Raw genomic sequence first — 179,229 nt, 5'->3', positions numbered from 1 at the left:
AGCGAAAGCGCCCGAAAGACCAACGCAATGTTCAAGGACGCCTTCGCTGGCAAGCCAGCTCCTACAGGGTTCTGCGCCGACCGGGCGGCTGCGCTAATATGCCCGCCACTCAAACAAGAACAGGGCTCCCTTCGCGCAATGTCGGAAAAAGACACCATTTCCATTCAACTGGTGCGAGAAGCGCTGTTGCAAAGTTGCGCCCCGGGCGCGGCCACCGATGAGGTGCTGGACAAGGTCGGTATCGATCCGGGGTTGCTTGGCAGCGGCGACGGCCGGGTTCCCGCCAGCGCTTATGCGCGTCTGTGGCGCTTGCTGGCCCGACGAGGCGATGACGAGTTCTTTGGCATGGACCCGCGCAAGCTCAAATCCGGCAGCCTCGAATTCCTCTGTCGCTGTGCCATGGTCCAGCCGAGCCTGGCGGCAGGACTGACCAGTGGCCTGGGCTTTCTGTCGTTGATGCTCGAGCGCATGCCTGCGCAGCTGGTTCATCAGCAGAGCCTGGCGGAAATCGTGTTGCTCGAAGACGACCATGAGCCGCGCCGGGCCTTCACTTACTTCACCTACTGGATGATCGTGCACGGGGTGGCCTGTTGGCTGGCCGGACGTCGAATTCCGATCCTGGCGATCGAGCTGCGCTGTGCACAGCCGGATTACTGCGATGACTACCAGGTGATGTTCTCCGAGAACCTGCGCTTCGACCGCCCGCGCACGCGAATGATCTTTTCCGCTGACTGCCTGGATTTGCCGATCAAGCGCAGTGTCGAAGAGCTGCGGCGCTTCCTCGCCCATGCGCCGGCCAACATCCTGGTCAAGTACCGCGATCCACAGAGCCTGGCCAGCCGGATCAAGCAGGATTTGCGGCAGCTGCCCGCCGAGCACTGGCCGGAGACCGAAGCCCTGGCGCAACGCCTGTGCATGTCCGCCTCGACCCTGCGTCGGCGCCTGGCCGAGGAAGGCCAGACGTACCAGGGGCTCAAGGACAGCGTGCGCAAGGAGCTGGCCATCACCTGGCTGGCGGAACCGACCATCAGCTTCACCGAAATCGCCACCCGGCTGGGATTTGCCGATGCGAGCTCGTTCTACAAGGCGTTTCGCAAATGGTCGGGGTCCAATCCCGGGCATTACCGCAGTTTGATCTTGAATGAGCGAGGTCATCCATAGGCTGTTGCGTCTGGACTGACGTCTTCGCTGGCAAGCCAGCTCCTGCAGGGGAATGCGATCAACCCGTAGGAGCTGGCTTGCCAGCGAGAGGCCCGTTCAAGCGCCGCCTGTCTCAGCTCCTTGGCCAAACCAGTCAAGCAACTTGATAACTTTGACCATTGCCCGACACCCCGCGCAGAGCGAGTATTTCCCTGTTGGTTACGGTTCCCCCACCTAACAAGAAATACAGAGGGATTCTGGCAATGCGCGATTACTTGTCTGCCGTTTCACAGTTCAATTATCAGCACACCGTCGATGCCGCACTCGCAGGCAATCTGACCGCCCTCAACGCCTGCATCGAATGTTGCGACCGGCATGCGCTGCCGGGACGTATCGCACTGTTCTGGGAAGGCCGTGACGGCACCAGCGCGACCTATACCTTCAACGAGCTGCAGGACAAGGCCGCGCGTTTTGCCAACTTCCTCTTGGCCCAGGGCGTGAAGAAAGGCGACAAGGTCGCCGGTCTCCTGCCGCGCAACATCGAATTGTTGATCACCGTGTTCGCCACCTGGCGCATCGGCGCTGTCTATCAACCCTTGTTTACCGCCTTCGGGCCCAAGGCCATCGAGCATCGCCTGGGCAGTTCCGGGGCCAAAGTGGTCGTCACCGACGCGGTCAATCGCTCGAAGCTCGCCGAAGTCGCCGACTGCCCGACCATCGTCACCGTCGCTGGCGCCAAGGGGCAGGGCATTGTCCGTGGCGACTATAGCTTTTGGGCCGAGCTGGCCAACTACTCCAATCTCTGCGAACCGGTGCTGCTGACGGGTGAAGACCCGTTCCTGTTGATGTTCACCTCAGGCACCACCGGTCCGTCAAAAGCGCTGTCCGTGCCGCTCAAGGCCATTGTCGCCTTCCAGAGCTACACCCGTGACGCGGTGGACCTGCGCCCCGAAGATGCGTTCTGGAACGTGGCCGATCCGGGCTGGGCCTACGGCATCTATTTTGGCGTCACAGGCCCCATGGCCATGGGGCATCCGATCACCTTCTACGATGGCCCGTTCACCCTGGAAAGCACCTGCCGGGTGATCAACAAGTACGGGATCACCAACCTCACCGGCTCGCCGACCGCGTATCGCCTGTTGATCGCAGGCGGCGACGAATTCGCCAATTCGATCAAAGGCAAGCTGCGCATTGTCAGCAGCGCCGGCGAGCCGCTGAACCCGGAAGTGATCCGCTGGTTCGCCGACACTCTGGACGTGGTCATCCATGACCATTACGGCCAGACCGAACTGGGCATGGTGCTGTGTAACCACCATGGCCTGGAGCACCCGATCCACATGGGCGCCGCTGGTTTTACCTCGCCTGGCCACCGCATCGTGGTGCTGGACGAGGACAACCAGGAACTGGGCGTCGGTCAACCGGGCATCCTGGCCATCGACCGCAGCCAGTCGCCAATGTGCTGGTTCGCCGGATACGAAGGCGCACCGACCAAGGCCTTCGTCGGCAATTACTACTTGAGCGGCGATACGGTCGAGTGGAATCCGGACGGCAGTATCAGCTTCGTCGGCCGTAGCGACGATGTGATCACCACCTCCGGCTACCGCGTCGGCCCGTTCGATGTGGAAAGCGCCTTGATCGAGCATCCGGCGGTGGTGGAAGCGGCGGTGGTCGGTAAACCCGATCCGGAGCGTACTGAACTGGTGAAAGCGTTCGTAGTGCTCAGCGAGCAATACCGCGCCACGCCGGAGCTGGCCGAAGAGTTGCGCCAACACGTGCGCAAGCGCCTGGCGGCTCACTCCTATCCCCGTGAAATCGAATTTGTCAGCGAATTGCCGAAAACCCCAAGCGGCAAATTGCAGCGCTTTATCTTGCGCAACCAGGAAATCGCCAAGGCTCAAGAGGCCGCGGCGAAGAACGTTCCAGCTTGAATCGAAGGACTCAATGATGCAGATCGAAAACAAGGTTTTTCTCGTCACCGGCGGTGCCTCCGGCCTCGGTGCGGCCACCGCTGAAATGCTCGTGGCGGCCGGTGCCAAGGTAATGCTGGTGGACATGAATGCCGAAGCCGTCGCGGCCCAGGCCCAACGTCTTGGCGCGCAAAGCGTAGTGGCGGACATCAGCAGCGAAGCAGCGGCCGAAGCCGCTGTGCAGGCGACGGTCAAGGCCTTCGGTGGCCTTAATGGCCTGGTCAACTGCGCCGGCATCGTGCGTGGCGAGAAGATCCTCGGCAAGAACGGTCCGCACGCGCTGGCAAGCTTCAGCCAGGTGATCAACGTCAACCTGATCGGCAGCTTCAACATGCTGCGCCTGGCGTCGGCGGCGATTGCCGAAACCCAGGCCGACGCCGATGGCGAGCGCGGCGTGATCATCAATACCGCCTCGGCGGCGGCCTACGACGGCCAGATCGGTCAGGCGGCCTACGCCGCGTCGAAAGGCGCCATCGTCAGCCTGACCTTGCCTGCCGCCCGCGAACTGGCGCGCTTCGGCATCCGCGTGATGACCATCGCCCCGGGCATTTTCGAAACGCCGATGATGGCCGGCATGACCCAGGAAGTCCGTGATTCCCTGGCCGCCGGCGTGCCGTTTCCGCCGCGCCTGGGCAAACCGGCCGAGTATGCCCAGCTGGTACGGCATATCATTGAAAACAGCATGCTCAATGGCGAGGTGATCCGTCTCGACGGGGCCTTGCGCATGGCGGCCAAATAAGGAGGATTTGTCATGACCCTATCCAACGATCCGATTGTTATCGTCAGCGCCGTCCGCACCCCGATGGGCGGTTTCCAGGGCGAACTGAAAAGCCTCACCGCACCGCAACTGGGTGCCGCCGCGATCAAGGCCGCGGTGGAACGTGCCGGCGTTGCCAGCAATGCCGTCGACGAAGTGCTGTTCGGCTGCGTACTGCCTGCCGGCCAGGGCCAGGCCCCTGCGCGCCAGGCGGCGCTGGGTGCCGGGCTGGATAAATCGACCCGTTGCACCACCCTCAACAAGATGTGCGGCTCGGGCATGGAAGCGGCCATCCTGGCCCACGACATGCTGGTGGCTGGCAGCGCCGAGGTGGTAGTCGCCGGTGGCATGGAAAGCATGTCCAACGCGCCGTACCTGCTGGACCGCGCCCGTAGCGGCTACCGCATGGGACACGGCCGGGTGCTGGATTCGATGTTCCTCGATGGCCTGGAAGACGCCTACGACAAGGGCCGCCTGATGGGCACCTTCGCCGAAGACTGCGCCGAAACCCACGGCTTCAGTCGCGAGGCCCAGGATGCGTTCGCGGTGGCATCGACCACCCGCGCCCAGCAGGCCATCAAGGACGGCAGTTTCAAGGACGAAATCGTGCCCTTGACCGTCACCGTCGGCAAAGAGCAGGTGACCATCAGCAACGATGAGCAGCCACCCAAAGCCCGACTGGACAAGATCGCCTCGTTGAAACCGGCGTTCCGTGATGGCGGCACCGTGACGGCGGCCAACTCCAGTTCGATCTCCGACGGCGCGGCGGCACTGGTGCTGATGCGCCGTTCCGAAGCCGACAAGCGCGGCCTCAAGCCGTTGGCGGTGATCCATGGTCACGCGGCCTTCGCCGATACCCCGAGCCTGTTCCCGGTGGCGCCGGTGGGCGCGATCGAGAAGCTGATGAAGAAAACCGGCTGGTCGCTGAACGACGTCGACCTGGTGGAAGTCAACGAAGCCTTCGCCGTGGTCAGCCTGGTGACCATGACCAAGCTGGAAATCCCTCACGAAAAACTCAATGTGCACGGCGGTGCTTGCGCCCTTGGCCACCCGATCGGTGCGTCTGGCGCGCGGATCCTCGTGACCTTACTCTCAGCCCTGCGCCAGAAAGGCCTCAAGCGTGGTGTTGCAGCGATCTGCATCGGCGGCGGCGAAGCGACGGCCATGGCCGTGGAATGCCTCTACTAACGCGGCGCAGACCTTGTAGGAGCGAGCTTGCTCGCGAAGAGGCCGTGTCAGTCGACATCATCGTTGGATGACATACCGCATTCGCGGGCAAGCCCGCTCCTACAGGGGGACAATTACAAATCAAGGATTCACCATGATCCCCAATGACGAACAACAGCAGATACGCGACGCGGCACGGGATTTTGCCCAGGAACGCCTGAAACCCTTCGCCGCCGAGTGGGACCGTGAACACCGCTTCCCCAAGGAAGCCATCGCCGAAATGGGCGAGCTGGGCTTCTTCGGCATGCTGGTACCGGAGCAGTGGGGCGGTTGTGAGACCGGTTACCTGGCCTATGCCATGGCCCTGGAAGAAATCGCCGCGGGCGACGGTGCCTGCTCGACGATCATGAGCGTGCACAACTCGGTGGGCTGTGTGCCCATCCTCAATTACGGCAATGACGAGCAGAAGGAGCGTTTTCTCAAGCCCCTGGCCAGCGGCGCCATGCTCGGTGCTTTCGCCTTGACCGAACCCCAGGCCGGTTCCGATGCCAGCGGATTGAAAACCCGTGCGCGGCGGGAGGGTGATCACTACGTTCTCAACGGCTGCAAGCAATTCATCACGTCCGGGCAAAACGCCGGGATCGTGATCGTGTTCGCCGTGACCGACCCGGCTGCCGGCAAACGCGGCATCACGGCGTTCATCGTGCCCACCGATTCGCCGGGCTACAAGGTGGCCCGGGTCGAGGACAAGCTCGGCCAGCACGCCTCGGACACTTGCCAGATACTGTTCGAAGACGTGAAAGTACCAGTGGCCAATCGCTTGGGCGAAGAGGGCGAAGGCTACAAGATCGCCCTGGCCAACCTCGAGGGCGGGCGTGTCGGCATCGCCTCGCAGTCAGTGGGCATGGCCCGCGCCGCGTTCGAAGCGGCCCGCGACTATGCCCGCGAGCGCGAGAGCTTCGGCAAGCCGATCATCGAGCACCAGGCCGTGGCGTTCCGCCTGGCGGACATGGCGACCCAGATCGCCGTGGCGCGGCAAATGGTGCATTACGCGGCGGCATTGAGAGACAGCGGCAAACCGGCGCTGGTGGAAGCGTCGATGGCCAAGCTGTTCGCCTCGGAAATGGCCGAGAAGGTATGCTCCTCGGCGCTGCAAACCCTTGGCGGTTACGGTTACCTGAACGACTTCCCGCTGGAGCGGATTTACCGCGACGTGCGGGTCTGCCAGATCTACGAAGGCACCAGCGATATTCAACGCATGGTCATTTCACGCAATCTTTGAAAAGGAACCCGCTTGTGAACTACGAAACGATTTTGCTGGAAACCCATGGCCGCGTTGGCCTGATCACCCTCAACCGCCCGCAGGCGCTGAACGCGTTGAACGCGCAGATCGTCAGCGAACTGAACCAGGCCCTCGACGGCTACGAGGCGGACTCGAACATCGGCTGCATCGTCCTGACCGGTTCGAAAAAGGCCTTTGCCGCCGGTGCCGACATCAAGGAAATGGCCGAGCTGACCTATCCGCAGATCTATATCGACGACCTGTTCAGCGACAGCGACCGCGTGGCCAACCGCCGCAAGCCAATCATCGCCGCGGTCAACGGTTTTGCCCTGGGCGGCGGCTGTGAGCTGGCGCTGATGTGCGATTTCATCCTGGCCGGCGACAACGCCAAATTCGGCCAGCCGGAAATCAACCTCGGCGTGCTGCCGGGCATGGGCGGCACCCAGCGCCTGACCCGCGCCGTGGGCAAGGCCAAGGCCATGGAAATGTGCCTGAGCGGGCGCTTGATCGACGCCGTGGAAGCGGAGCGTTGCGGTATCGTGGCGCGTATCGTGCCCAGCGATGAGCTGCTGGACGAAGCGCTCAAAGTCGCAACGCTGATCGCCAGCAAGTCCTTGCCGATTGCGATGATGGTCAAGGAAAGCGTCAACCGTGCCTTTGAAGTGAGCCTGTCGGAAGGTGTCCGCTTTGAGCGTCGGGTGTTCCACGCGGCGTTTGCGACGCAGGATCAGAAAGAAGGGATGGCGGCGTTCATTGCCAAGCGTGAGGCCCAGTTCCAGGGCAAGTGATGTAGCGTTTCTGCGGGCCTCTTCGCGAGCAGGCTCGCTCCCACAAGGGATCTCAATAACGCTGAGATCCAATGTGGGAGCGAGCCTGCTCGCGAAGATTTCAAGCGTTAAAGCTGGTAGTTTTTCAACTCGCGGGCAATCACCATCCGCTGAATCTCGCTCGACCCTTCATAGATCTGCGTGATCCGCGCATCCCGGTAATACTTCTCGACCGGGTAATCCTCCAGATACCCATACCCGCCATGAATCTGAATCGCTGACGAGCAGACTTTCTCGGCCATTTCCGATGCAAACAGCTTGGCTTGCGAGGCCTCCGACAGACATGGCTTGCCCGCCGTGCGCAGGCGTGCCGCGTGAAGAATCATCAACCGCGCAGCGTTCAACTGCATGTGCATGTCGGCCAGCAGATTGGCGATGCTCTGGTGTTCATTGATGGTTTTGCCGAACTGCACGCGATCACGGGAGTAGGCCAGGGCCGCCTCGAATGCTGCGCGGGCAATGCCCAACGCCTGGGCGGCGATGCCGATGCGGCCGCCTTCGAGGTTGGACAAGGCAATGGCCAGGCCTTTGCCGCGCTCGCCGAGCAAATTGGCCTCGGGGATTGTGCAATTGTTCAAGGTGACCGCACAGGTATCGGAGGCGCGGATGCCCATCTTGTGTTCGGTGCGGTCGACGATGAAGCCTGGGGTGTCGGTTGGTACCAGGAACGCCGAGATGCCGCGCTTGCCCAGGTCCGGGTCGGTCACGGCAAACACGATCGCCAGCTTGGCCCGCTTGCCGTTGCTGACAAACTGCTTGGCGCCGTTGATCACCCATTGGCCGTCGCGCAATTCGGCGCGGGTCCGCAGGTTGTGCGCCTCGGAACCGGCCTGTGGTTCGGTCAGGCAGAAGCACCCAATGGCCTGGCCGCTGGCCAGGTCCGCCAGCCAGGTCTGTTTCTGTTCTTCGCTGCCGTAGTTGAGCACCGGCCCGCAGCCCACCGAGTTGTGGATGCTCATGAACGCGCCGGTCGCACCGTCGCCGGCGGAGATCTCTTCTACTGCCAATGCATAGGCGACGTAGTCGACATAAGTGCCGCCCCATTCCTCGGGCACAACCATGCCCAGCAGGCCCAGCTCACCCATTTTCGCCACCAGGGCGTCGTCGATCCAGCCGGCCTTTTCCCAGGCCTGGGCATGGGGGGCGATTTCGCCGCGGGCAAAGTCCCGGGCCATGTCGCGGATCATGACTTGTTCTTCGGTCAGTTCGAGATCGTGCATGGTTCAGCTCCCGCTCTCATCGAAACCGTTGAAGAAGCTCGCTACGTGCTCGGCGTCCAGCGCCTGCAGGGTTGGCGGGTTCCAGCGCGGGTTCTTGTCTTTGTCGATCAGCAAGGCGCGCACGCCTTCGATCAGGTCGCCGCGCTCGAACCACTGGCGGTCCAGGTGCAGCTCAAGGGCGAAACATTGTTCAAGGCTCAGTTGCCGGCCGCGCCGGAGCATTTCCAGGGTCACGCCCATGGCCAGGGGCGAGCGGGTCTGCAGCAGGTCAGCGGTAGCCGTGGCCCACTCATGGCTGTCGGCGACCGTTACTTCCCGTAGTTGCTCCACGATACTCGGCACATCCGCCAAGGCGAAGAAATGGTCGATAGCCGGGCGCAGGGCGGCCAGGGGGGCATCGGGCAACTGTTGCACGGCGAGTTTCGCCAACACGCCCTGAAGGTCTTTCAGAGGCGTGTCATGCCACTGCAGCTGGTCGAGCTTTTCATCCAGCGTGGCCAGTTTGCCGCTGTCCAGGTACCAGTCGGCCAGCCCGCAGTACAGCGCATCGGCCGCACGGATCTGCACACCGCTGACGCCCAGGTAAATCCCCAGTTCGCCGGGGATGCGCGGCAGGAAGTAGCTGCCGCCAACGTCCGGGAAGTAACCGATGCCGACTTCAGGCATCGCCAGGCGGCTTTTCTCGGTGACCACCCGCAAGTCGGCGCCTTGCACAAGGCCCATGCCGCCGCCCAGGACAAAGCCGTCCATCAAGGCCAGCACCGGTTTGCGGTAATGATGGATTGCGAGGTCGAGGGCGTACTCCTCGATGAAGAAATCTTCGTGCAGCGTATCGCCGCTTTTGAAGCTGTCGTACAACGAGCGAATGTCGCCACCGGCACAGAAGGCTTTTTCCCCGGCGCCGCGCAGCACCACTGCATGCACCTGGTCATCCTGTGCCCAGGCATCGAGCTGACGTTGCAGATTGCGCACCATCTCGAGGGTGATGGCGTTAAGGCCAGCGGGGCGGTTGAGGGTCAGGTGACCGATGTGGTTGCGAACCTCGGCCAGCACTTCGTTTTGCGTGGCATCCATTGACGAAGTCGCTGGAGAAGAAACCTGAGCAGTCATCACTAACTCCCTGCTTTTATTGTTCTTTGTTAAGAAGCTCGCGCGCGAGCGATGCTGGATCGTACCAGTGCAAATTTGCCTTGTACAACCGGGATAAGTGCAGGTCGTGTGTGCATTTTTGCAGAAAGGGCGCCGCTATCGGCGGCTGGAGTTGCCTGGCGCACGCGCAGAGCCCGGGCGGGGGCCCGGGCTCTGCGCGCATTCAATCGTGAAACTGTGCTTGCAAGTACTGAGCGCACAAGAGCAGCGCCCGTTTGGCCTCATCCTGAGCCGCCGGCCAGTTGATGAAGCCATGGAGCATGCCGGCATACTCCCGATGCTGGACCTGAACGCCGGCCCCCATGAGTCGCCGGGCATATTCGCGGCCTTCGTCACGCAGCACATCCCGTTCGCTGGTGATGATCAACGCCGGTGGCAATCCGTGCAGGTGTTTTTGATTCAGCGGGGAAAGCCTGGGATCGGCGCGATCCATACCGGGTGGTACGTAGTGCTCGATGTACCACTCGAGCATGGCTGCGCAGAGCCCATGTCCATCGGCGAACTCCTGGTGGGAGGGGTGTCGGTTCAAGCAGTCGAGCAACGGGTACAGCAGCATCTGCAACACGATCTTCGGCGCGCCGCGCTCCCGGGCCCATTGGCACACGACTGCCGCCAGCCCACCGCCGGAGCCGCCACCGGCGACCCCGATTCGCGACGGATCGAGCCCTGAGGCCAGCCCCTGTTCGACGACCCATTGCGTAGCTGCGCAGCAATCCTGCACCGCAGCGGGGAATAGGTGCTCCGGTGGCCGGGCGTAATCCACGGCTACCACGGCACAACCTGCCCAGTCACACATCAGCCGGCAAAAGCTGTCGTGGGTGTCCAGATCGCCTGTGACCCATCCACCGCCATGGAAATACATCAGGACTGCGAACGGCCCTTGCCCGGGCGGGGTGTAGAGCCGCAGTGACAGGGGTCGTCCATGGCTGTCGATCGACAGGTCACGCACGCGAACCACCATCAAGTCGCGAAAGGCTGTTCGCGCGCTTTCTACCGTCAAGGGAGTAGCTGATTGTCCAGTCGTCGCGCGCTCAGGCTTCATTGTCTTTCCCCTTGTGCGCATAGGCCTGGATTTCGATCTCGATCACGTATTCAGGCAGGATCAGTTTTCCGACTTCCAGGCACATCGTGGTGGGCGGATGGCCCTCGAAAAACGCCTTGTGCGCCCTAGCGATAGCGGGCCAGAAAGCCATGTCGGTGGTGTACATGCGGGTGGCGATGATACTGCGGCGGTCTTCTCCCAGTTGCTTGATCGACGCCTCAATGATTTCCAGGCAACGCAGCGTCTGGGCATAGGCATCACCCGGGGCGAAGGGCTCTCCCTTGTCATCGAAGGCGACGGTACCGCCCATCACGATCAGGTTATCGACCTTCAATGCACGGCAGTAACAGGCTTCGGTTTCCCATTTTGCCGCGGAAAAAACGCGTTCGAATTTCATTGCAGCGCTCCTTGGCCCAGATCAATGGGCAGTGATTTGAGTCCACGAAACTGCAGATTGTTGGTCCGCCATATTGCCGGTCTGTCGGCAATCAGTTGCAGGTCCGGGAATCGCTTGAATAACGAGGTGAACACCACCTCGGCCTCCAGGCGAAATAACGCGGTGCCCATGCAGAAATGCTCACCCCGGCCGAACGCCAGGTGATCGTTGTGCGTGCGGTGGATATCGAAGCGGTCAGGGTTTTCGAACTTCGCCGGGTCACGATTGGCGGCGGCGCGCATCAGGTAGACCAGGTCGCCTTTTTTCATCGTGACACCGTCTATTTCGACGTCTTCATTGAGCACGCGATGACTGAAAGACCCCGCGGAATCAAAGCGCAGCATCTCTTCGATGGCCGGTTTTACCAGGCTCAGGTCAGCCACCAGTGCCCGGTGCTGCTGGGGATGCTCAAGCAAATGCAGCAAGCCGATGCACAGCTGATCGGCGCTGGTGGTGTAGCCGGCAACCAGGATGAAGACGATCTGTGCCAACACCTTTTCATTGCTCGACGCGCTGCCCTGGCTGGCCTCCAGTACCCGGCTGACCAGATCATCCTGCGGCTGTTTGCGGCGCTGTTCGATGACGTCCGCAAAATACCCGTACATCTCTTCCACGCCTTTGAGCGCTTGCGCCGGTCCATAGTCGGGGTCGAGACTGCCGACCAGGAAAATCAGGATGTCATCGGTCCAGCGCCGCAGCTTCAACGCGTCCTCGCGCGCGATGCCGTAGAGCCTGGCCAGGATCAGCGCCGGTACGCGGTTGAACAGGTTGGCCATCAAATCGGTTTGCCGTTCGAGGCCGGATAACTCTTCATCGGTGATGTCCTGAATGGTTTGCCTCAAGGATTCGATAGCACGGGGCGTAAAGGCCCTGCCCAACAGGTGGCGGCTGACCTTGTGTGGTTCACCGTCCTGGGAGTACATCCAGTCGGAGGCGAGCTTGACGAAAGTCGCCAGTTGCGCGCGCTTTTGCGCGGGTACCTGCGCATCGACCAGCTGTTGCATGCGGTTCGAGGAAAAACGCCTGGCGTCACCTTGAGCGGCAAAGACATCGCGGTAGCGGGTCAGGAACCAGGCCTTGAAGTGCGGACACCAATAGACCGGATGGTGCTCACGCAGGTAGCGATAAGCCGGGTAGGGGACGCGCACCGTTTCGCGATGGGTAAAGTCGAGCAGCGCTTGAACATCCATGATTACTGCTCCCCGTACAGTGCAGCGGTGAACTGGCGGATGTAGTCCGGTTTATCGATGGGCGCACTGACCAGTTCCGCCGGCGGCGCCAGCAAGGCTGCCAGCATCGCCAGCTGTTCTTCGGTGGCATGGCTGTTCAGATCGGTGCTGTTGGCGACGAGGCCGCCTTCGCTCAACGGCGGCGCAAACACATCGATCAGGTCGTGCAGCGTCTGGGGCGAGACCAGAGGCGTGTTCTCGGCTTCCCCGATGATCAGGTCCAGGGCACGGGCGTAAGTCAGGGCAACGGCCTGTCGGTGGGAGACTTCACCCGGATTTCTACAGCGTTCGACAAGGGTCTTTTCAATACGCTGCGCAACATTGGCGGTGGGGCGTGAGGCAAAACGCGGCCGGGTGATTGCATCCCTGGCCACCTGATAGGCCATGACACTGTTGTCCCCGGCAAACGTCACGCTGATCTCGCAGTCCATGCGCAATGTGACGATCTGGTTGTAATGGTGAAAACCCTGGGAACCACAGATTTCCCGGCACATGCCCATGACATCCAGCGCCGTCCAGGTGCCGATGCTTTTGGCAATGGCAGCGAGGATGTGCAGCTCCTTGCGCTTGTGCAGTTGATCCCATTGCGCTTCGAAGCTCGACACGATTGCCTGCTCCAGCAGCTTCAGCGCCAGTGCCTTGAGTTGTTCGGTGTAGAGCCGTTGGCGAATCAACGGTTTGCGCAACAAGGGTAGGTGCGTGGTGCCGGCTTGCACTTGGCGATGGCCGGCGAAACGATAGGCCAGATGAGCGCACAGGCTCGCGCCATTGCTCGCTGCGGCCAGGAGCAACAACCGCTCCTGGATGAAGGTTTCCATGGCGCAGGTCAGGCGTTCGCTCCTGGGCACGTTACTGCTGAATGCACCGTTCTTGTCGAATTGTGCGTGGCGTTGCATCAACGCATCCAGCGACAGCTTCATCCGGTCGAAGCGAATGCCGGCCACCTGGTTCGCGTGAATTCCGCCCTTGGGATCGCAGGCCATGGCCTTGATGCCGGGTAACAACGGGCCGTTTTCCTGTTCGCGAATCGGCACGCGAAACCAGTGAAGCCCTTCGTCCTCACCGTCGACGATCAAGCGTGCCAGCACCATGACCACCTGGGCGGCATGCAGGGCATTGCCGATCCAGAACTTGCAGGCCGCCGGGGCAGGCGTATGCAGGATCAGGCACTGGCCCTGGCGTTCAAAGGTGACCTGGGTTTGCAAGTTGCGCACATCCGAGCCGCTGTTGATCTCGGTACAGCCAAAGGCATAGACCGCGCCCATCTCGATCACTTCCTGGCGGTAACGCGCGACTTGCACCGCGCTTGCCTGGGCGAACAGCGCGTTGCCGGCGATCATGTGGTCAACGATCGACGAGAACAGCGCATAGTCATAAGCGCCGACCAGCCCCGTACGTTCGTACATCTGTCGAAAGTCTGACTGGCGGGGCTGCCCCAGCCACATGTCGTTGGTGATCAGGCCATCGCGCACAATCGTGCGCATGCGCTCGATCGTCAGGTCCATGTAGTCGCGCAGCGGCAGATGGTGACGTTTTCCGGGGTCGAACAGCGGCGTGCCCAGCCGTTGCAGGAGTGAGGTGCTCATTGGATGTTCCTCTCGTAGATTTCGAAAAAAGTTTCGAAACCACCAGAGCCAGAGAGCTGGCGGAACTTGAAGCACGCGAATCACTTGCTATAGCGCCAAGCGCCATTTTTTGCGGACAGCAGGTTACGCGAGGGAATCGCGGTGTTTCACAAGGAGGCGCGGTTCTGTTAAAGCGCAAAGCCAGCATCGCCACCCAACAAGGTTGAGTATTTCTCCATAGCCAGACTTCCTGTGTCATCGCTACTGGACTATTACGGCGAGCCAGACTTCGTAGTGAAAGGCAGACAACTCTGTGCGGTACGTTTTTACTTTAGCCGCTGGACACTTCAGGGCAAGGCGCAAATCGACCATTAGTCGGACGTTGTACGGCTCAGCACTTCCCCGATACTGCGCCGCCTGGCGTACAACTCACTGGCATGGACCAGTTGTTCGAGGTCTTCGGGGGTGACGTCGAAGAAGGCCTCCATGTCCGCCAGGGCCAGTTTGAGGTCCTGGGCGGTGATCGCCTGGGAGTCCACGGGCGGGTGGTCGGCCGGGACCACGGCCACCGGCTCGCTGGCACGCTTGGGATAACGGATGCGCGTCAGGTTGTTGTAGGCCAGGGCGCTGAACAGCATGGTCGAAGCAGCGAGCATCACCGGGCCAAGGGCTTTCCAGTCCATGGCAATGGTCGCAGGGTCCGCCAGCACCAACAGCAATGCCAGTGCCCCGGCCGGTGGGTGCAGGCAACGCAGCCAGCACATCAGGATCAGCGCCATGCCCGCCGCCAGGCAGGCGCTGCCCAGGGTCCGGCCGAGCACATGGGCCACCAGCAGCGATACCACCGCAGCGCTCAAGTAACCGCCGAGTATCGACCAGGGCTGGGCGAGCGCGCCGGAAGATACCGCGAACAACAGCACCGCCGAGGCACCCAGCGGCCCGACCAGGTGCTGAGCGACTTGCATGCCGAATACCTGGCCGCATAGCCAGACGCTGAACAGGGTGCCGAGCGACATGCCGATGGCGGCGCGACTCCATTCCGTAGGGCGGGTATTGACAGCGGCGGGCAACCAGCGAGCTAGCATGATGTACATCGTTCCATTGAAAAACCGAGGAAAAAAAAAGGCTTGTCTGGGAAACCCAGAAAGCCCTTGAAGTTGTTCCAACTATTGGGGGAGGAACGGTGACAGTGTGCCGTTCATTTCCGATGCTGACAAATTCATATTAATGAAGGTTGAGTTCATTAATTCTGATGTAAGGCCGCGCACCGACAACCACCGCTTAGCGCTGTTGTTGTCAGGCGACTACTTGTGCCGCAGGCCATTGCTGATACGGAATCGGCAAGTTGCGCGAATCACCGCGGCCCATCGGAAAGTACATGAAACCATTGCGCGCCAGGCGCTCGGCGTCGTACAGGTTACGGCCGTCGAAGATCACCGGTGCATTGAGGCGCTGGCGGATCAGGTCAAAATCCGGCGCCTTGAATTGTTGCCACTCGGTGCAGATGATCAGCGCGTCCGCACCGTTGAGCACCGATTCCGGGGTGCCCATGAGCATCAACCTGGATTCATCGGGATACAACTGCTGGGTTTGTTGCATGGCTTCGGGGTCGAATGCACGGACATTCGCCCCGGCGGCCCATAGCGATTCGAGCAGTAGGCGGCTCGGCGCATCGCGCATGTCGTCGGTGTTGGGCTTGAAGGCCAGGCCCCAGACCGCGAAGGTCTTGCCCCGCAGTTCGCCTTTGTAGAATGCCTTGAGGCGCTCGAACAGCTTGTGTTTCTGCCGCTGGTTGATGGCTTCCACCGCTTGCAAAAGGTCGCTGGAGCAATGGGCCTCTTCGGCGCTGTGGATCAGGGCGCGCATGTCCTTGGGGAAGCAGGAACCGCCATAACCGCAGCCGGGGTAGATGAAGTGGTAGCCGATGCGCGAGTCGGCGCCGATGCCCAGGCGCACCGATTCGATGTCGGCACCCAGGTGTTCGGCCAGCTCGGCGATCTGGTTGATGAAGCTGATCTTGGTCGCCAGCATGCAGTTGGCGGCGTATTTGGTCAGCTCGGCACTGCGCAAATCCATGAACATGATGCGTTCATGGTTGCGGTTGAACGGCGCGTAGAGGTCACGCATCACGTCACGCACGTCTTCACGCTCACAACCCACGACGATACGGTCCGGACGCCGGCAATCGGCAACGGCCGAGCCTTCCTTGAGAAATTCGGGGTTGGAGACGATATCGAATTGCAACAGACGCCCGACCTTGATCAGGCACCTGTCGATATGCGCGCGCAGGGCATCGCCGGTACCCACCGGCACGGTGGATTTCTCCACCAGGATCACCGGTTGTTCACGGTGCCGAGCCACCGCTTCGCCCACCGCCATCACATGGCTCAGGTCGGCCGAGCCATCGTCCCGGGACGGTGTGCCGACTGCGATGAACAACACCTGGCCATGTTGCACCGCAAGTTTTTCATCGCTGGTGAACTGCAGCCGACGGGCGTCCAGGCCTTCGCGTACCAGGCTGGCCAGCCCCGGTTCGAAAATGCTCACGTGGCCCTGTTGCAGCCCCTCGACCTTTTTCTCGTCGACGTCCATGCAGACCACGTCGTGGCCGACTTCAGCCAATACCGCCGCTTGTACCAGGCCAACATAGCCGCTACCAAATACACTGATTCTCATGGATTGCTCCTGCCCCGATCGAGTCCGGTCAAGGTTTAGCAGCGCCATGTTTCAATTCGTCTATCGTGATCCCCCGTGGCCGTTGTCGGCACAACATTGACTTTCCCGGCCATGACCGGCAGCGTAGCGGCCATCCCTGTCGCCATGGCGTTTTCTGTTTACTCTTTATCCAAGGCCGTTTCGTTTGACTGACTTACCCGCAACTGATCCAAGTGCACTCAGACCCAATCCGCTCACCCTGTACCTGGCCCGACTGGCGCCCTCCAGCCAACTGACCATGCGTTATGTCCTGCAGGACGCCGCCGACCGCCTGGGCTTCGAAGAGGTGAACATCGAGGACATTGCCTGGCACAACCTGCAGCCCGAAGATGTCATCGCCCTGGTCGCCGCCTTGCGCACCGACGGCTATGCGCCCAATACGTCGTCGCTGTACGTCAATGCGGTGCGTGGGGTGATGAACGAAGCGTGGCGCATGAGCCTGATCAGCCAGGAACACCTGCTGAAAATGCGCTCGGTCAAGGGCATTGCTGGCACGCGCCTGTCCCAGGGGCGCAACCTGCGGCGTTCATTGATCCAGGAACTGATGGAAGTCTGTGCCGCCGATCCTCGGCCACAAGGCCGGCGTGACGCCGCCATCATCGCGATTCTGTACGGTTCGGGCATGCGCAAATCGGAGTCGGTGAACCTGGACCTCAATCAGCTCGACTTCAATGAGCGCAGCCTGCGCGTCACGGCCAAGGGCAACAAACAGTTGATCAAGTACGCCCCGGCCTGGGCATTCGCCAAACTCGACGCCTGGCTGGAACTACGCCGCTCGACGCTCAAGGAAGGCGAAGAAGACGACCCGTTTCTGTTCAATCGCATTCGTCGCGGCAGCCACATCACCCGCGAGCGCATCACCAAACACGCGATCTATTACATCGCCCGACAGCGTGGCGCACAGGTGGGGGTGAAAATCATGCCGCATGATTTTCGCCGCTCGTTCATCACCCGGGTGATCGAAGAGCACGACCTGTCCATCGCGCAAAAACTGGCGCACCACAGCAACATCCAGACCACCGCCAACTACGATGTGCGCGACGACAACGAGCGCCGCCGCGCAGTGGATCGCTTCGACCTTTGACGGCCATGCGCCAAGGCTCAGGGATCAAGGCTCGCCCAGCACGTGCGCGTGGCCGATGGTCGAGACCTGGACGGCGCTGCCGGCAGGCGGCGCATACATGCCGGAACTGCGTACCAGCAACGATCGGCCGACGGACTGGTCGGGGGCGCGTGATTGAAGCTCCACGGTCAAGGTGCAGGTGTTGCCGCTGAAATCCCGGTCCACCACCTTGGCACGGCAGCCCGTGACATCCGTGGCGTCGGGCAGGACGCTGGCCAGTTGCAATTGTTCGGGGCGGAGCATGATCTGCGCCGAGTGGTTGTTGCGGTGGTTGTTGACCGGGATCCTGCCCAGGTCGCAATGCGCCCAGCCAGCCTCGATCCGGGCCGGCATGACCACGGCGTCGCCGAGAAACAGTGCGGTCTGCTCATCTTCGGGGTAGCGATAGAGGTCCAGCGGATGGCCTGACTGTACCAGCCGGCCATGGCGCATCACCGCCAGTTGATCGGCGAACGACAAGGCTTCGCTCTGATCATGGGTGACCAGGATGGTAGTGACGCCCGCGTCTTCCAGCAGGCGCGCGACCATTTTGCGCATGACCGCGCGCAGCCCTGTATCGAGTGCCGAGAACGGCTCGTCCAGCAGCATCAGTCGTGGCTGCTGCGCCAGCGCCCGCGCCAGGGCCACACGCTGCTGCTGGCCCCCGGACAGCTCGTGGGGCCAGCGCGCGGCCATGTTCGAATCCAGTGCCACACTGTCCATCAATTGCGCGACACGCGCCTGCTTTTCGCGGCCTTTGCTCGCCAAGCCGAAGCCGATGTTGTCGGCCACGGTCATGTGCGGGAACAACGCGCCGTCCTGGGGGACGTAGCCAATCAGGCGTTGGTGCGCCGGCACTTCATGGGTGCTGTCGACCAGGGTCTGGCCATTGAGCGACAGGCGGCCTGAGTCGGGGAACTCGAAACCGGCAATCATCCGCAACAAGGTGGTCTTGCCTGAGCCCGAGGGGCCGACGATGACCGTTCGGCTGCCGCTGGGCACCGACAGGCTGACGTTATCCAGGGCTCGCTGGGAGCCATAGAATTTGTTCAATGAATGCAGTTCTAGTGTGCTCATCGGCCAGCCGCTTTTTTCGATTGGTGATACAGGAGCCCGGTCAAGGGCAGCGACAACAGGATCATCAGCAGGGCATAGGGTGCGGCCGCGACATAGTCGATTTCGCTGGTCATGGCCCAGAAGCCGGTCGCCAGGGTCCGTGTGCCATTGGGTGCGAGCAACAGGGTGGCGGTCAGTTCATTGGTGATCGCCAGGAACACCAGCGCAGCACCGGCAGCGGCTCCTGGCGCGGCCAGGCGCAGGGTGATCAGCCACAGCGCACGGGTAGGGGAGCGGCCAAGGCTGCGGGCGATGTTTTCCAGTTCCACGGGCGCCTGGGCGATACCAGCGCGCAAGCTCACCAGGGCCCGGGGCAAGAACATCAGCAGGTACGCCAGCAGCACGGTGATGGTGGTCTGGTAGATCGGCCGGGCGAAATGAATGGTGACCGTCACCAGGGCCAACGCCACGACGATGCCCGGCAACGAACTGGTGATGTAATTGCAGCTTTCCAGTAGCCGTTGCAGGCGCCCCGGATGGCGAATCGACAGCCAGGCAATCGGAATCGCGGCGCAGGTGGTCAGGGCCGCGCCCGCCACACCCAGCAGCAGGGTTTGTTGCAGCGCTGGCAGCAGCTCGTCCAGGTCCCAGGCCTGCACGCCTCCGGCGATCAACCAGCCGCCGAGGGTGATCAGGGGCACACCCAGCGCCAGGACGCAGGTGGCGCACTGCAACAGCAGTGCGAGTACCCTGGCCGGGGTTTTCAGGCCTATGACCCGTTGCTCGCGGGCGCTACCGGAACCCACCCGGGCGTAGCGCGCATGGCCCCGTGCAGCGGACTCCACGGTCAGCAGCACCAGGCAACACAGGGCAAGCACGCTGGCCAGCATATGGGCGGCAGGCCCGTTGAAGGTGGATTTGAACTGATCGAAGATCGCGGTGGTGAAGGTGTCGAAGCGGATCATCGCGTACAGGCCATACTCGGCCAGCAGATGCAGGCCGACCAGCAATGCACCCCCGCAAATGGCCAGGCGCAACTGCGGCAGCACCACGCGAAAAAACACCGCCCAGGGCTTGAGTCCCAAGGATTCGGCGACATCTTCAATGGCCGGGTCCAGGCGCCGCAGCGTCGCGGCAATCGGCAGGTACAGGAACGGGAAGTAGGCAATGACCGACACCAGCACGCCGGCGAACAAGCCGTGGATCGGCGGCACCAGGCTGACCCAGGCATAGCTGTGGACGAAGGCCGGCACCGCCAGGGGCGCCGTCGCCAGCAATGACCACCAACGCCGCCCGGGCAAGTCCGTGCGCTCGGTCAGCCAGGCCAGCGTCACCCCCAGCGCGACACACAGGGGAATCGTCAGCACCACCAGCAACACGGTGTTGACCAACAATTCGCCCACCCGTGGCCGGAACACCAGGGTCAGCACCGTGGACCAGCCTGTCTGCAGGGACACGCCGATGACGTAGGCAATCGGCAGCAGCGCCAGCAACGACACCAGCACCGACAAACCGACCACCCACGCGCCACCGCGGCTCGCGAACACGCCGCGCGATCGTCTACGCAAATTGGCGGGTAGCGCTTGGGCGGTACCCGCGGGCAGGATTTCGGGCATCAATTAAAGCAGTCCTGCCTGAGTCATCAGCTCCACGGCTTTTTTGCTGTCGAGTTTCGAGGCGTCGACAGATGGCGCGTCTAGCTGCTGCAAAGGCACCAGTTTCGGATTGGATTGGGCGTTCTTGCCCACGGCGTATTCAAACGACTTGCCGTCCTTGAGGATGGCCTGGCCGTCCTTGCCGGTGATCCACTTGAGGAACGCCTGGGCTTGTTCCTTGTGTTTGCTGGAGGCCAGCACGCCGCCGCCGGAAATGCTCACGAAAGCCCCCGGGTCCTTGTGCTTGAAGTAGTGCAGGGCAGTGTTCTTGCTGTTCTCGCCGGTCTTGGCCTGATCGACGAAGCTGTAATAGTGGTAGATCACGCCGCTGTCGATCTGCCCGGCATTCACCGCCTTGAGCACCGAGCTGTTGCCCCGGTAGGCCGTGAAGTTGGTTTTCATTGCCTTGAGCCAGTCAAGGGTCGCCGCTTCGCCTTTCTGTTCGAGCATGGCGGCGACGATGGCCTGGAAGTCGGCGCCACCGGGCGAGGCGGCCCAGCGGCCTTTCCATTCTGGAGCGGCGAGGTCCATGATCGACTTGGGCAACTGCGCTTGCGGCAGTTTGCTTGGGTTGTAGACGAACACCGTCGAACGCGCAGCGATCCCCAGCCATTTGCCGTGGGCTGGGCGGTAGGCCGGGTCGACCTGCTCCAGGGTGGTTTTGTCCACGGGCGCAAACAAGCCGGCGTTGTCGACCAGGACCATCGCCGGGGAGTTTTCGGTGAGGAACACATCGGCCGGCGAGTCGGCCCCTTCCTGTACGATCTGGTTGCCCATCTCGGTGTCATCGCCGTTGCGCAAGGTCACCGCAATGCCGGTTTCCTGGGTAAACCCTTCGACCCAGGATTTGGTCAGGCTTTCATGCTGGGCGTTGTAGACCACGAGGCCGACGCTGTCGGCGGCGTACACCTGACCGGCGCTCACGAGGGCGGTGACCAGCAGGGCCTTTTTGAGGAACGAAGGGATAGGGGACTTCATGCGGCGTCAGCTCCTGTTATTTTTGTCTTGCAGGCTGATTCAAGCGAATCGACAAAGGAATGTCGTCAATTATTCTAGATCAATACGAATCATTTGCAGGTTTAAGGCGCGCTAATGTAAAGCCGCGAATGAGAAAAAATCGTCAAAAAGGACACTGAACGACCCTGTGGGAGCGGGCTTGCCCGCGAATGCCGTCTAGCATTCAACAGTGATGCAAGCTGACCCACCGCTTTCGCGAGCAAGCCCGCTCCCACAGGTGGGATTTGTATTACTGGCTGGCATTTGTCGAAGGGCAGCTTTTCTGCGTACCCGCCGCTGCCTGGCTGATTAGCGCGGCCAGGCGTTTGACATTGTTTTGCTGCGCCGCCACCAGCTCATCGATGGACGGCCCTGACGGTGTCTGCAGGGTGCTGCGGCAGATGTCCATGAGGTTTTCGGTACCGTTGCTGGTACGCAGGCGCCATTTCACGTCGAGCAGTCCGTATTGACCGGGAATCGAATCGAATCGCTGCACCTCCAGGCGAACCGATACCTTGCGTTGCGCATTGTTGTTGATCATCTGGTCGGTCAAGGCACTGCTCAACTCATCCACCAGGCTCGCACCCCACCACTCGGTTTCCAGGATCGCCATGCCGGTATTGCCCTGGCGCACGACGATCTGCGGGCGATCGACCTGGGGCGGCACCGTGAGCATTTCAATCTGGATGCCGGCGCTACTGCGTGAATTGCCTGCCGGCTGGGCCGGCGTCAGGGTGTGAAACTGGATCGGATCACTGCGGCAGGCAGCGAGCAAGGCCAACGCGGCAACCAACGTGATTTTCAGCGGAAAAGCCATGGATGTTGCTCCTGTGGTCATTTGCTCGGCGGCCCTTGCATATCCATCGGTGCGGCGTTGTCCGGACGACCGCGAATCAGTGATTCGGGGTGCCGGCCCAGGTAATCCGCCAGGTCACGCAGCGAACGCGATGTGCGCCCGAGTTCGTCCAGGGTCTGCCCGAGTTTTTCCCGCTGCGGCGAGTCGTCGGCCAGCGTCGAGTTGGCCGATTGCAGGGTCTTGCTCATATCGGTCAAGGTGGTTGACACGCCAGGCAGGGTCTTGGCATTGAATTGCACCAGGCCTTTGCGCAATTCGACGAGGTTGCTGTCCAGATTGGCGGCAATGCGCTCGACCGGTAGCTGGTTGATCTTGTTGACCATGGCCTCGAGTTTTTCCTGCAATTGTTCGAGGCTCCCTGGAACGGTCGGAATACTGACTGGACGAGCGGAGGGATCAAACGCGACTTTCTCGGCTTTAGGGTAGAAATCCAGGGAAATGTACAGCTGGCCTGTCAGCAGGTTGCCGGTGCGAGCCTGGGCACGCAGGCCGTTGTCGATAAAGGTACCGATCACGCGAACGGCGGCGGCTTCATTGTTCGGATCGTGATTGAGTGTCTGGAGCATTTTCGTGTGCGCGCGGCCCAGGCGTTGCGGATAAATCATGATGCCGACGTTGACCGGGAAGGTGCGTTTTGCCGTGTCGAAATCCAGATTGACCGACACCACCTTGCCGATTTCGATGCCGAGGAATTCTACTGGGGCATCGACCTTGAGGCCGCGCAAGGCCTGGTCGAATCGCAGGGTCATGTACTGCCCCTTGCCACTTGGCGGGGCGAGGGCGGTTTGCTGGTCCTCGAACAGTTCGTAGGCATATTCCTCCGCGGCCGGTTTGTCGTCGGGGCTGTATTCCGGCGCACGGAACGCGACGCCGCCCACCAGCAGGGCCGACAAGGACTCGGTCTTGACCGCAAAACCATTGGCACCGACGCTCACGTCAACACCGCTGGCGTTCCAGAACCGGGTGTTCTCGGTGACGTACTGGTCATTGGGTGCGTGGATGAACAGTTCGATGTTTACCCCTTTGCCATCGGGATCCAGCGCATAGGCCACGACCTGGCCGACCGGAATCTTGCGGTAGTAGACCGGCGAGCCGATATCCAGTGAGCCCAGGTCCTGGGTATGCAAGGTGAAGCGCTTGCCCGGCTCGCCATAGGTAATGGCTGGCGGGTTTTCCAGGCCGGTGAAGTGCTTCGCCCGGGCATTGTCCTGGCCGATATCGGCACCGATGTAATCCCCTGATAGCAGCGTATCGATACCCGACACCCCGCCAGCGCCGATCCGCGGCCTTACCACCCAGTATTGAGAGTCTTTACGGGTAAAACTTTCCGCCTGTTTGTCCAGCTTGATCGTCGCATTGACGCTCTTCTGGTCGTTGCTCAAAGCCACGTCCGACACATGGCCGATCACTACGTTGCGGTACTTCACCTCGGTCTTGTTGGCGGTCAGGCCGCTGCCGGTCTTGAAGGTGATCGTGATGGTCGGCCCCTCCTGCAAGATGCTGTGTACCACCAGCGATATACCCACCAGCACCGCAACAATCGGCACGATCCACACCAGCGAAAAGCTGAAGCGGCGGGTCTTGATCGGCGCATGCCCGGGGACCAGTGGCCCGTCAGTGGCTTGTGACTTCATCCGTGACCTCCTCATTTAATGGTTTTTGCCGCTCTTTATCCCAGATCAGCCGCGGATCGAAACTCATCGCCGAGAGCATGGTGAACACCACCACCAGACCAAAGAACAGGATGCCCGGGCGCGGCTCGATATCGGCCAGCGCCTGGAACTTCACCAGTGACGCCACCAGGGCGACCACTATGACGTCGAGCATCGACCAGTAACCGATGAGCTCGACGAACCGGTACATTTGCGAGCGCTGCCTGAGCGCCCATTGGCTGTTGCGTTGAACGGTCACCAGCAGCAGCGTCAAGGCGACGAACTTGACGCCCGGTACCGCGATGCTGGCGATGAAAATGATCAGGGCGATATCCCAGGCACCGTGCTGCCAGAACTCGATCACGCCGCTCATGATCGTGCTGTCAGCACCGCTACCGACCATCTTGGTGTTCATCACCGGCAACAGGTTGGCCGGAACGTAAAACACCAGGGCGGTGATCATGTAGGCCCAGGTTCGGGTCAACGAGTTGGTTTTACGTCGATGCAGCGGGGCGCCACAGCGCTCGCATTCGTGGGGTTCGGCGGTCATGTCACAGGCCAGGCCGCAGGTGTGGCACAGGCACAGGTTGAGTTCGCTGGCAACGGGCGGCATTGTCATACGATGTCCCACAGTTCACGGATATCGCGGCCGGCGATGCGGATCATCATCAGGCTGAGGACCGCCAGGGCAAACAGGCCGATGCCGGGCAGCACATCCAGCAACCCGGCGAGCTTGATCACCGCGACCATCGCGCCCAGCAGGCAGACCTCAAGCATGCTCCAGGGCCTCAGGGTTTCCAGCCAGCGCATGCAGAACCTGAAGCCGGGTGCGCGCCGCGAGCTAAGGGCGAAGCTGAGGACCCAGATCAGCAATAACAACTGGAAAATCGGCGCGATGATCATGGCGACTGCCGCCACCAGAGCGATAAACGTAATGGGCCCCAGGCTCAGCGCCAACACCGAATCCCATAGGGTCGCGCTGTTTTTCAGGCCTTTCAGGCTGATGCTCATGACCGGATAGAAATTAGCGAAAATCCACAGCATCAACGCGGTGAAGGTCAACGCCAGGCGTTGCTCCACGGTCAGGCCGTTGTAACGCTGAAGCACGCCACCGCAGCGTTCGCACAGGGTTTTCTGGTATTTGGCGAGCGTCACTTTTTCGTACACGCTGTCGCAGTGCTCGCAGATGATCAGCTGATCGGTCGTTGCCATAGGCCAAGCTCAACAGGAGGCAGGAAGTTCAGAGCACCCCCTCAATATAGAAGTGACTCGCAATTGAGCAAATCGAAAGGCTAAACAAAGAGATGGGAAATGATCGGTAACTCTGTAGGAGCTGGCTTGCCAGCGATGGCGGCCTTGAACATTGTGTTGTTCTTTCGGTCGACATCGCTGGCAAGCCAGCTCCTACAGGGGGCGGTGTCAGCCCAGTACTTCGCGCATGCGATACCAGAGCATGCCCAGGGCCAGCAGTGGCGAACGCAGGACACGGCCGCCCGGGAAGGTCATGTGCGGCACGGCGCTGAACACGTCGAAGCCCTTGCTGTGGCCGGCATGGACCGCTTCGCCCAACAATTTCGCGCACCAGTGGGTGACGTTCAGGCCATGGCCCGAGTAGCCCTGGGCGTAGAACACGTTAGGGTGCTGGCTCAAGCGCCCGACCTGGGGGAAGCGGTTGGCGGTGATACCGATCTTCCCGCCCCATTGATAGTCGATGCGCACATTCGCCAGTTGCGCGAAGACCTTGAGCATTTGCGGGCGCATGTAGGCGCTGATATCCGCTGGATCACGCCCGGAGTAATGGCAGGCCCCGCCGAACAACAGACGCCGGTCCGCCGAGAGCCGGTAGTAATCCAGGCCGACTTTCTGGTCGCACAGCGCCAGGTTGTGCGGGATCAGCTGCGCGGCAACGTCCGCCGGCAAGGGTTCGGTGGCGATGATGTAGCTGCCCGCCGGGAGCACCTTACCGCTCAGTTTCGGTTCGAGTTCTTCCAGATGCGCGTTGCAACCCAGGACCAGAGTGCCGGCGCGTACCGTGCCACCGGCGCATCGAACCTGCACGGTGCTGCCGTGGACCAGCTCCAGCACCGGGCTTTGCTCGAAAATTCGTACGCCGAGGGATGACGCGAGCTGCGCTTCGCCAAGGACCAGGTTCAGCGGATGCAAGTGCCCCGAGCCCATGTCGACCAGCCCGCCGGCGTACACACCGCTATTCACGACCTGCTCACGGATCTGCGCGGCTTCGACCAGGCGGGTTTCAGGGGCGTAACCCGATTCCTTGAGCGCAGCGTGTTCGGCTTTCAACCCGGCGAACTGTGCCGGGGTGTTGGCCAGTTCGCAGAAACCCCAGCGCAGGTCGCAATCGATGCCGTGCTCACGGATACGATTGCCCACCAACTGCACCGATTCAGTCCCGGCCTGTTCCAGGTAGCGCACCCCCTCAGCACCGACATGCCTGGCGAAACCGCTGACGTCATGGCCGATGCCGCGAATCAACTGCCCGCCGTTGCGCCCGCTGGCGCCCCAGCCGATCCGCCGACCTTCGAGCAGGATCACCGAGAGCCCGCGCTGGGCCAGTTCGATGGCCGTGTTGACGCCGGTAAACCCGCCGCCAATCACGCAGACATCGGCCACCAGGTCTTCGGCCAGCGTGGGGTAGGGCGCCATACCGTTGGCCGACGCGGCGTAATAGGAATGGGCGTGTTCGTGGGTGTACTGGTTCATTGGTTGGACTTCACTTTGCTCCAGGAGCGGGTCATCAAGCGCATGATCGACTGCGGCGGGGTGGTCGAGATGTAGAGCTTGTCGAGCACTGCCTGAGGCGGATAAACCTCAGGGTTATTCACCAGTTCCGGATCCATGTACTGCTTGGCGGCGGGGTTAGGGTTGGCATAGCCGACCGAGGCACTGACCTTGGCGATCACTTGCGGGTCGAGCAAGTAGTTAATGAAGGCGTGGGCTTCCTTCGGATTGCCAGCGTCCGCCGGGATGGCCAGCAAGTCAAACCACAGGTTCGCGCCTTCCTTGGGGATGGCATAGGCGATGTTCACGTTGTTCTTGGCTTCCTTGGCGCGGTTGGCGGCCTGGAACACGTCACCGGAGTAACCGAACGCCACGCAGATGTCGCCGTTGGCCAGGTCCGAGACATACTTGGAAGAGTGGAAATAGGTAATGTACGGACGGATGCTCAGCAGCTTGGCTTCGGCTTTCTTGAAGTCTTCCGGATTCTCGCTGCGCGGGTCCATGCCCATGTAGTTGAGCACCGCGGGGAACACTTCATCCGCCGAGTCCATCATCGATACGCCGCAGGCGCTGAGTTTCTTGATGTTTTCCGGTTCGAACAGCACGGCCCAGGAATCGATGTGGTCGATGCCCAACACCTGCTTGACCTTGTCGACGTTGTAGCCGATGCCATTGGTGCCCCACAGGTACGGCACCGAGTGCGCGTTACCCGGGTCGTTTTTCTCCAGCAAGGCCAGCAGTTTCGGGTCGAGGTTCTTGAAGTTCGGCAGTTGCTCGCGGTCCAGCTTGAGGAACGCGCCGGCCTTCACCTGGCGGGCGAGGAAGTGGTTGGACGGCACCACCACGTCATACCCGGTACGCCCGGCAAGCAGTTTGCCTTCCAGGGTTTCATTGGAGTCGAAAACGTCGTAGATCACCTTGATCCCGGTTTTGCCCTGGAAGTCGGCGAGGGTGGTCTCGCCGATGTAGTCGGTCCAGTTGTAGACGCTGACCTGTGGCTGCGCCTGGGTTACGGCGCTGAACAAGACCGCGAGCGCGGCCGGGACCATGGACTTCAACAGACGCATATCAATACCTTCTTGGAGTTATTGGATTCTTCAGGTGATTCTTCGGTGTTCTGGCGTCCCCCTTCGCGAGCAGGCTCGCTCCCACAGGGGAATGCATTCCAAAATGTGGGAGCGAGCCTGCTCGCGAAGAGGCCCTTACAGACAGCGAAGATCTCAGACGCTCAGCAACAGGAACTCGCGCTCCCAAGAGCTGATCACGCGCTTGAAGTTCTCGTGCTCGGCGCGCTTGACCGCGACGTAGCCACGCACGAACTTGTCGCCCAGGTAGCGGCCCACGGTTTCGCACTCTTCCATCTGCGTCAGCGCATCTTCGATGGTGATCGGCAGGCGCAGGTTGCGCCGCTCATAGGCCCGGCCCTGCACCGCGGCGCTCGGTTCAATGCGCTCGATCATGCCCAGGTAGCCGCACAGCAGGCTGGCGGCGATGGCCAGGTAAGGGTTGGCATCGGCCCCCGGCAAGCGGTTTTCCACGCGCATGGCGTCCGGGCTCGAGGTCGGCACGCGCAGGCCGACGGTACGGTTCTCTTCGCCCCATTCGACGTTCACCGGTGCCGAGGTGTCCGGCAGGAAGCGGCGGAACGAGTTGACGTTCGGCGCGAACATCGGCAGCACTTTGGGGATGTACTTCTGCAAGCCGCCGATGTGGTGCAGGAACAACGCGCTCATGTTGCCGTCGGCATCGGCAAAGATCGGCTGGCCGGTGGCAATGTCCACCACGCTCTGGTGGATGTGCATGGCGCTGCCTGGCTCATCGCCGACCGGCTTGGCCATGAAGGTGGCCGCGACATTGTGCTTGAGGGCGGCCTCGCGCATGGTGCGCTTGAACACGGTGATCTGGTCGGCCAGGTCCAGGGCATCGCCATGGCGGAAATTGATTTCCATCTGCGCCGGACCGTCTTCGTGGATCAGCGTGTCGAGGTCCAGGCCCTGGAGTTCGCACCAGTCATAGACGTCTTCGAACAACGGGTCGAATTCGTTGGCGGCGTCGATGGAGAACGACTGGCGACCGCTTTCGGCGCGACCGGAGCGGCCCATCGGGGCCTTGAGTGGCAAGTCCGGGTCTTCGCAGCGCTGGGTCAGGTAAAACTCCATTTCCGGCGCGACAATCGGTCGCCAGCCTTTGTCGGTATACAGCTGCAGGACTTTCTTGAGCACGTTGCGCGGCGACAATTCGATCGGATTGCCGAACTTGTCAAAGGTGTCGTGGATCACGATGGCGGTCGGCTCGATCGCCCATGGCACGACGTATACCGCGTCGGACACCGGTTTGCAGACCATGTCGATATCGGCAGGATCGAGCAGGTCGTAGTAGATGTCGTCGTCGACAAAGTCCCCGGTTACCGTCTGCAACAGCACACTTTCCGGCAGGCGCATGCCTCGCTCATGCAGGAACTTGTTGGTGGGTGCGATTTTGCCGCGTGCAATGCCGGTCAGGTCGCTGACGACACACTCGACTTCGGTAATCTTGTGATCTTTCAGCCAAGTGAACAGCTGATCGAAAGGGGCATTCATAAAGACCTCGTTATTGGTTTTGTTAACGCGGGAGAAAGTCGATTTCATCTGCAGGACGCTTCCCCTGTAGCGCGTTGACGTCTATCTTGGGCGAGCCTTGCAGTTCCATCTATCCACTTTAAGCAGCACAAAGCGCACCAAAAGAGTGCGTAAGGTCGCCCAATGTCAACGTGCAACTCACTACAGGTTCAAGCATTCAGTACCTTCGAAGTCGCCGAGCAAATTCGCGCTACGCCTGGTTGGGTCCAGCATTACCAACAGATGTCGCCGGGACATTTCGCCGGCCTGGTGCGTTATCTGGATCTACAGGGCGTGGAGATCTACGAGGAGCACATGAACACCCGGGTCGAGCAGAATTTCAGCGCGCCACAAGGTTCGCTGGCGTTCTGTTTCGACCGCAGCGACAACGCGCTGTACGTGTTGAATGGTGAAAGTCGCAACATCTGGATCACCCCGGAGAACTACCAGGAAATCGCCGTGGTGTTCGGCCCGGAGTTCGTCAAGCGCCATGGGCTGGATGTCGCGCGGTTGGAGGGGCTGTTCATGGCGCCGCTCAATTGCCAGCAAAACGGGTTGTTCAGTCGCTGGCTCAGCGCAACCCTGACCCAGTTGTCGCAAACCTACGATCCGCCAAGCCGCGAAGCCTTGACCCAACAGCTGCTGGACGATTGCCTGTTCATCCTCGATAACGCCTGTGTCAGTCTCGACCAGGGCGCACTGCAGCGCCGGGCCGGGGACCGGGCGATCATGAAGCGGGTAGGGGAATGGGCGGCGGACAGCCCGGAAGAACACCTCAATCTGCTGGCATTGTCCCAGGTTGCCGGGGTTTCGCTACGCCAGTTGCAACACACGTTCAAGACCTATACCGGTATGGCGCCGACCCAATGGTTGCGCCTGCGCCGCCTGAACAGCGCCCGGCGCGAACTGCTCAGCCGCACTCCCCTGCAAACCACCGTGGCCGAAGTGGCCATGCACTGGTCGTTCTGGCATTTGGGACGGTTTTCCAGCAGCTATCGTGCGTTGTTCAAGGAACTGCCGAGCGACACCCTCAAGCGTGCCGGTGTTGCACAAGCAATCGGGCGCGGCCGGCGTTAGAAGGTCGGCGGGGTGATCACCCAGATCACCACCGCATCCACCTCACCCGGGTTGCCGTAGCGGTGCGGTTGCTGGCTGGAAAAACTGAAACTGTCGCCTTCGTTGAGCTGAAAGTAGCGCTCGCCGACCCACAACTCGAAGCTGCCCGACAGCAGATAGCCGGCTTCTTCGCCGTCGTGGCTGTAGCTTTGCTGGCTGTAAGTGCCCGGCGGAAAACGCGAGTGGAGCATTTCCAGCTGGCGGTTGGCTTGCGGGGTCAATAACTGGTCGACGATGCCGTCTTCGTAATGCACGTTCAGGCGACTGTGCTTGCGCACGACAATGCCTTCGTCTTCGGGAGCGGTGACGGCTTCGCTGGCGAAGAACCACTGGATGGTCACGCCGAGGCTGCGGGCAATGTTGAACAGCGCCGGGATCGACGGGTAGGCGAGGTTGCGTTCCAGCTGGCTGATGTAGCCGGCGGTCAGTTCGCTTTGTTGCGCCAATTGCGCCAGGGTCATGCCCCGGCGTTTGCGCAGGCCGCGAATCCGCGTGCCGAGGAAATGCGGTTCGGCCTGGGTCTTGCTGTCATTGCTCATACGAAGTTCCAAACCCCTAGAGATAGGGGTCAGTCATTAAAGCCCCGGAGTATAAACAGGCTTAAAGCTCCCACGCGACTTTCAACCCTTCATAAATCGCTTCTTCGGCGGTACGCGGCGCCAGGCAGTCACCGATGCGGCGAAATTCCACCAGGCCTTGCAACGCTGCCCCGAGCGTATCCACCGGTTGATGGCCCTGGCACAGCACCAGCGTATCGATATTCTCCATCAGCATCGGTTCGCCGCTGGCGGTGTGTTGCAAGTAGACCGTGTTGTCGTCGCACCCGTACAAGCGCGCATAAGGCGTAATGGGAACCCCCAGTTTGTGCAACTCGCCAGCCAGTTGATCGCGCACGTACAGCGGCAGGTTCTCCCCGCAGTGGGTGCCGTTGACCGCCAGTTGCACCTGATGACCGGAACGGGTCAGGCGCTCGGCAATGCCGGGGCCGATCCAGTCGCAGCGCCAGTCGACCACCACCACCGAACGGCCGATTTGCACTTCTTCACGCAGCACTTGCCAGGCATCCACCACCTGCAATTCGCCACCGCGTTCGAAGAGCGGCCAATAGGGTTCGGCACCCGTGGCGACGATCACCATGTCCGGTTTCTCCTGCTCCACCAGCGCGCGGTCGACCCGCGTATTGCGCACCACGCGTACTCCGGCCAGTTCCATTTCCCGCTGCAGGTTGGTGCTGGCACCGCCGAATTCGCTACGCCGCGGCAGCAGTTGCGCGAGTAACACCTGACCACCCAGTTGCGCGCTGGCTTCGTACAGCGTCACGTCATGGCCGCGTTGGGCGGCGACGGCGGCGGCCTTCATGCCGGCCGGACCACCGCCGGCGATCATGATGCGTTTGCGTGATTTCGTTGCCTGCCTGTGACCAAAGATCAATTCGCGTCCCGTTTCCGGGTGCTGGATGCAGGAAATCGGCAAGCCCTTGTGGAAGTGCCCGATGCACGCTTGATTGCAGGCAATGCACGCTCGCACATCTTCTACGCGGCCGACGTCGGTCTTGTTGGGCATTTGCGGGTCGCAGATCAACGCCCGGGTCATGCCGCACACATCGGCCTGACCCCGGGCCAGAATCAACTCGGCCTCCTGGGGCTGGTTGATGCGCCCGGTGACGAACAAGGGAATGTTCAAGCCAGCCTTGAAGGTGCCGGCCTCCTTGGCCAGGTACGCCGCTTCGATCGCCATCGGCGGCACGATGTGCACGGCACCACCGAGGGATGCCGAAGTACCGGCGACGATGTGCACGTAATCCAGCTGCCCTTGCAGCGATTGTACGGCGGTCAATGATTCGTCTTCGGTCAGCCCTTCAGGATCGCGCTCATCGGCAGAGATGCGCAGGCCGATGATGAATTGCTCATCAGTCGCCGCACGCACCGCAGCGATGACTTCACGCAGGAAGCGCAAACGCTGTTCCAGTTCACCGTTGTAGCCATCGGTGCGGCGGTTGACCCGAGGGTTGATGAATTGCGCCGGCAGGTAACCGTGACTGGCGACCACTTCCACGCCATCGATGCCGGCCTGGTGCAGGCGTCGGGCAGCAGCGGCATAACCGGCGACGATCTCGTCGATCATCGCCTGGTCCAGCGCCCGCGGCATGACCCGGAAACGCTCGTTGGGCACCGCCGATGCCGAGTAGGCCACTGCCAGCAGGCCATCGCTGGACTCCATGATTTCCCGCCCCGGATGAAACACTTGCGACAGCACCACGGTGCCGTGGGCATGGCAGGTTTGCGCGAGTTTGCGGTAGCCCTCGATGCATTCATCGTCGGTGGCCATCAGCACGTGGGAGGTGTAGCGCGCACTGTCATGCACCCCGGCCACTTGCAGCACGATCAGCCCGACACCGCCTTCGGCGCGCGCCCGGTGATAGGCGATCAGCTGCTCGTTGACCAGGTTGTCGGTGGGCATCGAGGTGTCGTGTCCGCTGGACATGATGCGGTTCTTCAGGCGCTTGCCACGGATCTGCAAGGGTTCGAAAAGGTGCGCGAAGGCAGGGGTCGGGCTCGACATGGTGCGGTTACTCCGGGCGGGCTGGCCTGTAGGTGCGAGCTCGCGCCTACAGAGGCATCAACTTTCGTTTTTGTTTGCTCTATAGAAATTTACCGGCAGTAAAAAATCAACTTGTTTTTTTACTATGCCTTGAGTAGTTTCGTGTCGAGCCCGCTCCTGGGGCGAACCTCACCAACAATAAAAAAGGGCCATGCCGACTCCGTAGTCGCCTGGTACCTGCACGAGGAACCATTGATGAAATCGAATACGCTAAAGCACGGTGTTTATCCCTTGGCGTTGATCCTGGCCATGGGTTTGGGCAGCGCACAGGCAGCATCGGACATGGTGGTGGTCGGTTACGGCGGCGCCGGACAAAAAGCCCAGGACGTGGCGTTCTTCCAGCCTTTTGCCGCCGTGGATCAAAGCAAAGTGATCCAGAGCGAATACAACGGCGAGATGGCGAAGATCAAAGTCATGGTCGACACCGGTAACGTCGACTGGGACGTGGTGCAAATCGAAGGTCCGGACCTGATGCGCGGCTGCGAAGAGGGCATGTATGAACGACTGGACTGGACTCGCCTGGGGCGCACCGAGCAGTTGATCCCCGAGGCTGCGCAGGAATGCGGCTCCGCCGCGCTGGTGTGGAGCGTGGCGATCGCCTACGACACCGACAAACTCGCCCAGGCCCCTACGTCATGGGCGGACTTCTGGGACGTGCAGAAAATTCCTGGCAAGCGCGGTCTGCGCAAGCGCGCGGTGTACAACCTGGAGTTCGCCCTGCTGGCCGACGGGGTCAAGGTCGATGACGTGTACAAGGTGCTCAACACCCCGCAGGGCGTGGATCGGGCGTTTGCCAAACTCACTGACCTCAAGCCCTACATCCAGTGGTGGGAAGCCGGCGCACAACCGCCGCAATGGTTGACCGCCGGCGATGTGGTGATGACTTCGACCTACAGCGGGCGCATTGCCGACGCCGCGCAGAAAGGCAGCCATCTGGCGCTGGTCTGGCCCGGCAGCCTGTATGGCATGGACTACTGGGCGATCATCAAGGGCTCCAGGCACGTCGACCAGGCCAAGCGCTTCATCGCTTTCGCCAACCAGCCGGATGCCCAGGTGAAATACGTCGAGCAGATCCCCTACGGCCCGACCAACATCCAGGCCGCCGCACGGCTCGATGACAAACTGGCGCAGTGGGTGCCCACGGCGCCGCAGAACCTCAAGGGTGCTTTGTCGATGGACGTAGGTTTCTGGGTCGACCATGGCGAAGAACTGGAAGAGCGCTTCAACGCCTGGGCCAGCAAATAAATAGCGAGGATGGCTGGACGTGCCAAAGCGTCCAGTCTTACTGTCTGCCCAGCCGAACAGCCTGGAGAGTCCGAACAATGAACAACATCGCCACTGCGCTGACTGCCCCTGAGCGCAGCGCCACCGAACAGCGGCTGCGTGAAGAACTGGCGGCCTGTTATCGCCTGATTGCGCATTTTCGCATGACCGACCTGATCTTCACCCATATCTCAGTGCGTATTCCGGGGCCCGAGCATCACTTCCTGATCAACCCCTACGGGCTGATGTTCGACGAAATCACCGCGTCCAACCTGGTCAAGATCGATCTCGATGGCCGCGCCGTCGAGCCATCGCCGTACCCGGTGAATCCCGCCGGCTTTGTCATTCACAGCGCCATTCATGGCGCGCGTGAAGACGCGCAGTGCGTGCTGCACACCCACACCAAGTCCGGTTGCGCGGTGGCCGCGCTCAAGTGCGGATTGTTGCCGGTTAATCAGATTTCCATGGAGTTCTACGGTCGCGTTGCCTACCACGACTACGAGGGCGTGGCGCTGGACCTGAGCGAGCAGCAACGGCTGGTAGCGGACATGGGCGACAAACCCGTGCTGATGCTGCGCAACCATGGGCTGCTGACCGTCGGCGAAACCGTGAACCAGGCATTCTTGCGCATGTATTACCTGGAAAAGGCTTGCGAAATCCAGCTGGCGGCGCAAGCGGCTGGCGAGCTGGTGTTGCCGCCGGCCGAGGTGTGCGCGCACACCGAGCGCCAGTTCAACGAACCGGAGCGGGCGCTGGGAGAGGGGGAGCTGAATGATCCGGATGCGATGCAACTGGCGTGGGCGGCGTTGTTGAGATTGCTGGAGCGGGTGGCGCCGGATTATCGGGATTGATCTGGAACTTCGGTTGTTCGGGCTGGCCTCATCGCTGGCAAGCCCGCGATGGGCGCGCTACTGTCCATCTGACAAACGCCTGACTGGAGCCATGCCACCTTCTTGCTGTACAGTCGTTCAACGATCGACAAACCAGGAGCGTTGCCCATGAACCAGGAAGCCCGTTTTTCCCGCATGGAACCGGAGTTGCGCAAGGCCAATCTGATCGAGGCGACGCTGGTGTGCCTCAAGCGCCATGGTTTCCAGGGAGCGTCGATTCGCAAGATTTCTGCTGAGGCCGGAGTGTCGGTGGGGCTGATCAGCCATCACTATTCGGGCAAGGACGAACTGGTGGCCGAGGCGTACATGGCGATCACCGGGCGCGTCATGACCCTGCTGCGCGATGCCATGGAGCAGGCGGCACCCAATGCCCGCGAACGCCTGTCGGCGTTTTTCCGCGGATCGTTCTCCGCCGAATTGCTCGACCCGCAATTGATCGACGCCTGGCTTGCCTTCTGGGGCGCGGTAAAAACCGCCGAGGCGATCAACCAGGCCCACGATCATTCCTATGGCGAGTACCGCGCGATCCTCGGCAAGGTGCTCCGGGAGTTGGCGCAGGAGGAGGGCTGGGAGCACTTCGATGCCGACCTGGCGGCGATCAGCCTCAGCGCACTGCTCGATGGCTTGTGGCTCGAGTCCGGGCTCAATCCGGGGACTTTTACCCCCGAACAGGGCATGCAGATCTGCGAGGCCTGGGTCGACGGTTTGCAGGCCGGTGGCCGCCAGCGGTTTTGCCAGCAGACGAGCAGCTGTTGATCACCCGTTCAGCAGTGGCTACTCTCTGCCGCTGATGCAGTCCCTCTAATAAGAAACAAGCAGGACACCCAGCAATGACTCCTCGGGTACTGATCGTCGATGACGATCCGCTGATTCGCGAACTGTTGCATGCCTACCTGTCCCGGGAGGGCTACGACGTGCATTGTGCCGCCACGGCGGAACTGGCCGAAACCTTCCTGGCCAACCAGGCGGTCGACCTGGTCATGCTCGATATCCGCCTGCCGGGTAAAGACGGCCTGACCCTGACCCGCGAACTGCGGGTGCGATCGGAAGTCGGCATCATCCTGATCACCGGGCGCAACGACGAAATCGACCGCATCGTCGGGCTTGAATGCGGCGCCGACGATTACGTGATCAAACCCCTCAACCCGCGGGAACTGGTGTCCCGGGCGAAAAACCTGATTCGCCGGGTCCGCCATGCGCAGGCACCACAACCGGTTGCCGCCGTCGCCAAACCGGTCAAACAGTTCGCCGACTGGGCGCTGGACACCGACCGCCGGCGGCTGATCGACCCGGCCGGCAGCGAGACCTTGCTGACCCACGGCGAATACCAGTTGCTCAGCGTGTTCTTGCGCAACAGCGGCCACACCCTCAGCCGCGACCAGTTGATGGACCAGATCCGCAACCGCGAATGGGTGCCCAACGACCGCTCGATCGACGTGCTGGTCGGGCGCCTGCGCCGCAAGTTGCATGACGATCCCGCCGAACCGCAGCTGATCATCACCATCCATGGCGCCGGCTACCTCTTCACTGCCAGCCTGGCGGCGTGACGGCGGTGGGGCGCAGGCTCTGGTGGGTGCTGGTAATGTGGCTGGCTCTGTCGACGACCAGCGCGCAGGCGGCGGAAAAAATCCGCTACTGCGATTACCCGGTGTACCCGCCGATTTCCTGGAGCGACGGCAAACAAGTCCGCGGCCTGGCGCCGAGCGTGGTCAAGCAGTTGTTCGGCCAGCTCGGCTATGAGGTCGAGACCGTGGTGTTGGGCAACTGGAAACGCTGTCTGCTGGACGCCGCCGAAGGCCGTGTCGATGTGGTGCTGGCCTACAGCACTGCGCAGCGGGAACAGAGCATGCTGTTTTCCACCGTGCCGGTGCTGCGCGAAGAGGTGGCGTTGTTCGTCAATCGCCAACATCCGGTGAAGTTCGAACACTTGCAGGACCTGGCGCATTACCGTGGCGGCTTGCTGTTTGGTGAAAGCTACGGCGTGGCGTTCGATCGCATGGTCGCGCAGCACAACAACATCGAATGGGTCGCCAGCAGCGGCCAGAACTTCGGCAAGCTGATTCGCGGGCGCATCGATTTCATCACCCAGGAGCGCCGCACCGGCGAGTTGTACGTGGCCAACCTGCCCGGCGCCCAAGACATCGTGGCCTTGCCCAGGGCCCTGAGCGTGGATTACCTGCGGGTCGCCGTTTCCCGCCGTTCGCCGTTGTCCGCGCGCATGCCGCAGATTGATGCGCAATTGCAGCGCATGGTGGAGGCCGGTGATGTCGAGCGCCTGCTCAATGAAAGCGAAGTCACTTACCGCGACATGATCAGCCTGCCGGCGGATGCGCAATGATTCGCGCGCGTCCCGGTGGTCTTTTGCGGCGCCTGCTGCTGTTCATCCTGTTGTTCAGCCTGTGCTTTACCGTGCTGGCCAGCAGTGTGCAGCTGTACATCGAGTATCGCCGGGAGATGCGCGAGATCGACTCGCGCATGGAGCTGATCCGCGCCGGTTACCTGGCCAGCCTGGAGCGCAGCCTCTGGGATCTGAACCAGGAGCAGTTGAACGTGCAACTACGGGGCCTGGTGGATTTCTCCGACGTCGCCAGGGTGCATTTGACCGGTCCTGATTTCGACCTGGTGCAAGGTAGTCCCGCACCGGCAGGGCCGTTGCGCATCGAGCGTTTTGCCCTGGATTACCAACCGCCCTCCGGACCGTTGCGCCATCTTGGCGAACTGGAAGTCAGCACCGACCTGGGGGCGGTGTATCAACGCCTGTACGCCACCGGCTTGACCAACCTGTTGTGGATGGCGGTGTTTTTCTGCGGGCTGGCGGTGGCACTGTCGGGCCTTTTTTATCGACTGGTGACCCGCCACCTGAAAGTCATGGCCGAATTTGCCCGGCGTATTGCCGCCGGGCAATGGCACGAGCCGTTGCGCCTGGACAAGCGGCGCAGCGCGCAGAGTGACGAGATCGACACCGTGGCCCATGCCCTCGACGACATGCGCCGGGCGATCCTCAGTGACATCGACCGCCGGGAAACCGACCGCCTGGCCCTGCAGGACAACCGCGATGAATTGCTGCGCAGGGTCGAACGCCGTACCGCCAGCCTGATGCGCGCCAAGGACGAAGCCGAAGCGGCCAACCTCGCCAAATCACGCTTCCTGGCGACCATGAGCCACGAACTGCGTACGCCGCTCAATGGCATTCTGGGCATGGCCGAGTTGCTGCGCGGTGCGCGTCTGGCCCCCCAGGACGGCAAGCGCCTGGATGCGCTGCACAAGGCCGGCGAGGGGCTGCTGACCATCCTCAATGAAGTGCTGTATTTCGCCAAGCTGGAGGAGGGTACCAGCCCCCCTGAGCCAGTGAACTTCTCCATTCGCCAGTTACTCGACGAAGTCCTCACGCTGCTGGAACCCAAGGCCCTGGACAACGACACGATTCTCGAATGCCGGGTGGATCAGCGGGTGGCTGACCATCATCATGGCGCCGAACAATATTTGCGGCAGGTGTTGAGTAACCTGTTGGCCAACGCGATCAAGTTCACGCAAGGCGCAGACGTCAGTGTCGACGTGGCGTTGCTCGCGCAGGCACAAGGTCAAGAAGGACAACACCTGCGGGTGAGTGTCACTGACAACGGCATTGGTATTGCCCCGGTGATGCAGGCGAAGATCTTCGAGCGGTTCACCCAGGCCAGCGAAGAAGTCGCGCAGCGTTATGGCGGCACGGGATTGGGCCTGGCCATCTGTAAACACCTGGTGGAGAAAATGGGCGGCTGCATTGGCGTCAGCAGCGAAGTCGGGCGCGGCAGTTGTTTCTGGTTCGAATTGACGCTGCAGCCGGCCATCGGCGCCGTTGCCCCGGTGCCTACCTCTGTGCCGGGGCCGGCACTCGACATCCTGGTGGTCGAGGACGTGGCGCTCAACCGCGAAGTGGCCGAGGGCCTGCTGCAACGGGATGGGCATCGAGTGTGGCTGGCCATCGATGCGGAACAGGCGTTGGTGTCATGCGCGGCGCGGACCTTCGATCTGATCTTGCTGGATGTGCACCTGCCGGGGATGAGTGGCGTGCAGTTGTGCCAACAGATCCGCGGCAACGACGGACTGAACCGCCAGACGCGCATCCTGGCCCTGACCGCCAGCGTGCAGCCAGCGCTGGTAAGCGGTTATCTGGATGCCGGCATGGACGGCGTACTGGCCAAACCCTTGAAGCTGGAAAACCTGCGGCAGGTGCTGGCGGGGCAGGCCGTCGAGTCGCCGGCAGGTGACGAATCGATGGACTGGCCACTGCTGCAAACCCATCGCACCTTGCTCGGCGAACAGAAAGTACAGGGATTGCTGGCCGTGCTGCACGATTCGATCCTGCAACATCGCGAGGCACTGAACGAGGCCATCGAGGCCGACGATTGCACCGAGGTTGCACAGCTTGCCCACCGTTTGGCTGGCAGCGGCGATTCCCTTGGGTTTCGTGCATTGGCCCAGGTGTTGCGCGCGTTGGAGGTGGCGGCGCTGGGCAATGACCAAACGGCAATTCGTGCACTGGTGCCCACTGTCGAAGCGCAACTGCAATGTTCGATGCAGACCCTCAACGGCCTGTTGCAGCGCTGACGTACATATTTGTTACGACTTTCTACAACTTCGATCTTTACGTACAACGCGACCTTACATGGCTTTCCAATAATCGACGCAACCGCCGCAGCGCGGTCTTCGAAGCTTATTGGAGATAATAATAATGAATTGCCGTAAAGCGCCTTCCTCCCTGCGTCGTGACGTCCAGTCCTGCGCTGCCCGTGCCACCGACTCGAGGTGCCGGGCATGAGCGAAACCACTGATCGTAAAGGCATCCAGCTGACCCGCGCACTAAAAAGCCGGCACATTTTCATGCTGTCCCTGGGCGGCGTGATCGGCACCGGGCTGTTCATGGGCTCCGGCGTGACCATCAACCAGGGCGGGCCGGTGGGCGCGATCCTGGCCTACCTGGTCGCCGGTTTCCTGATGTATCTGGTGATGGTCTGCCTCGGTGAACTGTCGGTGCAGATGCCGGTGTCCGGTTCGTTCCAGACCCATGCCACCCAATTCATCGGCCCGGCCACCGGATTCATGATCGGCTGGGTGTACTGGATGAGCTGGGCCACCACCGTGGGCCTGGAATTCACCGCCGCCGGGATGCTGATGACCCGCTGGTTCCCGACGGTGCCGATCTGGTACTGGTCGGCGCTGTTCGTGGTGGTGCTGTTCGGCCTCAACGCGCTGGCGACCCGTGCCTTCGGTGAAGCGGAATACTGGTTCTCCGGGATCAAGGTGGTGGCGATTCTTGGTTTCATCGTGGTCGGCGTGCTGGTGATCTTCGGCGTGATGCCGCTGAGCAACGGCGCACCGGCACCGATGATGGACAACCTGATCGGTGATTCGCTGTTTCCCAATGGTTTGTCTGCGGTGTTCGCGGTAATGATGACTGTGGTCTATGCCTTCCAGGGCTGCGAGATCATGGGCGTGGCGGCAGGCGAAACCGATCAGCCGGAAAAAAGCATTCCCCGCGCCGTGCGCAACGTGGTGTTTCGCGTGTTGATCTTCTACGTGCTGGCCATCGTCGTCTTGTCGGCCATCGTGCCGTGGCAGCAGGCGGGGCTGATGGAAAGTCCGTTCGTGCAGGTGTTCGACATGGTCGGCATTCCCTACGCCGCCGACCTGATGAACTTCGTGATCCTCACGGCCATCCTGTCGGTGGGCAACTCCGGCCTGTATGCCTCGACGCGCATCCTCTGGGCCATGTCGAAAACCGGCATGGCGCCGAAAAGTCTTTCGTCCTTGAGCAAGCGTGGCGTGCCGTTGCGCGCCCTGTGCATCACCCTGTGTTTTGCCCTGGTGTCGCTGATGACCAGCTTCGTCGCCGCCGACACTTTGTTCATGGTGCTGATGGCAGTGAGCGGGATGTCGGGCACCGTGACCTGGATTGTCATCGCCCTGGCCCAGTACAAGTTCCGCAAGGCCTACCTGCGCGACGGCGGCCAACTCAGCGACCTCAAATACCGCGCGCCGTGGTTCCCGGTGTTGCCGCTGATGTGCATCACGCTGTGCTGCTCGCTGTTCGTGTTCCTGGCACTGGATGAAACCCAGCGGCCGTCGCTGTACTGGGGCTTTGGCTTCATAGCGTTGTGTTATGGCGCGTACTTCCTGATCCATCGCAAGCGCGGGGCGGTGCTGGCGCCGAGCCTGCCGACTACCTGATCCCTTGAATTAATAAACATTTCCTGTGGGAGCGAGCCTGCTCGCGAAAGCGGTGGATCAGTCAACAGAGATGTTGAATGGGACGCCCTCTTCGCGAGCAGGCTCGCTCCCACCGTTGTTTCTGCGGTGTGCGTGTAGGCAGTTGTTCGAAGTTGTAACAACGGCATCGGCCCAATCCCGCCAATCACTAAATAAGCTAGCAAAAACAATATGTTAAGTACTTTTCAGGCCTGTTACAGCTTACTACGCCAGCAATTGCCGCCTTACTGAACACTCGTTTAGTATTGCCTCAAGTCGCATCACCTCAGACCAATCACAATAATTCGAGGACTCGCATGACTACTCACGACTCTCTGCTCAGTCAGGTCGAAGCCGGCGTTGCCCGGATCACCCTCAATCGCACGGCCCAGCGCAATGCGCTGGACATTCCGACCCTGAAAAACCTGCACACCTTGCTCGACACCTTCAATGCCGATCCCGCGGTGCGCGTGGTGGTATTGACCGGCAGCGGTCGCAGTTTCTGCGCCGGCGCCGACCTGGCGGAATGGGCCGAAGCCGAAGCCCGTGGTGCACTGGAAACCTACGGCTGGACTGAAACCGCCCACGCCCTGATGACCCGCCTGCACAGCCTGGAAAAACCGACCATTGCCGCCATCAACGGCACTGCCGTCGGGGCCGGGATGGACCTGACCCTGTGCTGCGACCTGCGCATCGCCGGGCAATCGGCACGCTTCAAGGCCGGCTACACCAGCATGGCCTATTCCCCGGACGCCGGCGCCAGTTGGCACCTGCCACGGCTGATCGGCACTGAACAAGCCAAGCGCCTGCTGTTCCTCGACGAATTGTGGGGGGCTGACCGCGCCCTGGCCGCTGGCCTGGTGGGTGAAGTCTGCGCCGACGATCAACTGCAGGGCGTCGCCGGCGAACTCGCCGCACGCCTGGCCGCCGGGCCGACCTTTGCCTTTGCCCAAACCAAAAAACTCATACGCGAAGGCGCCGAGCGCAGCCTGCCTGCGCAACTGCAGGCGGAGTTGGCCGCCGGCCTGTTGTGCGGGCGCAGCGAAGACGGCACCGAAGCCCTGCGCGCCGCCATGGAAAAACGCCCGGCACGCTTTATCGGTCGCTAATCCTCGGCACACCTCTCATTGCACACGAACAACAGGTAGCACCCATGAATTTCCAACTGACCCAAGAACAAGAAATGTTGGTGGACTCGGTACGCAGCTTCGTCGAGAAGGAACTGCTGCCCTATGAAACCGAGGTCGACCGCGCCGACGAAGTCTCCCCGGAGCTGGCCGCGCAGATCCGCGGCAAGGCGATCGCCGCCGGTTTCTACGCCTTCAATATGCCGGAGGAGGTGGGCGGTGGTGGCCTGGACTACCTGTCCCAGGCCCTGATCGAACGGGAGCTGTCCAAGGTCTCCTGGGCGCTGCACGTGTTTGTCGCGCGGCCGTCGAAAATTCTCATGGCCTGCACTGGCGAGCAGATCAACGACTACCTGTTGCCGTGCATCCAGGGCGAGAAAATCGACTGCTTCGCCCTGACCGAACCGGGCGCCGGCTCCGACGCCAACGCAATCAAGACCCGCGCCGTGCGCGAGGGCGACGACTTCGTACTGAACGGCAGCAAGCACTTCATCAGCCACGCCGGCCACGCCGATTTCGCCATCGTCTTCGCCGTCACCGACACCTACGAACACAACGGTAAAAAGCGTAACGCCGTGACCTCGTTCCTGGTCGACCGCAACACCCCGGGCATGACCATCCGCCGCGGTCCCAAGTGCGTGAGCAACCGCGGTTACCACACCTTCGAAATGTTCTTCGACGACTGCCGTGTGCCGGCCAATAAAGTGCTCGGCGAAGTCGGCAAGGGTTGGGACGTGGCCAACGCCTGGCTCACCGCCGGCCGGGTCATGGTCGCCGCCAACTGCGTGGGCCAGGCGCAACGGGCGCTGGACGTGTCGCTGCAGTGGGCGGCGGACCGCAAACAGTTCGGCCAGGCCATCGGCAACTTCCAGGGTGTGTCGTTCAAGCTGGCCGACATGGCCACGCAAATCCGCGCCGCCGAACTGCTGACTTTGCACACCGCCTGGAAAATGGACCAGGGCACCATGACCGACGGCGAGGCCGGCATGGCCAAGCTGTTCGCCAGTGAAGTGCTCGGTCGCGCGGCCGACGAGGCGGTGCAGATCTTTGGTGGCATGGGCCTGATGGACGAAAGCCCGGTGGAGCGCATTTGGCGCAATGCGCGGATCGAACGGGTCTGGGAAGGCACCTCGGAAATCCAGCGGCACATCATTTCCCGCGAACTGCTGCGGCCGCTGTTGCGCTGATCGCCCCGGAGAATACCCATGTCCCAGACGATACGTGACAACCTCAAGCGCATGCTCGCGCCCCGGCATGTAGCCTTTGTCGGTGGCCGCAGCATGGCCCGCGCCCTCAAGCGTTGCGCCGAGGGCGGCTACCCAGGCCAGATGTGGCTGGTCAACCCGCAGCACGACAGCCTCGAAGGCGTGCCTTGCGTGCGCAACATTGCCGACCTGCCGTGCGGGCCTGATGCGGTGTTCATTGCCACCAACCGCGACCTGACCCTGGCCTGCGTGGCCGAACTCGCCGCCATCGGTACCGGCGGCGCGATCTGCTACGCCTCCGGTTTCGCCGAAACCGGCGCCGAAGGCCAGGCTCTGCAACAACGACTGCTGGAAGCGGCGGGCGACATGGCCTTGCTCGGCCCCAACTGCTACGGCCTGCTCGACTACCTGCACAGCAGCGCGCTGTGGCCGGTGGCCCACGGTGGCAAAGCGGTGGAGAAGGGCGTCGCGGTGCTGACCCAAAGCGGCAACTTCGCCTACAACCTGTCCATGAGCGACCGCTCGCTGCCGGTGGCCTACATGGCCTCGGTCGGCAATCAGGCGCAACTGGGCGTGGCGGAACTGATGGACGTGCTGCTCGATGAGCCACGCGTCACCGCCATCGGCCTGCATCTGGAAGGCCTGAAGAACGTCCCGGGATTCGCCCGCGCCGCGCACAAGGCGCTGGAGAAGGGCATTCCAGTGATCGCCCTGAAAACCGGCGTGTCGCAGATCGGTGCCGAACTGGCCCTCAGTCACACCAGTTCACTGTCCGGTTCCGATGCGCTGTACGACGCGCTGTTCGATCGCCTCGGGGTGATCCGGGTCAGCGGCCCGGTGAGCTTTGTCGAAACCCTCAAAGCGGCAGCCTGCGGCAACCTGCCGGCGGGCAACAGCCTGATCGCGCTGGCCTGTTCGGGCGGCGATGCCGGCCTGATCGCCGACTACGCCGAGCGCAATGATTTGAGTCTGCCCAAGCTCGACGCCGGCCAAGTCGGCGAATTGGCCGAGGTGCTGCCGAGCTACGCCAACCTGGTCAACCCGCTGGATTTCACCACCGCCATCTGGGGCGACGGCGAAGCCCTGAACCGTATGCTCGACAGCGCGCTGCGCACCGAAGCCGATGCGGCGATGCTGGTACTGGATTATCCGGCTGAGTTTACCGGCGAGCGCAAGGAGTGCGACCTGCTGCTGGACCTGTACTGCAAGGCGCTGGCGCGGCACGGCAAGACCGGCTTTGTCACCTCGGCATTCCCGGAGCTGTTACCGGCCCACGCCCGCGAGCACTTGCATGCCCAAGGAGTGGCGGCATTGCAAGGCGTGGAAGATGGCCTGGCTGCCTGGGGCCGCATCGCCGGTTATCAGCGCAACCGTCAGGCGTTGCTCACGCTGGGCGAATCGGCCCTGGTGCCGTTCTGCCCGCAGGCGCTGGAAGGCGAAGGTCGGTTGCTCAATGAATGGGATTCGAAACAGGCGTTGCGCATGTTTGGTCTACCGACACCCAATGGAGTATTGAGCAGCCCGGATAACGCGCTCAAGGAAGCCCAAGCACTGGGTTTTCCGCTGGTATTGAAAGCCGTGAGCGAACAGTTGCCGCACAAGACCGAAGCCGGTGCCGTGGCCCTGAGCCTCAAGGACGGCGCCGCACTGAGCGCTGCCCTGGACAATATGCGGGCGAACATTGCCGCCTACGCGCCGGGCGTGCCGTTCGATCAGGTGCTGCTGGAGCCGATGGCCAAGCCGCCGCTGGCGGAGCTGATCGTCGGCATCAAGCGCGAAAACGATTTTGGCCTGGCGCTGGTGATTGGCGCGGGCGGGATCCTGGTGGAGTTGCTCAAGGACAGTCGCAGCCTGTTGCTGCCGACCACCGACGGCGCGATTCGCCAAGCGGTGCTGAGCCTGCGCAGCGCGCCGTTGCTGCAAGGTTTTCGCGGGCGCGAGGTGGCAGACCTGGACGCGCTGGTGGCGGCCATCCGCGCCGTGGCCGACTACGCCTGCGAAAACGCCGCGCAGTTGCTCGAACTCGATGTGAACCCATTGTTGGTCGGCGCCCTTGGCACGACCGCGGTCGATGCGTTGATTCGCATCGCTCATGCGTGAGGACCTGAACATGCAAGACCAACCCTTGACCGGTGGCCAGGCGCTGGTGCGCCTGCTGGCCAACTACGGCGTCGACACCGTGTTCGGCATTCCCGGCGTGCACACCCTTGAGCTGTATCGCGGCCTGCCCGGCAGCGGCATCCGCCACGTGCTGACCCGTCATGAGCAGGGCGCCAGTTTCATGGCCGACGGCTATGCCCGGGTCAGTGGCAAACCCGGGGTGTGCTTCGTCATCACCGGCCCCGGCGTGACCAACGCCGCCACCGGTATCGGCCAGGCTTACGCCGACTCGATTCCGATGCTGGTGATTTCCAGCGTCAACCAGACGGCCAGCCTCGGCAAGGGCTGGGGCATCCTCCACGAGTGCCAGGACCAGCGCGCCATGACCGCGCCGATCACCGCGTTCTCTGCCGTCGCATTGACCGCTGAAGACCTGCCGGAACTGATTGCCCGCGCCTATGCGGTGTTCGACAGCGAGCGTCCTCGCCCGGTGCACATTTCGGTGCCGCTGGACGTGCTGTCGGCGCCGGTCGCTCGCGACTGGAGCAATGAGGTGGTGCGTCGTCCGGGGCGTGGTCCTGCATCCGCCGCTGCACTGGATCAAGCCGTGGCCAGGCTCAACGGCGCGAAACGTCCGATGATCATCGCCGGTGGTGGCGCATTGAATGCGGCGAAAGAACTCAATGAACTGAGCACCCGACTGGCGGCGCCGCTGTTCACCAGCGTCGCCGGCAAGGGGCTGCTGCCACCCGAGGCGCCGCTCAATGCCGGTTCATCCCTGTGCGTAGAACCGGGCTGGAACCTGATCGCCGAAGCCGACGTGGTGCTGGCAGTGGGTACCGAAATGGCCGACACCGACTACTGGCGCGAACGCCTGCCGCTCAACGCCGAGCTGCTGCGGGTGGATATTGATTCGCGCAAATTCAACGATTTCTACCCCTGTGCGGTAGCTCTGCAAGGTGACGCACAGCAAACCCTCAGGGGGATTGTGGAGCGTCTGCCGAACGATATACGCGATGCCAGCGCTGCAGTTGCCTCGGTCGCCGCATTGCGCGAAGCGGTCAAGGCCAGCCACGGCGCTTTGCAGTCGATCCATCAAGCCATCCTTGATCGCATCGCTGCCGAACTGCCGCCAAACGCGTTCATCAGCACCGACATGACCCAGCTGGCCTACACCGGCAACTACGCCTTCGACAGCGCCGCCACCCGCAGTTGGTTGCACCCGACCGGCTACGGCACCTTGGGCTACGGCTTGCCGGCCGGCATCGGCGCCAAGTTCGGCGCGCCGCAACGGCCGGGCCTGGTGCTGGTGGGCGATGGCGGGTTCCTCTACACCGCGCAGGAACTGGCCACCGCGGTCGAGGAATTGGACAGCCCCCTGGTGGTGCTGCTGTGGAACAACGATGCCCTGGGGCAGATCCGTGACGACATGCTCGGCCTGGACATCGAGCCGATCGGCGTGCTGCCGCGCAATCCGGATTTCGCCGCCCTTGGCCGAGCCTTCGGTTGCACCGTGACTCAGCCGCAGAACCTCGCCGAACTGCAAACCGACCTGCGCCTGGGCTTCAAGCGCAACGGCGTCACCCTGATCGAACTCAAGCACGCCTGCGTTCGCTGAGGTTCAACTTTTTAGAGGGAGTAGGGCCATGCGCTTTTCCGATCTGACCCAACGTATCGCCGGTGACGGTGCCGCCGCCTGGGATATTCACTACCGCGCACTGGCGATGCGAGAGCAGGGCGAAGACATCCTGCTGCTGTCCGTGGGCGACCCCGATTTCGACACGCCACAACCCATCGTCCAAGGCGCCATCGACAGCCTCCTGGCCGGCAACACCCATTACGCCGAGGTGCGCGGCAAGCGCGCCTTGCGCGAAGCCATCGCCCGGCGCCATCAGCAACGCAGCGGCCAGGTCGTTTCGGCCGATGAGGTCACGGTGCTTGCCGGGGCGCAGTGCGCGCTGTTCTGCGTGGCCCAGTGCGTGCTCAATCCGGGCGATGAAGTGATAGTCGCCGAGCCGATGTACGTCACCTACGAGGCGGTGTTCGGCGCATGCGGTGCCAAGGTGGTGCCGGTGCCGGTGCGTTCCGAGAACGGTTTTCGGGTACTGCCCGAAGACGTCGCCGCGCGCATCACCCCGCGTACCCGCGCACTGGCGCTGAACAGTCCGCACAACCCGTCAGGTGCAAGCCTGCCGCGCAGCACCTGGCAAGCCCTGGCGGAACTGTGCATCGCCCACGACCTGTGGCTGATTTCCGACGAGGTCTACAGCGAGCTGCTGTTCGAGGGCGAGCACGTCAGCCCGGCGAGCCTGCCGGGCATGGCCGAGCGCACCGCGACCCTCAACAGCCTGTCGAAATCCCATGCCATGACCGGTTGGCGTGTCGGTTGGGTGGTGGCGTCGCCGTCCCTGACCGCGCACCTGGAAAACCTTGCGCTGTGCATGCTCTACGGCTCCCCGGACTTCATCCAGGACGCCGCGGTGGTGGCGCTGCAAAGCAACCTGCCGGAACTGGAGGCCATGCGCGAAGCCTATCGCCAGCGCCGCGACCTGGTGTGCGAGAGCCTGGCCGATTGTCCCGGCGTGCGCGCCCTGAAACCCGACGGCGGGATGTTCGTGATGGTCGATATCCGCGAAACCGGGCTCAGCGCCCAGGCATTCGCCGATCGCCTGCTCGATCGCCACGGTGTGTCGGTGCTGGCCGGTGAAGCTTTCGGACCGAGTGCGGCGGGGCACATTCGCCTCGGCCTGGTGGTTGGCGCTGAACCGCTGCGCGATGCCTGCCAGCGCATCGCCCGTTGTGCCCATGAACTGATGGAGGCTCAGCCGCATGCTTAACCACAAGGCACTGTTTATCGATGGACGCTGGTCAACCCCATCGGGCCAGGGCATCGCCGAGGTGATCAACCCGGCCACCGAGGAAGTGGCCGGCAGCGTGCCGCTGGGCGATGAACGCGATGTCGACAAGGCCGTGGCCGCTGCCCGCAGGGCCTTTGGCCCGTGGTCGCGGACGCCGTCGAGCGTGCGTGCCGGCTACATCCGCGCACTGGCCGAACAACTGCGCGCCCGCGCCGATGAAATGGCCGCGGTGATCACCACTGAACTGGGGATGCCGGTGCAGTGGTGCCGCTCGGTGCAGGTGGACGGGCCGATCATGGGCCTTGAGCAGTACGTCGAACTCGCCGGCCTGATGGACGAAGTGCGCGAGGTCGGCAACTCGCTGGTGATTCGCGAGGCGGTGGGCGTCTGTGCGTTCATCAATCCGTGGAATTACCCGCTGCACCAGTTGATCGGCAAACTCGCGCCGGCCCTGGCCGCCGGGTGCACGGTGGTGGTCAAGCCGAGCCAGGAAACGCCGCTGCACGCCTTTTTACTGGCGCAGATGATCGAGGCCATCGGCCTGCCGGCCGGGGTGTTCAACCTGGTCAGCGGACCCGGTTCGAAAGTCGGCGAAGCGTTGGCCAAACACCCGGACGTGGACATGGTGTCGTTCACCGGTTCCACCGGCGCCGGGGTGCGGGTCGCGCAAGCGGCGGCGCCTTCGGTCAAGCGCGTGTGCCTGGAGCTGGGCGGAAAGTCGCCGCTGCTGATCGCCGAGGACGCCGACCTGGCCGCTGCGGTGCGTTATGGCGTGCAGGACGTGATGATCAACTCCGGCCAGACCTGCACGGCGCTGACCCGCATGCTGCTGCCGGCCAGCCGCTATGCCGAAGCGGTGGAACTGGCGCTGGCCGAAACCCTGGGCCTGAAGCTGGGCGACCCCCTCGACCCGCAAAGTTTCCTCGGGCCCATGTGTTCGGCCGGGCAGCGCCGTACCGTGCTCGATTACATCAAGGTCGGCCAGCAGGAAGGCGCACGGTTGCTGTGCGGCGGCGATTCGGCCGCGGCGTTCGAACGGGGTTATTACGTCAGCCCGACGCTGTTTGCCGACGTCGACAACCGCATGCGCATCGCCCAGGAAGAAATCTTCGGCCCGGTGTTGTGCCTGATCCCCTATGCCGATGAGGCGCAGGCGATCCAGCTGGCCAATGACTCACCGTTCGGCCTGTCCAGCGGCGTCTGGGCCGGCAATGCCGAGCGCGCCCTGCAATTGGGCCGACAACTGCGGGCGGGCCAGTGTTTTGTCAACGGCGCGGCATTCAATTACCAGGCGCCGTTCGGCGGCTACAAACAATCGGGCAACGGACGTGAATGGGGGGAAGAGGGGCTCAATGAATTCGTCGAAGTGAAGGCGATCCAGGTGTGACTGTTGGCGATTCAGAGGTTGTGCGCACCGGGCCCTGGCCCGGTGTCTTGCGTGGTTTTGAACCGGTATTCCATTAGCTTTTGATCAGGGGCAATGCAATGAGCGATAACAAAAACAAGATTACTCAGGCGAACCATGAATTCAGCTTCCCGCGTCGGGACTTCCTCAAATACAGTGCAGCAGCGGCGGCGCTGGCCGGGGCGTTCTCCATGGGCCTGCCATTAGGCGCCATGGCGGCGGAATCGACGCCAAAAGCCGGTGGCGTGCTGCGCCTGGGCCTGGCCGGAGGCAGCACCACCGACTCCAAGGATCCGGGGTCGTGGAGCGATACCTTTACCTTCGTCGGCTTCTCGGCGGTCTATAACACCCTGACTGAAATTGCCGTGGACGGCTCGGCGATCCCTGAGCTGGCCGAAAGCTGGACCTCAACCCCCGACGCGCGTGTCTGGACCTTCAAATTGCGCCAGGGCGTGACCTTCCACAACGGCAAGAGCCTCACCGCCGACGACGTGGTGGCCTCGATCCAGCATCATCTGGGCGAGAAATCCACCTCGGCGGCCAAGACCGTGCTGGGTGACGTGGCCAAGGTCAGTGCCAATGGCGGCGACAGCGTGGTGTTCGAGCTGCACTCGGGCAACGCCGATTTTTCCTATGTGGTCGCCGATTATCACCTGGTGATCATGCCGAGCAAGGACGGCACCCCGGACTGGCAGTCAGGCGTCGGCACCGGCGGTTATCGTCTCAAGGACTTCGAGCCGGGCGTGCGCATGAACCTGGAACGCAGCCCGGACTACTGGAAAGCAGGACGGGCACACTTCGCCAGCGCCGAGTTGATCGCCATTGCCGACGGCGCGGCACGGGTCAATGCACTGGTCACCGGGCAAGTGGACGTGATCAACAAGGTCGACCTCAAGACCGTGGCGCTGCTCAAGCGCAACCCGAACCTGGTCATCGAGGAAACCAAGGGCGCCCAGCACTACACCTTCCCGATGCTCACCGACAGCCAGGTGTTCCAGAACAACGACGTGCGCCTGGCGATGAAGCACGCGATCAACCGCGAAACCCTGCTGGCGTCGGTGCTGTACGGCTATGGCCTGGTGGGCAACGATCACCCGATCCAGCCCGGCAGCCGCTTCATCAATACGGCGCTGGAACAACGCACCTACGACCCGGACAAGGCGCGCTTTCACCTCAAGCAGGCCGGCCTGGATTCGCTCAAGGTCCGCCTGCAGGCCTCCGACGCGGCGTACACCGGGGCAGTGGATGCCTCGGTGCTGTTCAAGGAGCAGGCGCGTGCGGCGGGGATCGACATCGACGTGGTGCGCGAGCCCGCCGACGGCTTTTTCTCCAACGTGTGGATGAAGCAACCCTTCACCACTTCGTTCTGGTACAGCAGCCTGACCGCCGACCGCATGTTCAGCATCGGCTACGCCAAGGGCGCGGCGTGGAACGAAACCCATTGGGACAACCCGCGTTTCAACCAGCTGCTCAACGCTGCCCGGGGCGAAATGAACGAGCCGCTGCGCCGCGAGATGTACAACGAAATGCAGGCGCTGTGCCGCGATGACGGCGGGGCGATCGTGCCGCTGTTCGCCAGCTCGGTGGCGGCGCGTTCCAACAAGGTCGCTCACGGCGGACAGACCGCGCCGTACGGCGAACTCGACGGCTTGCGCGTCATCGAGCGCTGGTGGCAGGCGTAACCCCCCTGAGGCGCTGAAGATCCTCTGTAGGAGCCGGCTTGCCGGCGAAGGCGTCTGAATTGCCGATGCAAGGCTCAAGGTCGCCTTCGCCGGCAAGCCGGCTCCTACAGGTGCGGTTCGCAGCCGCCACTGGCGTGTCCATTTCAAGGAATTGCACGATGAGAAGTATTTTCAAGCTGTTAGGGCAGCGCCTGGCATTGGGCCTGTTATCGCTATTCGCCGTTTCAGTGATCATCTTCCTCGCCGTCGGGCTGCTCCCGGGCGATATCGCCCAGGCCATGCTCGGCCAGTCCGCCACCCCGGAAACCGTGGCGGCCTACCGCGCCCAACTGGGCCTGGACCTGCCGCCCCTGACCCGTTTCGGCCACTGGATCTGGCAATTGCTGCACGGCGACCTGGGCGTGTCGCTGGCCAACCAGCGGCCGATCGCCGATCTGGTCGGCAGTCGCCTGGGCAACACCTTCAGCCTGGCCTTGCTGGCAGCCATGGTCTCGGTACCGCTGGCGTTATTGCTGGGGATGCTCGCGGCGCTGTACCGCAACAGCTGGTTCGACCGTCTGCTCAACACCTCGGCCCTCAGCGCGGTATCGTTCCCCGAGTTCTTCGTCGCCTACATCCTGATCCTGGTGTTCGCGGTGAAGCTCAACTGGTTCCCGAGCATTTCCAATCTCTCGCCGAACGCCTCGCTGGGTGAGGTACTGGAGCGCTCGGTGCTGCCGGTAGCGACCCTGAGCCTGGTGGTAATCGCGCAGATGATGCGCATGACCCGCGCCTCCCTGATCAACCTGCTGGCCAGCCCCTACATTGAAATGGCCCGGCTCAAGGGCATCAGCCAGTCGCGGATCATTTTCCGCCATGCCTTGCCCAACGCCCTGGCGCCGATCGTCAACGTGGTGGCGCTGAACCTGGCGTACCTGGTGGTCGGCGTGGTGGTGGTCGAGGTGGTGTTCGTCTATCCGGGCCTGGGCCAGTTGTTGGTGGACTCGGTGGCCAAGCGTGACATCCCGGTGGTGCAGGCCTGCAGCCTGATCTTTGCCGCCACCTACATCCTGCTCAATACCAGTGCCGACGTGCTGTCGATTGCCAGCAACCCACGCCTGATGCATCCAAAGGGGTAGATCATGAGCCTGCTTAAAACTTTGCTCCGGGCACCGCTAAGTGCGCAGTTCGGCATGCTGGTGATCGTTGTGTACATCCTGGTGGCGCTGTTCGCCGAGGTATTGGCGCCGTTCGGCGAAACCCAGGTGGTGGGCGAGGGCTTCGCACCCTGGGGCGGGCAGTTCCTGTTGGGCACCGATAACCTGGGCCGCGACATGTTTAGCCGCCTGGTCTATGGCGCGCGCAACACCCTGGGCATTGCCTTCCTGACCACGGTGCTGGCGTTCCTGCTCGGTGGTACCTGCGGGCTGGTCGCAGCGATCAAGGGCGGTGCCATTGACCAGGGCCTGTCGCGGGTGGTGGACATCCTGATGGCCATTCCACAGCTGATCTTCGCCTTGCTGATTCTCAGTGTGGTTGGCACCAATGCGACGTCGCTGGTACTGGTGATCGCGCTGCTGGATGCGACCCGGGTGTTTCGCCTGTCCCGGGCGGTGGCGATGAACGTGGTGGTGCAGGACTTCGTCGAAGCCGCGCGTCTGCGCGGTGAAGGCTTGTGCTGGCTGGTGACCCGCGAGGTACTGCCCAACGCTGCGGCGCCGCTGATTGCCGAATTCGGCCTGCGTTTCTGCTTCGTGTTCCTGTTCATCAGTGCGCTGTCGTTCCTCGGCCTGGGCATCCAGCCGCCCACCGCCGACTGGGGCAGCATGGTGCGCGACAACGCCGTACTGATTACCTTTGGCGACATCAGTCCATTACTGCCCGCCCTGGCCGTGGCCTTGATCACGGTCAGCGTCAACTTCGTCGTCGACTGGATGCTGCACAAATCCAGCGGCCTCAAGGAATGCTGAACATGACGACATCCCAACCTTTGCTGGAAATCCGCAACCTGCACATCGAAGGCCATTACGAAGACGCCTGGCATCCATTGATCAAGGGCATCGACCTGACCCTGCAGCGCGGCGAGGTACTGGGGCTGATCGGTGAGTCCGGGGCGGGCAAGTCGACCCTCGGCCTGTCCGCCATGGGTTATACCCGCGATGGCTGCAAGATTACCGGTGGCACCGTGCATTTCGACGGCATCGACCTGCTCAAGGCCAAACCCGAAGCCCTGCGCAAGTTGCGCGGTTTACGCATCGCCTACGTCGCACAAAGTGCGGCAGCCTCGTTCAACCCGGCCCATCGCCTGATCGATCAACATGTCGAGACGGCGGTGAAAAACGGTGTTATCAGCCGTGAACAGGCCATGCGCGAGGCGGTGGAACTGTATCGCGTGCTGCGCTTGCCCAACCCCGAACAGATCGGCCAGCGTTACCCGCACCAGGTCTCCGGCGGCCAGTTGCAGCGAGTCATGACCGCCATGGCGATGGCCTGTCATCCGGACCTGATCATCTTCGACGAACCGACCACCGCCCTGGACGTCACCACCCAGATCGAGGTGTTGGCGGCGATTCGCGATGCGGTGAAGACCTACGGCAGCGCAGCGATCTACATCAGCCACGACCTGGCGGTGGTGGCGCAGATGGCCGACCGCATCATGGTGCTGCGCCACGGTAAACTGGTAGAGGAGGCCGAAACCCGCAAGATGCTCGGCGATCCGCAGGAGGACTACACCAAGTCGCTGTGGGCGGTGCGCAGTTTCCGCACCGAACCCAAGGCATTGCCGCAGCAGGAGAAGCCGCTGCTGGAATTGCGCAACGCTTGCGCCAGCTACGGCCAGCAACCGGTGCTGCATGACGTTTCGCTGAAATTGTACCGTGGGCAAACCCTGGCGGTGATCGGCGAGTCCGGCAGTGGTAAAAGTTCGACGGCGCGGCTGATCACCGGGTTGTTGCCGCCCACTTACGGACAGGTGCTGTACGACGGCGCGCCGCTGCCGGCGGACTTCCGCCAGCGCAGCAAGGAGCAATTGCGGCGTGTACAGATGATTTATCAGATCCCGGACACGGCGCTGAACCCGCGCCAGCGCATCGTCGACATCATCGGCCGGCCGCTGACCTTCTATCTGGGGCTCAAGGGCAAGGTCATGCGTGCACGGGTGGCCGAGCTGTTGGAGATGATCGAACTGGATCCTGCGACCTTCATGGAGCGCCAGCCCCGTGAATTGTCCGGTGGGCAGAAACAGCGGATCTGCATCGCCCGGGCCCTGGCGGCCGATCCGCAGCTGATCATCTGCGACGAAGTCACCTCGGCCCTCGACCAGCTGGTAGCCGAAGGCGTGCTCAAGCTGCTCAACCGCATTCAGCAACAGCTCGGTGTGGCCTACCTGTTCATCACCCATGATGTCGCCACTGTGCGGGCGATCGCCGACGAAGTGCTGGTGATGCAACGGGGCAGGGTGGTGGATCATGGCTCGCGCAGTGCTATTTTCACCCCGCCGCACCAGGACTACACCGGACTGCTGTTTTCCTCCGAACCACAAATGGACCCCGACTGGCTCGACCGCCTGCTGGCCAGCCGCGCCACCCCGAATTCAAACCCTACGCTGGAAAAAGTCTAAGGAATCCTCATGAAAGTACTGATCGTCCACGCTCACCCGGAGCCACAATCGTTCACCGCCGCCTTGCGCGACCAGGCCATTGCCACCCTTGAAGCCCAAGGCCACGAAGTGCAGGTCAGCGACCTGTACAAGATGAACTGGAACCCGGTGGCCAGCGCCGATGACTTCTCCTCGCGGGAAAACCCCGAGTACCTGGTCTATGCCCTGGAACAACGCCTGGGCGTGAAAAGCCAGTCCCTGGCGGCGGACATCCAGGGCGAACTGGACAAGCTGCTGTGGGCCGACCTGCTGATCCTCAACTTCCCGATCTTCTGGTTCTCCACCCCGGCGATGCTCAAGGGCTGGATAGATCGGGTGCTGGTGTCCGGGATTTGCTATGGCGGCAAGCGTTTCTATGACCAGGGTGGCTTGGCCGGCAAGAAGGCGTTGGTCACCGTAACCTTGGGTGGCCGCGAGCACATGTTCGGAGAAGAGGCGATCCACGGTCCGTTGGAGGACATGCTGCGGCCGCTTTTGCGTGGCACCCTGGCTTACGTCGGATTCGACGTGCTGGAACCGTTTGTGGCGTGGCATGTGCCGTACATCAGCGATGAGGCGCGCAAAGAATTCCTTGCCGACTACCACCAGCGCCTGCAACACCTGAGCGACGACCAACCCTTGCTGTTTCCTAAACTGTCACAGTTCGACGAACAGCTTTACCCGCTGACTAAATGACCCCACAAAACCTGTAGGAGCTGGCTCGCCAGCGAAGGGGCCGGCACATGCTACATCGATGCTGGCTGACCTGACGCCTTCGCCGGCAAGCCGGCTCCTACAGTTCAACCCCCGCAGCATTGTTCTGAATACGCAAACACTGAAGTCGCCGAGAATGGAATTGTTGGTGCAGTGGCGGGCTTGTAGCCTCCATCTCGCCGAACACCAGGATCGGCCAACGATCCGGTGGAGCTCCAGCCAGGGCTCATCAAGACGTCATACCTTGCTTTCGGCCTTACGCCCCTTCGGGGGATTGGCTCCTATAACAATAAGGAAGGCAGGTATGAGTATTCGTGCATGGGGTTGCGCTGCGACCCTGTTCGCTCCCGTTCTGGGGGCTGGCATTTTGTTTCCCGCGACGGCGCAAGCCTCGGGCATTCCTTATGCCAGCAACCGGCCGCAAAGCTTCCAGTTCAGTTCGGATTTCACCGAGCCTTACAACTCCGTGGGCCAGGAGTTTGAATACAACGACGACCGTAAACGCTTTGACGATCACGGCAACAAGGTCGCCGGCAGCAACACCGAGACCTACGTTGGCCTGACGTCGTTGTTGCACTACTGGAAGATGGACGGCCTGCCCAATACCGGCTTCATCGCCAGCATCACCCTCCCGGAGATTGCGGTTCGCGGCAATGGCACGCGGGTCAGCGGGTTGGGCGATCCCTTGGTCGGCGGCCTGGTCTGGTACAACCCGACGCCGCTGCGCACCATCGGCGCGCAAGCCTACGTGCAACTACCGACTGGCGCGGACTCGGTCAGCAGCGACACCTACGCCTTGTGGCCTTCGCTGTTCTACAACGAGTGGCTGGGCAAGGTGAACATCGACCTGCTGGTAGGCGCGATCCTGCGTGGCGATGGCCCGCACCACACCGAACCTGGCGACACCGGCCACGCCAACTTGCGCCTGGGCTACAACATCGTCGATCGCCCGACCTACCAGGTCACGCCCTTCGTCAGTGCCGACTACCAGAAAACCTTCAGCTCCGATGATCGCAACAACGACGCCATCGCGTTCTCTGAATCCAACGAAACCGCGCTCGGCGCCGGTGTGCTGTTCCAGCTCAAGCCCGGCGTACAGAAAGTGTTCGCCCAGAAAATGTGGGACCAGGTGTCCATCCACTATTCCAAGGGCGTGAAAGGACGCAACACCACCGTCACCGACGGCTTGTTTGTGCAGCTCTGGCATTACTGGTGAGTCACGCAACGTGCGCTGACTGGCCTGTGTCGCCGCTACTCAATCCGGAGAATAAAAATTGAACGAAGAACAGCAAAAACTTGCACTGTCGCGCCGCAACTTCATCAAGGCCGGCGCCGCCGGTACGGCTGTCGCCGCCTTGTCCGGCGTCGCGGCACGGGCCATGGCCAGCGACGAACTGCCCTTTGACCGGGAACACGACATCGTCGTGGTCGGTGGTGGCGGCAGCGGTTTGCCGACCGCGTTGTTCTCGCGCTGGCTGGGCAACGATGTGGTCATTCTGGAAAAGGCCGGCAGCCCCGGCGGCACCGCGGCGAAAGCGGCGTTCTGGTACTGGGTGCCGAACAACAAGCCGATGCGTGACGCGGGCATCGTCGACGATAAAGCCGACTACCTGCGTTATGTCGCGCGTCTGACTCGCCCGCAATCCTACGACGCCTCGTTGCCCAAACTCGGTCTGTCGGATTGGGAATACGAGATGTGCGAAGCCATCTACGAGAGCGCTTCGCCAGCAGCCGAACTGCTGGCCGAACGCGACGCGTTGCCATACCGCCATTGCCCGGACGTGCCGGACTATTGGGCCGAGTTGCCCGAAGACAAGGCCAAGAAAGGCCGGGTGCTGGTGCCCAAGGAGGCCCGGCCAAGCATGTCGGACGGCGGTCGCGTGGCGATTCGTACGCTGACCGCTGCCGCCAAGCGCGACGGTGTGCAAATCCGAACCGGCGAACGGGTAGTGAAAGTGATCCTCAACGGTAAAGGTGAAGCGGTCGGTGTCGAAGTCGAAACCGAAGAGGGCACGCTGCAGCGGGTCAAGGCGCGCAAGGCGGTGATCTTCGCCACGGGCGGTTTCACCCACGATGCGGAGCTGCGCCGCAACTTCCTCAACGCCCCGGTCTACGGCGGTTGCGCGGCGCTGACCAACGAAGGTGATTTCATCCGCATCTCCAGTGAGCTGGGGGTGCAGTTGCGCAACATGAACTACGCCTGGTCGTGTCCGATCCTGCTGGAAAAAGCCCTGGCCAAGGACGGTTCGATGTCCGGCATCTTCACCATGAACGGCGATTCGATGCTGATGGTGAACAAGTACGGCAAGCGCGTCGTCAACGAAAAGACCGTCTACAACGAACTGGTCCCGACCTTCTTCCAGTGGGACGGCGACAAGGCCGAATACCCGAACCTGGTGATGTTCTCGATCTGGGACCAGCGCGCCCAGGACTTCTGCAGCAGCGACGAATACGGCTCGCCGATCGTGCCCAAGGGCGGTAACGACCGCCATGTGGTCAAGGGCGAAACCCTGGAAGAGCTGGCGAAGAACATCGCCGAACGTCTGGATAAGCACGCCGCCGATATTGGCGGGATGAAGCTCAGCGCGGATTTCAACCTGAACCTGAAAGCCACGCTCAAGCGTTTCAACGAGTTGGCGAAGACGGGCAAGGACCTCGATTTCCATCGCGGCGAGCTGGTGATCCAGGGCGTGTTCACCGGCCCGGTCAAACCCGACCGCAGCGGCAACCTGACGATGTATCCGCTGGCCGCGAAAGGTCCTTACTACGCGGCGTTGATCACCGGCGGCAACCTCGACACCAAGGGCGGGCCGAAAACCAACTCGGTCGGCCAAATCTTGAACAACGCCAATGCACCGATCCCGGGTTTGTATGGCGTCGGCAACTGCGTGGCGTCGGCTTCCGGTCGCGCCTACTGGGCCGGTGGCTCGACGCTGGGACCGATCATCGCCTTTGCCTATCGCGCGGCAAACCAGGCGCACAAGGAACCGAGCCGCAGCTGATGACGGCTTAACCCTCGACTGCATGAGAACGACGATATGACGCACTTCAACTTTTTCCTGCGAGCCCCGGCGCTATGGGTGTTGGCGGCAGGCCTTGGCCTCATCGGCAGCGCTTTGGCCGATGACCTGGCAGCGGCACAGAAACTGGCGACCAACCACTGCGCGGTCTGCCACACCTTCGACAAGGGCGGACCGCCAGGGCAGGGGCCGAACCTGTTCGGGCTGCTGGGGCGCAAGGCAGCCAGCGAGAGCAACTTCACCTACAGCGATGGGTATACCAAAGCCATGTCCGGCAAGGTCTGGGATGAGCAAACGCTCGACGCCTGGCTGACCGATGCCCAGAGCGTGGCGCCGGGCAGTGCCATGGTCTATTCCCAGGACGACCCGGCCAAGCGGCAGAAGATCATCATCTACATCAAGTCGCTGCACTGACAGCCACCCTAAAGTACCGCGGAGACAACCATGATCAGCACCCTGACAATGACCGACGAACAACGCAAATCGGTCGCCCTGGAATACCTCAAGGCCTTCGACAACGGCGGCGTTACCTCCACCGGCGGGAGCATTCTCGAGCTGTTCGCCGAGGATGCCCAGGTTCTGTTTCCCAAGTGGGGACTGGCCACCGGGCGGGACCAGATCGGCCAAATGTTCGGGGATCTGGGCAGCCGCTTGAAGTCGATCACCCACGACTACGCACACTTCAACTGGATTCTCACCGGCACCGACACGCTGGTCTGCGAAGGCACCAGTTATGGTGAACACGTCGATGGCCATTGGCGTGCGGGCGTGCCGACAGCGGCGGGCGCGGGCTACTGGGCCGATGTGTTCGAGATCCGTGATTTCAAGATCCAGCGCTGCTTCATCTACCTGGACCCTGATTATGGCAGCCAGGACACAGCGCGTTATCCCTGGCTCAATCGCTGATCATCGCCAGCAAGCCGGTTCCTACAGGTTCTACAATGAATGGCACTCCCCAGGAACCTGCCCCATGGATCGTTTACTCAGTGTCGAAGCCTTCGTGCGGGTTGCCGAAACCGGCAACTTCGCCAGGGCGGCCCAGCAACTGGGCGTGACCCGCTCGGTCATCACCCACCGCATCCAGCAGCTGGAGCAGTTCATCAATGCGCCGCTGTTCCATCGCAGCACCCGCCATGTACGGCTCTCCGAGGTCGGAGAGACGTACTACAAGGAATGCGCGGACATGGTCGCGAGTTTCAACTCGTTGACCGAACACATGCGCGAACTGCGCGCCAAACCCACCGGCAAGCTGCGGGTGCAGATGCTGCCCGGGTTTGCCATCGGCCATTTCGGCCGCATGCTGGCCGAGTTCACGCGGCTGTACCCGGACATTGAGGTGGACGTCATCGTCAATGACCGGGTGGTGGACCCGATCGAGGAAGGCTTTGATGTGGCGTTCCAGATGTTCCCGCCGATGGCGGAAACCCTGATCGAACGCAAATTGTTCAGCGTCCGCCGGCTGTTCTGCATGTCCCCCGATTACGCCAGCGAGTTCGGCGTGCCGACCCATCCCCAGCAATTGCTGCAACACAAGATCGCCCTGTATGAGGGCTATCCGTCGCGCAACCGCTGGCTGTTCAACGGCGAAGAGGAGCAGGTGGAACTGAGCCTGCCCGGTCAGGTGCGCTCAAACTCTGTGCATCTGCTGCGCGATTACGCGCAGACGGGCGTGTGCATTGTCTGCCTGCCGACGCTGGTGGCCAGTGACGACCTGCTCAGCGGCCGGTTGATTCCAGTGTTGCCCGAGTACGCGTTGTCTTCCTTCAATTTCTCCGCGGTGTATCCCGCCACCCAGCGCCGGGCCTTGAAAGTCCGTACGTTGATCGACTTCCTGGTGGAAAACTTTGGCGATGAGCCATGCTGGGACAAGCCCTTGCTCGAGCGCGGCTGGGTGCGCTGAGTCAACACACAAAAACCTGTGGCAGCGAGCCTGCTCGCGAATGGGTTTTTTCATTCGACGGGAATGTTGGCTGACCTGCTTCGCGAGCAGGCTCGCTCCTACAAAGATTGCAGTGACCCCGGTGTTTGCGTTTCGCGAACACTGTTGTCGCCGACTCTCTAATTGTTCCAGCAAGGGCACAGACGTACTGTTGCCCCACTGTTACTACAACAACAAAACGGTGAAAACCATGAGTAGCGCGGCAATCGAAACGGTCTTCGGCTCGTTGGAGAACTACACCAAGGGCTCGGTCGAGATCATCAGCGGCCAGGCCAGTCACTACGCGTTTTCCAACGTGTTCGAGGTGGCCGAACAATCCCGGCCTTATGAAAAAGTCGTGGTGGGCCTCAACCTCGGCTACGTCATCGAAACCCTGCGCGCCGAAGGCCAGTCGCCCTGGTACACGGCCGCGCACGACGAGTTCGCCATCGTCATGGACGGTGAAGTGCGGGTGGATTTCCTCAAGCTCGATGCGCCATTGATGGCAGGCGAGGGCACGCAACTGGCCGGTGACGTGCCGGCGGGCAAACCCATGGGTTACGTCCTGCTCAAGCGCGGCCACCAGTGCCTGCTGCCAGTGGGCACGGCCTATCGCTTCGAAGCCAGTCGCCCGGGCGTGATCCTGCAGCAGACGATCAAGGGCCCGTTGTCGGTCGAGAAGTGGGCCGACATCTGCCTGAAGTGATCTGCCCAGCCGTCCCCCGCCCACAAAAACAAGAGGAACCCCGCCATGGCCATGCTTGAAACCACTGTCCCAACTCCACTGTTTGCCGATGAAGACGTCCAGGCCGGTGCTGCCCATCCCGTGACCGGCTATCGCGCCTTCAAACTTGGCGCGTTCGAACTGTCGCGCGACGAGTATTTTGCCCGTATCACCTGGCCCGCCAAAGGCCAGACCCGTTCGCACTTGATTCCGGTGGATGCGTTCCTGCGGGCCTTGATGCGCGACGTGGCCTGGGGCTTTTTCTACGGTTGGGTCAACTTCGACCACGTCATCGGCACCCGCAACTACTACGGCAAGGTCGACCTGTACGCTGGCACCTTCAATGGCACGCTAAAGGCGGCAGGCGTCAACTACACGGAAAACTTCGAAACGCCGCTGATCATGGCGACGTTCAAGGCGATCCTGCGCGACTGGACCAACGCCACTTTCGACCCCTTTGCCGCCCCTGAAGAAACCGGCAGCGCCTTCGGTCGCAAGAACGGCAACAACATCGAAGCCATCGAGCGCTTTCGCATCGCCACCAAGCGCATGCCCGGCCTGCCGGACGATTCGCCGCTGCGCAACGATCTGCCGGTCAACCGCCAGTTCATCGATGTGCCCCAGGACGAGCCGGAGATCCACGCGGCGGAAGGTTTCGAAGGCCAGTTGCATGCCTTCAACCTGCACAAGTACCTGTCGCGCTCCGACGTGACCTGGAACCCGTCGGTGACCTCGGTGTGCAAGGCCAGCCTGTTCTGCCCGACCACCGAAGAATTCATCCTGCCGGTGTTCCATGGCAATGACCGCATCGAGTGGTTCCTGCAGCTGTCGGACGAGATCATCTGGGATGTCGGCGACAAGGACGACGGCAACCCCCGTGCGCGTATCACCATGCGTGCCGGCGACATCTGCGCCATGCCCGCCGACATTCGCCACCAGGGCTATTCGACCAAGCGCTCGATGCTGTTGGTCTGGGAAAACGCCACGCCGAACCTGCCGCAACGCTATGAAAGCGGCGAGCTCACGCCGTACCCGATCGAATTCTAAGCCCTCGTGCGTGGCCCGGCATCGCGCCGGGCCACGCACTCAGCCATCCAGTCAGACACTGCGCCTAAGGCGCGGTGCGAGGAAACCATTATGCAAAATCAGCTCTATATCGATGGCCGCTTCGTCGACGCGCTCGCCGGCGGCACCATCGACGTCGTGTCGCCCCACGACGGCTCATTGATCACCCGCATCGCCGCCGCCGAAGCCGCCGACGTTGACCTCGCGGTGGCCGCCGCCAAACGGGCGTTTCCGGCCTGGTCGGCGCTGGGTGCTGCCGAGCGCGGACGCCTGTTACTCAAGCTGGCGGACAAGATTGAAGAATGCAGCGAAGAACTGGCGCAGCTCGAATCCCTCGACACCGGGCACCCGATCCGCGACTCCCGTGGCCTCGATGTCCCGCGCACCGCCGCCTGTTTCCGCTATTTCGGCGGCATGGCCGACAAGATCGAAGGCGCGGTGATCCCTGTTGAAGCCGGCTTCCTCAATTACGTGCAGCGCAAGCCGATCGGTGTGGTCGGGCAGATCGTGCCGTGGAATTTCCCGCTGATGTTCACCAGCTGGAAAATGGGCCCGGCCCTGGCAGCAGGGAACACCGTCGTCATCAAGCCCTCGGAAATCACCCCGCTGTCGACCTTGCGCATTGTCGAGCTGATGACCGAAGTCGGCTTCCCCAAGGGCGTGGTCAACGTGGTGCCGGGCTACGGCCATACCGCGGGCCAGGCGCTGGCGGAACACCTCGACGTCAGCAAGATTGCCTTTACCGGCTCGACCGCCACCGGCCGGCGGATTGTCGAAGCCTCGAAAGGCAACCTCAAGCGCATCCAGTTGGAGCTGGGTGGCAAAGGGGCGAACATCGTGTTTGAGGACGCCAACCTGGAAGCGGCGGTCAACGGCGCTGCCTGGGCGATCTTCCACAACCAGGGTCAGGCGTGCATTGCCGGCTCGCGGCTGATTCTGCATGAAGACATTGCCGAGCAGTTCCTCGAACGTTTCATCGCCCTGGCCAAATCGATCCGCCTCGGTGACCCGATGGACCCGCAAACCGAGATGGGCCCGCTGACCTCGGCCCTGCACCGCGACCGCGTCCTGGCCTACATCGACATCGCCATCGAGCAGGGCGGCAAGGTCCTCGCCGGCGGCAAGGCACCCGACGACCCGGCGCTGGCCAGGGGTTTTTATGTCGAACCCACCGTGGTCGAGGCCAAGCCGGGTGACCGGGTCTGCCAGGAAGAAGTCTTCGGTCCCTTCGTCACCGTCGTGCGCTTTCGCACCGACGAAGAAGCGCTGGCCATCGCCAACAGCACCGAGTACGGCCTGGGCAGCGGCCTATGGACGCAGAACCTGAGCCGGGCGCACAAAATGGCCGACGCCATCCATGCCGGCATGTGCTGGATCAACTGCTACAAACGCGTCAGTCCGGGCAGCCCGTTCGGCGGCGTCGGTCAATCCGGTTATGGCCGGGAAATGGGTTTCGAAGCGATCCACGACTACACCGAAGCACGCTCGGTTTGGGTCAACGTCGACGCGACAATCGCGCCACATTTCAAGCGCTGAGGCCGGCCATGAATCCTTTTGTCTACCAAAGCCTGCCGACCCGCGTGGTGTTCGGCTGGGGCAAGCTCTCGGCACTGGCCGAAGAAATCGAGCGTCTGGGCGCTCGCCGGGCGCTGATCCTCACCACCCCGGAACAACACGGCCTGGGCGAACGCGTCGCGGCGTTGCTCGGCGATCGCGCCGCAGGCGTGTACCCGCACGCGGTGATGCATGTGCCGCTGGAAGTGGCACAAGCGGCGCGCGTCGAAGCGGCGCACCTGGATGCCGATTGCTGCGTGGCTATCGGCGGTGGTTCGACCATTGGCCTGGGCAAGGCGATTGCCATGGAGTCGGGGTTGCCGATCGTGGCGGTGCCGACCACTTACGCCGGCTCCGAGATGACGCCGATCTACGGGCTGACCGAAAATCGCCTGAAGAAAACCGGGCGTGATCCACGGGTGTTGCCGAAAACCGTCATCTACGACCCGCAATTGACCTTGACCCTGCCGGCGCAGATCTCCGCCTGTTCGGGCATGAACGCCATGGCCCATGCGGTGGAAGCGCTGTACGCCGAGGACGCCAACCCGATCATCGGCTTCATGGCCGAGGAATCGATTCGCTCGCTGGCCCAGGCCTTGCCGGGGGTGGTCAATGACCCCAACGATGCGCAGGCTCGCAGCCAGGCGTTGTACGGCGCGTGGCTGGCGGGCATTTGCCTGGGCTCGGTGGGCATGGCCTTGCACCACAAGCTTTGCCACACCCTGGGCGGCACCTTCAATCTGCCCCACGCCCAGGCCCACGCCATCGTGTTGCCCCATGCCGCGCATTACAACCGCGAAGCCGCCGCCGAGCCGTTGCAACGCGCCGCACGCGCCTTGGGTGGTAGCCAGGCCAGCGAGGTGGGCCCATTGTTGTATGCACTCAACCAGAAGCTGGGTATTCCATTGGCCCTGGCGGACATCGGCCTGCCGCCAAACGGGCCGGCCGAGGCGGCAAAAATCGCCTGTGCCAGCCCTTATTACAATCCACGGCTGTTTGAACAAGGCCCGATCGAAGCTTTGCTGACCCGCGCCTTGAACGGCCAGGCGCCAGCCTGACCCGAGCAGCGCAGCCAGCCCATGTCGGAACAAGAACAATGACCGATCAAGACAAAACCATCGAAAAGCTCATCTCCGAGCAGGCGGTGAACAGCTTCACCGATGCGCCGGATGCGCGCTACAAACAGATCATGCAAAGCCTGGTCCGGCACCTGCACGCTTTCGTCAGTGAGGTTGAGTTGACCGAACAGGAGTGGCTCGAAGGCATCCGCTTCCTGACCGACACCGGCCACACGTGCGATGGCCTGGTACGCCAGGAGTTCATCCTGCTCTCGGACACCCTGGGCGTGTCGATGCTGGTCGACGCGATCAACCATCGTCACAGCGCAACCGCCACCGAAACCACGGTGTTCGGGCCGTTCTATATCGAAGGCATGCCCGAGCGCGCGTTCGGCGAGAACATGGCCTTCACCCCGGGCGAGACGGCGCTGGTGCGCGGACGGGTGGTCGATACCCAGGGCAATGCCTTGGCCGGCGCGGTGCTGGACGTCTGGCAGACCGCCGAAAACGGCATGTATTCGGGCCAGGACACAGAACAGCCGTTCGGCAACCTGCGCGGTCGTTATCGCACCGACGCCGACGGTTGCTTTGCGATCCGCACGATTGTCCCGGTGGCCTACCCGATCCCCACCGATGGCCCGGTGGGACGCATGCTCGACGCCGCCAACCGGCATGCCTGGCGGCCGGCGCACCTGCATTTCATGATCGAAGTGCCGGGGCTCCGCAAACTGGTGACCCACCTGTTCAATCACGACGATCCGTACCTGGGGTCCGACGCGGTGTTCGGTGTGAAGCAATCGTTGCAGGTGATCTATGAAGACCGCGCCGCTCACGATGAAGTGTCCGCTCGGCTGGGCATGCCGTTGCCATTCAAGCGGGCGTGTTACGAATTCGTCATGGAAGCCGGGTGAACCATGGGCCAGTTCTTTGCGGTATTCGCCACCGACCACCCGCAGTCCCAGGCCTTGCGCCAGCGCCTGCGGCCCAGCCACCAGGCGCATCTGCGGGCAACCGATACCCACCGGGTGGTGGTACGCCTGGGTGGCCCAACCCTCGATGACGCCGGCGCGGCGATGAACGGCACGCTGCTGGTCATCGAAGCCGGCAGCCTGGCGGAAGTAGAAGCCTTCATCGAGGACGATCCCTACGTCCAGGCCGGGCTGTTCTCGAGCATCCAGATACGCCCCTGGCACTGGAGCCTCGGCAACCCGGAACTGCGTGGCTGACCATGACCCTCATCACCTTGTGCCAACGCGAAGACATCGCCGACGGCGGCGCCCTGGGCCTGCCGCAGCATCAACAGTTGCATCCCGCCGGCCTGGTTGCGGTGCGCCAGGGCGAGCAGGTGTGGGTGTACATCAACCGCTGTCCGCATTTTTCGGTTCCGCTGGACTATCACCCCCAGGAATTCTGCACCTATCGCGGCCAGGTGCTGATGTGCGCGCATCACAGTGCGATGTTTCGTTTCGATGACGGGCACTGCATCGATGGCCCCTGTAAAGGCGCGAGGCTGGAGGCTGTGCCGGTGCGCTGGATCGACGACCGTCTGGTCATCGAGGTAGGCGAGGAGGGCTGAACTACACTCTTTGAGGGTGAATTACGCCCATCAGGAGATCATCATGAAAAGGTTGTCACCCATCGGCCTGTGCCTCGCATTGTCGTTGTTTAGCGCCCAGGGCTGGGCCCAGACGGTAGTACCGCTGAAGGGCCAGACTTCGCAACAGACTCAACTGGATATCAACGAATGCAACAGCATTGCCGCCAGCAGTGCCTCGACCACCTCGACACCCTCGGGTGGGCGGGTCAAGGGCGCCGCCGTGGGGGCTGCGGCCGGTGCGGCCGGGGCCCAGGTGCGCGGGCGTCAGCATGACGAGTTCTATGACAATGTCGATGACGACAGGAAGCAGGACTACCGGCAGGACCGCGCCAAGGAAACGGCCGCGGCCGGTGTCGTGGTCGGCGGCTCGCGCCAGCGCCAGGATCGCCGTGAGCAGGAGAAGACCAACGCCGCGACCACTTCGACGGCCTATACCAGTTGCCTGCAGGGCAAGGGGTATCAGGTTAATCCTTGATCATGATGGACCAGTAGGTGCGAGGCTGGCGTTTTGCCGCTGATCGAGCAAATACACCATCAGGCAGGCATACAACGTCACGGCGATGAACAGCCCCATCCTCACCGCAAACGCGGTGTAGACGTCCTTGCCTGCCAGGCTGTCCTGCACCGATTGCCCCAGCAGGATAATCAGGGTGACCAAAGTGTTGAGCCAGAAGCCGGGACTCAACCGGCCCGGGCTCAGGCCATAGAGCTTGCGCGCCAGGATCAGGGCGAACAGCAGCATCCACAGGAAGAACATCCACAGGTGCACAAAGACCGTCAGCGCGCTCCAGAACGCAATCGCCAACAGGCCGCCGAGCAAGGTCGAGCCAATCAGCTCGCGGGCGGCGTCGCGGGCGTTGGTGGTGGAGCTCTGCTGGCCCAGGCTTACGGCCTTGAGCACGATGGGCATGTAGCTGGCGGGGTCGATCAGGGCCAGTAAAAACGTTGGCATCACGATCAAGGTTGCCCGTAGAGCCACCCGATCGACATCACTCGCCGACAACGTCGGGGCGGGCGGGGGTGGCGGGGCATCGGCGGGTTCGGGGAATAGCCAGTGACTGACCCGGCCGATCAGCACCGCCAGGAGCAGGCCACTGGTCAACGCCTTGATCACGGTTGCCGCCAGGCCGAAGTCGGCAACCCCGGCGGCGGGGATCATGGTCAGGCCGATCACCAGGAAGGTGACTACCAAGTTGTTGCCGCCACGTTGGCCGTAGCGAAAGACCATCAGCAGGCACAGCCCGATCAGCAGCACGCCGCTGAGCGCGTAGTAACGCAGCAGCGGGATCAACAGCAGGCCGATGCCGGTGGTCAGCATGGCGGTCAGTGCCAGCACCAGGGTGGCCTTGAAGGGCAGCGGACGATTGATGCTGACCAAGAGCAATGCCCCCAGCACCGGCGCCAGAAACGGGATGGGCATCCCCAGGCCAAAACTCACCGCCAGGCACAGTGCCGTGCCACTGGCCAGGCGCAGCGCGCGCTGCACCCTCGGCGTGCGTTTAGTAGGCATACGACAGCCAGCTCATCAGCCACAGGAACAACCGGCCCAGCGGGTTCAGTACGTTGCCTTCGGCAGGGAAGGCCATGACTTCAGCCTGGCCACCGGAACGGATGGCGCGGTTGTCCTTGAGCATCGACAGGGATTCGGCCGAGAACTCGATGATCACCGGAAAACGCTGGGCCGGGCGCAGCCAGTCGCGGCTGTTCTGCACCGTGGGCAGGCTGCCGGGCGCAGCCGGAGTGCCGACGCTGACGCCGTAGCCGACGCTGCGCACCCGGCCCTGGAAGACTTCGCCGGGCAACGCATCGAGGGCAATGGACACCGGGGTCTCGGGCCTGACCAGGGCGAGGTTGTTCTCGGTCATGTCGGCGCTGATCCAGACATCGTGGATCGCGATCAGGGTCATGACCGGGTTACCGGCCGCGGCAAATTGGCCGACGTCGGTGCGCAGGTCGGTGATCAACCCGGCCGAACGGGCGCGAATCTGCGTGTTGGACAGATCCAGTTCGGCTTTCGACAGGGCGGTGGCGGCACTGCGCAGCAGGGCGTTGTCTTCCTCTTTGCCGCCTTCCTGTTCCTTCGCGCGCTGGACTTCGGCGCGGGCCGCGGCGACCTGGCTGGTGGCCGCGTCGCGGCTGGCGCGGGAAACCTCCAGCAAGCGCACGGAAACGGTCCCGGGGTCTTCACGGTACAAGCCTTCCAGCCGCTGGTTATCCTGCTTCGCCTTGAGCTCGTTGGCTTGTGCCGCGCGCAGACTGGCTTGCGCCGAGGCGATACCGGCGGTGCTGGCGCCGATCTGTCGGCGGGTCGATTCCAGGTCGGCTCGTGCCCGGTCAACGGCGATCTGGTAGGGCTGCGGGTCGACCTCGAAAATCACCTCACCGGCCTTCACGTCCTGGTTATTGCGCACGTTGACGCGGATTACCCGGCCCGCCACTTCCGCCGCCACTGGAATCACGAACGCACCTACCCGCGCTTGTTGGGTGTATGGCGTGAAACGATCAGCCAACAAATACCAGGCCAGGCTGAAAACGATCAGCAGTAACACCCACTTGATGCCTTTTTTTGCAGGGTCGGCGGCAGGCTGCGCTGGCTGGGGGGAGGGCGCGGCTTCAGTCATGGTTTTTTCACCTGAGTGGGCAAGGGGGAGGCGGGCTGCTCAGCGGTCGGGTCTTTGAGCAGGTCGCCCCAGTCAGTGCGTTGTTCCATTTGCTGGCGCGTGGCGGAATCGACCTTGGGCTGGTCGCTGTACCAACCGCCGCCCAACGCCTTGTACAGGGCAATCACATTGCTCACCGCATCGCCACGGCTGACCAGGTAATTGTCCTGGAGTTCGAGCAGCGCGCGCTGGGCATCCAGCACCCGCTGGAAGTCCGAATACCCTTCGCGGTACAGCGTGTTGGCCAGGGCCAGCGAGCGTTGCGCGGCGCTTTCGGCCTCGCGCAGGATGCGTTCGCGTTGCAGGGAACGGGTCAGACCGTTGGCGGCGTCATCCGCCTCGCGCGCGGCCTGGCGCACCTTGTCGCGATAGGCTTCGATCAATTGCTGCAAACGCGCATCCTGCACGCGCACGTTATTGCTGATGCGGCCATAGTCGAACACGTTCCAGCGCAGGCTCGGCCCACCAATCAGGTCGAGGCTGCGCGAGGTTCCGCTCAAGGAGTCGGTGGACCAGACGATGCTGCCCAGCAACGTCAGGGCCGGGTAGTAATCGGTTTCGGCCACCCCGACCAGCGCCCCCTGCGCCGCCACATTCAGCTCCGCGGCGCGCACATCCGGGCGGCGCAGCAGCAGGTTGGCCGGGACATCCTGCAGGACGGCACGATCGACCAGCGGGATCAACTGGGTATTGTCGACCACCAGTGGCAGCGCACCGGGTGGCTGGCCGATCAGCACAGCCAACGCATTGCGGGTGCGATAGAGCTGATCTTCCAGAAGGGGGATGGTGCTCAACGTGCCCAGGTATTGGGTCTTGGCTTGTTGCAGATCGAGTTCGGCGGTCTGGCCGCTGTTGAACAGTTTTTCGGTGATCTCATAGTTGCGATATTGCTGCTTGGCGTTGGCATTGGCCACGCGCAGGCGTGCCTCGGTGGTGCGCAGGAAAAAATAGCTGTCGGCGACTTGCGCCCGCAGCAGGACCAGCACGTCGTCGTAGTTGGCTTCAGACGCGAAATAGCTGGCATCGGCGGCCTCGATGGCACGGCTGAAGCGCCCCCAGAAGTCCAGTTCCCACCCGACATCGAACCCCGCGCTGTGCTGCCACAAGTGGCTGTCCACCGGGTTGTCGCCGCCGGATTGATGACGATCGATGTAAACGCTGTCTGCGGTGACCTGTTGCAGCTGCGGGTAGCGCCCGCTTTCGGCGATGCCCAACTGCGCGCGGGCTTCCATCACGCGCAGGCCGGCGATCTTCAAGCTGGAGTTGTGCGCGTCCGATTCGGCAATCAAACGGTCGAGCACCGGGTCGGCGAAGATCTGCCACCACTGGCGGATATCCGGGTATTGCGCACGTTGGCTGGCGTGTTCAAGGGCCGGGGTGTTCCAGCGGTCGACCCACGGCTCGGCGGGCGGCTGGAAGTCCGGACCCAGCCGAACGCAACCGCCGAGGGCCGCTACGCCTAACACCAGTAGTCGGCAATACCGCATCCGTGTGGATGTACCTGATTGCATTGGGCGTTTTCCAACCAAAGGACATTACAGCAGCATAGACGTCCGGATGCCTTCTGCATGGCCTGGCTGGCCGAATCGCAAAAACGTCGTGACTGTCGCAAAAACGACCTGTTTACGCTGAACGCGAACCTTCGACAGTTTTCTGTTGAACGAGTGTTCAGCTTGGACTATGTTCGTTCCACCTACTCCCCCGGCTGGTTGCGGGCTTGCGTTTCTTCATATTGAACGAGGCACTGGCATGCGGTTTTCACCCTTTGTTGAGCGGACGCCCCATGTCGGCACCGCGGATTTTCCCGCCGCCGATTTCATCACCGACGCCGATCTTGATGTGCCAGCTGAAGGTGACACCCACAACCGCGAATCGACCGAACGACTGGCCTTGCGCGAGGCACTTGCCGAGCACTACGGCAAACTGCTGGACCGTGAACTGAACGCCGCGAACGTGATCACGCTGGCCGGGGCACAGGATGCCTTGTTCGTCGCGTCGATGTGCCTGCTCGCTGCAGGCGACGAGATGATCGTCCTCGATTCGATGCACCCAACTAGCGAGGCGTCGCTCAAGGCCTGCGGCGCCACGCTGGTGCCGGTGGTCTCGGCAGATGGCGCAGCACTGGCCAAGGCAATGACCCCGCGCACGCGGGCGATTTTCCTGTCCGGCCCGAAGCGCAACGTTGAAGCATTGAAAACCATCGCCACACTCGCCATCGCCCATGAGTTGCGGGTGGTGATCGACGAGGCCCATGACGACCTGACGCTGGAGCACCCGCACCTGGGTCTCTTGGCAGTGCCGGGCATGGCCGAGCGTTGCATGGTGATCGGTAGCCTGGCGAAATCCCAGCCGATGGCCGACTGGCCCATGGCTTGGATCGTCGCTGATCCTGACCTGGTCGCGCATGCCCAATCCCTGCTGTTGGCCAAGACCTCCCAGCGTACCCGCGATTTTGTCCAGGCGTTGAAAGCACCAGCACCCAAGCCTGTGATCAGCCGTGTGTCGAGCGAACCGGTCAGGGAGCCGGTCAGCGCGCGAACCATGATCGAAGTCGATCGCCTGCACAAACGCTTCGGCAACATCGAGGTGCTCAAGGGCGTGTCCCTGACGGCCCGCGAAGGCGAGGTGATCTCGCTGATCGGCGCCAGCGGCTCGGGCAAAAGCACCTTGCTGCGCTGCATCAACATGCTCGAGGTGCCGGACCAGGGACGCATCCTTGTAGACGGCGAAAGCATTCACCTGAACCACACCCGCCCCGGCGCACCGCTGGTAGCCGACGCCAAACAACTGGTGCGCATCCGCTCGAGCCTGGGCATGGTGTTCCAGAACTTCAACCTCTGGCCCCATCGCACGGTGCTGGAAAACCTGATCGAAGCGCCGACCCAAGTCCTTCGCGAGAGCAAAGCGGAGGCCACCGAACGTGCCGAAGCCTTGCTCGAACGGGTGGGCCTTGCGGCCAAGCGCAACGAATACCCGGCGTTTCTCTCCGGGGGACAGCAACAACGGGTGGCCATCGCCCGGGCATTGGCCATGCGGCCCAAGGTCATGCTGTTCGATGAACCCACCTCGGCACTCGACCCGGAGCTGGTCGGGGAAGTGCTGCGGGTGATCCGCTCTCTCGCCGAAGAAGGCCGGACCATGATCCTGGTGACCCATGAAATGGCCTTCGCCCGCGATGTCTCATCCAAGGTCGCTTTCTTGCATCAAGGCCTGATCGAGGAAACCGGTTCGCCGGACGAAGTGTTCGTACACCCACGCAGCGAGCGTTGCCGGCAATTCGTCAACGCTCATCAAACTCGCTAACACCAATAAAAAGACGGGAAAACAACATGGGAAATCGACGTTTTGCACACTGGTTGACCGGCGCAGCCTGCGTATTGCTGGCTGGCATGAGCGCGGCCCAAGCGCAGCCGATCCGCTTCGCGGTCGCGGCCGAACCCTATCCGCCGTACACCGAGAAACAGGCCAACGGCGAATGGAAAGGCTTTGAAGTGGACCTGATCCACAAGCTGTGCAGCGAAATGAAAGCCGAGTGCGAGATCAAGGAAGTGGCCTGGGACGGGATCATTCCGTCGTTGCTGGCAAAGAAGATCGACGTGATTTTTTCCTCGATGTCGGTGACCCAGGAGCGGGAAAAACAGATTGCCTTCAGCAAGGCGTACTACGACTCGGCGATCGCCGTGGTCGGGCCCAAGGACACTTCGGTGAAAAAATACCCGGATGACCTCAAGGGGAAGACCATCGGCGTGCAGAACTCCACGGTCAGCGCCAGCTACCTGAAGACCTACTACGAAAAAATCGCTGACGTGAAGTACTACGACACCCAGGACTCGGCCAACGCCGACCTGATTGCTGGCCGCCTCGACCTGATGATGGCCGACGGCACCGCCATGGCGGCCTTCGTCAAGACCCCCGATGCCAAGGACCTGGCCTACCTCGGCACCGTTCCCTACGACCCGATCTTCGGCAAGGGCGTAGGCGCCGGGCTGCGCAAGGACGATACCGAGCTCAAGGCCAAGCTCGACAAGGCGATCCAGGAACTGCTGGCGAGCAAGGACTATGACGAGCTGTCCCAGAGCTACTTCGGGACCAGCGTGAAGCCGGCGTTCTGACCCCGGCACAAATCCTGTAGGAGCCGGCTTGCCGGCGAAGGGGCCCTTGAGGCCGCCAGAAGCTTCGCTGGCAAGCCAGCTCCTACAAGGGTTTGGCAGTTTTTTCATGGTCGTTGATGGAGTGTGAAATGCCAGCAATGTTCGATTTGATCAATTTCAGCGAGCAAGGATGGGGCACGGCGTTGCTGAAAGGGCTCTTGATGACCCTGCAGATTTCCGCCGGGGCCTTCGTGGTCGGGCTGGGCATCGGCCTGGTGGTGGCCTGCCTCAAGTTGGGCGGGCCAAGACCGGTCGCGGCGCTGGCTCGCGGCTACACCACCCTGTTTCGCGCGGTGCCGGAGCTGCTGCTGATCCTGTTGCTGTACTACGTCGGCTCCATGTTGCTCAACTCGCTGATGGCAACCCTGGGTTACGACGCGGTGAACGTCAGCGGTCCGCTGGCGGCGATCGTGGTGCTGGGCCTGGTGCAGGGCGCGTACGCCTCGGAGATTTTCCGGGCGGCGATCCAGGCTATTCCCTTCGGCCAGATCGAAGCGGCGAAAGCCTTCGGCCTGCACGGTTTCGGCCTGTTCCGCCGCGTCACGCTGCCGATCATGGCGCCGTATGCGATGGCGGGGATGGCCAACCTGTGGATCAACCTGATCAAGGACAGCGCGCTGATCAGCGTGGTCGGCACCAACGAACTGCTGTACACCGCCCGGCAAGGGGCGGGCTCGACGCGTCATTACCTGTTGTTCTACCTCACGGCCGCGGCGCTGTATTACGCGGTGACCCTGGCGTCCAACTACCTGTCGGGCCGGCTCGAGCGACGCATTCGTCGCTGGATGCCCCTTGCTGACTGAACCGGCAGAGAGAACGAAATGATTCCAGCGTGGATAGTTGAATACGCATCGCTGTTACTCCGGGGGCTGCAGACGACCCTTGCGATCCTGGTGATTGCCAGTGTGTTCGGTTTTGTCCTGGCGGTGCTGGTGGCACTGGCGCGCATCTCGAAGAATAAGGTCATCGCCAAGGTCAGCCTGTTCTACACCAGCGTCACCCGCGGTACCCCCTTGCTGATCCAGATCTACATTTTCTACTACGGCCTGGGCAGTCTGTTTGCGCAGTTCCCGCTGATTCGCGGCAGCTTCCTCTGGCCGTACCTGCGTGACGGCTACTGGTACATCGTGTTCGCCCTGGTGGTGTCGGTGGGGGCCTATGTCGGCGAAGTGATCCGTGGCGGCCTGTTGGCGGTGCCCAAAGGTGAAATGGAAGCGGCATCGGCGTTTGGCATGACCCCGCGCCAGGCCCTGTTGCGGGTGCGATTGCCCCGGGCGCTACGCCTTCTGTTGCCGACCCTGGCCGGGGAAACCGTGATGCTGCTCAAATCCACGGCCCTGGCCTCGACCATCGCGGTGATCGACCTGTTGGGCGCGGCCAACGTGGTGCGCGCGCAAACCCTGCAAGTGTACGAGCCGTTGCTGCTGGTGGCCGGTGTCTACGTGTGCCTGACGTTCCTGATCGAGGCGCTGTTCGCCTTCGCCGAACGCCGTGGCACCCCGGTGCGCAGGTCTGCATGATGAACAACAGGCCATTGGTTGACCGCTCCTTGCAAGGCATTGGCCTGTGCACCCTGGGCTATGCGTTCCTGTCCTTGCAGGATGCCGGCATCAAGTGGCTGGTGGCCGATTATTCGGTGTTCACCATCCTGTTCTGGCGCGCCCTGGTGGTGGTGCTCGCCTGTTTGCTGATCGGCCGCCTGCAACTGGTGCGTCGCGCCTGGCGCTCGTCCAGTCGGCGGCTGCTGGTGGTGCGCGGCCTGCTGTCGATCGCGGCGTGGCTGCTGTACTACACGGCAGCCCGCGACCTGACCCTGGCGGAGATGACCACCCTGTATTTCTCGGCACCGATCATGGTCACGGTACTGGCAACGGCGATTCTCAAGGAACGCGTCAACGGCTGGCAGTGGTTCACCCTGATCGTCGGTTTCATCGGCGTGGTGATTGCCTGTCGCCCCAGCGACATGGCCGATCCGTTGCCGATCGTACTGACCCTGCTGGCCGCCATGTGCTGGGCCTTCACCTATATCCAGTTGCGCCAGGTGGACGAGCAGACCTCGGTGCTGGAACAGATGCTGATCACCAATGTAGTGTTTGTCATTTGCATGGCGCTGGCATTGCCCTGGACCCACACCCCGGCACCCGTTCCGGCCTGGCTGGGCATGCTCGGCGCCGGGCTGATGGGCGGCATCGGCCAGTTCCTGCTGTTCGCCAGTTTCCAGCGCGCCACTGCAACCGTGCTGGCGCCGTTCGAGTACACCGGGCTGATCTGGGCGTTCCTGCTGTCGAGCCTGATCTGGGGCACGCTGATGGATGTGTCGTTGATGATCGGCGCCGGCTTGATTGCGGTCAGCGGCACCCTGGCGATGATCTTCGGTCGTCACCCGGAACAGGACGTGGTCGGCGCCGAATGCTCCGTGTCGCAGCCTCTTTATCCCGAAGGGGACGAGAGCAAACCCGATCGTGGCCACGCGGGTGCCGCGGATCAATAACAGGAGGACAAGCGGGTGGCGCAGGATATTTCGTTCAACGTCAGCAACAACAATGGCGATCCGGTACAGGTCGGCGCCTGGCGCTTCGAGGGCGCCCAGGATGGGCCCAAGGTGCACTTGCAGGCCGGGGTGCATGCCGATGAAATCGCCGGCATGCTGGTGCTGCACCTGTTGATGCAACGCCTTGCAGTCGCTCAATCCCAGGGCCGACTCAAAGGCAGTATCACTGTGGTGCCGCAGGCCAACCCGCTGGGCATCGGCCAGTTTCGCCAGGGGCGGATCCTCGGGCGCTATCACGATGCGACTGGGCATAACTTCAACCGTGGCTTCGATCAGTCGGCGGCAATGGAGCGACCTTCGACCGCCGTGCAGGCGTGGCAACAAAAACTGGTGCAATTGGCGGCGCCAGCGGATGTGGTGCTGGACCTGCACACCGACGATGAGGCGCTGCCCTACCTTTATATGCACCGCAGTTTCTGGCCCCGCGGCCGGGCACTGGCGGCGGCACTGCGCATGGACGTGGCGATCATCTGGGATGACGGCGACGATGGCTCCTTCGAAGAAACCATCATCGCGGCCTGGCTGCGCGAGGGCACGACCGCGCATCGCATGGCCGCGACCCTGGAGTTGCGCGGGCAGGGCGACGTCAGCGACCGTTTCGCCGAACAGGATGCCCAGGGGCTGTACGCCTGGCTCTGCGCCTGTGGGGTCATCGACGATGGGATGGTACCCGTCGATTGGCTGGTGGAGGCGGTGGAGATGGGCCACATGGAAACCATCCTTGCGCCACAGCCCGGGGTGCTGATTTTCGAGAAGGAACTGGGCGATCTGGTCGACCAAGGCCAGCGTTTCGCGCGCATCCTGCGCCGCCCCGGCGATCCCTCCTCTGAAGTGGTGCTGTATGCCGAGCAGACCGGGCGCCTGGTCACTCGTTATCGCGATCGCCTGATTTCCCAGGGCATGGGGGTGGCGAAGTTCACCGGCACCCGCCCGTCGCGCAACTGGAGCGGGGGTTTGCTCGACCCCAACTGATTGGCCGATATCTGACAACCGTTCATCGCTGGACTACGCTGCGATACGTAACCTGTCCAGAACCTTGTGACGTAAGGAAAACGATGCATGCGGAACAGGCTGCTTACCCCATTGATGGTCATGTTCGCGATGTGCTGGTCGGTGCTGCTATGGGCCGAAGACGCGGCGAAACCGCTGGAGCCGCAACCGGCACCGGCGGAACTGAAAATCGCCAATCGCAGCATCATGGAGTTTCGCGCCACGCTGCTCGGTGAAACGCCGCAGACCCGGGTCAAACGGGCCAGGACAGCGATCAACGAAGCGCTGGATGACGTGGACGAACTGCGGGTCACCCTCGATCCCATCCAGGACAGTTATCTGGTGCTGCTGGGCGCCAAGCGTGCCTTTATCGTGTCGCCCAAGGATGTCGATGCCAGCGAGTTCGAATCGGTCAGGCAAGCGGCAGAAAGTGCCGCCGACAAATTGCGCCAGGTGGTGGCCGAAACCGGGGAAGCGCGCAGCCTGCATCTGATTCTTCGGTCACTGGCGGGCGCAGCGCTGGCCACCGGTATCTATCTGGCCTTGCTCTGGGGCATGGCCTACCTGCGCCGGCGCTTGCTGAAAAAACTGCCGGACCTGATGCACCGGCACACCCAGGCCCTGAAAGTCGGGCGGGTGCAGGTGATCGATGCCAACTACCTGTACCCGCTGGTCAGCCGTTTGCTGGCGGTGTTGCGCTGGCTGGTCGTGTTGTTGCTGACCTACGAGTGGTTGGGTTTTGTCCTGTCGCGGTTTCCCTACACCCGGCCCTGGGGCGAAAGCCTCAACAACTACCTGCTGGAACTCGCCGGTTACTTGTTCGAGGGCATCGTCGGCGCCATACCGGGACTCGGCGTGGCCCTGGCGATTTTCTTCATTGCCCGGGGCACCACGGCGTTTGCCCGGCGGATCCTGCGGCGCATGGCCATGCCCGGCACCTTCAGCTGGTTGAACCAGGAAACCTTGCAGCCGACCCAGCGCCTGACGTCGCTGGCGATCTGGCTGTTTGCCCTGGCCATGGCTTATCCCTACCTGCCGGGCGCCGGTACCGATGCGTTCAAGGGCTTGTCGGTGCTGATCGGCCTGATGATTTCCCTGGGCGCCACCAGCGTGGTCGGGCAGGCGGCGGCCGGCTTGATCCTGACCTATACCCGCACCTTGCGCCCCGGCGAATTCGTGCGCATTGGCGAATATGAAGGCACGGTGACTGAACTGGGCATGTTCACCACGCGCATCCGCACCGGCCTTGGGGAAGTGCTGACGCTGCCCAATTCGATGATCACCGCCACCGTCACCAAGAACTATTCGCGCACCGTTCAAGGCCCCGGTTACGTGGTCGATACCGTGGTGACCATTGGCTACGACACGCCGTGGCGACAGGTCGAAGCGATGCTCCTGGAAGCGGCCAGGCGCACCCCCGGTGTTCTTGAGGAACCGCCAGCGCAGGTGTTCCAGACAGCCCTGTCGGATTTCTACCCCGAGTACCGCCTCGTGGCCCAGGCCATCCCCAGCCAGCCACGGCCGCGCGCGGTGTTGTTGAGCATGTTGCACGCCAACATCCAGGATGTGTTCAACGAGTACGAGGTGCAGATCATGTCGCCGCACTATCTGGGCGACCCGGAGTTTGAGAAGCGGGTGCCCCGGGACCAGTGGTATGCCGCCCCGGCGCACAAAGACGGGCAGCGCTGAGGTGCGCCGCTGCAGGATCGGTGCGTCATCGTTGACCTCCATCGCGAGCAAGCTCCTCCTGCAGGAGAAATCAATGCCTGCACTGCGACAACACCACCTGGCAGGTACTCGGCGTACCCCCCGAGCGGCCGGCGTAGCGAATGCAATTATTCAAAGATTTCTGCCGCGCGATGCTCAAGGTGTTGCCCCAGGCGAGGCCGCCCTCGCCGGAAGTGGGCAGTGCCTTGGCATAGCAGCTTGAACCCATGTTCGAGGCCGAGTAGCGGGCCGTGGCGGGCTTGCCTGAACATCCCGCTGTCAGCACCAGGTTGATGGCGATAAGAGAGGGCAGGACCCATGTCGAGCATTGGCGCACTGTTATCGTGGTCATCCCGTTTCCCCTGGATCTAGCGGCTGGCAACCGGTGTTGGCCTGTTCAGTCTAGACGGCCTGGGCCCTGGCGAGCGTGCGTCCGATCAACTGCCATGGTGTCCTTGTCGCATAAATTTGAAATGCAGGGCATTACTCGACAGAATCGCCCCCGATTCGGCCAAAGGCGCCGGACGTTCGCGGTGAAAAGGGGCTGCAGTTGAACGAACAGACATTGTCCATGCGCCTGGAGCGAGTAGCGGCGCATGTGCCCGCCGGTGCGCGCCTGGCTGATATTGGCTCGGATCACGGCTACCTGCCGGTGGCGTTGATGCGCCGGGGCGTCATCGCGGCGGCGGTGGCCGGGGAGGTGGCGTTGACGCCGTTCCGAGCGGCCGAACGCACCGTGCGCGAGAGCGGCCAGGCGCCAGGGATTACGGTGCGCCTGGCCGACGGCCTGGCGGCGATCGAGCCGCACGACCGGATCACGGCGATCAGCCTCTGCGGCATGGGCGGCGAGACGATCCGCGACATCCTCGACAGCGGCAAGGCGCGCCTGAGCGGCCAGGAGCGTCTGATCCTGCAACCCAACGGCGGGGAACAGCCCCTTCGGCAATGGCTGATGGACAATGGCTACCGCATCCTTTGCGAGGAAGTGCTGCGGGAAAATCGCTTCGACTACGAAATCATCGTCGCCGAGCGAACGGGACCTGTGGTGTACAGCGCCGAGGAACTGTACTTCGGCCCGCTGCAAATGCAGGTCCGCAGCCCGGCGTTCCTGGTCAAGTGGCAGCGAATGCTGCGCCTCAAGCAAAAGACCCTGGGCCATTTCGCCCGGGCGCGGCAGGCGGTGCCCGAGGACAAGGTGCAGGAGATTGCCCGGCAGACCCGGTGGATCACCGAGCTGCTGGCTTGAGCCTCGCCAGCGCTACCGCAAAAGCCCACGCAACTGCGCCGGGCTCACGCCAAGGCGTTGCTTGAACGCGGTCGTCATGTGCGCCTGTGAGTTGAAGCCGCAGGCGTGGGCAATCTCTGCCAGTCGCGAAGTCGAGTCACACATCAAGGTACGCGCCTTGGCGAGGCGGCGGTCGATCAGGTAACTGTGCGGGCTTCTGCCGGTCGCGTGCTTGAATGCCCGCATGAAATACCCCTCTGACAGCCCGAGCAACTGCGCCATCGCCTGTACACCCAGCGGACGATCGAGGCCGGCGTCGATGAACTCATCGAGCAAGCGCATCCGGCTGGCGGTTATCGAGCCTCGCAGCGGTGTCGGCAGCGCATCGTTACCCTGGGCCCGTTCAGCCAAGGCGAGGGCCCAGGCCTCCCAATCGTCCGCCACCCTGGCCTGCAACAACGCGCTGCGCATTCGCAAGGCGAGGGTGGTCGCTTGCGGATCGATGCGATTGTTGAAGGCGCGATCCCCCGGCAGCGCTATACCATCGGTGCGTATCACCCGCAGGTACTCACCGCCCTCGGGCGATTCGGACAAGACGTCACACCCCATGGGGACGAACGCCAGGCCGTTGGGCATGGCAAGGAAGGGCTGCACCCGGTCGCTGCCGATGGCGTGCTGGCCGCGCTGGCTGTCGAAAGCAAAGCCAATCGCCGCCTGGGTCGCCACATACCGGGCCGCGTAGGCGCTGCCAGGTAGCAGTTCGATTGCCCAGGGGCCGGCCTCGATACGGCGGATCGGCTCAGACGGCAATGCGGGTTGCAGGCGTTTGTGAAGGCTCATGAACAGCATAGTAGTGAAAAGGGCAGCCAAAAGTCAGGTCGGTTTTCTGAAAGCCGGCGCGTGGCACCTGTGACTAGACTGGGCAACACCTCAAGGAGACCACTCATGCACAAACTGACTCGCGACGACATCGAACAAGCTGCCGGCCTGGTTTACCAGGTGATGCCTGCCACCGCGCAGTACGCCTGGCCCTTGCTGGCTGAGCGGTTGGGCTGCACGGTGTGGGTCAAGCACGAAAACCATACGCCTACCGGTGCATTCAAGGTGCGTGGCGGCATTACCTTCATGCACTGGCTCAAGCGCACCCATCCGGACGCGCGTGGCATTGTCACCGCTACCCGCGGCAACCACGGCCAGAGCCTGGCGCTGGCGGCGACCGCGCTGGATTTGCGCTCGCTGATAGTCGTGCCGCAAGCAAATTCGCTGGAAAAGAACAACGCCATGCGCGGCTTTGGCGGTGAAGTGGTCGAGTTTGGTCGCGATTTCGACGAGGCCCGTGAAGAGGCCGCACGCCTGGCGAGCGTCCATGGCCTGTACCTGGTGCCGCCGTTCCACACCGAACTGGTCAAGGGCGTGGCCACCTATGCGCTCGAACTGTTCAAGGCCGCGCCGGACCTGGATACCGTCTATGTGCCGATAGGCTGTGGATCGGGGATCTGCGCGGTCATCGCTGCTCGCGATGCCCTGGGCTTGAACACCCGGGTAGTGGGCGTGGTTTCCACTGAAGCGGCGGCTGCGAAGCTGTCATTTGAAGCGGGCGTTATACGCGAAACCGCGTCGGCCGATACCTTTGCCGACGGCCTCGCAGTGCGCAAGCCCATTGCTGAGGCCTTTGCCGTGTACGCGCAAGGCGCAGCGCGGATCGTGTCGGTTACAGACGAGCAGATTGCCGAGGCCATGCGCGTGTATTACACCGACACCCACAATCTCGCCGAAGGGGCAGGCGCGGCCGCCCTGGCGGCACTGATTCAGGAGCGGGAAATGATGCGGGGCAAAAAGGTGGGGGTGATTCTGTCCGGGGGGAATATCGACAGGTCGGTGTATGCGCGGGTGATCGGGTGACGGCACCAACAAGATCCCCTGTGGCGCTGGCTTGCCCCCGATAGCGGTCTAACATCCAGCCGCGATGTCGACTGACCCGCCGCCATTGCTCTGGTGAAGATCCCCTGTGGGAGCGAGCCTGCTCGCGATAGCGGTCTGAGATCCGGCATCTATGGTGACTGACCCGACGCCATCGCTGGCAAGCCAGCGCCTACAGTTAACCGGCATAGTGCAAAAATCCCACGCTCAAAACCATGCTGGCCGTTATGCGAGCCCTCGGCATCGACATGACCACTCGACCGCACGTGTCCCCGCTGTCACTGTTCCTGAAGATAAAAAACCGCCGATCAGGCGGTTTTTATCAGTAGCGCTTGCGACTCGACCCTCTATTTGCGTTTTTTCGTCGAAGGTTTCTTCAGCTCGAACATCAGCATCGAGCGTCCGGTGACCTGATACTCGTCGCCAAAGGAAAAAGATTCGCCGGGGTCGGGCTCCGTCTGGTTGGTGTCCAGCTGCAGAATCCACTGCTGACCCTTCGGTACTTCCGGCAAGGTGAAATTCACTACGTCGTGATGGGCGTTGACGATGATCAGCAGCGATTTATCGACGCCTTCGCGGCGAATGCCGCTGGTCTGCGTGCGGCCATCGAGCAAGATGCCCATGCAGCGGTTATTGCCGTCATGCCACTGCTCCACACCCATTTCCTCACCCCCCGGCTGCAGCCAGGTCACATCCTTGACGCCCAGGCTTTCGTCATACTCGCCCGTGAAGAAGCGATTGCGGCGCAGCAATGGGTGGCGGTTGCGCAGCTCGATGAGGTAACGGACAAATTCTTGCAGCTCGCTGCTTTGTTCACTGACATTCCAGTCTATCCAGCCGATCTCGCTGTCCTGGCAGTAGGCATTGTTGTTGCCACCCTGGGTCCGGGCAAACTCGTCTCCCGCCAGCAGCATGGGCGTGCCCTGGGCAAGGAACAGCGTGGCGAGAAGATTGCGCATCTGCCGATAGCGCAAGTCGATGATCTCAGGGTCTTCGGTAGGCCCCTCGACACCGCAGTTCCACGACCTGTTATCAGAGTGGCCATCACGGTTGTCTTCGCCGTTGGCCTCGTTGTGCTTGTCGTTGTAGGAAACCAGGTCGTTAAGGGTAAAACCGTCATGCGCGGTGATGAAGTTGACCGATGAAGCCGGCTTGCGGCCACGTCGATTGAACTGCTCACCCGAGCCGAGAAAGATCTTGGCGAAGTCGCCCAGCATGTCATCGTCGCCTTTCCAGAAGGCACGGCAGACATCCCTGAACTTGTCGTTCCACTCCATCCAGCCCGGTGGGAAGTTACCAACCTGATAACCACCGGGGCCACAGTCCCAAGGCTCGGCGACCAGCTTGACCTTGGCCAGGACCGGGTCCTGGCGACAGGCATCGAGAAAACCGCCGCCCTCGCTAAAGCCCTCAGGCTCACGACCCAGGATGGTCGCCAGGTCGAACCTGAACCCGTCCACGCCCATCTCCGAGCTCCAGTACCGCAAGGAATCGGTCACCATCTGCAAGACGCAAGGGTGACTCATGTTGAGTGTGTTACCGGTTCCCGTGTCGTTGATGTAATAGCGCGCATCGTCGGGCATCAGTCGATAGTAACTGGCGTTGTCGATGCCTTTGAGCGATAGGGTCGGCCCCATCTCATTGCCTTCAGCGGTGTGGTTGTAGACCACATCGAGGATCACCTCCAGCCCGGCCTTGTGAAAGCGCGAGACCATGACCTTGAACTCGCCGATGGACTGTCCTGCCATGTAGCGCGCATGCGGGGCGAAAAAGCCCAGGGTGTTGTAGCCCCAGAAATTGCGCAGGCCTTTTTCCAGGAGGTGGTTGTCATCGAGGAAGTAATGCACGGGCATCAGTTCCACGGAGGTCACGCCGAGTGAGCGGATGTATTCGACCACATCGTTCTGGTGGAAGGCGGCAAAGGTGCCACGTTCGGACTCTGGCACCGAAGGATGAAGTTTGCTGAAGCCGCGCACATGGGTTTCGTAGAAAACCGTGTTCTCCCAAGGGACGTTGGGCTTGGCGGTATTGCCCCAGGTGAAGGCCGGGTCGATGACCCGGCAGCGCGGCATGAACGGAGCGCTGTCGCGTTCATCGAACGACAAGTCGCCGTCTGCATGGCCGACGGTGTAGCCAAACAGCGCATCGTCCCATTGCAACTCGCCTGAAATCTGCTTGGCGTAGGGGTCAATCAGCAATTTGTTGGGGTTGAAGCGATGACCGTTTGCCGGATCATAGGGCCCATGCACTCGATAGCCATACAGCGTTCCCGGCCGGGCGTCGGGAAGGTAGCCATGCCAGATCTCGTTGGTGAATTCCGGCAGGGCGATGCGCTCGATTTCTTCCTGGCCATCGGCGTTGAACAGGCACAGTTCGACCTTCGTGGCATTGGCGGAAAAAATTGCGAAGTTGACCCCCGAGCCGTCCCACGTCGCACCTAACGGATAGGGCAGGCCCTCACTGACGCGGCTGGCGGGTCTTTCCTGGCTTGATGCACTGTCGCTCACTGGTTGATCAGTCATGATCAAGCGCTCCGAAGTAAGTTCTGGGATGTATGACCAACGCGGTCTTTCGATAGAAGCCCACGGCGCGCAACAGTTCAGGAAATTTGCAGCCCTCTTGCGATGTACTCATCACTCATCATTTTGTTGGAACTCCCCATGACGCTGCTCCGTCATCAGCAATAGGGGGGCTGCGGCTGTTTCGTGGCGAACCCTGCTAACGCTTTTTCACTCCGAAGGCGAGGGACGACATGAACACTACAGACAGCACGACCGGGAGCCAGCCAGGCAACCCCGTCTCATCAGGACCAGGACAGCCAGACCCAGGCCAGGACTTTCAACACATCAAGGAAAACGTGACTGAGGCCCTTGGCGGTGCAAGGCAGCAGGCGGATGAGCAGTTCGGCCAATACCGTGACACAGCAGCAGACCAGATCGAGGCGCTGGCCGAAGGAGCAAAATCCTTTGTGTCGCAAATTCAAGACCAGGACAGGCTCGGCATGTCCGATTACCTCGCCGACATGGCGGAGTCCATGAGCGGGCTGGCGGGGAACCTGCGCGGCAAAAGTGCGGAACAACTGCTGCATGACGGCGCCGAGTTGGCGCGCAATAACCCGGCATTGTTCATTGCGGGCAGCATTGCATTGGGCTTTGGCCTGTCACGCTTTCTCAAGGCCGGGGCCGCGCCGGCGGCGACACAGGGCGATGCCGGCGATCCGGCAGCAGGGCATTCAGTGCCTCCGTCGGGCGGCTTCGGTGCGCAACGCCCCTACGAAACTTCGGTTCCATCGCGCACCGATCACAATCCTGGCCTGGCCACCGGCATAACGCCGGCTTCGCCCAATGAACAGGATCATCCATCGGACTTCGCGACCCATTCCACATCCTTCAAAGGAGCGCTGTGATGAACAGAGAAGATCAAGACTTACCGGGCGTTAGACCGGTACCCACGCCTGAGCCTGACGCTACGGTCGTCGGCCTGCTACGTCAGTTGACCCGCGAAGTGCCTTCGCTGTTTAGCAAGGAACTGGCCTTGGCCAAGGCCGAGTTGCAAGCCAGTCTCACGACGCTCAAGGCCGGCATAGCCGGTGTTGCCGGAGGTGCGATTGTGCTGCTGGCGGGGTTCATCATCCTGTTGATGTCTGCGGTCTACGCCTTGAGCATGGTCATGGCACCGTGGTTGGCGGCGCTGATCGTCGGCGTCGTGGTGATGATCGTTGGGTTCGCCATGCTGCAGTCCGGAAAAAAACAGTTCGAACCCTCCCACTTGAAACCTGATCGCACGCTGGATGCCTTGAACAAAGACCAGGAAGCGCTTCGCAGGAGAGTCTCATGAACACTGAATTCGACATTGAATCGCAGAAAAGCCCCGAGGCCATTGAGCGTGATATCGATGCACAGCGTGCAAGCATCGGCAATATCGTTGATGCGCTGGAAAGCAAATTCACCCCGGGACAGGTATTTGATCAGGCGTTGTCGTTCATGCAGAGCAACGGCACCACGTTCCTCAACAACCTTGGAACCAGTGTTCGCAACAATCCCGTTCCCGTGGTAGTGACGTCGGTGGGGCTGTTATGGCTGATGATGAGCCAAAACCGTGCGCCGACGCCTCGTCCGGTTTATCCAGTTGGCCCGGAGCGCAACAAGGTAGGGGAGTGGACCGAAGGGCTGGGTGAGGGCATCGACAGTGCGCGAGAGCATTTGCACCAGACGGCGGACACCCTGAAAGAGGGCTACCAGGCTGTCAAGGGTAAAGCCGCGCACCTGGGCGATAACCTGGGCGCTGCCAGCGAAAACATCAGCCACGCCATGCATGACGCCAGCGATCGACTGGTGCGCAGCACCCAGGTGATGAGCAATCAAGTCAGCCACTTGTTGAAGGAACAACCACTCATGGTTGCCGCGGCGGGCATCGCATTGGGGGCCATGCTCGGTGCGGCAATTCCCTCGACAGCGACCGAGCAGCGCTACATGGGCAAGACCAGCGCAGGGCTGGCCGACAAGGTCAAGCAGCAGGCGCGGGAGGGATTTGAAGCGGTGCGCGATACGGTGACCAAGACCACGGAGCATGCGCAGGTGGAGAAGCCGCAAGGGGATGGCCACGCAGCCTCCAGTCAACCGGCCGATCTGTCTCGCGGATTGGGGACCTCGTAAGGCGTCGCGGGCAAAGCGGGAGGTCAAACGCCGGCCTCCCTTTTTTGCGTCAGACACCTCTGGTCGGCGCTCATGAACCGACCTCGAACCCAGTTGATCCACTCAGAAATCACTCCGGGATTGCACTGCCATGAACGCCTTCAAAAACCAGCTGACGCCGTCCCAGGAACGAAGATTGTGTGCATTGGATTGCTGGCACCGAGCGCTCGACGACATCGCGCTGCGCATGGAATCTCCCGATGCCTATCACGAAGAACTGCTACGCCAATCGGATGAGATGGACCGCTTGCGGATTGTCAGTTGGCAAGAGTGGCGCGACCTGCGAATAAAGGCGGACGAGGCGTTTCTGCGCGCGGTAGCGGGAGAGGATTATCACTGAGTGTGCACGCCGAGGGCGCATCGATGAACAGACAGCTGAGGTTCGGCATTGAAGAGGAATACTTCATCACCGACCTGGCCACCCGGCGCATGACGGAGCTGCCGCCCGAGGCTGCGATTGAGGCGTGCAAGGCGGTGGTGGGCCCGTGTTTCGCGTACGAAATGTTCCAGGGCCAGATTGAAGTGGCTTCGCCCATCTTCACCTGCATGGCTCAGGCAGAAGATTACCTGTTCGCTGCTCGCCAGAGCATTCGGCGTGCGCTCGAGCCATATGGCCTGGGATTGCTCTGCGCAGGGAGTCACCCTTTGGCTGACTGGCGCGCGCAACAGGCCACCGAGCAACATCATTTTCTCCAACTGTTTGCAGACTACCAACGCGTCGCAAGGCGCAGCCTGTTATCCGGTCTGCATGTGCACGTTGAAATTGCGAGTCACCTTGATCGTATCCAGGTCATGAACGAAGTCTTGCCGTGGACGCCGTTGTTGCTCGCACTGAGCAGCTCCTCGCCATTTTGGGACGGTGCTGACAGCGGTTTCATGAGCTACCGGCAAACGGCCTGTGACGAGTGGCCGAGGATGGGCATTCCGGAGTTCTTCGAGGACGAGCCTGCCTACGACGCTTACGTCGCATTGCTGATTCGTACCGGCTCGATCACGCAGGCCAGTGAATGCTGGTGGGGACTAAGGCCCGCCTCACGGTATCCGACCCTGGAACTGCGCATGACCGATGCCTGCCCGTGCCTGGAAGATACCCTGTGCATCGCTTCGTTGTTTCGCTTGCTGGTGGCCTACGCGACTGATCAACCTCGACCAGGATTGGCCTATTCGCAAACGTCGCGCTGGATCCTCAAGGAAAACCGCTGGCGAGCGAAACGCCATGGCGTCCATGCGTCGTTCATCGTTGAAGGCTACGAGCGACCCTTCTCGGCTGAGCAATGGCTTTTCCTGGCGCAGCAGATTCTTGCCGATACGGCGCGCACGCTGGGAGTGGAAAACGTCTTTGCCCAGGCCCGCCGGATTCTGCGCAATGGAACCAGTGCAGACCGCCAGCGCAGCCTCTTCGAGCGCGCCTTGCGCAGCCAAGAGGATACGCATGCCGCGCTGGCAGGGGTAGTGGATCAGTTGCTGGTGGAAACGTCGCGAAAGCCCTGCACAAGTGAAGACGTGAAACAAACGGCGTGTGAGTCGTGAGCAAAGCCTGGCATCCGCTGATTGTCCCGCCGCAGCTGACGCTACAAGCTGCCGCCTCCAGTGCGAACAGCCAGATCTTCATGCTGGTCGGTTTTGCCGTGCTGATACCGGTGACCCTCATTTACAACACCTATGGCTTCAGCGTCTTCAGCGGGAAGGTTCGTGTATTACCGGGTGAGAAAGAAAGTGTTGGAGATAAATAGCGCTTGCCGCTCGGCTCACGAGGGGTAAGCAGGTCAAGACTTGATGATGCGTAACCTGCCCCCGTTTTTTTCGCCCATCCCAGACGTCAGCCCAACAATAAGCCTGCAGCCCGAGCTCGTAACGCCATCACCAGATTGGCCGGCATTTTTTTGATTTCTTCAGGCCAGAGCGCCAGGTGCCCGCGAAACTCTCTCGATTCATCATCGTATTTCGAGATATCAGCCAGCACAAAGCTGTACCGGCTGAGATAGGCCGCGGACAAATCATCGGCCAACGCCCTGGCCGGTTCACCGGTTAATGCCAGGCACCATTGCGCGATTTCAATGATGCGTTCACCGGGCGTTCGCGGTTCCAGGCCATGAAGGAAGTTCAGGATGTACTGGTTATAGAGCAGGGCGCCTTGCTCGGGCTCATCCGTAGGACTCCCGGGGCAATGACGGCGTTCCCAAGGCAGGACGTAGACCATTTTGTCCATTGCAGTCTGAAGAACATAATCCGATGGTTTAACCAATCGATGCATAATCTTCTCCCCGAAAAAAAAACGGTTTAGCTAGGGTAGCTCATCCATGGGAATCGGTAGGTTGCATGAAGAAAACCAGAACTGGGCTTTACTGAAATAATCCAGAACCCCTCTCGTCGACATTGAGGACGATTCCCTTGACCATGACCCTGGTCGCCCCCGCACTGTTGCTCACACTGCTGCTGGCCGGCTGCGCCACGCCTCGCTTGCCCCACGAGAAAAGCGAGGCCATCCCCGCCGGCGAGTCGGCGTTCGGGCGTTCGATCCAGGCGGCAGCGGCCCAGCAGGAAGGGCGCTCGGGTTTTCGTCTACTGCCCAACAGCAGTGAAGCGTTCCGGGCGCGGGCCGAGTTGATCCGCAATGCGCAGAAAAGTCTCGATGTGCAGTACTACATCGTGCACAACGGCCTGAGCACCCGGGCACTGGTGCGTGAACTGCTGCTGGCGGCCGATCGCGGCGTGCGGATTCGCGTGTTGCTCGATGACACGGCCAGCGACGGCCAGGAAGAAGTCATCGCCACGCTGGCCGTGCACCCGAACATCCATGTCCGTGTCTTCAACCCGTTGCATCTGGGGCGCAGCACCCTGGTGACCCGCACCATGGGTCGTCTGCTCAATCTGTCCCAACAGCACCGGCGCATGCACAACAAGCTGTGGCTGGCCGACAACAGCGCGGCGATCGTCGGCGGCCGCAACCTGGGGGATGAGTATTTCGACGCCAAGCCTGATCTCAATTTCACCGACATGGACCTGCTGTGCCTCGGCCCGGTCGCCGAGCAGTTGGGCCACAGCTTCGATCAGTACTGGAACAGTGCCCTGAGCCAGGCGATCAGCGACTTCCTGATCATCAAGCCGACCGCCGAAGACTTGCAGGAGAGCCGCCAACGCCTGGAACAATCACTGCAGGCCATGCGTATCGAGAACCAGGCCCTGTACGACCACCTCATGACTTATCGCACTCATCCGCAACTGGCGACCTGGCGCCAGCAACTGATCTGGGCCCATGGTACGGCGATGTGGGACGCCCCGAGCAAGGTCCTGGCCGACGACGAACCGGCCCGCTCGCTGTTGATGGCCACGCAACTGCGCCCTGAGCTCGATGCCGTCCACAAGGAGCTGATCCTGATCTCGGCGTATTTTGTCCCGCAAAAATCCGGCATGCGCTACCTCCTTGGACGTGCCGATGCCGGTGTCGACGTGCGCCTGTTGACCAACTCACTTGAAGCCACTGACGTGCCGGCGGTGCATGGCGGCTATGCGCCTTATCGCAAATCCCTGCTCGAACATGGCGTGAAGCTCTATGAGCTGCGGCGCCAACCGGACGACCCCAGTGGTGGTTCTTCCTTTGGTTTCAGTGGTGGTTCGGACTCCAGCCTGCACACCAAGGCCATGATCCTGGACCAGCAGAAGGTGTTCATCGGCTCCTTCAATTTCGATCCGCGTTCAGTGCTGTGGAACACTGAAGTCGGGGTGCTGGTCGACAGCCCTGAACTGGCCGGCTACATGCGCAAGCTGGCGCTTGAGGGCATGGCGCCCGCGCTCAGTTACCAGGCTCGCCTGGAAAACGGTGAGGTCGTCTGGATCGCAGAGGACGACGGTCGCCTGCATGTGTTGCGCGAGGAGCCCGGCAGCACATGGCGCAGCTTCAAGGCCTGGCTCAGCGACAAGATCGGCCTGGAGAAAATGCTCTAGACCGTCCATGCCCCCGACCTTGTGGGGTCGCCTGTATCGACTATCGTTAAAACTCCCACTCCAGAGGATCTTTTGGAATACCTGTGTTTCCGGTCAATGACCGGGGAACTCCAGTGATTGAGTACTCTTGAACAGGAGAAAAATCATGCTTCGCAGGGTTTACATGACGGCATTGGCGACACTGGCCCTCGCTGCTGGCACATACGGCATAGCGTTACCGGCCCATGCGACCGATCAGGCTGACCAACGGCAGGAATCGCGCGATACCAAGCAGGAAGGGCGAGACGCCGCCCGGGAAACCAAGGAAGAATGCAAGGAGGGTGATGAAAAGAGCCGTGCTGATTGTCGCCAGGACAAGCGCGACACCAAGCAGGACACCCGCGACACGGCCCGGGACGTCAAATATCAATAGTAAGGCGGCGAGCAGGCTTGCTGGCGATGCGATGGTGGCCGTTATGCCGCCATCGCTGGCAAGCCAGCTCCTGCAGGATTTGCGGGGTATGTTGGATTTGTGGCGTGACGCGCCGGCTTGCTGGCGACGCGGTAGTGGCCGTTACGCCGTCATGCCTTCTCCCGCGACTCGGCCACCATCAGCAACGACTGCGGCACCGGGCTTTGCGGGTGCTGCGGCTCCTGTAGGCCAGCCAGGCGAAAACCGGCCATGTCCAGGGCATTGAACCAGCTGGACAAGGTCCGCATGTACCACGGCATGGGTTGCCACTGCCCGCCGAATCCACTGAACGTCTCTTCCCGCCAGCCATCCTGATAATCGCCCGCAGCCGCGTTCCACGGGTGCAGCGTCTGGATCACCAGCGCGCCGCCGGGGGCGAGCAGGGTGTTCATGGCTGCGAGCAAGGGAATGATGTCCTGGTGCAGCAAGGCGAAGTTGGCACAGATCAGGTTGAAGTCGCGGCCGATATCCACTGACGCCTGCGCCAGCTGTTCATAGCTGGCCAGGTGCACCGTTGAGGCACCCGCCACTCGTGCCGCCTCGACCAGCGTCGCATCGCCATCCACGCCGACCGCCTCGATGCCTCGTTCCGCCAATGCCCGCAACAGCCAGCCTTCGCCACAGCCGAGGTCGAGCACGCGCTCGGGCTGGCGGCCCATGATCGCCAGCAGGATGGCCTGATCCGTGACCTTCAGACGGCTTTCGATGGCGCCGCTGCGCACGGCTTCGATCCAGGCTTGAGCGTTGAGGTGCCAGCTCTGCAGGAGGGTGAGTTCGTCGGCGGGCATGTCGATGTCCGGAGTGGTGGGCTGATAGAAGCATAGCGGACCATCAGCGCTGCCATTAAGCCGCTGGGTTTGATTGGGACGATGCGCCCTGTGCGTTGTCGAATGGAGTGACAAGCGAAGGTGGATGATCTGGCAGTTGTCGCACCCTCGTTTCGCAATCCCGTTCAGATTGAGAGGTGGACTGATGAACAGCATTATCTACATCGTCGGACTGGTGGTGATCGTGGCGGTCGTCCTGTCGTTCCTTGGATTTGCATAGTCCTGTCGGGCCGCAGCGACGGTCTGTGCCCGACCGTCGCTGAGCTTGGGGTTATCGGTTGAAACGCTCGGCCAGGCTGTGCAGATACTCGGCCATTACTTCGAGGTCCTGGCTGATTGCCGCACCTTGCTTGGCCTGTCCGGCACTGTGATCGCACAGTTGCGCAATGCGCGTGATCTGCTGATTGATGTCTTCCGTCACGTGACTCTGCTCCTCTGACGCCGAGGACATTTGCTGGCTCATTTCGGTGATCCGGCTGACGGCCTGGCTGATGCCGACCAGCGCAGTCTGTACCGCCTCGACACGCTGCATGCTTTCGCGGGAAATCTGCTCACCGCGGGTCGCCGTCGAGACAGCGCGGTCGGCACCTTCGTACAGCGACGCAATAATGCCGTGAATCTGTTCGGTCGAAGTGCGGGTGCGTTGAGCCAGGGATCGGACCTCGTCGGCCACCACGGCAAAACCACGACCTTGCTCTCCTGCCCGGGCCGCCTCGATCGCGGCATTGAGCGCGAGCAGGTTAGTCTGTTCGGCAATGGAAGTGATCACATCCACGACGCTGCCGATCGATTGCGTCTCGCTCGCCAAGGCGTTCACCGCCTGGCCAATTTCGTTGACGGCGGTGTTCATGGCCTCCATGGCGCGCAGACTTTGCCCGGCCAACTCACTGCCATCCCTCGTCAACTGGTCAGCCTCGGCAGCGGCATGCGCGGTGCTGATGACGTTCTGCGTTACTTGCTGGTTGGTGGCCGCCATCTGCGAGATGGCGGCGGCGGACTGATCGGTTTCGCTGCGCTGGCGATCCAGCGACTGTGCTTGCTTACCGGACAGCTCGGATGACTGTGCCGCCTTTGCCTTTACGCTGACGCCGGCATCGACCAGCCGGCTCAGGGCTGTCTGCAATCGGGCTTCCTCACTGAGCATGGCCATGTCCAGTTGTCCTTGGGGACCATGATTGTCGCTATAGGTGAGGGCAACCAACCGGTCGGAAAATGCCTTCGGATGCTCAGCCAGGGTGCGCTTGATGGCGCTGCGTTGTCGGGACTCGATCAGGTACCAGGCAATGCCCACGCTCACCACCAGGACCCCCTGGGCCGAGGCCTTTGGCAGCCACTGATCCGCCAGCAGCGAAACCGCGCCGGCCACCAGCAATGGCCAACCGTGCTGCAGTGGCCGAAAAATCCGCGCGCTCAACGCGACGATCGGTTTGCCGGCGCGCATCCTTGCATACAGCGCCGTTGCCCGACGGATCTGGTCGCGGGTGGGCACCGAGCGAACCGACTCGTAACCGCTCATGCGGCCGTTTTCGTAGATGGGCGTGACGTAGGCACTGACCCAATAGAAATCACCATTCTTCGCGCGATTTTTCACAATCCCCATCCAGGGCTTGCCTTGCTTGATGGTGTGCCACATGTGCACGAACACCCCAGGCGGCATGTCGGGGTGGCGGACCAGGTTATGGGTCTGGCCGACCAGCTCGTCGTAGGTGAAACCGCTGATGTCGACAAAGGCGTCATTGCAGTAGGTGATGCGACTATCAAGGTCGGTGGTGGAGATCAGTCGCTGTTCGCTGGGAAATAGTCTTTCATGGTCGGTTACGGGCAAATTCACGCGCATTAAGTGCGATCCCTGGTCGGATTATTATTATGGTGTGGAACATGCAAATCGGATCGATACGCGAGCTGTTCTACGCCCATTCCGAGGTCGGCGACCGCGCATTCGGCGACACTTTCTTTTCATTTGATGACAGAGCAGAGACGCACGGCCCACCTCCATCGCTGTAGGTGGGCCGTGGTGGCCTGCCGGATTTGCCCGCCATACAGCGTCAGCCCGCCGATTTCCTTGGTCAGTGAACTGTCGCTGATTTCACGCATTGACGAACGCTCGAGTGCGGTGCTGCATTTTATCGAGGAGGCTCAGGGTTGGGGGTAGGTTCATCTTCTACAAACACCGCACCCTTACTTTGGAGCCGCCGCAGGCTGCGATCTTTTGATCTTGCCCCTACCGCGTGAGATGAAACGGCCATGGGGCAAGCATCTTCTTGCCTTGCGCGATGAATTGATTAGCGTGCTTACGAATTGGCCTGGTAATTGCTATCGAATTGCCATCTCAATGTCGCAGTGGATTAAGTGGATGTCGCTATCAAGTCATTTCATGCCGTTGTCCGCAAGCGAGAAGCGCTGGCTACCCTGGTTTGGCAAGACGGGGAAACTCACGATGGGCTGGTCGTGCTGGCTCAATCGATCGGCATACCCTGTGATCGAACAAACCTTTGAAGCCATCGCTGAAACCCGGGCGCAGTTGCTGCAGAACTGGACACGGGACCAGTGGGAACACTTGGCGGAACTTGCGGAAAACCTCGGTCGTGATTTCGCCAACCTCGACAGCAGTTCGTTGATGGACAAGCTCAACCAGGCGGCAGATTTTTCCGAGTTGTTTGTCGTTGATGCCAGCGGCCAGGTTATCGTGTCGACCTGGAGCCGCCGCGGAAAAAGCCGGTTCGAGCACTCCCGCGCATTGGCCGAAGGACTGAAGGCGCCGTTCCTGCATGGTCCTTACAGCGATCCGCTGACCTTGCAAATCGGGCCTTCAACGTCGCGCTTCCACGATGAAGTCACGCTGATGTTCTATCAACCCCTGCGCGTTGACGGCAAAGCCCTCGGCTGCCTCTGCGGGCGCGTGCCCAACGATGTACTGGGCGACCTCATCCAGCGCGAGGCCGGGCACATTTTTGCCGAGTCGGGTGACAACTATCTGTTCATGGCGCAATCGCGTTTTGATCCGGCCATCGAGCCCGGAACCGCCTTGTCGCGCTCACGTTTCGAGGACGGTACCTTCACCCACGGTGAAAACCTCAAAAGCGGAGTGCACACCCCCTGGAAGACCGTGCAGATCCAACGCCACACCGAACTGGAGCTGCGCTTTACCGACCCGTCGACCCAGCAACTGCACCCCGGCGTACGCGAGACCATCCGTGCTGGCTCCAACCTGTTCGTGACGTATCCCGGTTACTCGGACTACCGGCACATTCCGGTGGTTGGCAAGGGCGTTACCTTCCAGTTGCCAGGTTCGCCTGACCGCTGGGGCATGATGTGCGAGGCCGACCTGGAGGAAGTCTATCGCCGGCGCTCGCTCAGCCATGGCCTGATGAAACCCTATATCGCGACCATGACCGGACTCTTTGCCTGCAACTTTCTGGTCCAGCATTACAGCGGTCTGGAGCAGGGCGTGATCGATATCGTCGAGGTCTTCTGCATGACATGCGCCACGTTCCTGTTCAGCCGGCTCGGGCCCAACCGTCTCGCCGCAAGGCTGAACGAATTGACGGGCGTGATCAGGACCATCGCCGAAGGCGAGGGCAACCTGCGACAGCGCCTGGACATCAAGCGCATGGCCAACGACGAGACCGGTGACATGGCGCGCTGGATCAACAGTTTCATCGACCATCTGGACTCGGTTGTCGGGCAAGTGGTGAAAGCCAGCGGCAACGTCGGCAGCACCAACCAGATGATGCTGGGCCGCAGCCAGCAAGCCGGTGTCACGTCCACCGAAGTGGCCGAAGCGGTGCATCGGATGATGATCATCGTCGAAGACCAATTGGGCGAGATCCAGCAGGCCTCTGCCAGCGCTGAACAAATGAAACAGGCCATGGACGAAGTCGTCACCCGCGCCCGCGAGCAATTTCTCGCCGTGCAGGAAGGCACGCAGTCCATTCGCGATGTGGTCGAGCGTTCTTCTTCGAGCGTGCAGTTGCTCGACAGCAGGATGACCGAGATCGGCAAGATCACCGGCCTGATCAGCGACATCACCAACCAGACCAATCTGTTGGCGCTCAATGCGGCCATCGAGGCCGCACGCGCGGGTGAACACGGGCGAGGCTTTGCCGTGGTCGCCGACGAAGTCCGCAGCCTGGCCTCACGCACATCACGTGCGGCCGATGACATTCGGCACATGGTCGAAGGCCTGCAGAACGAAACGCAAAAAGCCGTCAGCTTCATGGAGGAGGGCGTCAAGGACGTCGATAACAGCCTGCGCCTGGCCGAAGACGCCTCTTCGGAAAACGTGCAATTGCATCAAGCGGTGGAAAGCATGTTTGCGATTATCCAGCAGCTCAACAAACGCAGCCTCGACTGCGGCAAGACAATCACAAAGGTCGATCACTGCTCCACACAAATGCGCCAGACCGTGGTGGTGCTGCAGAACAGTGCGGAAACCGTGAGACTCAACGCCAATAAACTGCAGAAACTGGTGGGGCAGTTCGAGGTGAGCAGCTGACTACCAGCAGCTTGGCTTGCGTTTCGTAGGCACGATCAGCGCTGAGTAATAACTCGTGTTTGCCGTTTGTGCGATTCCACTCTCGATCATCTTGCCGAAGATCAACATCCGACTCTTGCTGCTGACCTTGTTTCTTTTCGGATTGCCCTGTGCACGTTGGCCGCGACAGTCCGCAGATCAATTGCCGCCCGATGGCAGTACCTTGAGAAGATGAGATAGCCTATAGTTCATTTGACTGAAAATATTATTCATTTGGAGGAAGTGCTGATGAGCGCTTCAACGGTTGCCGGGCGTGCGACCAAAACCAAGGAAGAACCTCGTGAAGCCGGGATTGCGGCCTTTTGGCGATTCAGTTCCGCCCGAGAGTCTCTCAAGGACTCTGAGCGGCTTAAGCAGATCAAGGAGGGGTTTCCCGCCTATCTCGTCTACGCGATCAGACAGACCTTCGACCTCCATGAGCGCAATCTGGAAACGCTGCTCAATGCATCTTTCTCAACCTTGGAAAGACGTCGGCGTGAGCACAAGAACCTGGATTCTGTTGCCTCCGAACGCCTGGATCGAATTGCCACCGTGGGCCATTTGGCCGAGGAGGTTTTTGAGAGCCAGGAGAAAGCGGCTCAATGGATGTCGTCACCGAATAAAGCTCTCGGCGGAACAGCACCGATCATGCTCTGCGAAACCGAGATAGGCGCCAGGCAGGTTCGCCGCGTCCTTCATGCACTTGAATGGGGTGGTGCAGCCTGATGAGGGCTTGGCGAATCGCAAAGGCGAAACGTGCGATCGATCTTTCAGGTATGGGGGCTGCCATCGAAGGAGGGCGGTGGAATGATCAGGATGTACCAGCTGTGTATATGGGGCTGACGCCTGCTATCTGCTGCCTTGAGACCTTCGTCCATGCGGGGGGCGAGCCTACGTTCCCGATGAAGATCACCTGTTTTGAGCTGCCCGCCGAGGCTGCACTTTACCTGGAGCCTGATCCGAAAACCTTGCCTGAAGGTTGGGCAAGTCTTCCCGCTGACCGTCCAGGCATGGACTTCGGGACAGCCTGGCTGAAGTCGAGCGCACACCTTGGATTGATCGTTCCCTCGGCCGTATTGGTCCTGGAGCGCAATGTTGTGATCAATCCCAACCACCCAGCGGTCAGCCAGATCAAGGTGGTCGATGTGTTCGACTTCATGTACGACCCTAGAATGTTCAAATAGGGCGTCGTGACGTTGCAGCACGCCTGACATTGGCAGGGTCCGGGATCGTATTTCACGCCAGGCATGCGCAGCTCAGCACTCGTTTATCCCTCAATTCAATTCGAAGATCTGAAGCATGTACCTATGCAAAATTGCAGTTGGGCTGTCCGCCTTTGTTTTGCTCTCTACCGGGGCGCAAGCCCGCAGCGTGCTGGACCTCCCCAAGCCGCCCGCTCAGCACCAGGAGCAAGCGTCTCGCTCGGGCTCGATCGGCCATGCGCCCGTGCGCTGGCGTGCAGTGCACGCAGTGTCGTGCTTGGCGGCGGTTAAGACCCTAGCTGCTGTCTCCCTTTAGTGTGCGAACGCGCCAAAGATAAAAGCTGCGCGATGGCTGGACGGAACCAGTTGGGACCTCGCGGTACGCCGTTCCGCGAGAGATGAGCGCAGTACCACAGTTGCCACGGAGTTGATAGGGACGTGTCGGGCCCCAACCATCATTCCAATAGACACGTTCTGCAAGAGCGTTGTTGTTCCGTTTCGCCTCCAGCGGGCCGCCTGAAGGGGCTGTGTCGACCGACGCTGTTGCGCTTACCGTCGACTGGAAATATTCCCCGGCGTCAAGTTACCGGGCGAGGCACTGAGCCAAAAACGTCATGACGGCCTGTACTGATGCGGTATGACGAATGTCACTATGAGTCACCAGCCACACTTCTCGTTCTAATGCCGGTCCAGAAATGCCAGCAGGCTTCAGTGAATATTGTTCACCGAGAAAGTACGGTAGCGCTGCGAGTCCAACACCTGCTTTCGCTGCCATTGCCTGAATGTTTAGATCGTTGCTGCGTAGAAGAATAGGGCGATCGCCAGCCTGTTCAAGCAACCATAGCTGCTGAGTGGTTTGTTCCATGCTCTCGTCATAGGCAATGAATGTCAGTTGATCAGCAGGTGTTCGATCCAAGTATTCGGCGGAACCGTACAAGGCAAATAGAATTGTTGTGATTTTTCGCGCGACAAAATCGGGCTCTGTAGGGCGGCTCAAGCGAATGGCAATGTCTGCCTCTCGGCGATTGAGGGACGCGCTGCCCAGGTTCCCAAGCAGTTGCAGAGAGAGATGCGGATGTTGCTGGCGAAGCTTTCCTAGATGTGGAGCAATCAGTGAACACGCCAGAGCAGGTGGCGCGCTGACCTTGACCTCTCCGACAACCCCGGACTGGCCTGCTAAAGCACTTCGCTCCACTGCAAAGGATTCGACTTCCATGCGCTTACCCAGGTTGGCAATACGCTCTCCGTCCGTAGTCAGGACGTAAGCCCTGGGGCGACGGTCCACCAACTTCAGATTCAGTGATGCTTCCAGTGCACTGATTCGCCTTGCGACAGTAGCGTGATCGACTTTCAACTTTCGCGCAGCCGCGGATAACGACTGTTCCTGAGCAAACACCAAAAAGTAGCGCAGATCTTCCCAATCAAACATCACATAAGTCCTTCACCGAGTTATGGTGCCTGCCTGTCACGTGGCAACTCGACGTTGCCACAGCCAGACTGCCGATGGACGGGGCACATATACCATCAGTTCTGAGAGTTGCACGATTGAGCAAATTTCCGATAACTGATGCGTTGCAGGCTACCTTCGGTCGTACTGTAGGTCATGTACGCCTCGACCACTCGGCAATCTGCTGGATCAGGCTCATCCATTGCAATCACCTCGGCAACGTCGAGATTCATCGTGTAGTTATAAGGGATAGCTGGGGGGTGCACGCTGTCTTGATCTGCATGAGCAAAAGCGCTGATCGTTGCTATTACGACGGCGCCCATTGTGTAGGTAAATTTCATGATGTTTCTCCAGAAGTCACGTTGTTAACCTATATCGCCAGCCTCATTTGGTTGGCTTGTGATCATTCTGTTGAAACATCTCTATGCTTGAAATTCCCCAGCTACGCACACGTTCTATGCATTTTCGCTCAAGCAAACCGCACCTGGGCAATCACTCAGCCCAGCACGCTCAAGAATGCCAATGTGAATACGACCGCTACACCCAACAGCGGAACCATGAAGAGTTGGTAGAAGAGTCGACTGCGTTCGGCTTCTTCTTGTACCCCTGCCAGCGCCATGGCACCTGCTGAAGAGAATGGTGAGAAACCGGTCATGATTGCGCACGAAGTAATCACGGAAAACAGCACCGTTGGACTAACACCAGTCTTTGTGGCCAGGCCTGGGACGATTGGATATAACGTTGGCATGACAACGCCCAGCGTACTTGAGAAAAAGCTCATGATCCCCGCACAAATACCCGTGGCGTAAACCACTGAATTGAATCCTACGTGTAATCCCAGCCATTGAGATAAAGCATCGATGGTGCCGGCGCGCGTCGCGACGGAGATAAGCATCCCCATGCCACACAGCAACACGATGATCGACCACGGCACCTTGGCCAAGGCAGTGCGTTCATCTCCGATTTTGAAAATCAGCGCCAGGACTACGCCTAGCAATGAGATAAACGTTGGATCTAGAGCGGTTCTGACAGTTGCGAGTAGACCCTGCCCTGGAATGATCGCTGCCAGAAGGCTCGGCACGATGACCAACCCCAATATGACGAGTACCAAAACCACTGTTTTACGTTGTACTTCATCTAACGGGGACGGTGCATCCGCCACCAGGCATCGGGTCTTGTAGCCTTGCAACAATACGTAGGCCGCAACAAAAAGAACGGTTTGTACAATTAGTGAGTCCAGTAGCAACTGGTGGGTGAAAAGTTCAGAAGTTGCGGTATCGAAGCCCATTTGTTCGAATATCCCCTGAGTTACTCGACCTCCGAGACTAATGCTGTTGAATGTGGTGGCCATTCCTCCGCATACGACGATCACAGCGCCTAGCAGTCGACTCATACCAGTCTTGCTCGCAACTGCCATAACCAGCGGGGAGAGAAAAACAAATACAGCGTAGTGTCCCGGCCCTACGCCAGAAATCAGCATCACCAATCCATATAAGGCAAAGGGAATAGCCGCTGGGCGATTGCGTGTAGCATAGACCACTCGATTTGCAATTTGCTCAAGCGTGCCGTTAGCGATGGCAAAGCCGAAGAAGAACGTGACTCCAAAAATAATTAAAAACAGTTTGGTAGGCCAAAGGGAGATCAATTCGTTCAGGGTCGTACCGGGGGTAGTGACGCTAAGGAGATAGGCGAATACTATCGCCAATAGCCCAGTGTTCACGTTAAGCCAGTAGCCGACACCGATGGATGCCAGGATCGCTAATAAAATCAATAGGGTCAGCATCGAAGCCACCTCTTTTTTATTCTTGTTGTAGACCAGGGCCAATCGGCCCTGGGGGAATTTCGAAGTGATCAGTGATGAGGCAGGAAGCGTGGGACATCAATACCCTTTTTCCAACCCAGCAGTGCATCAGCTGCGGCGTCAGCGAACTGTGCATACATCTCATCGGTTGGCCAGCCGATATGGGATGTCAGAATGACGTTCGAAAGACCGGTCAAGGCGTGCCCCTCTGGCAAGGGCTCCTGATCGAACACATCCAGTGCAGCGCCAGCGATCCGTCCCTCCGCAAGAGTTCGCACAAGAGCGTCTTCATCGATAATCGGGCCGCGCGCAGTGTTGATGATGTAGGCGGATGGTTTCATCAGGGCCAGGCGGCGCGCATCAATCAACCCGCGGGATTCTGGAGCCAACGTGGCATGTACCGAAACAATATCGGACTGTCTCATCAGCTCATCCAGTTCCAATGCCTGGGCTCCAACCGCCGCAGCGTCTTCCGCCGTCAGCCTCGGCCCCCACGCTACGACATTCATGCCGAATACTTGGGCAACCTGTGATACGTAACGACCGATGTTACCCATACCCACAATGCCCAGCGTTTTGCCGCGCAGGACCCGAGTCATAGGCGTTGGCCATTCACCGCGTTTGACGGCGCTGTCGACCCATGGGATTTCTCTCATCAAGGCCATCATCAATCCGAACGTGAACTCGCCTGCACTGGTGCAGAATCCTCCAGTCGCCTTGGCAATCACGATACCAAGCCGCTGCGCGGCCTCAAGATCGATGTGGTAAGCGTGATTACCGGTTTGAGCGATGATGCGAAGTTCCGGTACTTGTTCCATGAACTCGGCAGTAAACAAAGTGCGCTCACGATTGGCGATGACCGCATCGTAGCCTTTCAGATCGCCGGGCCCACTAAGGGGATCGGTGAAGATTTTGACCTGTGCGTGTTCACGCAGTCGGCTGATGCCTGCGGTATTTTCGTAGGCATTGTGAATATCGTTAAGGACGGCGATACGCATTTTCATCTTCCTCTTATTATTAGGAGTTGAACCGGACAGTGATCTGTTGTCCAAAATAATTAGCTTGACCAATACAGGCAACGGAGTTTTTGGCCGCTTTCGGTTGAGAAAAAATCAACAACGTAGCTTAATGACTAATGCGTTATAAACTATCGGGTCATCACATTGTCTCGATGTGAACTAGTCAATGAATTGGTGATAAGAAATTGTTTGTTTCTGCACTATAAAAGCGTGCGGCGGTGATATCACAGATGATTTATTGTGATGGTGATGTCAGTGACAAATATAGTAATACCTGTCGGCGCCGCAGCGTCTATTTCGAGTAGTGAATTCATATCTATAATCTATGTAGCGTCGTCGGCAAATGATGTTTCGCGATAATTGATCCACAACAGCTCTCGTTGTGTTCCCCACAGGGGCGCATTATTGAATTGACGGTTCCCTATCATCGTTTACGGTGAGTGAGTTACACCAATCGCAGTCACGTGGCGTTACTGACGGAGTATGGAACATTAACGGTTCCTCAGAGTGGGGTTGATTTGATGTGCCGAGCTGCGAATGAGGGGGAACGAGCAAATCGACCATCTGTTGAATAATTTCAATCATTTCCTGTCCTGCACCGAAACAGGCCTTGACCCCAAGGTCCAGCAACTGACGCGCATCGGCCTCTGGAATGATTCCCCCCACGATTACCGATATGTCGAGTTCACATTTTTTCAACAAGCTCAACAGTTCAGTGAGTAATTCTTGGTGCCCCCCCGCCAGGCTCGAAATCCCGATCAGGTCCACTTGGTTTTCTTCATCCAAGGAATCCAGTAACTGAATCGGTGTTTGAAACAAGGGCAAAAGGCGCACTTCGAAGCCGGCATCGGCAAGCGCCGCAGCAATGAGCCGAATACCGCGGTCATGTCCGTCCTGGCCTAGTTTGGTTAGTAGAATTCTCGGCGGCCGAGCCTGGTGCGCGACAAAGGTCGAGAGGCGCGCACCTACCTGCGCCCAACCCGGGTGGTCACTCACAGAGGGACCGTAAAAGTCTGCATGAAAGCTCAGGTCCTGCCGGAAGCGTGGCCATACCTTTTCCAGGGCCTGGGTGCATTCGCCGAGGGTCGCCCGCGCCCGGATGGCAGCGATGGTCTCCTGCAGCAGGTTGCCCTGACCGGAGCGAGCGCACTCAGTGATCGAATCCAGAAGAATTTGAACCCGAGCAGTGTCGCGAGTCAGGCGTAAGCGATTAAGGCGTCGGCACTGTCGGTCGCGCAGTGCCTGGCTGTCCACGGCTGACGCAGACGCTGACTCTGGCGCCGCGAGCGCTTGCTCACTTGCAGCAACACGCCGTTGTATTCCACGATCAAGTCGGACCTGGGTGGCTAAGGCTTGAAGGTGGATGGCCTGACTGATCCAACCGGACGCTATCGACTGGAACACCCCGCCCTGGGCATCAATTTCTGCCATCCGTTGGCGAACCTGCACAGCTATTTGCGCCGTCAGGGATTCCATCATGTAGGACCCCGCCCACGGATCGACTACATCACAAAGTCCGGTTTCCTGCTGCAGGATATGCTGGGTATTGCTGGCCAACCTGGACGACGCCTCACTGGGCAAGGCCAAGGCTTCGTCCCAGGCATTGGTGTGTAGAGACTGTGTACCGCCAAATACCGCGGCCATGGCCTGGACGGTGGTGCGCGTAACATTGTTGAGCGGATCCTGAGCACAGAGCGACCAGCCTGAGGTCTGGCAGTGCATGCGCAGTGCCCGGCCTTTTTCACTCTGCACGTTCAGGGCCTGGGTGATTTCAGACCAGAGCAGACGGGCCGCGCGACACTTGGCGATTTCGGTGAAAAAGTCGCTGCCGATGCCGAAAAAGAAACTGATTCGTTCACAAAAACTTTGCAGGTCCAGCCCGCTTTTTTGCACCTCCTCGGCATAGGTCCTGGCGTTGACCAAGGTCAATGCCAGCTCCAGCACCGCATCCGCACCGGCCTCCTGAAAGTGATAGCCGGACACCGAAATCGGGTTGAAGCGCGGCACGTGTTCGTTCAAGTAGCCGATCACGTCCGTGGTAATGCGCATTGAGGATTGTGGCGAAAAAATGTAGGTGTTGCGTACCGTGAACTCTTTGAGAATATCGTTCTGGATCGTGCCGCTGAGTTGAGTCGCAGCGACGCCGGATTCTTCGGCGGCAACGATGAACGCTGCCAACACCGGCAGCACTGCGCCGTTCATGGTAAGTGACACCGACACCTGGTCCAGAGCAATGCCCTCTAGCAGTTCGGCCATGTCCTCGACGCTATCGATGGCGACACCAGTCTTGCCGACATCCGCCTGCCATTGCAGATCACTTGAGTCGTAACCGCGATGGGTCGGCAAATCGAAGGCCAGTGATATACCCGTTGCGCCCTCGGACAGACGTTGCCGCAGACGCTGATTGCTGGCGTCGGCACTCGCGAATCCGGTGTACTGGCGCACGGTCCAAGGTTTTTCCGGGTACATGCTCGAATAGGGGCCACGCACAAAAGGCGCTTTGCCGGGAAGGCTGTGCAGGTGCTCGAGACCGTCCAGGTCACTGCCGTGGTACACCGGCTTGAGTCGCAGGCCTTCCGGCCGCCAGAGAGGAGGATGGCTCATGGTCGGCTGCAATCGGAGAGGTGGATTTTCCGGGTGAAAATGTCAGCCAGCTTGAAGAGATCGCTGCGTCGATACACTTCACACCAGTGCAACTCTCGATGACCTGACTGGCCGGTGTGCAGTCTGAGCTGCACGCTGTCGCTTATATTGAGGTTACCGTAGAAGTGCAGCTCGCGTTGACGAATGTGGCCGGGGCGGCGCAATCCCAAAAGGGCCCATTCCGCACGTTCGACCAGGGCCTGAAAGTTGGCGAAGTACAGAAGGTCGGCACCGTTGAAGTCGATGTCAGGGCAGGGCGTAAAATCAAACACACGCGTCTCGGTTGATTGACGGTCAATGCCGAAATGACTGCGCCAGTCGTCGCTGTGTATTCGACGATGGTCGGCGTGCAGTGCTTGCAACGCCTCAGGTAGCGGGGTCGCGGGTACTTGAGTGCCGTTCAAACATGCTTTGCTGACACTGCGATTATCGCCCGGTATGTGACGGCTCACAAAGGTGGACAGCAATGCCAGTTGCCCCACAAGTCGATCGCCCAGTCTAACCTCATGTTCGCTGTAATGCCGGGCCTGCCCACCACGCCCGATCCGCGTATGAATCTGGAACGAGCGATTCTCGATGATGGCTTCCAGCTGTAAATTCCACGTTTTGACTGCGGTGAACGCGGCATAGGCGATGCGCCCTTGCTCATCGACGAAATCAGGCAGAGGCCGATCATGCAGTTGGGCCAGTGCGAGCCAATGTTGATGCCCGCATTCTTTCAATAACCAGTTTTCCGACAGACCGGTGAAGGCCAGGTTGGGCATCGAAGCCAGGTAGGTTTCTGAACGTGAGACGGTGAAAGCAGAGGTTGTCGGCATGGTAGGCATCCTGGATCTGCTGTTATCGATGGCCCGTTTGGCTTATCGGTTGCAGTGCTCAGAAGCGAAGGTCGTGCCAGCACGTTGATGGTTTCAAGCTAATCGCTAACTATCTGATAATAAATATTAATTTTTAGTGTCCGATACGCCTTGGCATCGCTGATGGCGTCGCAGGAATTACGTAATTGCGTGGAAATAACGAATTTTCGTAGAGGCTATTACGAGATTGCGTGGTCAGGTGCCAAACCATGCCCACGATCGAATCAGTGCTCCAACTTGATTTCCAGGCGCTTGAACCTCGACGCCAAGGTCGTGGGTTTCAGGCCCAGCAGTTCGGCTGCGCCACCTTTTCCAAACAGTTTGCCGTCGGAGGCCTTGAGCGCGGCCTGCATGTTGTTGCGCTCAAGTTCCCGAATCTGCGCGTCAGTCATGATCTGGGACGAGAGGGAAGGTTTTTGGGTGACGGTGGTTTTAGGTTCGTCGGGCAAGTCCAGGTTCAGATCCGCCCCGACGGAGGTGATCAGCGCGCGCTCAATGACGTTTTGCAGTTCGCGAATATTCCCCGGCCAGGAGTAGCTTTGCAGCCGCTCGATATCGCTGTTACGCAAGCGCCGCCCTGGCATGTTCAGGCGCTTGCCAGTCTGCTTTAGGAAGTGCGCCGCCAGGGGAGCAATATCAATCGGACGTTCACGCAGCGCCGGAGACTGGATCGGGAAAACGTTGAGCCGGAAATACAAGTCTTCGCGAAAGTGCTTCGCAGCAACTTCCTGGCGCAGATCGCGATTGGTCGCGGCAATGATCCGCACATCGACCTTGCGGGTCCGTTCTTCGCCGACCCGTTCGAACTGGCCTTCCTGCAAAACCCGGAGCAGTTTACTTTGCAGCTCCAGCGGGATTTCGCCGATTTCGTCGAGAAACAGCGTACCGCCATCGGCCAGTTCAAAGCGCCCGACGCGATCTCGCACAGCGCCGGTAAAGGCACCGCGAATGTGCCCAAAGAATTCGCTTTCGAACAATTCGGCAGGAATCGCCGCGCAATTGACGCGGATCAGCGGGCTGGCATTACGACGGCTGGCCTGATGGATGGCGCGAGCGATCAGCTCTTTTCCCGTACCCGACTCGCCGTTGATCAACACGCTGGCATCGGTGGGGGCGACCACGTCGATCTGCCTGATGATTTTGCAGATCGGCTCGCTTTGGCCGACGATTTCGCGGAAGTTGTGTTCGATGTGAATTTCTTCCTGCAAATAAGCGTTTTGCTCTTCGAGCCGCTCCTTGAGGACCTTGAGTTCATCCAGGGCATTTTGCAGTTGGGTTTCGGTGCTGCGCCGCTCAGTGATGTCGCGAAACACCACCACCGCACCGACGATTCGGCCGTCGGAAATCACCGGGGTGCTGGTGAACTCCACCGGGAACGAACTGCCGTCACGGCGCCAGAACACTTCCTGCCGTCCTTCGTGAACCACGCCGTCACGCACGGCTTTGTAGATCGGGCACTCTTCAACCGGGTAATGGCTGCCATCGGCATGGGTGTGGTGGTGAATGCGATGGATGTTCTTGCCGATCATGTCATGCGGCTCCCAGCCCAGCATGCGCGCGCCGGCCGGGTTGACGAAAGTGGCCAGTCCCTCGCTGTTGATGCTGTAGATGCCGTCGCCCACGGAGCTGAGCAACAGCTGGTTATCGCGTTCACTTTCCTGGAACAGGTTGAGAATGTTGCGCCACTCGATCAGCCCGCCGCGCATGGTGCGCTCGGTATGGGCCTGGTCACGCTGATATTTCTCATGGCTCAGCTCGCGCATCACCAGAATCAGTTGTTCCTCGCCCTTGATCTGCAAGGTGGTGGCGGAGAGTTCCAGCTCGATGCGTTCGCCGCTCTTGCAATTGCAGCTCAGTTCTTCGGTCCAGCCACGACCTTTGTCCATCACCGCCTGGGTGAACACGATCAGGTCCGCTAGTTGATGGCCAAACAGCTTGCTCACCGGCAGTTCGAGCAGTTCCTGGCGCGGGTAACCGAGCAACTTGCAGGCGGCAATATTCAAGTCGCCCAGTCGATCGGAAAACGGATTGAGCAGCGCGATGGCTTCGGCGCAATGCTCAAACACCATGTGCCGAGACGAATAGGCCAGATCGGCCCAGCCGTTGAGAGAGTCTGTTTCGGTCATGGCTACGAAGTCTCGTGATTGGCCGCTACGAATATTCGTATTTCTACGGGAATGCGTGATTCACCGATAGCATCAGATACGCAATAGAAAACCGGATCAGATTGTCATTCGTAACCTAATCAATCACTTACCACTGCACGGAAAATAATTTTATTTCCTGGCACGGCATTCGCTCTCTCTCCTGTAACCCGGCAGCCAACACAGGCTGGCGTTCAAGCACGAAGCAACTGGAGAGCGACACTATGCCAACCGTGGACATCCCCCATTACAAAGACGGCGACTTCCTAGTCAATTACGAAGAGAAAGTCTTCGAAGACATCAAGGCCGAACCCGGCGAAAAAGTCCTGATTACCTTCCACACCATCGCCTTCGAGGGCTCCATCGGCCTGGTCAATATGCTTCAGGCCAAGCGTCTGCTGCGCAAAGGCTTCGAAACCAAAATCCTGCTGTACGGGCCAGGCGTGCAACTGGGCGTGCAGCGCGGTTTTCCGACCCTGGGCGCTGAAGCGTTCCCTGGTCATCTGGCGGTGAACAAGCAACTCATTCAATTCATGGAAGAGGGCGGCGAAGTCTATGCCTGCCGATTCGCCCTGCAAGCGTTGTACGGCCAGACCGAAAAAGCCCTGATCGAAGGCATCCGCCCGATCAACCCGCTGGACGTGATGGACCTGCGCCTGCTGATGCGCCGTGAAGGCGCAATGATCATCGATACCTGGACTGCCTGATTCACCAACACCCTGTAGGGAGCCGGCAAGCCAGCTCCCACAGGACGATCTTCCGAACACTACTGACCTCAGGACCCATCATGGCCATTATTCGCGCAGCCGCCGTACAGATCAGCCCGGTGCTTTACAGCCGCGAAGGCACCGTGGACAAGGTCTGCCAACAGATCATCGCCCTCGGTCGACAAGGCGTGCAGTTCGCCGTGTTCCCGGAAACGGTGGTGCCTTACTACCCGTATTTTTCGTTTGTGCAGCCGGCGTTTGCCATGGGCGCACAGCACCTCAAATTGCTCGATCAATCGGTCACCGTGCCGTCCGCCGCCACACTGGCGATCGGTGAGGCCTGCAAACAAGCAGGAATGGTCGTCTCCATCGGCGTCAACGAGCGCGATGGCGGCACGATCTACAACGCGCAATTGCTCTTCGATGCCGACGGTAGCCTGATTCAGCATCGACGCAAAATCACCCCGACCTACCACGAACGCATGGTCTGGGGGCAGGGCGATGGTTCTGGTCTGCGTGCCATCGACAGCGCCGTCGGGCGCATCGGCTCCCTGGCCTGTTGGGAACATTACAACCCACTGGCCCGTTATGCCTTGATGGCCGACGGCGAGCAGATACACGCAGCGATGTTTCCCGGTTCCTTGGTAGGCGATATTTTCGCCGAGCAGATCGAAGTCACCATCCGCCATCACGCCCTGGAATCCGGCTGTTTCGTGGTTAACGCCACCGCTTGGCTGGATGCCGATCAGCAGGGCCAGATCATGCAGGACACCGGTTGCGGCCTCGGTCCGATCTCGGGAGGTTGCTTTACCGCCATCGTCTCTCCCGAAGGCAAATTGCTCGGTGAAACGCTGCGCTCCGGCGAAGGCGTGGTGATCGCCGATCTTGATTTGGCACTGATCGACAAGCGTAAACGGATGATGGATTCGGTCGGGCATTACAGCCGTCCGGAACTGCTCAGCCTGTTGATCGACCGCACACCCACGGCGCATGTGCATGAACGCAGCGCGCACGTGGTGGCGGTGGCCACCGAGGAGCTCGATCATGCAAACCAATGAATTACTCGCCGAGCTGCAATGCCATGGAGTGCGTTGGCCAGCGGCGCAAAACGGCCTGTCTCGACAAGGCGGTGCAGGCCCGTCAGACCACAAGGCGCTGACGTTCGGCAGCCGGACCATGATGGTGCCGATCCTCAACCAGGCGTCCCAGGATTCGCCCTATCAGGCGCAACCCACGGCTGATGGCAGTCAGGCGCTGATCTTCCGCGAAGGCTTGCAAGTCGGCCAGGTGCAGATGCCCGGCGTGCCGAAGTTCTACGGTTTGAGCACCGCCGACGGCATTCCCTATTGGAAAATCGCCACGCTGCACAGCAGCGATGTTCTGGCGACCACTGTGTTACAGCACTGCATTCGCTTCAATGACCGCGGCAGTTCCTGCCAGTTCTGCGCCATCGGCCAGTCACTGGCAGCGGGCAAAACCATTGCCCGAAAACGCCCGCAGCAATTGGCAGAAGTGGCGAAAGCCGCAGTGGAGCTCGACGGCGTCAAGCACATGGTGATGACTACCGGCACGCCACAAACCCCGGACCGTGGCGCGGCAATTCTGTGTGAGTCTGCCGCTGCGGTGACGGCTGCGGTCGCTCTACCGATTCAAGCCCAGTGTGAGCCGCCGGACGACGATCGCTGGTTCCAACGCTTGGCCGACAGCGGCGTAGTGTCGCTCGGCATGCACCTGGAAGCAGTCACCGACGAAGTGCGCCAACGGATCATGCCGGGCAAGGCCGAAGTGCCGCTGAGCCGCTATTTCGATGCCTTCAGCGCGGCGGTCGACGTCTTCGGCCGGGGCCAGGTCAGCACCTACATCCTCGCCGGCCTGGGCGACAGCGAAGCGGCGATCAGTGAGATGAGCGAGCGCTTGTGCGCGCTGGGTGTGTACCCGTTCGTGGTGCCATTCGTACCCATCGATGGCACCCCATTGGCCACTCACCCAAAACCCGACAGCGCAATGATGGCCAGACTCTATCCGCAAATCGGTGCCAGCCTGCGTCGTCACGGTTTGCACTCCGATCAGATCAACGCCGGCTGCGCCAAATGCGGTGCGTGCTCGGCTCTGAAAAGCTACGAATAAGCCGGAGAACACCCATGCCGAATCTCGCCTTTGCCTTGGTCGACAGCACCTTCGAACCGTTTCGCGCCGGTGAACTCGTGGTCAAGCCCGCCAACGAATACTGGGAAAAACAGGCCTATTTCGCCCTGCGACGCTCGGTGTTTTCCGATGAGCAACAACTGCTGGTGCAGGACAAGGACAGCCATGATTTTCAGGCGATCGCCATCGTCGCCCTGGCCGGCAATTGCGGCATCGCCGATCAGGTGGTGGGCGCGGTGCGCATCTACCAGCCAGAGCCGGGTCTATGGTTTGGCGGGCGCTTGTGTGTCGCGCCGGCGTATCGGCGGCACAGCATGATTGGCAAGGCGTTGGTCAACGAAGCAGTGTCACGGGCCAAGGAACTGGGCTGCGAGGTTTTCCGCGCGACCGTGCAGGCGCAGAACGAAGTCTATTTTCATGGGCTGCGCTGGCAAACCCTCGAACCGCTGGAGTTGCTCGGGCAGCCTCATTGCTTGATGCAGGCGGATTTGCCGAGCTACCCGTTGATGCCGCGTCAGGTCTCATTGCGTGCGCTGAAGGTGGCTCGCCATGACTGAATTATTTGATTTGGCGGCGCTGCTCGACAGCGTGCGCACTACGCCGGCGATGCGCGCTAAACAGGCTATCCAGCAACCTGCAGCCGTTATCGGCAGCACAACACAAGCGCTGACCCGCGAGCAACTTTACGCTTTGCCCGGCGATGACACGGCAGCGATTGCCTGTGGCGATCATTTTCAGCTGCTGGCCATCGAAGGCATGTTGCCGGACTTCGTCGAGGCGGCACCGTGGTTTGCCGGGTGGTCAGCTGTCATGGCCAATGTTAGCGACATCACCGCCATGGGCGGTCGCGCCACGGCGGTGGTCAACGCTTATTGGCATCACGACGAAGCGGCCGCGCAGCAATTGCTGGCAGGCATTCGCGCAGCGTGTGAAGCCTACGGATTGCTACTGGCCGGTGGGCACACCAGCCTCACCGCGGGTAATCCGGCTGCGCTGGCGGTGGCCATTACCGGCATCGCCCGAAAAATACTGTCGACCTTGCATGTCGGTCCCGGCCAGATCATCGCCATGGCGGTGGACCTTGAAGGGCGTTGGCATGCCGACAGCACGTACTGGAAAGCCTTCGAAGGCATACCCGCCGAACGCTTGCGCAGCAAGCTCGACGTGCTGCCGCGCCTGGCCGAAGCCGAGCGGCTGCACGCGGCCAAAGACATCAGCAACGCCGGTGTCCTCGGCAGCCTGTTGATGTTGCTGGAAACCACCGGCTGCGGGGCGACAGTCGATTTATCTGCGCTGCCCTGTCCTGCGGATGCCGACCTCGCTCGCTGGCTTCAGGTGTTTCCCAGCTATGGCTTTTTGATGACGCTGGATGAGCGTCACTGGCCGCAAGTGCAGAGCGCTTTTGCCTTTGAAGGCGTGCGCTGCGAACGCATTGGCCAGGTCAACGCCAGTGGCACGTTGCGTGTGCAGTCCGGCGCACAACACGGCGACTTCTGGAACCTGCGCGAGCAGCCCTTCACCGGCTTCAGCTATCCCCATCTCGATCTGACCGCTTTAAAACTTAATCAACAGGAGCACTGACATGCCCGCCGTCAATTTCACGATCCGCTGGCCCAATGGCCGGGAATCGACCGGTTATTCGCCTTCGACCGTGATCTATCAATACCTGGAGGAGGGTGCCAGTTACCCGCTGACAGACTTTCTGCAACGCATCGAAAGCGCATTGGTCAATGCCTCGGAACGGGTCAAGCAGGTCAAGGGTTTCTATTGCAGTTCGGCGATGGACACCTTGAGTTCGCTCAAGGGCCAGGCCAGCTACCTGATCGACCCGGCACTCGCAGAGGGCCAGGTGGACATTCTCAGCATGCGCACCGAAGGCGCAGGCCAAGTGATCGGCGCGGGCTGGAGCTCATTCTGATTCATCGATTTTTCCCTTAACCCTTTTCGTTACCCAGGACCGGAGCACACCATGACCAGCCACCTCACTTCAATCAAAACTCCACACCACAGCGTGATCGTCGTCGGCGGCGGTCAGGCCGGGTTATCCGCCAGCTACTACCTGCAACAGCAGGGCATCGATCATCTGGTCCTGGAAAAACACAGCCTGACCCACACCTGGCGCAATCAGCGCTGGGATGCCTTCAGTCTGGTGACGCCCAACTGGCAATGCGCATTGCCGGGCTACAGTTACACAGACGGCTTCAACGGCAGCGATCCTCATGGGTTCATGAAGAAGGACGAGATCAACGAATACTTGGCCGGATTCGTCAAATCGGTCAATGCTCCGGCCCGTGAAGGTGTCACGGTCCAGCGCGTAGTGCCTCGTACCCAAGGTGGTTTCGAGGTGCATACCTCGCAAGGCGAATTCACCGCCGATCAGCTGATTGTCGCGTCGGGCGGTTATCACACACCGATCATCCCGCGTCTGGCCGAACGCTTGCCGGCGGGCATTCATCAGCTTCACTCCGAGCAATACCGCAATCCGCAGGCCTTGCCCGTCGGCAATGTGCTGGTCGTTGGCTCCGGGCAGTCGGGTGCGCAAATCGCCGAGGACTTGCACCTGGCCGGGCGCAAAGTCTATCTGGCTGTCGGAGATGCGCCACGTTGCGCACGTTTCTACCGGGGCAAGGACGTGGTCGACTGGCTGGCGGAAATGGGTTACTACGAGATTGGCGTTGATACCCATCCGTTGCGTGAAGGCGTGCGCGATAACACCAACCACTACGTGACCGGTCGCGATGGTGGCCGTGATATTGACCTGCGCAACTTTGCCCGCGAAGGCATGGAGCTGTTCGGTCGGCTCGACGGCTTGCAAGGCACGCGCCTGCAATTCGCCAACAACCTGACCGAGAATCTGGACAATGCCGATGCGGTGTACAACCGGATCAATGGCTCGATCGACAAGTACATCGAGCAACAGGGGATTGATGCGCCTCCTGGCGAGCGCTACCAGCCGAGTTGGGTCCCCGTGCAGGAGCGTAGCGAGCTGGATCTGGTGAGCGAGGGCATCACCAGCATCATCTGGTGTATTGGCTTCAGTCCGGATTTCACTTGGGTCGAGGCGCCGGTCTTCAATGGGCGTGGCCATCCTGGCCATCAACGCGGAGTGACGGCACAGTCTGGTTTGTACTTTCTTGGATTGCCGTGGTTGTACACCTGGGGATCAGGACGTTTCTCGGGTGTAGCGCGGGACGCAGAGTACCTGGTACAGCACATTATCGAAGGAGCGCTTGAAGGCACCTCACGCAAACGACGTTCAGTGGCGGGGTAGGCCACCAAATCCTCTGGCGTGTGTGAGCAGGCCAGAGGCGTTTGCTTCTAGCTCCGTGGATGGCTGAAACAAAGTTTATCGTGCATCCGTGTGCTGGGGATCTGGAGGATGACCGAAGCCCGCCCAAGGCAGCATCGTTCTCGTATCCATCACGATTTCCGGAGGACGAGCAGCATGGGGCGGCGTCAGCAGTTGTAGGCAGAGTACTAGATACGCCATCGGGTTCATGAGCGCTCCGGGAGGAAAATCCAACCCTTCCGACAGTGTCAACCATCGGAAGGGACAAGTGCGATGGTGTAAGGGGCAATCAGCTTTTATTGCTCTTATAACGCAGGGCGCGTTCGGTGAAATCGGCATATCCCAAACGACGTTCGAAGGTTTCGAAGTCTTCGAGAAGAAGGTCCGATCGATCCGCATCCGGATCGCTCTTGTATTGTTTCAGCGCAACTTGAAGCGCCTTGGTCACTGCCAGCAGGCAGAAGCCGTAATCAATGACTAGATCCGCTGCGCCGTCCCATTCATCACGATGACGAACGCAGGGTAGATTGATCACGATGTACTTGCCGGGAACTTTCTGTTTGATTTCCCGCAGGGTCGCAGGATCTGCACCGTTGGCAAAAAAGTGGGTGATCCCGATACTGGCGAATGCTTTTAAACGTTCGACGCATTCGTCGACGTCATGCGTGGCCCAGATGGCGTCAGTTCGAGCAATGATCAAGAACTCAGGGTTGCGTCGAGCATCCAAGGCTGCTTGCAGGCGCTGTAGCATCAATTCAAGTGGAACCAGCTTTTGTTCCAGATCCGTGTGTTTTCCACCAGCATGATCTTCAATGTGAATGGCCGACACGCCAGCCTCTTCAAACGCCCGTACTGTTCGCCAGATATTGGCAGGGTCGAAAAAACCGCCCTCGGCATCGGCAATCACCGGCACGCTGACGGCGCTACTGACAGACTTGGCATGACGGGCCAATTCCTCGAGCGTCAACACGCCGACGTCGGCAAGTCCGAATCCGGCTGCGGCTGTTGCATAGCTGCCAACGTAGACTGCCGGGTAACCTGCCGCCTGGACGAGCATGGCGCTCAAGGCATCATAGGCCCCAGGTATCACTAACGCCTTTGGACCGCAGAAAGCCTCGGTCAGCGGGTAAAAGCCTTTCTTTGCATGCATTTCAACTCTCCTGAAAAAGGACGGCGCTAGGGGCATTGATGTTTCAGCTTGAGGTAAGGAATGAGCCCGCCAGCCTCGAGAACCAATAAATCCGAGGCACTGAATGGCTTGAAAGTCAGTTCAGTGCCTCGACTGAGATTGATGACCCGGCGCTCTTTCCAATCCACTTCTATTTCATCCCAGCGGCTCACCAGTCGGGTGATACCCGGGCACTCGATTTGTGCGAAGCCTTCGGCCATTTCGCCCCACCAGTAACCCGGGGAAAAAGATTCTGCGATGACGGCTGTTATGCCCAGATTGCGCATGGCTATCATTGGCGGATAGTGCGGATGGCCGTAGCCGAAATTGGCTGCGCCGACTAATAGATCACCCGGCCGCACTCGCTCGGCAAAGTGCTCGTCGTAAGCGTTCATGGCCACCTTGGCCAACACCTCGGCATCGCTTATCCGGATGTTTTTGACGCCGACGATTTGATCGATATCGAAGTTTTCTTCTTCAAATACATAGGCGACGCGGCCGCGCAAATTGACCAAACTCATGACGAATCCTCAAAGGTAATGACGAGGGTCGGCTACCTTGCCTTCAATGGCGGCCGCCGCCACGGCAGCAGCGCTGCACAGATAGATTTCGGAGTCGGAGCTGCCCATCCTCCCGCGAACATTCAAGGTGCCGGTGGAGACTGCGCGTTGTCCTGCGTTCATGGTTGCAATGCGCCCATAGCAATAATCGCAACTGGGCGAGGAGATGAATGCACCGGCCTCGACCAATGTGGTCAGCAACCCTTCTTTAGCTGCAGCTGCCATGATCTGTTGACTGGTGGGCACCACGTAGAGTGAAAACCCGGGCGCCAGCGTGCGGCCCTTGAGAATTTGCGCAGCAATGCGCAGGTCTTCGAGACGGCCAGAAGCACAGGAACCGAGGTAGCCGACATGCACATCGAGGCCGAGATAGTCAGTCAGATCGCGGGTACCAGCGGAGCTGGGCGGAATCACTATCAAGGGTTCGATGGTGCCGAGGTCGATGGTGTGGACCGCCCGGTAGCGAGCATCCGCATCGCTGTAGACCGGTTCCAGCACTTTGCGCGACCTGGAACGGGCGTAATCGAGCCTCACGGCATCCGGTGCGACGATCGCGGAAATCGCCCCGGTGAACATGGCCAGCCCGGTGATGGTCTGCAAGCCTTCCACCGACAGGCTGGCGAGCCCACTCCCTGCCAGTTCCATTACGCAAAACTGGCACGCGCTGGGCCCCAGGGTTTTGACCAGATGGTTGAGCACATCGCGGGCCATTACGCCTGGCTGCAATTGGCCAATGAAGTCGACACGTACCGTCTCGGGCACACGCAGGGAAACGGTGTCCTGAACATAGGCTTCCAGCATGTTGCGGTGAATACCCAGGGCGAGTGTGCCGAAGGTGCCCAGTTGTGAAATATGCGGGTCGAAATGCACCGCCAATGCGCCCGGTACGGCATAGCCGACTTCCGCCGCGACCTGATGGCCAATGCCCCGACGTTCGAATACTTCAACGCCATTGCGCTTCGCCCAGTCACGGGTTTCTGTATGGAATTGTTCTTCGTCCGGCGTAATAGCGGGAATCATATGGTCGATGAAAACACCAAAGCGAGCCGGTTCTTTTACCTGTATGACCTGAAACTCGCTTTCCATTTCCTTGAAGTAACGATCGGTGTAACCGGGGAAGTCATATGCCAGTACGAAGTCTGGTTTTACTTGAACATCATCACCGGCATTGACTGTCGCCAAGCCTGCAGTTCGGGCCAGTATTTTCTCAGTCATGGTGTAGCCCATCGGAATACTCCTGCACGAGCGTAAAAGGTATAAGGGGTTGAATGAAGTATTGGATTTTTGGCCTAGGCAGACAAACGCATAATTCTTATCGCAGCTAGTCACCCGGCTGATTGATAAATCAATGGCGGGAGTTGAAACGCAACAACTGCATCCTTCGATGCAGTTGTCTTTTCGCGCAATTCAGCGAAGTTCTCAGGCCACTACGGCGGTGACCCGCGGTTCAAGACGTACAAAACCCACCAATAACAGGGCGCCGATCAGGAGCATCGCAGCGATGACGAACAGACCGTTATCCAGGCTGCCGGTATTGGTTTTGATCAGGCCAAGCATGTACGGACTTACCACGCCGCCGAGCAGGCCAATGGTGTTGACGAATGCGATGCCGCCCGGCGCAGCTTTGCTGGACAAATAGCACATGGGCATCGCCAATGTGATCGGCATGGCCGAAAACACCGCGGTGCTGGCTAGGGTCAACGACAACATCGTCAACAGAAAGCTGCCATGGACGAATGGTAAAAGAGCCAGCCCTACCGCTCCTAACAGAGCGCAGGCAGCCGCATGCCAACGACGCTCCATGGCTTTGTCCGAGTGTCGCGAAACCAGCACCATGCCGATGGCCGTGGCGCCGTAAGGAATGACCGACCACAGTCCGATTTCGGTTGAGGTCTTGATACCGGCGTCCTGCATGAGCATCGGCATCCAGAACGACACCGAATAAATCCCGCAGATAACGGTAAACCACGCGATAGCAATGTAATAGATCACCGGATCGCGAAGCGCGTCGATGAAGCCGTGGCTCGCTTTCGATGTCGGTGTAGCAAGCTTGGCGGTGATCTGAGCTTTTTCTTCTTGAGAGAGCCAGGTTGCGGCTGAAGGACGATCAGGTAATAACAACAACGCCAAGACGCCGAGCAACACCGAAGGCACGCCTTCCAACATGAATAACCATTGCCAGCCGTGCAGGCCGCCGGTTTCGTCCATCGCGTCGAGGATCCATCCGGAAATCGGTGCCCCAACAACGCCTGCAATGGCAGCGCCGCTGAGGAAAATAGCAGCCATTTGCGCCCGGCGGGCAGGCGGATACCAGAGCGTGAGATACAGCAGGACTCCTGGCGCGAACCCGGCCTCGAAGATCCCGAGTAGCAATCGCACCAGGTAAAACGATGTCGAACTGGTCACCAGCATTGTGCAGCAGGAAACCAGTCCCCAACAGATCATGATTCGGGCAATGGTCAAACGTGCGCCTATTTTATTCATCAACAGATTACTGGGTATCTCGCACATGAAATAACCGACAAAGAACATTCCCGCACCCAGGCCATATACCGCGTCCGAGAAGTTAAGGTCGGCCTTCATTTGTGCGGCGGCAAATCCTATATTGACCCGATCAAGGTAGGCAAATACGTAGCTGATAAACAGATAGGGAAGTAAGCGCCAGGTTATTTTTCGATAAGTGGCATCTAGTAGGTCGGCGTGTCCGATGGCGTTTTCAGGGTGCATTAGTTTGTCTCCGGCAATTATTATTGGAGGAACGAGAGAGCATTAACGCTGGTTTAATAATCGTTTAAATCAATGGCTGCTTTTTTCGGGCGCACGAACTCCTTCGCTAGTTAAGCGTCAAACTCTCAAGTTCACGGCCTTGTGAGTGTTTAAAGGTGGCTGTCGAATAACAGATTAATGTGATGTTTAAGCGCCATCCGCATCGGGTGATGACGTTGCGTGAGAGGGCTTACTGAGCTTGCATGCGCAACGCGGCATCCAGCCGTATCACCGAGCCGTTCAGCATCGGGTTTTCGATAATTGCCCGTACCATCGCGGAGTATTCGGAGGGCTTTCCGAAGCGATGAGGAAACGGAATGTCAGCGATGAGTCGATCTTTGATTTCTTCATCAATCGATTCAAGCATCGCCGTGCCGAACAAACCTGGGGCAATAGCCATTACCCGAATGCCATATCGTGCGAGCTCCCTGGCCGCCGGGAGGGTCAGGGACACCACACCTCCTTTGGATGCGGCGTAAGCACTTTGGCCGATCTGGCCTTCGTAGGCAGCAATCGAGGCGGTATTGATGATGACGCCGCGTGCGCCGTCAGTGTCGGCGATGTTGTCTTTCATGGCATCCGCCGCCAGACGTAACCAGTTAAAGGTGCCCAGGAGGTTAATGCGGATGACACGCTCAAAATCACCCAACGATGCCGGACCTTTTTTGGAAATGATCCGCGCAGACGGCGCAACACCTGCGCAATTGACCAACACTGCGGGCAGTCCCACCGTATCTATGATTCGTCGCATGGCGGCATGGGAAGCGTCGTCATCGGCCACATCACAAGCGACCGCTATGCCATCGACGGCGTGGGCGACTTGGTTCACGGCTTGTTCGTTGAGGTCCACGATCACCACTTTGGCTCCTCGTTCGGCCAAGTCCATGGCCGTGGCTTGGCCCAGGCCTGAGCCGCCACCTGCGACAATTACTACTTTATTGACGATATCCATCCTTTCGCTCCCGGGTTGCTGGTTTAGTACAAGGTGTCGACGAATTGCGTGAACGCGTGCAACGGTGCACGCTCGGCAACAAATGTGTTTTCCGCGGCATTCAAGTCGCCGTAGCCGAGCGCCATGCCGCAGACCAGTTTCTGATTGTCGGCGAGGCCCAGGCGACGGGCGATAACGGCCTCGTATTTCACAAAGGCCTGCTGGGCGCAGGTGTCCAGTCCGTAGGCTTTTGCCGCGAGCATGATGTTCTGTAAAAACATGCCGTAATCGAGCCAGCGGTTGCTATCGAGGTCTCGATCAATGGTGAAAAACAGACCGACCGGGGCGTCGAAAAAAATGAAATTGCGCGACGTCTGCCTGAGCATTCCCTGTGTGTCATCACGGGTGATATCGAGCGATTCGTAAAGATCCCGCGCGACTTTGCGCCGCCGGGAGCGATAGGGCTCACGGACGTGATGAGTTTGTGGCTGTTCCTCTTGATCGTCGCTGCCGGCAAGTGCCAACGACTGCAGCTCGAGACCGAGATTGATTAACGGCGCATCGGTCAGCACCCACACCTGCCAAGGCTGGACGTTCGAACCACTCGGTGCACGCGCAGCGAGCTCCAGCACCTGCTCGACCGTTTCCCGTCGCACCGTGGTTGGCAAAAAAGCGCGCACGGAGCGACGGGACGTAATGACCTCTCGGGCACTGAGTTCCGCGTAGTGTGCCTTCAGGGACGGCTGTTTTGTTTCCATGATGACCTCATCGTTCTGGCATCAGCACTGGGCTGGCCATGTTCAGATTCGCCAGTTCGTACCCTCGCTCGAAATCCTGGATATGCTTTTCCATCCACTCCCGGGCGTTCGCTGCGTCATGGGCACGAACCGCCTGGTAAATCTGCTCGTGTGCGGTCAAAAGCCGCTGGCCCGCATTAAGACGTGACATCACGGCATAAAAAGGCGGATAGAACAGGGTGCTCAACGGTGCACGGGCCATTTGAATGGCACGATTGCGTGTGGCCGTGGCGACCAGTTCGTGAAACTCGATGTCCAGTTCCACCAGGCTGGCGCTGTCCTCCAACGCCTGTCGTGTCGCAGCGAGATTGGCTTCGATGGCGGCGAAGTCCTCGTCGTTGCCGCGTACCGCTGCGGCGGCTGCTGCTGCAGGCTCCAGGGCGTACATCGCTTCCCACAATTCCTCAAACGTCACCTGGTTCAGCACCATGGTCGCGGTGAGGCGCTGGGAAATATCTCCCGAATGGGGAATCGAGGTAATCAGCTTGCGTCGACCCGGTTCCCGTTTGACGAACCCGTTCTGTTCCAGCACGCGGATGGCTTCGCGAATGGTCGAACGATTGACGCCCAGCTGTTCCGCAAGCCTGGATTCGGCCGGCAGGATGTCCCCGGGCGTAATTTCCCCGGAGATAATCCGCTGCTCGATCGTTCGAGCCACCATGCGGAAGCTGGACTCTGTCGGGTCGCAATTAACAGGACGTGCCATGGATGGACTGTTCTTCAAGGGTGAGTCTCTTTTTTTCAAGTGCCCTGAGTGCGCTGCGCTGGATCTTGCCTGTCTGGGTCTTGGGCAGCGCGTCGACGAACTCAATGGCGCGTGGATATTTATAGGGAGCGGTTATCTGTTTGACGTGTTCTTTCAGATGTCGGACCAGTTCCTCACTCGGCTTTGTACCAGGACGCAGTATCACGAAAGCCTTGACGATTTCACCCCGTTCCTCATGTGGCGTTCCAATGACCGCGCATTCAAGGACGCTGAGGTGAGAGAGCAGGGCGTTTTCAACTTCGGTTGGGCCGATGCGGTAGCCCGCTGAATTGATGACATCATCGCGCCGGCCACTGTAGAAGAAGTATCCGTCCGCGTCTCGGCTTCCGATGTCTCCCGTGATAAACCAACGCTCGCCGTCCGCCTCGATATACGACTCGCGGGTACGCGCTTCATCCTTGTAGTAGCCAAGCATCAGCAGCGGATTGGGGACGCGCACCGCGATATCCCCTTCGCTGCCCCTAGGCAGTCGTCGCCCTTGCGCGTCAATGATGTCGACATCGCTGCCCGGCAAAGGCAAGCCCATCGAACCTTCACGGGTCGGAATGCAGGCATAGTTGGCCAGGGTCATGAGCGTTTCGGTTTGGCCGAACGCTTCCATGACCTGGATGCCGGTTTTTTTGTGCCACTTTTCGGCCACAAAGGCGTTGAGTCGCTCGCCGGCCGATACGGTGTGGCGCAGCCGTGATAGGTCGAAGCTGGCCACATCTTCATCCACCACGCGAAACAGCTCGGTACCGGGCGCGCAATAGACGCTGACGTTGTACTTGGCCAGTAAAGCCAGGCGCTGCGCGGGATCAAACGGGCCATCGTAGAAAAAGGTGCAGGCTCCGGCGCTCCATGGGCCGAACAGGATAGACGTACCGGCCTTGCTCCAACCGACGTCGGCGGTGCACCAGATCACATCGCTGCGATCCAGGTCGAGCCAGTATTTCGCAGCTTCGCGCCAGGCATACAGGCTGCGCGCGGGGTGCAACACGCCTTTGGGCTCTCCGGTGGAGCCACTGGTGTAATACAGAATGGCAGGATCGTCCAAAGACAACGCGGCGGTTTCGAAGGCGCCGTCGGCTTCGATCATCGCGTTCTCAAAGGATTCGAAACCCGGCGCGATTCCCAGCGATAACCTGACCGGTACTTCATTCAGCACATCGACGAACTTTTCCGCATGTTCAGCCCGGGCTACCACGGCGCGCACCTCGGCGTGACGGACGCGGTAATTGATGTCCTTGCGGGTGAGCATTTCAACGGAAGGGATCGGAATCGCGCCCAACTTCAGGCAGCCGACCATCGCCACCTGCCAGTCCGGAATGCGCGGGAGCATGATCAACACCCGATCGCCCCGGCGTATGCCGCGTTTGGCCAGCACCGAAGCGAACCTGTCGGTGAGGCGTGACATGTCGGAATAGGATAGGTGGATTTCCTCGCCTGCAGCATTGGCCCAGATCAGTGCGGGACCATCGGCTTCACGCGCGTAGCGGTCGACAACGTCTGTGCCGAAGTTAAAAGTCGACGGCAGCGCCCATTGAAAGTCCCGGTAGGTCTGGGTGTAATGAACCATATTGCGGGCCATGATTGTTCTCCTCGAGCTTCATTATTCTTGTTCGTCAGCAGCATTGAGCGGGATCAGATCACCTGCGCTCGTCGCCACTCTTCAAGTTGCACGCTGCTGTAGCCAAGTGGACCAAGCACCCGTTCATTGTGCTCACCCAGCAGTGGCGGCGGGCTTCTAAGGGAGCAGGGTGTCATCGAGTACTTGACCGGAAATCCCAGCTGCGGGATCAAGCCTTCCACAGGGTGTTCAATGTGCTGGAGCATGTGTCTATGACGCGCCTGCGGTGCTTCGAGGGCTTCGGCGATATCGAGTACTGGCCCGACAGGCAGGTCGATACCCTTGAAAGTGTCGACCCAGGCATCACGAGACCGGGTGGCGAACAAAGTGGCCAGCACTTGCTTTTGCAACAAGCAGAGGTTGCCGGTTGGCCATTGTTCATCCTTGAGTTGATCCAATTGCAGATGCTCGCAAAAACGCAGCCAGAAATGCTGCTCGATCAGCCCCAGCGCGAAATACTTGCCATCGGCGCAGAGGTAGACGTTGTAGCAAGGGGCCTGGCCGATAAAAGGGCGCTCGCCACCTCTGGGCTCGATGTCCGCAAACAATAGATCGGCTGCATGCAGCGCCAGCCAGGAAATCGCCCCGTCATGCATCGATACATCCACCAGTTGGCCCTTCCCGGTACGGTGACGGGCGTGCAGTGCCGCAAGAATGCCAGTGGTGGCCATCAGTGAGCCGCCGCCCACGTCGGCGATCGACAGCCCAGGCACGATTGGCCCTTCGCCGGCCCTGCCGAACAGTTGCAAAGCACCTGCCTCAGCCATGTAGTTAAGATCATGCCCGGCTTTCAGATGGTCGGGACCATCCTGGCCGTAACCCGAAATGGCGCAGTAGACCAGGCGTGGATTGATCTCATTTAACGTCTCGTAGGACAGGCCCAGGCGGCGCATGACCCCGGGACGGAAACCCTCGATCAAAACATCCGCCTCACGCACCAGGTCGAGGAGGATCTGTTTGCCCGGTTCGCTTTTCAAGTTGAGCGTGACGCTTAGCTTGTTACGGTTGAGCAGCAGAAAGGATCCTGATTCCACTTTGTTCAGTGGCGTGAACGCACGGTTATAATCCCCGGTAAGCGGCTGTTCGATCTTGATGACATCGGCGCCAAGATCGGCCAGCATCTGCGTGCAGAACGCTCCCGGCAACAAACGGGTCAGGTCCAGAATCTTCAACCCTTCGAGGGCCATACCTTCAGGTTTCATCGTGGATTCCTCGCTCAGCATGCTGTCCAGCCGCCATCAACGGCCATTGAATGACCGGTGACATAGGTGGCTGCCGAAGAGGCCAGGAACAGACTGGCGCCCACAATTTCCTGTGGCTCGCCGAAACGTCCCATGGGGGTGCGATCCAACACCCGGCGCCCAAGCACCGGATGGGTGCGCAGGCCTTCAGTCAGGTCAGTGGCGAAATAGCCGGGTGCAACGGCATTCACTCGTATGCCTTTAGGTGCCCACTCCAGGGCCAATTGGCGGGTCAACATTTCGACCCCGCCCTTGGCAGCGCAATAGGCGGTGGTTTTAGCCAAGCCGACCCGACCCGCCACTGAGGTGATGTTTATGATCGAACCCTGACCTGCGTTGAGCATGAATTGCCCGACGTGCTTGCACGTAAGAAACACACCCGTGAGGTTGACGTCGAGGATCTGCCGCCACTCCTGCAGGGTGGTTTTTTCCGCAGACTTGTACCAAGGGTTGATGCCCGCGTTGTTCACCAGAACGTCGATCTTGCCGTACGTTTCATGCACTGATTTGCTCAGCGTTGACACGCTGTCTTCATCGGCGATGTCAGCCACAAAAGCAGCGGCTTTGCCACCGGCCTCAACAATCTCGCTGGCGGCGATATTCAATTGCTCGAGATTGCGCCCCACCAGAATCACGGTGGAACCCTGCTTCGCAAACCCATCGGCAATAGAGCGCCCCAGTCCCCGGCCACCGCCGGTGACGATTACCACTTTATCCGCGAGGTCTGTGAACACGGCCGCAGGGGGACAAATGGCCTGGTTCATTGAACAGTCCTCCCCAGACGACGAGCGATACTCCAGCGATGCACCTCGGAAGGACCGTCATAGATACGGAATGCGCGGACATCGCGAAAGATCCGCTCAACTTCGGTATCGGCAGTGACACCCATGCCGCCGAGCACTTGTACGCAACGATCGACAATTCGCCAGATGGCCTCCGAAGCATGCACTTTGACCATGCTGCTTTGCGCGCTGGCGCGTTCGCCGGTATCGAGTAACCAGGCTGTGTGCCAGACGCTCAAGCGGGTGGTGTGCAAGTCGATCTCGTTATCGGCCAGCATGAAGCCGATACCCTCGTGAGCGACGAGGGGTTGACCAAAGGCCTCGCGTTTCTGCGCATAGGCCACAGCGATATCGTGGGCCCTTTGGGCAGCTCCCAGCCAACGCATGCAGTGGGTCAGGCGCGCCGGAACGAGGCGTACCTGTGCGTAGCGAAACCCTTCACCGATTTCGCCAAGTACGTCCGCTTTGGACACCCGCATGTTCTGCAGCCTGACTTCAGCGTGGCCGCCGGTGAACGATGAATCAAGCGTCTCCATCGCGCGTTCGATGCGAAAACCCGGATTGGGCAAGTCAACCAGGAACATGGTGGCACCGACATCCACGTCGTCCACGATCGTGCGGGCCATGATGATGGTGAACGCCGCACCGTCCGCACCGGTGATCAGCCATTTACGACCATTGATGACGAAATCGTCGCCGTCGTTGATTGCCGTGGTCTTGAGCAGTGTCGGATCAGAGCCAGCCCCCGGTGAAGGTTCGGTCATACAAAAGCAAGAACGTGTTTTGCCTTCTGCCAAAGGCTTTAACCAGCGTTCCTTTTGCTCGGTGGACGCGACCGTTTGCATCAAATGCATGTTGCCCTCATCGGGCGCGGCACAGTTCAACGCCACGGGCCCCAGCATCGAGTAACCCGCCGCTTCGAAAATCACGGCGCGGCCAATGTGCGGCAAACCAAGGCCACCCAAAGAAGTGTCAACATGGGGGCTCAGCAAGCCTGTTTCGCGGGCATGCGCGATCAGCTCACTGCGCAACTCGTCGCTGGGCCCATGGGCAGTGCGCCGCGGGTCTTTCTCGTAGGGGATGACCACCTCTCGAATGAAAGTGCGGGTCTTGTCTCGCAACTGTATGAGTGAGTCGGGCAGCGTGAAGTCCATAGCAACGTCCTCAGAGGATTTTATCGTTGGCGATAGTGAGGGTGAATTCGAAGAGGTCTTCGGCCAGGTGGCCGAAGTCGGCGTAACGCGGATCTCTGGTTTCACCGAGCAGGTGGCGGCGGTGCAGTTGTTGAAACACTACCGCCAGTTTGAACATCGTCAGGACCCGGTAGGGCTTCAAGTCTTCCAGGCCGCGTCCGGTCAACGCGCTGTAGGTATTAGCGACGGCTTCACGATTTGCAAAGCCCGGTTGCAAAGTCGGCATTTGCGCCAGACGGTGCATGCAGGAAGGATCGTCCGGTTCGCTCCAATAGCTCAGGAGCGTGGCCAGATCGAACAGCGCATCACCCTGGGTGCCCATGTCCCAGTCAACGATGGCGCGGGGCTGCAGGGTTTGCGGATCAATCAGAATGTTGTCCAGCTTGAAATCGTTGTGCAGCAAAACCGGTTTGCCCGCTGCAGGGTCGGGGGCATCGGTCAGCCATTGAGCGAGGGTTTGGGCAGGGCAGCTCAAGCTGCCATTGGCAATCAATTGCGCGCGCTTGATCCAGCCAAGCGTATTGCGCCTGAAGAAGCCTTGCGGGTGACCGAGCGCTTCCAGCCCAACACTGGCGAGGTCGACCGCATGCAATTGCGCGAGCGTTTCCACCAGCATATTTGACAGTTGATGGCCTGTGTTTTCGGTCGCAGGCAGTGGCTGGATGCTGTCCCCGCGCAAAGAAAGTCCGGCGCGATAGTCGATCAAAAGAAACGGCGCACCGGCGATGGCGGCATCAGAACAGAAGTGATGGCTGCGCGGAGCCAGTGCGAATGTTCTCCAGAGTCGAGAAAGGATCCGGTGCTCACGCTGCATATCGTTAGCGCCCGGCGGTAACGGACCGGCTGGAGGGCGACGCAGCACCATCCAATTGTGGTTGATGCGAACCAGGAAATTCAGGTTCGCCAGCCCCCCCGACAATTGTCGAGGAGCGACCCCGGGATCCATCTGCAAACGATGGCCAGCGAGATAGCGTTCGATGGTTGGCCAATCAAGCGCCTGGCTTGCCAACTCTGGCCTCAGTGCAACGCCCTCGGGATATTGACGCCGGACAGTGGGAGTAAATCCGATCTCGACCATAACTGCTGTCTTCCAGATGTTGAGCTTGGAAGAATTATTGTCGGACCGAAAAATGAACGTCAAGCGATATAATCACCAGTTGCGCATGTTTGCGATACCGATTAAGAATAGTGTCGGACTGAAAATGCGATTAACGGAGAGCGGACATGCTCGGCAATATCATAGGTTGGGCTCACACCCCCTTCGGCAAGCTAGCGAATGACACGCTTGAATCGCTGATTACTCGGGTTACCGTGGACGCTTTGGCACATGCGGGTCTTGAAGCTCGGGATGTGGATGAGATTGTCATCGGGCACTTCAACCAGGGGCTGGATCCTCAGGGATTTCCGGCGTCGCTGGTACTGCAGGCCGACCCCGGTTTGCGCTACAAGCCTTCGACAAGAGTGGAAAATGCCTGCGCCACGGGTTCGGCAGCGGTAAGACAGGCATCCAGCCTGATCAAGTCCGGCCAGGCGAAGGTGGTTCTGGTGGTTGGCGTCGAGAAGATGACTGCGGTCGCTGAAGACGTCGTGCGCAAGGCGCTGGTTTCGGCCAGTTACGTAGCCCAGGAGGGCGGCCCCGAGGCATCGTTCGTCGGGTTGTTCGCGGGTATCGCCCAGCAGTATTTCGCCCGCTATGGCAATCAATCCTTGGCACTTGCCCACATCGCGGCAAAAAATCATCGAAATGGCAGTCTCAATCCATTGGCTCACTTGCGTAAAAACCTGGACGTGGACTTCTGTCACCAGGTGTCCACCGGCAACCCTTATGTCGTTGCTCCGTTGCGTCGCACGGACTGCTCGCTTGTGTCTGACGGGGCTGCGGCGTTGGTGCTCGTCAGCGACGACATGGCGGCACGAACAGAGCGGGTGATCAGCATTCGTGCGCTCGCACAGGTCAATGATTACCTGCCAATCAGTCGCCGAGACATCACCCGCTTCGAGGGCGCTGCCAAGGCCTGGCAAGCTGCGCTGGGCATGGCCGGGCTGGCGCTCGACGACCTCGATTTCGTTGAAACCCATGACTGTTTCACGATTGCCGAACTGATCGAATATGAAGCGATGGGGCTCACCCCGCCAGGTCAGGGCGCCCGAGCCGTTCTGGAAGGATGGACAGAGCCGGGTGGGCGATTACCGGTGAATCTGTCCGGTGGCTTGAAAGCCAAAGGGCATCCAATCGGCGCGACCGGAGTGTCCATGCACGTCATGACTGCCATGCAGCTGGCCGGCGAATCACCCGGCCTGCAACTGGCCGATACACCGCGGCTGGGCGGAATTTTCAACATGGGCGGAGCCGCCGTGGCCAATTACGTCAGCATTCTCGAACGTACCCGATAAGCACGGCTGACGCAGCCGATCAACGCAGGAGACTGGAATGGGAGACAGGGTGGCCTTAGGCCCTTTGAATTACGTGCGCGTAAAACGGAGCGAACGAGTCGGATGGATCACGCTCGAACGTCCCGAAGCAATGAATGCGTTGAACACCCAGATGATTCTGGAAATTTCCCAGGCGCTGGATTGTTTTGAAGAAGACGAAAGCATCGGCTGCATTGTCTTGACCGGCAGCACCAAGGCTTTCGCTGCGGGGGCAGATATTCTGGAAGCGCTCGATCAGGAATTCCCGCAAACCAGCGTCAATAATTTTCTCGGCGAATGGGACCGAATTGCCCGCTGCCGTAAGCCCATGATCGCTGCGGTGGCCGGTTATGCGCTGGGCGGAGGCTGCGAAGTGGCGATGATGTGCGACTTGATCGTGGCCGCGGACAACGCCAGTTTCGCGTTGCCGGAGATATCTCTGGGGTTGATACCCGGTGCGGGCGGAACTCAACGTCTATCGCGCTGGGTCGGAAAAGCAAAAGCCATGGATCTGTGCCTGACGGGCCGTCGGATCGGTGCTGAAGAAGCCGAGGCTATCGGACTGGTATCGAGAGTGGTGCCCACGGGGCAGTTGCTGGATGAAGTCAGTGCGATCGCGAAGAAAATTTCCGAGCGTTCGTTACCGAGTTTGTTGCTCCTTAAAGAGTGTGTGAATCGAGCGTATGAAACCGGATTGAGCGAAGGGCTCGGTTTCGAACGTCGCACGTTTCACTCGTTGTTCGCGACTCAGGATCAGAAAGAAGGTGCCCGCGCATTCGTTGAGAAACGATTGCCAGTCTTTCGGCATCGCTGATAGGCAATAAGACCTCTGTTAAAGCGAACAGGCCGGATCTTCAGATCTGGCCTGACGGTTTCGCACGTCTGCAAACCGAGTGTGTTTATTCATATCCGACGTACCCATAACAAAAATACAGGTATACAAAACATGACTCCGAGAATGAATGTTGTCTGCTTGACGGGCATAGTGGCCGCGCTTCCGGCCTTGGCCCAAGCCGACTTCCTCAAAGACAGCCGCTTGAATTTCAGTACCAAAAACTACTATTTCAATCGCGATTACCGAGACGGCACGGGGCCCTCCAAGGCCGAGGAGTGGGCGCAAGGTTTTGTTATGAAATACCAATCCGGTTATACCGATGGGCCGCTCGGGTTCGGACTGGACGCAATCGGTATGCTCGGCATCAAACTTGACTCGGCGCCTGAGCGTTCGGGTACCGGAATACTGGCGCGCCAGGCTGTTTCCGATGATCCAGGCAAGCCCTACGCCAAACGCGCTGCTGATGACTATTCGAAGTTGGGATTGACGGCCAAGGCGCGCCTCCTGGACAGCAACGAACTATTCGTCGGTAGCCTCCAACCCGCAGGCATAGCGGTGATACAGCCAAACATCAGTCGTCTATTCCCCCAGACTTTTGAAGGCCAGCAACTGACCAGCAAGGCCATCGATAACCTGACGTTGAACCTGGGCCATATCAGTCATGTGAAGCAACGCGACTCTACCGATTTCGAAAAAATGGGAATCACCAGCCAATCCGGACAGTACGCCAGCGCGGCGCGCTCTGACGATTTCAAGTTTGTCGCGGCCGACTATCAAATCACCCAGGATGTGCTGGCGAGTTTGCATTTCGGCCGACTCCAGGACATTTACCAACAAGGTTTCGTGGGCCTCAAATACAACACGCCATTGGGCCCTGGTCGTCTATTGGGAGAGCTACGCTACTTTGACGGCAGCGACGCTGGCGCGGCACTGGGAGGCCATGTCAATAACCAGACGCTCAGCACCAATATCGGCTATTCCATAGACGGTCATACCATCAGTGGCGGGTATCAAAAACTGTGGGGCGATACAGCCTATCCGTTGATTGACGGCACGGTCAGTTACCTGTTCACGGAGTTGCAGGTCAGTAATTTCTCCCGCGCCAGGGAACGCTCCTGGCGCGCGCGTTATGACTACAACTTTGCCGCTTCGGGGTTGCCTGGGCTGACGTTCACCACGGTTTATGTGCAGGGTGACCAAGCCAGGGTGGTGAACATGAATCAGGAAGGCCAGGAGTGGGAGCGCGACACCTACATAACCTATGTCGTGCAGGACGGTCCGCTGAAGAATGTCGGAGTGCAATGGTTGAACGCGACTCAGCGCTCCAATTACACGCGCAACACCGATGAAAATCGCTTGATTTTCAGCTACAGCCTGGCTTTGAAATAGCACTGCACACAAAACAAAGCCGTCTTTTAGACGGCTTTGTTTTGTAATGAGACAGGCGTGATCAGACGCGAGATTGTTCACCCTCTGCCAAATAGACCTGCATGATCCGCAGGTTTTTGTCAGTCACACGGGTAGGGAAAACCTCACTCAAACGGTCTTCGTGTACTGGGATGACTCGCTTGACTTCATAGTCAACCGCTTTGAGCATTTCCTCAGTGGCCAGCACCAGATTGGTGTTGCTGTTTTGCGCCAGGCCAACGGGACGGTAGTCTAGCGTTCCACTGATATCACTGTTGATGATTTGCGGATTGGCCACCATGTTGTCGTAGACGTAAACAAGGTCTCCGGCCAACACCCAACTGTTATGAGCGATCGCTGCCAGATCGTTGCGCACATGTACCCACATGCAGCCGAAGGTGTGGCTGTCGAACGCAACGCGTAGATCAATGCCAGGCGCTACATCTTCCATTTCTCCATCTACGCAAATCAGCCGTCCTTGGCGGGCCAGTTCCACTGCACGAAGAATATCCGAGGGGTCAAGCCCCGTGCGCGTCCAGCTCAGTCGATCCGGCAGGGCCATGGCCCAGATCCATTTCGACAGTTCTCGTTCCTGAAGGTAGAACCGCGCATTGGGGAAAGCATCGGTGTTACCGAAATGGTCAAAGTGGGCGTGTGTGACAAACACAGTATCGATGTCTTCGGGCGTCACATCGCACTGAGCCAGAACCTCTCGCGCGGAATGCCAGTTAGTCACGCCAAACTGCCCAGCCAAGGCTTGGCCGTAGTCACGATGGTTGTAACCGACGTCCACCATAATGGTCCGGCCATTTCCCTTGATCAGCACGTAGCTGTACGGCAACTTTCGAACACCTTCGTTATGGATGCCGTATTTGATACCGCTGACTGGAAAGTCGGGGATGTGGGCGTATTCGAGAATCCAGATCGAGTAGGGGGACATGACAGCCTCTTTTATTGGTTTTTGATTGACTGTGGTTTCACTGCTGCGAACAACAAAAACAGGTGTTTTGCAGGTCCACCGGCATAAGCCCTGAGTGCGGGATGGCGATGCAGCGCAAGAGTGCGTTGGCCTTGTTGAGTTCGCTCAGCCACCCAGGGGCGCGCGTTTTGAAAGCAGCAGCGTTATTGATGTTGCGATGCAGGGCCCGAGAGAGGTCAAGCAGTTTTCTGGCCGCAAGTGAAAGGTGTTTGAAATGCGTTAACCCCATAGGCGGAACCTTGAGTTGGTTCAGCAAATCCAGGGTCTCGATCAGCGCCTGTTCCGGGGTTTTGGCTAATTGCGCGTAGGTGGAAAAGCCATTGCTGGCATGCCCGAGAATTAGCAATCCAGCCATTTGCGCAATGACCCGGTTTAGCTGCCCATAAGGATGTTGGATCAAGGCGATGTAACGATTGAGCTCATCGGCGAAGTGCACCACCGAGCGGTCTGACGGGACGGGTATAGGCTCAACCGCTACATCGCCGAAGGGGGCCAGGCGACCCTCCATACAGTCCTGACTGAATGACAATGAGTAAGGCGAGTCTTGAGAACGCAGTGCATCAAACATGGGGGGGCTCTCTTATTGTAATCCGCTTGAGTATTTGAGCGGCCCGGCCCCTTGGCAAACGCATAAAACTGATCACAGCTAATCGACTGGCTGATGGATACCCAAGGGTTGTTCCTGTGAACAAAATTCACATCCGGTGTGAAGAAACCGGCGTATCCATGGATTCAGAGATGTAATAGTTTAAGCCCATGTGCTCCCACAGCCACCTGCACCGCGGTCGAAACTAATAAGAGAAGGAGGAGAGATCTGGACAACTATTCCCAAATGCTCGCCTTCATCCGAGCGGCCGAACATGGCAGTTTTTCCGCGGCGGCCCGTGCCGGCCATCTGACCCCCTCGGCCGTCAGCAAGCTGATTTCACGACTGGAAGATCGCTTGCAGGTGCGATTGTTCGTGCGAAGTTCTCGGGCGCTGCTGCTGACGGAGGAGGGTGTGGCGTACCTCAAAAGTGCGCTGGCCGTGGTCGATGCCATGAGCGAGGCGGACTCGCTGGCCGAGCGATTGCCCACCAGGGTCAGTGGCATGCTGCGCGTGCATACGATGACCACGTTCGCCAAGCATCAGATAATGCCGTGGCTACCTGAATTTCTCGCCACTTACCCGCTCCTTGATGTGGACATTCAGCTGGGGCCACAATACATCGATCTGTTTGAGCAAGGCGTGGATGTGGCGATTCACAGCGGGTTCCTGCCTGACTCTTCCCGCGTGGCGCAACGCCTGAATGACAATGAATGGATTGTGTGCGTTTCACCCGAGTACCTGGCGATTCATGCGCCTCTGCTCCATCCGCAGGACTTGCTGGAGCATCAATGCTTCGGGTTCAGTTTCGACAGTCAGTGGAGCGTCTGGACTTTTCGCGACAATGGTCGCTTGATCAAGGTGCCTTTCCGCAGTCGCGCATCATTTAGCCAAGGGGATCTTCTTAGAGATCTGGCGTTGCAAGGGGCGGGCGTCGTCAAGTTGGCCGGATTTCATATTGGCGAGGATATTCGTCAGGGTCGCCTCGTGCCTGTGTTGTCCGACTTTTATACGGGCACAAAAGAATCTGTCAGTCTGATCTACGCAAACCGCAAATATTTAAGCCCGCGAATCAAAGTATTTAATGAATTTCTCAGTAGTCGCGTCAAAGGTCTGTGCTGGACGATTACATAACACCTTTAAGTAAGATAATTTTTCTTGCCCTGTTGTTTAAGCTGTATTGATTGAGCGCGCGCTCAATAGTTATCAAGTTGCACATTTGCTGCGGACTTGATGGTGTCTGCGATAGCGATAGCGATAGCGATAGCGATAGCGAAATCTGGTGAATCTCTGACCGTGAGGTTGAATAAAAATGACTGTACAAGAACAAAGTTTGGCAAGGCCTGTGATGACTTCTCATCGTGGTGATCGATCCAAGGTGCCCTATCAATTCGACCAGCCGGCGGGTATGCCAGCCGACTTTTTGCTGGCGGGTGCGCTTAATCTCGACTGCGATGAACGTGAGTGGGTACCCCAGGCTGAAGGTGTGTGGTTTCGGCCATTGATTCTGAGCCTGACTGGCGGCTACTTCGTCAATCTCACCCGGGTGCGGCGCTCAGGTGTGCTGTCCCGTCACCGCCATGGTGGGCCGGTGCACGCGTTTACTTTACGGGGCCACTGGCATTACCTCGAACACGAATGGGTGGCCACCGAAGGGAGCTACGCGTTTGAACCACCAGGAGAAACCCATACGCTGGTAGTCCCTGAAGAGGTCACCGAAATGATTACCTTGTTTCATGTGACCGGCAACTATGTCTATGTAGATCCCTACGGCAAGGCGCTGGATTACGAAGATGTTTATACGAAACTGGAAAGTGCCCGTCAGCATTATGAAAATGTCGGGTTAGGCGCTGACTATGCCGATCGTTTCATTCGTTGATACCTGACACGCATCAACTGTACACCGCGAACTCTAAATGAATTTACGAATTCGCATTGTTCGCGGATACCAAGCATTTCAAACTTGCGTGAATTTTACCCTGCTTGCGCAGCGAGCAATAATTTTTGAAAACCATGTCGCAGGGTATTAAAAGCGCGGCCCCGAGTTTGACGCGACGAAATCTTTCTTGCGCACTTCCAATAACAATATTTGCAGGAGATTCGATCCATGCAACTCCAATCCTCCGTCGCTCAAGGCGCCATGGCGTTCATCGATGACAACGATCCTGTTTACCGAAAAATTGCCTGGCGGCTCATGCCGTTTCTGTTCGTCTGTTACGTGTTCGCCTATCTGGACAGGGTGAACGTCGGGTTTGCCGCATTACATATGAAAGCCGACCTGAGTTTCTCCGACGCGGTCTACGGCCTGGGGGCGGGTATCTTTTTCTTCGGTTACGTGTGCTGTGAGATACCCAGCAATTTGTTGATGAAACGTTTGGGGGCCCGGGTCACTATCGCCCGAATCATGATCGGCTGGGGCTTTGTGTCGAGTTGCACCATGCTCGTTCATAGTCCCACCTCGTTCTATCTCATGCGCCTGTTGCTCGGCGCTTTTGAGGCCGGCTTCGCTCCGGGGGTATTGCTGTACTTGACGTTCTGGTTTCCACCGGCCCGACGGGCTCAAATGGCCGCGATTTTTCTCTGCGGTTCAGCTATCGCTGGCGTTGCAGGGGCGCCGTTGTCAGGGGGTATTCTGGATGCGTTCCATGGGATTGCCGGGCTGCAAGGCTGGCAATGGCTGTTTGTCATAGAAGGGGTTCCATCCATCGTGCTGGGCCTCATCGCACTGGCGTTGCTCTCCGATGGCCCGAGTACCTGCAAGTGGCTCAGGCCCGAGGAAAAGGTCAAAGTAATACAGCATTTGGCGAGTTTCCAGCCGGCAGTCGATAAAGGTTTCCTGGCCGCTCTGCGAGAACCTTCGATCCACTTGATCGCGTTGACCTGGTTCACCATCGTTTGTGGTCACAACGCCGTCAACTTCTGGATGCCTATGATGTTGCGTGAAGCAGGCTTGACCACCGCGACGCAGATCGGCATGTGGGCTGTCGTGCCTTACTCCATCACCACGATCGGAATGATCCTGATCTCACGACATTCCGATCTGCGACTCGAGCGGCGTATTCATATTTCTGCGTGTTCATTGCTGGCGGCGGTAGGTTTTGGGATGTTGCCATTTGTTCAGGGCCATTTTGGCCTGAGTATTTTCGGGCTGACACTGGCAGCGCTCGGTGTGTTCTCTGCAATGCCGATCATCCTCGCAATGCCAATGAGCTATCTGCCGGCCGGCGCCACCGCCGGGGGGATCGCTTATGTGAACACGATCGGGATGCTGGGTGGTTTTGTCGGGCCTTACATGATGGGCGCGATCAAGACGGCTACGGGCAGTTTTGCGAACGGGTTGTTCGCCGTTACCGGACTGTTGTTGATCGGAATATTGATCATGACCTTGATGGTACGAACTCCTCGCCTGGAACCTGTGCTGGATGCGCGAGTACCTGCCGCATAAAGCGAAGAAAATAGTGTGTGACATTGCCTGCTCGCGATGTGATTCGTTAGATAATTCGTCGAGTGATTACTCGGCGATTTAACTATTTCGTTTGTACTCGCAGGGGCGGAGAGGGGCTTGCTCTTGTTTTTATAATGCAAGCGGTGAGGCGTAAGGAGCAGTGGTCGTTTGATGCGCGGGGGTGGCCGTTAACCGCCGATGGCGTCGCAATCTGTTGACATCGAAAGGTATTCAAGCCCTTTGATGTGTCCTCTGGAGTCGCGGTAGATCATGGTGACGGGGGCTGCATTGCACTTATCCGCCGGGGTCGTAATCGAAATCACACTGGCGATGTCCAGGGACATTGCATAGCGATACGATTCAATTTCTACATGGCGTTCATCTGTTGACTGATCCGCCATGACTGTGGAACAGAACACCAGAACTGCCAATGGAAGCAGGTTTTTCATTGCAATAACCTCGTTGATCGAGACTCCCTCCGTACGTTGCGTGGACGAAACCGAGGGAGGTAAGTCGGGTGTTGAAGCGGCGATTCGACCTTAGAGACCGATAACGTCGCGATGAACCTCAAGCGCATTGCGCTCTACCCAGTTGTGCGCCAGCAGACCGTCTGAACGTACTTCCCAAACTGCAGTGCCGAGCATTTCGAAAGGTGTGCTACACGAGCGAGCCCCTATGAAGCCCTTGTTCTTGCCGGTGAGTTTCCACCGTGAGGCCACGCGAGTACCTTCGTTGTTCTGGAACGTCTCGATACTGCCAAATGTGAAGTCTTCGATCTTCGACAGAAAGACTCCGATCCACTCAATAAAGGCCTCACGGCCGACGACATCGACCCCGCCAGAGGTAATGACAAAGTCTTCAGCAACAAAGCGCGCAGCGGCCTGCGGATCTTTCGCCTGCCAGACTTCGCGCCAGAAGCTTTCAACAATTTCTACAGCTTTATTGTCAGGCATTTTCTATCTCCTGGAATTTGGGCTCGGCGTCCCATTCAGTGGTGACGCCGGATTAATGGGTGAAACGTCCCTAAGGGATGATCACAAGTACGATGTTCGGAGTTTGCTATCTATAATTCAAACGCATAAAGTTAATGGCATCTAGTTGATAGGCGAATTCATCATGCAAGCGGGCGACGTTGATATCGATTTGCTTCGGGCGTTTATCGCAGTCGCAGAAACGGGAAGCTTCACGGCGGCGGCCGAGGTGATTGCACGATCGCAATCAGCGGTGAGTCAGAAAATCATCCGATTGGAAGAAGTACTTGGCATGCGCGTTTTCGAGCGCACCAGTCGTGCATTGACCCTGACCCCGGAGGGCGAACGTCTTCTGGTTGGCGCACGCAAAATGATGGTGCACTTTGACAATTTCGTCCGTGAAATCAGGGAGCCAGAGGGGGTGAATGTCCTGCGTCTCGGCATCTCCGAGAACCTGGTGCCTACCCAGTTGCCACGACTGCTCTCACGGTTCAGCAAGCTCTATCCGGATATTCAGCTGGAACTCACCACGGGCCTCAGCAACGACTTGTTGGCGGACCACGAGGCAGGACTGCTGGATGTGGTGATCGCTAAACGCAAGATCAGCGCCACGGCCCAGCGAGGCAGAATCATCTGGCGTGAACCACTGGTCTGGATTGCCGCAAAGGATTATGAAATTGAAGCATCGCGGCCGGTGCGCCTGGTGATGATGCGACCTCCATGCGCGTACCGCGCGATCATGATCGAGGCGATGGCTTCAGTAAGGCGCGAGTGGACTTCGGCCTGTCTAGCCAGCAATCTGATTGGAGTTCAAGCAGCCGTAGCAGGCGGGTTGGGTATCACCGCCCTTGGCACTTCATTTCTGCAGGAAGGCATGAGAATTATCGAGCCTTCGGAAAAACTGCCAACGCTGCCCACCACTGAAGTGGCGGTGATCGGCGATGATGTTCGCACTCAGCATTTAGTCCAGCCATTGGTGTCGTTACTGACTGAGGGGCTTATGTCCGGCACTAGCCTGACCTGACATTCCAGGTTTCATCCTTCTTGATCGCGTCTGCGAAGGGCGCCTTCAATGCTGATCTTGCAATAGCGCGATCAACGCCTTCACGCAGCCGGGCAAGGCTTCTATGTCACGAACCAGGATGCTGCGTTCGCGAACGACCCAAGGCTCGTCCAACGATAAAATGGCCAGATTCATGGTTTTACTGTTACGGATGGCGGCCGACTCCGGTATGACACCAATGCCGACACCAGCCTCAACCATTCGGCAAACGGCCTCGAAGCTCGACAACTGAATTCGCCATACCAGGGTTTCACCCAACAACTCGGCCTGGTCACGGACAAACGCCTGGAGCGTGCTGCCTTCTTGCAAGCCGACGTGATGGAACGCCACAGTGTCACGCAATTTTATGTGTTTGCGCTGTGTCAGTTCGTGCTCTTTAGGTACCACAAGCACCAGTCGGTCTGTACTGAAGTGCAACACTTGAAGTTTTTTCGCCGCAACAGGGCCGGCAATGATGCCGATATCCGTTGAGCCATCAAGCACCCCTCGGATGATGTCGCGCGATAGGCGCTCCCGTAAATCAACCGTCACACCAGGGCGTGCAGCGAGGAATCCTGCCAGCAGTTCCGGAAGAAACTCAGTGACAGCAGTTGTATTGGCGAAAATGCGAATGTGTCCGGAAGAATCGGTGCCGAATTCGGCGAACTCGGTTTTCAAGTAACCGACCTGACGCATGATCAATCGCGCATGCTGCAAAAGCTTCTTCCCGGCGTCCGTCAGATCGACACCCTTGCTGTCGCGATATAACAAGTGGCTGTTCAACTGCGCTTCCAGCGCTTTGATCCGCACGCTTGCCGCGGCAGGCGAGATGAAGGCTCGTCGCGCCCCCTGAGTCAGACTGGAGGCTTCTGCGATGTGTATGAACAACCGCAGATCGGTCAAATCAAAGTGCATCGGCAAAGCCCTTTTCCTACCAGCTGAAGCGTTAATTTTGTATTAACGCCGGGTTAAATAAAAGCAGATTCACAGAACGCCAGGCCACTCGCATTATCGGCTTCGACCGAATAATCGAGGACGCACATTTCATGAGTAATCAGGACCTCAGCGCTTGGCTTGGCAAGACTGAAAGGGCGGTGGATGATCTGGCATCAGGACTGCTCAAGCGCGTAGCGGCAACTTTTGGTGCGCAGCCGATAATGCCCGGCGCGCCGCTTCCAGCGTTGTGGCACTGGTGCTTTTTTCAGGACCCCGTGGCCGAGTCTGGCCTGGGGGCAGACGGACATCCAGCCCGCGGCGGTTTCCTGCCTCCTGCCGACAATCGCAATCGAATGTGGGCCGGCAGCCGCGTCGAATTCTTTCAATCGCTACTTGCCGGTATTGAGGCGTCCCGCCTCTCGACCGTCACGCATATCGAAGAAAAAGTCGGGCGCAGCGGCCAGTTGTTGTTCGTGACGGTAAGGCACGAGTTTTTCCAAAACGGACACCTGTGCATTCGCGAAGAACAGGACATTGTGTATCGCGAGGCCAGCGCACCGAATCTGGCACCCGGCAATGCAGTGCCGGCAGCCCAGTGGAATGAATCCGTTTCTCCTACCGCCGTACTGTTGTTCCGTTATTCGGCCATCACGTTTAACGCGCACCGTATTCATTACGACGTTCCCTATGTCGTGGACGTTGAAGGCTATCCCGAAAAAGTCGTCCATGGCCCACTCATAGCCACACTGAATCTGCATGCATTTTTACGCGCCCACCCCACTGCACAACTGCGCACCTTCAGCTTTCGTGGCGTACGCCCATTGATCGCTCCCCAACTCTTTGAAGTTGGAGGAACACTAGTTGAATCCAACCACGCGCATTTATGGGCGAGCAATGAAAGCGGGATCGCGCAGGTCGCGGATCTGATTTTTGACTGAGTGAGCCAACACACTTGCTGGCATTTGAGAGTGATTGCAATGCAAAACAAAAATGAAGAACTCAACGCAATTCGGGAAGGTGTACAGGCATTGTGCGCGGAGTTCGACGGCGCTTACTGGCGTGAGGTCGATGAGCGCAAGGGCTTCCCGGAAGCGTTTGTCAAAGCACTGACTGCCGCCGGATGGTTGGCCGCAATGATTCCTTTGGAATATGGCGGATCTGGCCTGGGGTTGGCCGAAGCCTCGGTGATTCTCGAGGAGGTCAACCGTTGTGGCGGTAACTCCGGCACCGTGCACGGGCAGATGTACAACATGTTTACGCTCCTGCGTCACGGTAGCGAAGAGCAGAAAAGTTACTACCTCCCCAAAATCGCTGCAGGTGAACTGCGGCTGCAATCCATGGGGGTCACTGAGCCCTCTACGGGGACAGACACCACGAAGATCAAAACGACGGCCGTTCGCAAGGGCGACAAGTATGTAATCAATGGGCAGAAAGTCTGGATCTCGCGCATCCAGCATTCCGACCTGATGATCCTGCTAGCGCGGACCACGCCCCTGGCGGAAGTGAAAAAGAAGTCAGAAGGCATGTCGATCTTCCTGGTCGATCTGCGCGAAGCCATCGGAAACGGCCTGACTGTCCAGCCGATTGCAAACATGGTCAATCATGAAACCAATGAGTTGTTTTTTGACAATCTGGAATTGCCGCTCGACAGCTTGATTGGGGAGGAGGGAAAAGGATTCAGGTACATCCTTGACGGCCTGAATGCCGAACGGACGTTGATCGCCGCAGAGTGCATTGGTGACGGCCGCTGGTTTATTGAAAAAGCCAGTGCCTATGCCCGGGATCGCGTCGTTTTTGGGCGCCCGATCGGACAAAACCAAGGTGTCCAGTTTCCAATTGCCGAAGCGCATATCGAAATCGAAGCGGCCGATCTCATGCGCTGGCGTGCTTGTGAAGAGTACGACAGCGGCATTAACGCCGGTGCCAGTGCCAACATGGCCAAGTACCTCGCTGCAAAAGCTTCTTGGGAAGCCGCCAATGCCTGCTTACAGACCCACGGAGGCTTCGGTTTTGCCTGTGAGTATGACGTTGAACGCAAGTTCCGCGAAACACGCCTTTATCAGGTCGCCCCGATTTCCACCAACTTGATCTTGTCGTACGTAGCCGAGCACTTGCTCGAGCTGCCTCGCAGTTTTTAAGGGAGTCAGCCCATGAGCCATACACAACAATTAGCGAATTTTCTCGCTGATCTTAATTATTCCCACATCCCCGACAACGTGTTGAGCCGCACAGAGGAACTGTTTCTTGACTGGCTCGGCAGTGCGTTTGCGAGCCAGGGCGCGCACCCGATCCCGCTGTTTGAACGTTACGCAGAAACAATGGGACCGACGCAAGGCAAGGCCATAATCCTCGTCAACGGTCGCAGCACTTCCGCGTACTTTGCGGCGTTGGTCAATGGCGCTTCGTCGCATCTGGTTGAGCAGGACGATTTACACAACAGTTCGGTACTGCACCCTGCAACCGTCGTATTTCCGGCGGTGTTAGCCGCCGCGCAAGAGCATGGGAAGTCGGGCCGTGACTTGCTTTTAGCGTCGATTGCGGGCTATGAAGCAGGCATCCGCATTGGTGAGTTTCTGGGGCGTTCGCATTATCGTATTTTCCACACTACAGCGACTGTCGGGACCTTGGCGTCGGCGGTTGGGGTGGGCAAGTTGCTTGGATTCAACCAAGAGCAATTTATAAATCTTCTGGGTACCGCCGGCACTCAAGCGGCCGGGCTTTGGGAGTTTTTGCGCGATGCCGCCGACTCCAAGCAACTGCACACGGCTAAGGCAGCCGCAGATGGTTTGCTCGCGGCCTATTTAACTCAAGACGGGCTTACCGGAGCGCGCAATATTCTGGAAGGCGATCAAGGCTTGGCTGCTGGAATGTCCAGTGATGCCGATCCAGGCAAATTGTCGAATGGCTTGGGCAGCCGATGGGCATTGCTTGAGACCTCTTTCAAATTCCACGCCTCATGTCGACACACCCATCCTGCTGCTGACGCACTGCAGAACGTGATGCGTGAACACGAGCTTACCCATAAAAACATTGCCAAGGTGGTCACCCACGTCCATCAGGCGGCCATTGATGTGCTGGGGCGCGTAGTAGTGCCCAAGACTGTCCATCAGGCGAAATTTTCCATGGGAACGGTCTTGGGTTTAATCGCCGTTCACGCAAAGGCAGGGTTAACCGAGTTCGATCGTCTGGCGCTGACCGATCTGGATGTCGCGAGTTTTGCAAATAACGTCAGCATGGAACTGGATCAGGAAGTCGATCGCGCTTACCCGCAGCAGTGGCTCGGTCGAGTACAAGTCACCACAACAGATGGCCGGGTGTTTCTCGGCAAATGCGATGAGCCTAAAGGTGATCCGGGTAACACGCTGTCTCGCCTCGAACTGGAAGAAAAATTTCGTAGATTGCTGGGGTTTTCTCAAGCACGAACCTCCGACCAGATCAATCAGCTGATCGAACGTATCTGGGCGCTGCAGTCCACCGACAACCTGTCGACACTGTTGGAGTAGTCGTTGATGAATCAGAACAATAACGCAACGCGTCCGTTGGACGGGATCACGGTTGTCAGCCTCGAGCACGCTATTGCAGCGCCATTTTGTACGCGCCAGTTGGCGGATATGGGCGCGCGAGTGATCAAAATAGAACGACCCGAGGTTGGCGATTTCGCTCGCGGGTATGACACCCGGACCAACGGCTTGGCGTCCCATTTTGTGTGGAGCAATCGCTCGAAGGAAAGCCTCGCGTTGGACGTCAAGGCAGAAGGGGCGAGCCGTGTACTCGACGCTTTACTTGCCAAGGCCGACGTCCTGGTGCAGAACCTGGCACCCGGCGCGGCTGCGCGAATGGGGTTGTCGTTTGAAACGCTGCGCGTCCGGTATCCGCGGCTTATCGTCTGCGACATCTCGGGTTACGGGGAGGGCGGGCCTTACTCGGACAAGAAAGCGTATGACTTGTTGATTCAAAGCGAGAGCGGCTTCTTGTCGGTCACCGGTGGTGCCGGCGAGAATGAGATGGCCAAGGCCGGGTGTTCGATCGCCGACATCGCTGCCGGTATGTATGCCTATAGCGGCATATTGTCCGCGTTGCTATTGCGCGGACGCACCGGACTTGGCAGTCGGGTCGATGTCAGCATGCTTGAAAGTCTTGCTGAATGGATGGGCTTTCCAATGTATTACGCCTACGACGGTGCTCAGCCGCCACCACGTGCCGGCGCCTCTCACGCTACCATTTATCCCTACGGACCGTTCCCGGCCGGTGACGGGGGAGCGGTGATGCTCGGTCTGCAAAATGAACGCGAATGGGCGACTTTCTGCGACCACGTGTTGCTGATGCCGAGCCTGAAACTCGACGAGCGTTTCTGCGCCAACGTCAAGCGCTCTGCCAATCGCAAGGTTTTACGGCAGATCATCGTAGATACCTTTGCCGATCTGAAGGCAGCGGAAATTGTCGAGAGGCTGGACCGCGCGCAGATTGCCAGCGCCAACGTCAACGATATGGCCGGATTGTGGAACCATCCACAACTAAAAGCGCGCAAACGCTGGGTACAGATTGACAGCCCCGCAGGGTTGCTTCCAGCAATGCTGCCTCCAGGCATCAACAGTGCGTTCGCTCCTCGCATGGACCCTGTCCCCGCGCTGGGCGAGCACAGTGAAGCCATTCTTGAAGAGCTCGGTTATACGGCCGAATCTATTGCGCAAATGAAGCGGGGGGCAGTGATATGAGTGGACGAAACTTACCGTCGGTGATCACTGCGTTGTTTGTTCCAGGGAGTCGACCGGACCGGTTTTCAAAGGCGCTGGCTTATGGCGCAGACCGGGTAATTGTCGATTTTGAAGACGCCGTTGAGGAGTCTCTCAAACAACAGGCTCGCCACAATCTGGCAGCGTTTCTGCGTAGTCATCCGAAAGCGCAAGTCATGGTGCGCATTAATGCGCCCGATCATTGTGAGCACGCCGCCGATATTGACTTCTGCGCGGCGCACTCAGGTGTTATCGGCGTGATCTTACCCAAAGCCGAGTCGGTTGCTCAGGTCGAGGCACTCCTGCGTTGTGGCAAACCCGTATGGCCGCTGATTGAAAGTGCCAGGGGCCTGCTTGCGCTGCAGAGCATCGCAACGGCCAAAGGTGTTGAGCGCTTGAGTTTCGGGGGCCTGGACCTGGCTCTGGACTTGGGTATGAAGGGCGCTGAAGAAAGCGCAACGATCATGGATCAGGCTCGTTTTCAGCTGCTGTTGCACAGCGTGAGCGCGGGCCTGGCGCCGCCGATCGACACCGTGTTTGCCAATATCAGTGATTTGCACGGGTTGTCTCTGGCAGCACATCGCGCACGGGGTATGGGGTTTGATGGTTTGCTGTGCATACATCCTGCTCAGCTGACAGTGGTCGCAACGGTGTACGCCCCTGCGGCGCATGAGGTCGAGTGGGCTCGCAACGTCCTTGCTGCGGCTGAAAAGGAAGGGGGTGCGTTTCGTTTCGATGGACAGATGGTTGATGCGCCCGTGCTGCAGCGCGCTCGTCAGGTACTGGCTCATGCAAACTAATCGGAAATTTTGCTTCAAATGCCGAACGATCTTGCGCAAAGTGCTTCTCTGATTGAGCAAGTTGCTTGCCTATGCATAGCAAGTGGGCATGGGCGGTGACGCATGAACTCGCGCCTTAAAGAACGGCCGGCGTTGTGCGACTTGGCAAATGCTCGAACAAGGCTACAGCACCATGTCCATGCGCACATTTACTACCATTTTCCCAGCAAATGGGAATTGCTTGAACAGGTGCTGACGTTGGTGTTGCAGGAGCGACTCGACGCGTGGCAAGCCTTCAAACCGAACCCACCTTGTGCCACGCGGAGCGCAGATAAGTAACCACGTCGGCCACGTCCTGGTCGTTCAGCACGGTGCGAAAACCGGGCATGGAGAAGGGGGGGGGGCCTTTAAGGGTGACGTTGATCAACGAAGATGGATCCGGCTCCAGCACACTCGCCAGGTATTCGCCGGTATTGGCAAGCGTACAGTCGGTGACTGCGAATGCAGGCGCAAGTATTCCTTATCTGGCGTTGACAAGGTCTACTCTGCGGATGTGCGCTTTAGCTGGAAATTCGGCACGGCTGCTTATGCCCTCTGCAAGAATGCCCAGGAAAGCTTTTTCCAGACGGTTGTGCGTGGGTCACACTAAACCGCGAGGATTCAGCATCCAACGCTACCAGTGCAGGGCAGCAGTGAATTCGGACTACACACCACTTGAACACAGGAACTTGAGTGGTATTTCAGCCGTCATCTTATTGCCGCCGGGTGCTTGCACAACGGTGTTATTTCGAGCGCCATGAATGGGAACAACGGCAAAGCGCTCAGGATTGCGTGAAGCTCGTCGATACTGTCGACATCGAAAACACTTACGTTTGCCCACTTTCCAGCCACACGCCATAGATGTAGCCACTTCCCTTGGTGCTGTAATTCTTGCGCTTGCTTGACCTCTAAGGCGCTGAGGTTTCGAATCGTTTCCTGATCCGCGTCATGCGGAATGTTGATCTGGATGTATACATGAAACAGCATAGGTATCTCCTGTCTGAGGGCGCATGTACGCCGATCAGCATTTGTTTACAAACCGGTCAACCTTTATCGTCGTTCCGCGGCAGACGAGGTGGGCAGGGTGGATTTCATTACAGAAGAAAGTAGAGGATGGTTCAACTGATTTTATGGCGTTGGAAGATTGAGAAAAAACCAATCGTTAGTGAGGTAACGGAACGAAAAAGAGCCTGGAAACGGGCGGGGATAAGCATCTGAAACCACAATCGCGACATTATTGCCGGGGTTTTTCTTTGGGAAATCATTTAGCAGATCCACTCGCTTGGCGTCGCTGAGGTTCATTATCAACGCTCAACGCTTGTGAAAATTTGCACATGAACTCCGCGCTCGTGGGCATATGTAAATCAAAGAGCACTGTTTATGCTGCCTGCACTACGGGAATTTATGCGGAGTGTTACCGATGAGTATCGAAGTGAAAGCTGACAACACGCTGGGCGTTATGCGGGCCGCTTGGGTAATCACGGCAATATTTATACTTTCCAATGCTGCAACACCGTTATATGGAATTTGGCAGGATGAATTAGGGTTTGCGTCGGGAATACTGACTGTTATTTTCGGATGTTACATTCTCGGGTTGTTAATGACGTTAATTGTTGCTGGTCAACTTTCGGATCACTATGGGCGCAAAGCAATGTTGCTGCCATGCATTGTGATAGCCCTCGCAGCCGCAATGTTATTTGAGGCGGCTCAAAGCGTCTTCGTCCTGATGCTTGCGCGCTTCCTGACAGGCGTATCAGTGGGTATCGTTGTCTCTGCGGGTATGGCCAATGTAGTTGAACAGACCTCTTCCCATCGTAAGCATTTCGCGTCGTTAATGGCCTCTGTTGCCATGGTCGCAGGTGCGGGCTCGGGACCTTTGCTAGCGGGGGTAATAGCCCACTACTGCGCTGATCCGATTCGCCTGGTCTTCAACACTGAAATCCTGCTGTTGTTGCTCGCGCTGGTCGCCGTTCTTCGCCAACCCCATCGCAAGTTGGGTGCAGGAACGTTCCGTCCCAAGCTTCCCTCTATACCAAAGCAGAGCATCGGCATTGTCTTGCTGGGCGTGACCTTTTTCGGGCCCGGGATCACAGCTACGTCTTTTGTGCTTTCGTTGGGACCGAAGATGCTCGCGACATTTTTACATACCAATCAACCCCTCCTGAGCGGTGTGATGGCGTTTTTCATGTTTCTTACCGCGGTGTTCGTGCAATTTGCGATGAAGCCATTCAGCGTTAAAAAGATGTTTTTGCTCAGCGGGCTCTCGACGATTTCAAGCATGCTGGGTCTGTGGTTTGCACTGCACTTTGGCTCTGCGGCGTGGCTTCTGGTAGGCGCTTTGTTTGCCGGAGCGGGTCAAGGTCTGGGGCAATTGGGCGGGTTGACGCTGATTGCCGATAATGTGTCGGCCAATCGTCGAGCTGAGGCGAATGCGATATTCAATATCGGCGGTTACATACCAGCAGGCATCATTCCAGTAGCCACGGGTTTCCTCATTGAATTTTTTGGTTTGGAAATGGGAGTGACTGCCTTGGCTTGTTTTATTGCCAGCAGTGCTCTGCTGGCCCTGGGCAGCTTGGCAAAGTCTGCGAAGGTCGCTTGATCGAGTGATGTTCATTTCCACAAAAAAAAGCGGGAGGCAACTCCCGCCTTTTTTATTCAACCTGTCCCGTCCTGGATAAGGTTTAAACCTTCTTCTCTGTGATCTAACACCGACTGAACCAAAGCAGTGATTTATAACTTTGCTCGTTACCTTGCCCAAGCTCCCTAGATTCACCCGGGGATGCGAAAGCTGTGGTCTCTGCCTGCGCAATCAATCCAAAAAAATCCCAGCATTGAAAGTATTCAATGTTTGTTCACCCTGAACCCAGAATGGGTGAAACCGCTTTTGGTCTTCATTGTCTCGCTGCGACGTTCATTGGCTGAGAGATTGCTCGGTTATTCATGCAAGGTCTGATTTGGTGGACGCGTAACGACTTATTCGAAATATGGAAAGTCGGTATAGCCCTTCTCACCGTCGCGTGTATAGAAGGTGTCATGATGAGCTTCAGCGAGCGGCCAATTGTTTGACATGCGATCCACCAAATCAGGATTGGCAATGAAAGGTCTGCCGAAAGCTATCAGGTCTGCCCAGCCGTCATCCAATGCCGCCTGAGCCGCGTGTTTATCAAATCCTCCACACCAGATCAATGTTCCCTGAAAGGCTTCGCGCACCTCGCGCACCAAGTCGTCACTGAGATTGATTTCGTTAAACTCACTGTCCACCGTGTTGCCCGCAGGTAGCGGTTGGTAAACGACATGCAGATAGGCAATCTCACGGCGATTCAACTCGCTGCACAGGTACAGCAATGTTTCTTCAACGAATGGATCAGACGGCATGCTATTGAATTTTCCGAAGGGGGAGACGCGAACGCCGACCTTGCCGGCCCCTAGTTCCCGAATCGCTATATCGACCACATCCAGCAGCAGACGCGTGCGTGTTTGCGGTGTCTGCCACCCGAACTCATCAGTGCGCGTGTTAAGGGTCGAGTTCATGAACTGATCGAAGAGATAACCATTGGCCCCGTGAATTTCCACTCCATCAAACTCGGCAGCCTTTGCGTTCCTGAAGGCGAGGGTGAACTCATCGAGCAGGCCTGCGACCTCGTCGGTCTCAATCTTGCGCGGAGTATCCGCGGGAACGAAAACCGCCTTGCCGGTACTGTCGTAGATAAATACTTCGGATTGTGCTGCCCTCTCATCGGTCGCACCACGTGGTGCCTCTCCGTTAGGTAGCATTGTGTGATGGGCCATTCTGCCGACATGCCAGATTTGCAGAAAAATCGTTCCGCCGCGCAGGTGGACTCGGTCGGTAACCAGGCGCCAACCTTGGGTCTGCTCCGCTGTATAAATGCCAGGAGTGCAAGCATAGCCCTTGCTAAACGCCGAGACATCGGTAGCTTCCGTAATGATCAGGCCAGCGCTCGCTCGTTGCGCATAATAGTCCGCCATCAGCGCATTGGGGACGTCTCCGCTGGAGGTGCGCGATCTGGTCATCGGGGCCATGACGACGCGGTTTTTCAGTTTGCGGGTACCTAGTGCATAAACCTTGAACAAGGAGGACATCTGAATTATCTCCAAAGTGGACTGGAGAACCAGATTAGTCAGCGCTTATTCTCCTATCTACACACCCTTTGGTATGCAAGATTAAATCGCCCTATGACCCTTACAAAATTGCTTCCCCGGCTACCCATCGAACGAACCCTTGGAATCATTTCAGGACGCTGGAAAGCAGTCATCATCCATGTATTGCTGGAGGGTCCCAAGCGAACGTGCGAGATAGAGGCTCAAATTACCGGCATCTCGCAGAAAGTCCTGATTCAGCAGCTCAAGGCGCTAGAAGAACACGGTATTGTTTCGCGAAAAACTTCTCTTGAAGAGCCGCAACGCGTCGATTACTCATTGACGCCATTGGGATTGAGTCTTCAACCGCTGATTTCGTCGCTTCAGGATTGGGGCCAGCAACATGCGCAAGAACTGGGGGACACCCATCGACTGATGTCGTGCGACGCGGTCGTGCGTTCGCTTGATGACCAGCGCTAGTGCGAGTCAAATATCGTTCTAAATGGAGAAAGCAGCTAGAGACCTACCGTTCATCAAACCTGAGGAGAGCATCATGCTGTTCCATGTGAAAATGACCGTGAGTTTGCCAGTCGACATGAACCCAGAACGCGCCGCCCAGCTCAAGGCCGATGAGATGGCCTTGGCCCAGCGCCCGCAGTAGCAAGGGAAGTGGTAGCACGATGAGGATCCATCATGACCAAGATTGCCATTGTTACCGGTGCAAGCCGGGGGCTCGGCCGAAACACTGCACTGAGCATCGCTCGCCACGGCAGTGACGTCATTGTTACTTATCAGAGCCGTGGTGAAGACGCTGAGGCTGTCGTCGCAGAAATCAAGGCCTTGGGGCGCAAGGCGATCGCCTTGCAACTCGATACAGGAAAAATTGCTGGTTTCGCGCCATTCGCTGAGCAGCTTCAGAAGGCATTACGCGAGATCTGGCAGCGCGAAACATTCGATCATCTGGTGAATAACGCTGGTCACGGTGATTATGCTCTGATCGAACAGACCAGTGAGGAGCAGTTCGACGGGCTGGTCAACGTCCATTTCAAGGGTGTTTTCTTTTTGACTCAGACGCTGCTGCCATTGATCGCCAATGGCGGCCGTATCATTAACCTATCCTCCGGGTTAACGCGGATTTCCTTTCCAGGCTATGCCGCTTATGCAGCCGTCAAGGGGGCGGTCGAGGTACTTTCGGTGTACATGGCCAAGGAGTTGGGTGGCCGTGGTATCGCGGTCAACACAGTGGCGCCGGGCGCAATCGAAACTGACTTTGGCGGCGGCGCCGTCCGCGACAATTCTGAGGTCAACAAATTGTTCGCGGATATGACCGCGCTCGGCCGCACCGGGCTACCGGACGATATTGGACCGATGATCGCGAGTTTGTTGTCGGAGGACAATCGCTGGGTTAACGCTCAGCGCATTGAAGTGTCCGGAGGCCAAGGGATATAAGTGGGATGATGATCGCGCTTCCCAAGAGTGCGTCATCAAAGTTTAAGGGGTTGCGAAGTTGGCAACCCCATGGACCACGTCACCCGTCAATCAGGCGCTGTCTTCGCAGCGCTGGTTTCGTTTGGCTTCGGCACTTTGCGAACCTCAATCAACAACATCAGCACGAGAACAACATTGATTAGCGCGAGGCCACCGAGGACCATCATGGTCACCGTTGCACCGTAGCGCTCCTGCAAGTACCCCCCAGCCAAAGGTGTCAATGCTTGCGCAATCAATGTGAGACGAGCAATTCGGCCCAGTATGATCGGGTAGATACGTGTACCGAACAGCGCCAGGGGCAAGGTGCCGCGAACGATGGAACGAATGCCACTGCCAGCGCCGTAAAGCACGATGCCCAATGCTGCCATCGTGGGTGAAATGATCACGCACCCCAGACCAAGCGCGACGAGAACCGAAGAGGCTAATGCGCTCCAGATCGGGTGAGTTTGCCTGCCGATGAATATATCGATAGCGCGGGCACCCACTTGGCTGGGTCCGAGCAGTGCGGCAATACCCAGGGCTGCAGCGAGCGAGATGCCTTGCGCTTGTAACACGGCGATCAGTTGTACCGAAATCGCGGTCATGATCACGGAGGCCAGGATGAAGCCCGCCGTCATTAGCTTGAACATCCTTTCAAGCGCCACGTTCGATAGAGCTTGTTCGATGCGTGGGTGAGCCGTTGTTGTTTGTGTTGCGCAGACGTGTTTGGGAAACACACACAGGTAGATCGGCAGTACCAGCAGCGCAAGTCCGGTGCTGTACACCAAACAGGTTTCACGCCAGCCGAAGCGCTCGATGAGGATGGCAATCAGCGGCCAGACTATGGTGGTACAGAACCCTGAAATCAGCGTGATCCGGGTGATCGCGCTGCGAGCGTTTTCTCCATAGAGTTGGCCCAGAGCGGCAAACAAAGGGTCGTAGAGTCCGACAGCCATTCCGACACCGATCACCACCCAGGCGAGAACAAAACAGGGCAGGTTGGGTGCGCTGGCGAGCAAGACCAGGCCCAGCGCGATGATGAGGCCACTACTTGCGAGGATCAGTCGACCACCGGCCCTGGCGACCCCGCGGCCGACCATCGGCGCCAGCAGCCCTGAGATCAGAATCCCTAGCGAAAGTGAACCGTACACCCATTGCTGCGACCAGCCCGTGTCCTTGACCACCGGCCCTGCCAGCATCGCCATTAAAAAGAATGAACCGCCCCAGACCATAATCTGTGCGATGGCCAATAAAACGGAAACAGCGACTGTTGGTTTTGGGTGCGGGTCTGTCACTGACATACTCGAAGGGCATAAAAAGAGTGATCGGGCATTCGATGCCGCATTCTTGTCGCAAGGCGGGCTCGCTCGCTAGCCCGAAAAAGTGCGGATACCGTCCGTAAAAATGCACATCCTTTACCGTGTACTGGCTCGGTTTTCAACGCAGGACACCACGAACTCATCACCGCCTGGACGGCCGGGGATTACGAATTTTCGTACATCTACGGGAGTGCACGGTTCATTGAAGGGATCAGATAAGCAATTAAAAGCCATCACATATTGATTTGAGTATTGGTGGGGGATGTGGCGGTTGCTCCACGTCAGAACAGACGCGCCAAGCTGTAAAAAAAACAATATCAGTTATGCCACGAGTGCCGGATGGATTGCACCAGATCTGATCCGGTTTTTTATGCATGACCTGATTCTGTAATGAATATCAGTGCAAGCGCATATTGACCCCATCGAAGTTGCCCCGTGTGAGAGGGCAAACACTGATGAGGACCCGAGCATGTATCAATACGACGACTACGACCGTGCACTGGTGCTGGAGCGCGTAGAGCAATTTCGCGATCAGGTCGAACGCTATCAGGCGGGCGAGTTGAGCGAAGAAGAGTTTCTGCCGCTGCGTCTGCAGAACGGTCTGTATATGCAGAAGCATGCCTATATGCTGCGGGTCGCAATTCCCTACGGCACTCTGTCGGCGCGGCAGTTGCGCACCCTGGCGCGAATCGCTCGCGACTATGATCGCGGCTACGGGCATTTCACCACCCGGCAAAACCTGCAGTACAACTGGATCGAGCTGCATCAGGTACCCGAGATTCTGCAGCACCTGGCACAAGTGGACATGCATGCGATCCAGACCTCGGGAAATTGTGTGCGCAATATCACCACCGAAGCCTTTGCCGGCGTCGCGGCCGATGAACTGATGGATCCGCGACCTTTGGCCGAAATCCTGCGGCAGTGGTCAACGATCAACCCGGAGTTTCTGTACCTGCCGCGCAAGTTCAAGATTGCGATCTGTTCCGCAAAACAGGATCGTGCGGCGATCATGATGCACGACATCGGCCTGTACCTGTATGCCGACGAAGCAGGCCATATGCGCTTGCGGGTAATGGTCGGCGGTGGACTGGGACGAACTCCGATCTTGTCGCAGCAGATTCGGGAAGACCTGCCCTGGGAGCATTTGCTGTCTTATGTCGAAGCAGTACTGCGGGTCTACAACCGCCACGGACGACGAGACAACAAGTACAAGGCGCGCATCAAGATCCTGGTCAAGTCGCTGGGCATCGAAGCCTTTGCTGCTGAAGTCGAGCAGGAGTGGCAGCAGATCAAGGATGGCCCCGCGCAACTGACTGAAGTCGAATACCAGCGCGTCGCCCGTGCCTTTGTCGTCCCAGCGTATCAATCGCTGAGTCATACCGAACTGAGTTTTGGCAGTGATCTGATGGCTTTTCCTGACTTTGCACGCTGGGTATCGCGTAATACCCAGGCGCATAAAGTCCCCGGCTACGTGAGTGTCGTGCTGTCAACAAAACCCGGGGCGGACACACCACCTGGCGACTTGACAGCAGTGCAGATGGAGGCGGTGGCCGACTGGTCGGAGCTTTTCGGTTTCGGTGAGATACGTATCGCTCATGAACAGAACCTGATTTTACCGGACGTGCGCAAGAGCGATTTGCTCGCGTTGTGGATGCTGGCCAGAGAGCACGGGCTGGGGGTGGCCAATGCTGGCTTATTGACTGACATCATTGCCTGCCCCGGTGGCGATTTTTGTGCCCTGGCCAATGCTCGCTCGCTACCCATTACCGCTGCGATCCAGGCGCGTTTCAATGACCTGGACTTCCTGCATGACCTGGGTGATTTCAGCTTGAACATTTCCGGCTGCATGAATGCCTGTGGTCATCACCACATCGGCAATATAGGCATCCTTGGTGTCGATAAAAACGGCATGGAGTGGTACCAGATCACCCTGGGTGGTGCCGAGGGCAAAGCGGCGGCATTGGGCAAAGTGATCGGTCCGTCGTTCAGCGCCGAGCAAATACCGGATGTTATCGAGCGCATCGTCGACACCTTCGTCGACTATCGCGAAGTCGATGAAAACTTCATCGATACGTTCTCCCGCATCGGTATCGAGCCGTTCAAGGAGCGGGTTTACCCAAAGTACGCGGAGGCGGTGGCATGAACAACTTGCTGATGTTGTGCGAAGGCGGTGCTCGCCATGTTCTCGATGACCACTGGACCCTGATCCGTGACATCGAGGGCGAACTCCCGGCCGGCCCGCTGATCCTGCCACTGGCGCGGTGGCGCCAGAGACAGGAGAAGAGCACGCTACAGGCCATCAGTGTGGATGGCGTGTGGCTTGGCCCCGATGACGATTTGGAAAGCCTTGAATTGTGGCTGGATGTATTGCCGCTTATCGCCCTGGATTTCCCCAGCTTTCGCGACGGGCGCGGCTACAGCCAGGCCTATTTGCTGCGCACGAGGCTGGGCTGGGAGGGCGAGTTGCGCGCAATCGGCGATGTGCTGCGTGATCAGCTCAGCCACATGCGCCAGTGCGGATTCACCAGCTTTGCCGTGCGTGAAGACAAATCCTCTGAAGATGCCCTTAAAGGACTGGCTGGTATGAGCGTGCTGTATGGGGGTTCGGTGATTGAGCCGCGGCCGCTGTTTCGGCGCCGCTGAACCTTGCCGTATTCAGTTCGCGCGGACGTCGATGTTCGAGCAGGTCGTAGAGTATTGGGTTGTGCCCCCCCGCCAGGCTGGGAAACCCGATCAGGTCGACCGGCCCGGCGCCGTCCTTGGACGCCAGCAGTTCAGTGGGGCTCTGGAACAGTGGCAGCATCGTGACCCGAAATCCTGCTCCGACGAGAAGCGAGGCGATCAAGCGGAACCCGCGATCATGGCCATCCAGGCCCATCTTTCCGAGCATTACCTGTGGGGGTCGGCCATGATGCATCGTAAACAGTGAAGAAATCCGCGACATGTGCAGCGAGTTTCAATAGCGGAGTGTTTTGCAGAAAAGAAAAACCCCGAGCCCTTTCGGCGCATCGCGAAGAAAGGGCCCGGGGTTCAGCTACTGGCGATCAGAGGGGTTCGCTACAGTGCAACGCCTGCGATGCCTCCAGCGCGGCGATCTGCGCTTCGGAAAACGCAAAGTCGCGCAGCACCGAGCGAGAATGTTCACCGTTTTGCGGGGCTGGCGCATAGGGCGTTTGCGCAGCCTGCACGCTGTTGATGGGAAACCCCGGGACGCGCACGGCGCCATGTACAGGATGGTTGAGCTCAACCAGCATGCCATTGCTGGCGAGCTGCGGATGCTTCATCAGATCGCTGTAGTCTGCCACCTTGGAGCAGAGAATGTCCGCTTCATGCAACACCTGCAGCCAATGGGCTGTTGGCTTGCTCATGAACACGTCGGTCAGCGCTGCGCACATTTCGGCGCGGTGGATGACTCGTTGCGCGGAGCTGACGAAGCGTGGGTCGGCAATCCATTCTTCGTGGTTCAACACCGTGCACAATGTCGGCCAGCGGTTGCCGTTGTAAGCCGCAACCATCAGCCAGCCATCCTCGGTCTGGAAGGCTTCGTTGGGAGCCGAGTAGGGTGCGCCACTGCCGATGCGAGTCGGCAACTTACCATCGCTCAGGTAACTGGTGATGGACGACTGTTGCAGTGCCAGCGCCGAGTTCATCAGGTTGACATCCAGATGGCCGCCCAGCCCATCGTGCTGACGGGCGTGCAGCTTGGCCAATACAGCCATGCAGGCCATGTAGCCGGTGACTACGTCCACCACTGGCGCCTGCACTTTGCAGGGGGCCGAGCCTGGCGTTCCAATCAGGCTCATCAGTCCGGAATCTGCTTGTAGAATCCCGTCGACGCCCGCCCGGTCCGAATAGGGACCTTCCTGGCCGTAGGCTGAGATTGAGCAATAGATCAGGTCAGGCTTGAGCGCGGCCAGGGTTTCATAACCCAGGCCCAGCCGGGTCATCACACCTGGGCGCATGCTTTCGATCAGCACGTCGGCTTGCAGCACCAGGCGCTTGATGACCTCGATGCTGTCGGGGTGCTTGAGGTCCAGGCCAATGCATTGCTTACCGCGATTGAAAGCGTGGTAAAGCGCGCTGTCTGCACCCACCCAGGCGGGTCCCAGGGTACGCCCCAACTCTCCTTCGCGGGGTTCGACCTTGATCACACGAGCGCCCATGTCGGCCAGCAGCATGGTCGCCGTCGGGCCTGCGGCGATCTGGGTGAAATCGAGGACAGTGAGGCCCTCCAGTGCGTTACGTAACATGATTACCTCCGCGGATCGACGCCCGGGGTTTCTTGAAGGTCCCCTGTGCGGTGGCCAGAAGTACGCCGGTGTCGGACAGCAGCTCGGCTTCGGCGAAGTAGAGGCTCCTGCCGGCGCGGCGAACCCGACCCAATGCGCTAACGCTCCCCTCGAATGCCGGTTGCAGGTAGGCAATGTTCAGCATCGCGGTGAGTCCATGAATCTCTGCTTCGCCTTCGCCAGTGTGCAGGCCTGCATAGCCGCAAGCCGCGTCCATCAACGTGGCGATCATCCCACCGTGCAAGGCGCCCTGGCGGTTGAGATGTTGCTCGGAGATGTGCAGCTGGAATTCAGCCTCTCCTGGCACCCAGCGGACCAACGTGACGCCCAGCCCCTGAAGAAAGGGATTGTGCAATTGCATGATCGCTCCTCGGGCCATCTAGCGGCCCTTGTAGTGCGGTACACGTTTCTCGGCAAAGGCTTGACGCCCCTCGATACGATCTTCGGTATCGCGCAGTACCCCCCAATACAACTCTGTCAAACGCTGGGCATCGCGGTCGCTGAGGTGCGCTGTGCTGCGTGACAGGGTTTGCAGCGCCTGTATGGCCAGGGGCGCCTGCTGTGCAATACGTTCGGCGATCTCCATGGCGCGCGCCAGCAATGCCTCGTGGCTGTCCAGCCGCTCGGAGATCAGCCCGACACTCAGTGCCTGATGGGCATCGATGCGTTGCCCGGTCAAGGCCATCTGCATGGCAGGGGCCGCCGGTATCGCCCGCATCAGCCGGTGCAGACCACTGACTGCAGGGATAGAGCCCACGGCAGCCTCGGGCAGCCCGAAGGAGGCGCTGCTGCTGGAGATGCGCAGGTCGCATTGCAATGCCAGCTCCAATCCACCGCCCAGGCAGTGACCGTTGACAGCGGCAATCAGTGGCTTGTGCAGGTCAAGGTCGGTGAGGTCCATCAAGCGGATGTAAAGACCGGCATCGGCAGCAGGCTCATTGGCCAGGAACAGCGCCTGGGCATATGAGGCGGACGAAGAGCGGGTACTTTTAAGATCTGCACCGACGCAGAACGCCCGCTCGCCGGCACCGGTGATGACGGCGACACGCAGCGCATGGTTGTCGCGCACATGCACCAGGTGCTCACGAAGGGCCTGGAGCGCGTCCAGGTCCAGGGCATTCAAGGCCTGCGGGCGATCAAGGGTGATCAGCGCAATCGCCCCCTGTATTTGCATAGAAACTGACATGGCGCTCACCTCAGACACTGGCTGACGACAGACTGCGTCCGCCACAGACATACAAGGTTTGTCCGGTCACATAGGAACTGGCCGGGTCGAGGAAAAACTCCACGGCGCTGGCGATGTCCTCGGGGGTACCAATGCGTTTTACCGGCACGGTTTCCTTAAGTTTTGTCTGAACGTCAGGGGCGAAGCTCTGGAACAGCGGGGTATCGACAATGCCGGGCGCGATGGCGTTGACAGTGATGCCCTTGGCGGCGAACTCGATGGCCAGGCTGCGGGTCAGGCTCACCACGCCGCCCTTGGCCGCCGAGTAGTTGGCCTGGCCAAAACCGCCTAGCCAGGCCCTGGAAGACATGTTGACGATACGGCCGAAGCCTTTTTCCAGCATCAACGGCAGGGCGGCCTTGCAGCAGAGGAATTGAGCGCGCAGGTTGGTATCGACTACCAGGTCCCAGTCCTGCTCGGTCATGCTCAGGAAACGCTTGTCCCTGACCACACCGGCGTTATTGACCAGAAAGTCGAGCGACCCGTGGGCTTCGTGGATCCGTGCAAACGCCGCAGTGACAGCCTCACCTTCGGTCAAGTCCAGCGCAATGCCAGCGACCTTCAACCCTTGCCCCGTCAAGGCATCAACGCTACCGGCCAAGGCGGCTTCGTCGCGATCCAGCAGATAGACAAACACGCCCTGGCGCGCCAATCGCTCGGCGATTGCCAAGCCGATGCCGCGAGCGGCGCCGGTGATGGCGGCGACCTGTGTGGCAGTGAAGTTTCGTGTGCTCATCTCAAACTCCCAGAATGTGGACGGCAGAGGCAGCGTGATCGACGCCGGCGATGCCTCCACCGGTGCATTGAGCCAGGCCCAGCTTCGGTGTACCGGCCTGGCGGCTGCCGGCACGCCCTTGCAATTGCCAGGTCAGCTCGACCATTTGTGCGACGCCAGTGGCGCCTAGTGGATGGCCCTTGGCAAGCAGACCGCCACTGGGGTTGACTGGTACGCGGCCGCCAAGGGCGGTGGCACCGGAGTGCAACAACGACACGGCTTCGCCCGGTGCCGCCAGGCCGAGGGCTTCGTAATAGAGCAATTCGGCGATAGTGAAGGCGTCATGCAGTTCGACCACGCCGATATCAGCGGGCGCCACACCGGCTTGCTCATAGGCCATGCGTGCCGCCCGCGCGGTGATTTCGGCATCGAGAATGTCGTCATCACCGGTTTCGCGCATGCCCGAGACAACGATCGACCCCAGCACCTTGACGGCTTTGGCCTGTGGTCCCGGCTGCGTTCCGAGCACCATTGCGGCAGCGCCATCGACTTGCGACGGGCAGCACTGCAACAGGGTCAGCGGGTCGGCGATCATCCGCGAACTCAGCACCTGTTCCAGGGTGACTTCGGTACGCTGCTGCGCATATTCATTGAGCGAACCATGGTGGCGGTTTTTCACGGCGATAGCCGCGAGGTCGGCTGGTTTGGCATCGCGCTCATGGATAAAACGGGTGGCACGCATGGCGTACACCGCAGGCAGGACCATACCGGCGGTGGCGTACAGGTCGGTCATGCGATCGTTGCGCTGCATGGGGATGGTGCCGCCGCCCAGCGCGGTCAATTGCTCGATGCCAAACACCAGTACCCGCTCGTATTGCCCGGCCAGAAGTGCATGCCGAGCCAGGTGGACCGCCGTGGCGCCGCTGGCGCAGGCGTTTTCGATGTTGTAGACCGGAATGCCCTTGAGGCCCAGGTCACGCAAGATCACCTGGCCGAGAATCATTCCGCCCAACACATTGGCGCAATAAACCGCCTGGATGTCGGCCAGGGCAATGCCGGCGTCGGCCACCGCGTCAAGAATCGCTCGCTGGGCAAGCTCCGGTGCCATCACACCAACGTGGCGGCCAAATGGCGTCATCGCCGCGCCCATTACATGCATCTGGGTCATGGACGTACCTCCAGGGATTCGAATACGTAGCCAAAAGTCTCGTCGGCAATCACACGGCATTTTTCGCCAATGAACGGACGGCCGCTGCTGCCATTGAGGCGGCCGAACAGGCGGACCGGACCGGGTAGGTCGACGTAGGCCAGAACGAAGGGGGTCAAGCCGCTCTTGGGGCTGGGGTGCATGATGGTGAAGCTATACACGCGGCCTTCCACGCTCAGGGTGGTGTCCTGGAACTGATCGGCCAGGGGCGATTCTGCAGGTACCGCGGGAAAGAAGATTTCGTCAGTGCCCAGATGTCGTGAGGCAGCAAGAGCGGGCGGTGTGGTGGATGCCCAGATGGGTGACGGACTGTTCATGTGACCTCCTGTTTTTATCGACGCTCGATAGCGAACGTCTGGAGGTATGTTCGGATACGCCTCAATGGGCGACAAACGATATAAAAACGCGGTTGAATTGAGAAAAAATCAAACCAGGAGCGGTAGAGGGGCGCGTTGAGAGACGCCCACGCAGGCGGCCTTACCGGCCCGCCTGGTATATTTTACGCCTTGAAACCCGTCAGCGAAGACAGCTTTCCTTCATCCAGAAAAGGAGGAGGGTGAGGCTATGACGAGGTACGCCCCCCGATGGTGGCGCCGGCCATTTTTTCGAGCACTTTGACTACATGGGTCATGTCGCGGGCCGGGTCACCTTCGCTCATGGCCTGATCGAAGAACTGCTTGACCACTGCGCAGGTGAAGGCCGATGTGCCGACGTTTTCCGCCTCGGCGAGGAACAGCCGTATATCCTTGCGCATCAGGTCCAGGCGAAAGCCGAAATCGAATTCGCGCTGCATCACGGTACCGGCCAGTATCTGTTCACTGCTGAAACTGCGGGCGGTACTTGCGTTGAGCATTTCCAGCATCTGCCCTGGTTCTAGCCCGGACTTGATACCGAATAGCAGTGCTTCGCTGGTGGCCACCAGAGTGGCTCCAACGATCATGTTGTTGACCAGCTTCAAGGTCTGGCCCAGGCCTGGCGTTGTGCCGATATGTTCGACTTTTTTGCCGAAACAGGCGAACACCGGCTCGCACTGTTGGAAAGCGGTCTGGTCACCCCCGACCATCACCGACAGGGTCCCATTGACTGCGCCTGTCACGCCACCGGCCAAGGGCGCGTCCAATGCCTGGATACCGCGTTTACGCAACGCCTGCTCCACGCGCCTGGCCATACTCGGACCGGTGGTGGAGTGGTCCACCAGGATTTTCACCAGTTCACCGTGGATGACCCCGTTGTCGCCCAGCACCACGTGCTCGACGATATCCGGGGTCGGCACGCAAATCAGTACGATCTGGGCGTGATCGGCGACTTCGCGGGGGCTGGCGTGGTTGCGCGCTCCGCGTGCGAGCAAGGGTGCCAATACTTGCGGGTTGGGATCGAAGAGGCTCAGGCCATAGCCGTTGTCCAGCAGGTGGTGGGCCATTTTCTGACCCATTGCGCCTAACCCGATAAAACCGATGGTTTCGTTCGATGCAGAGTCGCAATGCTTAGGAAAATTGCTCATGGCGTGTCGACCTTATTATTGGGAAGACACCATACTAGGTGCGCGGATTTCCCTGCGACAAAGGAGTTATTGGCCTGTTTTGGTTGAAAAAAACTCAAGCGCCTTCGCGGGTCAAACGTGCCTGTTCGAGGATCCACTCGCGAAAAACCCGCGTGTCATCGCTTTCTTCGCGGTGTTTTGGCGTGAGCAGATAATAGGTGTACACGCCCATGTCGACAATTTGCTCGAAAGGCCTGATCAGGGTGCCGTCCCGCAGCTCTTTCTCAACCAGGAACAACTGCGCCATGGCAATTCCCTGGCCACCGGCGGCAGCGGCATAGACCATCGAAGAACTCTGATATGACATGCCAGCAAGCGCATCGACGTCTCGGCTAACACCGCATGCCTCCAGCCAGTAGCGCCAGTCCTCGGGTCTGGCGATCGAGTGCAGCATGGTGTACTGCGCGATGTCGGCGGGTGTGTTCAGGCCCGGCCCGTGTTGCAAAAGCGAAGGGCTGCAGACAGGTGCAAGGCGGTTGTCGCTCAACACGTAACAATTGCAATTAGGCCATTCGCCGGAACCAAGACGGATCGCGGCATCGATGTCTTCCTTGTAAAAGTCGACCGGCTCGAGCGATGCAGTCAACAACACTTCGATCTTGGGATGTTCGGCGTGAAAGCTGGCCAGCCTGGGTATCAACCATTGCATGGCAAACGTGGTGTAGGCACGCACCTTGATTTGCCGACGCAAGGGCGGCGACATGAGTTTCTTCGTGGCACCGCGCAAGTCTTCGATCATCCTGGCCACCGCACGGAAATATTGTTCGCCGGAGGGGGTCAAGGTGATTTGCCGGTGCCCCCGGACAAACAGGTCGAGTCCTAGAAATTCCTCGAGCGCGCGGATCTGTCGACTGACCGCACCCGGCGTGACATTCAACTCATCGGCGGCATGGGTGATGCTCAAATGACGCGCTACGGACTCAAACGCGCGGATGGCATTCAGTGGCGGCAGTCGGTCCATGGAAGTCATCTCTTGTTGTTGGAAGTTACTGTATTGGAAAAAACGAGGACGCGGAGTGTATTTAATTGCCCGACGCATCCCAACAATAAAGTGAACGTTTGATAAAAGCTCAAGGCAGGCGCCCGTTTTAATCGATTGTCGTCCGGGGGCTGCGATTTCTACGATCGGCGCGCACGCGCCATCTGGTCGTGTTGCGGCTTCCGACAACAATAAGAGATCCATTTATGAAGATCGCTAAAACGCGCCATCGCAAGCATTTTCACCGAGCCTCAGGACTGGCATTGTGCGGCGCAGTCAGCACTGTGCATTCTCCGGCTTATGCGGACTTCATCACCGACAGCAAAGCCAGCATGGATTTACGCAACTACTACTTCAATCGCGACTTTCGCCAATCAAGTGCGGCGCAAAGCAAGGCAGAAGAGTGGGCTCAAGGTTTTGTCCTGCGTTATGAATCCGGCTTTACGCCCGGAGCGATCGGCGTTGGCCTGGATGCATTGGGCATGCTCGGCATCAAGTTGGACTCGGGCCCATCACGGACCGGCACGGGTCTGCTCGTTACCGACCGCGATGGTCACGCTCAGGATGAATACAGCAAGCTGGGGCTGACTGCCAAGGTACGCTTGGCGCAAAGCACGCTGAAAGCCGGCACCCTGATGCCCAAACTGCCTGTGGCGATGTACAACGACACGCGCTTGTTGCCGCAGACGTTTCGTGGTGCCTGGCTCAACAGTGCCGACCTGAGCAATACGACCGTCGATCTCGGGCGATTCGACCGTATCAACCTGCGCAACTCAAGCGACAATGAGCCCATGACGGTGTTCAACGGCGCTGCACGCAATATCCGGCCAGGCCGGAAGACAAGTAGTGAGCGCTTCGATTTCGCAGGGGTAACCTATCGCTGGACGCCGGCATTGAGTGCGGCCTACCACTACGGCGTTCTGGACGGCATCTACCAGCAGCATTACCTGACGTTAAACCACAAGCTGGCGCTTACCGAGCGACAATCGCTCACGTCCGATATCCGCTGGGCGCGTAGCCTCGATGAGGGCGGCAGCAACGTCGAAAACTCCGCACTTGGCGCGATGTTCACCTACAGCGCGATCGGACATTCAGTAGGACTGGGGTATCAACGTATGAGCGGCGCTACCGGCTTCGCCAACCTCAATGGCACCGATGCTTATCTGATCAACCTGGTGCAAATCAATGATTTCGGCAATCAGGATGAGCGTTCCTGGCAGCTGCGCTACGACTACAACTTCACAGCACTTGGCATTCCTGGCCTGACCTTCATGACCCGCTATCTGTCGGGCGACGAGGTGAGTGTGCGCAACCGGGCTCAGGCTGGAAAAGAGTGGGAACGGGACACAGAACTGGCGTACGTCATTCAGAGTGGTGCGTTGAAAAACCTTGCCGTGAAATGGAAGAACGCCAGCACACGCAGCAACTTTGCCAGCGATATCGACGAGAACAGGTTGATTCTCAGCTACTCCCTGCCCATCTGGTAAACAAGTTAACGAAAAGGGCACAGCCAATGGCTGTGCCCTTTGTTTTTTTGTGTGGAATGGACTTAAAGGCGAATGATCACAGATTTGAGCTGGGTATAGTGGGAGAGGGCGTCGATGCCTTGCTCGCGACCGTAGCCACTTTGCTTGAAGCCACCGCAAGGCGTCTGGACGAAACCGCCGCTGTACTCGTTGACGACAATTCGGCCTGCCTCCAGCTGCGCCGCAACCCGATGCACCCGGCCGATGTCACGGCTCCAGATGCCGGCACCGAGGCCGAATTCGCTGTCGTTGGCGATCCGCAACGCATCGGCTTCATCCTTGAAGGGAATGACGCAAACGATAGGCCCAAAAATCTCCTCGCGCGCCAGGGTCATATTGTTGGTTACACCGGTGTAGACCGTCGGCTCGATATACCAGCCGTTTTCATAGCCCGCTCGCGTGGCCACCTTACCGCCGATTGCCGGCTTCAGCCCCTCGCGCTCGGCGATGGCGAAGTAGCTCTGGATCTTCTCGAACTGCGCGTGAGTGGTAATCGGCCCGGACGTCGAGTCATCCTCCGGGCCGACCCGTAGGGCACTTACTTCGGCAATCAGCTTGTCGACAAAGCGGTCATGGATGTTCTCCTGAACCAGCAACCGTGTGCCTGCCGCGCACCATTGGCCGCTGTTCCAGGTAAATGCCTTGGTCGAGCCTTTGGCGGCCGCATCGAGGTCGGCATCGTCGAACACGATATTGGCGGACTTGCCGCCCAGTTCAAGGGTTAGCGGCAGGATGCGTTCGGCGGCGATGTGTCCCAATTCCTGGCCAGCGCGCAGGCCGCCGGTAAAGGAGATCTTGCGGATGTGTGGGTTATGCGCCATGGCGGGGCCGATCACGCTGCCTTTACCCACGATGACATTGAACACGCCGGCAGGCACTCCGGCTTGCACGGCAATGCGCGCCAGTTCCACCAGCGAGGCAGAGGTGTGTTCGGAGGGTTTGGCCACCACGGTATTGCCGGTAGCGAGGGCGGGCGCGATAGCGCGCGCAGCCTGGTGGAGCGGGGCGTTCCAAGGCAGGATGACGCCAATCACGCCAAAGGGATCACGGCGAGTATAAATGTGATAGTCGGGGCCTTGGTTGATCACGTCCCCGTCCATGACGTTGACGATGCCACCATAAAACTCGAAGTACTGGGCAGTCAGGTCCATCAGCGCCGCCATCTCACTGCCGGGTTTACCAGTATCGGCCTTTTCCAGTGCGCCCAGCGTATTTTCGCTTTGACGGATGATGCGCCCGAATTCATTGAGGATGCGCCCACGTTCGGCGGGGCGCATGTCGCGCCAGCCTTGCAGCGCCGAGGCTGCCGACTCGATTGCCAGCGCCACATCCTTCGGCCCGCTGCTGGCGACTTCACTGATCTTGGCTCCGGTGCGCGGATCGATCTTGTCGACATACTGCCCGTCAGCCGGCGCCAGGGAACGGCCGTCGACGAAGCTGTTAACTTTTACAAACATTGTGTGTCTCCTCTGAAACTGCAGTGAGGGCGTCTTTACTGTTTAAAACTCCATTACGAATACCTATTACATCCAGAGGCCGCTTATTGCTCAACTGACTTTTGTGACGTTGGCGATTGAGCAAATGTCAATCGACTTCAAACAGTCTGGAATATTCAATAGACGCCTATGCATTGAGAATTAGTCAACGATACAGGGCGTAAATCTCGATTCACTTGGAGAGGTGTAAATAGCAGTATTAACCCGTAACAAGGCCGCGACTAAAGGTCAATAATAATAGCGCCCACGGGAGCCATAGAAATGAATAACGACGATAGTTTAATGAGTGCACTGACGCAGCCAGCATCAGGTGCCACTGGGAATGCTAAAGGCCGACAACTGACCTATGGCGAAAAAAAGGCCATTGTCGCCGCAACGCTTGGCACCATCGTCGAATACACCGACTGGGTTATTTACGCCACGTTTTCTTCCATCCTTGCCCGCCAGTTCTTCCCGGCCGGGGACGGTCTTACCAGCTTGCTGTCGGTGTTGGCGATCTTTGCCGTCGGCTTCATCATGCGGCCTATCGGTGGTGCGGTTCTCGGCCAGGTAGCCGATCGCTACGGTCGCAAGAAAGGTTTGACGCTTTCTATCCTGCTGATGTCGCTGGCCTCGCTGGTCATCGGCCTTTGCCCCAACTACGACAGCATTGGAATTGCCGCACCGATCATTCTGGTCTTCGCGCGCCTGGTCCAGGGGTTTTCCGCTGGTGGTGAATTCGGTTCCGCTTCGGCGTTCCTGATCGAGTCGGCACCTGCACACCGCCGCGCATTCGCCGGCTCCTGGCAATGGTTTGCGATCAATGCCGGGACAATGGTTTCGTTCCTGCTGGGCTTTGGTCTGGCATCGCTGGGCAGTGACACTGCGTTGAACGACTGGGGTTGGCGCGTTGCCTTTATCATTGCCGCCCTGATGGGAGTGATCGCGCTGTGGATCCGTCTGTCGGTGCGCGAGACTGAAATCTTCAAGGCGCGCGCCGCGAGCAACGTCAAGAAACAGCCTCTGCGTGATCTGTTTTTCAGCCACAGAAAAGATGCGATGCGGGTGATCGGCATCGCCATGGCTGGTAATTTGCTGAACTATGTATGGATGGTGAGCTATCCCTCGCAAGTCCACCTGATCACCGGTATGTCGATCCGTGACACATTGCTTGCAGGCGTGATCTCGGTGGGGGTGTCACTGGTGCTGCTGCCCTTTGTCGGGAAACTTGCCGACCGTGTCGGTCGTCGGCCGGTACTGATTGCATTCGCCATCGCATCGGTGTTGTGGGCGTGGCCAAGCTTCGGTCTTTTGCATGCAGGCATCAGCCTGACGGAAGTGACCATCCTGCAAACCATCTCCATGGTCATCATGACAGGCTTCGGCGCAGCCTCTGCAGTAACCATGGCGGAACAATTTCCAGCTGAAGTTCGCGTGACCGGTATCGCTTTGCCGTATGCGTTGTCTGTGACGTTGTTTGGTGGAACCGCGCCATATCTCATGGCCGCGATGGCCGGTTGGGGCTATGGACACCTGTTCTGGATTTACCTGGCGGTGATCAGTGCCATAAGTGCAGTTGTCTATCTGCGCATGCCAGAAACCAAGGGACTGCCGCTGCGCTGATTATTTAGTGTTGCATAGGTTTGAACCAAACGCCCGATGCACCGCATCGGGTGTTTGGTATTTCAGTGATGGATATGGAGGGTGAGGGCGGTTTTGGATGTTGCACAATGTTTTAATGCGATTAGAACCAGTCCAAACTTAACTCAACTAAATAGACGTTTAATTGAGTTATAAGATTTATCTATATAAAGGGGCAGGGCAACGGGCCAATTCTAACCGAAAACGGCGAGCCAGATCGTGTGCCCACCACAATCGGGATCTTCCGTTATTTGCTCAACGACGCTAAAACCGTGGGCGTTGAGCAGCGCAACATACTCATCGTGGTCCAGGCTGGCGTGATAAAGCGTTTCACCCTCGAAGCGGCCCAACGCAATGCCATGGGCCGTCCCGCTGGTAAACATCAGTGCGGCACCCGGTTGGGCATGAACCTGGAAAATCGGGAACATTCGACGCTGATCCTCAGGCGTCAGGTGAAAGAAACTGTCCCACGCCAGAATGCCTGCGTAACGCTGATCAAGCGCCAACTGGCGCATGTCGGCAACATGCCAACCGTGCTGCGGGAAACGCTGATGACACAAGCTGATCATCGCCATGGACGAATCAATGCCACACACGACGTGTCCTGCATTAATCAAGTAAGCCGCCATGGGTTCGGCACAGCCACAGCCGATGTCGAGGACAGGCCCAGCCGCAACTGGCATGGCCTGACGAAAACGATCGAGCCAGGATTGCTCGACGAGACGCCGCGAACGAACACGGTCCCATGTTTGAGCGTGACGTTCGTAAAGATCAATGATCTGATGAGCTGCTTCATGCATGAGGGGAAAATCCAGGGGGATGCTTGGTCGAGAGACGTCGCTGGGGTTTGAATGTACTTGGGAGATGGCCTTTGTGGAATACCTATAGGTACGCATAATGTATATTATGTTAAATCAGGTGTTATGTCAGATATGTTCATGAGCAGCTTCAAGCACTGATTAAACAAAGACGCATCTGGCGTCCAATCTCTCAACGGGCCGTGTCCTTCGTGTTCATGGCGCGTCATTGAATGAGGTGGCTGCCAATGAAGCTGATTCAGTGTCGTTTCTCGTCCGGTCAGCGCGTGCCACTGCTTGTGCAGGATGGTCTAGCGGCGCCATTGCCCAAGCTAGTCCCATTCATCTACATCATCAATGCTCGGCCGGACCGCAGTCGATACCGCAGTCGATACCGCAGCCTGACAGATATGCAACTCCAGATCATTCACACACTGATTCGCCCGGGCGCTGCGGAGAATCCGTTTCCGGAACGATTGCAGTTGCGCAATTGGCTAATGATTGAATTGCTGCTGGAGACCGGTATCCGTCGCGGAGAGCTTCTGAAGCTCTACACCACGGGTATCAACCAGGGTTCCCAGCATGCCTATGTCAGCATCAATGACCGCGAACATGACCCAGGCGACCCGCGCGCTGAAGCGCCTGCGTTGAAAACACACGGGCGGACGGTAGGTATCTCTGCGCAGTTGTATGAGGTCTACGAGCGCTATATCCAGAGCGAACGGCGCCCCATACGTAACGGAAGACCAATGAAATTGCTGTACCGCTATTTGTTCATCTCTGACCGAGGTCGCCCGCTGTTGATCCGCGCGTTGTCTAACGTCCTTGATCGGCTGTTTCTGACCATTGAACTGGCTCATCCGGGGTTGTTGCCTACACTTTCTGCGCATGACTTTCGCCACACCTTCGCCGACCGTTTCTTGGCTTACCTGGTCGAGACGCGTGGGCATAACCTGGAGCGCGCCACGGACGAACTCCGACGAGTCTGCGGCTGGTCTGATACATCGGCGATGCCACGCCGTTATGCAAGTCGTTATCTAGCCGAGTCGGCCAACCGCCATAACGTCGAGCGCGCCTCGGCAGCCTGGAGCCGACTTGACAGTTAAGGAGGTTCGCCGTGACCAGATCAGCCGATCAAGAACAGGCTTCACCCTCCTCCTCTTTTCCGGCCTACGTGTTCGAGGGCCCGGCTCAGGTTGCGATTCGAACTCGCACTAATGACCAGCCAAGGTACGTCGATACTTGATTGAGCGTCTGGACGTGGTACGACGACGGCATGGCAATGAATATTGATTGGTCTGGCCTAAAGCTGAATTCAGAGTTTATCGAAATAGCCAAAGCATTTTTTGTCCATATGTTAGAGAAATACTCCCCTTCGACTGCATATAGGGCCGCGAGAATGCTCCATCGGGTTTCGGAAAGTGATACTTCCTTGAAATCCCCTTGGGCAGCCGATGTAATTATTAGCGCATTCAACAGTTGGAACTGCTCTAGAGAGTACGTAGTCGTCTTTCGCACGCTTTACGCTGGGCAATGGATAGAGGAACCACCGGATTCAGCAACGACATTTATCTAAAGATCAAGGATTTCAAAAGAACGCTCAGCCCCCTACTCTCGAATTTTTATGTCTCAGTCCGGCTTGGAACTCGATGAGGAAATTCGCTTGCTCAAGCGTATAGAGCGGAAGTCGACAATGACGCCGTTGAATCTGTCCCGTTTGAATTCCACGGTTCACCTTTGGGTTGGTCGATCTGCCGAGATTGTAGTGAGGTGGGCGTTGCTTTGCGAATGATGGATGCCAGATGGACGCACCTCTCCTTGTGGTATTACCGAGCTTCCATTACTGCTGCGTAATCGTCTGGGCAGTACACCTTCCTAATGCCATCGCTTACTGCGATGGTGGGCACCTAAATATGCTGAATGGTATGGCCCTTAGAGCGACATGAATAATCAATAGCTGCTTAAACGCTCACTCCGGGATAAACAAAAATGTCTGCATAGCGTTTCATCTTTTTGGCGCCGTTCAGTACGCGAATTCATGTCCCAACTCACTTTCCATCCACTCTAAAAAGCGTCTGACACGCGGAAAGTTGGAGTGTGCCTTTGGAAACACCAGATGATGGGCGGCCACTGGAGCGCTGAGGGACTCTGGCGCAACTTCTACTAACGCACCGGATGCCAGGTACTTTTGCGCGAGCAACGTACTCTCCAATGCGAATCCAAGCCCGTGGCTGGCGGCCTCCAGTGACATATAGGATCTATCAAAGCTCAATGCATAGGGTCTTTCCGGTCGAGCCAAACCATGTTGGGCGAACCATTGTGGCCACTTGAGCAGTGTGGCTTCAGACAATATCAAATCACAATCGAGTAGATCCGACGCTGTTTGGATAGGTCGTTGCGCAAGCAATTTGGGTGAGGTCAGTACGGCAAATTTTTCATTTTGTACTGTGCGAACCTCATAGCTTGGCCAGTTGGGCATGCCATGGCGGATATCCACATCAATCTTGTCCCGGCTGAAGTGCAGTGACTCGTAGGAGCACGACAAGTTGAGCTGGATATCGGGATGACTCTCGCGGAACTGTTCGAGACGCGGCATCAACCAGAGTAGGCCGAAGCTGGGCGATGAGTGCAGCCGCAGACAATCGAGACTGACATCGCTGGCAGCGCGCTCGGTTGCCACTGCAAGGCTGTGCAGGATCCCGGAGACTTCTTTCAGGTATTGCTCCCCCACCGGAGTCAGAGAGACACCACGTGCCGCTCGAACGAACAATTGCCGGCCTATCATCCCCTCAAGCTTGGCCAGTTGGTGACTAACAGCGGATGGCGTTAAATCCAGTACTTCCGCTGCCCTGGCAACATTCCCGAAGCGAGCCGTTTGCTCGAAGGCCTGAATTGCTCTCAGCGGTGGCAAGATAATTGGTGCATCGGCATCAGTGCGCATGGCGCCCCCACTGCATTTTTTACGATTAATGGACTTGTCTTCCATTCAATCACCTGGCAACTGCCTTGACGAGTGCTGAATTTTTTTCAGCATCGAGTGACATTCACGTTATTGCTCAGCCCCCCCTTGGAGAACAAGCTGAGTCATCGGTTCTTTACGGATCGACCCAATAAAAACAATTCGAGGTACTTCTGCATGCTCCTCCAAGGCAAAGTCGCAATCATCACCGGTGCCGCATCTGCCCGTGGCATTGGCCGCGCTACAGCGACCACTTTCGCGCAACAAGGCGCTCACGTCGTGATCCTTGATCTAGATGAATCCGCTGCCCGTGATGCCGCAGCTTCCCTGGGCGAAGGTCATCTCGGTCTTGCGGCCAACGTTGCTGACGAATCGCAGGTTCAGCAGGCCATTGCCAAAATCATCGAGCACTTCGGCCGCATCGACGTCCTCGTCAACAATGCCGGCATTACTCAGCCACTCAAGACTCTGGACATCCGCCCTTCAGACTACGACAAGGTGCTGGACGTCAGTCTGCGCGGCACCCTGCTGATGTCGCAGGCGGTGATTCCGGTCATGCGCAAACAATCTTCCGGGAGCATTGTGTGCATGTCTTCCGTTTCTGCTCAGCGGGGCGGCGGCATTTTTGGTGGCCCTCATTACAGTGCGGCCAAAGCCGGTGTGCTGGGTCTGGGCAAAGCCATGGCACGGGAACTGGGGCCGGACAACATTCGCGTCAACTCCATTGCCCCTGGTTTGATTCATACCGACATCACCGGCGGATTGATGCAGGACGAACGCCGCCACGCGATCATCGACGGCATTCCGTTGGGCCGCCTCGGTGCAGCGCAGGATGTCGCCAACGCCGCCCTGTTCCTGGCCAGCGACCTATCCTCGTACCTCACAGGCATCACGCTGGATGTGAACGGCGGCATGCTGATTCACTGATACACCTGGGCGGGCCTGCGCGGCCCGTGCGGTTCTGGATCGATGACGTAGCCGGGTCTCATGGCCTGGCAGTCAATAAAAACAAGAGATCAGACCATCATGACTACCCTGTCGCTCGAAGCGGTTTCGACCGTGCGCTCCAACGCCTACCGGAAAACGGCCTGGCGACTGATGCCATTCCTGATGCTGTGCTACCTGTGCGCTTACCTTGATCGCGTCAACGTTGGCTTTGCCAAGCTGCAAATGATGAACGATCTGGCGCTCAGCGAAACGGTCTATGGACTTGGCGCTGGCATGTTCTTCATTGGCTATTTTCTCTGCGAAGTACCCAGCAACATCATTCTCCACAAGGTCGGTGCGCGGGTATGGATCGCACGAATCATGATCACCTGGGGAATCGTCTCGGCGCTGTTTGCCTTCGTCGAAACCGCCTGGCAGTTCTATGCCCTGCGCTTTCTGCTCGGTATCGCCGAAGCCGGTCTGGCGCCAGGCTTGTTGCTGTACCTGACCTACTGGTTTCCATCCTATCGTCGCGCCCGCATGACCGTGTTGTGGTTCATCGCCATTCCGCTGTCAGGCATGGTGGGTGGCCCCCTCTCCGGCTGGATCATGAACCACTTCGCCGGGATGCATGGCTGGGCTGGCTGGCAGTGGATGTTCGTGTTGGAGGCTGTACCCACGGTCGTTGTCGGTCTTCTGGTACTGAGCTACCTCAAAGACGGGGTGCATCAGGCCAGTTGGCTCAACGACGAAGAAAAAGCACTGATCACTCGGGAGCTGGCCGAAGACGACCAGCACAAAGTCACCCATGCCTCTGTCGGTGAGTTCATTCGAGACCGTCGTTTGTGGCTGCTGGCTGCCATCTACTTCTGTGTGGTGATGGGGCAGTACGCAATCACCTTCTGGCTGCCTACCCTGGTACGTAATTCGGGGGTTTCCGATCCATTGCATATCGGCTTTCTAACCAGCCTGCCTTACCTCTGTGCCATTGCCGCCATGCTCCTGGTGGGACGCAGTGGTGACAAACATCGCGAGCGCCGCTGGCACCTCATCGTTCCGATGATTGCCGGTGCTATCGGTCTGAGCTTGGCAGCGCTGATGGGCGGCAATCCAACCCTGTCCATCCTCAGTCTTTGCCTGGCCGCTTCCGGCATTTTGTCTGCAACGTCGTTGTTCTGGATGCTGCCAACCACGTTGCTCGGAGGCGTTTCCGCCGCCGCCGGTATCGCGGCCGTCAACAGCTTTGCCAACCTCGCAGGGTTCTGCTCGCCTTATCTGATTGGCTGGATCACCACAATGACCGGCTCCAGTGCCATCGGCATGTACCTGATCACTGGCGTGCTGTTTGCCGGAGCGACGCTGGTACTGCGCATTCCCGCCGCCCTGGTCAATCGTTGAGTTAACGGAGTTTCACCATGACTACTAATTCTTCATACGCTTCTTCCACAACCCTGGTTGAGCGCGCGCACAATATTCGCCGCCACGCACTGCGCATGGGCCAAGTCCAGGGACAGGGCTATGTTGGTCAGGCCCTCGGCGCCGCTGACCTTCTGGCGGTCTCCTACTTTCATGCCATGAATCATCGTCCTGAAGATCCGGAATGGGAGGCGCGTGATCGCTTTTACCTCTCCATCGGTCACTACGCCATTGCGCTGTACGCCGCCTTGATCGAAGCCGAAATCATCCCGCTCGATGAGTTGGAAACCTACGGAGCGGATGACAGCCGCCTGCCAATGTCGGGCATGGCCGCCTACACCCCGGGCATGGAAATCACCGGGGGCTCTCTGGGTCAGGGCCTGGGTATCGCGGTGGGTGCCTGTCTGGGTCTCAAGCGCAAAGACTCGCCCTCCTTCGTCTACAACCTGCTGTCGGACGGTGAACTGAATGAAGGCTCGACCTGGGAAGCCGTGATGTCGGCATCGCATTGGAAACTCGACAACCTGATCGCCATCGTCGACGTCAACAACCAGCAAGCCGACGGTTACTCCAGTGAAATCCTCTCGTTCGAACCGATCGTTGACCGTTGGCAAGCGTTTGGCTGGTTCACCCAGCGTGTGGATGGCAATGACCTGGATGCACTGGTCGCCGCCTTCGATGCTGCGCGTAATCATTCAGGTACCCAGCCACGCGTGATTATCTGCGATACCAAAATGGGCAAAGGCGTGCCCTTCCTGGAAGCCCGCGAGAAGACACACTTCATTCGCGTGGAAGAACACGAATGGGATCTGGCACTGAGCAACCTTGAAGAAGGAAAAGACCAATGAGCAACGCCGCTAACACTCCGACCTCCGAACCGGTCAAAAAGCGCCTGACTACCTCGGCGATGATCGCTTCCATTGCCTCTGAAGGCCAAGCGACTAAATCGGCCCCGTTCGGACACGCATTAGCTTCGCTTGCAGATCAGCGCCAGGACATCGTTGGCCTTTCCGCTGACCTGTCCAAGTACACCGACCTGCACATCTTCGCCAAGGCACATCCCGACCGTTTCTATCAAATGGGCATGGCCGAGCAATTGCTGATGAGTGCGGCTGCGGGTATGGCCCGCGAAGGCTTTGTGCCCTTCGCCACCACTTACGCCGTATTCGCCTCGCGCCGCGCCTATGACTTCATCTGCATGGCAATCGCCGAGGAAAACCTTAACGTCAAAATCGTTTGCGGTTTGCCCGGCCTCACTACCGGCTACGGCCCAAGCCACCAAGCCACCGATGACCTGGCAATTTTCCGCGCCATGCCCAACCTGATGATCGTTGATCCGTGCGATGCGCTGGAAATCGAGCAGGCCGTGCCCGCCATCGCCGCACATCAGGGGCCCGTGTACATGCGTTTGCTGCGCGGCAATGTGCCGTTGGTGCTGGACGAGTACGGCTACAAATTCGAGATCGGTAAAGCCAAGACACTGCGCACTGGCAACGATGTCCTGATCATCTCTACGGGACTGATGACCATGCGCTCATTGGAAGCGGCAAAGCAGCTCCAGGCGGATGGGATTGATGTTGCAGTGCTGCATGTACCAACCATCAAGCCGCTGGATGAACAGACTATCCTGGCCGAAGCCCGCAAGTCCGGACGCCTGGTGGTCACAGCCGAAAACAGCTCGATTATTGGTGGACTCGGCGAGGCTGTTGCAGGGCTATTGCTGCGCAACGGTGTGACGCCAACATTCAGGCAAATCGCTTTGCCCGACGCCTTCCTGGACGCGGGCGCACTGCCGACGCTACATGATCGTTATGGCATCTCGACGCCGGCTGTTTGTGCGCAAATCAAAGCCTGGCTATAGCTCCAGCTTGTTGTAGTTCCATAGTGAAGGGCGCTTCGATTTGAGGCGCCTCATCACGTGAGAAACAAGGGGCGGAACGTTGAAACCACATGAATTGCTTGATCCCGCTTTCCGTAGCTTTTTGACTCCTGGCGCAGAACCCTGGACGCTTGATACGCTGCCTGCCATCAGAAAGCGTGTCCATGCGACGTTCAAATCGTCAGGACAAGCTCGTTGTGAAACCGTATGGACGACAGCTCACGACGGGGAGCAGTTGCGCCTTTGTCTTTATAAGCCTGGTGTCGCGGCAGAGCACAAAATTTTTCCTGTGATCCTGTATGCCCACGGCGGTGGTTTTGTGCTTGGGCAACCTGAAATGGCAGACGATTATGTGGCAGATCTGGCCGAAGAACTGGAGGCGATCATAGTCTCTGTTGATTACCGCCTTGCACCCGAACACCCCTTCCCCATTCCCCTTGAAGATTGCTACACGGCGCTCGGCTGGTTATTCGAGAATCGGCAAGTCCTCAATATCGACACCCGCAAATTAGTCGTCATGGGGCACAGTGCCGGTGGAGGACTGGCAGCAGCTCTGGCTATTCTGGCTCGTGACCGAGGCGCATATCCCATCGCGGGACAAGTCTTGATCTATCCGATGCTGGATTACCGGTCAGGCACTGCAGACTCGCCTCACAAGAACAGCACCACAGGGATAATTGGCTGGCAACACCAAGCCAACGAGTTTTGCTGGAGATGCTTGCGCGGAAACCACGCGCTTGATGATGAGCGGATTGGTTTGCTTTCACCTGCCCTGCACACAGACCTGAGTGATTTGCCGCGCACTTTTCTATCAGTAGGGGCGCTGGACTTGTTCCTTGAGGAGGACGTCGCATTTGCTATGAGATTGTCTCGCTCTGGCGTAGCCGTAGAGCTTCATGTTTACCCCGGCGCGCCACACATGTTCGACCAGAAACCGGGGTGCATTACTGACCAGTCTGCACTCGATATCCTTCGAGTACTTAGGCGTGCGATAGCGAACGAGTAGGTGAGCCAGCCGAGGCTCGACAGTCGCGGAGCCGCGCCCGGCTTTCAATACTTCTCGCTAAGCTGTTCTCTTCCACATTATTGACTGTTTGACCCATGATTTATCGCTCACCGTTTGCCATAGAAGACGATGGGAGTCCTGACTTCAATAGGTGTCAGGCCGCCAATACACCCTATGCGCCATTTATGTATAGGGATACCGCTCGATACAGAACCCAGGGTCGTCACTATTGAGTCTGCGGGCTCGGGACCTGCGCCGTTATGGGGATTCTTTAGTTCTCCCAGCGCTGATTGGTGCGCTCCTACAATGAGCTTGAAATTCCTGCCGAACCCATCGAAGCCCTACGAAAACTGGATGGCAAACCTGCTTGGCGTCCATTTTTGTCTTCGCCTCGTGTCGTTGCTTTCGTTCTTGTCGTAGCTTTACGACCTCCTTTTGAGTCGCCTTCAGCAGCGCCTGTGCATTCTTGGCCAAGATCGAAGCTCCTCAAGCGAAGTTTTTTGGCATGGAGAATGCTCCGTAAAGATTGAGGCTTTGCGGAGAAAATGATGAGCAACACTTTCGAGTCTCGACGTAGTTCGCACCCAAATGCGGGAAGCGGAACCGGTGTTGAAGCGCTAGGGATGGCAAAGTCCTTTTAGCTCGCCATGATGATAAGCCCACTTCTTTGATCAAAGTCAAATCATCGGCTGCCTGGAAGTCTAAACTGGAAGAATTGGGGACTAACAAGCCTCTGGAGCACGTCATGTACTGGTTCCGTCATCACTATCGCAATCTAATGCGACTCACCCTCGGGGTGTGGGTGTTGGCTGTGATCGTGACGGCATTTCACGGCTGCTTGGTGCAGCCGGAGCACAATCTGGCTGCAACGCACGCGACGCTCTCCACACTGCAACAATTAGATGACCATGCCCTGCACGCCAGTGGCTGCCTTAAGCATTGTGAAGATGCAGTGAAGGCGATCAGTCCCGCATCGAAGCTCCCGACAGTAGACCTCGCCAGTTTGGCGCTTGCTTTGCTGTTACCCGCGATTCTGCTGCTTACCCTCACTCCACCCATCGCCTTTCCTGCACTTGCACTGAGGCGCCCCGCACCATCGGGGCCTCCAGCCCGCCTGATATTCGTCCGCTTCAACGATTAATCCGCCTCCAGAACGGCCTTGCCGTGGCCGTTCTGCGCCATTGCGTCGATTTGGCGCGGCTTAGTAATTCCTACTTTTTCCCGAGTACCTGGAGTTCACCATGCAAACACAAATGAAATTAGTTCTTGCCGCAATTATGGCCAGCAGCCTCTCCATGGCGAATGCCGAGGATGAGCATCACCCTGCCGATGCACCTGCCAGCACAACGACCGCCAGTGCACCGTCCGAGTCGGCAATGAACAATGCGATGAGCGAGCAAATGCAGAAAATGCAAGCTGCCCATGACAAAGCCGCTGCAGCGAAAACACCAGACGAACGGCAAGCTGCCCTGCAGGAGGGCATGAAAACGATGAAGGAAAGCATGGCCATGATGAGTAAGCAGCATGATGCTGCGGGCTGTATGGGCATGGGCTCCAACATGGGGATGTCTGGCTCCAAGGACGGCATGGGCAAAGGAATGATGGGCATGATGATGAAAATGATGGATCAGCAGTCATCGATGATCGACATGCCAGTGAAGAAGTGACGGTTGCTGCTCACCAATGCTCGCGGCACTGGTGATGGGCAAGTGATCCAGGCAATAGCGTTGTAAATGTAACGGCGGTTTCCTCTTGGCCAGCATGACCAGGATGACACCGCCGAACATTGAACCTGGATGACGTATTACTAGATGGCACTCCCACAGGAGTACAGAACCATGATGCATTTATCACATCCAGCTAACACCTCTCCACCATTATGGCGGAGCAAAACCGGCATAGTGTTGGGCATGCTACTGGTGATCGCACTGTTCTATCTGGCCAGAGAACATTACGGCCATATGCTGGGCCTCCTGCCGTATTTGATTTTGCTGTTGTGTCCGCTGATGCATATTTTCGGGCACCACCACGGTGGTCACAGTCATCACGGAGAAACCTCAGATTCAAATAAGGATGCGGACAGGAGGTAGCGCATGCACAGCCCCGAGCGTCACCAGGAGCACAACCCGATACGGCGACTTGAGCCCCAAGCCATCGGCGGTACCCATGACCCGGTCTGTGGTATGGCCGTCAGTAACGATAGCCAGTTCAGCACGCAATTTGAGGGGCGAACCTACCGGTTCTGCAGCCAGAAATGCCAAACGACCTTCAGTGCAGAGCCCGAGCGCTATCGAATATCTCCGACTGAAACTGAACAAGTCCATCAGGCACCTGCAGAACCGTTAACGACTGCCACTGAATACACCTGCCCCATGCACCCGGAAATCCGCCAGATTGGCCCCGGTACTTGCCCCAAGTGCGGTATGACCCTGGAGCCGGTGCTTCCCGAGCTAGAGGAAGAAGAGAACCCCGAACTCAAGGACTTCACCCGGCGCTTCTGGTGGACATTACCACTGACCGTGATCGTCACCGTGCTGGCCATGGGCGGCCATGGCCTGATGCTGTTCCACGGCACTACGCAAAACTGGGTCGAGTTAGGACTGGCAACACCCGTAGTGCTTTGGGCTGGCTGGTCGTTTTATGTGCGTGGCGTACGTTCGGTGATTCAACGCAGTCCGAACATGTGGACACTGATCGGACTCGGTACTGCAGCGGCCTTTTCTTACAGTGTTGTGGCCACCCTGGCCCCCGGCGCATTCCCCAGCAATTTCATGATGGATGGCCGCATCGGCGTGTACTTTGAGGCGGCGGCGGTGATCATTTCACTGACCCTGCTCGGCCAAATGCTCGAACTCAAAGCTCGCTCGCAGACTTCTGCTGCAATCAAGTCGCTACTCGGCCTGGCACCCAAAACTGCCCGACGAATCAATGCCAACGGCACGGAAGAAGACATCCCACTGACACACGTACACAGCGGCGACACGTTACGTGTGCGACCCGGTGAAAAAGTGCCTGTCGATGGCCAGGTACTCAAAGGCGAAAGTGCAGTGGACGAGTCGATGCTCACCGGTGAGCCCATACCGATCATGAAGAGGCCTGGTGATGCATTGATCGGCGCGACCCTCAACACCCACGGCAGCCTGGTGATGCAGGCGCAGAAGATAGGGTCAGCCACCCTGCTCGCGCAAATTGTACAGATGGTTGTACAGGCACAACGCTCAAAAGCGCCGATGCAACGCCTGGCAGATGTGATTGCCGGTTACTTCGTGATTGTGGTGATTACTATCGCCGCGCTGACTCTAATCGGCTGGGGGTTGTGGGGGCCCGAGCCAAGCTGGGTGTTCGGACTGATCAACGCTGTCGCGGTAATGATCATCGCTTGCCCCTGCGCCCTTGGCCTGGCAACACCGATGTCGGTCATGGTCGCCACCGGCAAGGCTGCTGGCAGCGGCATTTTGTTTCGCGATGCCGCTGCCATCGAAAACCTGCGCAAGATAGACACCTTGATCGTCGACAAGACTGGCACCCTCACTGAAGGGCGGCCAGCGTTCCATAGCGTCGAGGCTGTACCTGGATTTACTCAGGATGAAGTGCTGCGCCTGGCCGCAAGTCTCGATCAGGGCAGCGAGCACCCGTTGGCCCACGCTATTACCGAACAGGCACGCACCGCTGGCCTGACACTGAGCCCACCTGAAACCTTCGAATCGGTCTCCGGTATTGGTGTAAGCGGTCAGGTTGAGGGTCGCCACCTGAAGTTGGGCAATACCGCGCTGATGCAAGAGGCCGGAGTCGTCACCGATAGCTTGCAAGCTCAAGCCGAGAAGTTACGCAGTGATGGCACGAGCATCATGTACTTGGCCGTCAATGGCGCACTGGCGGGTTTGCTAGCTGTAGCCGACCCCATCAAACCCAGTTCGAAGCTGGCAGTCGAGCGTCTACAGGCGGATGGCGTCAAGGTCATCATGTCTACGGGTGATGGTCTTACCACTGCGCGCTCGGTAGCTGGCCAGTTAGGTATTGAAGAAGTACATGGCGAGGTCAAACCGCAAGACAAAGAACGCTTGGTCGCGTCTCTGCAACAGGCCGGACACCACGTGGCGATGGCCGGCGACGGTATCAATGATGCCCCTGCCCTGGCTCGTGCTGACGTGGGTATCGCTATGGGCACGGGCACCGACGTGGCGATGAACAGCGCTCAGGTCACACTGGTCAAGGGTGATCTGCTCGGTATCCTGCGTGCTCGCAGCCTGTCAGTAGCAACGGTGAGAAACATGCACCAAAACCTGACCTTCGCCTTTCTTTACAACGCCATGGGCATCCCGCTCGCCGCCGGTTTGCTCTACCCGCTCACCGGTCACCTTCTTTCACCACTGATTGCCGCACTGGCCATGAGCGTGAGTTCGGCGTCGGTGGTATTCAACGCTTTGCGCCTGCGCCGCATTTCGATTGTTTGAGCCGTAGAGACTGCTTGACCTTGCTGCCGTGGCAAGGTTGAGGATAAGCCAAGGACACAGAAAACCGTCTAAATCAGTCTTTCCACGACTATTTATTTGTGAGGAATCATCAATGAAAACAGTTGAACTGCAAGTCCAGGGCATGAGCTGCGGCTCTTGCGTCAAACGTGTAACCCAAGCGTTGCGCGCGCTCAATGGAGTCAGTGAAGTGGCTGTCGATTTGCAATCCGGTCGGGTGAAGGTCAGCGGTGAATCAGACTGCAATGTGCTGCTTGCAGCCCTGCAGGACGCCGGCTATCGCGCACAGGCTTCGGCGGCTGACGTCCAGAATGAGAGAAAAACCTCCGGGTGTGGCGAGAAAGGCGGCGGTTGCTGCTGCCGGGCTACCTATGCCGACCTTACGGAAATGTAATCACCCGCGTCCCGCCCATGTGGCATCTTCCCCACTATATAGCGGCTGGCACCGAATTCCTGAAGCGAATCCTGGCCGCACTGTGGCAGCGGATACGTATCTGCCTGGATTCTGACTATTTGGATACCCCTCCATGCATT

The 179,229-nt window shown here is 59.4% G+C and carries 167 protein-coding genes and 3 pseudogenes (1 of these 170 only partly in view); 99 read left to right on the top strand and 71 right to left on the bottom strand.

The genetic code is table 11. The features are described from left to right. Positions 1 to 138: 138 nt before the first annotated feature. The 6 genes from NQL71_RS15680 (at position 139) to NQL71_RS15655 (ending at position 7,101) form a co-directional block, all read left to right on the top strand. A complete protein-coding gene (locus NQL71_RS15680; protein WP_046819093.1) occupies positions 139 to 1,161 on the top strand; it encodes an AraC family transcriptional regulator in 1,023 nt (340 codons plus the stop codon). A gap of 242 nt (positions 1,162 to 1,403) precedes the next feature. Continuing rightward, a complete protein-coding gene (locus NQL71_RS15675) occupies positions 1,404 to 3,068 on the top strand; it encodes an AMP-binding protein (protein ID WP_166619604.1) in 1,665 nt (554 codons plus the stop codon). A gap of 16 nt (positions 3,069 to 3,084) precedes the next feature. Further along, positions 3,085 to 3,846 carry an SDR family NAD(P)-dependent oxidoreductase gene (locus NQL71_RS15670; protein WP_046819095.1) on the top strand — a complete coding sequence of 254 codons (762 nt, stop codon included), beginning with the start codon at positions 3,085 to 3,087 and terminating at the stop codon, positions 3,844 to 3,846. 12 nt (positions 3,847 to 3,858) lie between these two features. Next, the gene (locus tag NQL71_RS15665; protein WP_077183708.1) at positions 3,859 to 5,052 is read left to right on the top strand and encodes an acetyl-CoA C-acyltransferase; all 1,194 of its coding nucleotides are present in this window, start codon (positions 3,859 to 3,861) and stop codon (positions 5,050 to 5,052) included. Positions 5,053 to 5,185: 133 nt separating this feature from the next. Beyond that, positions 5,186 to 6,313, top strand: a complete 1,128-nt coding sequence (locus NQL71_RS15660) for an acyl-CoA dehydrogenase (protein WP_046819097.1) — start codon at positions 5,186 to 5,188, stop codon at positions 6,311 to 6,313. Between the two features lie 14 nt (positions 6,314 to 6,327). After that, entirely contained in the window at positions 6,328 to 7,101 is a 774-nt protein-coding gene (locus tag NQL71_RS15655) for an enoyl-CoA hydratase (protein WP_046819098.1), read from the top strand. Between the two features lie 107 nt (positions 7,102 to 7,208). Here the strand turns inward: NQL71_RS15655 and NQL71_RS15650 are convergent, their stop codons facing one another. The 8 genes from NQL71_RS15650 to NQL71_RS15615 form a co-directional block, all read right to left on the bottom strand. Continuing rightward, positions 7,209 to 8,360 (bottom strand): acyl-CoA dehydrogenase family protein, encoded by a 1,152-nt coding sequence (locus tag NQL71_RS15650; protein WP_077183707.1) that lies wholly within the window; start codon positions 8,358 to 8,360, stop codon positions 7,209 to 7,211. 3 nt (positions 8,361 to 8,363) lie between these two features. After that, a complete protein-coding gene (locus NQL71_RS15645) occupies positions 8,364 to 9,470 on the bottom strand; it encodes an enoyl-CoA hydratase/isomerase family protein (RefSeq protein ID WP_274642985.1) in 1,107 nt (368 codons plus the stop codon). Between the two features lie 202 nt (positions 9,471 to 9,672). Further along, positions 9,673 to 10,458 (bottom strand): alpha/beta hydrolase, encoded by a 786-nt coding sequence (locus NQL71_RS15640; RefSeq protein WP_256721448.1) that lies wholly within the window; start codon positions 10,456 to 10,458, stop codon positions 9,673 to 9,675. An 82-nt stretch (positions 10,459 to 10,540) separates the two neighbouring features. Then, complete coding sequence (locus NQL71_RS15635) at positions 10,541 to 10,948, bottom strand: RidA family protein (RefSeq protein ID WP_046819102.1); 408 nt, start codon at positions 10,946 to 10,948, stop codon at positions 10,541 to 10,543. Beyond that, positions 10,945 to 12,177 (bottom strand): cytochrome P450, encoded by a 1,233-nt coding sequence (locus NQL71_RS15630; protein WP_274642984.1) that lies wholly within the window; start codon positions 12,175 to 12,177, stop codon positions 10,945 to 10,947. The genes NQL71_RS15635 and NQL71_RS15630 overlap by 4 nt, the downstream gene beginning before the upstream one ends. Before the next feature lie 2 nt (positions 12,178 to 12,179). Then, complete coding sequence (locus tag NQL71_RS15625) at positions 12,180 to 13,802, bottom strand: acyl-CoA dehydrogenase family protein (RefSeq protein WP_274642983.1); 1,623 nt, start codon at positions 13,800 to 13,802, stop codon at positions 12,180 to 12,182. Between the two features lie 350 nt (positions 13,803 to 14,152). Continuing rightward, the gene (locus NQL71_RS15620) at positions 14,153 to 14,866 is read right to left on the bottom strand and encodes an HPP family protein (protein WP_077183888.1); all 714 of its coding nucleotides are present in this window, start codon (positions 14,864 to 14,866) and stop codon (positions 14,153 to 14,155) included. Between the two features lie 211 nt (positions 14,867 to 15,077). Next, positions 15,078 to 16,457, bottom strand: a complete 1,380-nt coding sequence (locus NQL71_RS15615; RefSeq protein ID WP_274642982.1) for a UDP-glucose dehydrogenase family protein — start codon at positions 16,455 to 16,457, stop codon at positions 15,078 to 15,080. 184 nt (positions 16,458 to 16,641) lie between these two features. Here NQL71_RS15615 and NQL71_RS15610 point away from each other — a divergent pair, with 184 nt between their 5' ends. Beyond that, positions 16,642 to 17,580: a tyrosine-type recombinase/integrase gene (locus NQL71_RS15610; protein ID WP_046819106.1), complete on the top strand. Its 939-nt coding sequence runs from the start codon at positions 16,642 to 16,644 to the stop codon at positions 17,578 to 17,580. Between the two features lie 24 nt (positions 17,581 to 17,604). Here NQL71_RS15610 and NQL71_RS15605 read toward each other — a convergent pair whose 3' ends face one another. The 10 genes from NQL71_RS15605 to NQL71_RS15560 all read right to left on the bottom strand — a co-directional run bounded on the left by NQL71_RS15605 (position 17,605) and on the right by NQL71_RS15560 (position 29,131). Next, entirely contained in the window at positions 17,605 to 18,675 is a 1,071-nt protein-coding gene (locus NQL71_RS15605) for an ABC transporter ATP-binding protein (RefSeq protein WP_077183701.1), read from the bottom strand. Next, positions 18,672 to 20,270, bottom strand: a complete 1,599-nt coding sequence (locus NQL71_RS15600) for an ABC transporter permease (RefSeq protein ID WP_274642981.1) — start codon at positions 20,268 to 20,270, stop codon at positions 18,672 to 18,674. Before NQL71_RS15600 ends, NQL71_RS15605 begins: the two co-directional genes overlap by 4 nt. A 3-nt stretch (positions 20,271 to 20,273) precedes the next feature. Beyond that, a complete protein-coding gene (locus NQL71_RS15595) occupies positions 20,274 to 21,287 on the bottom strand; it encodes an iron ABC transporter substrate-binding protein (protein WP_166619611.1) in 1,014 nt (337 codons plus the stop codon). A 268-nt stretch (positions 21,288 to 21,555) separates the two neighbouring features. Next, entirely contained in the window at positions 21,556 to 22,122 is a 567-nt protein-coding gene (locus NQL71_RS15590) for a PqiC family protein (RefSeq protein WP_274642980.1), read from the bottom strand. A 17-nt stretch (positions 22,123 to 22,139) separates the two neighbouring features. Next, entirely contained in the window at positions 22,140 to 23,795 is a 1,656-nt protein-coding gene (locus tag NQL71_RS15585) for a PqiB family protein (protein WP_248687034.1), read from the bottom strand. Then, the gene (locus tag NQL71_RS15580; protein ID WP_046819112.1) at positions 23,776 to 24,432 is read right to left on the bottom strand and encodes a paraquat-inducible protein A; all 657 of its coding nucleotides are present in this window, start codon (positions 24,430 to 24,432) and stop codon (positions 23,776 to 23,778) included. Before NQL71_RS15580 ends, NQL71_RS15585 begins: the two co-directional genes overlap by 20 nt. Next, positions 24,429 to 25,025 carry a paraquat-inducible protein A gene (locus NQL71_RS15575; protein WP_046819113.1) on the bottom strand — a complete coding sequence of 199 codons (597 nt, stop codon included), beginning with the start codon at positions 25,023 to 25,025 and terminating at the stop codon, positions 24,429 to 24,431. Before NQL71_RS15575 ends, NQL71_RS15580 begins: the two co-directional genes overlap by 4 nt. Positions 25,026 to 25,232: 207 nt before the next feature. Further along, a complete protein-coding gene (locus NQL71_RS15570; RefSeq protein WP_274642979.1) occupies positions 25,233 to 26,534 on the bottom strand; it encodes an NAD(P)/FAD-dependent oxidoreductase in 1,302 nt (433 codons plus the stop codon). Further along, a complete protein-coding gene (locus NQL71_RS15565) occupies positions 26,531 to 27,619 on the bottom strand; it encodes a polyamine ABC transporter substrate-binding protein (protein WP_046819115.1) in 1,089 nt (362 codons plus the stop codon). Before NQL71_RS15565 ends, NQL71_RS15570 begins: the two co-directional genes overlap by 4 nt. A gap of 153 nt (positions 27,620 to 27,772) precedes the next feature. Further along, the gene (locus NQL71_RS15560) at positions 27,773 to 29,131 is read right to left on the bottom strand and encodes a glutamine synthetase family protein (RefSeq protein ID WP_046819116.1); all 1,359 of its coding nucleotides are present in this window, start codon (positions 29,129 to 29,131) and stop codon (positions 27,773 to 27,775) included. 162 nt (positions 29,132 to 29,293) lie between these two features. On the opposite strand from NQL71_RS15560, the gene NQL71_RS15555 reads away from it, so the two are divergent. Next, positions 29,294 to 30,226, top strand: a complete 933-nt coding sequence (locus tag NQL71_RS15555; RefSeq protein WP_248687032.1) for a helix-turn-helix domain-containing protein — start codon at positions 29,294 to 29,296, stop codon at positions 30,224 to 30,226. Here the strand turns inward: NQL71_RS15555 and NQL71_RS15550 are convergent. Together NQL71_RS15550 and NQL71_RS15545 are read right to left on the bottom strand one after the other, a co-directional pair. Then, positions 30,223 to 30,804: a helix-turn-helix domain-containing protein gene (locus NQL71_RS15550; RefSeq protein ID WP_046819118.1), complete on the bottom strand. Its 582-nt coding sequence runs from the start codon at positions 30,802 to 30,804 to the stop codon at positions 30,223 to 30,225. The two genes, NQL71_RS15555 and NQL71_RS15550, sit on opposite strands and share 4 nt — an antisense overlap. Positions 30,805 to 30,865: 61 nt before the next feature. Continuing rightward, positions 30,866 to 32,827: an oxidoreductase gene (locus NQL71_RS15545; RefSeq protein ID WP_274642978.1), complete on the bottom strand. Its 1,962-nt coding sequence runs from the start codon at positions 32,825 to 32,827 to the stop codon at positions 30,866 to 30,868. A gap of 234 nt (positions 32,828 to 33,061) precedes the next feature. Between NQL71_RS15545 and NQL71_RS15540 the strand changes: the two genes are divergently transcribed. From NQL71_RS15540 to NQL71_RS15390, 31 genes are all read left to right on the top strand, one after another. Further along, positions 33,062 to 34,111 (top strand): ABC transporter substrate-binding protein, encoded by a 1,050-nt coding sequence (locus NQL71_RS15540; protein ID WP_248687030.1) that lies wholly within the window; start codon positions 33,062 to 33,064, stop codon positions 34,109 to 34,111. Positions 34,112 to 34,188: 77 nt separating this feature from the next. After that, positions 34,189 to 34,980: a class II aldolase/adducin family protein gene (locus tag NQL71_RS15535; RefSeq protein WP_248687029.1), complete on the top strand. Its 792-nt coding sequence runs from the start codon at positions 34,189 to 34,191 to the stop codon at positions 34,978 to 34,980. Between the two features lie 147 nt (positions 34,981 to 35,127). Beyond that, positions 35,128 to 35,775 carry a TetR family transcriptional regulator C-terminal domain-containing protein gene (locus tag NQL71_RS15530; RefSeq protein WP_046819122.1) on the top strand — a complete coding sequence of 216 codons (648 nt, stop codon included), beginning with the start codon at positions 35,128 to 35,130 and terminating at the stop codon, positions 35,773 to 35,775. Positions 35,776 to 35,849: 74 nt separating this feature from the next. Further along, positions 35,850 to 36,566 (top strand): response regulator, encoded by a 717-nt coding sequence (locus NQL71_RS15525; RefSeq protein WP_046819123.1) that lies wholly within the window; start codon positions 35,850 to 35,852, stop codon positions 36,564 to 36,566. Between the two features lie 35 nt (positions 36,567 to 36,601). Continuing rightward, positions 36,602 to 37,357 carry a substrate-binding periplasmic protein gene (locus tag NQL71_RS15520; RefSeq protein WP_046819124.1) on the top strand — a complete coding sequence of 252 codons (756 nt, stop codon included), beginning with the start codon at positions 36,602 to 36,604 and terminating at the stop codon, positions 37,355 to 37,357. After that, the gene (locus tag NQL71_RS15515) at positions 37,354 to 39,609 is read left to right on the top strand and encodes an ATP-binding protein (protein WP_274642977.1); all 2,256 of its coding nucleotides are present in this window, start codon (positions 37,354 to 37,356) and stop codon (positions 39,607 to 39,609) included. The genes NQL71_RS15520 and NQL71_RS15515 overlap by 4 nt, the downstream gene beginning before the upstream one ends. Before the next feature lie 207 nt (positions 39,610 to 39,816). After that, entirely contained in the window at positions 39,817 to 41,229 is a 1,413-nt protein-coding gene (locus NQL71_RS15510) for an amino acid permease (protein ID WP_274642976.1), read from the top strand. 335 nt (positions 41,230 to 41,564) lie between these two features. Continuing rightward, positions 41,565 to 42,356, top strand: coding sequence for an enoyl-CoA hydratase/isomerase family protein (locus NQL71_RS15505; RefSeq protein WP_274642975.1), 792 nt, complete (start codon positions 41,565 to 41,567; stop codon positions 42,354 to 42,356). A 44-nt stretch (positions 42,357 to 42,400) separates the two neighbouring features. Further along, the gene (locus tag NQL71_RS15500) at positions 42,401 to 43,561 is read left to right on the top strand and encodes an acyl-CoA dehydrogenase family protein (protein WP_077183680.1); all 1,161 of its coding nucleotides are present in this window, start codon (positions 42,401 to 42,403) and stop codon (positions 43,559 to 43,561) included. Between the two features lie 18 nt (positions 43,562 to 43,579). Then, positions 43,580 to 45,679 carry an acetate--CoA ligase family protein gene (locus NQL71_RS15495; RefSeq protein WP_274642974.1) on the top strand — a complete coding sequence of 700 codons (2,100 nt, stop codon included), beginning with the start codon at positions 43,580 to 43,582 and terminating at the stop codon, positions 45,677 to 45,679. After that, positions 45,672 to 47,297, top strand: a complete 1,626-nt coding sequence (locus NQL71_RS15490; protein ID WP_410454522.1) for a 5-guanidino-2-oxopentanoate decarboxylase — start codon at positions 45,672 to 45,674, stop codon at positions 47,295 to 47,297. The genes NQL71_RS15495 and NQL71_RS15490 overlap by 8 nt, the downstream gene beginning before the upstream one ends. Positions 47,298 to 47,325: 28 nt before the next feature. Further along, a complete protein-coding gene (locus tag NQL71_RS15485) occupies positions 47,326 to 48,516 on the top strand; it encodes a pyridoxal phosphate-dependent aminotransferase (protein WP_274642973.1) in 1,191 nt (396 codons plus the stop codon). Continuing rightward, positions 48,509 to 49,924: an aldehyde dehydrogenase family protein gene (locus tag NQL71_RS15480; protein ID WP_046819131.1), complete on the top strand. Its 1,416-nt coding sequence runs from the start codon at positions 48,509 to 48,511 to the stop codon at positions 49,922 to 49,924. The genes NQL71_RS15485 and NQL71_RS15480 overlap by 8 nt, the downstream gene beginning before the upstream one ends. A 98-nt stretch (positions 49,925 to 50,022) precedes the next feature. Continuing rightward, the gene (locus NQL71_RS15475) at positions 50,023 to 51,624 is read left to right on the top strand and encodes an ABC transporter substrate-binding protein (protein WP_077183675.1); all 1,602 of its coding nucleotides are present in this window, start codon (positions 50,023 to 50,025) and stop codon (positions 51,622 to 51,624) included. Between the two features lie 158 nt (positions 51,625 to 51,782). Then, positions 51,783 to 52,742, top strand: coding sequence for an ABC transporter permease (locus NQL71_RS15470; RefSeq protein ID WP_046819133.1), 960 nt, complete (start codon positions 51,783 to 51,785; stop codon positions 52,740 to 52,742). 3 nt (positions 52,743 to 52,745) lie between these two features. Then, positions 52,746 to 53,573: an ABC transporter permease gene (locus NQL71_RS15465; protein ID WP_046819134.1), complete on the top strand. Its 828-nt coding sequence runs from the start codon at positions 52,746 to 52,748 to the stop codon at positions 53,571 to 53,573. 2 nt (positions 53,574 to 53,575) lie between these two features. Beyond that, complete coding sequence (locus NQL71_RS15460) at positions 53,576 to 55,222, top strand: ABC transporter ATP-binding protein (RefSeq protein ID WP_274642972.1); 1,647 nt, start codon at positions 53,576 to 53,578, stop codon at positions 55,220 to 55,222. 9 nt (positions 55,223 to 55,231) lie between these two features. Beyond that, positions 55,232 to 55,936, top strand: coding sequence for an NAD(P)H-dependent oxidoreductase (locus tag NQL71_RS15455; protein ID WP_046819136.1), 705 nt, complete (start codon positions 55,232 to 55,234; stop codon positions 55,934 to 55,936). A 322-nt stretch (positions 55,937 to 56,258) separates the two neighbouring features. Next, on the top strand, positions 56,259 to 57,170 hold the full coding sequence (locus NQL71_RS15450) for a transporter (RefSeq protein WP_046819137.1): 912 nt from the start codon (positions 56,259 to 56,261) through the stop codon (positions 57,168 to 57,170). 58 nt (positions 57,171 to 57,228) lie between these two features. Further along, the gene (locus NQL71_RS15445) at positions 57,229 to 58,956 is read left to right on the top strand and encodes an FAD-dependent oxidoreductase (protein WP_274642971.1); all 1,728 of its coding nucleotides are present in this window, start codon (positions 57,229 to 57,231) and stop codon (positions 58,954 to 58,956) included. A 36-nt stretch (positions 58,957 to 58,992) separates the two neighbouring features. Beyond that, on the top strand, positions 58,993 to 59,388 hold the full coding sequence (locus NQL71_RS15440; protein WP_274642970.1) for a c-type cytochrome: 396 nt from the start codon (positions 58,993 to 58,995) through the stop codon (positions 59,386 to 59,388). 30 nt (positions 59,389 to 59,418) lie between these two features. Next, positions 59,419 to 59,880, top strand: a complete 462-nt coding sequence (locus NQL71_RS15435; RefSeq protein ID WP_274642969.1) for a nuclear transport factor 2 family protein — start codon at positions 59,419 to 59,421, stop codon at positions 59,878 to 59,880. 64 nt (positions 59,881 to 59,944) lie between these two features. Continuing rightward, a complete protein-coding gene (locus tag NQL71_RS15430) occupies positions 59,945 to 60,874 on the top strand; it encodes a LysR family transcriptional regulator (RefSeq protein ID WP_046819140.1) in 930 nt (309 codons plus the stop codon). A 229-nt stretch (positions 60,875 to 61,103) separates the two neighbouring features. Continuing rightward, positions 61,104 to 61,598, top strand: coding sequence for a cupin domain-containing protein (locus tag NQL71_RS15425; protein WP_077183670.1), 495 nt, complete (start codon positions 61,104 to 61,106; stop codon positions 61,596 to 61,598). A gap of 45 nt (positions 61,599 to 61,643) precedes the next feature. Continuing rightward, positions 61,644 to 62,663 carry a hydroxyquinol 1,2-dioxygenase gene (locus tag NQL71_RS15420; protein WP_077183669.1) on the top strand — a complete coding sequence of 340 codons (1,020 nt, stop codon included), beginning with the start codon at positions 61,644 to 61,646 and terminating at the stop codon, positions 62,661 to 62,663. Positions 62,664 to 62,753: 90 nt separating this feature from the next. After that, a complete protein-coding gene (locus tag NQL71_RS15415) occupies positions 62,754 to 64,217 on the top strand; it encodes an aldehyde dehydrogenase family protein (RefSeq protein WP_274642968.1) in 1,464 nt (487 codons plus the stop codon). An 8-nt stretch (positions 64,218 to 64,225) separates the two neighbouring features. Continuing rightward, a complete protein-coding gene (locus NQL71_RS15410) occupies positions 64,226 to 65,293 on the top strand; it encodes a maleylacetate reductase (RefSeq protein ID WP_274642967.1) in 1,068 nt (355 codons plus the stop codon). A gap of 38 nt (positions 65,294 to 65,331) precedes the next feature. Then, on the top strand, positions 65,332 to 66,204 hold the full coding sequence (locus NQL71_RS15405) for a dioxygenase family protein (RefSeq protein WP_274642966.1): 873 nt from the start codon (positions 65,332 to 65,334) through the stop codon (positions 66,202 to 66,204). A 3-nt stretch (positions 66,205 to 66,207) separates the two neighbouring features. Continuing rightward, positions 66,208 to 66,519 (top strand): YciI family protein, encoded by a 312-nt coding sequence (locus NQL71_RS15400; protein WP_077183666.1) that lies wholly within the window; start codon positions 66,208 to 66,210, stop codon positions 66,517 to 66,519. 2 nt (positions 66,520 to 66,521) lie between these two features. Next, positions 66,522 to 66,869: a Rieske (2Fe-2S) protein gene (locus NQL71_RS15395; RefSeq protein WP_166619634.1), complete on the top strand. Its 348-nt coding sequence runs from the start codon at positions 66,522 to 66,524 to the stop codon at positions 66,867 to 66,869. A gap of 43 nt (positions 66,870 to 66,912) precedes the next feature. Continuing rightward, positions 66,913 to 67,365, top strand: coding sequence for a YMGG-like glycine zipper-containing protein (locus NQL71_RS15390; protein ID WP_077183664.1), 453 nt, complete (start codon positions 66,913 to 66,915; stop codon positions 67,363 to 67,365). Here NQL71_RS15390 and NQL71_RS15385 read toward each other — a convergent pair whose 3' ends face one another. Genes NQL71_RS15385 through NQL71_RS15375 form a run of 3 tightly spaced genes read right to left on the bottom strand, consistent with a single transcriptional unit; the run spans position 67,366 to position 71,061 of the window. Beyond that, positions 67,366 to 68,400, bottom strand: coding sequence for a DUF2955 domain-containing protein (locus NQL71_RS15385; protein ID WP_274642965.1), 1,035 nt, complete (start codon positions 68,398 to 68,400; stop codon positions 67,366 to 67,368). After that, positions 68,390 to 69,511: an HlyD family secretion protein gene (locus NQL71_RS15380; RefSeq protein ID WP_077183662.1), complete on the bottom strand. Its 1,122-nt coding sequence runs from the start codon at positions 69,509 to 69,511 to the stop codon at positions 68,390 to 68,392. The genes NQL71_RS15385 and NQL71_RS15380 overlap by 11 nt, the downstream gene beginning before the upstream one ends. Beyond that, positions 69,508 to 71,061 (bottom strand): efflux transporter outer membrane subunit, encoded by a 1,554-nt coding sequence (locus tag NQL71_RS15375; RefSeq protein WP_077183661.1) that lies wholly within the window; start codon positions 71,059 to 71,061, stop codon positions 69,508 to 69,510. Before NQL71_RS15375 ends, NQL71_RS15380 begins: the two co-directional genes overlap by 4 nt. Positions 71,062 to 71,299: 238 nt before the next feature. Here NQL71_RS15375 and NQL71_RS15370 point away from each other — a divergent pair, with 238 nt between their 5' ends. The 7 genes from NQL71_RS15370 (at position 71,300) to NQL71_RS15340 (ending at position 78,931) form a co-directional block, all read left to right on the top strand. After that, positions 71,300 to 72,853, top strand: coding sequence for an aminotransferase class I/II-fold pyridoxal phosphate-dependent enzyme (locus tag NQL71_RS15370; protein ID WP_274642964.1), 1,554 nt, complete (start codon positions 71,300 to 71,302; stop codon positions 72,851 to 72,853). A gap of 26 nt (positions 72,854 to 72,879) precedes the next feature. After that, positions 72,880 to 73,662: a transporter substrate-binding domain-containing protein gene (locus NQL71_RS15365; protein ID WP_046819152.1), complete on the top strand. Its 783-nt coding sequence runs from the start codon at positions 72,880 to 72,882 to the stop codon at positions 73,660 to 73,662. A gap of 128 nt (positions 73,663 to 73,790) precedes the next feature. Then, positions 73,791 to 74,504, top strand: a complete 714-nt coding sequence (locus NQL71_RS15360) for an ABC transporter permease (protein ID WP_046819153.1) — start codon at positions 73,791 to 73,793, stop codon at positions 74,502 to 74,504. An 18-nt stretch (positions 74,505 to 74,522) separates the two neighbouring features. After that, positions 74,523 to 75,221 (top strand): ABC transporter permease, encoded by a 699-nt coding sequence (locus tag NQL71_RS15355; RefSeq protein WP_077183659.1) that lies wholly within the window; start codon positions 74,523 to 74,525, stop codon positions 75,219 to 75,221. Beyond that, the gene (locus NQL71_RS15350; protein ID WP_077183657.1) at positions 75,218 to 76,192 is read left to right on the top strand and encodes a DMT family transporter; all 975 of its coding nucleotides are present in this window, start codon (positions 75,218 to 75,220) and stop codon (positions 76,190 to 76,192) included. Before NQL71_RS15355 ends, NQL71_RS15350 begins: the two co-directional genes overlap by 4 nt. 15 nt (positions 76,193 to 76,207) lie before the next feature. Next, positions 76,208 to 77,224 (top strand): M14 family metallopeptidase, encoded by a 1,017-nt coding sequence (locus NQL71_RS15345; RefSeq protein ID WP_274642963.1) that lies wholly within the window; start codon positions 76,208 to 76,210, stop codon positions 77,222 to 77,224. Positions 77,225 to 77,311: 87 nt separating this feature from the next. After that, positions 77,312 to 78,931 (top strand): mechanosensitive ion channel family protein, encoded by a 1,620-nt coding sequence (locus NQL71_RS15340; protein ID WP_166620405.1) that lies wholly within the window; start codon positions 77,312 to 77,314, stop codon positions 78,929 to 78,931. 70 nt (positions 78,932 to 79,001) lie between these two features. Here the strand turns inward: NQL71_RS15340 and NQL71_RS15335 are convergent, their stop codons facing one another. Then, a complete protein-coding gene (locus NQL71_RS15335; RefSeq protein ID WP_274642962.1) occupies positions 79,002 to 79,301 on the bottom strand; it encodes a hypothetical protein in 300 nt (99 codons plus the stop codon). A 198-nt stretch (positions 79,302 to 79,499) separates the two neighbouring features. Here NQL71_RS15335 and NQL71_RS15330 point away from each other — a divergent pair, with 198 nt between their 5' ends. Then, on the top strand, positions 79,500 to 80,195 hold the full coding sequence (locus tag NQL71_RS15330) for a tRNA (adenine(22)-N(1))-methyltransferase (protein WP_281431220.1): 696 nt from the start codon (positions 79,500 to 79,502) through the stop codon (positions 80,193 to 80,195). A 12-nt stretch (positions 80,196 to 80,207) separates the two neighbouring features. Here NQL71_RS15330 and NQL71_RS15325 read toward each other — a convergent pair whose 3' ends face one another. Next, complete coding sequence (locus tag NQL71_RS15325; RefSeq protein WP_425520685.1) at positions 80,208 to 81,023, bottom strand: helix-turn-helix transcriptional regulator; 816 nt, start codon at positions 81,021 to 81,023, stop codon at positions 80,208 to 80,210. 96 nt (positions 81,024 to 81,119) lie between these two features. Between NQL71_RS15325 and NQL71_RS15320 the strand changes: the two genes are divergently transcribed. Continuing rightward, positions 81,120 to 82,076 carry a threonine dehydratase gene (locus NQL71_RS15320; RefSeq protein WP_274642960.1) on the top strand — a complete coding sequence of 319 codons (957 nt, stop codon included), beginning with the start codon at positions 81,120 to 81,122 and terminating at the stop codon, positions 82,074 to 82,076. A gap of 365 nt (positions 82,077 to 82,441) precedes the next feature. On the opposite strand, the gene glgX is transcribed toward NQL71_RS15320, so the two are convergent. After that, complete coding sequence (glgX, locus tag NQL71_RS15315) at positions 82,442 to 84,616, bottom strand: glycogen debranching protein GlgX (protein ID WP_046819161.1); 2,175 nt, start codon at positions 84,614 to 84,616, stop codon at positions 82,442 to 82,444. A 230-nt stretch (positions 84,617 to 84,846) separates the two neighbouring features. Between glgX and NQL71_RS15310 the strand changes: the two genes are divergently transcribed. The 6 genes from NQL71_RS15310 (at position 84,847) to NQL71_RS15285 (ending at position 88,521) form a co-directional block, all read left to right on the top strand. Then, on the top strand, positions 84,847 to 85,500 hold the full coding sequence (locus NQL71_RS15310; protein ID WP_046819162.1) for a hypothetical protein: 654 nt from the start codon (positions 84,847 to 84,849) through the stop codon (positions 85,498 to 85,500). Then, positions 85,500 to 85,931 carry a phage holin family protein gene (locus NQL71_RS15305; protein ID WP_046819163.1) on the top strand — a complete coding sequence of 144 codons (432 nt, stop codon included), beginning with the start codon at positions 85,500 to 85,502 and terminating at the stop codon, positions 85,929 to 85,931. The genes NQL71_RS15310 and NQL71_RS15305 overlap by 1 nt, the downstream gene beginning before the upstream one ends. After that, positions 85,928 to 86,749, top strand: a complete 822-nt coding sequence (locus tag NQL71_RS15300; protein ID WP_046819164.1) for a DUF3618 domain-containing protein — start codon at positions 85,928 to 85,930, stop codon at positions 86,747 to 86,749. Before NQL71_RS15305 ends, NQL71_RS15300 begins: the two co-directional genes overlap by 4 nt. 130 nt (positions 86,750 to 86,879) lie before the next feature. Further along, the gene (locus NQL71_RS15295; RefSeq protein ID WP_077183642.1) at positions 86,880 to 87,128 is read left to right on the top strand and encodes a hypothetical protein; all 249 of its coding nucleotides are present in this window, start codon (positions 86,880 to 86,882) and stop codon (positions 87,126 to 87,128) included. A gap of 23 nt (positions 87,129 to 87,151) precedes the next feature. Next, a complete protein-coding gene (locus NQL71_RS15290; protein ID WP_274642959.1) occupies positions 87,152 to 88,318 on the top strand; it encodes a carboxylate-amine ligase in 1,167 nt (388 codons plus the stop codon). Beyond that, positions 88,315 to 88,521, top strand: a complete 207-nt coding sequence (locus NQL71_RS15285; RefSeq protein ID WP_274642958.1) for a hypothetical protein — start codon at positions 88,315 to 88,317, stop codon at positions 88,519 to 88,521. The genes NQL71_RS15290 and NQL71_RS15285 overlap by 4 nt, the downstream gene beginning before the upstream one ends. A gap of 86 nt (positions 88,522 to 88,607) precedes the next feature. On the opposite strand, the gene NQL71_RS15280 is transcribed toward NQL71_RS15285, so the two are convergent. Continuing rightward, complete coding sequence (locus NQL71_RS15280) at positions 88,608 to 89,042, bottom strand: hypothetical protein (RefSeq protein ID WP_046819168.1); 435 nt, start codon at positions 89,040 to 89,042, stop codon at positions 88,608 to 88,610. A gap of 143 nt (positions 89,043 to 89,185) precedes the next feature. On the opposite strand from NQL71_RS15280, the gene NQL71_RS15275 reads away from it, so the two are divergent. Together NQL71_RS15275 and NQL71_RS15270 are read left to right on the top strand one after the other, a co-directional pair. Then, positions 89,186 to 90,733 carry a phospholipase D family protein gene (locus NQL71_RS15275; RefSeq protein WP_274642991.1) on the top strand — a complete coding sequence of 516 codons (1,548 nt, stop codon included), beginning with the start codon at positions 89,186 to 89,188 and terminating at the stop codon, positions 90,731 to 90,733. 145 nt (positions 90,734 to 90,878) lie between these two features. After that, the gene (locus NQL71_RS15270) at positions 90,879 to 91,145 is read left to right on the top strand and encodes a hypothetical protein (RefSeq protein ID WP_052760657.1); all 267 of its coding nucleotides are present in this window, start codon (positions 90,879 to 90,881) and stop codon (positions 91,143 to 91,145) included. Positions 91,146 to 91,294: 149 nt separating this feature from the next. Here the strand turns inward: NQL71_RS15270 and NQL71_RS15265 are convergent, their stop codons facing one another. The 3 genes and pseudogenes from NQL71_RS15265 to NQL71_RS36810 all read right to left on the bottom strand — a co-directional run. Next, positions 91,295 to 91,972, bottom strand: coding sequence for a class I SAM-dependent methyltransferase (locus tag NQL71_RS15265; RefSeq protein ID WP_046819170.1), 678 nt, complete (start codon positions 91,970 to 91,972; stop codon positions 91,295 to 91,297). A gap of 310 nt (positions 91,973 to 92,282) precedes the next feature. Then, the gene (locus NQL71_RS15260; RefSeq protein WP_425520684.1) at positions 92,283 to 93,425 is read right to left on the bottom strand and encodes a methyl-accepting chemotaxis protein; all 1,143 of its coding nucleotides are present in this window, start codon (positions 93,423 to 93,425) and stop codon (positions 92,283 to 92,285) included. A 114-nt stretch (positions 93,426 to 93,539) separates the two neighbouring features. Further along, positions 93,540 to 93,848: pseudogene (locus NQL71_RS36810) on the bottom strand (PAS domain-containing protein); the annotation flags it as partial. Positions 93,849 to 94,364: 516 nt separating this feature from the next. On the opposite strand from NQL71_RS36810, the gene NQL71_RS15255 reads away from it, so the two are divergent. The 4 genes and pseudogenes from NQL71_RS15255 to NQL71_RS15240 all read left to right on the top strand — a co-directional run. Beyond that, a complete protein-coding gene (locus NQL71_RS15255; RefSeq protein WP_274642956.1) occupies positions 94,365 to 96,506 on the top strand; it encodes a methyl-accepting chemotaxis protein in 2,142 nt (713 codons plus the stop codon). Between the two features lie 267 nt (positions 96,507 to 96,773). After that, a complete protein-coding gene (locus NQL71_RS15250) occupies positions 96,774 to 97,250 on the top strand; it encodes an Xre family toxin-antitoxin system antitoxin (protein WP_077183616.1) in 477 nt (158 codons plus the stop codon). Further along, entirely contained in the window at positions 97,250 to 97,708 is a 459-nt protein-coding gene (locus NQL71_RS15245; RefSeq protein WP_077183614.1) for an RES family NAD+ phosphorylase, read from the top strand. Before NQL71_RS15250 ends, NQL71_RS15245 begins: the two co-directional genes overlap by 1 nt. Positions 97,709 to 97,823: 115 nt before the next feature. Continuing rightward, positions 97,824 to 97,958 (top strand): annotated as a pseudogene (locus NQL71_RS15240) (DNA/RNA non-specific endonuclease); the annotation flags it as partial. Between the two features lie 351 nt (positions 97,959 to 98,309). Here NQL71_RS15240 and NQL71_RS15235 read toward each other — a convergent pair. The 7 genes from NQL71_RS15235 to NQL71_RS15205 form a co-directional block, all read right to left on the bottom strand. Beyond that, positions 98,310 to 99,155 (bottom strand): LysR family transcriptional regulator, encoded by an 846-nt coding sequence (locus NQL71_RS15235; RefSeq protein ID WP_274642955.1) that lies wholly within the window; start codon positions 99,153 to 99,155, stop codon positions 98,310 to 98,312. Between the two features lie 95 nt (positions 99,156 to 99,250). Next, complete coding sequence (locus NQL71_RS15230; RefSeq protein ID WP_274642954.1) at positions 99,251 to 99,514, bottom strand: DUF2790 domain-containing protein; 264 nt, start codon at positions 99,512 to 99,514, stop codon at positions 99,251 to 99,253. A gap of 155 nt (positions 99,515 to 99,669) precedes the next feature. Continuing rightward, a complete protein-coding gene (locus NQL71_RS15225) occupies positions 99,670 to 100,956 on the bottom strand; it encodes an SLC13 family permease (protein WP_274642953.1) in 1,287 nt (428 codons plus the stop codon). A gap of 68 nt (positions 100,957 to 101,024) precedes the next feature. Continuing rightward, positions 101,025 to 101,972 (bottom strand): D-2-hydroxyacid dehydrogenase family protein, encoded by a 948-nt coding sequence (locus tag NQL71_RS15220; protein WP_274642952.1) that lies wholly within the window; start codon positions 101,970 to 101,972, stop codon positions 101,025 to 101,027. Between the two features lie 423 nt (positions 101,973 to 102,395). Next, positions 102,396 to 104,597, bottom strand: coding sequence for a methylmalonyl-CoA mutase (gene scpA / locus NQL71_RS15215; protein ID WP_274642951.1), 2,202 nt, complete (start codon positions 104,595 to 104,597; stop codon positions 102,396 to 102,398). After that, complete coding sequence (locus NQL71_RS15210; RefSeq protein WP_274642950.1) at positions 104,594 to 105,463, bottom strand: Pnap_2097 family protein; 870 nt, start codon at positions 105,461 to 105,463, stop codon at positions 104,594 to 104,596. The genes scpA and NQL71_RS15210 overlap by 4 nt, the downstream gene beginning before the upstream one ends. Positions 105,464 to 105,717: 254 nt before the next feature. Beyond that, positions 105,718 to 107,619 (bottom strand): sigma 54-interacting transcriptional regulator, encoded by a 1,902-nt coding sequence (locus NQL71_RS15205; protein WP_274642949.1) that lies wholly within the window; start codon positions 107,617 to 107,619, stop codon positions 105,718 to 105,720. Between the two features lie 242 nt (positions 107,620 to 107,861). On the opposite strand from NQL71_RS15205, the gene NQL71_RS15200 reads away from it, so the two are divergent. The 7 genes from NQL71_RS15200 (at position 107,862) to NQL71_RS15170 (ending at position 113,760) form a co-directional block, all read left to right on the top strand. Then, on the top strand, positions 107,862 to 108,344 hold the full coding sequence (locus NQL71_RS15200) for an MSMEG_0572/Sll0783 family nitrogen starvation response protein (RefSeq protein ID WP_007969977.1): 483 nt from the start codon (positions 107,862 to 107,864) through the stop codon (positions 108,342 to 108,344). 80 nt (positions 108,345 to 108,424) lie between these two features. Continuing rightward, positions 108,425 to 109,402, top strand: coding sequence for a Nit6803 family nitrilase (locus tag NQL71_RS15195; RefSeq protein ID WP_274642948.1), 978 nt, complete (start codon positions 108,425 to 108,427; stop codon positions 109,400 to 109,402). Further along, positions 109,389 to 110,471: an MSMEG_0568 family radical SAM protein gene (locus NQL71_RS15190; RefSeq protein WP_274642947.1), complete on the top strand. Its 1,083-nt coding sequence runs from the start codon at positions 109,389 to 109,391 to the stop codon at positions 110,469 to 110,471. Before NQL71_RS15195 ends, NQL71_RS15190 begins: the two co-directional genes overlap by 14 nt. A 14-nt stretch (positions 110,472 to 110,485) precedes the next feature. Beyond that, a complete protein-coding gene (locus NQL71_RS15185; protein ID WP_274642946.1) occupies positions 110,486 to 111,046 on the top strand; it encodes an MSMEG_0567/Sll0786 family nitrogen starvation N-acetyltransferase in 561 nt (186 codons plus the stop codon). Beyond that, the gene (locus NQL71_RS15180) at positions 111,039 to 112,070 is read left to right on the top strand and encodes a sll0787 family AIR synthase-like protein (protein WP_274642945.1); all 1,032 of its coding nucleotides are present in this window, start codon (positions 111,039 to 111,041) and stop codon (positions 112,068 to 112,070) included. The genes NQL71_RS15185 and NQL71_RS15180 overlap by 8 nt, the downstream gene beginning before the upstream one ends. A 1-nt stretch (position 112,071) precedes the next feature. After that, on the top strand, positions 112,072 to 112,407 hold the full coding sequence (locus tag NQL71_RS15175) for an MSMEG_0570 family nitrogen starvation response protein (RefSeq protein WP_274642944.1): 336 nt from the start codon (positions 112,072 to 112,074) through the stop codon (positions 112,405 to 112,407). Between the two features lie 51 nt (positions 112,408 to 112,458). Further along, positions 112,459 to 113,760, top strand: coding sequence for an MSMEG_0569 family flavin-dependent oxidoreductase (locus NQL71_RS15170; RefSeq protein ID WP_274642943.1), 1,302 nt, complete (start codon positions 112,459 to 112,461; stop codon positions 113,758 to 113,760). A 307-nt stretch (positions 113,761 to 114,067) separates the two neighbouring features. Here NQL71_RS15170 and NQL71_RS15165 read toward each other — a convergent pair whose 3' ends face one another. The 12 genes from NQL71_RS15165 to NQL71_RS15110 form a co-directional block, all read right to left on the bottom strand. Beyond that, positions 114,068 to 114,928 carry an isocitrate lyase/PEP mutase family protein gene (locus tag NQL71_RS15165; protein ID WP_274642942.1) on the bottom strand — a complete coding sequence of 287 codons (861 nt, stop codon included), beginning with the start codon at positions 114,926 to 114,928 and terminating at the stop codon, positions 114,068 to 114,070. 26 nt (positions 114,929 to 114,954) lie between these two features. Further along, on the bottom strand, positions 114,955 to 115,467 hold the full coding sequence (locus NQL71_RS15160) for a 3-isopropylmalate dehydratase small subunit (protein WP_274642941.1): 513 nt from the start codon (positions 115,465 to 115,467) through the stop codon (positions 114,955 to 114,957). A gap of 9 nt (positions 115,468 to 115,476) precedes the next feature. Beyond that, positions 115,477 to 116,733 carry a 3-isopropylmalate dehydratase large subunit gene (locus NQL71_RS15155; protein ID WP_274642940.1) on the bottom strand — a complete coding sequence of 419 codons (1,257 nt, stop codon included), beginning with the start codon at positions 116,731 to 116,733 and terminating at the stop codon, positions 115,477 to 115,479. A 192-nt stretch (positions 116,734 to 116,925) separates the two neighbouring features. After that, positions 116,926 to 118,233 (bottom strand): MFS transporter, encoded by a 1,308-nt coding sequence (locus NQL71_RS15150; protein ID WP_274642939.1) that lies wholly within the window; start codon positions 118,231 to 118,233, stop codon positions 116,926 to 116,928. A gap of 229 nt (positions 118,234 to 118,462) precedes the next feature. Further along, positions 118,463 to 119,224, bottom strand: coding sequence for an SDR family NAD(P)-dependent oxidoreductase (locus NQL71_RS15145; RefSeq protein WP_274642938.1), 762 nt, complete (start codon positions 119,222 to 119,224; stop codon positions 118,463 to 118,465). 23 nt (positions 119,225 to 119,247) lie between these two features. Next, on the bottom strand, positions 119,248 to 119,961 hold the full coding sequence (locus NQL71_RS15140; protein ID WP_274642937.1) for a nitroreductase: 714 nt from the start codon (positions 119,959 to 119,961) through the stop codon (positions 119,248 to 119,250). Positions 119,962 to 119,968: 7 nt separating this feature from the next. Beyond that, on the bottom strand, positions 119,969 to 120,706 hold the full coding sequence (locus NQL71_RS15135; RefSeq protein ID WP_274642936.1) for a FadR/GntR family transcriptional regulator: 738 nt from the start codon (positions 120,704 to 120,706) through the stop codon (positions 119,969 to 119,971). Then, complete coding sequence (locus NQL71_RS15130; protein WP_274642935.1) at positions 120,690 to 122,336, bottom strand: acetate--CoA ligase; 1,647 nt, start codon at positions 122,334 to 122,336, stop codon at positions 120,690 to 120,692. Before NQL71_RS15130 ends, NQL71_RS15135 begins: the two co-directional genes overlap by 17 nt. Before the next feature lie 53 nt (positions 122,337 to 122,389). Then, complete coding sequence (locus NQL71_RS15125) at positions 122,390 to 123,577, bottom strand: CaiB/BaiF CoA transferase family protein (RefSeq protein ID WP_274642934.1); 1,188 nt, start codon at positions 123,575 to 123,577, stop codon at positions 122,390 to 122,392. 14 nt (positions 123,578 to 123,591) lie between these two features. Further along, positions 123,592 to 124,380 carry an SDR family NAD(P)-dependent oxidoreductase gene (locus NQL71_RS15120; protein WP_274642933.1) on the bottom strand — a complete coding sequence of 263 codons (789 nt, stop codon included), beginning with the start codon at positions 124,378 to 124,380 and terminating at the stop codon, positions 123,592 to 123,594. Beyond that, positions 124,377 to 125,552, bottom strand: coding sequence for an acyl-CoA dehydrogenase family protein (locus NQL71_RS15115; protein ID WP_274642932.1), 1,176 nt, complete (start codon positions 125,550 to 125,552; stop codon positions 124,377 to 124,379). Before NQL71_RS15115 ends, NQL71_RS15120 begins: the two co-directional genes overlap by 4 nt. Before the next feature lie 10 nt (positions 125,553 to 125,562). Beyond that, positions 125,563 to 126,669: a phosphotransferase family protein gene (locus NQL71_RS15110; protein ID WP_274642931.1), complete on the bottom strand. Its 1,107-nt coding sequence runs from the start codon at positions 126,667 to 126,669 to the stop codon at positions 125,563 to 125,565. A 146-nt stretch (positions 126,670 to 126,815) separates the two neighbouring features. On the opposite strand from NQL71_RS15110, the gene NQL71_RS15105 reads away from it, so the two are divergent. The 3 genes from NQL71_RS15105 (at position 126,816) to NQL71_RS15095 (ending at position 130,227) form a co-directional block, all read left to right on the top strand. Then, complete coding sequence (locus NQL71_RS15105) at positions 126,816 to 127,985, top strand: acetyl-CoA acetyltransferase (RefSeq protein WP_274642930.1); 1,170 nt, start codon at positions 126,816 to 126,818, stop codon at positions 127,983 to 127,985. Positions 127,986 to 128,022: 37 nt separating this feature from the next. Next, the gene (locus tag NQL71_RS15100) at positions 128,023 to 128,817 is read left to right on the top strand and encodes an enoyl-CoA hydratase-related protein (RefSeq protein WP_274642929.1); all 795 of its coding nucleotides are present in this window, start codon (positions 128,023 to 128,025) and stop codon (positions 128,815 to 128,817) included. A gap of 132 nt (positions 128,818 to 128,949) precedes the next feature. Further along, complete coding sequence (locus tag NQL71_RS15095; protein WP_274642928.1) at positions 128,950 to 130,227, top strand: OprD family porin; 1,278 nt, start codon at positions 128,950 to 128,952, stop codon at positions 130,225 to 130,227. Positions 130,228 to 130,288: 61 nt separating this feature from the next. On the opposite strand, the gene NQL71_RS15090 is transcribed toward NQL71_RS15095, so the two are convergent. Together NQL71_RS15090 and NQL71_RS15085 are read right to left on the bottom strand one after the other, a co-directional pair. Further along, on the bottom strand, positions 130,289 to 131,185 hold the full coding sequence (locus tag NQL71_RS15090; RefSeq protein WP_274642927.1) for an N-acyl homoserine lactonase family protein: 897 nt from the start codon (positions 131,183 to 131,185) through the stop codon (positions 130,289 to 130,291). 37 nt (positions 131,186 to 131,222) lie between these two features. Further along, a complete protein-coding gene (locus tag NQL71_RS15085) occupies positions 131,223 to 131,792 on the bottom strand; it encodes a hypothetical protein (RefSeq protein WP_274642926.1) in 570 nt (189 codons plus the stop codon). 264 nt (positions 131,793 to 132,056) lie between these two features. On the opposite strand from NQL71_RS15085, the gene NQL71_RS15080 reads away from it, so the two are divergent. The 3 genes from NQL71_RS15080 (at position 132,057) to NQL71_RS15070 (ending at position 135,255) form a co-directional block, all read left to right on the top strand. Beyond that, positions 132,057 to 132,944 carry a LysR family transcriptional regulator gene (locus tag NQL71_RS15080; protein ID WP_274642925.1) on the top strand — a complete coding sequence of 296 codons (888 nt, stop codon included), beginning with the start codon at positions 132,057 to 132,059 and terminating at the stop codon, positions 132,942 to 132,944. Between the two features lie 178 nt (positions 132,945 to 133,122). Further along, a complete protein-coding gene (locus NQL71_RS15075; RefSeq protein ID WP_274642924.1) occupies positions 133,123 to 133,689 on the top strand; it encodes a 2,4'-dihydroxyacetophenone dioxygenase family protein in 567 nt (188 codons plus the stop codon). A gap of 261 nt (positions 133,690 to 133,950) precedes the next feature. After that, entirely contained in the window at positions 133,951 to 135,255 is a 1,305-nt protein-coding gene (locus NQL71_RS15070; RefSeq protein WP_274642923.1) for an MFS transporter, read from the top strand. A 188-nt stretch (positions 135,256 to 135,443) separates the two neighbouring features. Here the strand turns inward: NQL71_RS15070 and NQL71_RS15065 are convergent, their stop codons facing one another. After that, the gene (locus NQL71_RS15065) at positions 135,444 to 135,704 is read right to left on the bottom strand and encodes a DUF2790 domain-containing protein (RefSeq protein ID WP_274642922.1); all 261 of its coding nucleotides are present in this window, start codon (positions 135,702 to 135,704) and stop codon (positions 135,444 to 135,446) included. A 90-nt stretch (positions 135,705 to 135,794) separates the two neighbouring features. After that, positions 135,795 to 136,208 (bottom strand): ester cyclase, encoded by a 414-nt coding sequence (locus NQL71_RS15060; protein ID WP_274642921.1) that lies wholly within the window; start codon positions 136,206 to 136,208, stop codon positions 135,795 to 135,797. A 163-nt stretch (positions 136,209 to 136,371) separates the two neighbouring features. Here NQL71_RS15060 and NQL71_RS15055 point away from each other — a divergent pair, with 163 nt between their 5' ends. After that, positions 136,372 to 137,250, top strand: coding sequence for a LysR substrate-binding domain-containing protein (locus NQL71_RS15055; RefSeq protein WP_274642920.1), 879 nt, complete (start codon positions 136,372 to 136,374; stop codon positions 137,248 to 137,250). Positions 137,251 to 137,295: 45 nt separating this feature from the next. Here the strand turns inward: NQL71_RS15055 and NQL71_RS15050 are convergent, their stop codons facing one another. Further along, entirely contained in the window at positions 137,296 to 138,183 is an 888-nt protein-coding gene (locus NQL71_RS15050) for a LysR family transcriptional regulator (RefSeq protein ID WP_274642919.1), read from the bottom strand. A 131-nt stretch (positions 138,184 to 138,314) separates the two neighbouring features. Here NQL71_RS15050 and NQL71_RS15045 point away from each other — a divergent pair, with 131 nt between their 5' ends. From NQL71_RS15045 to NQL71_RS15025, 5 genes are read left to right on the top strand one after another with little or no spacing between them, the layout of a single operon-like run. Next, on the top strand, positions 138,315 to 139,142 hold the full coding sequence (locus NQL71_RS15045) for an HTD2 family dehydratase (protein WP_274642918.1): 828 nt from the start codon (positions 138,315 to 138,317) through the stop codon (positions 139,140 to 139,142). 39 nt (positions 139,143 to 139,181) lie between these two features. Then, on the top strand, positions 139,182 to 140,342 hold the full coding sequence (locus NQL71_RS15040; protein ID WP_274642917.1) for an acyl-CoA dehydrogenase family protein: 1,161 nt from the start codon (positions 139,182 to 139,184) through the stop codon (positions 140,340 to 140,342). A 12-nt stretch (positions 140,343 to 140,354) separates the two neighbouring features. Next, positions 140,355 to 141,707: an MmgE/PrpD family protein gene (locus NQL71_RS15035; protein WP_274642916.1), complete on the top strand. Its 1,353-nt coding sequence runs from the start codon at positions 140,355 to 140,357 to the stop codon at positions 141,705 to 141,707. Positions 141,708 to 141,713: 6 nt separating this feature from the next. Beyond that, complete coding sequence (locus NQL71_RS15030) at positions 141,714 to 142,919, top strand: CaiB/BaiF CoA transferase family protein (protein WP_274642915.1); 1,206 nt, start codon at positions 141,714 to 141,716, stop codon at positions 142,917 to 142,919. Further along, positions 142,916 to 143,737, top strand: a complete 822-nt coding sequence (locus NQL71_RS15025; protein WP_274642914.1) for an HpcH/HpaI aldolase/citrate lyase family protein — start codon at positions 142,916 to 142,918, stop codon at positions 143,735 to 143,737. The genes NQL71_RS15030 and NQL71_RS15025 overlap by 4 nt, the downstream gene beginning before the upstream one ends. Positions 143,738 to 144,011: 274 nt before the next feature. Here the strand turns inward: NQL71_RS15025 and NQL71_RS36680 are convergent, their stop codons facing one another. The 3 genes from NQL71_RS36680 to NQL71_RS15015 form a co-directional block, all read right to left on the bottom strand. Continuing rightward, positions 144,012 to 144,167 carry a c-type cytochrome gene (locus tag NQL71_RS36680; protein WP_343228877.1) on the bottom strand — a complete coding sequence of 52 codons (156 nt, stop codon included), beginning with the start codon at positions 144,165 to 144,167 and terminating at the stop codon, positions 144,012 to 144,014. A 296-nt stretch (positions 144,168 to 144,463) separates the two neighbouring features. After that, positions 144,464 to 144,742, bottom strand: a complete 279-nt coding sequence (locus NQL71_RS15020) for a muconolactone Delta-isomerase (RefSeq protein WP_274642913.1) — start codon at positions 144,740 to 144,742, stop codon at positions 144,464 to 144,466. Between the two features lie 141 nt (positions 144,743 to 144,883). Beyond that, positions 144,884 to 145,057 carry a hypothetical protein gene (locus tag NQL71_RS15015; RefSeq protein ID WP_179092138.1) on the bottom strand — a complete coding sequence of 58 codons (174 nt, stop codon included), beginning with the start codon at positions 145,055 to 145,057 and terminating at the stop codon, positions 144,884 to 144,886. A gap of 118 nt (positions 145,058 to 145,175) precedes the next feature. Between NQL71_RS15015 and NQL71_RS15010 the strand changes: the two genes are divergently transcribed. Continuing rightward, the gene (locus NQL71_RS15010; protein WP_274642912.1) at positions 145,176 to 146,357 is read left to right on the top strand and encodes an MFS transporter; all 1,182 of its coding nucleotides are present in this window, start codon (positions 145,176 to 145,178) and stop codon (positions 146,355 to 146,357) included. Positions 146,358 to 146,731: 374 nt separating this feature from the next. Here the strand turns inward: NQL71_RS15010 and NQL71_RS15005 are convergent, their stop codons facing one another. Then, a complete protein-coding gene (locus tag NQL71_RS15005; RefSeq protein WP_274642911.1) occupies positions 146,732 to 147,859 on the bottom strand; it encodes an alkene reductase in 1,128 nt (375 codons plus the stop codon). A 93-nt stretch (positions 147,860 to 147,952) separates the two neighbouring features. On the opposite strand from NQL71_RS15005, the gene NQL71_RS15000 reads away from it, so the two are divergent. The 3 genes and pseudogenes from NQL71_RS15000 to NQL71_RS14990 all read left to right on the top strand — a co-directional run bounded on the left by NQL71_RS15000 (position 147,953) and on the right by NQL71_RS14990 (position 149,305). Next, entirely contained in the window at positions 147,953 to 148,336 is a 384-nt protein-coding gene (locus NQL71_RS15000) for a winged helix-turn-helix transcriptional regulator (protein ID WP_077183530.1), read from the top strand. A 73-nt stretch (positions 148,337 to 148,409) separates the two neighbouring features. Continuing rightward, positions 148,410 to 148,514, top strand: a pseudogene (locus NQL71_RS14995) (muconolactone Delta-isomerase family protein); the annotation flags it as partial. Positions 148,515 to 148,549: 35 nt separating this feature from the next. Then, positions 148,550 to 149,305: an SDR family oxidoreductase gene (locus tag NQL71_RS14990; RefSeq protein WP_274642910.1), complete on the top strand. Its 756-nt coding sequence runs from the start codon at positions 148,550 to 148,552 to the stop codon at positions 149,303 to 149,305. Between the two features lie 86 nt (positions 149,306 to 149,391). Here the strand turns inward: NQL71_RS14990 and NQL71_RS14985 are convergent, their stop codons facing one another. Continuing rightward, the gene (locus NQL71_RS14985; RefSeq protein WP_343228879.1) at positions 149,392 to 150,567 is read right to left on the bottom strand and encodes an MFS transporter; all 1,176 of its coding nucleotides are present in this window, start codon (positions 150,565 to 150,567) and stop codon (positions 149,392 to 149,394) included. 544 nt (positions 150,568 to 151,111) lie between these two features. Here NQL71_RS14985 and nirA point away from each other — a divergent pair. Both nirA and NQL71_RS14975 read left to right on the top strand, forming a co-directional pair. Next, complete coding sequence (gene nirA, locus NQL71_RS14980; protein ID WP_274642909.1) at positions 151,112 to 152,785, top strand: nitrite reductase NirA; 1,674 nt, start codon at positions 151,112 to 151,114, stop codon at positions 152,783 to 152,785. Beyond that, a complete protein-coding gene (locus NQL71_RS14975) occupies positions 152,782 to 153,285 on the top strand; it encodes a DUF934 domain-containing protein (protein ID WP_274642908.1) in 504 nt (167 codons plus the stop codon). The genes nirA and NQL71_RS14975 overlap by 4 nt, the downstream gene beginning before the upstream one ends. Here NQL71_RS14975 and NQL71_RS36675 read toward each other — a convergent pair. From NQL71_RS36675 to gcvA, 9 genes are all read right to left on the bottom strand, one after another. Beyond that, positions 153,209 to 153,520: a hypothetical protein gene (locus NQL71_RS36675; protein WP_343228878.1), complete on the bottom strand. Its 312-nt coding sequence runs from the start codon at positions 153,518 to 153,520 to the stop codon at positions 153,209 to 153,211. The two genes, NQL71_RS14975 and NQL71_RS36675, sit on opposite strands and share 77 nt — an antisense overlap. A gap of 166 nt (positions 153,521 to 153,686) precedes the next feature. Then, positions 153,687 to 154,892 (bottom strand): CaiB/BaiF CoA transferase family protein, encoded by a 1,206-nt coding sequence (locus NQL71_RS14965; RefSeq protein ID WP_274642906.1) that lies wholly within the window; start codon positions 154,890 to 154,892, stop codon positions 153,687 to 153,689. Next, entirely contained in the window at positions 154,882 to 155,292 is a 411-nt protein-coding gene (locus tag NQL71_RS14960) for a PaaI family thioesterase (protein ID WP_007980444.1), read from the bottom strand. Before NQL71_RS14960 ends, NQL71_RS14965 begins: the two co-directional genes overlap by 11 nt. A gap of 18 nt (positions 155,293 to 155,310) precedes the next feature. Beyond that, positions 155,311 to 156,117, bottom strand: a complete 807-nt coding sequence (locus NQL71_RS14955) for an enoyl-CoA hydratase/isomerase family protein (protein ID WP_274642905.1) — start codon at positions 156,115 to 156,117, stop codon at positions 155,311 to 155,313. Positions 156,118 to 156,127: 10 nt separating this feature from the next. Next, the gene (locus tag NQL71_RS14950) at positions 156,128 to 156,892 is read right to left on the bottom strand and encodes an SDR family NAD(P)-dependent oxidoreductase (RefSeq protein WP_077183512.1); all 765 of its coding nucleotides are present in this window, start codon (positions 156,890 to 156,892) and stop codon (positions 156,128 to 156,130) included. Between the two features lies 1 nt (position 156,893). Further along, positions 156,894 to 158,039: a thiolase family protein gene (locus tag NQL71_RS14945; protein WP_077183510.1), complete on the bottom strand. Its 1,146-nt coding sequence runs from the start codon at positions 158,037 to 158,039 to the stop codon at positions 156,894 to 156,896. Beyond that, positions 158,036 to 158,395 (bottom strand): Zn-ribbon domain-containing OB-fold protein, encoded by a 360-nt coding sequence (locus NQL71_RS14940; protein WP_077183508.1) that lies wholly within the window; start codon positions 158,393 to 158,395, stop codon positions 158,036 to 158,038. Before NQL71_RS14940 ends, NQL71_RS14945 begins: the two co-directional genes overlap by 4 nt. 245 nt (positions 158,396 to 158,640) lie before the next feature. Beyond that, positions 158,641 to 159,579 (bottom strand): NAD(P)-dependent oxidoreductase, encoded by a 939-nt coding sequence (locus NQL71_RS14935; protein WP_274642904.1) that lies wholly within the window; start codon positions 159,577 to 159,579, stop codon positions 158,641 to 158,643. Positions 159,580 to 159,673: 94 nt separating this feature from the next. Then, positions 159,674 to 160,579 (bottom strand): transcriptional regulator GcvA, encoded by a 906-nt coding sequence (gene gcvA / locus NQL71_RS14930; RefSeq protein ID WP_077183504.1) that lies wholly within the window; start codon positions 160,577 to 160,579, stop codon positions 159,674 to 159,676. 224 nt (positions 160,580 to 160,803) lie between these two features. Here gcvA and NQL71_RS14925 point away from each other — a divergent pair, with 224 nt between their 5' ends. Further along, positions 160,804 to 162,084, top strand: coding sequence for an OprD family porin (locus tag NQL71_RS14925; protein ID WP_274642903.1), 1,281 nt, complete (start codon positions 160,804 to 160,806; stop codon positions 162,082 to 162,084). 62 nt (positions 162,085 to 162,146) lie between these two features. Here NQL71_RS14925 and NQL71_RS14920 read toward each other — a convergent pair whose 3' ends face one another. Further along, a complete protein-coding gene (locus NQL71_RS14920; protein ID WP_274642902.1) occupies positions 162,147 to 163,580 on the bottom strand; it encodes an aldehyde dehydrogenase family protein in 1,434 nt (477 codons plus the stop codon). A gap of 300 nt (positions 163,581 to 163,880) precedes the next feature. Here NQL71_RS14920 and NQL71_RS14915 point away from each other — a divergent pair, with 300 nt between their 5' ends. Further along, positions 163,881 to 165,221: an MFS transporter gene (locus NQL71_RS14915; protein ID WP_082240472.1), complete on the top strand. Its 1,341-nt coding sequence runs from the start codon at positions 163,881 to 163,883 to the stop codon at positions 165,219 to 165,221. A 212-nt stretch (positions 165,222 to 165,433) separates the two neighbouring features. On the opposite strand, the gene NQL71_RS14910 is transcribed toward NQL71_RS14915, so the two are convergent. Continuing rightward, positions 165,434 to 166,039: a class I SAM-dependent DNA methyltransferase gene (locus NQL71_RS14910; protein ID WP_274642901.1), complete on the bottom strand. Its 606-nt coding sequence runs from the start codon at positions 166,037 to 166,039 to the stop codon at positions 165,434 to 165,436. A gap of 245 nt (positions 166,040 to 166,284) precedes the next feature. Between NQL71_RS14910 and NQL71_RS14905 the strand changes: the two genes are divergently transcribed. Beyond that, positions 166,285 to 167,142, top strand: a complete 858-nt coding sequence (locus NQL71_RS14905) for a site-specific integrase (RefSeq protein ID WP_274642900.1) — start codon at positions 166,285 to 166,287, stop codon at positions 167,140 to 167,142. A 917-nt stretch (positions 167,143 to 168,059) separates the two neighbouring features. On the opposite strand, the gene NQL71_RS14900 is transcribed toward NQL71_RS14905, so the two are convergent. Continuing rightward, positions 168,060 to 168,977, bottom strand: coding sequence for a LysR substrate-binding domain-containing protein (locus NQL71_RS14900; RefSeq protein WP_274642989.1), 918 nt, complete (start codon positions 168,975 to 168,977; stop codon positions 168,060 to 168,062). Positions 168,978 to 169,172: 195 nt separating this feature from the next. Between NQL71_RS14900 and NQL71_RS14895 the strand changes: the two genes are divergently transcribed. From NQL71_RS14895 to NQL71_RS14845, 11 genes are all read left to right on the top strand, one after another. Continuing rightward, positions 169,173 to 169,922: an SDR family NAD(P)-dependent oxidoreductase gene (locus tag NQL71_RS14895; protein ID WP_046819178.1), complete on the top strand. Its 750-nt coding sequence runs from the start codon at positions 169,173 to 169,175 to the stop codon at positions 169,920 to 169,922. A gap of 99 nt (positions 169,923 to 170,021) precedes the next feature. Beyond that, a complete protein-coding gene (locus NQL71_RS14890) occupies positions 170,022 to 171,320 on the top strand; it encodes an MFS transporter (RefSeq protein WP_046819179.1) in 1,299 nt (432 codons plus the stop codon). A 17-nt stretch (positions 171,321 to 171,337) separates the two neighbouring features. Beyond that, positions 171,338 to 172,186: a transketolase gene (locus NQL71_RS14885; RefSeq protein ID WP_274642899.1), complete on the top strand. Its 849-nt coding sequence runs from the start codon at positions 171,338 to 171,340 to the stop codon at positions 172,184 to 172,186. After that, positions 172,183 to 173,199 carry a transketolase family protein gene (locus NQL71_RS14880; RefSeq protein WP_046819181.1) on the top strand — a complete coding sequence of 339 codons (1,017 nt, stop codon included), beginning with the start codon at positions 172,183 to 172,185 and terminating at the stop codon, positions 173,197 to 173,199. Before NQL71_RS14885 ends, NQL71_RS14880 begins: the two co-directional genes overlap by 4 nt. Before the next feature lie 79 nt (positions 173,200 to 173,278). Beyond that, positions 173,279 to 174,223: an alpha/beta hydrolase gene (locus NQL71_RS14875; protein ID WP_274642898.1), complete on the top strand. Its 945-nt coding sequence runs from the start codon at positions 173,279 to 173,281 to the stop codon at positions 174,221 to 174,223. Between the two features lie 745 nt (positions 174,224 to 174,968). Further along, the gene (locus tag NQL71_RS14870; RefSeq protein WP_274642897.1) at positions 174,969 to 175,364 is read left to right on the top strand and encodes a hypothetical protein; all 396 of its coding nucleotides are present in this window, start codon (positions 174,969 to 174,971) and stop codon (positions 175,362 to 175,364) included. Between the two features lie 100 nt (positions 175,365 to 175,464). Beyond that, positions 175,465 to 175,890, top strand: coding sequence for a hypothetical protein (locus tag NQL71_RS14865; protein WP_046819184.1), 426 nt, complete (start codon positions 175,465 to 175,467; stop codon positions 175,888 to 175,890). Between the two features lie 171 nt (positions 175,891 to 176,061). Beyond that, the gene (locus tag NQL71_RS14860; RefSeq protein WP_274642896.1) at positions 176,062 to 176,313 is read left to right on the top strand and encodes a DUF2933 domain-containing protein; all 252 of its coding nucleotides are present in this window, start codon (positions 176,062 to 176,064) and stop codon (positions 176,311 to 176,313) included. Positions 176,314 to 176,316: 3 nt separating this feature from the next. Then, positions 176,317 to 178,677 carry a heavy metal translocating P-type ATPase gene (locus tag NQL71_RS14855; RefSeq protein WP_274642895.1) on the top strand — a complete coding sequence of 787 codons (2,361 nt, stop codon included), beginning with the start codon at positions 176,317 to 176,319 and terminating at the stop codon, positions 178,675 to 178,677. 112 nt (positions 178,678 to 178,789) lie between these two features. Next, positions 178,790 to 179,089: a heavy-metal-associated domain-containing protein gene (locus NQL71_RS14850; protein ID WP_274642894.1), complete on the top strand. Its 300-nt coding sequence runs from the start codon at positions 178,790 to 178,792 to the stop codon at positions 179,087 to 179,089. 133 nt (positions 179,090 to 179,222) lie between these two features. Then, positions 179,223 to 179,229, top strand: partial view of a copper resistance system multicopper oxidase gene (locus NQL71_RS14845; protein ID WP_274642893.1) — the start only. 1,853 nt of this gene lie beyond the right edge of the window; the window shows 7 of its 1,860 coding nt (coding positions 1-7); its start codon is at positions 179,223 to 179,225; its stop codon lies beyond the right edge, outside the window.

Origin of the sequence: Pseudomonas serbica, from assembly GCF_028823535.1 — a bacterium.
GTDB lineage: Bacteria > Pseudomonadota > Gammaproteobacteria > Pseudomonadales > Pseudomonadaceae > Aquipseudomonas > Aquipseudomonas serbica.
This window is presented reverse-complemented; position numbering and strand designations above follow the sequence as displayed.

Coding starts and splice junctions, on each gene's coding strand:
- NQL71_RS15025 (WP_274642914.1), top strand. CDS start 142,916: ATGAGTGGACGAAACTTACCGTCGGTGATCACTGCGTTGTTTGTTCCA.
- NQL71_RS15310 (WP_046819162.1), top strand. CDS start 84,847: ATGAACACTACAGACAGCACGACCGGGAGCCAGCCAGGCAACCCCGTC.
- NQL71_RS15670 (WP_046819095.1), top strand. CDS start 3,085: ATGCAGATCGAAAACAAGGTTTTTCTCGTCACCGGCGGTGCCTCCGGC.
- NQL71_RS15420 (WP_077183669.1), top strand. CDS start 61,644: ATGGCCATGCTTGAAACCACTGTCCCAACTCCACTGTTTGCCGATGAA.
- NQL71_RS14865 (WP_046819184.1), top strand. CDS start 175,465: ATGCAAACACAAATGAAATTAGTTCTTGCCGCAATTATGGCCAGCAGC.
- NQL71_RS15540 (WP_248687030.1), top strand. CDS start 33,062: ATGAAATCGAATACGCTAAAGCACGGTGTTTATCCCTTGGCGTTGATC.
- NQL71_RS15225 (WP_274642953.1), bottom strand. CDS start 100,956: ATGCTGACCCTATTGATTTTATTAGCGATCCTGGCATCCATCGGTGTC.
- NQL71_RS15065 (WP_274642922.1), bottom strand. CDS start 135,704: ATGAAAAACCTGCTTCCATTGGCAGTTCTGGTGTTCTGTTCCACAGTC.
- NQL71_RS15605 (WP_077183701.1), bottom strand. CDS start 18,675: ATGAGCACACTAGAACTGCATTCATTGAACAAATTCTATGGCTCCCAG.
- NQL71_RS15160 (WP_274642941.1), bottom strand. CDS start 115,467: ATGAGTTTGGTCAATTTGCGCGGCCGCGTCGCCTATGTATTTGAAGAA.
- NQL71_RS15475 (WP_077183675.1), top strand. CDS start 50,023: ATGAGCGATAACAAAAACAAGATTACTCAGGCGAACCATGAATTCAGC.
- NQL71_RS14975 (WP_274642908.1), top strand. CDS start 152,782: ATGAACAACTTGCTGATGTTGTGCGAAGGCGGTGCTCGCCATGTTCTC.
- NQL71_RS15040 (WP_274642917.1), top strand. CDS start 139,182: ATGCAAAACAAAAATGAAGAACTCAACGCAATTCGGGAAGGTGTACAG.
- NQL71_RS15015 (WP_179092138.1), bottom strand. CDS start 145,057: ATGAACCTCAGCGACGCCAAGCGAGTGGATCTGCTAAATGATTTCCCA.
- NQL71_RS15375 (WP_077183661.1), bottom strand. CDS start 71,061: ATGCAATCAGGTACATCCACACGGATGCGGTATTGCCGACTACTGGTG.
- NQL71_RS15050 (WP_274642919.1), bottom strand. CDS start 138,183: ATGCACTTTGATTTGACCGATCTGCGGTTGTTCATACACATCGCAGAA.
- NQL71_RS15435 (WP_274642969.1), top strand. CDS start 59,419: ATGATCAGCACCCTGACAATGACCGACGAACAACGCAAATCGGTCGCC.
- NQL71_RS15325 (WP_425520685.1), bottom strand. CDS start 81,023: ATGCTGTTCATGAGCCTTCACAAACGCCTGCAACCCGCATTGCCGTCT.
- NQL71_RS15600 (WP_274642981.1), bottom strand. CDS start 20,270: ATGCCCGAAATCCTGCCCGCGGGTACCGCCCAAGCGCTACCCGCCAAT.
- NQL71_RS15620 (WP_077183888.1), bottom strand. CDS start 14,866: ATGCTAGCTCGCTGGTTGCCCGCCGCTGTCAATACCCGCCCTACGGAA.
- NQL71_RS15235 (WP_274642955.1), bottom strand. CDS start 99,155: ATGTTTGATTGGGAAGATCTGCGCTACTTTTTGGTGTTTGCTCAGGAA.
- NQL71_RS15150 (WP_274642939.1), bottom strand. CDS start 118,233: ATGCACCCTGAAAACGCCATCGGACACGCCGACCTACTAGATGCCACT.
- NQL71_RS15055 (WP_274642920.1), top strand. CDS start 136,372: ATGCAAGCGGGCGACGTTGATATCGATTTGCTTCGGGCGTTTATCGCA.
- NQL71_RS14965 (WP_274642906.1), bottom strand. CDS start 154,892: ATGTTACGTAACGCACTGGAGGGCCTCACTGTCCTCGATTTCACCCAG.
- NQL71_RS15290 (WP_274642959.1), top strand. CDS start 87,152: ATGAACAGACAGCTGAGGTTCGGCATTGAAGAGGAATACTTCATCACC.
- NQL71_RS15220 (WP_274642952.1), bottom strand. CDS start 101,972: ATGCGTATCGCCGTCCTTAACGATATTCACAATGCCTACGAAAATACC.
- NQL71_RS15130 (WP_274642935.1), bottom strand. CDS start 122,336: ATGGCCCGCAATATGGTTCATTACACCCAGACCTACCGGGACTTTCAA.
- NQL71_RS14960 (WP_007980444.1), bottom strand. CDS start 155,292: ATGCAATTGCACAATCCCTTTCTTCAGGGGCTGGGCGTCACGTTGGTC.
- NQL71_RS15430 (WP_046819140.1), top strand. CDS start 59,945: ATGGATCGTTTACTCAGTGTCGAAGCCTTCGTGCGGGTTGCCGAAACC.
- NQL71_RS15455 (WP_046819136.1), top strand. CDS start 55,232: ATGAAAGTACTGATCGTCCACGCTCACCCGGAGCCACAATCGTTCACC.
- NQL71_RS15650 (WP_077183707.1), bottom strand. CDS start 8,360: ATGCACGATCTCGAACTGACCGAAGAACAAGTCATGATCCGCGACATG.
- NQL71_RS15660 (WP_046819097.1), top strand. CDS start 5,186: ATGATCCCCAATGACGAACAACAGCAGATACGCGACGCGGCACGGGAT.
- NQL71_RS15230 (WP_274642954.1), bottom strand. CDS start 99,514: ATGAAATTTACCTACACAATGGGCGCCGTCGTAATAGCAACGATCAGC.
- NQL71_RS15365 (WP_046819152.1), top strand. CDS start 72,880: ATGGGAAATCGACGTTTTGCACACTGGTTGACCGGCGCAGCCTGCGTA.
- NQL71_RS15075 (WP_274642924.1), top strand. CDS start 133,123: ATGACTGTACAAGAACAAAGTTTGGCAAGGCCTGTGATGACTTCTCAT.
- NQL71_RS14905 (WP_274642900.1), top strand. CDS start 166,285: ATGAAGCTGATTCAGTGTCGTTTCTCGTCCGGTCAGCGCGTGCCACTG.
- NQL71_RS15565 (WP_046819115.1), bottom strand. CDS start 27,619: ATGCGTCTGTTGAAGTCCATGGTCCCGGCCGCGCTCGCGGTCTTGTTC.
- NQL71_RS15110 (WP_274642931.1), bottom strand. CDS start 126,669: ATGGTCGAGATCGGATTTACTCCCACTGTCCGGCGTCAATATCCCGAG.
- NQL71_RS15465 (WP_046819134.1), top strand. CDS start 52,746: ATGAGCCTGCTTAAAACTTTGCTCCGGGCACCGCTAAGTGCGCAGTTC.
- NQL71_RS15505 (WP_274642975.1), top strand. CDS start 41,565: ATGACTACTCACGACTCTCTGCTCAGTCAGGTCGAAGCCGGCGTTGCC.
- NQL71_RS14860 (WP_274642896.1), top strand. CDS start 176,062: ATGATGCATTTATCACATCCAGCTAACACCTCTCCACCATTATGGCGG.
- NQL71_RS15180 (WP_274642945.1), top strand. CDS start 111,039: ATGACTGAATTATTTGATTTGGCGGCGCTGCTCGACAGCGTGCGCACT.
- NQL71_RS15510 (WP_274642976.1), top strand. CDS start 39,817: ATGAGCGAAACCACTGATCGTAAAGGCATCCAGCTGACCCGCGCACTA.
- NQL71_RS14915 (WP_082240472.1), top strand. CDS start 163,881: ATGAATAACGACGATAGTTTAATGAGTGCACTGACGCAGCCAGCATCA.
- NQL71_RS36675 (WP_343228878.1), bottom strand. CDS start 153,520: ATGGGCCTGGATGGCCATGATCGCGGGTTCCGCTTGATCGCCTCGCTT.
- NQL71_RS15380 (WP_077183662.1), bottom strand. CDS start 69,511: ATGACTGAAGCCGCGCCCTCCCCCCAGCCAGCGCAGCCTGCCGCCGAC.
- NQL71_RS15210 (WP_274642950.1), bottom strand. CDS start 105,463: ATGCCTACCATGCCGACAACCTCTGCTTTCACCGTCTCACGTTCAGAA.
- NQL71_RS15515 (WP_274642977.1), top strand. CDS start 37,354: ATGATTCGCGCGCGTCCCGGTGGTCTTTTGCGGCGCCTGCTGCTGTTC.
- NQL71_RS15090 (WP_274642927.1), bottom strand. CDS start 131,185: ATGTCCCCCTACTCGATCTGGATTCTCGAATACGCCCACATCCCCGAC.
- NQL71_RS15095 (WP_274642928.1), top strand. CDS start 128,950: ATGACTCCGAGAATGAATGTTGTCTGCTTGACGGGCATAGTGGCCGCG.
- NQL71_RS14890 (WP_046819179.1), top strand. CDS start 170,022: ATGACTACCCTGTCGCTCGAAGCGGTTTCGACCGTGCGCTCCAACGCC.
- NQL71_RS15415 (WP_274642968.1), top strand. CDS start 62,754: ATGCAAAATCAGCTCTATATCGATGGCCGCTTCGTCGACGCGCTCGCC.
- NQL71_RS14940 (WP_077183508.1), bottom strand. CDS start 158,395: ATGAACAGTCCGTCACCCATCTGGGCATCCACCACACCGCCCGCTCTT.
- NQL71_RS15175 (WP_274642944.1), top strand. CDS start 112,072: ATGCCCGCCGTCAATTTCACGATCCGCTGGCCCAATGGCCGGGAATCG.
- NQL71_RS15525 (WP_046819123.1), top strand. CDS start 35,850: ATGACTCCTCGGGTACTGATCGTCGATGACGATCCGCTGATTCGCGAA.
- NQL71_RS15555 (WP_248687032.1), top strand. CDS start 29,294: ATGTCAACGTGCAACTCACTACAGGTTCAAGCATTCAGTACCTTCGAA.
- NQL71_RS14855 (WP_274642895.1), top strand. CDS start 176,317: ATGCACAGCCCCGAGCGTCACCAGGAGCACAACCCGATACGGCGACTT.
- NQL71_RS15360 (WP_046819153.1), top strand. CDS start 73,791: ATGCCAGCAATGTTCGATTTGATCAATTTCAGCGAGCAAGGATGGGGC.
- NQL71_RS15255 (WP_274642956.1), top strand. CDS start 94,365: ATGTCGCTATCAAGTCATTTCATGCCGTTGTCCGCAAGCGAGAAGCGC.
- NQL71_RS15070 (WP_274642923.1), top strand. CDS start 133,951: ATGGCGTTCATCGATGACAACGATCCTGTTTACCGAAAAATTGCCTGG.
- NQL71_RS15165 (WP_274642942.1), bottom strand. CDS start 114,928: ATGCATGCAAAGAAAGGCTTTTACCCGCTGACCGAGGCTTTCTGCGGT.
- NQL71_RS15580 (WP_046819112.1), bottom strand. CDS start 24,432: ATGACAATGCCGCCCGTTGCCAGCGAACTCAACCTGTGCCTGTGCCAC.
- NQL71_RS15195 (WP_274642948.1), top strand. CDS start 108,425: ATGGCCATTATTCGCGCAGCCGCCGTACAGATCAGCCCGGTGCTTTAC.
- NQL71_RS15190 (WP_274642947.1), top strand. CDS start 109,389: ATGCAAACCAATGAATTACTCGCCGAGCTGCAATGCCATGGAGTGCGT.
- NQL71_RS15485 (WP_274642973.1), top strand. CDS start 47,326: ATGCGCTTTTCCGATCTGACCCAACGTATCGCCGGTGACGGTGCCGCC.
- NQL71_RS15145 (WP_274642938.1), bottom strand. CDS start 119,224: ATGGATATCGTCAATAAAGTAGTAATTGTCGCAGGTGGCGGCTCAGGC.
- NQL71_RS15665 (WP_077183708.1), top strand. CDS start 3,859: ATGACCCTATCCAACGATCCGATTGTTATCGTCAGCGCCGTCCGCACC.
- NQL71_RS15535 (WP_248687029.1), top strand. CDS start 34,189: ATGAACAACATCGCCACTGCGCTGACTGCCCCTGAGCGCAGCGCCACC.
- NQL71_RS15085 (WP_274642926.1), bottom strand. CDS start 131,792: ATGTTTGATGCACTGCGTTCTCAAGACTCGCCTTACTCATTGTCATTC.
- NQL71_RS15185 (WP_274642946.1), top strand. CDS start 110,486: ATGCCGAATCTCGCCTTTGCCTTGGTCGACAGCACCTTCGAACCGTTT.
- NQL71_RS15615 (WP_274642982.1), bottom strand. CDS start 16,457: ATGAGAATCAGTGTATTTGGTAGCGGCTATGTTGGCCTGGTACAAGCG.
- NQL71_RS15630 (WP_274642984.1), bottom strand. CDS start 12,177: ATGGATGTTCAAGCGCTGCTCGACTTTACCCATCGCGAAACGGTGCGC.
- NQL71_RS14895 (WP_046819178.1), top strand. CDS start 169,173: ATGCTCCTCCAAGGCAAAGTCGCAATCATCACCGGTGCCGCATCTGCC.
- NQL71_RS15125 (WP_274642934.1), bottom strand. CDS start 123,577: ATGAAACCTGAAGGTATGGCCCTCGAAGGGTTGAAGATTCTGGACCTG.
- NQL71_RS15585 (WP_248687034.1), bottom strand. CDS start 23,795: ATGAAGTCACAAGCCACTGACGGGCCACTGGTCCCCGGGCATGCGCCG.
- NQL71_RS15335 (WP_274642962.1), bottom strand. CDS start 79,301: ATGACCACGATAACAGTGCGCCAATGCTCGACATGGGTCCTGCCCTCT.
- NQL71_RS15500 (WP_077183680.1), top strand. CDS start 42,401: ATGAATTTCCAACTGACCCAAGAACAAGAAATGTTGGTGGACTCGGTA.
- NQL71_RS14885 (WP_274642899.1), top strand. CDS start 171,338: ATGACTACTAATTCTTCATACGCTTCTTCCACAACCCTGGTTGAGCGC.
- NQL71_RS15490 (WP_410454522.1), top strand. CDS start 45,672: ATGCGTGAGGACCTGAACATGCAAGACCAACCCTTGACCGGTGGCCAG.
- NQL71_RS14910 (WP_274642901.1), bottom strand. CDS start 166,039: ATGCATGAAGCAGCTCATCAGATCATTGATCTTTACGAACGTCACGCT.
- NQL71_RS15425 (WP_077183670.1), top strand. CDS start 61,104: ATGAGTAGCGCGGCAATCGAAACGGTCTTCGGCTCGTTGGAGAACTAC.
- scpA (WP_274642951.1), bottom strand. CDS start 104,597: ATGAGCCATCCTCCTCTCTGGCGGCCGGAAGGCCTGCGACTCAAGCCG.
- NQL71_RS15135 (WP_274642936.1), bottom strand. CDS start 120,706: ATGGCACGTCCTGTTAATTGCGACCCGACAGAGTCCAGCTTCCGCATG.
- NQL71_RS15355 (WP_077183659.1), top strand. CDS start 74,523: ATGATTCCAGCGTGGATAGTTGAATACGCATCGCTGTTACTCCGGGGG.
- NQL71_RS15460 (WP_274642972.1), top strand. CDS start 53,576: ATGACGACATCCCAACCTTTGCTGGAAATCCGCAACCTGCACATCGAA.
- NQL71_RS15385 (WP_274642965.1), bottom strand. CDS start 68,400: ATGCCTACTAAACGCACGCCGAGGGTGCAGCGCGCGCTGCGCCTGGCC.
- NQL71_RS15140 (WP_274642937.1), bottom strand. CDS start 119,961: ATGGAAACAAAACAGCCGTCCCTGAAGGCACACTACGCGGAACTCAGT.
- NQL71_RS14955 (WP_274642905.1), bottom strand. CDS start 156,117: ATGTCAGTTTCTATGCAAATACAGGGGGCGATTGCGCTGATCACCCTT.
- NQL71_RS15205 (WP_274642949.1), bottom strand. CDS start 107,619: ATGACCGAAACAGACTCTCTCAACGGCTGGGCCGATCTGGCCTATTCG.
- NQL71_RS14900 (WP_274642989.1), bottom strand. CDS start 168,977: ATGCGCACTGATGCCGATGCACCAATTATCTTGCCACCGCTGAGAGCA.
- NQL71_RS15105 (WP_274642930.1), top strand. CDS start 126,816: ATGCTCGGCAATATCATAGGTTGGGCTCACACCCCCTTCGGCAAGCTA.
- NQL71_RS15295 (WP_077183642.1), top strand. CDS start 86,880: ATGAACGCCTTCAAAAACCAGCTGACGCCGTCCCAGGAACGAAGATTG.
- NQL71_RS14935 (WP_274642904.1), bottom strand. CDS start 159,579: ATGAGCAATTTTCCTAAGCATTGCGACTCTGCATCGAACGAAACCATC.
- NQL71_RS15450 (WP_046819137.1), top strand. CDS start 56,259: ATGAGTATTCGTGCATGGGGTTGCGCTGCGACCCTGTTCGCTCCCGTT.
- NQL71_RS15405 (WP_274642966.1), top strand. CDS start 65,332: ATGACCGATCAAGACAAAACCATCGAAAAGCTCATCTCCGAGCAGGCG.
- NQL71_RS15570 (WP_274642979.1), bottom strand. CDS start 26,534: ATGAACCAGTACACCCACGAACACGCCCATTCCTATTACGCCGCGTCG.
- NQL71_RS15035 (WP_274642916.1), top strand. CDS start 140,355: ATGAGCCATACACAACAATTAGCGAATTTTCTCGCTGATCTTAATTAT.
- NQL71_RS15115 (WP_274642932.1), bottom strand. CDS start 125,552: ATGGACTTCACGCTGCCCGACTCACTCATACAGTTGCGAGACAAGACC.
- NQL71_RS15120 (WP_274642933.1), bottom strand. CDS start 124,380: ATGAACCAGGCCATTTGTCCCCCTGCGGCCGTGTTCACAGACCTCGCG.
- nirA (WP_274642909.1), top strand. CDS start 151,112: ATGTATCAATACGACGACTACGACCGTGCACTGGTGCTGGAGCGCGTA.
- glgX (WP_046819161.1), bottom strand. CDS start 84,616: ATGACTGATCAACCAGTGAGCGACAGTGCATCAAGCCAGGAAAGACCC.
- NQL71_RS15645 (WP_274642985.1), bottom strand. CDS start 9,470: ATGACTGCTCAGGTTTCTTCTCCAGCGACTTCGTCAATGGATGCCACG.
- NQL71_RS15440 (WP_274642970.1), top strand. CDS start 58,993: ATGACGCACTTCAACTTTTTCCTGCGAGCCCCGGCGCTATGGGTGTTG.
- NQL71_RS15270 (WP_052760657.1), top strand. CDS start 90,879: ATGCTTCGCAGGGTTTACATGACGGCATTGGCGACACTGGCCCTCGCT.
- NQL71_RS15030 (WP_274642915.1), top strand. CDS start 141,714: ATGAATCAGAACAATAACGCAACGCGTCCGTTGGACGGGATCACGGTT.
- NQL71_RS15350 (WP_077183657.1), top strand. CDS start 75,218: ATGATGAACAACAGGCCATTGGTTGACCGCTCCTTGCAAGGCATTGGC.
- NQL71_RS15635 (WP_046819102.1), bottom strand. CDS start 10,948: ATGAAATTCGAACGCGTTTTTTCCGCGGCAAAATGGGAAACCGAAGCC.
- NQL71_RS15470 (WP_046819133.1), top strand. CDS start 51,783: ATGAGAAGTATTTTCAAGCTGTTAGGGCAGCGCCTGGCATTGGGCCTG.
- NQL71_RS15545 (WP_274642978.1), bottom strand. CDS start 32,827: ATGTCGAGCCCGACCCCTGCCTTCGCGCACCTTTTCGAACCCTTGCAG.
- NQL71_RS14850 (WP_274642894.1), top strand. CDS start 178,790: ATGAAAACAGTTGAACTGCAAGTCCAGGGCATGAGCTGCGGCTCTTGC.
- NQL71_RS14870 (WP_274642897.1), top strand. CDS start 174,969: ATGTACTGGTTCCGTCATCACTATCGCAATCTAATGCGACTCACCCTC.
- NQL71_RS15390 (WP_077183664.1), top strand. CDS start 66,913: ATGAAAAGGTTGTCACCCATCGGCCTGTGCCTCGCATTGTCGTTGTTT.
- NQL71_RS15675 (WP_166619604.1), top strand. CDS start 1,404: ATGCGCGATTACTTGTCTGCCGTTTCACAGTTCAATTATCAGCACACC.
- NQL71_RS15045 (WP_274642918.1), top strand. CDS start 138,315: ATGAGTAATCAGGACCTCAGCGCTTGGCTTGGCAAGACTGAAAGGGCG.
- NQL71_RS15575 (WP_046819113.1), bottom strand. CDS start 25,025: ATGGCAACGACCGATCAGCTGATCATCTGCGAGCACTGCGACAGCGTG.
- NQL71_RS15060 (WP_274642921.1), bottom strand. CDS start 136,208: ATGCCTGACAATAAAGCTGTAGAAATTGTTGAAAGCTTCTGGCGCGAA.
- NQL71_RS15410 (WP_274642967.1), top strand. CDS start 64,226: ATGAATCCTTTTGTCTACCAAAGCCTGCCGACCCGCGTGGTGTTCGGC.
- gcvA (WP_077183504.1), bottom strand. CDS start 160,579: ATGGACCGACTGCCGCCACTGAATGCCATCCGCGCGTTTGAGTCCGTA.
- NQL71_RS15100 (WP_274642929.1), top strand. CDS start 128,023: ATGGGAGACAGGGTGGCCTTAGGCCCTTTGAATTACGTGCGCGTAAAA.
- NQL71_RS15495 (WP_274642974.1), top strand. CDS start 43,580: ATGTCCCAGACGATACGTGACAACCTCAAGCGCATGCTCGCGCCCCGG.
- NQL71_RS15250 (WP_077183616.1), top strand. CDS start 96,774: ATGAGCGCTTCAACGGTTGCCGGGCGTGCGACCAAAACCAAGGAAGAA.
- NQL71_RS14950 (WP_077183512.1), bottom strand. CDS start 156,892: ATGAGCACACGAAACTTCACTGCCACACAGGTCGCCGCCATCACCGGC.
- NQL71_RS15395 (WP_166619634.1), top strand. CDS start 66,522: ATGACCCTCATCACCTTGTGCCAACGCGAAGACATCGCCGACGGCGGC.
- NQL71_RS15300 (WP_046819164.1), top strand. CDS start 85,928: ATGAACACTGAATTCGACATTGAATCGCAGAAAAGCCCCGAGGCCATT.
- NQL71_RS15155 (WP_274642940.1), bottom strand. CDS start 116,733: ATGGGCTACACCATGACTGAGAAAATACTGGCCCGAACTGCAGGCTTG.
- NQL71_RS15005 (WP_274642911.1), bottom strand. CDS start 147,859: ATGTCCTCCTTGTTCAAGGTTTATGCACTAGGTACCCGCAAACTGAAA.
- NQL71_RS15400 (WP_077183666.1), top strand. CDS start 66,208: ATGGGCCAGTTCTTTGCGGTATTCGCCACCGACCACCCGCAGTCCCAG.
- NQL71_RS14925 (WP_274642903.1), top strand. CDS start 160,804: ATGAAGATCGCTAAAACGCGCCATCGCAAGCATTTTCACCGAGCCTCA.
- NQL71_RS15265 (WP_046819170.1), bottom strand. CDS start 91,972: ATGCCCGCCGACGAACTCACCCTCCTGCAGAGCTGGCACCTCAACGCT.
- NQL71_RS14880 (WP_046819181.1), top strand. CDS start 172,183: ATGAGCAACGCCGCTAACACTCCGACCTCCGAACCGGTCAAAAAGCGC.
- NQL71_RS14945 (WP_077183510.1), bottom strand. CDS start 158,039: ATGACCCAGATGCATGTAATGGGCGCGGCGATGACGCCATTTGGCCGC.
- NQL71_RS15340 (WP_166620405.1), top strand. CDS start 77,312: ATGCGGAACAGGCTGCTTACCCCATTGATGGTCATGTTCGCGATGTGC.
- NQL71_RS15320 (WP_274642960.1), top strand. CDS start 81,120: ATGCACAAACTGACTCGCGACGACATCGAACAAGCTGCCGGCCTGGTT.
- NQL71_RS15590 (WP_274642980.1), bottom strand. CDS start 22,122: ATGGCTTTTCCGCTGAAAATCACGTTGGTTGCCGCGTTGGCCTTGCTC.
- NQL71_RS15530 (WP_046819122.1), top strand. CDS start 35,128: ATGAACCAGGAAGCCCGTTTTTCCCGCATGGAACCGGAGTTGCGCAAG.
- NQL71_RS15010 (WP_274642912.1), top strand. CDS start 145,176: ATGAGTATCGAAGTGAAAGCTGACAACACGCTGGGCGTTATGCGGGCC.
- NQL71_RS15550 (WP_046819118.1), bottom strand. CDS start 30,804: ATGAGCAATGACAGCAAGACCCAGGCCGAACCGCATTTCCTCGGCACG.
- NQL71_RS15520 (WP_046819124.1), top strand. CDS start 36,602: ATGTGGCTGGCTCTGTCGACGACCAGCGCGCAGGCGGCGGAAAAAATC.
- NQL71_RS15370 (WP_274642964.1), top strand. CDS start 71,300: ATGCGGTTTTCACCCTTTGTTGAGCGGACGCCCCATGTCGGCACCGCG.
- NQL71_RS15280 (WP_046819168.1), bottom strand. CDS start 89,042: ATGCATCGATTGGTTAAACCATCGGATTATGTTCTTCAGACTGCAATG.
- NQL71_RS14990 (WP_274642910.1), top strand. CDS start 148,550: ATGACCAAGATTGCCATTGTTACCGGTGCAAGCCGGGGGCTCGGCCGA.
- NQL71_RS15200 (WP_007969977.1), top strand. CDS start 107,862: ATGCCAACCGTGGACATCCCCCATTACAAAGACGGCGACTTCCTAGTC.
- NQL71_RS15275 (WP_274642991.1), top strand. CDS start 89,186: ATGACCCTGGTCGCCCCCGCACTGTTGCTCACACTGCTGCTGGCCGGC.
- NQL71_RS15480 (WP_046819131.1), top strand. CDS start 48,509: ATGCTTAACCACAAGGCACTGTTTATCGATGGACGCTGGTCAACCCCA.
- NQL71_RS15080 (WP_274642925.1), top strand. CDS start 132,057: ATGCTCGCCTTCATCCGAGCGGCCGAACATGGCAGTTTTTCCGCGGCG.
- NQL71_RS15020 (WP_274642913.1), bottom strand. CDS start 144,742: ATGCTGTTTCATGTATACATCCAGATCAACATTCCGCATGACGCGGAT.
- NQL71_RS15305 (WP_046819163.1), top strand. CDS start 85,500: ATGAACAGAGAAGATCAAGACTTACCGGGCGTTAGACCGGTACCCACG.
- NQL71_RS15560 (WP_046819116.1), bottom strand. CDS start 29,131: ATGAATGCCCCTTTCGATCAGCTGTTCACTTGGCTGAAAGATCACAAG.
- NQL71_RS15595 (WP_166619611.1), bottom strand. CDS start 21,287: ATGAAGTCCCCTATCCCTTCGTTCCTCAAAAAGGCCCTGCTGGTCACC.
- NQL71_RS15170 (WP_274642943.1), top strand. CDS start 112,459: ATGACCAGCCACCTCACTTCAATCAAAACTCCACACCACAGCGTGATC.
- NQL71_RS15000 (WP_077183530.1), top strand. CDS start 147,953: ATGACCCTTACAAAATTGCTTCCCCGGCTACCCATCGAACGAACCCTT.
- NQL71_RS15245 (WP_077183614.1), top strand. CDS start 97,250: ATGAGGGCTTGGCGAATCGCAAAGGCGAAACGTGCGATCGATCTTTCA.
- NQL71_RS15680 (WP_046819093.1), top strand. CDS start 139: ATGTCGGAAAAAGACACCATTTCCATTCAACTGGTGCGAGAAGCGCTG.
- NQL71_RS14920 (WP_274642902.1), bottom strand. CDS start 163,580: ATGTTTGTAAAAGTTAACAGCTTCGTCGACGGCCGTTCCCTGGCGCCG.
- NQL71_RS15625 (WP_274642983.1), bottom strand. CDS start 13,802: ATGAGCACCTCACTCCTGCAACGGCTGGGCACGCCGCTGTTCGACCCC.